The organism is Floridaenema evergladense BLCC-F167 (assembly GCF_041929205.2).
Classification (GTDB): Bacteria; Cyanobacteriota; Cyanobacteriia; order Cyanobacteriales; family Aerosakkonemataceae; genus Floridanema; species Floridanema evergladense.
In genome coordinates this window covers 2,399,372-2,630,057 of the sequence record NZ_CM171625.1, presented here as the reverse complement: position 1 = coordinate 2,630,057, position 230,686 = coordinate 2,399,372, and the positions used below count along the sequence as shown (strand labels likewise).

At 39.6% G+C, this 230,686-nt stretch carries 231 protein-coding genes and 3 tRNA genes (1 of these 234 only partly in view); 103 read left to right on the top strand and 131 right to left on the bottom strand.

The annotated features are described in order from the left end of the window. Positions 1 to 50: 50 nt before the first annotated feature. From ACE1CA_RS12880 to cpcG4, 15 genes are all read left to right on the top strand, one after another. Positions 51 to 740: a manganese catalase family protein gene (locus ACE1CA_RS12880; protein WP_413279845.1), complete on the top strand. Its 690-nt coding sequence runs from the start codon at positions 51 to 53 to the stop codon at positions 738 to 740. Between the two features lie 271 nt (positions 741 to 1,011). Then, entirely contained in the window at positions 1,012 to 1,800 is a 789-nt protein-coding gene (locus ACE1CA_RS12875; RefSeq protein WP_413279846.1) for a sirohydrochlorin chelatase, read from the top strand. Continuing rightward, complete coding sequence (gene cobA, locus ACE1CA_RS12870) at positions 1,797 to 2,597, top strand: uroporphyrinogen-III C-methyltransferase (protein ID WP_413279847.1); 801 nt, start codon at positions 1,797 to 1,799, stop codon at positions 2,595 to 2,597. Before ACE1CA_RS12875 ends, cobA begins: the two co-directional genes overlap by 4 nt. Positions 2,598 to 2,604: 7 nt before the next feature. Then, a complete protein-coding gene (locus tag ACE1CA_RS12865; protein WP_413279848.1) occupies positions 2,605 to 3,090 on the top strand; it encodes a DUF2721 domain-containing protein in 486 nt (161 codons plus the stop codon). A 222-nt stretch (positions 3,091 to 3,312) separates the two neighbouring features. Then, positions 3,313 to 4,668 (top strand): hypothetical protein, encoded by a 1,356-nt coding sequence (locus ACE1CA_RS12860; protein ID WP_413279849.1) that lies wholly within the window; start codon positions 3,313 to 3,315, stop codon positions 4,666 to 4,668. A gap of 142 nt (positions 4,669 to 4,810) precedes the next feature. Then, entirely contained in the window at positions 4,811 to 5,773 is a 963-nt protein-coding gene (locus ACE1CA_RS12855) for an RluA family pseudouridine synthase (RefSeq protein ID WP_413279915.1), read from the top strand. Positions 5,774 to 6,477: 704 nt separating this feature from the next. Continuing rightward, positions 6,478 to 6,996: a C-phycocyanin subunit beta gene (cpcB, locus tag ACE1CA_RS12850; RefSeq protein ID WP_413279850.1), complete on the top strand. Its 519-nt coding sequence runs from the start codon at positions 6,478 to 6,480 to the stop codon at positions 6,994 to 6,996. Between the two features lie 73 nt (positions 6,997 to 7,069). After that, positions 7,070 to 7,558 carry a C-phycocyanin subunit alpha gene (gene cpcA, locus ACE1CA_RS12845; protein ID WP_413279851.1) on the top strand — a complete coding sequence of 163 codons (489 nt, stop codon included), beginning with the start codon at positions 7,070 to 7,072 and terminating at the stop codon, positions 7,556 to 7,558. Positions 7,559 to 7,703: 145 nt separating this feature from the next. Then, the gene (locus tag ACE1CA_RS12840) at positions 7,704 to 8,567 is read left to right on the top strand and encodes a phycobilisome rod-core linker polypeptide (protein ID WP_413279852.1); all 864 of its coding nucleotides are present in this window, start codon (positions 7,704 to 7,706) and stop codon (positions 8,565 to 8,567) included. Between the two features lie 102 nt (positions 8,568 to 8,669). After that, on the top strand, positions 8,670 to 8,954 hold the full coding sequence (gene cpcD / locus ACE1CA_RS12835; RefSeq protein ID WP_413279853.1) for a rod-capping linker protein CpcD: 285 nt from the start codon (positions 8,670 to 8,672) through the stop codon (positions 8,952 to 8,954). Positions 8,955 to 8,963: 9 nt separating this feature from the next. Further along, positions 8,964 to 9,794: a C-phycocyanin alpha-cysteine-84 phycocyanobilin lyase subunit CpcE gene (gene cpcE, locus ACE1CA_RS12830; RefSeq protein WP_413279854.1), complete on the top strand. Its 831-nt coding sequence runs from the start codon at positions 8,964 to 8,966 to the stop codon at positions 9,792 to 9,794. Between the two features lie 122 nt (positions 9,795 to 9,916). Then, positions 9,917 to 10,525 (top strand): C-phycocyanin alpha-cysteine-84 phycocyanobilin lyase subunit CpcF, encoded by a 609-nt coding sequence (gene cpcF / locus ACE1CA_RS12825; protein WP_459563675.1) that lies wholly within the window; start codon positions 9,917 to 9,919, stop codon positions 10,523 to 10,525. Positions 10,526 to 10,639: 114 nt separating this feature from the next. After that, on the top strand, positions 10,640 to 11,479 hold the full coding sequence (cpcG1, locus tag ACE1CA_RS12820) for a phycobilisome rod-core linker protein CpcG1 (protein WP_413279856.1): 840 nt from the start codon (positions 10,640 to 10,642) through the stop codon (positions 11,477 to 11,479). Between the two features lie 88 nt (positions 11,480 to 11,567). Next, positions 11,568 to 12,314, top strand: coding sequence for a phycobilisome rod-core linker protein CpcG2 (cpcG2, locus tag ACE1CA_RS12815; RefSeq protein ID WP_413279857.1), 747 nt, complete (start codon positions 11,568 to 11,570; stop codon positions 12,312 to 12,314). A gap of 44 nt (positions 12,315 to 12,358) precedes the next feature. Next, on the top strand, positions 12,359 to 13,111 hold the full coding sequence (gene cpcG4 / locus ACE1CA_RS12810) for a phycobilisome rod-core linker protein CpcG4 (RefSeq protein ID WP_413279858.1): 753 nt from the start codon (positions 12,359 to 12,361) through the stop codon (positions 13,109 to 13,111). Between the two features lie 355 nt (positions 13,112 to 13,466). Here the strand turns inward: cpcG4 and psb29 are convergent, their stop codons facing one another. Beyond that, complete coding sequence (psb29, locus tag ACE1CA_RS12805; protein ID WP_413279859.1) at positions 13,467 to 14,189, bottom strand: photosystem II biogenesis protein Psp29; 723 nt, start codon at positions 14,187 to 14,189, stop codon at positions 13,467 to 13,469. A 118-nt stretch (positions 14,190 to 14,307) separates the two neighbouring features. Here psb29 and ACE1CA_RS12800 point away from each other — a divergent pair, with 118 nt between their 5' ends. Beyond that, positions 14,308 to 14,922: a chromophore lyase CpcT/CpeT gene (locus ACE1CA_RS12800; RefSeq protein WP_413279860.1), complete on the top strand. Its 615-nt coding sequence runs from the start codon at positions 14,308 to 14,310 to the stop codon at positions 14,920 to 14,922. Positions 14,923 to 15,006: 84 nt separating this feature from the next. Here ACE1CA_RS12800 and ACE1CA_RS12795 read toward each other — a convergent pair whose 3' ends face one another. Both ACE1CA_RS12795 and hemF read right to left on the bottom strand, forming a co-directional pair. Beyond that, positions 15,007 to 15,375 carry an STAS domain-containing protein gene (locus tag ACE1CA_RS12795; RefSeq protein ID WP_413279861.1) on the bottom strand — a complete coding sequence of 123 codons (369 nt, stop codon included), beginning with the start codon at positions 15,373 to 15,375 and terminating at the stop codon, positions 15,007 to 15,009. 248 nt (positions 15,376 to 15,623) lie between these two features. Next, a complete protein-coding gene (hemF, locus tag ACE1CA_RS12790; protein ID WP_413279862.1) occupies positions 15,624 to 16,652 on the bottom strand; it encodes an oxygen-dependent coproporphyrinogen oxidase in 1,029 nt (342 codons plus the stop codon). A gap of 290 nt (positions 16,653 to 16,942) precedes the next feature. On the opposite strand from hemF, the gene ACE1CA_RS12785 reads away from it, so the two are divergent. Then, positions 16,943 to 17,431, top strand: coding sequence for an SRPBCC family protein (locus ACE1CA_RS12785; protein ID WP_413279863.1), 489 nt, complete (start codon positions 16,943 to 16,945; stop codon positions 17,429 to 17,431). An 8-nt stretch (positions 17,432 to 17,439) separates the two neighbouring features. Here ACE1CA_RS12785 and ACE1CA_RS12780 read toward each other — a convergent pair whose 3' ends face one another. Next, the gene (locus tag ACE1CA_RS12780) at positions 17,440 to 18,228 is read right to left on the bottom strand and encodes an SDR family NAD(P)-dependent oxidoreductase (protein WP_413279864.1); all 789 of its coding nucleotides are present in this window, start codon (positions 18,226 to 18,228) and stop codon (positions 17,440 to 17,442) included. 189 nt (positions 18,229 to 18,417) lie between these two features. Here ACE1CA_RS12780 and ACE1CA_RS12775 point away from each other — a divergent pair, with 189 nt between their 5' ends. The 6 genes from ACE1CA_RS12775 to ACE1CA_RS12750 all read left to right on the top strand — a co-directional run bounded on the left by ACE1CA_RS12775 (position 18,418) and on the right by ACE1CA_RS12750 (position 24,644). Next, the gene (locus tag ACE1CA_RS12775; RefSeq protein ID WP_413279865.1) at positions 18,418 to 19,512 is read left to right on the top strand and encodes an Mrp/NBP35 family ATP-binding protein; all 1,095 of its coding nucleotides are present in this window, start codon (positions 18,418 to 18,420) and stop codon (positions 19,510 to 19,512) included. Between the two features lie 13 nt (positions 19,513 to 19,525). After that, positions 19,526 to 19,666 carry a hypothetical protein gene (locus ACE1CA_RS12770; protein ID WP_486517798.1) on the top strand — a complete coding sequence of 47 codons (141 nt, stop codon included), beginning with the start codon at positions 19,526 to 19,528 and terminating at the stop codon, positions 19,664 to 19,666. 58 nt (positions 19,667 to 19,724) lie between these two features. Next, complete coding sequence (gene rodA, locus ACE1CA_RS12765; RefSeq protein WP_413279866.1) at positions 19,725 to 21,140, top strand: rod shape-determining protein RodA; 1,416 nt, start codon at positions 19,725 to 19,727, stop codon at positions 21,138 to 21,140. 128 nt (positions 21,141 to 21,268) lie between these two features. After that, positions 21,269 to 21,466, top strand: a complete 198-nt coding sequence (locus ACE1CA_RS12760) for an NAD(P)H dehydrogenase subunit NdhS (protein ID WP_413269242.1) — start codon at positions 21,269 to 21,271, stop codon at positions 21,464 to 21,466. 161 nt (positions 21,467 to 21,627) lie between these two features. Further along, a complete protein-coding gene (locus ACE1CA_RS12755) occupies positions 21,628 to 22,272 on the top strand; it encodes a hypothetical protein (protein WP_413279867.1) in 645 nt (214 codons plus the stop codon). 296 nt (positions 22,273 to 22,568) lie between these two features. Further along, a complete protein-coding gene (locus ACE1CA_RS12750) occupies positions 22,569 to 24,644 on the top strand; it encodes a cation:proton antiporter domain-containing protein (RefSeq protein WP_413279868.1) in 2,076 nt (691 codons plus the stop codon). 174 nt (positions 24,645 to 24,818) lie between these two features. On the opposite strand, the gene ACE1CA_RS12745 is transcribed toward ACE1CA_RS12750, so the two are convergent. Beyond that, positions 24,819 to 24,956 carry a hypothetical protein gene (locus ACE1CA_RS12745; RefSeq protein ID WP_413279869.1) on the bottom strand — a complete coding sequence of 46 codons (138 nt, stop codon included), beginning with the start codon at positions 24,954 to 24,956 and terminating at the stop codon, positions 24,819 to 24,821. A gap of 280 nt (positions 24,957 to 25,236) precedes the next feature. After that, entirely contained in the window at positions 25,237 to 25,587 is a 351-nt protein-coding gene (locus tag ACE1CA_RS12740; protein ID WP_413279870.1) for a hypothetical protein, read from the bottom strand. Between the two features lie 340 nt (positions 25,588 to 25,927). On the opposite strand from ACE1CA_RS12740, the gene ACE1CA_RS12735 reads away from it, so the two are divergent. Beyond that, the gene (locus ACE1CA_RS12735; RefSeq protein WP_413279871.1) at positions 25,928 to 26,713 is read left to right on the top strand and encodes a hypothetical protein; all 786 of its coding nucleotides are present in this window, start codon (positions 25,928 to 25,930) and stop codon (positions 26,711 to 26,713) included. A 39-nt stretch (positions 26,714 to 26,752) separates the two neighbouring features. Beyond that, positions 26,753 to 27,745, top strand: coding sequence for a pentapeptide repeat-containing protein (locus ACE1CA_RS12730; RefSeq protein ID WP_413279872.1), 993 nt, complete (start codon positions 26,753 to 26,755; stop codon positions 27,743 to 27,745). A 100-nt stretch (positions 27,746 to 27,845) separates the two neighbouring features. Here the strand turns inward: ACE1CA_RS12730 and ACE1CA_RS12725 are convergent, their stop codons facing one another. Further along, a complete protein-coding gene (locus tag ACE1CA_RS12725; protein WP_413279873.1) occupies positions 27,846 to 28,361 on the bottom strand; it encodes a GNAT family N-acetyltransferase in 516 nt (171 codons plus the stop codon). A gap of 194 nt (positions 28,362 to 28,555) precedes the next feature. Between ACE1CA_RS12725 and ACE1CA_RS12720 the strand changes: the two genes are divergently transcribed. Further along, positions 28,556 to 30,475, top strand: a complete 1,920-nt coding sequence (locus tag ACE1CA_RS12720; RefSeq protein WP_413279874.1) for an ABC-F family ATP-binding cassette domain-containing protein — start codon at positions 28,556 to 28,558, stop codon at positions 30,473 to 30,475. Positions 30,476 to 30,794: 319 nt separating this feature from the next. On the opposite strand, the gene ACE1CA_RS12715 is transcribed toward ACE1CA_RS12720, so the two are convergent. The 7 genes from ACE1CA_RS12715 to ACE1CA_RS12685 form a co-directional block, all read right to left on the bottom strand. Further along, positions 30,795 to 33,656 (bottom strand): glycoside hydrolase family 10-like protein, encoded by a 2,862-nt coding sequence (locus tag ACE1CA_RS12715; RefSeq protein WP_413279875.1) that lies wholly within the window; start codon positions 33,654 to 33,656, stop codon positions 30,795 to 30,797. Positions 33,657 to 33,695: 39 nt separating this feature from the next. After that, positions 33,696 to 33,905 carry a DUF29 domain-containing protein gene (locus tag ACE1CA_RS12710; protein WP_413279876.1) on the bottom strand — a complete coding sequence of 70 codons (210 nt, stop codon included), beginning with the start codon at positions 33,903 to 33,905 and terminating at the stop codon, positions 33,696 to 33,698. 83 nt (positions 33,906 to 33,988) lie between these two features. Beyond that, on the bottom strand, positions 33,989 to 36,649 hold the full coding sequence (locus tag ACE1CA_RS12705) for a DEAD/DEAH box helicase (protein WP_413279877.1): 2,661 nt from the start codon (positions 36,647 to 36,649) through the stop codon (positions 33,989 to 33,991). A gap of 192 nt (positions 36,650 to 36,841) precedes the next feature. Then, positions 36,842 to 37,021 (bottom strand): photosystem II assembly protein Psb34, encoded by a 180-nt coding sequence (gene psb34 / locus ACE1CA_RS12700; RefSeq protein ID WP_413279878.1) that lies wholly within the window; start codon positions 37,019 to 37,021, stop codon positions 36,842 to 36,844. 293 nt (positions 37,022 to 37,314) lie between these two features. After that, the gene (locus tag ACE1CA_RS12695) at positions 37,315 to 38,151 is read right to left on the bottom strand and encodes a thiazole synthase (RefSeq protein ID WP_413279916.1); all 837 of its coding nucleotides are present in this window, start codon (positions 38,149 to 38,151) and stop codon (positions 37,315 to 37,317) included. A gap of 277 nt (positions 38,152 to 38,428) precedes the next feature. After that, the gene (gene thiO / locus ACE1CA_RS12690) at positions 38,429 to 39,496 is read right to left on the bottom strand and encodes a glycine oxidase ThiO (protein ID WP_413279879.1); all 1,068 of its coding nucleotides are present in this window, start codon (positions 39,494 to 39,496) and stop codon (positions 38,429 to 38,431) included. A gap of 147 nt (positions 39,497 to 39,643) precedes the next feature. Beyond that, complete coding sequence (locus ACE1CA_RS12685) at positions 39,644 to 39,982, bottom strand: 2Fe-2S iron-sulfur cluster-binding protein (protein WP_413279880.1); 339 nt, start codon at positions 39,980 to 39,982, stop codon at positions 39,644 to 39,646. 341 nt (positions 39,983 to 40,323) lie between these two features. Here ACE1CA_RS12685 and cimA point away from each other — a divergent pair, with 341 nt between their 5' ends. Next, positions 40,324 to 41,961, top strand: coding sequence for a citramalate synthase (gene cimA, locus ACE1CA_RS12680; RefSeq protein ID WP_413279881.1), 1,638 nt, complete (start codon positions 40,324 to 40,326; stop codon positions 41,959 to 41,961). 457 nt (positions 41,962 to 42,418) lie between these two features. Next, positions 42,419 to 42,637 carry a DUF4327 family protein gene (locus ACE1CA_RS12675; protein ID WP_413266720.1) on the top strand — a complete coding sequence of 73 codons (219 nt, stop codon included), beginning with the start codon at positions 42,419 to 42,421 and terminating at the stop codon, positions 42,635 to 42,637. 117 nt (positions 42,638 to 42,754) lie between these two features. Here ACE1CA_RS12675 and ACE1CA_RS12670 read toward each other — a convergent pair whose 3' ends face one another. From ACE1CA_RS12670 to ndhL, 8 genes are all read right to left on the bottom strand, one after another. Then, on the bottom strand, positions 42,755 to 44,017 hold the full coding sequence (locus tag ACE1CA_RS12670) for a protein kinase domain-containing protein (protein ID WP_459563676.1): 1,263 nt from the start codon (positions 44,015 to 44,017) through the stop codon (positions 42,755 to 42,757). 58 nt (positions 44,018 to 44,075) lie between these two features. Then, the gene (locus ACE1CA_RS12665) at positions 44,076 to 46,178 is read right to left on the bottom strand and encodes a serine/threonine phosphatase (protein WP_413279883.1); all 2,103 of its coding nucleotides are present in this window, start codon (positions 46,176 to 46,178) and stop codon (positions 44,076 to 44,078) included. Between the two features lie 51 nt (positions 46,179 to 46,229). Then, positions 46,230 to 46,829 (bottom strand): pseudouridine synthase, encoded by a 600-nt coding sequence (locus ACE1CA_RS12660; protein ID WP_413279884.1) that lies wholly within the window; start codon positions 46,827 to 46,829, stop codon positions 46,230 to 46,232. A gap of 132 nt (positions 46,830 to 46,961) precedes the next feature. Further along, the gene (locus ACE1CA_RS12655; RefSeq protein ID WP_413279885.1) at positions 46,962 to 47,345 is read right to left on the bottom strand and encodes a winged helix-turn-helix transcriptional regulator; all 384 of its coding nucleotides are present in this window, start codon (positions 47,343 to 47,345) and stop codon (positions 46,962 to 46,964) included. A gap of 324 nt (positions 47,346 to 47,669) precedes the next feature. Continuing rightward, a complete protein-coding gene (locus ACE1CA_RS12650; protein WP_413279886.1) occupies positions 47,670 to 48,182 on the bottom strand; it encodes a DUF3122 domain-containing protein in 513 nt (170 codons plus the stop codon). A gap of 15 nt (positions 48,183 to 48,197) precedes the next feature. Continuing rightward, positions 48,198 to 48,992 carry a tryptophan synthase subunit alpha gene (gene trpA / locus ACE1CA_RS12645; RefSeq protein WP_413279887.1) on the bottom strand — a complete coding sequence of 265 codons (795 nt, stop codon included), beginning with the start codon at positions 48,990 to 48,992 and terminating at the stop codon, positions 48,198 to 48,200. Between the two features lie 152 nt (positions 48,993 to 49,144). Then, complete coding sequence (locus tag ACE1CA_RS12640) at positions 49,145 to 49,447, bottom strand: DUF3007 family protein (protein ID WP_413279888.1); 303 nt, start codon at positions 49,445 to 49,447, stop codon at positions 49,145 to 49,147. Between the two features lie 23 nt (positions 49,448 to 49,470). Further along, a complete protein-coding gene (ndhL, locus tag ACE1CA_RS12635; RefSeq protein ID WP_413279889.1) occupies positions 49,471 to 49,683 on the bottom strand; it encodes an NAD(P)H-quinone oxidoreductase subunit L in 213 nt (70 codons plus the stop codon). Positions 49,684 to 50,831: 1,148 nt separating this feature from the next. On the opposite strand from ndhL, the gene ACE1CA_RS12630 reads away from it, so the two are divergent. From ACE1CA_RS12630 to ACE1CA_RS12615, 4 genes are all read left to right on the top strand, one after another. Next, positions 50,832 to 52,217, top strand: a complete 1,386-nt coding sequence (locus tag ACE1CA_RS12630) for a hypothetical protein (protein ID WP_413279890.1) — start codon at positions 50,832 to 50,834, stop codon at positions 52,215 to 52,217. A 268-nt stretch (positions 52,218 to 52,485) separates the two neighbouring features. Continuing rightward, positions 52,486 to 52,794: a WGxxGxxG family protein gene (locus ACE1CA_RS12625; protein ID WP_413279891.1), complete on the top strand. Its 309-nt coding sequence runs from the start codon at positions 52,486 to 52,488 to the stop codon at positions 52,792 to 52,794. Between the two features lie 199 nt (positions 52,795 to 52,993). Continuing rightward, positions 52,994 to 53,566 carry a DUF6658 family protein gene (locus ACE1CA_RS12620; protein ID WP_413279892.1) on the top strand — a complete coding sequence of 191 codons (573 nt, stop codon included), beginning with the start codon at positions 52,994 to 52,996 and terminating at the stop codon, positions 53,564 to 53,566. Between the two features lie 42 nt (positions 53,567 to 53,608). Beyond that, complete coding sequence (locus tag ACE1CA_RS12615) at positions 53,609 to 54,232, top strand: DUF6658 family protein (protein WP_413279893.1); 624 nt, start codon at positions 53,609 to 53,611, stop codon at positions 54,230 to 54,232. 190 nt (positions 54,233 to 54,422) lie between these two features. Here the strand turns inward: ACE1CA_RS12615 and ACE1CA_RS12610 are convergent, their stop codons facing one another. From ACE1CA_RS12610 to larC, 3 genes are all read right to left on the bottom strand, one after another. After that, positions 54,423 to 57,011: an alkaline phosphatase D family protein gene (locus ACE1CA_RS12610; RefSeq protein ID WP_413279894.1), complete on the bottom strand. Its 2,589-nt coding sequence runs from the start codon at positions 57,009 to 57,011 to the stop codon at positions 54,423 to 54,425. A gap of 191 nt (positions 57,012 to 57,202) precedes the next feature. After that, positions 57,203 to 58,897 (bottom strand): S8 family peptidase, encoded by a 1,695-nt coding sequence (locus tag ACE1CA_RS12605; RefSeq protein WP_413279895.1) that lies wholly within the window; start codon positions 58,895 to 58,897, stop codon positions 57,203 to 57,205. A gap of 450 nt (positions 58,898 to 59,347) precedes the next feature. Further along, positions 59,348 to 60,592 (bottom strand): nickel pincer cofactor biosynthesis protein LarC, encoded by a 1,245-nt coding sequence (gene larC / locus ACE1CA_RS12600; protein WP_413279896.1) that lies wholly within the window; start codon positions 60,590 to 60,592, stop codon positions 59,348 to 59,350. Positions 60,593 to 60,762: 170 nt separating this feature from the next. Between larC and ACE1CA_RS12595 the strand changes: the two genes are divergently transcribed. Then, positions 60,763 to 61,422, top strand: coding sequence for an L-threonylcarbamoyladenylate synthase (locus ACE1CA_RS12595; protein WP_413279897.1), 660 nt, complete (start codon positions 60,763 to 60,765; stop codon positions 61,420 to 61,422). 157 nt (positions 61,423 to 61,579) lie between these two features. Here the strand turns inward: ACE1CA_RS12595 and ACE1CA_RS12590 are convergent, their stop codons facing one another. Both ACE1CA_RS12590 and ACE1CA_RS12585 read right to left on the bottom strand, forming a co-directional pair. Beyond that, positions 61,580 to 62,458, bottom strand: coding sequence for a lysophospholipid acyltransferase family protein (locus ACE1CA_RS12590; protein WP_413279898.1), 879 nt, complete (start codon positions 62,456 to 62,458; stop codon positions 61,580 to 61,582). A 226-nt stretch (positions 62,459 to 62,684) separates the two neighbouring features. Next, complete coding sequence (locus ACE1CA_RS12585; protein ID WP_413279899.1) at positions 62,685 to 63,233, bottom strand: thermonuclease family protein; 549 nt, start codon at positions 63,231 to 63,233, stop codon at positions 62,685 to 62,687. 117 nt (positions 63,234 to 63,350) lie between these two features. Between ACE1CA_RS12585 and ACE1CA_RS12580 the strand changes: the two genes are divergently transcribed. Then, positions 63,351 to 64,226 (top strand): SDR family oxidoreductase, encoded by an 876-nt coding sequence (locus ACE1CA_RS12580; RefSeq protein WP_413279900.1) that lies wholly within the window; start codon positions 63,351 to 63,353, stop codon positions 64,224 to 64,226. 1 nt (position 64,227) lies between these two features. On the opposite strand, the gene ACE1CA_RS12575 is transcribed toward ACE1CA_RS12580, so the two are convergent. Next, positions 64,228 to 64,833: a GDSL-type esterase/lipase family protein gene (locus ACE1CA_RS12575; RefSeq protein WP_413279901.1), complete on the bottom strand. Its 606-nt coding sequence runs from the start codon at positions 64,831 to 64,833 to the stop codon at positions 64,228 to 64,230. 339 nt (positions 64,834 to 65,172) lie between these two features. Between ACE1CA_RS12575 and ACE1CA_RS12570 the strand changes: the two genes are divergently transcribed. The 4 genes from ACE1CA_RS12570 (at position 65,173) to ACE1CA_RS12555 (ending at position 68,946) form a co-directional block, all read left to right on the top strand. Further along, positions 65,173 to 65,637, top strand: a complete 465-nt coding sequence (locus ACE1CA_RS12570; protein WP_413279902.1) for a hypothetical protein — start codon at positions 65,173 to 65,175, stop codon at positions 65,635 to 65,637. 129 nt (positions 65,638 to 65,766) lie between these two features. Next, complete coding sequence (locus ACE1CA_RS12565; protein ID WP_413279903.1) at positions 65,767 to 66,885, top strand: DegT/DnrJ/EryC1/StrS family aminotransferase; 1,119 nt, start codon at positions 65,767 to 65,769, stop codon at positions 66,883 to 66,885. Positions 66,886 to 66,930: 45 nt separating this feature from the next. Continuing rightward, positions 66,931 to 67,704, top strand: a complete 774-nt coding sequence (locus tag ACE1CA_RS12560) for a class I SAM-dependent DNA methyltransferase (RefSeq protein WP_413279904.1) — start codon at positions 66,931 to 66,933, stop codon at positions 67,702 to 67,704. A gap of 39 nt (positions 67,705 to 67,743) precedes the next feature. Then, positions 67,744 to 68,946: a glycosyltransferase family protein gene (locus ACE1CA_RS12555; protein ID WP_413279905.1), complete on the top strand. Its 1,203-nt coding sequence runs from the start codon at positions 67,744 to 67,746 to the stop codon at positions 68,944 to 68,946. A 49-nt stretch (positions 68,947 to 68,995) separates the two neighbouring features. Here ACE1CA_RS12555 and polA read toward each other — a convergent pair whose 3' ends face one another. The 3 genes from polA to ACE1CA_RS12540 form a co-directional block, all read right to left on the bottom strand. Next, positions 68,996 to 71,923: a DNA polymerase I gene (gene polA / locus ACE1CA_RS12550; protein WP_413279906.1), complete on the bottom strand. Its 2,928-nt coding sequence runs from the start codon at positions 71,921 to 71,923 to the stop codon at positions 68,996 to 68,998. Between the two features lie 64 nt (positions 71,924 to 71,987). Further along, positions 71,988 to 72,779: a PD-(D/E)XK nuclease family protein gene (locus ACE1CA_RS12545; RefSeq protein WP_413279907.1), complete on the bottom strand. Its 792-nt coding sequence runs from the start codon at positions 72,777 to 72,779 to the stop codon at positions 71,988 to 71,990. A gap of 23 nt (positions 72,780 to 72,802) precedes the next feature. Further along, on the bottom strand, positions 72,803 to 73,387 hold the full coding sequence (locus tag ACE1CA_RS12540; RefSeq protein ID WP_413279908.1) for a PAP/fibrillin family protein: 585 nt from the start codon (positions 73,385 to 73,387) through the stop codon (positions 72,803 to 72,805). A 124-nt stretch (positions 73,388 to 73,511) separates the two neighbouring features. On the opposite strand from ACE1CA_RS12540, the gene ACE1CA_RS12535 reads away from it, so the two are divergent. The 4 genes from ACE1CA_RS12535 (at position 73,512) to ACE1CA_RS12520 (ending at position 76,893) form a co-directional block, all read left to right on the top strand. Further along, positions 73,512 to 73,763: a DUF3134 domain-containing protein gene (locus ACE1CA_RS12535; protein ID WP_413279909.1), complete on the top strand. Its 252-nt coding sequence runs from the start codon at positions 73,512 to 73,514 to the stop codon at positions 73,761 to 73,763. A 131-nt stretch (positions 73,764 to 73,894) separates the two neighbouring features. Next, positions 73,895 to 75,004: a phospho-N-acetylmuramoyl-pentapeptide-transferase gene (mraY, locus tag ACE1CA_RS12530; protein WP_413279910.1), complete on the top strand. Its 1,110-nt coding sequence runs from the start codon at positions 73,895 to 73,897 to the stop codon at positions 75,002 to 75,004. 142 nt (positions 75,005 to 75,146) lie between these two features. Beyond that, positions 75,147 to 76,097 (top strand): glycosyltransferase family 2 protein, encoded by a 951-nt coding sequence (locus tag ACE1CA_RS12525; protein WP_413279911.1) that lies wholly within the window; start codon positions 75,147 to 75,149, stop codon positions 76,095 to 76,097. Positions 76,098 to 76,209: 112 nt separating this feature from the next. Then, complete coding sequence (locus ACE1CA_RS12520; protein WP_413279912.1) at positions 76,210 to 76,893, top strand: response regulator; 684 nt, start codon at positions 76,210 to 76,212, stop codon at positions 76,891 to 76,893. Between the two features lie 84 nt (positions 76,894 to 76,977). Here ACE1CA_RS12520 and ACE1CA_RS12515 read toward each other — a convergent pair whose 3' ends face one another. Further along, on the bottom strand, positions 76,978 to 77,700 hold the full coding sequence (locus ACE1CA_RS12515; RefSeq protein WP_413279913.1) for a PHP domain-containing protein: 723 nt from the start codon (positions 77,698 to 77,700) through the stop codon (positions 76,978 to 76,980). 100 nt (positions 77,701 to 77,800) lie between these two features. Here ACE1CA_RS12515 and ACE1CA_RS12510 point away from each other — a divergent pair, with 100 nt between their 5' ends. Continuing rightward, positions 77,801 to 77,989 carry a hypothetical protein gene (locus ACE1CA_RS12510; RefSeq protein ID WP_486517796.1) on the top strand — a complete coding sequence of 63 codons (189 nt, stop codon included), beginning with the start codon at positions 77,801 to 77,803 and terminating at the stop codon, positions 77,987 to 77,989. On the opposite strand, the gene ACE1CA_RS12505 is transcribed toward ACE1CA_RS12510, so the two are convergent. Together ACE1CA_RS12505 and ACE1CA_RS12500 are read right to left on the bottom strand one after the other, a co-directional pair. Continuing rightward, positions 77,986 to 79,215: a hypothetical protein gene (locus tag ACE1CA_RS12505; protein WP_459563607.1), complete on the bottom strand. Its 1,230-nt coding sequence runs from the start codon at positions 79,213 to 79,215 to the stop codon at positions 77,986 to 77,988. The genes ACE1CA_RS12510 and ACE1CA_RS12505 overlap by 4 nt on opposite strands. A 358-nt stretch (positions 79,216 to 79,573) precedes the next feature. Continuing rightward, entirely contained in the window at positions 79,574 to 79,897 is a 324-nt protein-coding gene (locus ACE1CA_RS12500; RefSeq protein WP_486517795.1) for a lipopolysaccharide assembly protein LapA domain-containing protein, read from the bottom strand. Between the two features lie 254 nt (positions 79,898 to 80,151). Between ACE1CA_RS12500 and ACE1CA_RS12495 the strand changes: the two genes are divergently transcribed. Next, positions 80,152 to 81,201 carry a hypothetical protein gene (locus ACE1CA_RS12495; RefSeq protein WP_413277902.1) on the top strand — a complete coding sequence of 350 codons (1,050 nt, stop codon included), beginning with the start codon at positions 80,152 to 80,154 and terminating at the stop codon, positions 81,199 to 81,201. A gap of 94 nt (positions 81,202 to 81,295) precedes the next feature. Here the strand turns inward: ACE1CA_RS12495 and rsmI are convergent, their stop codons facing one another. Both rsmI and ACE1CA_RS12485 read right to left on the bottom strand, forming a co-directional pair. After that, positions 81,296 to 82,144, bottom strand: a complete 849-nt coding sequence (gene rsmI / locus ACE1CA_RS12490) for a 16S rRNA (cytidine(1402)-2'-O)-methyltransferase (protein ID WP_413277901.1) — start codon at positions 82,142 to 82,144, stop codon at positions 81,296 to 81,298. Positions 82,145 to 82,177: 33 nt separating this feature from the next. Next, positions 82,178 to 84,457 carry a bifunctional diguanylate cyclase/phosphodiesterase gene (locus ACE1CA_RS12485; RefSeq protein ID WP_413277900.1) on the bottom strand — a complete coding sequence of 760 codons (2,280 nt, stop codon included), beginning with the start codon at positions 84,455 to 84,457 and terminating at the stop codon, positions 82,178 to 82,180. Between the two features lie 223 nt (positions 84,458 to 84,680). On the opposite strand from ACE1CA_RS12485, the gene ACE1CA_RS12480 reads away from it, so the two are divergent. Both ACE1CA_RS12480 and ACE1CA_RS12475 read left to right on the top strand, forming a co-directional pair. Then, on the top strand, positions 84,681 to 85,547 hold the full coding sequence (locus ACE1CA_RS12480; protein WP_413277899.1) for a sugar kinase: 867 nt from the start codon (positions 84,681 to 84,683) through the stop codon (positions 85,545 to 85,547). Positions 85,548 to 85,745: 198 nt separating this feature from the next. Further along, positions 85,746 to 86,639, top strand: coding sequence for a 3'(2'),5'-bisphosphate nucleotidase CysQ family protein (locus ACE1CA_RS12475; RefSeq protein ID WP_459563609.1), 894 nt, complete (start codon positions 85,746 to 85,748; stop codon positions 86,637 to 86,639). A gap of 58 nt (positions 86,640 to 86,697) precedes the next feature. On the opposite strand, the gene ACE1CA_RS12470 is transcribed toward ACE1CA_RS12475, so the two are convergent. Next, positions 86,698 to 87,345 carry a class I SAM-dependent methyltransferase gene (locus ACE1CA_RS12470; protein WP_413277897.1) on the bottom strand — a complete coding sequence of 216 codons (648 nt, stop codon included), beginning with the start codon at positions 87,343 to 87,345 and terminating at the stop codon, positions 86,698 to 86,700. A 310-nt stretch (positions 87,346 to 87,655) separates the two neighbouring features. Then, entirely contained in the window at positions 87,656 to 88,408 is a 753-nt protein-coding gene (locus tag ACE1CA_RS12465) for a tetratricopeptide repeat protein (RefSeq protein WP_413277896.1), read from the bottom strand. 229 nt (positions 88,409 to 88,637) lie between these two features. Here ACE1CA_RS12465 and ACE1CA_RS12460 point away from each other — a divergent pair, with 229 nt between their 5' ends. The 3 genes from ACE1CA_RS12460 (at position 88,638) to ACE1CA_RS12450 (ending at position 92,180) form a co-directional block, all read left to right on the top strand. Beyond that, complete coding sequence (locus ACE1CA_RS12460) at positions 88,638 to 90,539, top strand: S9 family peptidase (protein ID WP_413277895.1); 1,902 nt, start codon at positions 88,638 to 88,640, stop codon at positions 90,537 to 90,539. A gap of 68 nt (positions 90,540 to 90,607) precedes the next feature. Beyond that, the gene (locus tag ACE1CA_RS12455) at positions 90,608 to 91,078 is read left to right on the top strand and encodes a DUF6334 family protein (RefSeq protein ID WP_413277894.1); all 471 of its coding nucleotides are present in this window, start codon (positions 90,608 to 90,610) and stop codon (positions 91,076 to 91,078) included. 37 nt (positions 91,079 to 91,115) lie between these two features. Beyond that, on the top strand, positions 91,116 to 92,180 hold the full coding sequence (locus tag ACE1CA_RS12450) for a S66 peptidase family protein (protein ID WP_413277893.1): 1,065 nt from the start codon (positions 91,116 to 91,118) through the stop codon (positions 92,178 to 92,180). Between the two features lie 9 nt (positions 92,181 to 92,189). On the opposite strand, the gene uraD is transcribed toward ACE1CA_RS12450, so the two are convergent. Further along, on the bottom strand, positions 92,190 to 92,699 hold the full coding sequence (uraD, locus tag ACE1CA_RS12445) for a 2-oxo-4-hydroxy-4-carboxy-5-ureidoimidazoline decarboxylase (RefSeq protein ID WP_413277892.1): 510 nt from the start codon (positions 92,697 to 92,699) through the stop codon (positions 92,190 to 92,192). A gap of 49 nt (positions 92,700 to 92,748) precedes the next feature. Next, complete coding sequence (locus ACE1CA_RS12440; protein ID WP_413277891.1) at positions 92,749 to 93,519, bottom strand: DUF1963 domain-containing protein; 771 nt, start codon at positions 93,517 to 93,519, stop codon at positions 92,749 to 92,751. A 339-nt stretch (positions 93,520 to 93,858) separates the two neighbouring features. Between ACE1CA_RS12440 and ACE1CA_RS12435 the strand changes: the two genes are divergently transcribed. The 5 genes from ACE1CA_RS12435 to ACE1CA_RS12415 all read left to right on the top strand — a co-directional run bounded on the left by ACE1CA_RS12435 (position 93,859) and on the right by ACE1CA_RS12415 (position 100,477). Continuing rightward, on the top strand, positions 93,859 to 96,567 hold the full coding sequence (locus tag ACE1CA_RS12435) for a bifunctional diguanylate cyclase/phosphodiesterase (RefSeq protein ID WP_413277890.1): 2,709 nt from the start codon (positions 93,859 to 93,861) through the stop codon (positions 96,565 to 96,567). A 69-nt stretch (positions 96,568 to 96,636) separates the two neighbouring features. Further along, positions 96,637 to 97,590: a GTPase Era gene (gene era / locus ACE1CA_RS12430; RefSeq protein ID WP_413277889.1), complete on the top strand. Its 954-nt coding sequence runs from the start codon at positions 96,637 to 96,639 to the stop codon at positions 97,588 to 97,590. A gap of 204 nt (positions 97,591 to 97,794) precedes the next feature. Further along, positions 97,795 to 98,385 carry a slr1658 family protein gene (locus tag ACE1CA_RS12425; protein ID WP_413277888.1) on the top strand — a complete coding sequence of 197 codons (591 nt, stop codon included), beginning with the start codon at positions 97,795 to 97,797 and terminating at the stop codon, positions 98,383 to 98,385. Positions 98,386 to 98,481: 96 nt separating this feature from the next. After that, entirely contained in the window at positions 98,482 to 98,823 is a 342-nt protein-coding gene (locus tag ACE1CA_RS12420) for a slr1659 superfamily regulator (RefSeq protein ID WP_459563608.1), read from the top strand. A 415-nt stretch (positions 98,824 to 99,238) separates the two neighbouring features. Next, entirely contained in the window at positions 99,239 to 100,477 is a 1,239-nt protein-coding gene (locus tag ACE1CA_RS12415) for a sensor domain-containing diguanylate cyclase (protein ID WP_413277886.1), read from the top strand. Here ACE1CA_RS12415 and ACE1CA_RS12410 read toward each other — a convergent pair. The 4 genes from ACE1CA_RS12410 to ACE1CA_RS12395 are packed head-to-tail and all read right to left on the bottom strand — an operon-like array spanning position 100,461 to position 104,487. Continuing rightward, complete coding sequence (locus ACE1CA_RS12410; RefSeq protein WP_413277885.1) at positions 100,461 to 101,999, bottom strand: thymidylate synthase; 1,539 nt, start codon at positions 101,997 to 101,999, stop codon at positions 100,461 to 100,463. The genes ACE1CA_RS12415 and ACE1CA_RS12410 overlap by 17 nt on opposite strands. A 42-nt stretch (positions 102,000 to 102,041) precedes the next feature. Further along, the gene (locus ACE1CA_RS12405) at positions 102,042 to 102,509 is read right to left on the bottom strand and encodes an ATP-binding protein (protein ID WP_413277884.1); all 468 of its coding nucleotides are present in this window, start codon (positions 102,507 to 102,509) and stop codon (positions 102,042 to 102,044) included. A 15-nt stretch (positions 102,510 to 102,524) separates the two neighbouring features. Then, positions 102,525 to 103,295 (bottom strand): DNA/RNA nuclease SfsA, encoded by a 771-nt coding sequence (gene sfsA, locus ACE1CA_RS12400; protein ID WP_413277883.1) that lies wholly within the window; start codon positions 103,293 to 103,295, stop codon positions 102,525 to 102,527. Between the two features lie 7 nt (positions 103,296 to 103,302). Continuing rightward, entirely contained in the window at positions 103,303 to 104,487 is a 1,185-nt protein-coding gene (locus ACE1CA_RS12395) for a DUF3095 domain-containing protein (protein WP_413277882.1), read from the bottom strand. A gap of 64 nt (positions 104,488 to 104,551) precedes the next feature. On the opposite strand from ACE1CA_RS12395, the gene murJ reads away from it, so the two are divergent. Next, entirely contained in the window at positions 104,552 to 106,189 is a 1,638-nt protein-coding gene (murJ, locus tag ACE1CA_RS12390) for a murein biosynthesis integral membrane protein MurJ (protein ID WP_413277881.1), read from the top strand. 96 nt (positions 106,190 to 106,285) lie between these two features. On the opposite strand, the gene ACE1CA_RS12385 is transcribed toward murJ, so the two are convergent. Beyond that, complete coding sequence (locus ACE1CA_RS12385) at positions 106,286 to 106,591, bottom strand: DUF3181 family protein (protein WP_413277880.1); 306 nt, start codon at positions 106,589 to 106,591, stop codon at positions 106,286 to 106,288. A gap of 100 nt (positions 106,592 to 106,691) precedes the next feature. Next, positions 106,692 to 106,976, bottom strand: a complete 285-nt coding sequence (locus ACE1CA_RS12380; protein ID WP_413277879.1) for a 2TM domain-containing protein — start codon at positions 106,974 to 106,976, stop codon at positions 106,692 to 106,694. An 81-nt stretch (positions 106,977 to 107,057) separates the two neighbouring features. Between ACE1CA_RS12380 and ACE1CA_RS12375 the strand changes: the two genes are divergently transcribed. Beyond that, positions 107,058 to 107,888: a DUF4351 domain-containing protein gene (locus ACE1CA_RS12375; protein ID WP_413277878.1), complete on the top strand. Its 831-nt coding sequence runs from the start codon at positions 107,058 to 107,060 to the stop codon at positions 107,886 to 107,888. 77 nt (positions 107,889 to 107,965) lie between these two features. Here ACE1CA_RS12375 and ACE1CA_RS12370 read toward each other — a convergent pair whose 3' ends face one another. Next, positions 107,966 to 108,742, bottom strand: a complete 777-nt coding sequence (locus tag ACE1CA_RS12370; protein ID WP_413277877.1) for an Rpn family recombination-promoting nuclease/putative transposase — start codon at positions 108,740 to 108,742, stop codon at positions 107,966 to 107,968. A 9-nt stretch (positions 108,743 to 108,751) separates the two neighbouring features. Continuing rightward, complete coding sequence (gene moaC / locus ACE1CA_RS12365) at positions 108,752 to 109,252, bottom strand: cyclic pyranopterin monophosphate synthase MoaC (protein WP_413277876.1); 501 nt, start codon at positions 109,250 to 109,252, stop codon at positions 108,752 to 108,754. 40 nt (positions 109,253 to 109,292) lie between these two features. Here moaC and ACE1CA_RS12360 point away from each other — a divergent pair. Beyond that, positions 109,293 to 109,366 (top strand) — tRNA-Arg (locus ACE1CA_RS12360). Between the two features lie 74 nt (positions 109,367 to 109,440). Here ACE1CA_RS12360 and ACE1CA_RS12355 read toward each other — a convergent pair. From ACE1CA_RS12355 to ACE1CA_RS12335, 5 genes are all read right to left on the bottom strand, one after another. Beyond that, positions 109,441 to 111,216: a hypothetical protein gene (locus tag ACE1CA_RS12355; protein ID WP_413277875.1), complete on the bottom strand. Its 1,776-nt coding sequence runs from the start codon at positions 111,214 to 111,216 to the stop codon at positions 109,441 to 109,443. Then, on the bottom strand, positions 111,186 to 111,419 hold the full coding sequence (locus ACE1CA_RS12350) for a hypothetical protein (RefSeq protein WP_413277874.1): 234 nt from the start codon (positions 111,417 to 111,419) through the stop codon (positions 111,186 to 111,188). The genes ACE1CA_RS12355 and ACE1CA_RS12350 overlap by 31 nt, the downstream gene beginning before the upstream one ends. Positions 111,420 to 111,695: 276 nt before the next feature. Beyond that, positions 111,696 to 112,712: a glycosyltransferase family 2 protein gene (locus ACE1CA_RS12345; RefSeq protein ID WP_413277873.1), complete on the bottom strand. Its 1,017-nt coding sequence runs from the start codon at positions 112,710 to 112,712 to the stop codon at positions 111,696 to 111,698. A gap of 18 nt (positions 112,713 to 112,730) precedes the next feature. Next, on the bottom strand, positions 112,731 to 113,693 hold the full coding sequence (locus ACE1CA_RS12340) for a lysylphosphatidylglycerol synthase transmembrane domain-containing protein (RefSeq protein WP_413277872.1): 963 nt from the start codon (positions 113,691 to 113,693) through the stop codon (positions 112,731 to 112,733). A gap of 24 nt (positions 113,694 to 113,717) precedes the next feature. After that, positions 113,718 to 114,395 (bottom strand): C40 family peptidase, encoded by a 678-nt coding sequence (locus tag ACE1CA_RS12335; protein ID WP_413277871.1) that lies wholly within the window; start codon positions 114,393 to 114,395, stop codon positions 113,718 to 113,720. Positions 114,396 to 114,503: 108 nt separating this feature from the next. On the opposite strand from ACE1CA_RS12335, the gene ACE1CA_RS12330 reads away from it, so the two are divergent. From ACE1CA_RS12330 to ACE1CA_RS12320, 3 genes are all read left to right on the top strand, one after another. Beyond that, positions 114,504 to 115,439: a serine hydrolase gene (locus ACE1CA_RS12330; protein ID WP_413277870.1), complete on the top strand. Its 936-nt coding sequence runs from the start codon at positions 114,504 to 114,506 to the stop codon at positions 115,437 to 115,439. A 210-nt stretch (positions 115,440 to 115,649) separates the two neighbouring features. Continuing rightward, positions 115,650 to 116,540: a hypothetical protein gene (locus ACE1CA_RS12325; RefSeq protein ID WP_413277869.1), complete on the top strand. Its 891-nt coding sequence runs from the start codon at positions 115,650 to 115,652 to the stop codon at positions 116,538 to 116,540. Between the two features lie 345 nt (positions 116,541 to 116,885). Continuing rightward, positions 116,886 to 117,653, top strand: a complete 768-nt coding sequence (locus ACE1CA_RS12320) for a hypothetical protein (RefSeq protein ID WP_413277868.1) — start codon at positions 116,886 to 116,888, stop codon at positions 117,651 to 117,653. 168 nt (positions 117,654 to 117,821) lie between these two features. Here the strand turns inward: ACE1CA_RS12320 and ACE1CA_RS12315 are convergent, their stop codons facing one another. Together ACE1CA_RS12315 and ACE1CA_RS12310 are read right to left on the bottom strand one after the other, a co-directional pair. Next, positions 117,822 to 119,210 (bottom strand): ABC transporter substrate-binding protein, encoded by a 1,389-nt coding sequence (locus ACE1CA_RS12315; RefSeq protein WP_413277867.1) that lies wholly within the window; start codon positions 119,208 to 119,210, stop codon positions 117,822 to 117,824. Between the two features lie 195 nt (positions 119,211 to 119,405). Continuing rightward, positions 119,406 to 120,167 (bottom strand): 4'-phosphopantetheinyl transferase family protein, encoded by a 762-nt coding sequence (locus tag ACE1CA_RS12310; RefSeq protein ID WP_413277866.1) that lies wholly within the window; start codon positions 120,165 to 120,167, stop codon positions 119,406 to 119,408. Between the two features lie 224 nt (positions 120,168 to 120,391). Between ACE1CA_RS12310 and ACE1CA_RS12305 the strand changes: the two genes are divergently transcribed. The 3 genes from ACE1CA_RS12305 to ACE1CA_RS12295 all read left to right on the top strand — a co-directional run bounded on the left by ACE1CA_RS12305 (position 120,392) and on the right by ACE1CA_RS12295 (position 124,949). Beyond that, the gene (locus tag ACE1CA_RS12305) at positions 120,392 to 122,992 is read left to right on the top strand and encodes a PAS domain S-box protein (protein ID WP_413277865.1); all 2,601 of its coding nucleotides are present in this window, start codon (positions 120,392 to 120,394) and stop codon (positions 122,990 to 122,992) included. A gap of 44 nt (positions 122,993 to 123,036) precedes the next feature. After that, positions 123,037 to 124,149 carry an IS630 family transposase gene (locus ACE1CA_RS12300; RefSeq protein ID WP_486517970.1) on the top strand — a complete coding sequence of 371 codons (1,113 nt, stop codon included), beginning with the start codon at positions 123,037 to 123,039 and terminating at the stop codon, positions 124,147 to 124,149. A 179-nt stretch (positions 124,150 to 124,328) separates the two neighbouring features. Beyond that, positions 124,329 to 124,949 (top strand): sensor histidine kinase, encoded by a 621-nt coding sequence (locus ACE1CA_RS12295; RefSeq protein WP_486517790.1) that lies wholly within the window; start codon positions 124,329 to 124,331, stop codon positions 124,947 to 124,949. Positions 124,950 to 125,215: 266 nt separating this feature from the next. Here the strand turns inward: ACE1CA_RS12295 and ACE1CA_RS12290 are convergent. Further along, positions 125,216 to 125,307 (bottom strand) — tRNA-Ser (locus ACE1CA_RS12290). A gap of 418 nt (positions 125,308 to 125,725) precedes the next feature. Here ACE1CA_RS12290 and ACE1CA_RS12285 point away from each other — a divergent pair. From ACE1CA_RS12285 to ACE1CA_RS12275, 3 genes are all read left to right on the top strand, one after another. Beyond that, entirely contained in the window at positions 125,726 to 126,997 is a 1,272-nt protein-coding gene (locus ACE1CA_RS12285) for a glycosyltransferase family 4 protein (protein WP_413279498.1), read from the top strand. 70 nt (positions 126,998 to 127,067) lie between these two features. Next, a complete protein-coding gene (locus tag ACE1CA_RS12280; protein WP_459563660.1) occupies positions 127,068 to 127,292 on the top strand; it encodes a type II toxin-antitoxin system HicA family toxin in 225 nt (74 codons plus the stop codon). Then, positions 127,289 to 127,507: a type II toxin-antitoxin system HicB family antitoxin gene (locus tag ACE1CA_RS12275; RefSeq protein ID WP_413279496.1), complete on the top strand. Its 219-nt coding sequence runs from the start codon at positions 127,289 to 127,291 to the stop codon at positions 127,505 to 127,507. The genes ACE1CA_RS12280 and ACE1CA_RS12275 overlap by 4 nt, the downstream gene beginning before the upstream one ends. A 71-nt stretch (positions 127,508 to 127,578) precedes the next feature. Here the strand turns inward: ACE1CA_RS12275 and alr are convergent, their stop codons facing one another. Beyond that, positions 127,579 to 128,820, bottom strand: a complete 1,242-nt coding sequence (gene alr / locus ACE1CA_RS12270) for an alanine racemase (RefSeq protein ID WP_413279499.1) — start codon at positions 128,818 to 128,820, stop codon at positions 127,579 to 127,581. Positions 128,821 to 129,047: 227 nt separating this feature from the next. Here alr and ACE1CA_RS12265 point away from each other — a divergent pair, with 227 nt between their 5' ends. From ACE1CA_RS12265 to ACE1CA_RS12215, 11 genes are all read left to right on the top strand, one after another. After that, positions 129,048 to 130,316 carry an adenylate/guanylate cyclase domain-containing protein gene (locus ACE1CA_RS12265; RefSeq protein ID WP_413279495.1) on the top strand — a complete coding sequence of 423 codons (1,269 nt, stop codon included), beginning with the start codon at positions 129,048 to 129,050 and terminating at the stop codon, positions 130,314 to 130,316. 409 nt (positions 130,317 to 130,725) lie between these two features. Further along, a complete protein-coding gene (locus ACE1CA_RS12260; RefSeq protein ID WP_413279494.1) occupies positions 130,726 to 134,508 on the top strand; it encodes a PAS domain S-box protein in 3,783 nt (1,260 codons plus the stop codon). Between the two features lie 128 nt (positions 134,509 to 134,636). After that, a complete protein-coding gene (locus tag ACE1CA_RS12255) occupies positions 134,637 to 135,134 on the top strand; it encodes an HNH endonuclease (protein WP_413279493.1) in 498 nt (165 codons plus the stop codon). Between the two features lie 381 nt (positions 135,135 to 135,515). Next, the gene (locus ACE1CA_RS12250) at positions 135,516 to 136,790 is read left to right on the top strand and encodes a DHH family phosphoesterase (protein ID WP_413279492.1); all 1,275 of its coding nucleotides are present in this window, start codon (positions 135,516 to 135,518) and stop codon (positions 136,788 to 136,790) included. Positions 136,791 to 136,898: 108 nt separating this feature from the next. After that, positions 136,899 to 137,387 carry a phosphohistidine phosphatase SixA gene (gene sixA / locus ACE1CA_RS12245; RefSeq protein ID WP_459563661.1) on the top strand — a complete coding sequence of 163 codons (489 nt, stop codon included), beginning with the start codon at positions 136,899 to 136,901 and terminating at the stop codon, positions 137,385 to 137,387. 181 nt (positions 137,388 to 137,568) lie between these two features. After that, entirely contained in the window at positions 137,569 to 138,711 is a 1,143-nt protein-coding gene (locus ACE1CA_RS12240; protein WP_413279490.1) for a citrate synthase, read from the top strand. A 320-nt stretch (positions 138,712 to 139,031) separates the two neighbouring features. Beyond that, a complete protein-coding gene (nuoH, locus tag ACE1CA_RS12235; RefSeq protein ID WP_413279489.1) occupies positions 139,032 to 140,150 on the top strand; it encodes an NADH-quinone oxidoreductase subunit NuoH in 1,119 nt (372 codons plus the stop codon). A 143-nt stretch (positions 140,151 to 140,293) separates the two neighbouring features. Next, positions 140,294 to 140,875 carry an NAD(P)H-quinone oxidoreductase subunit I gene (gene ndhI, locus ACE1CA_RS12230; RefSeq protein WP_486517788.1) on the top strand — a complete coding sequence of 194 codons (582 nt, stop codon included), beginning with the start codon at positions 140,294 to 140,296 and terminating at the stop codon, positions 140,873 to 140,875. 192 nt (positions 140,876 to 141,067) lie between these two features. Beyond that, a complete protein-coding gene (locus ACE1CA_RS12225) occupies positions 141,068 to 141,688 on the top strand; it encodes an NADH-quinone oxidoreductase subunit J (RefSeq protein ID WP_413279487.1) in 621 nt (206 codons plus the stop codon). A gap of 25 nt (positions 141,689 to 141,713) precedes the next feature. After that, positions 141,714 to 142,025, top strand: coding sequence for an NADH-quinone oxidoreductase subunit NuoK (nuoK, locus tag ACE1CA_RS12220; RefSeq protein ID WP_413279486.1), 312 nt, complete (start codon positions 141,714 to 141,716; stop codon positions 142,023 to 142,025). Positions 142,026 to 142,149: 124 nt separating this feature from the next. After that, entirely contained in the window at positions 142,150 to 143,073 is a 924-nt protein-coding gene (locus ACE1CA_RS12215; RefSeq protein WP_413279485.1) for an NAD(+) kinase, read from the top strand. Positions 143,074 to 143,161: 88 nt separating this feature from the next. On the opposite strand, the gene ACE1CA_RS12210 is transcribed toward ACE1CA_RS12215, so the two are convergent. The 19 genes from ACE1CA_RS12210 to ACE1CA_RS12120 all read right to left on the bottom strand — a co-directional run bounded on the left by ACE1CA_RS12210 (position 143,162) and on the right by ACE1CA_RS12120 (position 161,421). Then, positions 143,162 to 143,629, bottom strand: a complete 468-nt coding sequence (locus ACE1CA_RS12210) for a DUF29 domain-containing protein (RefSeq protein WP_413279484.1) — start codon at positions 143,627 to 143,629, stop codon at positions 143,162 to 143,164. A gap of 112 nt (positions 143,630 to 143,741) precedes the next feature. Beyond that, on the bottom strand, positions 143,742 to 144,407 hold the full coding sequence (nblB, locus tag ACE1CA_RS12205; protein ID WP_413279483.1) for a phycobilisome degradation protein NblB: 666 nt from the start codon (positions 144,405 to 144,407) through the stop codon (positions 143,742 to 143,744). Between the two features lie 199 nt (positions 144,408 to 144,606). Further along, positions 144,607 to 145,074, bottom strand: a complete 468-nt coding sequence (locus tag ACE1CA_RS12200) for a CBS domain-containing protein (protein ID WP_413279482.1) — start codon at positions 145,072 to 145,074, stop codon at positions 144,607 to 144,609. Between the two features lie 197 nt (positions 145,075 to 145,271). Beyond that, positions 145,272 to 146,594 (bottom strand): S-layer homology domain-containing protein, encoded by a 1,323-nt coding sequence (locus ACE1CA_RS12195; RefSeq protein WP_413279481.1) that lies wholly within the window; start codon positions 146,592 to 146,594, stop codon positions 145,272 to 145,274. Positions 146,595 to 146,720: 126 nt separating this feature from the next. Continuing rightward, positions 146,721 to 146,981: a hypothetical protein gene (locus tag ACE1CA_RS12190; RefSeq protein WP_413279480.1), complete on the bottom strand. Its 261-nt coding sequence runs from the start codon at positions 146,979 to 146,981 to the stop codon at positions 146,721 to 146,723. A gap of 202 nt (positions 146,982 to 147,183) precedes the next feature. Continuing rightward, positions 147,184 to 148,257 carry a WD40 domain-containing protein gene (locus ACE1CA_RS12185; RefSeq protein ID WP_413279479.1) on the bottom strand — a complete coding sequence of 358 codons (1,074 nt, stop codon included), beginning with the start codon at positions 148,255 to 148,257 and terminating at the stop codon, positions 147,184 to 147,186. Next, the gene (locus ACE1CA_RS12180) at positions 148,245 to 149,213 is read right to left on the bottom strand and encodes a CobW family GTP-binding protein (protein ID WP_413279478.1); all 969 of its coding nucleotides are present in this window, start codon (positions 149,211 to 149,213) and stop codon (positions 148,245 to 148,247) included. Before ACE1CA_RS12180 ends, ACE1CA_RS12185 begins: the two co-directional genes overlap by 13 nt. A gap of 323 nt (positions 149,214 to 149,536) precedes the next feature. Next, a complete protein-coding gene (locus ACE1CA_RS12175) occupies positions 149,537 to 150,442 on the bottom strand; it encodes an alpha/beta fold hydrolase (protein WP_413279477.1) in 906 nt (301 codons plus the stop codon). A gap of 53 nt (positions 150,443 to 150,495) precedes the next feature. Further along, positions 150,496 to 150,849 (bottom strand): hypothetical protein, encoded by a 354-nt coding sequence (locus ACE1CA_RS12170; protein ID WP_413279476.1) that lies wholly within the window; start codon positions 150,847 to 150,849, stop codon positions 150,496 to 150,498. Between the two features lie 156 nt (positions 150,850 to 151,005). Beyond that, positions 151,006 to 151,995, bottom strand: a complete 990-nt coding sequence (locus ACE1CA_RS12165; RefSeq protein ID WP_413279475.1) for a CobW family GTP-binding protein — start codon at positions 151,993 to 151,995, stop codon at positions 151,006 to 151,008. A 2-nt stretch (positions 151,996 to 151,997) separates the two neighbouring features. After that, positions 151,998 to 152,423, bottom strand: coding sequence for a SufE family protein (locus ACE1CA_RS12160; RefSeq protein ID WP_413279474.1), 426 nt, complete (start codon positions 152,421 to 152,423; stop codon positions 151,998 to 152,000). A gap of 5 nt (positions 152,424 to 152,428) precedes the next feature. Beyond that, positions 152,429 to 153,433, bottom strand: a complete 1,005-nt coding sequence (gene hemB, locus ACE1CA_RS12155) for a porphobilinogen synthase (RefSeq protein ID WP_413279473.1) — start codon at positions 153,431 to 153,433, stop codon at positions 152,429 to 152,431. 160 nt (positions 153,434 to 153,593) lie between these two features. Continuing rightward, complete coding sequence (locus ACE1CA_RS12150) at positions 153,594 to 154,979, bottom strand: hypothetical protein (RefSeq protein ID WP_413279472.1); 1,386 nt, start codon at positions 154,977 to 154,979, stop codon at positions 153,594 to 153,596. Between the two features lie 69 nt (positions 154,980 to 155,048). Beyond that, positions 155,049 to 156,206: an AI-2E family transporter gene (locus tag ACE1CA_RS12145; protein ID WP_413279471.1), complete on the bottom strand. Its 1,158-nt coding sequence runs from the start codon at positions 156,204 to 156,206 to the stop codon at positions 155,049 to 155,051. A 57-nt stretch (positions 156,207 to 156,263) separates the two neighbouring features. Beyond that, positions 156,264 to 156,464: a hypothetical protein gene (locus tag ACE1CA_RS12140; protein WP_413279470.1), complete on the bottom strand. Its 201-nt coding sequence runs from the start codon at positions 156,462 to 156,464 to the stop codon at positions 156,264 to 156,266. Positions 156,465 to 156,539: 75 nt separating this feature from the next. Further along, positions 156,540 to 157,556, bottom strand: a complete 1,017-nt coding sequence (locus tag ACE1CA_RS12135; RefSeq protein ID WP_413279469.1) for an aldo/keto reductase — start codon at positions 157,554 to 157,556, stop codon at positions 156,540 to 156,542. A gap of 82 nt (positions 157,557 to 157,638) precedes the next feature. Beyond that, positions 157,639 to 158,922, bottom strand: coding sequence for a tetratricopeptide repeat protein (locus ACE1CA_RS12130; protein ID WP_413279468.1), 1,284 nt, complete (start codon positions 158,920 to 158,922; stop codon positions 157,639 to 157,641). Between the two features lie 122 nt (positions 158,923 to 159,044). Further along, positions 159,045 to 160,718 carry a hypothetical protein gene (locus ACE1CA_RS12125; RefSeq protein WP_413279467.1) on the bottom strand — a complete coding sequence of 558 codons (1,674 nt, stop codon included), beginning with the start codon at positions 160,716 to 160,718 and terminating at the stop codon, positions 159,045 to 159,047. Positions 160,719 to 161,013: 295 nt separating this feature from the next. After that, positions 161,014 to 161,421: a hypothetical protein gene (locus ACE1CA_RS12120; protein ID WP_413279466.1), complete on the bottom strand. Its 408-nt coding sequence runs from the start codon at positions 161,419 to 161,421 to the stop codon at positions 161,014 to 161,016. A gap of 215 nt (positions 161,422 to 161,636) precedes the next feature. Here ACE1CA_RS12120 and ACE1CA_RS12115 point away from each other — a divergent pair, with 215 nt between their 5' ends. From ACE1CA_RS12115 to ACE1CA_RS12100, 4 genes are all read left to right on the top strand, one after another. Further along, positions 161,637 to 162,041, top strand: coding sequence for a fasciclin domain-containing protein (locus ACE1CA_RS12115; protein WP_413279465.1), 405 nt, complete (start codon positions 161,637 to 161,639; stop codon positions 162,039 to 162,041). A gap of 131 nt (positions 162,042 to 162,172) precedes the next feature. Beyond that, positions 162,173 to 163,396 (top strand): DUF4336 domain-containing protein, encoded by a 1,224-nt coding sequence (locus tag ACE1CA_RS12110; RefSeq protein WP_413279464.1) that lies wholly within the window; start codon positions 162,173 to 162,175, stop codon positions 163,394 to 163,396. Between the two features lie 85 nt (positions 163,397 to 163,481). After that, positions 163,482 to 164,261, top strand: a complete 780-nt coding sequence (locus ACE1CA_RS12105) for a Uma2 family endonuclease (protein WP_413279463.1) — start codon at positions 163,482 to 163,484, stop codon at positions 164,259 to 164,261. 43 nt (positions 164,262 to 164,304) lie between these two features. Further along, on the top strand, positions 164,305 to 164,529 hold the full coding sequence (locus ACE1CA_RS12100) for a hypothetical protein (protein WP_413279462.1): 225 nt from the start codon (positions 164,305 to 164,307) through the stop codon (positions 164,527 to 164,529). A 36-nt stretch (positions 164,530 to 164,565) separates the two neighbouring features. Here ACE1CA_RS12100 and ACE1CA_RS12095 read toward each other — a convergent pair whose 3' ends face one another. The 3 genes from ACE1CA_RS12095 to ACE1CA_RS12085 all read right to left on the bottom strand — a co-directional run bounded on the left by ACE1CA_RS12095 (position 164,566) and on the right by ACE1CA_RS12085 (position 165,446). Further along, complete coding sequence (locus ACE1CA_RS12095; RefSeq protein WP_413279461.1) at positions 164,566 to 164,904, bottom strand: type II toxin-antitoxin system PemK/MazF family toxin; 339 nt, start codon at positions 164,902 to 164,904, stop codon at positions 164,566 to 164,568. After that, a complete protein-coding gene (locus ACE1CA_RS12090; RefSeq protein WP_413279460.1) occupies positions 164,904 to 165,140 on the bottom strand; it encodes a CopG family ribbon-helix-helix protein in 237 nt (78 codons plus the stop codon). The genes ACE1CA_RS12095 and ACE1CA_RS12090 overlap by 1 nt, the downstream gene beginning before the upstream one ends. Positions 165,141 to 165,203: 63 nt before the next feature. Further along, positions 165,204 to 165,446, bottom strand: a complete 243-nt coding sequence (locus ACE1CA_RS12085; protein WP_413279459.1) for a hypothetical protein — start codon at positions 165,444 to 165,446, stop codon at positions 165,204 to 165,206. A 108-nt stretch (positions 165,447 to 165,554) separates the two neighbouring features. Here ACE1CA_RS12085 and ACE1CA_RS12080 point away from each other — a divergent pair, with 108 nt between their 5' ends. Further along, positions 165,555 to 166,667 (top strand): IS630 family transposase, encoded by a 1,113-nt coding sequence (locus ACE1CA_RS12080; protein ID WP_486517970.1) that lies wholly within the window; start codon positions 165,555 to 165,557, stop codon positions 166,665 to 166,667. Between the two features lie 12 nt (positions 166,668 to 166,679). Here the strand turns inward: ACE1CA_RS12080 and ACE1CA_RS12075 are convergent, their stop codons facing one another. Beyond that, on the bottom strand, positions 166,680 to 166,892 hold the full coding sequence (locus ACE1CA_RS12075) for a DUF2281 domain-containing protein (protein ID WP_413275912.1): 213 nt from the start codon (positions 166,890 to 166,892) through the stop codon (positions 166,680 to 166,682). A 132-nt stretch (positions 166,893 to 167,024) separates the two neighbouring features. Between ACE1CA_RS12075 and ACE1CA_RS12070 the strand changes: the two genes are divergently transcribed. Further along, complete coding sequence (locus tag ACE1CA_RS12070) at positions 167,025 to 167,270, top strand: helix-turn-helix domain-containing protein (RefSeq protein ID WP_413275911.1); 246 nt, start codon at positions 167,025 to 167,027, stop codon at positions 167,268 to 167,270. After that, complete coding sequence (locus tag ACE1CA_RS12065; protein ID WP_413275910.1) at positions 167,254 to 168,003, top strand: hypothetical protein; 750 nt, start codon at positions 167,254 to 167,256, stop codon at positions 168,001 to 168,003. Before ACE1CA_RS12070 ends, ACE1CA_RS12065 begins: the two co-directional genes overlap by 17 nt. On the opposite strand, the gene ACE1CA_RS12060 is transcribed toward ACE1CA_RS12065, so the two are convergent. The 7 genes from ACE1CA_RS12060 to ACE1CA_RS12030 form a co-directional block, all read right to left on the bottom strand. Further along, positions 167,966 to 169,123 carry a DNA cytosine methyltransferase gene (locus ACE1CA_RS12060; RefSeq protein ID WP_413275909.1) on the bottom strand — a complete coding sequence of 386 codons (1,158 nt, stop codon included), beginning with the start codon at positions 169,121 to 169,123 and terminating at the stop codon, positions 167,966 to 167,968. The genes ACE1CA_RS12065 and ACE1CA_RS12060 overlap by 38 nt on opposite strands. Positions 169,124 to 169,189: 66 nt before the next feature. Further along, positions 169,190 to 169,534 (bottom strand): DUF2281 domain-containing protein, encoded by a 345-nt coding sequence (locus tag ACE1CA_RS12055; protein WP_413275908.1) that lies wholly within the window; start codon positions 169,532 to 169,534, stop codon positions 169,190 to 169,192. 26 nt (positions 169,535 to 169,560) lie between these two features. Next, on the bottom strand, positions 169,561 to 169,944 hold the full coding sequence (locus tag ACE1CA_RS12050) for a type II toxin-antitoxin system VapC family toxin (protein ID WP_413275907.1): 384 nt from the start codon (positions 169,942 to 169,944) through the stop codon (positions 169,561 to 169,563). Continuing rightward, positions 169,941 to 170,252 carry a DUF2281 domain-containing protein gene (locus ACE1CA_RS12045; RefSeq protein ID WP_413275906.1) on the bottom strand — a complete coding sequence of 104 codons (312 nt, stop codon included), beginning with the start codon at positions 170,250 to 170,252 and terminating at the stop codon, positions 169,941 to 169,943. The genes ACE1CA_RS12050 and ACE1CA_RS12045 overlap by 4 nt, the downstream gene beginning before the upstream one ends. A 38-nt stretch (positions 170,253 to 170,290) precedes the next feature. Continuing rightward, a complete protein-coding gene (locus ACE1CA_RS12040; RefSeq protein ID WP_413275905.1) occupies positions 170,291 to 171,178 on the bottom strand; it encodes a hypothetical protein in 888 nt (295 codons plus the stop codon). Further along, positions 171,175 to 172,242, bottom strand: a complete 1,068-nt coding sequence (locus ACE1CA_RS12035; protein ID WP_413275904.1) for a DNA-methyltransferase — start codon at positions 172,240 to 172,242, stop codon at positions 171,175 to 171,177. The genes ACE1CA_RS12040 and ACE1CA_RS12035 overlap by 4 nt, the downstream gene beginning before the upstream one ends. A 68-nt stretch (positions 172,243 to 172,310) precedes the next feature. Further along, positions 172,311 to 173,546: an LL-diaminopimelate aminotransferase gene (locus ACE1CA_RS12030; protein WP_413275903.1), complete on the bottom strand. Its 1,236-nt coding sequence runs from the start codon at positions 173,544 to 173,546 to the stop codon at positions 172,311 to 172,313. 476 nt (positions 173,547 to 174,022) lie between these two features. Here ACE1CA_RS12030 and ACE1CA_RS12025 point away from each other — a divergent pair, with 476 nt between their 5' ends. Both ACE1CA_RS12025 and ACE1CA_RS12020 read left to right on the top strand, forming a co-directional pair. Further along, positions 174,023 to 175,018 (top strand): glycosyltransferase, encoded by a 996-nt coding sequence (locus ACE1CA_RS12025; protein ID WP_413275902.1) that lies wholly within the window; start codon positions 174,023 to 174,025, stop codon positions 175,016 to 175,018. 4 nt (positions 175,019 to 175,022) lie between these two features. Next, positions 175,023 to 175,769: a 5-formyltetrahydrofolate cyclo-ligase gene (locus tag ACE1CA_RS12020; RefSeq protein WP_413275901.1), complete on the top strand. Its 747-nt coding sequence runs from the start codon at positions 175,023 to 175,025 to the stop codon at positions 175,767 to 175,769. Positions 175,770 to 175,790: 21 nt separating this feature from the next. On the opposite strand, the gene ACE1CA_RS12015 is transcribed toward ACE1CA_RS12020, so the two are convergent. Together ACE1CA_RS12015 and kaiC are read right to left on the bottom strand one after the other, a co-directional pair. Then, positions 175,791 to 176,171 (bottom strand): circadian clock KaiB family protein, encoded by a 381-nt coding sequence (locus ACE1CA_RS12015; RefSeq protein WP_413275900.1) that lies wholly within the window; start codon positions 176,169 to 176,171, stop codon positions 175,791 to 175,793. A 71-nt stretch (positions 176,172 to 176,242) separates the two neighbouring features. Further along, complete coding sequence (gene kaiC, locus ACE1CA_RS12010) at positions 176,243 to 177,955, bottom strand: circadian clock protein KaiC (protein WP_413275899.1); 1,713 nt, start codon at positions 177,953 to 177,955, stop codon at positions 176,243 to 176,245. Between the two features lie 275 nt (positions 177,956 to 178,230). On the opposite strand from kaiC, the gene ACE1CA_RS12005 reads away from it, so the two are divergent. From ACE1CA_RS12005 to ACE1CA_RS11990, 4 genes are all read left to right on the top strand, one after another. Beyond that, complete coding sequence (locus ACE1CA_RS12005) at positions 178,231 to 179,388, top strand: MGDG synthase family glycosyltransferase (RefSeq protein ID WP_413275898.1); 1,158 nt, start codon at positions 178,231 to 178,233, stop codon at positions 179,386 to 179,388. A 4-nt stretch (positions 179,389 to 179,392) separates the two neighbouring features. Further along, a complete protein-coding gene (locus tag ACE1CA_RS12000; protein ID WP_413275897.1) occupies positions 179,393 to 180,952 on the top strand; it encodes a glycoside hydrolase family 1 protein in 1,560 nt (519 codons plus the stop codon). A 93-nt stretch (positions 180,953 to 181,045) separates the two neighbouring features. Beyond that, positions 181,046 to 181,492 carry a DUF6932 family protein gene (locus tag ACE1CA_RS11995; RefSeq protein WP_413275896.1) on the top strand — a complete coding sequence of 149 codons (447 nt, stop codon included), beginning with the start codon at positions 181,046 to 181,048 and terminating at the stop codon, positions 181,490 to 181,492. Next, positions 181,489 to 182,007, top strand: coding sequence for a helix-turn-helix domain-containing protein (locus tag ACE1CA_RS11990; RefSeq protein WP_413275895.1), 519 nt, complete (start codon positions 181,489 to 181,491; stop codon positions 182,005 to 182,007). Before ACE1CA_RS11995 ends, ACE1CA_RS11990 begins: the two co-directional genes overlap by 4 nt. A 229-nt stretch (positions 182,008 to 182,236) precedes the next feature. On the opposite strand, the gene ACE1CA_RS11985 is transcribed toward ACE1CA_RS11990, so the two are convergent. Next, on the bottom strand, positions 182,237 to 182,590 hold the full coding sequence (locus ACE1CA_RS11985; protein WP_413263548.1) for a Spx/MgsR family RNA polymerase-binding regulatory protein: 354 nt from the start codon (positions 182,588 to 182,590) through the stop codon (positions 182,237 to 182,239). Positions 182,591 to 182,743: 153 nt separating this feature from the next. Between ACE1CA_RS11985 and ACE1CA_RS11980 the strand changes: the two genes are divergently transcribed. Then, entirely contained in the window at positions 182,744 to 184,084 is a 1,341-nt protein-coding gene (locus ACE1CA_RS11980) for a YcjF family protein (protein WP_413275894.1), read from the top strand. A 52-nt stretch (positions 184,085 to 184,136) separates the two neighbouring features. Here the strand turns inward: ACE1CA_RS11980 and ACE1CA_RS11975 are convergent, their stop codons facing one another. The 9 genes from ACE1CA_RS11975 to ACE1CA_RS11935 all read right to left on the bottom strand — a co-directional run bounded on the left by ACE1CA_RS11975 (position 184,137) and on the right by ACE1CA_RS11935 (position 189,616). Beyond that, positions 184,137 to 184,850: a rubrerythrin family protein gene (locus ACE1CA_RS11975; protein ID WP_413275893.1), complete on the bottom strand. Its 714-nt coding sequence runs from the start codon at positions 184,848 to 184,850 to the stop codon at positions 184,137 to 184,139. A gap of 156 nt (positions 184,851 to 185,006) precedes the next feature. Then, positions 185,007 to 186,491 carry an acyl-CoA synthetase gene (locus ACE1CA_RS11970; RefSeq protein ID WP_413275892.1) on the bottom strand — a complete coding sequence of 495 codons (1,485 nt, stop codon included), beginning with the start codon at positions 186,489 to 186,491 and terminating at the stop codon, positions 185,007 to 185,009. Between the two features lie 79 nt (positions 186,492 to 186,570). Beyond that, positions 186,571 to 186,744 carry a hypothetical protein gene (locus ACE1CA_RS11965; RefSeq protein ID WP_413275891.1) on the bottom strand — a complete coding sequence of 58 codons (174 nt, stop codon included), beginning with the start codon at positions 186,742 to 186,744 and terminating at the stop codon, positions 186,571 to 186,573. Further along, on the bottom strand, positions 186,745 to 187,857 hold the full coding sequence (locus tag ACE1CA_RS11960) for an IS630 family transposase (protein ID WP_486517783.1): 1,113 nt from the start codon (positions 187,855 to 187,857) through the stop codon (positions 186,745 to 186,747). A gap of 52 nt (positions 187,858 to 187,909) precedes the next feature. After that, positions 187,910 to 188,164 (bottom strand): AAA family ATPase, encoded by a 255-nt coding sequence (locus tag ACE1CA_RS11955; protein ID WP_413279067.1) that lies wholly within the window; start codon positions 188,162 to 188,164, stop codon positions 187,910 to 187,912. 9 nt (positions 188,165 to 188,173) lie between these two features. Further along, on the bottom strand, positions 188,174 to 188,416 hold the full coding sequence (locus tag ACE1CA_RS11950; protein WP_413279066.1) for a YgiT-type zinc finger protein: 243 nt from the start codon (positions 188,414 to 188,416) through the stop codon (positions 188,174 to 188,176). Positions 188,417 to 188,421: 5 nt separating this feature from the next. After that, positions 188,422 to 188,718 (bottom strand): DUF4258 domain-containing protein, encoded by a 297-nt coding sequence (locus ACE1CA_RS11945; RefSeq protein WP_413279065.1) that lies wholly within the window; start codon positions 188,716 to 188,718, stop codon positions 188,422 to 188,424. Between the two features lie 61 nt (positions 188,719 to 188,779). Continuing rightward, positions 188,780 to 189,001 carry a hypothetical protein gene (locus ACE1CA_RS11940; RefSeq protein ID WP_413279064.1) on the bottom strand — a complete coding sequence of 74 codons (222 nt, stop codon included), beginning with the start codon at positions 188,999 to 189,001 and terminating at the stop codon, positions 188,780 to 188,782. A 24-nt stretch (positions 189,002 to 189,025) separates the two neighbouring features. Beyond that, positions 189,026 to 189,616: a Uma2 family endonuclease gene (locus ACE1CA_RS11935; RefSeq protein WP_413279068.1), complete on the bottom strand. Its 591-nt coding sequence runs from the start codon at positions 189,614 to 189,616 to the stop codon at positions 189,026 to 189,028. A 161-nt stretch (positions 189,617 to 189,777) separates the two neighbouring features. Here ACE1CA_RS11935 and ACE1CA_RS11930 point away from each other — a divergent pair, with 161 nt between their 5' ends. Together ACE1CA_RS11930 and ACE1CA_RS11925 are read left to right on the top strand one after the other, a co-directional pair. After that, positions 189,778 to 190,047 carry a hypothetical protein gene (locus tag ACE1CA_RS11930; protein ID WP_413279063.1) on the top strand — a complete coding sequence of 90 codons (270 nt, stop codon included), beginning with the start codon at positions 189,778 to 189,780 and terminating at the stop codon, positions 190,045 to 190,047. A gap of 2 nt (positions 190,048 to 190,049) precedes the next feature. Then, positions 190,050 to 190,280: a type II toxin-antitoxin system HicA family toxin gene (locus tag ACE1CA_RS11925; protein WP_413279062.1), complete on the top strand. Its 231-nt coding sequence runs from the start codon at positions 190,050 to 190,052 to the stop codon at positions 190,278 to 190,280. A 72-nt stretch (positions 190,281 to 190,352) separates the two neighbouring features. On the opposite strand, the gene ACE1CA_RS11920 is transcribed toward ACE1CA_RS11925, so the two are convergent. Next, complete coding sequence (locus ACE1CA_RS11920) at positions 190,353 to 192,623, bottom strand: DUF1796 family putative cysteine peptidase (protein WP_413279061.1); 2,271 nt, start codon at positions 192,621 to 192,623, stop codon at positions 190,353 to 190,355. A gap of 229 nt (positions 192,624 to 192,852) precedes the next feature. Continuing rightward, positions 192,853 to 193,347 carry a DUF427 domain-containing protein gene (locus ACE1CA_RS11915; RefSeq protein ID WP_413279060.1) on the bottom strand — a complete coding sequence of 165 codons (495 nt, stop codon included), beginning with the start codon at positions 193,345 to 193,347 and terminating at the stop codon, positions 192,853 to 192,855. A gap of 105 nt (positions 193,348 to 193,452) precedes the next feature. Between ACE1CA_RS11915 and ACE1CA_RS11910 the strand changes: the two genes are divergently transcribed. Next, complete coding sequence (locus tag ACE1CA_RS11910; protein WP_413279059.1) at positions 193,453 to 194,982, top strand: glycine betaine ABC transporter substrate-binding protein; 1,530 nt, start codon at positions 193,453 to 193,455, stop codon at positions 194,980 to 194,982. A 12-nt stretch (positions 194,983 to 194,994) separates the two neighbouring features. Here ACE1CA_RS11910 and ACE1CA_RS11905 read toward each other — a convergent pair whose 3' ends face one another. From ACE1CA_RS11905 to egtD, 9 genes are all read right to left on the bottom strand, one after another. Further along, positions 194,995 to 196,695, bottom strand: a complete 1,701-nt coding sequence (locus ACE1CA_RS11905) for an iron uptake porin (protein WP_413279058.1) — start codon at positions 196,693 to 196,695, stop codon at positions 194,995 to 194,997. 74 nt (positions 196,696 to 196,769) lie between these two features. Next, positions 196,770 to 197,843 (bottom strand): substrate-binding domain-containing protein, encoded by a 1,074-nt coding sequence (locus ACE1CA_RS11900; RefSeq protein WP_413279057.1) that lies wholly within the window; start codon positions 197,841 to 197,843, stop codon positions 196,770 to 196,772. Positions 197,844 to 197,922: 79 nt separating this feature from the next. Continuing rightward, on the bottom strand, positions 197,923 to 198,468 hold the full coding sequence (locus ACE1CA_RS11895) for a hypothetical protein (protein ID WP_413279056.1): 546 nt from the start codon (positions 198,466 to 198,468) through the stop codon (positions 197,923 to 197,925). Positions 198,469 to 198,522: 54 nt separating this feature from the next. After that, positions 198,523 to 198,654: a hypothetical protein gene (locus ACE1CA_RS11890; RefSeq protein ID WP_413279055.1), complete on the bottom strand. Its 132-nt coding sequence runs from the start codon at positions 198,652 to 198,654 to the stop codon at positions 198,523 to 198,525. A gap of 111 nt (positions 198,655 to 198,765) precedes the next feature. Next, positions 198,766 to 200,352 (bottom strand): mechanosensitive ion channel family protein, encoded by a 1,587-nt coding sequence (locus ACE1CA_RS11885; protein WP_413279054.1) that lies wholly within the window; start codon positions 200,350 to 200,352, stop codon positions 198,766 to 198,768. A gap of 203 nt (positions 200,353 to 200,555) precedes the next feature. Then, the gene (locus ACE1CA_RS11880) at positions 200,556 to 201,674 is read right to left on the bottom strand and encodes a mechanosensitive ion channel family protein (RefSeq protein WP_413279053.1); all 1,119 of its coding nucleotides are present in this window, start codon (positions 201,672 to 201,674) and stop codon (positions 200,556 to 200,558) included. 663 nt (positions 201,675 to 202,337) lie between these two features. Next, positions 202,338 to 203,891 (bottom strand): radical SAM protein, encoded by a 1,554-nt coding sequence (locus ACE1CA_RS11875; protein WP_413280384.1) that lies wholly within the window; start codon positions 203,889 to 203,891, stop codon positions 202,338 to 202,340. A 293-nt stretch (positions 203,892 to 204,184) separates the two neighbouring features. Then, positions 204,185 to 205,537, bottom strand: a complete 1,353-nt coding sequence (gene ovoA, locus ACE1CA_RS11870) for a 5-histidylcysteine sulfoxide synthase (protein WP_413280385.1) — start codon at positions 205,535 to 205,537, stop codon at positions 204,185 to 204,187. A gap of 156 nt (positions 205,538 to 205,693) precedes the next feature. Next, on the bottom strand, positions 205,694 to 206,674 hold the full coding sequence (gene egtD, locus ACE1CA_RS11865) for an L-histidine N(alpha)-methyltransferase (RefSeq protein WP_413280386.1): 981 nt from the start codon (positions 206,672 to 206,674) through the stop codon (positions 205,694 to 205,696). A gap of 229 nt (positions 206,675 to 206,903) precedes the next feature. On the opposite strand from egtD, the gene ACE1CA_RS11860 reads away from it, so the two are divergent. Continuing rightward, positions 206,904 to 207,050, top strand: coding sequence for a hypothetical protein (locus tag ACE1CA_RS11860; RefSeq protein WP_486517780.1), 147 nt, complete (start codon positions 206,904 to 206,906; stop codon positions 207,048 to 207,050). 236 nt (positions 207,051 to 207,286) lie between these two features. On the opposite strand, the gene ACE1CA_RS11855 is transcribed toward ACE1CA_RS11860, so the two are convergent. From ACE1CA_RS11855 to ACE1CA_RS11840, 4 genes are read right to left on the bottom strand one after another with little or no spacing between them, the layout of a single operon-like run. Continuing rightward, positions 207,287 to 207,838: a Uma2 family endonuclease gene (locus tag ACE1CA_RS11855; protein WP_413280387.1), complete on the bottom strand. Its 552-nt coding sequence runs from the start codon at positions 207,836 to 207,838 to the stop codon at positions 207,287 to 207,289. Between the two features lie 52 nt (positions 207,839 to 207,890). Continuing rightward, on the bottom strand, positions 207,891 to 208,100 hold the full coding sequence (locus ACE1CA_RS11850; protein WP_413280388.1) for a hypothetical protein: 210 nt from the start codon (positions 208,098 to 208,100) through the stop codon (positions 207,891 to 207,893). Positions 208,101 to 208,102: 2 nt separating this feature from the next. Then, the gene (locus ACE1CA_RS11845; RefSeq protein ID WP_413280389.1) at positions 208,103 to 208,849 is read right to left on the bottom strand and encodes a hypothetical protein; all 747 of its coding nucleotides are present in this window, start codon (positions 208,847 to 208,849) and stop codon (positions 208,103 to 208,105) included. A 21-nt stretch (positions 208,850 to 208,870) separates the two neighbouring features. Further along, positions 208,871 to 209,293 carry a deaminase domain-containing protein gene (locus ACE1CA_RS11840; RefSeq protein WP_413280390.1) on the bottom strand — a complete coding sequence of 141 codons (423 nt, stop codon included), beginning with the start codon at positions 209,291 to 209,293 and terminating at the stop codon, positions 208,871 to 208,873. Between the two features lie 118 nt (positions 209,294 to 209,411). Here ACE1CA_RS11840 and ACE1CA_RS11835 point away from each other — a divergent pair, with 118 nt between their 5' ends. Then, positions 209,412 to 211,331, top strand: a complete 1,920-nt coding sequence (locus tag ACE1CA_RS11835; RefSeq protein WP_413280391.1) for a GTPase family protein — start codon at positions 209,412 to 209,414, stop codon at positions 211,329 to 211,331. Between the two features lie 28 nt (positions 211,332 to 211,359). On the opposite strand, the gene ACE1CA_RS11830 is transcribed toward ACE1CA_RS11835, so the two are convergent. The 8 genes from ACE1CA_RS11830 to ACE1CA_RS11795 form a co-directional block, all read right to left on the bottom strand. After that, entirely contained in the window at positions 211,360 to 211,575 is a 216-nt protein-coding gene (locus ACE1CA_RS11830; RefSeq protein WP_486517777.1) for a hypothetical protein, read from the bottom strand. Between the two features lie 189 nt (positions 211,576 to 211,764). Continuing rightward, positions 211,765 to 212,145, bottom strand: a complete 381-nt coding sequence (locus tag ACE1CA_RS11825; RefSeq protein ID WP_413280392.1) for a response regulator — start codon at positions 212,143 to 212,145, stop codon at positions 211,765 to 211,767. Positions 212,146 to 212,192: 47 nt separating this feature from the next. Continuing rightward, the gene (locus tag ACE1CA_RS11820; RefSeq protein WP_413280393.1) at positions 212,193 to 214,034 is read right to left on the bottom strand and encodes a response regulator; all 1,842 of its coding nucleotides are present in this window, start codon (positions 214,032 to 214,034) and stop codon (positions 212,193 to 212,195) included. A 582-nt stretch (positions 214,035 to 214,616) separates the two neighbouring features. Continuing rightward, the gene (locus ACE1CA_RS11815) at positions 214,617 to 215,048 is read right to left on the bottom strand and encodes a PIN domain-containing protein (RefSeq protein WP_413280394.1); all 432 of its coding nucleotides are present in this window, start codon (positions 215,046 to 215,048) and stop codon (positions 214,617 to 214,619) included. A 2-nt stretch (positions 215,049 to 215,050) separates the two neighbouring features. Then, complete coding sequence (locus ACE1CA_RS11810; RefSeq protein ID WP_413263516.1) at positions 215,051 to 215,272, bottom strand: hypothetical protein; 222 nt, start codon at positions 215,270 to 215,272, stop codon at positions 215,051 to 215,053. Between the two features lie 39 nt (positions 215,273 to 215,311). Further along, the gene (locus ACE1CA_RS11805; protein WP_486517776.1) at positions 215,312 to 215,473 is read right to left on the bottom strand and encodes a hypothetical protein; all 162 of its coding nucleotides are present in this window, start codon (positions 215,471 to 215,473) and stop codon (positions 215,312 to 215,314) included. A 355-nt stretch (positions 215,474 to 215,828) separates the two neighbouring features. Next, complete coding sequence (locus tag ACE1CA_RS11800; protein ID WP_413280395.1) at positions 215,829 to 216,164, bottom strand: XisI protein; 336 nt, start codon at positions 216,162 to 216,164, stop codon at positions 215,829 to 215,831. Continuing rightward, positions 216,134 to 216,505, bottom strand: coding sequence for an element excision factor XisH family protein (locus ACE1CA_RS11795; protein WP_486517974.1), 372 nt, complete (start codon positions 216,503 to 216,505; stop codon positions 216,134 to 216,136). Before ACE1CA_RS11795 ends, ACE1CA_RS11800 begins: the two co-directional genes overlap by 31 nt. A gap of 293 nt (positions 216,506 to 216,798) precedes the next feature. Between ACE1CA_RS11795 and ACE1CA_RS11790 the strand changes: the two genes are divergently transcribed. After that, on the top strand, positions 216,799 to 218,136 hold the full coding sequence (locus ACE1CA_RS11790) for a tetratricopeptide repeat protein (protein ID WP_413281070.1): 1,338 nt from the start codon (positions 216,799 to 216,801) through the stop codon (positions 218,134 to 218,136). 76 nt (positions 218,137 to 218,212) lie between these two features. Here the strand turns inward: ACE1CA_RS11790 and ACE1CA_RS11785 are convergent. Continuing rightward, positions 218,213 to 218,299, bottom strand: a tRNA-Ser gene (locus ACE1CA_RS11785). A gap of 30 nt (positions 218,300 to 218,329) precedes the next feature. After that, a complete protein-coding gene (locus ACE1CA_RS11780) occupies positions 218,330 to 219,271 on the bottom strand; it encodes a TIGR04168 family protein (RefSeq protein WP_413281069.1) in 942 nt (313 codons plus the stop codon). Between the two features lie 169 nt (positions 219,272 to 219,440). Between ACE1CA_RS11780 and ACE1CA_RS11775 the strand changes: the two genes are divergently transcribed. The 4 genes from ACE1CA_RS11775 to ACE1CA_RS11760 all read left to right on the top strand — a co-directional run bounded on the left by ACE1CA_RS11775 (position 219,441) and on the right by ACE1CA_RS11760 (position 222,356). Continuing rightward, the gene (locus tag ACE1CA_RS11775) at positions 219,441 to 219,740 is read left to right on the top strand and encodes a hypothetical protein (protein WP_413281068.1); all 300 of its coding nucleotides are present in this window, start codon (positions 219,441 to 219,443) and stop codon (positions 219,738 to 219,740) included. A 235-nt stretch (positions 219,741 to 219,975) separates the two neighbouring features. Then, positions 219,976 to 220,947 carry a quinolinate synthase NadA gene (gene nadA / locus ACE1CA_RS11770; RefSeq protein ID WP_413281067.1) on the top strand — a complete coding sequence of 324 codons (972 nt, stop codon included), beginning with the start codon at positions 219,976 to 219,978 and terminating at the stop codon, positions 220,945 to 220,947. A gap of 107 nt (positions 220,948 to 221,054) precedes the next feature. Continuing rightward, on the top strand, positions 221,055 to 221,663 hold the full coding sequence (locus ACE1CA_RS11765; RefSeq protein WP_413281066.1) for a TIGR04282 family arsenosugar biosynthesis glycosyltransferase: 609 nt from the start codon (positions 221,055 to 221,057) through the stop codon (positions 221,661 to 221,663). A 3-nt stretch (positions 221,664 to 221,666) separates the two neighbouring features. Further along, positions 221,667 to 222,356 carry a TIGR04283 family arsenosugar biosynthesis glycosyltransferase gene (locus ACE1CA_RS11760; protein ID WP_413281065.1) on the top strand — a complete coding sequence of 230 codons (690 nt, stop codon included), beginning with the start codon at positions 221,667 to 221,669 and terminating at the stop codon, positions 222,354 to 222,356. Between the two features lie 8 nt (positions 222,357 to 222,364). Here the strand turns inward: ACE1CA_RS11760 and ACE1CA_RS11755 are convergent, their stop codons facing one another. Then, on the bottom strand, positions 222,365 to 222,979 hold the full coding sequence (locus tag ACE1CA_RS11755; RefSeq protein ID WP_413281064.1) for a tetratricopeptide repeat protein: 615 nt from the start codon (positions 222,977 to 222,979) through the stop codon (positions 222,365 to 222,367). A gap of 108 nt (positions 222,980 to 223,087) precedes the next feature. Here ACE1CA_RS11755 and ACE1CA_RS11750 point away from each other — a divergent pair, with 108 nt between their 5' ends. Continuing rightward, positions 223,088 to 223,423, top strand: coding sequence for a DUF4342 domain-containing protein (locus ACE1CA_RS11750; RefSeq protein WP_413281063.1), 336 nt, complete (start codon positions 223,088 to 223,090; stop codon positions 223,421 to 223,423). Between the two features lie 30 nt (positions 223,424 to 223,453). On the opposite strand, the gene ACE1CA_RS11745 is transcribed toward ACE1CA_RS11750, so the two are convergent. Beyond that, positions 223,454 to 223,900: an EVE domain-containing protein gene (locus ACE1CA_RS11745; RefSeq protein ID WP_413281062.1), complete on the bottom strand. Its 447-nt coding sequence runs from the start codon at positions 223,898 to 223,900 to the stop codon at positions 223,454 to 223,456. Positions 223,901 to 223,970: 70 nt separating this feature from the next. On the opposite strand from ACE1CA_RS11745, the gene ACE1CA_RS11740 reads away from it, so the two are divergent. Next, on the top strand, positions 223,971 to 224,564 hold the full coding sequence (locus tag ACE1CA_RS11740) for an HD domain-containing protein (protein WP_413281061.1): 594 nt from the start codon (positions 223,971 to 223,973) through the stop codon (positions 224,562 to 224,564). Positions 224,565 to 224,569: 5 nt separating this feature from the next. On the opposite strand, the gene ACE1CA_RS11735 is transcribed toward ACE1CA_RS11740, so the two are convergent. The 5 genes from ACE1CA_RS11735 to ACE1CA_RS11715 form a co-directional block, all read right to left on the bottom strand. Continuing rightward, complete coding sequence (locus tag ACE1CA_RS11735) at positions 224,570 to 225,148, bottom strand: Uma2 family endonuclease (protein ID WP_413281060.1); 579 nt, start codon at positions 225,146 to 225,148, stop codon at positions 224,570 to 224,572. A 67-nt stretch (positions 225,149 to 225,215) separates the two neighbouring features. After that, positions 225,216 to 227,006 (bottom strand): M61 family metallopeptidase, encoded by a 1,791-nt coding sequence (locus ACE1CA_RS11730; protein WP_413281059.1) that lies wholly within the window; start codon positions 227,004 to 227,006, stop codon positions 225,216 to 225,218. 118 nt (positions 227,007 to 227,124) lie between these two features. Beyond that, the gene (locus ACE1CA_RS11725) at positions 227,125 to 227,808 is read right to left on the bottom strand and encodes a Crp/Fnr family transcriptional regulator (RefSeq protein WP_413281058.1); all 684 of its coding nucleotides are present in this window, start codon (positions 227,806 to 227,808) and stop codon (positions 227,125 to 227,127) included. 141 nt (positions 227,809 to 227,949) lie between these two features. Continuing rightward, positions 227,950 to 229,188: an ATPase, T2SS/T4P/T4SS family gene (locus tag ACE1CA_RS11720; RefSeq protein WP_413281057.1), complete on the bottom strand. Its 1,239-nt coding sequence runs from the start codon at positions 229,186 to 229,188 to the stop codon at positions 227,950 to 227,952. Between the two features lie 400 nt (positions 229,189 to 229,588). Beyond that, positions 229,589 to 230,686, bottom strand: partial view of a HetZ-related protein 2 gene (locus ACE1CA_RS11715; RefSeq protein ID WP_413281056.1) — the 3' portion only. 33 nt of this gene lie beyond the right edge of the window; the window shows 1,098 of its 1,131 coding nt (coding positions 34-1,131); its start codon lies beyond the right edge, outside the window — the gene reads right to left on this strand; it ends in the stop codon at positions 229,589 to 229,591.

The window sequence follows — 230,686 nt, the reverse complement described above, 5'->3', positions numbered from 1 at the left end:
TTAGACGAATAACTGCCTTTTTTAGCCACTTCAAACAGAGGAATAAGCTCATGTTTTTTCACAAAAAAGAAACTATTCAACCAGTTAATATCAACGAACCTAATCCTCGTTTTGCTCAACTACTTTTAGAGCAATTTGGTGGAGCAACCGGAGAATTAACCGCCGCTTTACAATATTGGGTTCAATCTTTTCATTGTGAAAATCCGGGAATTCGCGATATGTTACAAGATATCGCCATTGAAGAATTTAGTCACCTAGAAATGGTCGGCAAACTAATTGAAGCACACACAAAAAACACCGATCAAACAGAAGCTTATAAAAGCACTTTGTTTGCGCTACGCGGTGTGGGTCCCCACTTTTTAGATAGCCAAGGAGTATCTTGGACTGCGGCTTATATTAACGAAGGTGGCGATGTTGTGCGCGACTTACGAGCAGACATTGCCGCAGAAGCTGGTGCTCGTCAAACCTACGAAGAATTGATTAAATTAGCACCCGACCAAGGTACAAAACAAACTTTGGTACACTTGCTAACTCGCGAAATTTCTCACACTAAAATGTTTATGGAGGCTTTGCAATCTTTAGGTAAGCTAACTGTTCCTTTCTTTGGTAATATTGAACCCGATCCAACTGTCGATATTTACTACAACTTATCTCAAAATGGTAAGGATGAGCGTGGGCCTTGGAATTCTGAGCCTAACTTCCGATACATTGCTAACCCATTGTCAGAAAAGCAATCCTAACCCCAGATAATTAAAGATAGGAAATCTTTAACAATGAAAAGGGAGAAGTTTGGCAAGAATTTATTGCTATGCTTCTCCCTTTTCAGGCAAGTTCTCAATTCCGGTTTTTTTAGGCAAAAAATATGTATAATGCAAAGAATATTCGATCGCCAAACCTAGACCAAAATGCAGAAAACTTAAATTAGAAACAGTTTATACAGAAAAACCAGAAACTCCAAGATATTTATAAAAAAAGATATCTGAGCCAACGCTTCCATTTAGGATTTTGCCCTTGCTATCTGCTTACTTACTCGTCACTCACGGAAGTCGTGACCCTCGTCCCCAAGCTGGGGTAGAGCAATTAGCTCAATTGCTTTGCCAAAAACTACGAGTGGAAATGCTCGCCAAAACTCAAGAACTTACTAATACTGAAATATTAACAAACTCGTCAGTTAATGTAGTAACAGTTAGAGAACCATTGGTGGGTACAGCTTGTTTAGAATTAGCACCTTTGCCACTGCACGAACAAATTCAACAGTTTGGCAAATATGCTTTAGCAGCTGGTTTCAAGCGTATTCAAATATTACCATTATTTCTGCTACCGGGAGTTCATGTTATGGAAGATATCCCCGCAGAAGTAACAAAAGCAAGGGAGAATTTTGGTTCAGACTTAACAATTGAAGTGCGACCTTACTTGGGATTTAATCCTCAAATTAGTCAGTTATTAACTTCTAATTTACAGGGTTTTAATGCTGATGCGTGGATTTTGTTATCTCATGGAAGTCGCCGTCAAGGTGCTAATTATCCAGTAGAAGCATTAGCAAAAAAATTAGGAGCATTACCAGCTTATTGGTCTTTAGAACCTAGCTGGGAATCTCAGGCAAAAAGTTTACTGATTAAAGGAAAAAGACGCATTGGCATTTTGCCTTATTTCCTATTTTCTGGGGGAATTACTGATGCGATCGCCCAATCAGTCAAACAAATTAAACAAGAGTATCCTGCCGTAAAATTTCATTTGGCAAAACCCTTGGGGGCAAATTCTGAATTAGCTGAATTAATCTGGGATTTAACAAAAGAATGAATCAAAACATATTGGAAATTACCGAAGAGAAACAGAGGAAAAGATATTTGGGTAAAGTATATTTAGTAGGTGCAGGACCGGGAGACCCTGGTTTAATGACACTGAAAGGAAAAGCACTTTTAGAATGTGCTGATGTGGTAATTTATGATGCACTGGTGAGTCCCCCAATTTTGGCAATAATCAACCCGCAAGCTGAAAAAATTGATGCCGGAAAAAGAATGGGGAGACATTCATTATTACAAGAACAAACAACTAAATTATTAATCGAAAAAGCCCAAACTCACGCCATAGTTGTGCGCCTCAAAGGTGGCGATCCTTTTGTGTTTGGTCGTGGCGGCGAAGAAATGGAAGATTTAATTAATGCTGGAGTTTCAGTAGAAGTAATTCCTGGGATAACATCAGGAATTGCCGCACCAGCTTATGCCGGAATTCCACTGACTCATCGCAATTATAGTTCTTCAGTTACCTTTGTAACTGGTCATGAAAGCGTAGGAAAATACCGTCCTGAAATCAATTGGTCTGCGATCGCTCAAGGTTCAGAAACAATTGTAATTTACATGGGAGTGCATAATTTAGCCCAAATTGTGCCAAAATTACTAACAGCTGGATTAGCATCAAATACACCCGTCGCTTTAATTCGTTGGGGTACAAGACCAGACCAAGAAGAACTAATTGGTACCTTAGAAACAATTGTTGCACAAGTGGAAAAAACTCAATTTAGCGCTCCAGCGATCGCTATAATTGGTTCCGTCGTAAATTTACATAGTATACTGTCAGTAGTTCGCCCATCTATATAATTAAACAATGGCTGTTAGTGGAATTACCTCAACCCAAGTAATTCAAACTATCTTGGCTCCAGCAGTTATGATCTCCTCCAGTGCCCTATTTTTTTTAGGATTAAGTTCCCGATATGTGGCACTTTTAACCAGAATTAGATTACTCAATGATGAAAAAAGACATCACAATCGTCAACTGATGGAACAAGGGAAATTGGCAGAGTTCGATCGCAATCGCTTATCTCACATCAACACCCAGCTAAACGCTTTATTACGTGCCACTTGGTATGTGCGAAACGCCATATTGTGTCATATTTTAGCGGTATTCTGTTTTGTGTTAACCTCATTTGCGATCGCCATCAATTTCCCGATTTCTCATCGCCTGATTCAAGGCATACCCATTTATTTGTTTCTCAGCGGAATGTTTTTAGTTTTATGCGGTGTTACCTGTATGGGTTTAGATATTTTAATTTCTTCCAAAGTAATCTTAGTAGAAGTTAAAGATGAAGGTTAGCAAAAAAACGCACTTAGTTGCAAAACTTAAACTTGACAATCCTAAAGGAGCAAAAATCTTGAAACTTAACTCAAGAATTTATGTTAATCTGTTTAAATAGAGAAAATTTAGTGGTGCAACTATCAGCCATAGCCCAAGAATTTCCAAAAAAATTCTTTTCTCTTCAGGGTGTTGGCGCAATCAAAAAAAGGTTATATTATTATATGATTGGACGATATTTCTGTGCAGCCCTTGTCAATCTATTACCCACATCTATTCCTATTTGTCTACAGCCTGAGAGAAGTACAGGAAGACATCAAAGCAACACCCCAGCAAACATCCTGGGAAAGATTGCGCGATCGACTTAATCTTGACCAAGAAGCAGATTACGACATAGAAAGAAACTATCCTTTTACGGTAGAAGACCTAAACGGCGTAACAGGTTTTTATCGCCGCTATACTTTGGGAGATACAGAAAGCTTATTAGTCTATTGTGCTACTAAAGATAAAGAAAATCCTCAAAATTATGATTGCTTTTATGAGTTTCAGAAAAAACTAGAAGCTAACGGCACTATAGGCAAAACATGGCTGATTTTAGGGTATTTAAACTCTGCTACAGATTTAGACAAAGAAAAAGCCGCTAAACAAGCATACCAATCATTTAGAAAAAATGCCTCAGAACCACAACTCCGACCCGGAAGCCACTTTTTAGGAAGTACAGTTTTTGAGATTTGGGAATCACCAGAAAATTGGACAAATGCACTAGAACATGAAAGCATACTGATTTGTATTTGTCCTCACCAAAAAACCGTAGAAAGGATTGGAACTTTTCACTATGAATTAATGTTGCTGTTCTATTATCGCCATAAAATATGTAAAAACTATCGCATTAGTATAAACATTAAAAAGATGCTGATTCAGGAGGGAATTTTTCCCGAAAATAACCAAATAGATGAAGCCGTTGTTAACTTCCCAAACATCAGCGGTCTAGAACAAAAATTCGATTACTTCAATTACGAACTTCGCAAAAACTTGCAAATTTTAGCTAAATATATAATGGCACTGGAAGATTTAAAAGTGCAATTGCAAAATTTGCAGCAAAACTTAGAAAATTACCAAAAGCGGTTAGCAATTATTAAGCATAAGGCTACTGAAGAAAACGGAATTACAAAACTCAAATTTTTCGATGAATTTGGAGAATTTACTGCTACTAATTATATTTTGGAAACAGAAAAATATTATACACTGTTACTACCACAGTTAGCATTAAGAGAGAAATACATTCATAGCATTTGTACTTTTATCGAACTATTTAAAGCTGAACAAGACCGCCAAATAGCTAATCAAAATACCAAGTTTCAAGATACAGTAATTTTTCTCGGTACTACGATCGGCACCTCTAGCTTTATAGCTATTGCTTCCGCACCTCTAATACTAAACAAAATTACTACCTCAAACTTAAGTCAAACTCCTAACAATATCTCGTTAACCTACTTTACTTTCTTAATCTTATATTTAGCGATCGGTCTAACTTCCGGCTACATTACCCGTCAATGGTGGCGTTCTTACCGTCATCCTTCTAGGGAAACAGGAGAGTAGGACGATCAGGGGTGCAGGGGTGCAGGGGAGAATTTAAAACTGAAAACTCTCCAACTCAAAACTCAAAACTCAAAACTATCTCAGTCCCCTTTCTCTACAATAAAAAAGGCGAATTCAAAGAAAAGCTATTTCTCACTCTCACATCGAACTAAAAGTTTTAGAAACTAGCGATCTTCTCAAAGAAACTCAAACCGATCGCCTAGATGCTTGGTTAGCTAATCAAGTACCAGACCTTTCTCGATCGCGCATTCAAAAACTAATTCAACAGGCAAAAGTTCAAATTAATGGCGAAGTTTGTACAAGCAAAAATCACACCCTCAAAACAGGCGATCGCATCCAAATTACTATCCCCGAAGCTACCACTTCTCAATTAAAACCAGAAACAATTCCCCTAGATATTCTTTACGAAGATGACCATTTACTCATCATTAACAAACCCGCTGGTTTAGTCGTTCACCCCGCCGCTGGACATGAAGATGGAACTCTCGTTAACGCTTTGTTAGCTCATTGTCCCTTAGCGGAAATAGGCGGTGTCCAGCGTCCGGGAATAGTTCACCGCTTGGACAAAGATACCACTGGCGCGATCGCGATCGCCAAAACTGATCAAGCTTACCAACACCTGCAAGCACAACTTAAAACAAAAACTGCCCGTCGAGAATATTTAGGCATGGTTTATGGTGCTACCAAAACCGAAAGCGGCACCGTTGACCAAGCGATCGGTCGCCATCCCGTCGATCGCAAAAAAATGGCAGTTGTCCCAGAAGCAAAAGGCGGTCGTCCCTCAGTCACTCACTGGCAGGTCAAGGAACGCCTGGGAAATTACACATTAATGCACTTCCAGCTAGAAACAGGTCGCACCCACCAAATTCGCGTTCACTGCGCCTACATCGGTCATCCCATTGTTGGTGATCCTGTTTACAGTTCTGGGCGGGATGTGGGTGTTAATCTACCCGGACAAGCTTTACACGCTTGGCGACTCTCCCTTCAACATCCGGTCACAGGAGAGTTAATTCAAGTGACTGCCCCACCCCCCCATTCCTTTGTCACCCTTTTGGAAATTTTGCGGCGGCGTTGCGGTCTACCGCCCAGGCCATTTGAATTTTAAATTAGTCGCTTCTATCTATCCAAAGAGGGATGATTTAGGCGAAATTTTTTCTCCTTCTCCCTCACCCAGCCCCAAAACTTAGTTACCCCCTGGCAACTGGACAAAAATTTTGCCTTGATTTTACATATCTATGTAAACTTTTCTTCACATAAATACATAAATTAAACGCAGGTTTTTTAAATAAGTCAACTCTATGATCCTTATATGGTAAAACTTATAAGCAAATCTTAAGAAAATATAAAAATTAACCACAGCACAGAAAAACACCACCTTTTGTTAAGCAATGTAAAAAAGATGGGTAAAATAAGGCGGGATAACCCAATCAATGAAGGAATTGCAGCGTTTCTCTATACTTAGCTAAGGTATTTAATAATTCGTAATAAATAAATCACAATAGGCAGTGTATAAAAATAACCTGTAGGGACTAGAAGACAAGCAAAAGTTACACAAAACACTCGTTAAGAAAGTTTTCTTGTTTCTCATAAAAATATGAAACTTTCTCAGATTTATGCCTTATGCTTGTACAAAGATGAAGAACACATCATCAAACAACGAGTCATAAGTGAGTAAGTCAAAACAGTGTTTTGTAGCTTGCGACTTGACCCGACTGGTCTAAGTCAACTTGAAAAAGTGAGCTTAACCAGTGATTCCTAAGATTTACCAACAGACTGCACTCAACAACAATACAAGTAGGAGATTGAGTAATGTTAGACGCATTCGCCAAGGTTGTTTCTCAGGCTGATAAGAAAGGCGAATTCCTGAGTACCGCAGAATTAGATGCTTTAAGCGCCGTAGTTAAAGAAGGCAGCAAGCGCTTGGATACAGTAAACCGCATTACCAGCAATGCTTCCACCATTGTTGCCAACGCTGCTCGCGCTTTATTTGAAGAGCAACCTCAGCTGATCGCTCCTGGCGGAAACGCCTACACCAACCGTCGCATGGCTGCTTGCTTGCGCGACATGGAAATCATCTTACGCTATGTTACATACGCAACTCTCGCAGGTGATGCCAGCGTATTAGATGATCGCTGCTTGAACGGTCTACGCGAAACCTACCAAGCTCTCGGTACTCCTGGTAGTTCCGTAGCAGTTGGCGTACAAAAAATGAAAGAAGCCGCTATTGCGATCGCTAACGATCCCAACGGTATCACCAAAGGTGATTGCAGCGCTTTAATGTCTGAAGTAGCAAGCTACTTCGATCGCGCTGCTGCTGCTGTTGCATAAGCAACAAGTGGAAACACTATTATTTTTTCAGAACTTTCAATAGAAAACATCTGCATTTGGAGATACCAAACACATGAAGACCCCTATTACCGAAGCGATCGCCGCTGCTGATACCCAAGGCCGTTTCCTGAGCAACACCGAATTACAAGCTGTTAACGGTCGTTTTGAACGTGCAACTGCCAGCATGGAAGCTGCTCGCACTCTGACCAACAAAGCACAACAACTGATCGATGGTGCAGCTAATGCGGTGTACCAAAAATTCCCCTACACCACTCAAATGCAAGGCCCCAACTACGCTTCCGATGCCAGAGGCAAAGGCAAGTGCGCTCGTGACATCGGCTACTACCTCCGCATGGTAACCTACTGCTTGGTTGCTGGTGGTACAGGCCCAATGGACGAATACTTGATTGCTGGTTTGGCTGAAATCAACAGCAAATTTGAGTTGTCCCCCAGCTGGTACGTTGAAGCTCTGAAGTATATCAAAGCTAATCATGGTCTGTCTGGTCAAGCTGCTAACGAAGCTAATACCTACATCGACTACGCGATCAACGCTTTAAGCTAATTGATACGCCTAACGGCACGCTACGCGAACGCATAGCCCGGAAAGGTATGCAGTTGCTGGCTGCGAAACTAGCAGGTGCGTACTTCTCCGGGCATTGTTGTATCTAAGTCAAGTGCTCTGTTTGTTGTGTTGGGAGAATATTATTGTGGCGATAACAGCAGCAGCATCTCGGTTGGGAACCTCAGCATTTAGCGACAGCGCTAAAGTCGAACTGCGTCCCAATTCCAGCAAAGAAGATGTTCAAAACGTAATTCGAGCCATCTACCGTCAGGTACTTGGTAATGACTATTTAATGGCTTCTGAACGGCTGATTAGTGCGGAATCTTTGCTCGCAGATGGCAACATCTCCGTTAGAGAGTTTGTTCGCATCCTGGCAAAATCAGAGCTATACAAAACCAAATTTTTCTACAACAACTTTCAAACCCGGGTCATCGAACTCAACTATAAACATCTGTTGGGACGTGCCCCTTATGACGAATCGGAAGTAGTTTTCCACCTCGATTTGTGGAATAACGAAGGTTACGAAGCAGAAATCGATTCATACATCGATTCTCCCGAATATATTGCCAACTTTGGCGATAATATCGTCCCCTTCTATCGCGGGTTTGAAACCCAAACAGGTCAAAAACAAGTCGGTTTTAACCGGATGTTTAAGTTGTACCGGGGTTATGCAAACAGCGATCGCGCCCAAGCTCAAGGGAAGAACTCTCGCCTCGCTCGTGATTTGGCAATGAACTTACCCACAACCATTGTCCAACCATCCACTAGCGATCGCAGTTGGTCATACTACAGCGCTTCCAGCGACACTGCACCCCGTAACTGTTTGGGTGGATCTTATGGCGAAAGCGGTCGCGTTTATCGCATCGAAGTCGCAGGGATTCGCCAACCAGGATACCCAGGAGTCCGGCGTAGCAACGTCGCCTACTTGGTACCCTACGAAAACTTGTCCAACAAAATGCAACAAGTTCATCGGGTTGGCGGCAAAATCATTAGCGTTACCCAAGCTTGATAATAGTTATGAGTAAAAGGTTAAGAGTTTTAGTGATTAATTCAAAAACTCAAAACTCAAAACTCAAAACTCAAAACTTAACGGAATTGGAGGTATTAACAAATGCTCGGTCAAACCGCTATCGGTAGCGCTGCTAATACACCCTCTGGTAGCCGCGTGTTTCGTTACGAAGTCATTGGGTTACGTCAAAACGACGAAACTGACAAAAACAACTACTCTATTCGTCGTAGCGGTAGTGTGTTTGTCACCGTACCCTATAGCCGTATGAATGAAGAAATGCGGCGCATCACTCGCTTAGGTGGCAAAATCGTCGGCATTCATCCAATGGGTGCTGAAGCAGCTGCCAAGGAACCCGCTAAAACTGGAGAAGGAACAGGGGAAAGTTGATTTTCAGCTATGCAGGAATCCGATCCTGAAAGAACAGGCGAAGCGGGAGAATCTCCCTCGCTTACAGTTGAGCAAGCGATCGCCAACCTGAACCACGAAGACACTAGTCTGCGTTACTATGCAGCGTGGTGGTTGGGTAAATTTCAGGTGAGAGAACCAGCGGCAATCGAAGCTCTGATTTCAGCTTTAGAAGATGAAGCCGATCGCACAGAGTTAGGTGGTTATCCCCTAAGACGCAATGCTGCAAGAGCATTAGGAAAACTGGGAGATGTTAGAGCAGTACCAGGCTTAATTAAATGTTTGGATTGTTCTGATTTCTACGTGCGCGAAGCAGCTGCACAGTCGCTGGGTGATTTGGGCGATCCAAGTTGTATACCAGTGCTGGAGCAGCTGCTATCTGGTGGTTTGGCTGCTGCCGTACTAGTACCGGGACGACCCCACCTCGCACAGCCTTACGAAGCAGTCATGGAAGCATTGGGTACGTTGGGAGCTAAAACTGCTATCCCTTTGATTCAACCCTTCCTCGAACACCCAGTCCCACGAGTTCAATATTCTGCTACCAGAGCAATGTATCAATTAACCCAAGAAGCGATTTATGGGGAACGTTTGGTACAAGCTTTGTCAGGAAATGATATTCAACTGCGTCGAGTCGCACTCTCGGACTTAGGTGCTATTGGTTATCTTCCCGCAGCAGAAGCGATCGCCTCTTCCGCCACCGAAAACAGCTTCAAATTAATTGCCCTCAAAGGCATTCTCGAACACCAACTTAACCCAGAAACACCCCAAGCGCTCAATGACGCAGCCATCAGAGTTATGACTTTGATGGATTCGCTGTTATAGTCTGTTATTTGTCCTTTGTCATCCGTCATTTGTCCTTTGTCATCTGGGAAAAGTGATTTTAGGGAATTACTTTACACTCATCTAAATGACTTAATAACTAATGACCTATGACTAGTAAGTTAATGACAGATCATCAGCAACTCATTCAAGCTATAGAACAGGCAGATTCATCAGAATCCCTGATCGCCGCAGTCCGCACTCTAGCAGATGTCCGTTCCGAAGCAGGAATTCCCAAACTCATCGCTGTTTTAGGTTATAACAACCCCGGAGCAGCACTCGCAGCCGTCACCGGACTGATTCAAATGGGAGCAACAGCAGTACCTCGATTATTGGAACTGCTTGATGGGTATAACTATGGTGCTAGAGCTTACGCGATTCGCGCTTTAGCTGCGATCGCTGACCCCCGCGCCCTAGAAGTTCTACTCAACGCTGCCAAAAGCGACTTCGCCCCCAGCGTCCGTCGTGCCGCCAGCAAAGGATTGGGAAATTTGCACTGGCATCAACTCGAACCTAGTCAAATCCGAATCGCCCAAGAAACAGCTTTTCAAACATTAGTGGAAATCTGTCAAGACCCAGATTGGTCGATTCGTTATGCAGCAGTTGTCGGATTGCAAACAATGGCTAATCAAACCCATTTTCTCGACCAAATTTTGGCACATTTTCAGCAAATGAGCCAAACAGAAACCGACTTAGCTGTTCGTGCTAGAGTGCAATTAGCAATCAATTCATAATTTTGTCATTCGTCATTTGTCTTTTGTTATTTGTTAGCTTTTCAATCAGTAATAACCAATTACCAATGACTAATGACTAGTGACTAATCAACTAGCAAAAGAGAACTAGTTAAAATGTCAATACCACTTCTAGAAATTACTCCTACCACGCAAAATCAGCGGGTACCCGGTTACGAAGTTCCTGACGAAGATGATTCCCCAATTTATCGTCTGGCAAATGCTATTTCTGATGCAGACATTGATGCCATAATTTGGGCAGGTTATCGGCAAATCTTCAGCGAACATCTGATTTTAGAAAGTCATCGTCAACCATCCTTAGAATCTCTCCTGCGGAATCGACTGATTTCTGTGAAAGAGTTGATTCGCGGATTAGGAAAATCAGAAGTTTACCGAGAATTGGTAGCTGATACTAACTCGAATTATCGGTTAGTTGATATCTGTTTTAAACGCTTCTTAGGACGGGCAACTTACAATAAAGATGAGCAAATCGCTTGGTCAATTGTGATTGCTACCAAGGGATTACATGGCTTTATTGATGCGATTGTTGATAGCGAAGAATATGTGCAGAACTTCGGTGATGACATCGTACCCTATCAACGTCGTCGCTTTAACGAAAGACCTTTTAACTTAGTTAATCCTCGTTACAGCGACTATTGGCGGACTCAGGAAATTGTCAGATCGGGTAGTTCCTACTACGAAGTAAAATTTTACGGTCAAGGAACGCCAGAAAAACGCTCGGTGCGCTCTGCTATTCCTAGCATATTTTTGGAAATGGCACAGGGTATAATTAGACCACAAATCGACTTTCAACGCGATCGCGATCGGGCAATTAACACAACCAGCAAAGTCCAACTTTCCGACTTGACTCGCCAAGGTACCACCGTAAAACCATCAGTGAGTCGCACGGAAGTTTCCCTTCCTTATAGCTATATTCCTGCCGATCCTAAAGTCTAGTAATGTTAGATTTTAGGATTTAAATTTTAGATTTCATGCAAATCTAAAACTGTCCAATAGCACACCAACCAAACACAAAAAAAGGCGCATGGCAATACCTTTGCTCACTTACAAACCCTCCTCGCAAAATCAGCGAGTAGCGGGTTATGAAGTACCTAACGAAGATACTCCTTATATCTATCGTCTGGAAGATTGTGTTGATGAAACTGACATCCAAGAATTAATTTGGGCAGCTTATCGACAAATCTTCAGCGAACATGAAATCCTCAAAAGATTCCGTCAACCCGCTTTAGAATCCCAATTAAAAAATCGATCGATTACTGTCCGGGATTTTGTGCGTGGTTTAGCAAAAACTGAGGCATTTTACACCTTAGTAGTGGAAACAAACTCCAACTATCGGGTTGTAGAAGTCTGTCTCAAACGCCTCCTGGGACGCGATTCCTACAATAAGGATGAAGAAATTGCCTGGTCAATTACCATTGCCACCAAAGGCATTGGCGGATTTGTGGACGCACTTATTGATAGCGAAGAGTATCAAACCAGCTTTGGTGATTTCACAGTACCTTATCAACGTCGTCGCTATAAAGACCGTCCCTTTAACTTAGTAACACCTCGCTACGCTGACTACTGGCGAGATAAAGAAGAGGCAGCACGTTACAAATGGGGCGATATCAACAACTTTTTGGATATGGCGCGATCGCTCGCAATCACACCAGTTACCCAAAATACCAACGTCGCCACTGCTAACATCCAAATTCCCAACACAACCAGGGATAATAAGCCAGATACTCGCGTATCGATTAACCCAGTGGCAAGTTTCCCTGCACGTAAATAGGCAATCCCATTCACAGCCAATCTTACTAAATAGGAGATTATCGCATGGCTCTGCCGTTGCTCGCATACAAACCATCATCCCAAAACCAGCGTGTTAAAAGTTTTGGAGTTGCAGACCTCAACGAAGATACACCTTACATCTATCGTCTAGAAGATGCCGCTTCTCCTGCTGAAATCAGAGAATTAATTTGGGCTGCTTATCGCCAAGTTTTCAGCGAACACGAAATCCTCAAATTCAACCGCCAAATTACCGTAGAAACTCGTTTCGCCAACCGTTCAATTACAGTACGTGACTTGATTCGGGAATTGGCAAAATCTGAAGCATTCTACCGTTTAGTGGTTTCCGTTAACAACAACTATCGGTTAGTAGAAATCTGTCTCAAACGCTTTTTAGGTCGCGCACCTTACAACAAAGACGAAGAAATCGCTTGGTCAATTGTAATTGCCACCAAAGGTTTTAATGGCTTTGTTGATGCTTTATTGGACAGCGATGAATACACCAACGCTTTTGGTGATTTCACCGTACCTTACCAACGCAAGCGGATGGAAGGTCGTCCTTTCAACTTGGTAACTCCTCGCTACGGCGAAGACTTCCAAGAAAAAGCAGGTACAGTTACCACCGACTGGCGCTTTACCTTGGAAAAATACTACACTGCTAAGTACCAACAACGCAGTTTGCCAGAAGGCGATCCTCGCAACTACAGCAATATGGCAGCAACAATTAATGCCAAGGGCAATTACGCTCAAAACATTCGTGCTTCCAACATCGATTACCTGAACAAAGTACCAAGACGCTAATCAAGATTTTTATCCGCATTTTGTGGGTTAAATCTCAGATCTAAAATCCAAAAACCTTTAACTGGGTCTGACCTTTGGGGGATGGCTAACTAATATTGGATTAGTTGTTATCATCTCAGCGGTTTAGACCCAGTTGTTGCATGAAACGGGGATTGGGATGACAGGCAGGATGCCTGTCTTACGGGACTGGGAAAATCCTAATGTAGGGGCGATTCATGAATCGCCCCTACATTAGGGTGTGTACTGAGATTGCTTACTTACGGCTCTCCCGTACTCATGGTGATAAGTAAACCTAATTAATTAGCGAAGTAGGACAGGCATCCTGCCTGTTATCCCAGACCAGTACGGGAGAACCTTACTTACCATCAGTAGAACTTTGCTGTCCATTAGGAGGCGCAACTACTACACCTTTATCAGTAGCACGTTGTTCGCGTTTTTTCCGTTCGGCTTTGACGGCATCTTCCATAATTACTAATGCCTGAGCCATTTTATCTAAATTGCTGCGGTAAAGTTCCAGATCTTTTTGGATTTTGTCTTCTGGTAAATGCAACCCAGAGCTAATTTTTTTGAGTGCTTCAGTCAGTTGCTTGGGATCTTTTGCTAATTCGGGATCTGCTTGTTCAACTGAGCTAAACAAACCAATAGCAAATAAGCGACTGTATTTGAATTTTGGGTTGTTAGCGATCGCTTGCAGAGTTCCTTGTAAATCCCCTGTATTAGCAAAAGACTCTTGAGTTAAGCTATCAATCACCTCTTTTACTGAACGCTGGGCCACAAACGCCTTTACTCGTTCAGCATCCTGCTTATAAGTTTGGGGATCACTTCCTACCGCTTGACAAAGTGCAGCAAATATGGGTTCTTTGTCCGCTTCTGGGCGATAACCTTGCATAAAGCGATCGAAGGTTGTCACTACTCCCAAAGCATAAATAGGGTCATATTTAAAGTCATTATTGACCGAAAGCAAGTGCATTTCCACCATTAACTCTTCTACCACTCGTCGATAAATCGTGTTAATCGGACGAGTGTGGAGGGAGTAGAAAGTTCGCTTAGTATCTGAGACAGTGCGGACGTTGTTCACGGAAAACAATTAAGGAGGAATTAAATTTATTGTCTCCTTTAAGGGTAACTTTGCCAAGCGGATTTTGCGAAGACAGATGCGTTAAAATCTAAGACTGTGACCTTTCCTTGGTCTATAGATGAGATTTTCCGATCGATTAATTGCTTTAGCTAGTTACATGGCGGGTGAGTTTGACAATCAGGTACAAGCGATCGCCGATCCAGCTTGGTACGTTCACCTGCGACTTTGGCAACGACCTGTACCTTTGTTTACTGAAGATAGCATCACCTTATTTGCCGAACAAGCCAATATTGTTAATTTAGAGCAAGCTTATCGACCGCGAATCATTCGCTTGCGGGAACGAACAGAGCTTAACGCCTCGATTCAAGTGCAGTACTATATGCTAAAAGACCCTGGAACGATACAGGGTGCGGGACGCGATCGAAAAAAACTAGAAACCTTAACACCAGACCTAATAGAATTCTTGCCCGGTTGTACCCTTAACGTTACGCAAAATTCTTTAGCCACCCAAGGTTATCACTTTCAAGCATCTTTACCACCAGATGCCCGTTGCTGCTTCACTTACCGTAATGAAACCTACCAAGTTTCTCTAGGATTTGAGGCAACCCCGGAAGCATTTCTCAGTTATGACAAAGGTATTGACCCCCAGACAGGAAAAGCGATTTGGGGAGCATTGCTTGGCCCTTTTCGCTTCACCAAACGCCAGGATTTTTCTGCTGAAATAGCCCTTTAGGGTGCAGAGGAGATGGGGAGATGGGGGGATGGGGAAAAATTCTCTCCCTATCTCCCCGCCTCTGCCCCTTTGCCCCTCTGCCTACTAACTAGCAATGGTGCGGGGTACACCCTCTAAAGCTTCTTCCTCGGTTTCAAAAATTTCAAATACCGAGTCCATCATCGTCACTTCAAAAACCAATCTAGCTTCTGGATGCACGTTACAAATACGGAAGCTCCCCTTAACTTTATCTGCATCTCGCATTCCAGCCACCAAAGATGTGAGGCCAGAACTATCGATAAAATTGACTGAACCCAAATTCACGACCACATGACGGCTAAGTTTAGAAATACATTCTTGCAACTTCAAGCGAAATTGCCATGCAGTTGTAATGTCCAATCGACCTGCTGGTGTCAAGACGATGACAGTAGTGCCGTCTTGGGTCGTATGGGTTTTTTGATCGATCTGAATCACTGACCCTCCCCTTGAAATTGTAAGAGTTTGGAGTTTTTGCACACAGCCTCAATCTTATAAACCGTCAAGCAATCCCAGGTAAGTGGGTGCCAATTATGGAATTTAGAAGATCGACAGTTGTACATTTTTGTGGTTTTAGGAAATAGCATTTTTTGTTTCTATTACTATTCTTCCCAGGCTGAGGCAAAAATGAATAACCTCTTGAATTTTGGGTTGTTCATCTCAGTAGTTTAACTCAGACCTCTGCTTTAGGAAGCCTTCCAGTTAGCCCAATCTTGAGGTTTCAAGAAGATTTCATATAATTCAGCTTCTGGGCTGTTAGGTTCTGGCTGATAGGCATATTCCCAGCGTACCAGAGGTGGTAAAGACATCAAGATAGACTCGGTGCGTCCGTTGGTTTGCAGACCAAAAATGGTGCCGCGATCGTAAACCAGATTAAACTCTACGTAGCGTCCCCGACGATAGAGTTGGAAGTTACGTTGGCGATCGCCATACTCCATATTACGGCGACGCTCCACAATCGGAACATAAGCTGGTAAAAATGTCTGACCGCACTCTTGGATAAAAGCAAACAACTCTTCCCAAGTGCGAGTCAACGAACCAACTTTCGCACTGTGAAGTGCTGCTGGCCCATTAGTATTATTTGCCCGATACAATTCCCCTTGAGCATCTTGGTAATCAAAAAAGATGCCACCCACACCCCTTGTTTCTTGACGGTGTTTCAAGTAAAAATACTCATCACACCAATATTTAAACGTCGGATAGTACTCTGGATGGTGAGCATCACAAGCTTGTTTAAAAGTCTTGTGGAAATGAGCCGCATCCTCAGCAAAAGGATAGTAAGGTGTTAAATCAGCACCACCACCAAACCACCAAACTGGCCCAGCTTCAAAATAACGATAATTCAAATGTACCGTCGGGATATAGGGATTGCGGGGATGCAATACCATTGAAGTTCCAGTCGCATAAAAACCATGCCCAGCTGCTTCCGGGCGCTGTGCCAAAATTGAGGGCGGTAAATGTTCGCCCCAAACTTCCGAAAAGTTAACCCCGCCTTGCTCAAAAACTGCACCTTCGCGCATGACGCGAGAACGACCTCCACCGCCTTCTGGACGTTCCCAGGAATCTTCTTGGAATTTGCCTACACCGTCTAATGCTGCCAAACCTTGACAAATTTCATCTTGAATTTGACGCATAAACTGACTAACTCTAGCTTTGGAATCAGCTGGAGGTACAGAATGAGAGGAGGTTGCTTCGGAAGTTGAAAAAGCCGTCATATAAACACTTAAATCCCAATGTTATGCAAACGAATAGCCCATAGAGAAAGATTAGAGCGTTTTTAGATTAACTCGAATCGGGTCTTTACGGATAAAATACAAGGTTAACTTTAATTGAGAGCAGAAGATAAAAATTCTCATTTGAAGCCAAGAGTAGGAAACAGAATCAATTCTCTAATCGTCCCCTTGTCCCCTTGTCCCCTCAAAAATTTATGATGGGGGGATGTTATCCAATACACAATTAGCATACAATCTAGGCTGTCTTGGAGGCTGGCTAGGGGAGGATTGCCATGATTCCCAATTTTTTCTCCAAATCTGTCCGTAAACGAGTCCGAAAGAAATACCGAGTTTCTCTTGCCAGGACGTATAAAGCGTTGAGTTCTGCGTCGGTGGATGTTCTTTGGCAGAAAATGACGGATTTAGCTGATGTTTCTTGGCATCCTTTGTTAGCGAGTACGAATGTTCCTAAAGGATTGGTGGCTAAACCTGGTTTAATTTACCAGGCGATTACGCGATCGATCTTACCGATTCCCATTCAGATTTTTGTCGAACAAGTCAGACCCGGAGAATTATTGAGCGTCCGCATCATCACTCTACCAGGGCTGGAGGAACGAGTAACATACAAAGTTGAATCTACGGTTTGTGGCACTCAGATATCTTATTCGATCACCTTACAGGGCTGGTTGTCGCCATTAATTTGGTCTTTAATTCGATCGAACGCAGCAAGAGTTGCAGCAAAATTAGCTGATGCAGCGGAGGAAAAGCCGTTATTGAGATAAGGCGAGATTCAAAATACACTCCGAATCAAACCGCCATCAACTCTCAGACTGGCACCATTAATGGCAGAAGCTAAGGGACTAGAAACAAATGCCACCAAATCAGCGATTTCTGAAGTCCGAATCAAACGCTCAATTAAGGAAGTGGGACGATTTTCGCTCATAAAGCGTTTTTCGGCTATTTCATAATCAACATCGGGAAAAACATCTCGAATCAGTTCCACAACTCCAGAGGTTTTTGTTGAACCTGGAAGAACCGAATTAACTGTTACATTTGTTCCTTTTGTTAGTTCGGCAAGACTGCGAGAAATGGAAAGCTGCATAGTTTTAGTTGCGCTATAATGAACCATTTCCATAGCAGGATTAATGGCAGATTCGCTGGAAATAAAGACTATTCGCCCATAGTTACGAGCTAACATTTTTGGCAAATAATGCCGACTCAAGCGCACACCACTGAGAATGTTTACTTCAAATATTTGTAACCATTGTTCATCAGCGATCTCAAAGAAATCTACTGCTTCATAAATACCTAAATTATTGACAAGGATATCAACATCTGGATATTCTGCGATCGTATGAAGGCAGCCTTGGGCAACACCGTTATCTGCTACCAAGGGCAGGAGTTTTGCTTGGGGATACTCAGAAGAAATTTTTTCAATTGCACTGTTGACACTGTTTGATGTTCTCCCATTAATAATTACGTTAGCTCCTTCACGGACTAAGGTGCGAGCAATTTCTAAACCTATGCCACCCGCAGAAGCAGTCACAAGAACAGTTTGATTTTGCAGTTGTAGATCCATTTTTATTCCCCATTGAGATTAGTTTATTGGAAACTGAAAAATTGCTCCCCTGCTCCGAGAGTTCCGGGGGACTCTCTACTGTCTCAATAAATAATTTAGATGCGTGACAGTTTAGACTCAGACCACCATTAGTTAAGATTTTATAAGAATTAACCTCAAATCACCCCTAAAAACAAGGGGAGAACACTAATGTCAGACATTCTCGAAGTCAGCACAATTTTAGAAGTATTGCGACCAGTCCAAGACCCGGAACTTCGCAAAAGTTTAGTGGAATTAAATATGATTCGCAACGTCAAGGTTGATGCTGGCAATGTCAGTTTTACTCTTGTGTTGACGACTCCTGCTTGCCCTTTGCGCGAGTTTATTGTGGAAGATTGCCAAAAGGCAGTGAAAAAATTACCTGGCGTGACAGATGTAAAAGTTGATGTGACAGCAGAAACACCTCAGCAAAAATCTCTCCCAGACCGTACAGGAATCGCTGGGGTTAAAAATATTTTAGCCGTTTCCAGTGGTAAAGGTGGCGTAGGCAAAAGCACCGTCGCCGTAAATGTCGCGGTCGCTTTGGCGCAAGCTGGTGCGAAAGTGGGGATGATAGATGCCGATATTTATGGCCCAAATGTTCCCACAATGCTAGGGCTTTCCGAGGCAAGGGTAGTGGTACGGCAAACTCCTCAAGGGGAAATTTTGGAACCAGCTTTTAATCATGGCGTAAAAATGGTTTCAATGGGCTTTTTAATTGATAAAGACCAACCTGTGATTTGGCGTGGCCCAATGCTCAATGGTATTATCCGACAGTTTCTTTACCAAGTGGAATGGGGCGAACTGGATTATTTAATTGTGGATATGCCTCCGGGAACTGGGGATGCTCAATTAACTTTAGTGCAAGCTGTACCAATGGCGGGGGCTGTGATTGTGACTACGCCGCAAAATGTAGCTTTGTTGGACTCCCGCAAAGGGTTAAAGATGTTCCAGCAGATGGGAGTGCCAGTTTTGGGCATTGTGGAAAACATGAGTTATTTTATTCCGCCCGATTTGCCCGATACGCCTAACGGCACGCTACGCGATCGCCAGTATGACATTTTTGGCTCAGGTGGTGGTGAAAAAACCGCAGCGGAATTAGGTGTCAGCTTACTCGGTTGTATACCTTTGGAAATAGCCTTGCGTGAAAGTGGCGATCGAGGTATACCTATTGTGGCTGCCGACCCAGATTCTGCCTCTGCTAAAGCCTTAACCCAGATTGCCCAACAAATAGCCGCCAAAGTTTCCATTGCTGCCTTAGCTTAGGGGAGATGGGGGGATGGGGAGATGGGGGGATGGGGAGATGGGGAGATGGGGAGATGGGGAGTGTAGAAGAAATCAATTTTCTCCTTGTCTCCTTGTCCCCTTGTCCCCCAGCAGTCTCCAAGGAAAACCAAAACTTTATAGCATTTCCGTTTAAAATTTAGAACTTGAAATCTAAAATTGCTCTTTTCCCTGGAGTATAAATCTAAAAAATCATGATGTTAAAGTCAATCAAAACATTTCGTTGGAAGTCCCTGATCTCACCTTGGCAACAAGCCGATATTTGGGTATTTCTAATACCTCTGGGACTTTCCATTTTAGGCGGCATCATGATCCGTAGTACAGAACTAAATCAAATTAAGCCCGAATGGTGGAAGCCTTGGATTTTTCCTTGCAGTATTTTAGCAACTGTGCTGGTGGCATTAGTTGTAATTGCACTATACGTTGCTCATGAATATTGGCAACAATGGTTGATTGGTGGTCTAGCTTTTGGTTTGATTTTCCTGAAAGCCTTTTTAGAGGCTCCCAAATGGGCGGAACACATTCTCATTGCTGTTGTCGGTTTATGCTTAATGCTGTTATGCGCTCGCTGGCGTTATGAAAACTTGATTAAATGGCATTGGGTGATCTTCGCCATTAGCAATGTGTCTCTAGTACTTGTAATGATTGCTGGTACAAGTGCTAAAGGTGCTCAACGCTGGATTGCTATTGGTTCCTTCAACGTTCAGCCTTCAGAATTTGCTAAGTTATCTCTAATCATTACCCTAGCAGTACTCTTAAGTGCGAAAAATTCTGCGACTATGGGTTCTTTAGCGCGGTCTTTGGCAATTACAGCTATTCCTTGGGCTTTAGTCTTTTTACAACCAGATTTAGGAACTTCTTTGGTTTTTGGGGCAATTACTCTGGGAATGCTCTACTGGGCTAATGTGAATCCAGGTTGGTTGCTGTTGCTCAGTTCTCCTCTGGTTTCGGCAATTTTGTTTAATGTTTTCTTACCGGGATGGTGCGCTTGGTCGGCATTAATGGCAGTGGTAGGCTGGAAAACTCTACCTTGGCCTGTCAGGGGTGCTGTGGGTGCTGTAGCAATTAATTTAATCGGTGGTGAAGCTGGGCATATTTTCTGGGGTTTATTGAAGGATTATCAAAAAAATCGCATTATTACCTTTTTGAACCCGGAACACGATCCTTTAGGTTCGGGATATCACTTGATTCAATCTCGGATTGCTATTGGTTCTGGTGAACTTTGGGGCAGGGGTTTATATCATGGAACTCAAACTCAGGGAAATTTTGTTCCTGAGCAACATACGGATTTTATTTTCTCAGTAGTTGGTGAGGAATTGGGTTTTGTGGGTTGTATTGTGGTTTTGCTGATTTTTTGGTTCTTCTGTCTGCGTTTGGTGATGATTGCTGAGAGTTCTAAGAGTAATTTTGGTTCTCTGTTAGTGATTGGTGTGTTGGCAATGATTGTGTTTCAGGTGATTGTCAATATTGGTATGACTATTGGTATGGCACCTGTGACGGGGATTCCTTTGCCTTGGGTGAGTTATGGGCGATCGGCTATGTTAACTAATTTTATTTCGATCGGACTGGTACAATCGATAGCAAATTATCGACAGCGACTTAAGTTTTAGGGGATTGGGGACGGGACAAGGGGACAATTTATTTCTTCTGTGCTCCTCCACTCCCCTGCTCTCCGTCTCCACTGCCTTTGACGGATTGATAGTAAGCTAATAATGAAGCAATTACTGAGGAGATAATCATGTTTTTGCCCGGATCGGCTGTGCGTGTGAAGAATGTCAATGATACTTATTATGGTTTTCAAGGATTAGTGCAACGAGTTACTGATGGTAAGGCAGCTGTTTTGTTTGAAGGTGGTAATTGGGATAAGTTAATCACTTTCCGCCTTTCTGAATTGGAATTGGTAGATACAACTGCTGGTAAGAAAAAGGGCAAGTAAGTAATTGGTAGTGGGTGGTGGGTAGTGGGTAGTGGGTAGTGGGATTACTATTATTTACTATCTACTACCAGCCTTAATCTTATAACTAGTAATTTGATTTAATAAATAATTAAATTGCCTATTACCAACTACCAATTACCAACTACCAACTAACTAAATTTATGCGTCTTCCTTTACCACAATTTTCTGGTGTAACTCGCCACCCAAATCATTTTGCTGAGGTGATAGAAACTGCTACTTCGGAGTTTTTGGCTCAATGTTTGGAACCAGAAACTTTGAGTTTTCCGGCGATGCCGCCTTTTGGGAGTTGGGTTCGATCGCTCGATGAAGAGTCAGGTAATCTGATTTATGCTGTGGTTTATCATGCTACTACTTCTCCGATCGATTCTGTACATCGCGCCCGTGCTTTGGGAATGTCTTTGGCTGAGTTAAGGGAAGAACAACCGCAAATTTTTGCGATGTTAAAAACGGAGTTTCGCGCTGCGATTGTGGGTTACAAAACTTCTGAAAAACCACAAAGTTTTTATCAACATATTCCTCCCCGTCCTCCCCAAATTCACCAAGCTGTTTATTTTTGCGAATCAGAAGAAATAATTGTATTTAGTGAAGAGTTTGATTTTTTACGAATGCTTTTACAAGTACCGCAAGCGCCTGTAGATGCTCTTTGTGCGGCGGCAATTCGGGAAATTTATCAGTTAAGAAAGGGCGATCGCACTTGGTTGGTTAAGGCTGGACGTTATTTAAGTACGCTACTTAGAGATGATTACGATCGCTTAAGAGTTATTTTAAGTCAAATCCATTTGTAGTAAAGTATCTGGCTCGATCGGGATAACTGTAACTTTAACAACAATTGAATTTGAGATAAAAATCTAATTGATAATTGTTGCTTCACCTAAAGACGTAAATCTAAATCTATCCAGAGACTAATAGACTAACTATTTATTATGTGGTTAAATTATCTTGGCAAGTACCTGATTAACCTGCTAATAAGTTGAATGAATAATCCTGAAGTTGAAAAGTCAAAGCCCTCGTTGAATTAGCCAGGGCAATCATTAATCATCTTAAAATTAGCCAAAAAGTATTTTATTTAACCTGCTACATTATGGAATCAATTTTGCACGTATTTGAGCAGCCAATAGTGCCATTTGCGATTTTGTTGGCTGTAATTCTCACTGTACCTCCCTTATTTGAAAAATTGCGATTGCCGGGATTAGTTGGTTTATTAGCAGCAGGTGTGCTCCTTGGCCCAAATGCTTTAAAAATACTGGAAACTAAACAACCAACGATGGAATTACTCTCAGACATTGGGTTAGTTTACCTGATGTTTGTTGCAGGTTTAGAAGTTGATATGGAACAGTTCCGCAAAACTAAATATCGTTCCGCAGGTTTTGGCACTTTTACTTTTATAGTGCCGCTAATTTTTGGAACAACTGTGGGACGGGTTTTTGGTTTTGACTGGAATGCGTCAATTTTAATTGGTTCTTTGTTTGCTTCTCATACACTTTTGGCTTATCCAATTGTTAGCCGTCTTGGGGTAGTGGGAAATGAAGCGGTTACAGTGACAATTGGGGCGACAATTTTTACTGATATTGGTGCTTTATTAGTATTAGCTGTTTGTATTGCTATTCATAAAGGAGAGTTTTCTTTAACTAGTTTATTCACTTTGTTGGGGATGTTAATTGTTTATTCTGCGATCGTCCTTTTTGGTTTTGATTGGGCAGGTAGGCAATTTTTCCGGCGTACAGGTGACGATCAAGGTAATCAATTTTTATTTGTGTTGTTAGCAGTATTTCTGGCTGCTTTGGGTGCGGAATTAATAGGAGTAGAAAAAATTGTTGGGGCTTTCTTGGCAGGTTTGGCAGTGAATGATGCGATCGGAGATGGGCCAGTCAAAGAAAAGGTAATATTTGTTGGTAGTGTCCTATTTATTCCCATTTTCTTTGTGGATATGGGATTACTAATTGATATTCCTGGTTTTCTGAAAAGTTTATCATCAATTTGGTTGACATTGGCAATTGTTGTTGGGTTAATTACGAGTAAATTTTTAGCTGCTTTGTTCGCTAAATTATCGTACCGCTACAACAACCAAGAATTATTAACTATGTGGTCATTATCTATGCCTCAAGTTGCGGCAACTTTAGCCGCAACATTGGTGGGTTTTCGGGCAGGAATACTGAATGAAGGAGTATTAAATAGTGTGCTAGTATTAATGTTAGTAACCGCTACTTTGGGGCCATTAATTACTAGTAAAGTTGCTCCGGGTTTGCGTTTAAAAGAAACTCAGGTTGCACCTGCTCAACCGAAAACGGAAACAGAAACAGACCGAAAAGATAGCTCTCTTTTTACCGTAGTAGTGTCAGTAAGGAATCCACAAACGGAAAGGTTTCTGATTGAAATGGCGGCAATATTGGCAAAGCATGAAAATGGAAGAATTATGCCATTAGCTATTCCGCAAGCTCACGCGCACTTGGATGCTTCTGAGTTAGATGATGCTGTAAGACGAAATCAAATGTTACTCGATCGAGCTATGGAAATTAGTCGAGACTTGGGTGTAGACGCGGAAGCAATATTACGCATTGATGATGCTGTTGCTCAAGGAATTAGTCGTGCTAGTCGGGAAAAGAATGCTAATTTAATTGTCATGGGTTGGAGTAATCGTACTAGTTTTCGAGCACGTTTATTTGGCAATGTAATTGATGGGGTTTTATGGGCTTCTCATTGTCCGGTGGCAATTACTCGGTTGCTTGATTCACCTAATAAATTACAGAGAATTTTAGTGCCGATGGAAAATTTTACTAATCAAGCTGTTAGGTTGATAAGATTTACCAAGATTTTAGCAGATGCGAATCAAGCGCAAGTAACTTTGTTAAATGTTTGCGATCGCCGCACCTCTAATAATAAAATTGCTTGGACAACTTCCCAGATGAATCTGTTAGCTGAAAAATGGATGTCTGGAACTAATACTGATGTTAAGGTCGTTGCTAATGACGATATCGTAAAAGGAGTACTGATTGCCTCTCAACATTCGGATTTAGTGGTTTTGCGATCGGAACGGCAACGCACTGCTGGAGGATTGGCAATGAGTAATATTACCACCGAAATAGTACAACAGCTTAATTGCTCATTCGTGTTGTTGGGAGAACCACAAAAAAATTATCAGGAAGTTGTTTCTTACTAAGTTAACCAACAAGTTATCAGAAACAAAAAACGGATAATGTCAAATTTAACTAAGTTGACAGCAATTTTGGGGATTTTTGTATTTAATGCTACATTAATTGTGCCAAAATTTAAGCAGGCAAATCAATAAATTTAGCAATATGAGCTTTAGATAAGGAGGAGCGAATTTAGGTGCTTAAATTTCGTTGGATTCTTCCATAATTTCAATTATTACCCAACCGATATAAGAGAGGGCTATTACTAGTACAACAGAAACTAGATAGCTCAGTGCGAATGTTTGCAGTGCGGAAGCGAAGGAAATGTATGGTGCCATAATTGGCCTCCTGAACATTATGCTATTTCTAATATTCCCTCAATTTCCATCTTTTTATCTACTGATTTCTAGTGATTTATACTCTATTTTTGGTTGAGTTGGCTTAAATTTTGTGATAATTGTATTAAGTAGAACAAATTGATGGGGAAAGCACCAGTGCGATCGCTAACGGCAATTAACTAATAAGGAATTGCGATGTTCTAAATTATGCAATTAGAGGAGAAAATTGCCTTAATCCTCTCCCCTGCTACCTCAATAAGTAATTCAGATGGGTGATAGCTTAATGAGTACGGCGAGAGGGATTTTGTAACAATTTCCCGTCTCCGTCTATACTAAAATCTTGTCCGGGAATTAAACCCTTAGCAATTAACTGTTTATAGTTAGTTATGGCTATTATTCTCTGAATTTCCCTTTTAATCTCAGTCGGAATTAAATTTTCTGCACACCAGAAAAACAAATCCATATCACACCATAACAAACGTTCCATACTCACTAACACTACGCCAGCTACCTCTTCTTGAGATAGTTGTGCTTTTAAACTCTCAATCAAGTCAGAAATAATCTCTCGGCGGCGAGTCATCATCGCCATAGTCAACTTAGAAATTTCTTCGTCTAACTGGAAATAATTCATGTTAACAACACCTTGGAGTTATTGAGCGTAAGCTTGTTTGTTGAAAATTTGCCGTTCTGCTAAGTATACCCAAAGGCGGATACAAATATATCCCTAGTGGGATGGCAAAATATAAATTTTTCTACAATTTTGACAACTAGTTGATAAAATCTTTATCAAGATGAGGTAGTCTGGTAACTGTGTGAGGTAATCTATAAGAAGTCGCGGTCTACTGACTTTACAGGAGATTGCTAGATTTTGTTAGGGAAATAGAACATCTGTACAGACTCTAGGATGGTCCGATCGTAATAAAATAGACTCAAGACTTTCTCAATCTCAATAGTTGAGTGTGGTAGCAATAATGAAAGCTTTATCCTTGCTTGATGAAGTCGTAAAAAACTTAGAAGCGCATGAAAATTCTTTACGTATTAGAAAACTCCTTTATGCAATTTGTAAAAGTAAGTGGGAAAATGATGTTAATAAGTTAAATAGCATAAAATTAAAAGAACTAATTCAAGAATTGCAAATAGCCAATCCAACTTTAGATTATTTGAATTTTTCCTTAGATAAAATTGTCAAAACTTTGAATAAACCAATGGAATATGCTTTAGTAGCTGATGCCATTGTAGAACAGATGACGAGGCTTTATCCAGAGCAAGAGGAAGCCACGCAACAAATAGTTGTGCCACAATCATTGGAATACAAACCTAATTTGGGATGGGATGAAACGCCAATAACTTACGATCCTTTCGAGTTGCGAGTGGAGATTATGAAATATACTAATCCACTGCGGGTGAAAATATTGGCATATTCGATCGCTTATCATACCTTCGACTTTAGTTCCCAAGATTGGTTAAGCTTAAAAAGCAAAGAATTAGACGATTTAATGCACAAATTATTTGACAGATGCAAAACTTTAAAAGACTTGGAATATCGCTTGCAAACAGTAGCGAAAACTTTAGAACCAACAGATGAATATACACAAGCAGCAGGGGCAGTTTATCAAGCAATGAAACGCCACTATGCTAACCGGGAATCAGATCAATATCAACCAGAAAATTTTGTCATGAATTTTGATGGCGAAATTACAGGTGCAAAGAATGAAGAAGATGATGGCGAAGAAACTTGTCAAATTCGCCAATCTTAAAACCTGAAAAAATTTAGATTCACAATTACACCAACCAATATGAATCCTAATGAACTGTTAAAACGTTATGCCGCAGGTGAAACAAATTTTGTGGGAATTAATTTGCGTGGTGTCAATCTTTTTAATGCAGATTTGATTGGCATAACTCTCACGGGTGCAGATTTAAATGGGGCAAACTTAATCTTTTCTTACCTCAGTCGGGCGCATTTACGCAAAGCAAATTTGATTCGAGCAAAACTGGATGGTGCAAACTTAAATCAGGCAAATTTAACTGCTGCTAATTTACACAATGCTGATTTACATGGTGCTAGTTTAAAAGGTGCTGATTTACGCAGTGCAGATATTACCTTAGCCAATCTTTTAGATGCTAATTTAATGGATGCAGATTTGCGGGGAACTAACTTAAGTGGTGCTAATCTCACAGGTGCTTGCTTGCGGGGAGCAAATTTCCGAGAAGAAAAGAGAATTTACACGGCGAATTTACTCGGCGCAAATTTACACAAAGCTGATTTACGAGGTGCGAATTTAACGGGAGCAAATTTAGCGAAAGTAGATTTGAGTGGCGCTAATTTAACGGAAACAACTTTACGGGATGCAGATTTAAGTGGCGCTAATTTAGCTGGGGCAAAATTAGGTAATTCTTATCTCAGCGATGCCAATTTGAATGGGGCAAATTTAGCTGGTGCTTATCTGCGAAATACCAAATTAGAACGGGCAAATTTAGCTGATGCAGATTTGACAAATGCAGACTTACAAGGTTCTTTGCTGACAGATGCGAAGATGAGTAAGGCGAAAATGAGTAGGGCAAATTTGAGTCGGGCGAGATTAATTAAAGTTGATTTAAGTCGGGTAGATTTCCGGGAAGCGAACTTATCTGAAGCGGAATTAATTGAAGCTTATTTGGCAAGGGCTGACTTTTCTGGTGCGAATTTGCGAAAGGCGAATTTTACTAGAGCAGAATTGAGTAGTGCTAATTTAATGGGTGCAGATTTAGAAGGTGCTACTATGCCTGATGGTTCAATTCATGAATAAAGGAATTTTTTAATTGAAATTTGTTTTGTTTCTCAAGCTGATGAAGTTGCTACTTTGTCAGCTTTGATGCTTATTATATAACTGAAGAACGAGTTTATACTTATACAACTGGGGAATAATTAGTCGCCTTAAAGCCATCATGAAACACAATAACTCCCTGGGGAATTTTTTGGGTAAAGGGCAAAATCAGGAAAAACTCTTGGGGAATTCCTTCATGAATCAACTCTGGATAATTCTTGAAACCAAAACGCTTGTAATAATTCGGATCTCCTACAAGGGCACAACCTTGGGCTCCCATATCTTTTAACAAAGACAAACCTTCATTGATCAGCGTTTTCCCAATCCCCTGCTTTTGATAATCTGGCAATACTGAAATTGGGCCGAGTCCATACCAACCTGCGGTACCATCTGATATTGTTACTGGTGAAAAAGCAATATGTCCTACGACTTTTCGATCGATCTCCGCAACCAGAGAGATAGTCAGCACACCAGCAGCACGCAAGGCGTGTATGATAAATTGATCCGTATGGTTGCTAATCGGATGATTTTTAAAAGCGGCTATTGTAACTTCTGTAATTACTTCAATATCTGTATCTCTTTCGTTTCTGATAATCACTTTAACCTCCATAAATCATTATATTATCCATCAAGTTGCTAATTTGAATAAACTGGAAAATTGCGAAGTCTTTTTTTTAACGCAGATGAAAGCAGATGAACGCAGATAAACGCAGATGATTTTTGATGATAGTTTGGTAACACAGAAGTCTGGGAGAGCGTTACACTAGGTTATTGGTGGACAAGCTGGGAATTATGACTATTTTTTCTTTGCGATCGCTAAAAAAAGACTTCGGCATTAAGGAAATTCTCAAAGATGCCAGTTTTAGTTTAGATGAGGGTGATAAAGTTGGGCTAATTGGCACTAATGGTTCGGGAAAATCTACTTTATTGAAAATGATCGCAGGTTTAGAACCAATTGACGGGGGCGAAATTTGGGTTAACTCTGGATCGAAAATTGTCTACCTACCTCAACAACCAAATTTAGATGAAAATCACACGGTTTTAGAGCAGATTTTTGCTGATAGTGGCGAAAAAATGGCGTTAGTGCGGGAATATGAAGAAATTTCCGAGAAATTAGCTCATGGACAGGGAGATCATGATAAATTAATGTCGCGTTTGTCTAGTGTTTCGCAACGCATGGAAGAGGTGGGTGCGTGGGAATTGGAAACGAATGCGAAAGTGATTTTAAGTAAGTTGGGAATTGAAGATTTTAATGCCAAAATTGGTGATTTGTCTGGCGGTTATCGGAAAAGAATTGCTTTAGCAACGGCGCTTTTATCTGAACCTGATGTATTATTAATGGATGAACCGACGAACCATTTAGATGCGCTTTCGGTGGAGTGGTTACAGAGTTATTTGAATCGATTTCGTGGTGCTTTGTTGTTGATTACGCACGATCGCTATTTTTTGGATAAAGTTACTAATCGAATTATTGAGATCGATCGCGCCGACCTTTACACTTATTCTGGTAACTACGCTTATTATTTAGAGAAAAAGGCGGAATCTGAGGAATCAGCTATTAGTAGTCAACGCAAACACGCCGGAGTTTTGCGCCGAGAATTAGAATGGTTGAAAAGAGGGCCAAAAGCACGCAGTACTAAGCAAAAAGCGCGGATCGATCGCGTTCGAGAAATGCAAGCGCAAGAGTTCAAACAAGTGCAAGGAAAAGTGGAAATTTCTACTGTTGGACGACGCATTGGCAAGAAAGTAATTGAACTAAAAGAAGTTTGCAAAGCTTATGGCGATCGCACTTTAATTAAGGATTTTACCTATAGTTTTAATCCCGAAGATCGCATCGGTATTATTGGTAGCAACGGTGCGGGAAAATCCACGTTAATGAATATTATTACCGGAAAAGTGCAGCCGGATTCGGGAACTGTGGAAATTGGTTCGACGATTCATATTGGTTATTTCGATCAACACTCGGATGATGTAAATATAAACGAAAATCAACGAGTAATTGATTACTTGAAAAATATAGCCGAACTGGTAGAAACTTCCGACGGAAGTGTAATAACTGCTTCGCAAATGTTAGAAAGATTTCTGTTTCCGCCAAATCAACAATATGCGCCAATTAGTAAACTTTCTGGTGGGGAAAGACGGAGATTGTTTTTACTTAAAGTGTTGATGAGTGCGCCAAATGTATTGATTTTAGATGAACCAACAAACGATCTAGATGTGCAAACTTTAGGAGTTTTGGAAGAGTATTTGGAAGATTTTAATGGTTGTGTAATTGTGGTGTCGCACGATCGCTATTTTCTCGATCGCACTGTTGATGTAATTTTTGCTTTTGAGGATGGAGGAATTTTACGTCAATATCCCGGAAATTATTCGGTTTATTTAGATTATAAAGCTGCCGCAGAAACCGAAGAAAAAGAAACCAAAAAATCTAAAGAAGTTTCCGCATCTAACAATCAAAAACCTAAAACCGAAACTCCCAAATCCGATCGACCCCGCAAACTTTCTTTTAAAGAGAAGCGGGAATACGAAGAATTAGAAAACAAAATTCCTGAAATGGAAGCGGAAAAAGAAGCAGTTGAGAAAATTCTCTACAATAATCCTCCCAGTGATTTTAGTGAATTACAAAAATTAACTGATAAATTGGCAGAGTTGACGGAAGCGATCGATTCTGCGACTGAAAGATGGTTAGAATTAGCAGAAAGAGCGAGTTAATTGTTGGTATAAGGCTTTTTTTGAACCGCGTTCGCGTAGCGTGTGCGTAGCACGTAAGACACGAAGAACACGAAGAAAAAAGAAGAAAGAAGCAGAAGAAAATCAACTCAGATCTTGCACTAAGAGGCAGAGCCTCCATTTTTCGTTCCCAGGTTGAACCTGGGAACGAGGATCTGGGAGGTTCTACCTCCTTTGAGTGCAAGATCTGAGCTCAAATATGTAACAGTCCTAAATGAATCATGAAATAACTCTTCTCCTTCTCTTCGTTTCCTTCGTGTCTTACGTGCTACGCGAACGTGGTTCAAAAAAATCTTATTAATTAACGTTGAACAGTATTAGAAGTTGACCTTTTCAAAACAATTCTTTCCCCATAATTCAGCAACCTTTCCAAACTAGCTAAACGATTATTCCAAGTTTGTACCTGATAAGTATTCTTCATCGAATGTAATCGCATCCAACCACTAAATTGAAAGCGAAAAAGTGTTAAAGCTTTCTTCGCTGTATCAAAATTACTAGCATTTGGTTTTTCTGCTAAACGATTGAATACTTTTACAAGTTCCGCACTTTGGGTGTCATATTGCGATCGATCGGTTGGCGACATCAACAGTTGATTTGAACTTAACAAAAAGTTCCATTCCTGTTGAAGAATTGTCAATCGATTTGCTGCTGCTGCAAAAGGTTTTCGTAATGGAAAGGGTTCTTTACTATCCCGTCTTCTTGTCCCTTGGGTACGATTAAAAATACTCTGTAAACCATTACTAAAATGCTCCATTGCAAACAAAGCATAACCACCATTTGGGGAATCTCTGATGAATTGAATTTGATCGATCGCACTCAATTCTGGTAAATTCACAAGTAAAATTCCCGGTAAAACTAAAGTTGCACCTAAACTATCATTCGTTAACCAAGGTTGCGTCAATTCTTGAAAACGATTAGTATCTTGAGCATAAGCCATTAGTAACACTAAATCTACATCACTTCGCCTCGCCCAAACTTCCCAATTTTGTTGCAACATTTCAATTCTTTGGGTTTCTGGATAACCAAAAACCGCAACCGATAAAATTAAATTAGACCGTTTTTTTCGCACCAATTGAGCAACTTCCGCCACAAAAGAATTAACTTGTTCGGTGCGAAACTCAGTCCATTTTTGCCAAAGAGGACTATTAGGAGAAATAGCGATCGGATCGACACCAGTTAATTGTTGAAATTGCTGTCGCGCCGCACTTCCATAACCATAAATTAAACCCCTTTTCGGGTCTTGAAAGGGGTAACGAATGTAATCTAATTGCAATCCGTCTACTTTGTAACGACTAACAATTTCCTCAAATAAACTGAGTAAATAACGCCTTGCTTCGGGATTTGCATGATCTAAAAATGGCTTAGTTTGTTCCAGAGGAATAATGTTACCTCGATTATCGTAATTTGCCCAATCTGGATGGGCTGTTAATACTGGGCCAAGATAGTCTTGCGGTTGATTTAGAATCGTATTATGGCGTTGATTTCCGATCGCAAAAGTCCACACCCAAGCGTGCAACTCCATTCCCCGTTCATGAGCTAATTTTACCGCTGCCTCTAACGGGTCCCAACCTTTAGTTAAAGGGTTTTGTTCCGGCGCGACTTTACTAGGATAAATCGGATAACCAGCATTAACAGTTTCAAAGAAAACTGTATTAATTCCTGCTTGTGCTAAACGATCGAAAATCTTAGCCAAACCCTGTTCCGAACCAGCTTGTACAATAGTACCTCGGTCTAACCAAATTGCCCGAATTTCCGAATTTTCCACCAAGCGATCGAGCGGGTACAAATTCCACAAATCTTGCCGAGTTTTTAACCATTGACTCCGCGCATTAGCGTAATCTCTATTAGCAATTAATTGGGGCAAAGATTGCAAAACTTCTCGCGCTTGTTGTAGCGTATTTGCTGCTGATAATTGATTAGTATTGAAACTAGTAGTAGCGACTGTAACAGCATTTGCAGAAGTTTCTTTCCTAGCTTCTTCCTCTGCTTCTCTACCCCGCTGTCTCTCTGCAATTCGCACTGAATTATTAGCTACATTTGCAGTTAATAAAGCACTTTCCACCCTACCAATTAAATTTTCTAAGTCTTGACGCATGGCGATCGCCTCCTGCGGCGTAATCACCTCCCCCCCAGGCACAACCCGAATACTTGCCGTAGCTACCCTTTCCGTAGGGTCGGGCGCTGGGGATTGGGGACTGGGGATTGGGGACTGGGGACTGGGGACTGGGGACTGGGGACTGGGGACTGGGAATTGGGGACGAATTACTGGAGACACAGCAGACACCTCCTGTCCTCCGCCTCTCCGCCCCTCTGCCCTTCTGCTCCTTCGCCCCTCTGCCCCTCTGCTCCTTCGCTCCTCTGCTCCTCTGCCCCCCTGCCCCTCTGCTGGAACTCTCTGCTCCCCAGTTCCCACACTCTGCATCACAGGGGCAACGGCAACAGGCACAGCATCAGGGGCAACGCAATTTCCGACAGCGGACACAGATACCGTAGTTGCAGATTTAACTCCGTAGCGATCGAGGGCTGATTTCAGCCAAGCTAAATCTGTTTGAACATTTGCCACCGCATCCACACCCCAACGCCAACCGAGAAAAGTCGTTTGGTTAGTATTCACCACCGCTGGAGGACTATCCTTAACCGACCAAGTAGCAGCAGTTTGACTACTAATTGCTGTGGGAATCACTACTCCTCCGTGAACCGTACCCCGCAGCGAAGATTCCCCTTCTTTTTGCTGATTACCTGTTTTGTTAGGTTTCAACGTTGAAGGTTCCGAGAGAGGAAAAGCCCAATAAGCGCCCAAAACACCCCGCAACATTTGGCGCACTTCTGGCGCAGAAAGATTACCTGCTGGCCCACTAACAATTAAGCGACCGCCTTTTTTAATCCATTCGGTAAGTGCGATCGCCTGTTGCGGTGTTAAACTTTCCACATTCGGCAAAAATAACACCTTCGTACCCGTCAAATCAGCCGCTTTCTGTACGCTTTGCAAATCCACCACACAATAAGCCACACCACTCTGATTCAACCGATTAGTAATACCCATCCATTGCGTCACATTATCCCCACTACGCACCACACCCAAAGTAACCCCTTCCGCCAAAGCAGCAGAAGAGAAAAGGCAAAAGGCAGAAGGCACCAGGCAGAAGGCAACAGTTTTCCTCACACTTTTCCTCACACTTAACTCCTCACACTAAATCAGAATTTACAGTTGATTCTGCTTTTTACCAACCGACTGGGGAAATGATTTTATAATCTTAATTAAACGTTTTTCCTGTTTACCCAAGGATTCTATTTCCTCAATCAAATTCTCAATATCAAGATTATTTAGGTCACGCTGACGTAATAACTGGACTTGTTTTTGTGTCCAAGCGTAAAAATCAGTTTCGTATAAGTCAACGAGTGGAAGGTTCATAATTTCTTCCTCAGATACTTTTATCCCCATTTAATCTTACCACTGTTTATCTTCTTAGCGTACTTTGCGTTCTTTGCGGTTCATTAACCCACAATTTCATTAACAGGAAACCTATCCATTAATTGCAGGGCGCGACTAGCATTTCGCTTCAGAGAATCAGGCAGATTTGGCACGTATGGTATTTGGGAGAGAAAATCAAGAGTTCTCCGTAACATTCGCACCACATCTCCTTCATCCAAACTGGTATTTTCGCATAAATGCACCCAGTCTACTCCCAAAGCCCATTGTTCCACTAACCCAATTAATTCATCTTCCAACCACACAGGCAAGGCTACATTATGCCGCCTTTGTACTTGGAAAAGTTGCCTTCTAATTCCCCGTAATTGACTCAAAGCTTCCTGAACTTCTTCAGATGTAACATACTTACTTTCAGAATCCGGGCGGGGTGTTTCTGTCACTAAAGCCGCTGCCGCTGCTGCTAAATGATGGGGGCCTAATTCATCCAATTCTCCCGACATTAACGCCAATCCTAACCATAATTCATTATCTCCTCGAATCGCTGCTGCTGCTTGTCCTAAAGCAGTAGGAGTTAATTCATCCAAACAACCAAAGCTCTGTAAAATCAGAATTAATTCTAAAAATTCTTCCCAATGACGTTGAGATTCTTGATCCAGTTTTTCTTGCAATAACTTAATCTCAGTTTGCAAAGTAATTAAACGCCGATAACGTTTAATTAATGTCCCTGGATTACCCCATTGGTGAATCGGATGATTTTCTAATTGCGCTTCCACTGCCTTAACTCGTTCGTGTTGTGCCGCTACTTCTGGGGCTTCTTGCGCTGGTGGTGGTAACGGAATTAAATTAGCAATATCAACAGTTTCTTCTGTACCCGATCGCACACTACCAAATTTTATCTGCATTTCTGCTGGTGGCCCTGACAAATTATCTACCCTAGATAAGCGAGGTAATTCAGCATGAAAACCAACTACATCATGAACGCTTACCACATACCAACGGTTATCTTTGCCCAAACAAATTAAATACGGAGTTTGTCCGGGGCCAGGTTTTTTACTAACTAAGACTGCCGGAATAGGTGTAGAAACTGGAACATTTTTACCTTTCAAATTGAGAATAGTTCCCGCCACAGCAAAAGGTAAAGAGGCAGCAATATCACCAGATAAAATATCCGCAGATTGTTGTTGCAGAGTTTTTAATAATTGTCTCTCTGCTTTCAATCTTTGTTGTAATTTTTCATAATTTCCTATTAAATCAGGATTTACTTGCTGCATTAGATTTTGCAGTTGATCGACTTCTTTTTGCAACTTTTGTACCGCTTTCCGATTAGGTTCTAAGTGCAATGTAGCTAAATACTGTCCAAAACTGCGTTCTATTAATTCTTTTGCTTCTTCTAAAGTGTGAGTTTGCAGCAAGTTTAAAACCATGCCATAACTAGGGGTAAATTGACTTACCAAAGGGTCGGCTTTTGATGTTGCTAAATAAGCTGCTTCTTTTGACCCTTCAAATGGCGTTTGTAATGTCACCACGTAGCCTTTTTTATCCATTCCCCGCCTACCCGCCCTACCTGCCATTTGCAGAAATTCCGAGGCGGTGAGTAATCGATGTCCTCTGTCGGTACGTTTGGAAAGCGTCGAAATTACTGTGGTTCTAGCTGGCATATTAATTCCAGCTGCTAAAGTTTCGGTGGCAAATACAACTTTAATTAAACCTTCTTGAAATAGTTCTTCGACAAATGCTTTCCAAGTCGGTAAAATTCCCGCATGGTGAGCAGCAATTCCCCGATACAGCGGTTCAACTTGTCCGACTCTTGCTGCTTCGGGATAACGGGCTAAAAATTCTTCAATTCTAGTTTTTAATAGTTGTTTTTCTGTTTCGTTAACTAATGCCAATTCGCTAACTTCAGCTACTGCTTGGTCACAACCCCGACGACTAAAGATAAAGTAAATTGCAGGTAGCATTTCCCTCTGTTGTAATTGATTCAAAATAAAGGGTATGCTGGGGGTTTCTGGACGTTTGCCGCTATTCTGTTGTCCGCCTTTAGGTTTGAGGCGAGGATTGAGTTTGTTATTTTCTGGACTTAGTAAAGGAAATACGCCTTTGGGATTGCCGAAGTAAAATTCTAAGGGTATGGGGCGAAAGTCAGAATAAATTAAGTCTGTTGGCCCATGAACGTAACTTATCCAGTCGGTGAGTTGTTGGGAGTTGGCGACGGTGGCGGAAAGTGCTACGAGTTGAATTTCTTTGGGGCAATAGATAATTGATTCTTCCCAAACTGTACCGCGTTGGCGATCGTTCATGTAATGACATTCATCCAACACTACTGCTTCTACACCAACTAAAGATGTTCCAACTTCTCCGATCGGAGTACCGTAAAGCATATTACGGAAAATCTCCGTTGTCATCACTAAAATTGGTGCATCTCGGTTAATTGAAGTATCACCCGTCAGCAAACCGACATTTTGGCTGCCAAATTGTTGTCCAAAGTCACGCCATTTTTGATTGGACAAAGCTTTTAATGGAGTGGTATAAAACACTCGACCGTTACCGTTGAGGGCGCGATGAATGGCATATTCCCCAATTAATGTTTTTCCCGAACCTGTGGGGGCACACACCACAACGGAACGACCTGCATTTAGAGATGCGATCGCATCTAACTGGAATTTATCCAGCTTAAATGGGAAAATAGCTTCTAAGTTGAGCGCTGCCGAAGTAGGGGAAGAAGTCACACACTAAAATCCAAAATTTTATATTGTAAACTAAGTTTACTAATCTCCGAGCTTATCAAAATGGTCTTTCTGACCGATCCTACCTGATTTTTACTTTAATCTCAAATAGCCTAACCAGGTATCTTAATCAACAAGTAAGATACCTGGTCGTTCTCATAATTGCTTTGGGTAATTAATTTTGCAATCGGAATATTAGCTTACACTCGAAACCGAGAAGGCAACGAAAATCAAACCACTGACCAGCACTAACGCTAACAAGCCCATAATAATGTAGTTACGCTGTTCTGCTTTGGTAGGAGGGCTGGCTTGGTAAACTTTGGGTTCAGCTGCAAAATTGTTTAAACGTCCGCCATCTTCGGTTGTGTAAGGCATAGAATTAATCCTTTATTAAACTTATTGTTTATTGTAACAATACTTTGCAAATATGTTCTCTTCGATCGCAATATTTTTTTAATATTTCCTAGATAAGTATTGGATATTGAGGTAGGGGTGATTCATAAATCACCCCTACAACTGGGAAAGAGGAAAATTTTGACCAGGATGTACGAATTTACCAGATTTCTAAATTAATCCCGATTATCATGTAAATCCATAAATCCCGATCGACTCTTGAATTAATAGACCTCCCCTCGTTTCCTCCTCTCCTTTTCCCTTGTTACCCGACACTAGCTAATAGTACCCGTCAGCGGAGAACTGGCACTAGCGTAAGTTTTTACGGGAATGCGCCCAGCTAAGTAAGCTAATCTCCCAGCTGTGGTGGCTAAATTCATCGCTTTTGCCATTGCTGCGGAGTTTTGCGCTTGGGCTATAGCAGTATTAATTAACAGAGCATCTGCGCCCATTTCCATTGCAGAGGCAGCTTCACTGGGCGTACCAATTCCTGCATCTACAACTACAGGAATTTTGGCATTGTCAATAATTATCTGAATATTGGCAGCATTTTTGATCCCCTGACCGGAACCAATGGGAGAACCCAAAGGCATAACGGTAGCGCAACCAGCTTCTTCCAAGTGTTTGGCTAACAATGGATCGGCATTAATATAAGGTAGAACGGCAAAGCCTTCCTTAACTAACTTCTCTGCTGCTTGCAAAGTTCCAATCGGATCGGGTAAAAGATATTTAGAATCGGGAATAACTTCCAATTTCACAAAGTTATTGTTTTCTTGTCCCAAAAGTTTTGCCATTTCTCGCCCTAACCGGGCTACCCGAATCGCATCTTCAGCGGTTTGACAGCCTGCGGTGTTGGGTAACATCCAAATTTTAGACCAATCTAAGGCTTCTGCTAATCCTTCATGTCCGGGCGCGTTAGTTTGCACTCGTCTGACGGCGACGGTAACAATTTCGCAACCGCTGGCGATGACACTTTGCTGCATTTCGGGGATGCTACGATATTTACCTGTTCCCGTCATTAGGCGAGATTGGAAGGTTTTTCCGGCGATGGTGAGGGGTTGATCTGCGATCGCTTCAATGGAATCAATGGTAGATTTATCTAAAATTTGCATTGCTAAATACAGAATTACTAAAAATATTGTGCAAACAACTTGACTTAGATCTTGTACCAAGAGGCAGAGCCTCCATTTTTCGTTGCCAGGTTGAACCTGGGAACGAGGCTACGAGGCTGGAGGTTCTACCTCCTTTGAGTGCAAGATTTGAGTTGAACCAACTGGCATTAAATTAGCATTCTATATGTTAATTCAATTTGACAGTTTTACTTGATTTTTTCTGAACATCATTTGAATTTAATTTACATTTTTCCACTTTTTCCTAACTTATGTAAAGTTAATTTTCGGTAAACCGAGTATAGTGAAAATGACCTAAAAGCGAATTAGCGCTTTGTTTTTCCAGCAAATCAGCAATTAACAAAGCAGTAATAGGAGCCAAAAGAATGCCATTCCGATAATGCCCCGTTGCTAAAGTCAAATTTTCGTAAGCGCTAGTTCCTAAAATTGGTAATTCATCAGGTGTTGCTGGACGAAAACCCCACCAAAATTCTAAAATCGGCAAGTTTTTTAATGGGGGATAAAGTCGAGTTGCTCCGCTGAGTAATTGTTGAATACCTGCGGCAGTATTCTCAGGTGTAAACCCAACATTTTCGCTAGTTGCACCAATAACTATTCTGCCATCTTTTCGCGGAACAATGTAAGTTTCATCGCCGAATAAAACCTGGTTTAACGGTTGAGGTGAAGAACAAACACGCAGCGACAACATTTGTCCTTTTTTGGGGTAAACTGGAATCGGCAATAACTCCTGCGACCAAGCACCAGTAGCTAAAACATAGCGTTCAGCTTGCCAATCACCCACCGCAGTTTTTACATATTTAATTCGCCCATTTTCCCGGACAAACTCCGTAACAGCGACCCCTTCTAAAACCTCAATTCCTAACTGTTGAGCCGCCATCCACAAAACATGAGCTAAAGCACGATTATCCACTTGTCCATCATCAGGATACCACCAACCACCCACAATTTCAGAACTCAAACCAGGTTGATGTTGCTGAATTTCTTCCTGATTTAACCAAAATTTATCAGTTAGTAATTGCTCCCCTGCATGATAAACTGGAGCCAAAATTCCACAAGACCAATAACCAGTTTCAAACCCGGTAATTTCTTCTAATTTTCTAATCCAGTCAGGATAGATCGATCGACTTTGCAGACACAAATCTAACATTGGACTAGGAGGAATCTTTTCTGCTTGAGGAGCTAACATTCCCGCCGCAGCGTGAGTCGCTGCTTCAGGAAAATTTCTAGATAAAACAGTTACTTTCACACTTCGCAATTTTAATTCAATAGCCAAAGAAAGACCAATAATTCCACCACCAACAATTAGAACATCACTTACTCTATTCATACTCACCAATAAAATTTTCCAAACCTATAGTCAGAAGGCAGAAGGCAGAGGGACACAGGGGCAAGAAAACTACTAACTTAAAACTCAAAACTCAAAACTCTCCCAGTCCCCTTGTCCCCCAGTCCCCCAGTCCCCAATCCCCAAAAATTACGCTTGCGGAGTCCAAACAGTTTGATTTCCCTGTCCCCACATACCGTCGAACTTAGTGACTTGGACATCTCCTAAAACCTTAGTTTGGCAAGCCAACCGCAAGTTTTTACTGGGAGAATGGGGAGGAAGACCCAGGCGGGCTTTTTCTCGCCAACTTGCTTCCGACACTTCCCCTTCTACCTTAACGGCGCAAGTGCCACAAGTGCCGATACCACGACAGTTCATCAGGGCAGCTTGTCCATTGTACAGAGGAATGCCATTTTCCAGTAAAACTTTCCGTAAATTAGCACCCGAAGCACATTCAAATGTCTTCCCTTGAGCAGTTACTTTTGGCATAGTTATTACTCTGAACACTTTATGAATATTTTTGCACTTCTTTACATTACAGGGCTTACCATTTTCTACAGATACAGATGTAGGCTAAGTCTTAGGGAAGAATTTACCCCTCATAGAAACTTCTTGCTCTGATTTTGAGAAAAGGGCAAAGCTAAAGGGGTAAAACTGAAATCTTGCACCAAGAGGCGGAGCCTGGAGTTTCTCGTTCCCAGGTTGAACCTGGGAACGAGGTTTTGGAGGTTCTACCTCCCCTGCTGCAAGATTTGAGTAAAAGTGCTGAAAAATCCTTTTCCCTTTACCTTTTGTCCATATCAAAACCCATTCTCATTCGACTCTTTTCCATGACCCCTAATACTTCAAATCAGATTTGGATTTACGATACTACTCTGCGAGATGGTGCCCAACGCGAAGGACTTTGTTTGTCCTTAGAAGATAAACTGCGAATAGCTCATCAGCTAGATGAGTTGGGAGTTCCGTTTATCGAAGGAGGATGGCCCGGTGCTAATCCCAAGGACGTGCAATTTTTCTGGAAACTACAGGAACAACCCCTCAGACAAGCGGAAGTGGTGGCTTTTTGTTCGACACGCCGACCGGGAACTACGGCGGCAGAAGATTCCCTTCTACAAGCGATTTTGGCGGCAGGGACTCGCTGGGTGACAATTTTTGGTAAATCGTGGGATTTGCACGTTACAGAGAGCCTGAAGACTAGTTTGGCAGAAAATTTGGCGATGATTCGAGATACGATCGAATATCTCCGCAGCCAAGGACGGCGAGTCATCTACGATGCCGAACACTGGTTTGATGGCTATAAGCATAATCGAGACTACGCTTTACAAACTTTGAAAACGGCTGTGGTTGCTGGTGCGGAATGGTTGGTTTTCTGTGACACCAATGGCGGTACGCTTCCATCTGAAATTAGCACCATTATCGGGGAAGTGGTGGAAGCTTTACCGGAACTCAAAGGCGATTTTCCCCGAATGGGCATTCACACTCACAATGATTCCGATACCGCAGTCGCTAATGCTTTGGCTGGGGTGTTGGCTGGCGTGAGAATGGTACAAGGGACGATGAATGGTTACGGGGAACGTTGTGGTAATGCGAATCTTTGTTCGGTAATTCCGAATTTACAGTTGAAGTTGGGTTATGACTGTATTCCAGCAGAAAATTTAGAGCGACTGACTCAAGTTAGCCGTCTTGTTAGCGAACTGGCGAATCTAGCACCTGACGAACACGCACCTTTTGTCGGTTTGTCAGCTTTTGCACACAAAGGCGGAATTCATGTGAGTGCGGTGGAACGCAATCCGATAACTTACGAACATATTCAACCGGAAGCAGTGGGAAATCGACGGCGGATTGTAATTTCTGACCAGGCAGGGTTAAGTAATGTGTTAGCTAAAGCCCGGACGTTTGGGATTGAGTTGGACAAGCAAAATCCGGCTTGTCGGCAAATTTTGGAACGGCTGAAAGTTCTGGAAAATCAAGGGTATCAGTTTGAGGCGGCTGAGGCTAGTTTTGAGTTGCTGATGCGGGAGGCTTTGGGACAAAGGCAGAAGTTTTACGAACTTAAAGGTTTCCAAGTTCATTGTGATATTGTTCCCTGCGATACTGATGCGAATTGCGTGCCTTATGCTTTGGCGACTATTAAGGTTTCGGTGAATGGTAAGGATATTTTGGAGGCTGCGGAAGGTAATGGGCCTGTGGGGGCGTTAGATGCAGCTTTACGAAAAGCTTTAACCAATTTTTATCCAGTAATTGCTGATTTTGAGTTAACGGATTATAAGGTGAGAATTCTGGATGGAAATACGGGAACTGCGGCAAAAACTCGGGTGTTAGTTGAGTCTAGTAATGGTTTGCAGCGCTGGACGACGGTAGGAGTTTCGACCAATATTTTAGAGGCTTCTTATCAAGCGGTGGTGGAAGGTTTGGAGTATGGTTTGATGCTGCATTCTTCGGCTAAGGCGGCTTTGACTCCTTCTTAGTTGAAGCAGTGGTGAGGAGATGGGGAGGAAATAATTGGTTCTCCAGTACTTATGGTGATAAGGAAACCTTGTGGAGTAGGGGCAATTCATGAATTGCCCTTACTCCACAAGGTTTCCCTTTGTTTAGGGAATAGGTAATAGAGAAGAAAGTTTCCCTAACCTCTTAGATAAGAAGTTCTAATCATTGAAACTTAGGGGTGATGCAAAGACACTAAATATAGAGGAATAATCGCTAGTTAATCGGTTAAGGTACTCTACGAATAGAGGCTTTGCTTCAGTTTGGCAATAGCAGATAAATTCTAGGTATAATGGACTGGTAGCACTTAGTTGTGCTAAACTTCTGTTTTAGAAGAACGCTTCCCGATTGCACAAGACTTAACGCACAGGTATAGCAAAAAAAGGGTAAGTGGTTCTTGTTCAGAATCTTTCTTAAAATAAATCAATTTTAATGGAGTGTATGACTCAGCAAGTTATTCACCCAATGGTGAAGTTGCAACGTCAAGTAGGATCTCTCATAGCATCTAACTTGATTAAGCCTACTGACAGTATTTGGAAAATTGCCCTACTTTATGGTGATGAATGGGCTTTTTGGAAAAAAGAGTTGCTCGATTTTGGCTTTACAATGCAAGATCCGGTTCAGGATTTGCTGGAAGTGGAAGCCTGGGATGATGAGTAATTTCGTTGCTCTGGAAGTTGGCTGCAAATAGTTGACGCGGCAAGGCGGCGACGCGACGATCGATTGGCAGCCAAAAGAGCAATTACATTAGTTGTTCAGTTGAACAGCCAAAATTTTTTAGATAGCATCTGTAAGGGCGATCGCTAACTGCCCAGCAGATTGATATCTTTCTTTGACTTGCGGTTGGGTGGCTTTTTCAATCACCTGCCGCAATCGGGGAGTAATCGTCGGCACATTTTCTAGGGCAAAATAATAGATTCGACCCTGCTGTTGATAGTACTTGCGGGGGCTTTCCCCAGTGAGCAGAAAAATTAGAGTAGCGCCCACAGCGTAAATGTCAGATTGGGTGACAGGTTGACCTCGGTCTTGTTCTGGGGCGCTGAAACCTTCTGCACCGATGCGCGTACCCAAGGGTGTACCAATTTCCTTAACTGCGCCGAAGTCGAGGACTACTATTTTTTTGTCTGGCGATCGCACCATCAAATTAGCTGGTTTAATGTCACGATGAATCAATGGTGGGTCTTGTTCGTGGATGTAATCTAACACTTGACAGGTTTGCACCATCCATTCGATCGCTTGACTTGGTAAAACTGGCCCAGTATTGTAAACTCGCCTTTCCAAATCTTGACCTTGAATGTATTCCATCGCCAAATACTTTTTCCCCGCTTCCACAAAAAAGTCATAAAATTGGGGAATTCCGGGGTGATGCAAGTTCTTTAACGTCCTGGCTTCCCTTTCAAACAATTCTTGAGCTTTGGCAATCTCTGCCATATCTGCATTCATTTCTTTGAGTACCAACAAAGCACCACCCACTGCCTTTTTTCCAGGGATTTGCGGTACCCAAGCTAAATAAGTCGTACCCATCCCCCCCTGTCCCAAAGTCTTTAACACCTGGTATTGGCGAATCTGACGTTCGACACGCAATGGCTGACCGCAGTGGATACAAAATAAATTATTTGGCGGATTTCCCCCATGAGAGCAGATGTTTTTTGGGGGGGATGGAACTGCTTTCGGGGGAATGACAACCAAAGATTGAGCGGTGGTAGTTTGAATGGTGAACTTTAATTTTGGCCCACCTTGAGCTAACTGAATTATGGAACCGTTTCTCAGCCAAGCTTGGGAGACTAAAATTCCATCTAAAAAAGTGCCGTTAGTACCCAAATTAATGAGCCGCCAAGCAGTAGAAATTAAACTGTTGCCAATTTTGGATGCAGAAATTTCCACCAGCCGTAATTCTAGATGGTGACGGGAAACTCGGCTATCAGTCAACACGATATTGTTCTCTGGAGAGCGACCGATGCGAATGATTAACTCTTTTTCAAATCGCCACTTTTCCAGAAGAGCCGAATTTTTTGGATGTAAGAGGGTCAGTGTGACCACACCTGGAGTTGTCATTACTCATTAAGCTCGGTGAATAGCAAACCCTCAACAATTGCCATTAACTATTGCCTACTTTAGCTTGCTCTAAATCCGGTCGGACTTTCGCTCGAATTAAGATCGCTGTAATGTTGTCATGCCCATTGTACTGGTTAGCCAGTTCAATTAAATTATTGACACTTTCTTCTAAGTTGCTCCGGGAACTCAGGTATGGTTGGAGGTGAGTTTGCCAATGGTTTTCAATCAATTCATTATCAGATAAACCATCGGAGCATAACAGAATTAGAGTATCTTCATTTAACTCAAAGAATTCAATATCGGGATCGACGAAATATTCATTGCGTGGCCCTAATGCTTGAGTAAGTTGATAAGCGTCAGGACGAGAATAAGCTATTTCCGGTTCTACTCCCCGTTTAATTTCCCGTTGTCCGACTTCGTGATCTACGGTAACTTGTTCGATGCCTTGTCTGCGACTGAGGCGATACAAGCGGGAGTCTCCCACATGGGCAACGGCGACTTGAGTTTCTTGAATTAAAACCATGACTAAGGTTGTACCCATGCGCCCGCTACCGGAACGGGCATCTTGTTGATTGATATCGTAGATGGCTTCATTGGCTTTTAGGACACCTTGGCGAATGCAGTCTTCGTCTGGTAGTTCTTCGTCCCAGTGTTCTTGAAAGTACTCGCTCAGGGTTTTCACGGCTAAAGCACTAGCAACTTCGCCTCCTGCGTGTCCTCCCATGCCATCGCAGAGGATGTACAAGCCGCGAGCTTCCATGTTGCGCCCCAGCGGGTTTTCCACTTTGGTAAGTTTAGTTTGGACTCCAAAGTAGTCTTCGTTATGCCGTCTTTGCCGACCTACGTCGGTACGACCTGCATCTTCTAAACTTAGCAGCTGCATGGGTAAAACCACAGTGGGCATATCATCGTTACTCTCGTTGGGTGGGGAGTAGGGATTCTTGTATTCTTTTATTTGGGGAGTGGTTGTTAAGGGTGAGGAAATAGTTTGATGATCGATCGATGGGTTTGCTCCTGGTGCTTCTGGGATAGATGAATCTGATTCATTTTGCAGTTCATCGGCAATTTCTTGGAGACGAAACCGTAATTCTTCAATTGTCGAAATAACTTCTAGCTTCAGGTCGTTAATTAATGCTCCGATCCGAGGTAACAAAGTGCGATCGGCATGAATATATAAACCTTCCCAAATCTGACCTAAAGTTGACAATCTCAGATTGCTATCTGTTGGCTCTTTATATAACCGCACAATTCCGAGAAATTGGTCTTCATCTACTCGTAAATTGTTTAATTCTAATAAACTTTGCCGACAATGCCAGGGTTCTGTCGCCATCCACAGGGATGACATTTCGTGCAATATTTGTAGGGAATGAATTTCGGGAATTTGCTGGTCTTTCCACAACTCTACTAAAGTAGGCCAATGCGATCGATCTTCAATCAGCAGGATTTCTCGATCGTCCTCTATCCAAGCTTCGTGGATAGAAGGTACGATCGGCTCAAATTCTTCTTTCAGTTCCAGATAAACTTTCGCAATTTCCGGCACAGTTTTCCAAATATCGACCTCACTCTTACCGTCGGTTTCCTCCCCAGTTTCTAGTCCCTGATTTTCCTGATTAATGAGAATTTCTATAGTTGAAGCTTGCAAAGGTTGACAATCTAACACTCGCACCTTAACTTCTTCTGTAATTTCTGACGGTAGTGGTTCTAAAAGTAAGTACCGTCGTTGCTGGTCTAAATATACCTCTAGAGAGAATTCAGATATTGGTTTTGCTGAGTTATTGTCTGGCGAGTCTGCCAATTCATCTTCCCAGCTTACTTGAATTTCTATGTTAACTGCTTCAGGTTCAGTAACTATATCGGGCTGTTCTAACCCAAGTTTTTCTGCTGAGGAAACTGCGATCGGTTCAAGATTAACTGTTTTGCCTGGTTCCTTAGCTTGCGAAACTTCAGACCGAGCAACGCTACGAGGTGAGATGATTGCTTGCCAAACTGTTCCCGTAAATGTACCACATTTGGGACACTCTTTGGCGCTGTAACTAACTTGTGCGCCACATTCGGGACAAGCTTTGTGGGTGAGGGAAGTACCACATTGCTGGCAAAATTTATTAGCGATCGGGTTTTCAAATTGACATTGTGGACAGATCAGCATTTGAGAATTTCCTCAATTTCGAGGATGGATAGAAAAAGCTAACAGTAAGGGTTAATTTACTTTGTTTAGACGTAATAGGGGTTGTAGTTCTTCTAGAGTTAAGTCTCGCCACTCTCCTGATGTTAAACCGTCCAAACGAAGATGAGCAATTGCCACTCTTACTAATCTTAAGGTAGGATATCCTACTGCTGCTGTCATTCTTCGCACTTGTCGATTTCTACCTTCTGTGAGTGTCATCTCTAACCAAGCGGTAGGTACGTTTTTGCGAAACCGAATTGGCGGATCGCGGGGTGGTAGTATGGGTTCGTCGGGCAAAAGTTTTACCAATGCTGGTCTAGTTTGGTAGTCTTGGACTTTGACTCCTTGACGGAGTTGGTTGAGCGCAATTGGTTCTGGGATTTTTTCTACTTGTACCCAATAGGTGCGTGGGTGTTTGTAGCGGCGATCGCTCAAAAAATGTTGTAATTTACCATCATTTGTCAGTAATAATAGTCCTTCGCTGTCTTGGTCTAAACGTCCTACCGGATATATTTCGGGAATGGAAATATAGTCTTTCAGGGTTTGCCTAATTTTGTGGGCATCTTGGTTTTCGTCTGTAAACTGGCACAAGACGTTGTACGGTTTGTAAAAAAGTATATATTTGTGTACCACGTTCTACAAGTAGCTGGGTCTGCTTTATTATTTACTCATAAGAACACTCCCGTCAGGTTGAAATTTGACGGTTAGAGTGTCAATGAGAATTATTATTAATTTTAAAAGCAATTCTCCCATTTAAAATTGTCATTAACTGGCTTTTTCCAGTTCGGCGAATACCGTTTTTTCCAAGGGACAAACACAAGCATCTTCTTTTAGCCAATTTTGTCCAACCCGATATAAGGCTCTCATTACTGGTTGAATTTCTCTACCTTTTTCTGTCAGCGAGTATTCTACGCGAGGGGGAATTTCTGGATAAACTTGGCGTTCTACTAAACCATAAGCTTCTAATTCGCGCAGTCGAATTGTTAATGTTTTACTGCTAATTCCTGGTAAGGCATCTAAAAACTGATGGGTGCGGCGATCGCCTATGAACAGTTCTCGCAATATTAAGATAGACCACTTATTGCCAATCAAGTCTAGGGTAAACTGAATTGGGCATTTGTTTTCCAAGCAATCTTTAGTATCTAACATGATCTGCCTGTAAATTCTCTTTATCGGTTTCTATTTCTCGATTCTATTCTAAAAAATTTTATAGTTTTCCTTTGATTTTTTTGCAAAACTTTACTATTCAACTTTTTATTTCGCAACTTTATCTGTCATACAACCAGGGTTCATTTATCAGGTAATTCCTCCAATTCACAGTGTAAAATAGGACTATCTGAAAGGGCTGACTGAGAGCTTAATTATTTATAAAATCTTCTGGGATCGCCGCAAATGAGTATAAAATTTAAGTATTTTGTCTTTTTTCATCCGAGTTAAGCGGTTGCTATATTAGTAACTAAAAACTTGTATTACTTATTGAATTTCTGTTGCCAACCATTGCCATTCAACAATTATAGAAAGCGGAATTTTTAGAGTGATATTCTGATTGCTTACTAGAGGAATAGTGAGTTTTAAAAATTTATTTTTAGCTAGTTGAGTAATGACATCGGTAACGTTATACTGACCGACATTAGGGGCAGGAGATACTGTAGCAAACAAATCTGTTGCTATGAATAATCTACTAGTGTTAGTGGCAATTTCTAAGGATCGAGGATGGGCAATTTCCACTATACCGGGAAATCCTACTAATCGGAGAATAAATTGTGGAGATCGATCGGGGGGAAACTGTTTAAAAAGTACGACTTGCCAAGCGTAACCTGTAGCATCTTGGAGTGAATGTTGGGATTGGTATCGCATTACTCCGGGTGCAGCTTGGTATTGGCGCAGAAGTGCGATCGCCGGAGGACAAATTACGTTAACAGGAATACAGAAAAACAGCAATATCAACCCACATAATAATATAAATCGAGCCAGTAACTTTTCCATAGTAAAGGGTGTGAATTAAGCGATCGCTTGTTTTAAACTCTGACAAAATTCGCCAATAGCTGTTAATCCCGTTGCTGGTGTACCATCTGCCAAACGCTTGACAAAAGCGCTTCCCACAATAGCCGCATCTGCACCCCAATCTTTAACTTGTTTGGCTTGTTCCGGTGCAGAAATCCCAAAACCGACACCTATAGGTTTATCAGTAGTTTGGCGCATTTGTTGGAGTAAATTTTCCACTCGCGATTCTAATCCCGATCGCATTCCGGTAACGCCTGTTACGCTTACTAAATAAATAAAACCTTGGGACTTTTGCGCGATCGCTTTAATCCTTTCTGGAGAACTAGTTGGTGCTACTAATAAAATTACCTCTATGCCCAATTTACTAGCAGGTGTCAGTAAACTTTCGGCTTCTTCCAAAGGTAAATCGGGAACAACTAAACCTTTTACTCCCACTTGAGAAATTTGTTGTAAAAAGTTTTCAATACCTCGGTGAATAATCGGATTGTAATAGGTAAATAGGACAATTGGTGCGGTTAATTCCGGGATGACATTGGTTAACATTGTGAGTACGTCATCTAACTTTGTTCCCTTTTGTAAAGCTCTAGTTGCTGCTGCTTGAATTACTGGCCCATCGGCTAGAGGATCGGAATAGGGTACACCTAATTCGATAATATCAGCACCGTTGCGATCGAGAACCTTTAACGCTTCCGCAGTGGTTTGTAAATCCGGATCGCCAGCTGTAATAAATGGAATTAAAGCGCATTGGGATTGAGAGCGTAAAGACTGGAAGCGATCGGATATAGATGTCATTTTTTCCAAACTAATAAATCACAAATTCAATTAATAGCAGTTTACTGACTTTCCCTTACTTATGGTGGAAAACTCTGGTTTTAGGGACTGGGGACTGGGGTAGGGGCAATTCATGAATTGCCCCTACCCTTAACCGAGTAGTATTGGAACCACTATTTTTTTCCTTCTTCAATTTCTGCCTGAAGCTTTTCTAGTTCTTCAGGAGTCATTTCTTCAAGGCGCTTTTGCAAAACCGCCTCCTCATAATCTTTCAATTGCTGATTGTAAGTCATCTGCTTGGTGCCAGCCCGAAACAAATAAGTCAACAACCAACCAATTAACCCAAAAACCAGCAAACTCTGACTCCAAATCCCTGCTTGCTGACTATCTAAACCTACAAGTTGCAGCAGTAGGTAAGCCAATCCGCCAACCAGGAAAATTCCCAAGCCTACATAAATAATGTCAATCCGACGCATTTAGGGTTGACCGATTAGAAATTTTATGCTTCGATTTGTCGCCGCTTAGGTCGGAAATTCAAAAACGGCGCGAGTACCAACAATCCGGGGAAAAAGAAGAATACCAGAAAGTACATAAAACCGCGCTCAAAAGAGCCACAAGTATACCAGCGTTTTTGCATATAGAAAAACAGTAGTAAAGGAACTACCACCAAATAAGCTCCACCCAAAATCAAATACAAAAGTGCAATCAACATAGTCTTTCTTATCTACAGCAGCAACGACACTAAGCGCAGTAGTACTCGATCATTTTACAGGACGATCGACAATAAAAAAAGCAGGGGGGATGGGGAAAATAATTTAACTAATTACTTATTTAACTGGGCTTACCTCCTCAGTCCCCAGTCCCCAGTCCCCAGTCCCCCCCAACCCAAAAAATTTTTTCTAAATGTTTGTGCAAATTCCGATTTCTGCGGTAAGATAGATATCCAACCGAAAAAGGCTGGAAATTCAGGCTGAGTTCGGGGGTGTGGCGGAATGGTAGACGCTACGGACTTAGAAAACTGAGCCTTGGAGGAGAAATCCTGCAAGTGACGGCTCTCAAATTCAGGGAAACCTAAGTCTGGTGACAGATAGGGCAATCCTGAGCCAAGCTAAAAGGTTGAAGAGTAGTAACTCGGAACTTTTTGGAAGGTGCAGAGACTCGACGGGAGCTACCCTAACGTAAAGTCGAGGGTAAAGGGAGAGTCCAATTCTCAAAGCCCGATCGCATTTTCGGGCAGTAGCGAAAGTTGCGAGAGAATGAAAATCCGTTGACCGTAAAAGGTCGTGAGGGTTCAAGTCCCTCTGCCCCCATAAATTTATTAGTTTTAACAGATGAGCGTGTTTGGGACAACAACCATAAGTTGTCCAAAATGGTCTATATTAAGTTGTCCTAGAAAGCTAGAATTAACCCGGTTAATTACTTAATAATTTTGTGTAAGAAAGAAAATCTCTTAACAGGGAACAAATATTTTTTTTAGCTTGTCATAGCTTGGGTAGGTAGCCGTTTTTGGTTAAGGCGATCGCGCTAACTACCCAAGCCAGGATTATCTGGAGGATAATTATAAAAAAAATATTAAGAGAGAGAAAATTAGCAATTAAAGATCAGAAGATAGGCAGAAAATATACTGGCTGTTGTGAAACATGAGTTTTGGAAGTGTCATCCAATAGTCATCAGGCGTTGGTAGTAAGTAGAAGTCTGATTTAGAATTAAAACTGTTAACTACGGATCTTGTACAATTAAGGTACTCTAAGTTAGACTGCAACGAAATACAATCAGGGTGTCCGCAGCGTTTTCCATACATTAATTTTATTCCCGAAAGAGTAATTACTAGGAAGCACTACCATTTCAGGCAGATTAAATATGAATCATCAACCTTCGGTGCAGAAGCAGGATAATTCAATCCAGCTAGACAGTCAAGGTTCACGTCTACAACAGTCACAGGATATTATTTATAGGTTTCTGCTTAACATTGTTAGGCAGTGGCCTCCAGAAATGGTATTACAAGAATTTAAAAACTTGTTTATTTATCAAACAGAAGTAGCTAGTCAAGAAGCTATTCAAGCTCTCTACAAAATTGTTTTTGAGAATGACGAAACTGAGTTTCGGAATACGCTAAAGCGTGCTTGTTATATTTTAATTAACAATTGGGATGCCATTAGAAAACGGAGAGCGATTCAAGATTTAATAGAGGCTTTTAACGAGCCAAAAATTCATGAAGAAACTATTTCTAAAAATTTGAATCGGATTCGCTATTGGCTAGTTAATTTTATTAACAGTAAGGATTATCAAGAACTCAAATTATTTGCTTCGCGTTTTGATACAGAACAACATTGGGCACATCGTTATGCTTGTTATCTTTTAGTGCCACAATATTTGAATTCTTTAAATCCAGAAGAACAGAGAGCAGCTGCTAGGGCGCTTTCTAGAGAATTAAAAGATAAGTTTAAGTTCGATCTGGCTATGTATACTGCCTATACGGAGTCTGCTGCCAGCAAGCATAGAAATTTAGCAAATCCAACAGGTTTGGGAGATGACGTTTTACGTCTAATTAAGACAATTTTGGTCAAACGTGGCCCTTTTAGCTACACTAATTTGGCTAATATTTTTCTGAAACAGACGCAGAATATGAACTACAAGTTTTATAAAAAAAGCTTGAGTAATTATTTATTGTTTTCTGTAAAAAATCCTAGAATTGTTAATCTCTTCAATCAAAATTTATCAGCCAAGTTAGAAACAATTTATGCTGAATATGATGAAGAGTTAATAAATCAGGCATTGATTTTAAGAAGCTGTAATCGTGTCATTGATTTTTTAACAACTGAAAATAGACAAGAACCCTCGGAATTATTTGTTTTAATGCTGTCCCAAGGGAATCCTTTAACTTTGGTGGTAGTGTTACTAAAAATCATTTTAATCTCTCCCAATTCGCGATCGCACTTAGAGACTTGTGTGGCAATATTAATTGAGTACTATCAGAAATATCCCGAAGCTGAATGCCAATGGATTATTTACTTTTTAGAGCTATTCAACATTACCTTTGCCATTTATGCGGAAAATGTGGAATACAATTTAGTGAATATGCAAAATTCCAATGACAATAATTCAAGTAATGAACGCCAATGGAATTGGAATACTTGGAGAATTTTTTCTCAACTTAAGCAAGACAATAAAATCCCCAGCTACCTGATTGATGAAAAACAGCTAGAGGAAGAATTAAATAAAAATGGATTACCAAGCGAAAGCTGATTGTACAGTAGTCAGTGTGATGCTGAAAGTTTTTAATTGATTCACTCCCAAAATTGCCAAATTAATCCTACAAATTTTGTCTATGTCTCAAGGGTGAGTTCTAGAGTTAAAGTTTCTCTAGCTGAAGGTTGATGATGGTTCAAATTTAATTTTGCACCATCATAGTAAAGCTATGCAGTTAGCTTACAAAAAAGAATTCAGATATTTCAATAGTTTTGAATTCTGTTGATAATCTGCAATTAATTAATAAAAGGGAGAGAACTTTAACATGAAAAGTAACAAACTGTCCAAGTTTCTCGGCGTTAGCTTAGTAACTTTGAGTTTAGCTTCTTTGCCTCTGACATTACCTGTTTCCGCACAAACTGGCACAAGTGGCGACACAACTACTGGTGGTTCTAGTGGCACTACTACTGGAACTTCTGATTACAACAGAGACAACAGAGACGGTTTTGATTGGGGTTGGTTAGGATTATTAGGTTTAATTGGTTTAGCTGGGTTAGCTGGTCGCAACAAACATGAAGAATCAGTACGTTACCGTGAACCTGATGAAGCAAGCCGTCCTGGTACCAGATATTAATGTAAGGTGATAAGCGAAAAATATCCGTTGAAAGGGCTTTAGGAAATTGTCCTAAAGCTCTTTGTTGCTATGACTCTCTCTCTAGTTAGAGAAATAGTCACCACAGGTTTCAAAAAGAATGTAACCTCAGTTAGATGGAACAATTACTCTTTAATTCTTATGTTAATAAGCGTTGGTAAAAAATAATGAGGAGGGATTAGTGAGAACTTTAACTAATTTCTTTAAAAAGGCGAGACTGGGCAGAATATTGACTGTTTTTCTAGCAGGAATAGCGCTATTTTTTATGACTGCTTGTAATAGTGGTGATGTCACAGGCGCACGTCCAAATAATCCTCCCGTACAAGCTGGAGGCGCAAATAATCCTTACAAAAATGGTGGAGATGGCTACACCAATTTTAACGCATCTAGCGATCCAAGGGTGAACAGTGAAACTGTCAATAAAGAGCGTAACAATCGAGCAGATCTTCAGCTAATTTCTCATCAGTTAATTGCTACGAATGTTGAGAGTGATGCTTCGGATTTACTTTATCCTGGTTCTGACGCTACTAGTTCTAGAAATCCCGATATTGGCCCTAGAGGAGAGAGGGAATTGGAGAAATCTGTGACTCAAATTCCTGAACCTCGGCAAGGATCGATCGATCGCAGCGACCCCGATGCACAGATTTTAGAAAAAGTTGGAGGAACATTTAAAGACGCTTCAGCTTTTATCAAAGATAAGTTAGGACAACCTACAGAACCAGAGTTACAAGTTAACCCTGCTAAAGAAAGATAATTTCTTTGTTAACTAAACATCAAATAAACAAGGAGTAAAATAATGAAACAATTAATCTCTTGGCTGAATCCTACTCGTTTGTTCCGAGTTTTAACTGTTTTTTTGGCTGGACTTTTAGTAATAGTTACTACTGCTTGTAACAATGGGCCAGCAAACGCTTTAGACAGAAATGGCAGACCTGAAGTTCCTTCAAATGCTGTTTCTTCACCTTACAGAGGTGGGATGAATAGCTATAGCGATGTCGATCCGAGAGCGAATACTTCTGGCGCAAATGCTAAGGCTAACGACATTGTAAATAAGGCGGAAGGAAACATTCAAAAGCGTGGTGATAGCTTTGGAAAATACGCCGACAATTATACCAAAGGTACGCCGTTAAACGAAAGAGTTGAAAACCTGACCAAAGATATTGGGGAATCAGCTAAAAACACGGCTAAAGGTGTAACCAAAGGTACGCTACGTGGTGCAGAAAATGTGAAAGAAAACACCGAAAACGCCGCTAAATCTGTGCCTGATGTAGTAGAAGATGCTACCCAAAATGCGAAAAATACTGCTCGTGATGCGGCTAAGGCAAGTGAAAAAATCTCCAATTCTTTGAAGTCTAATGCCAACCAAGCTTTAGAGAACAGTCAGCGAGCTTTTAGCGATCGCTCTGTAGATGTGAAATAATTAGGTTATTGGTCATTAATCATCAATCAGAAATAAAAAATCAGGGAATCCATTAATTGATATGAATTTCCCTGATTTTTTTGATTTTACTCAGAATCTTGCAGTAGGGGAGGTAGAACCTCCCAGATCTCGTTACCAGGTTCAACCTGGTAACGAAAAAACGAAAAATAGAGGCTCTGTGTTAAGTTGATTAGATGGTGGCTTGAATGTCAAAACCAAGAATACGCCTTACTGATTCATCGGGGTTGGGTTCTGGGAAAGAGTTATCTCTGTAAGGGTTAATTCCGTAAGTATTTACTGACAGTCTTCTGCCATCGCCACTAATATCAAGAGTGACGTAATTGAAGGTATCTGGTGAATAAAAATCCACTGGTTGACGTAGCCTGTTAGCGTTAGGATCGCCTTCACGAAATACATTTTCTAAACCGGGAAAGTTGGGATTTAATCCTAGTGGATCGGCCCCTCTTGCTTGCTGTTGCGCGACAATTCCATCGGCTAAAGATTTAATATTTTCAAAACTACGATTGGTAATTAAACCGGGGCCAAAAGCACCTAATGGCCCACCAACTATGGTGAAAGTGTTAGGAACTAGGACACGGGAACCTGTGACTGGATCGAAATAAGTTAGTTCGTTGACGCGAAATTCGTGATCGTCAGCGGTGAGAAATACTACGTTTTTAATTTGGTTATCGGCAATAAATTTGAGTAATTCGTTGCGTTCGGCACGATAACCTCCAATCCAAGTTTTTCCTGTATCTAAGGGGATGATTCTATTCCCGCTGGTGCTGGCATTTTCATCGATCGGTGTGGAAATAGCAATTAATTTCCAGGTGGTGTTGTCATTTTTGGCTTGTAAAAGTGTTTGTTTAAGCCACTCAAATTGAGTGTCGCCTAACATAGTTCGATCGGGATTATTAGCTCGATCGCCTGTGTCATCTACCGTTGCTCCTGCGGCGTTAACTCTCCTCATGCGAATGTCACGATAGGAGCGATCGTCTACGTTAATAAAAATAGCATTTGCTCCCCATTTTTGGGCAAAATATAATTTGTCTGTGCCATTAGTATTGGGATCGTTGGGTGCAGAAATTTTTACTTCTCTGATTGGTTGGTAATCTTTATAAGCTTGCAGTACCGCATCTTGAAATCCGGGGGTTTTATTAATAAAAGTCCCGGTATTGTTGACATCAAAAATGGGATTTGTGGCATCTACACCCGCACCCGCAGGAGTACCAGCAGGCGCACCTCCATTAGCAAATTGTCGATCGCCAAGTTCGTGATTATCTAACAGCGTGTAGTTACTTTGGGAAGCATAAAGTGATTGTAAACCTGAGAATCCACCGGGATTTACAGGTAACAAATTTTCTAAATATTTCCGCCGATAATCAGCTAAACTTTGCGCTCGATCGGTAAAAGGATCGGCTGTTAGTGGAGAGTTATTTCTGCCAGTATTTGGATCGCCGCTTCTGGTTTCATAAATAACGTCGCCTAAGTAAACAAAGAAGTCTAAATTTAAGTTAGGGAATTGTTTACTTAAATTATAAGGTCGCCATTCACCTGCTGTATCGGCACTAAAAGCCATGCGAACAGGTACTCTATCTGTGGGATTTGGTGCGGTTTTAAAAGTTCCTGTTTGGCTAATTTGTCCTCCGGGTGCGAGGAAGCGGTAATAATAACGAGTATTGCTTTGTAAGAAGGTATTATCTATTTTGATGGTGTAGTCGCGATCGGGATTTGTTTGCGTAACAAAGGTATTTTTAATGTCAGTAAATTGGGGATTTGTAGAAACTTGTACGACTAAATCGCTGAGTTTACCTCTTTGAGTAGAAGTGTCGGCAGTTCTTGTCCAGAGAATAGCACTATTTTCTGTGGCATCTCCAGAGGCTACAGCATTGAAAACAACATTATTGGTAGTGTTAGCGTTGCGTGCTTCTCGTAATCCATTGGTGACAAAATGTTGATATGCTTGTAGAGAATTGAAACCAGCATTTCTCAAGTCTGAATTATTGGCTAAGTAGTAACCAACGTTAAGAAATGGCGAAGAAATGCGCCTTTCGTTTAATCCAAATAGTTGAAAATGTTCCAATAATTGCCGATCGCTTAATCTCGCTGCTACTAAATCCGGGTATAATTGACGGTAGTAACTTAAATCTAAAGCAGCAGAAAATTCTCTACTTTCATTTAAGCCAAAGGTGACAAAATGTTGTAAGGCTCGATAGCGATCGCTCCCAAATGCCGCATTAACATCAGCATTATTTTGTAAATAAAAAGTTGGCTCGAAAAATTCACTAAATAATCTGCCTTCTTTGATACCATTAATTATTAAATGCTGGAAAGTTTGCGATCGATTTCCCTGAAACGCAGTATTAACATCCCCATTGTTTGCCAAGTAAAAATCTAAGTTAGCAACCGCAGAAAATCTGCGTCTTTCATTGACTCCTAAACTTTGTAAATGAGTCAAAGCTTGTTCCCGATTTCCTCCAAAAGCTTGCCTTAAATCAGCATTACTATTTAGATAAAAATCTACATTGACAAAGGGTGAAAATCTTCTGCCTTCTTGCACACCTAGATTTTGCAAATGAGTCAGAAGTTGGCTATTATTCAACCTAGCTAAATCAGCATTGTTATCCCGATAAAAATTCAAATCTACAAACGGGGAAAATGCTCGACCTTCGTTCAACCCTAAATTTGTAAAGTGAGAAAAAGCTTGTTGGTCATTTAATCCTGCCAAATCAGGATTAGCAGCACGGTAAAAGCTGGCATTAAATAAGTTAACGCTCATAAGTATAGTTTAACTTTGTTTAGAATTTGGTTTTTCTTGACGATTGCAGATACCTAGATTAGAAATACCATACTTTTCTATTTACTTGTCTCTTTTTATAAAATATTAATGAAGTAGTACAAATTCTTTAGTCCATTGTCAGGACTTCAATCCTATCTTTATAGGAATCAAGTCCTGACAACGAAGTTTTTTTAACTTAAGAATTCTCCAGGTTGAGTTAGTTGCATCCAGGTATTGTTAGAGTTGGCACTCAAGGTGCGATCGGTCAACATATCCTGTATACTCACTCTTGTACTATTACCAAGAGAATGCAATTCATTACTCAAATTAGCAATAGCTAATTCCCGGCAACTGCCTTGAGTAGATGCTAAATCAACTTCATTTAAAGCCGAATAAATTGAATCTCCATCTACTCTATCTATTCCCTGAGTTACTGGCACATTTTCCGCCATAAAATCACCAGAAACTTCATCAATTTGCTCTCCAGTCAAACTATCAACAGCAACATTAGCAGCTTGACTGAAATTGCCAGAAGAATTACTACTCAAAACTTGACTCGATCGCTGAACAACAGAGGAATTAGCAGTTTTTGTTAATATTCTTTCCACTTGTGTAGGTCCAAGATTGGGATTACTACTCAAAATTAATGCTGCTAATCCCGCAATATGTGGCGATGCCATTGATGTACCACTCAAAGTTATGTAGCTATTACCCAGAAAAGTAGAGGAAATACCCACCCCTGGAGCATTCACATAATCTAATGGTAAGTTTCCTGATAAATTAGAAAAACTTGCCATTTGATTATTTCTATTAACTGCACCTACAGCAATACCAAAATGAGTAGCGTATTTAGCTGGATAAGTTGGTTGAGCTTGGCTTTCATTTCCTGCGGCATAAACTACAACTGCTCCTTTTTCTGCGGCATATTTAATAGCTGAAGCTTCTACCGCAGTGGTATTATCTCCACCTAAACTAAGATTAATTACTTTCGCTCCATTATCGACCGCGTAGCGAATTCCCGCAGCTACATCAAGTACGGAACCATTGCCAGAAGCATCCAACACTCTTACTGGCATAATTTTGGCATTAGGTGCTACTCCAGTGACACCAAAACCGTTATTTTCTGCGGCAATTGTACCTGCAACGTGAGTACCATGTCCTTCTAAATCCATTGGGTCGTTATCCCTACTAACGAAATCCCAACCGCGAACATCATCTATATAACCATTGCCGTCATCATCTTTTCTGTTGCCAGGAATTTCTTTGGTATTTACCCAAATATTTCCATCTAAATCGCTGTGATTATAATCGACTCCTGTATCTACAACAGCGACAACAATTCCCTGACCAGTGTAACCTCTACTCCAAGCTTCCGGTGCTTTAATTGCATCCAAATTCCAACTATTTCCAGCTAAATCAGCAACTTCTGAAAAGGTTCTTTGTCCTGTAGCAGAAGCAACAGCAGCAGAGGCATTTGCTAAACCAAAACCAAAAGTGCTATTGTAAGGGATTGGTGAACCTGCTCGTCCTTCAGCAAACCCAATTTTACTGAAGTGTTGCCAAAGTTGCAAGTTAGTGAAACTAGCTAAATCTGGGTTTTTTTGACGGTAATAGTTAAGGTCTATGTATGGAGAAAAAGTTCGTCCTTCATTGATACCACTACTTATTAAATGTTCCAACAACTGACGATTGTTCAAACCAGTTAAATCGGGGTTACTTTGCTGATAATATCTTAGATCGATAAAAGGTGAAAAAATCCTCCCCCGATCGATCCCAGTTGTAGTGAAGTTATTTAACAGTTGAGCGTCAGTTAAATTAGCCAAATCAGGATTGCTTTGGCGGTAAAATCCGAGATCGATGAAATCTGAAAAGTTTGCAGTAGACATACGGTGAGAATTCACTTTATGCAGCGTGCATAATGACAGTTTTCGACGTTAAGAGAACACATCCTCACACAAAGATATTGACGATGAAAGGTTTTCTGGTTGAAGGAATCAATGATGTTTCGCTGATTCCGAAAATAAATACAGTTTGAAAGCAAGGTCTTCCGTAATTAGTATAGATAAATTTTGCTAATCAAAGGTAGCGGTTAGCTGGTGCAGTGAGAAACTCAATGCGTTGAAGCTAATAAGTCAAGTTTCGTTAGCCCCTGAAGTACGGAAGATCTGAAAACCTAGTTTAGGTTGCCCAAGTTCTTAACGTCGCATAACATCACTACGACTAAATAAAAATAATTTATTTCAAATGATTTTTGCAGTAAATAATACGTATAAAAAATGTTTTGCGATCGCCTTTTCAGTGCAAATATTTACCGATTGATTTGAAAAAATATACCCTTAACTAAAAGTAGGTGGATGTTTGTCATACCAACTTTGCCAAGCTAACCGATGTATTTCCCGCCAACTTACATTATTTTCCTTAGCTAATTGGGCGCAATCTTCATATTCTGGTTGAACGTTGGTAATATTGCCGTTTGTGCCAGCGATTTTTACCCTAACTTCGCCGTAGGGAGTTGAGACTTTTTGAATTTCCCTTGGCAGAATGGATCTTTGTTGAAGACAATGACGAATTCCTAAAGTTGTAGTTTCTCGAAATAAAATAGTTTCGCAAATTGATTGTTTTTCGGGATGACAGATAACTGTTAATAACACGCCTTGGCGGGATTTTTTCATCACAATTGGTTGAGTGAAAACATCTAAAGCACCAGCTGTTAGTAAGGCATCAAAAGTGTAAGCGATCGCTTGAGGACTCAAATCATCAATTTGCGTTGACAAAACCGCAATAGTTTCTAATTCCGTATTAGTTGCAGTATAATTATTAATAGTAGTTGATGCTGTTTCCTCACCAATCCATAATCTGAGAATATTGGGAATCGGTAATTGTCGAGAACCTGCACCTAAACCTACTTTTTGAATCGTCATTCTGGGGGGGGAACCAAAAGCATCAGCGAGAGTAACTGCGATCGCTGCTCCTGTAGGCGTAACCAATTCCTTTTCAATTCCGTTACTATAAACTGGGACTTGCCGATATTCCCACAACTTTAACACTGCTGGAGTTGGTACTGGCATTTGACCGTGAGCCGCTTTAATTGTGCCCCCACCAGTAGGCAAAGGCGAACAATAAAATCGCTCAATTCCTAACCAATCTAAACCCAAACAAGTACCAACAATATCGACGATCGCATCAGTCGCCCCTACTTCATGAAAATGCACTTTTTCCGGCGCAACACCATGAACCGCACCTTCTGCTTCTGCCAATTTCCGAAACACAGCTAAACTCATCTTTTCTGCCTGATTAGGTAAGCCAGCTGCTAAGATCGTCCTTTCTATTTCTGGCAAATGACGTGCATGAATATGATGCTCTTCACGATCGTGGTCATTAGTTAAATCTACATGAACCTTGGTGGCTTCCTGACCATTACGATGCACCAATTCTGCCCGTAATTGGTATTCGTCAGAAATCCCCAAAAGACTCAGCTTTTCTCTTAAGTAATCCAAAGGAACACCAGCATGAACTAGTGCGCCTAAACACATATCACCAGCAATTCCAGTCGGACAATCTAGGTAAGCTACTTTTTTCATTTGCCTTTGTTATTAGTCATTGGTTATCGATCGATTGTTGTTAGTTGTTAGTTAGACAAATTGAATAAAATTTCATGAAGCATCTTTACTAGTGTAGTGTGACGAAAATAACTATACAGTTAAAAGTAAGTGTTTTTTCCTTCTGCCTTCATAATATTAGTGAAATTTTTATGGCTACAGTTTACCAAATTCACCCAAACAGCCCCCAAACTCGCTTTGTAGATCAGATTAAGGACGACCTGAAAAGCGGGGCAGTAATGCTATATCCAACAGATACAGTTTACGCGATCGGATGTGACATATCCTCCAAATCAGCCATCCAAAGAGTCAGACGCATCAAACAAATGTCAAATGACAAGCCATTAACTTTCCTCTGTCCTTCTTTATCTAATGTGGCTACCTACGCTTTTGTGACAGACACAGCTTACCGAACTATGAAACGGTTGATTCCGGGGCCTTACACCTTCATCTTACCAACAACTAAGTTAGTACCCCAAATTGTCATGAATCCAAAGCGGAAAACTACCGGGATTCGAGTACCAGATCATCCTGTTTGTTTAGCTTTATTGAACGCACTGGGTAATCCGATTATTTCCACTTCCGCCCATGTGTTAGATCAAAATGAATCGGCACCCATTTCTGTGGAAAAAAATGGTTTCTTCTCCCAGGCAGAACTATTCGATCACCTAGAAAAATTAGTGGATGTTATTGTGGATAATGGCGAGGAACCACGTTACGAAGGTTCAACGATTATAGACCTCACTGGCGAAACACCGGAAATCACACGCCAAGGGATGGAATGGGAGACTGCTGCCGCTTGGCTTGGGTAAGCGCAATTTTACAGAGAATTGGTAAACTCAGATTTTGCAACAGGGGAGGTAGAACCTCCCCTGACTCGTTCCCAGGTTGAACCTGGGAACGAGTAATAGAGGCTCCGCCTCTTGGTGCAAGCTCTGAGGATAACATTTGGCTTTAGACTAATGGTTATCATTTTGAATTTTGAATTTTGAATTTTGAATTAGTTTGATGCACTCGACAAACTAAATCATCTAATTCTTTTTGCATTAAATAACAAACTTTTTCATAGCAATCATTAACGTATTGTCGATCGCTCGCTGCTTCCCTGCCATAGCGTTCAAAAATAATTGGCGGACAAACACGAGTTTCAATTTGTACTGGTAAGGGAATATGCGGCAAAGGGCCAATTCCAATTCCCCAAGGTAATCCCAAATAAATCGGAAAAACTATTGGGTCGATACCAAATAACCAAGGCATTCCCCACTCATGTAACTGGCGCATTTGTTGGTAAATTTCCGCTAAAACTATAAAAGTTTCGTGAGCACCATGAGAAATTACCGGAACAATTGGTACTTCTTCTCGTAATGCTAATTTAATAAACCCTTTTCGCCCTGCAAAATAAATTTTATTGCGTAAACTATAGGGACGAAAAATATCTTCTGCGCCGCCAGGGTAAACTAACACGCTGGCATTTTTGCGGAAAGCTGCGATCGCCATTTTTGGATGAGCCTTAATTGCTCCAGCTTTTTCCGCTAACTGCGCTAATGGCAAACAAACTTCCCAAACATGAGGGTGCATTAAACCATAAACAGGACGAGAAAAACCAAATCGCTCAAACCAATCGTAAATCATCATAAACATATCTGGTGCGGCTAATCCTCCATTATGAGAACCAACAAATAGCACTTTTCCCGGAGGAATTTGTTCCCAACCGCTAGTTTTTACCCGAAAATATTCATGATAAAGCCATCCTAAAAGAGGCATCCAAGATTGGATAAATTCTTCTTCTCGCCGTTCTAAAGACCAACCCGGTCTAGTTTTTCGCTGATAATTTTGAGACTTTTTCATAGTAGATTAACGTAAGTTTCTGGTTATAACCTGTTTGCGTTTCTGAGTTTCCGATCCCCCTAAATCCCCCTTACCAAGGGGGACTTAACATCTAATTCCCTCCTTGATAATGGGAACTTAACATCTAATTCCCTCCTTGATAATGGGAACTTAACATCTAATTCCCCCCTTGGTAAGGGGGGTTAGGGGGGATCTAAAATACAATCTATCTAAATAGCAAATTGAGTTATTTTTTAATGCGTCGATAATCCCAAGGCGGGACAAATTGAGGATCAATCCAAACTCCACGCGAATTTTTTTTAGCATCTGATTCTGCTTGTTCAATAATCTCTTTACTAGGACAATATCTGAGATATGGACGATTAACTAATGCTAAACCTTCTCTCACTAAATTTTCTTGAACAAAAGTACCATTAGGTAAACGAACTTCTGCAATTTGCCGTCCGTACCGATCGGTATCAGTGATATTCAAAACAACGCGATCGCCTCCTTGGTTAATTAATTGCTGTACTCTGGATTGTGCTTTAATTCCCCAATTAAATTGGTTTTTATCTAGCAACTTTTGGCTATTCTTTTCCTTCTTGGAATGGGGAACTTCTGGCGCATCAATACAGGCAAAGCGGACGGTAACATTAGTTTTATCGCCTTGAGTGACAGCGATCGTATCCCCATCACTCACCCGCCGCACTGGGTAAGTATTTTGACCGGAAAATAAGTTACATCCGGCTAAACTTGCTACAAGTGCGATCGGAATCAATTTGTGAAAGTGAATCATGTATTTATATTTACCACAAAAAGAACAGCGTTTACATATATATTTCTATTTTGACAAACTTTTTTAGATCCGATACATAAGCGATAATTAACTTAAATGGTGAATTTAGGTGGTACGATGAAAAAACTTTTAGTTACTGGTGCTAGTGGGTTTTTGGGATGGAACCTTTGTCAACTTGCTCAACAAGAATGGGAAGTTTACGGCACTTACTTTAGCAAACCTATAGAAATGCTGAATGTAAATTTAATTAAAGTTGATTTACGAAATTTTGAGCAACTCAAAAACCTATTTCAGCAAATTCAACCAACAGCAGTTATTCACACCGCTGCACAATCTAATCCCAACTTTTGCCAAACTCACCCGGAAGAATCCGCAATAATAAATGTTACAACTTCTAGCAATATTGCAGGTTTATGTGCTGATTATTCCATCGCCTGCGCCTTCACTTCCACCGACTTAGTTTTTGATGGGTTAAATCCCCCTTACCAAGAAACAGATTCAGTTTCTCCAGTTAACATTTACGGCGAGCAAAAAGTCTTAGCTGAACAAGAAATGCTAACTAGATATCCCCAAACAGCAGTTTGTCGAATGCCATTAATGTTTGGCATTCCATCACCACAAGCAACCAGTTTTATTCAACCATTTATCAAGACGCTTAGAGAAGGAAAAGGTTTAAGTTTATTCACCGATGAATTTAGAACACCCGTTAGCGGAAAAACTGCTGCTAAAGGACTTTTATTAGCATTAGAAAAAGTTAACGGAGTCATTCATTTAGGTGGAAAAGAACGAATATCCCGTTATGAATTTGGTAAATTAATGGCAGAAATCTTGGAACTTCCCCAAGATAAACTAACAGCTTGTTTACAAAAAGATGTGCCAATGGCAGCACCTAGATCTAAAGATGTTTCGTTAAATAGTGACAAAGCTTTTGCTTTAGGATATCAACCTTTGAGTTTACGAGAAGAGTTAGAAGCTTTAAGAGGAAAAATTTAGTTTAGCTATTTAACCAACTTTGCCAAGCATCCCATTTCTGCACCAAATTAGCATACTCCGAATAACCTGCTGCTTTGGGATGGTAACTATCATTTGCTGCTACTTCTTTCAGCCAAACTTCTGATTTTTGCAGAGGTGTGAAAACATCTAGATACGGCACATTTAGCTGTTCGCAAATAACAGCTAATTCTTGAGATAAAGCTTCAATTCTGCTGTTTTGTTCAACTTCTGTAATAGGAGGCGGACTTACCATTAATATAGAAAATGAGGTTTTGGCAATAGACAAGATTTGCTGAGTATTTTCTAGAGTTTTAGTCAATTCAACGCGAGGTTTGCCATCTTCAATTGTGGTATCATTTACACCAAAAGAGAAGACGATTCTACGATCGCAATTCTCCGGCAACCTCCGCGAAACTTCTGCCAACCAACGTGCCGCAATATCAGCACTAGTTTCCCTTCTAATTCCCAAATTATAGTAAGTAACATCATGACCTAGTTCGATCGCTGCACTGCAAATTCTTCCCGTCCAACCTAGACATTCAGAATCACCAGTACCATTAACGAACGAGTCACCAACAAAGCAAATTCGGACATTAGATAAAGCCATTGTTTCTTTAAAGGTAAATATACTGAACACTTACAAATTATTCAAATTATTATAAGTATTACTACGGTCACAGTAGTTGCAGGTGTACCGTTTTGTCTGTATAAGCCATGACTTTAGTTCCAGGAACGACTATCAAAAACCCGATAATTAAATTCTTTGTTAATTCTGAAATTTTTACTTGATAATTTCGCCTCGATTTGGCATATTAAAGGGAGTATCTTTAGTTCCCCAGTCTTTGATTCTCTCATATTAATCTATAGGTGCTTTTTTTTTGCTCTGATTTCAGTACCATTCGCCCATATTTCTGTTCTTAAACATTCTTAAATTTAGAGGTAATTAATGAATACATCTTCCCAACAGCTGGTGGAGGAAATCACCCATAACGATCGGTTGCTGGCGATCGTTATTTCTGCAAAGTTTAATCAGCCTGGAATTCACTTTTTCACCCCCAATACCTTTTCTCAACAACTAGCTTATATCAACCATCCCACAGGCAAAATTATTCAGCCCCATATCCACAACCCAGTTTCTCGGATTGTATTTTACACCCAAGAAGTTTTATTAATTAAAAAAGGACGATTACGGGTTGACTTTTACAGCGAACAGCAAGAATATTTAGAAAGCCGACTTCTAGAAGCAGGAGATGTCATTCTACTAATAGCTGGCGGTCATGGCTTTGAAGTAGTAGAAGAAGTAGAAATAATTGAGATCAAACAAGGGCCTTATGTCGGAGAAGAAGACAAAACCCGCTTCCCAGGCATCACGCAACAAAAAAATGAAACGTTATCACTTATCAGTAATTAGATTTTCTGTTGATTTGGTTTCTCGATCGACAACTGCTGACTGATAACTGGTTTAAAAACCCCACATTAGGCTGCGATAACTGATAACTGTTGACTGATAATTTACTTATGTTTAGGAGGAATTTACCAAATGAACGAGTCAATCCCCGTTAATCAGCCGCTCTTAGATGGTAAAGAACGACAATATCTCAACGAGTGCATTGATGGGGGTTGGATTTCTTCCGAAGGGCCATTTGTTAAGCGATTTGAAGAAGAATTTGCTGCCCGTCTCGGCAGAAAACACGGCATCGCTGTCTGCAATGGTTCCGCTGCTTTAGATGCGGCAGTAGCAGCTTTACAAATTGGCGCAGGCGATGAAGTAATTTTGCCAACTTTTACCATTATTTCCTGTGGCGCGGCAATTGTGCGATCGGGCGCTGTGCCAGTTTTAGTAGATAGCGATTCCCAAACTTGGAATATGGACGTGGCGCAAATAGAAGCCAAAATCACGTCCAAAACTAAAGCTATTATGGTTGTTCATATTTACGGTTTACCTGCTGATCTGACACCCATATTAGCTCTGGCAAAAAAGTATAATTTAAAAATTATTGAAGACGCTGCCGAAATGCACGGTCAAACTTATAAAAATCAAGCTTGCGGCAGTTTCGGTGATATCAGTACCTTTAGCTTTTACCCCAACAAACACATCACCACTGGTGAAGGCGGAATGCTCCTCACCGATGACGACGAATTAGCAGAAAGGTGCCGTTCTTTGCGTAACTTATGCTTCCAACCCCAAAAGCGTTTTGTCCATGAAGAATTGGGTTGGAACTTCCGCATGAGCAACCTGCAAGCAGCTTTAGGTTTGGCACAATTAGAAAGATTAGATGAATTTGTTATCCGCAAACGTCGAATGGGAAATCTCTACACCAAATTGTTAGCAGATGTTCCCGGTTTACAATTACCTGTTACCCATACAGATTATGCTGAAAATATTTACTGGGTTTATGGTATAGTTCTTAAAGAAGAAGTGTCCTTTGATGCTTCCGAAATGATGCGGCGCTTGGGGAAATATAAAATTGGCACTCGACCCTTTTTCTGGAATATGCACCAACAACCAGTATTCCAAAAAATGGAATTGTTTGCGGGAGAAAGTTATCCGGTGGCAGAAAATTTGGCGCGTCGCGGATTTTATGTTCCTAGCGGTATGGCTTTGACAGAAGAGCAAATTCAAACAGTAGTAGATGTGTTGAAAAAAGTCTTAGAGTGAGCTACATGATTGCGGTCAGTTTATATTTTAAGTTAGTGGATTAATATGCCAGTTTTTGCCAATTACGCTCGCTATTACAACTTACTTTACCAAGATAAAGACTACGCTGGTGAAGTGCAGTTTATCCATAAGTTGCTGCAAAACTTTGCACCTGATACCCAATCTATCTTAGAACTAGGTTGCGGAACGGGAAGACACGCTGCACTTTTGGCGGAATTAGGTTATGAGGTGTATGGCGTAGACTTTAGCGCTGATATGCTAGAGCAAGCAGAAAAAAGCTTGGTGAATTTAGATCCCGCTGTAGCGTCAAAGCTTAAATTTGCCCGTGCGGATATGCGTACTGTGCGGCTCGATCGCCAATTTGATGCCATAATCTCATTGTTCCACGTAATCAGCTACCAGACAACCAACCAAGATTTACAAGCCGCCTTCGCAACTGCAAAAGCGCATCTGAAGCCTGGAGGAGTGCTAATTTTTGATTGCTGGTATGGGCCTGCTGTGTTGAGCGATCGACCCACCGTGCGAGTTAAGCGCTTGGAAGATGAAGAAATATTGGTTACTCGCATAGCTGAACCAGTCATGTATCCTAATAATAATTTAGTGGATGTTAAATATCAAGTATTTATCAAAAATAAATCTAATGGTACAGTAGAAGAACTCCAAGAAATTCATAAAATGCGCTATTTATTCAAACCAGAAATAGAGGTTTTATTATCCCAAAACCAAATAGAGTTACTTGCTTTTAAAGAATGGCTCACAGATAAAGATCCAGGCTTTGAGACTTGGGGGGTTTACTTTATAGGCAAAAGCATAAGTTGAATAAATTCAGGTTAACCTTAATTAAGGCTAAATCAAAACATGAACAAATCCTGCTCTATTTTCTTTTATGAAGGCTATGTTGGTATTGCTCCTACTGTAATTAATGCCACCAAACTCTTAGTTCGGAATGGATACTCAGTAAACATCTACGGCAGAGATAATAAATACGCTGAACCGGGAGAAATGGGGGAAAAAGTAAGAATATTTTACTTTCGCGAATTCTCAAATAAATTTGAACTTCTCAGTTACATGGGCTTGAAAAAAGATTCATCTGGATTCAAATTCATTATATATGCTATTCAATGTTTAATTCAGGTTTTAAAAAATAGTCGAGCTTCAGAACAAAAAAAACAGATTAATATAGGTATTGATGTTTATGGATCGATCGCCGCTTTACTCAGCTTTTACTTATTCAAGCAGAAATTTTTATTCCTTTCTCTCGAATTAAGAGAACTCAACAAATTTAGTTCAATTATTGGCAGCCTCGCTAAACTAGCTTATAAAAAATCCGCAGCAGCGATCGTTCAAGATGAAGATAGATTTGCCACCCTTTGCGAACAATATGAATATCGACATCCAAAAGTTTTTTATTTGCCAAACTCTCCTCTCAACGAACCCAATAGTTTCACAGATGAAAATAGCGCCAACTACTTTAGAGAAAAGTTTAATTTAAGTCAAGAGAGATTTCCCTATATTATTTTACAAGCAGGCACGATCGACGAAATTTTCTTATCCAAACCAATCGCAGAAGCATTTGCATCGATCGATAATGGATGCGCTTTGATTTTTCACGAACCATTCCCAAAACCCTTAACCCATCCATATATTAAATCTATCCAAAGCGTTAATTCAAAAAACTTGTTCATTTCAACCGATCCCGTCCCATATCAAGAAGTAGATAAAATCTATGCTTCAGCAACCATCTGTCTAGCTTTATATCAAGCTTGTGACGATAATTGTAGTAAGATTGCAATGGCTTCTGGGAAATTAGCCCATTCTTTAAAAATGGGGAAACCAGTAATAGTAAATGACTTGCCATCATTACGGGAATTAACCGAGAAATATCAATTTGGATTTATCATTAAAGAACCATTCGATCCAGAAGAAATAAAAATGGCGATCGAAGCAATTGTCAACGATTACGAAATGTACAGTCGGAATGCCAAATTATGCTTTGAGGCAGAATTTGATTTTGAGAAAAAGATGGAACCTATTTTAGAATTTATGGAAAATGTCGAGTAACAGATTAAGTTGATATTTGGTATCAAATCTCGAATCGAATCACTCACTCCTACTTCGCCTCCATCCAATTTTCTCCCACATGAACATCAACCACCAAAGGAACACTTAAAGGTAGTGCATTTTCCATCGTTTCCTTAATTTTTGGTTCCAACTCTTCCCATTCAGAACGAGGAACTTCAAACACTAATTCATCATGCACTTGTAACAACAAACGCGCCTGATAATTGCGGAGAACTTCATGCAATTTTACCATTGCAATTTTAATAATGTCAGCACTAGAACCTTGAATTGGCGCATTCGCAGCCGCACGCAAAAGTTGTGCGTCATTTTGTCCGATATTTTTCAATTTTGTTAAATCAACTTCATCCGGGTTACTACCTTTAAAAGCGCGTAAACTTCCACCTTCAAAGTTAAAATAACGCCGACGACCTTTAATTGTTTCTACATAACCTTTGGCGATCGCTTCCCGTTTCATCCTTTCCAAATAATCGAACACTTTAGCATAGCGAGTATTGAATTTTTCGATAAAATCACTTGCGATCGCCTTTTTAATTCCAGTAGAACGGGAAAATCTCATTGCACCCATGCCATAAATTACCCCAAAGTTAATTGTTTTCGCTATCCGGCGTTCATCAGGGGTAATATCTTCTTTTTCAAACACAATTTTAGCTGTAACTGTGTGAATATCTTGATTATTTTGGTAAGCTTCTACTAACACAGGTTCTTGGCTTAAATGCGCCAAAATTCTTAACTCAATTTGTGAATAGTCAGCCGATACCAATAACCAACCTGATTCCGGCAAAAATGCCTTGCGAATTTGTCTGCTAAACTCGGTACGAATGGGAATATTTTGCAAGTTTGGATTAGAAGAAGAAAGCCTTCCTGTTGTCGTAGCAGTTTGGTTAAAATCAGTATGTACTCGCTGATTTTTATCCATCAATTGTGGTAAAGCATCTACATAAGTAGATTTCAATTTAGATAAAGTGCGAGATTCTAAAATCGCATCAACAACGGGGTGATCTCCCTGCAATTTTTCCAAGGTTGCTGCATCGGTAGAATAACCAGAGGCAATTTTCCGCGATTTCTTTTTATCTAAGTTCAATTTTTCAAACAATAACTGACTTAACTGTTTCGGTGAACCTAAATTAAATTTCTCTCCCGCAGCTTCATAAGCTTTTTCTTCAATTGCTTTCAAATCCTGTGCCAACTTTTGGGACAATTCTTTTAGATACGCTGCATCAACCTTTATTCCCACTGCTTCCATTTCTGCTAAAACTGCTTCCAAAGGTAATTCTATTTCTCGCAGCAAACTTTCGAGTTGAGGAACAGGTTTTAGTTCTTCTTGCAGTTTTCCAACTAACTGAAATGTGGCGTAAACTTGCATTCCGCAATAATCAGCAATTACCGGAATATCTACATCACCGATCGTTTTACCTTTAGGAACTACACTCTCATAACTTTTAATGGTGAATCCCAAATATCTTTGCGTCAAATCGCTGAGATTATGACTATTTTCAGGATTCAAAACATAACTAGCTAACATTGGATCGAAGACAACGCCAGCGAGATTGATTCCTTGACAGCGGAAGACTAAGCGATCGAATTTCGCATTCTGAAAAACTTTCGGATATTTGTTGCTTTCCAGAATCGGACGTAAAGCTTCTAAAACTGCTTCTTTCTCTAAATTTTCCCCTGATGTGTGATTGATGGGAATATAAGCAACTTCATTGGAATTAGTTCCCCAACAACAACCAATTCCGACTAATTCAGCACACAAAGGATCTAAATCACTAGTTTCAGTATCCCAAGCAACTGTGAGTTTGATACAGGTTTTTAACTGTTTGACTAATGCAGTGAGTTTGGCTGGAGTATCAACAATTTGAATTGTAACTGGTGAAATAGATTGTTTTTGTGCAGCTAAGGTTTCTTCATAAGTGAAAAAGTCTAATTCTGCTGATTCGTCGGGAAGTTCTACCTCATTAATGGGTAAAGTTTCCGTAACTGATTCTGGTTTTTCTTCCTCAACTTCACCGCCAAAAGCTTGCTGTAGCTGTTTGATTTTGCCTAAGTAAGATTTAAACTCTAATTTTTCTAAAAGCGGTTCTAAAACTGAAGTGTCAAACCCTTTAAGTTGACAATCTTCTAATTTGATTTCTAAAGGAACATCGACAACTATTTTAGCTAAATGTTGAGAGTGATAAGCAGCATCTTTACCAGTTTCTAGTTTAGTTTTGTTTGCACCTTTTATTTGCTCTAAATTGGCATAAATATTCTCTAAAGAACCGTATTCAGAAAGTAATTTTACTGCTGTTTTATCACCAATACCTTTGATACCGGGAATGTTATCAGAAGCATCGCCACATAAAGCTTTGTAATCTACTACTTGTTCTGGCAAAATTCCCATTTTTTCTTTGACTGCTTCTGGATCGAATTCTGTTAGTCCGGTAGTGCTTCCTCGCTGTAAGAAATTATTGCCTAAATAGAGAACGCTAATGCCTTTTTTGGGGTCAACTAATTGGAATAAATCGCGATCGCCAGTCAAAATCTTTACCCGATACCCTGCTGCACTCGCCTTTTCCGCTAAAGTTCCTAAAACATCATCCGCTTCATATCCTGGTGCAGTGACAATTGGCAAATTAAAAGCGTCTAATAATTCGTGGAGATTCTTTAAATCGGTGATAAAATCTTCTGGTGTTTCAGCGCGATCGGCTTTGTAAGTGTCATCTGCCTCATGGCGGAAAGTTGGTAAACCTAAGTCAAATGCGATCGCCATACTTTGCGGTTTTTGTGACTCAATCACCGCCAAAAGTGACTTCAGAAAACCGAAACAAGCACTCGTCGGAATACCACTTTTGGTTTTTAAACCGCTATCTCTTCCTTTAGCAAAAGCATAAAAAGAACGAAAGGCTAAAGAGTGACCATCTACTAGGACGATCAGGGGTAAATTTTCCGGTTCAGTAGCGTTAGATTTTGACATAATTATTTATTTTAACTCAAGTTGCTAGTTCTGATAATTGAGATTAAAATTAGGTACGTTACTACTAACTAAAATCTAGTGGAACCTCTTCTATATTAGCTAAGGCGAGTATTTTTTCTTGATTTATTACTGCTTCTTGTGTTTCCAAACTCCTTTCACATCTCACCCCAAACTGACAAAAATTACAATCTCTAGAAGTCTCTGCAATTTGAGGAAATTCTTCTCCCATTTTATACTTTTCCAACCAATAATTGAGTTGATTTAATAACCAAATTAAATCTTGTTTGGTTTGTTCGTGTTTCTCTTTATTGTAAGCGAATCTTAAACTTTTTGGTTCTGGTTTAGATTGGACAAACCAATAAGTCATTGAGATTTCTTCGGGTTTATAATCACTCGTTTCTGCCAAAACAAACAGATATAAACGAGTTTGCCAATCTTGTTCTAAAATTTGTCGTTTTTTCGGTTCTGGATAGGTTTTCCAATCTAAAATTTGGGCTTTTTTATCAGAAGCAATCAGTAAATCGTAAGCTACAGTCAGCAAGCAATCTTGAAAATTTAAACTGCGGAAATGTTCGCTGTCGCGGAAGTTGCCATTACTAGGATTAGGAGTTAAAATTTCCGGTGCAGCACTAACTAAAGCAACTACAGAATGCTGCATTTTAGTATCTTCTTTTAACAAAGATTCGATCGGCAAACCCAATTCCCTCTGCTGCATCAACAAGTGAAAATGACTACCCCAACTTAGCTTTTCTTGCTGATCGGGAGTAGTCACAGAACCAAATTGATCTAAAAAAGTATGTTGAAACTTTCTTGGACAACTGGAAAGGATATTTAAATGTCTTTGGGATAAGCGCATAAGCAATTCCAAATATTTAATGTTTAGGTTTTAGTTAAGACAAATACGCTGCCCTCATTGCCTCTGCCAATTCGCATATCATCATCTAAGTAAGTAATGTCTAGCCAGCCTTTTTGTTCGCGGTTGGTAATAGCAAAATCAAATCCGAAAAACTTTTTCCCCGCTGCAATTTGTTGGATAAAATTATCGGGATTTTGATAATCAAATAGCCGTTGCGAACCGATAATTCCCCGATCGAATCTCACGTTGACTCGACGTTCGGAAACCGGAATAAAAGTAGCAGTCACGCTGATAATACTTTCTAAAAACGGCAACCCAACAATTTCGGCAATATTGTAGATTTTAGTATTTTGAGTGCGAACGCATTGGTAAATTTGTCCGAGATTAAACAATGGTAGATTATCAATCCCTAAAAGTTCCCGACTAGTAGTGTAAAGCAATCGCCAATTACCTTCGAGTAAATCAGTGGCTTCCGTTGGTCTGGGAGTGGGGTTGCGGTCTTCCAATTGGGCAACTAAAGCCATGATTGCCAGTTTATCAGTTTCCTTGGTTAGTAAACCACGATTTTTGCCTGCGATCGCTTCTAGCAGTTCCATCTTGCCAATCATGTTTATACACCTCCTGTGAATTCTTACCTCTAAGCATAATCTGCTCTAAAACTAGAGTCGAATAGGCTGATAATTGCTAAACTCTTATTGTCTGATAATTAGTTAAAGTAACGCTTAAGACTCTATGGTATATAATCCTTCCTTGCGTGAAGACCCAATAGATCAACCCGCAGCTGTAATCCCAACCAAACACGACACTTCGATTCTTGATTGGTTAGAATCTACAGGTCGCCTTCTAGCAAGAGATGAAGTCCCCTCTGAAGATTATCCCGAAGAAGGTGAAGATATTGACGGTTTGATCGCTACTGATGAGATGGGATATGATGACGACGACTTCGGTGATGATGACATCGGAGAGTTGGACGAAGAGATTTAATCTTTAAAGGCAGAAGGCAGAAGGCAGAAGGCAGAAGGAAAGAAAGTTAAACTCAGATTTGCCCCCTCACCCTCTGCGTTCTACCTTTCCAATCACCAAAATCAATTTATAGTGTGGAGTGAAGTATTTTCGTGGATGCTAAATCACTAGATAGCAAATCACTCAAATTATCAGGGGTGAGTCTGTCTGTAATCCTAGCAGTTGTGTTGAGTGGAGTTGCGATTTTTCTGGATGGGAAAACAGGTAGATTTTTCAACCCAGGAGTTTCTTTAACACTGCCGTTTTGGGTTTGTGCCATAGCAACAACTGGGTTAGGTTACTGGATTGTACCACTTTTGCGATCGCTCAAAGCTGGACAAGTAATTCGGGAAGATGGGCCACAAAGTCATTTAAAAAAAGGTGGCACTCCCACAATGGGTGGAATATTTTTTATCCCAGTTGGCGTGATTATCTCCTTAATTTGGTCAGCTTTGAGTTTAGGAATCAAAGATTTCCCAACAGTAGCAGCGGTTGCTGGATTAACTCTAGGCTATGGTTTTATTGGTTGGTTAGATGATTGGCAAATTTTACGTCGGAAATCCAACAAAGGCATTTCACCAAAAATGAAATTAGCCTTACAAATTGGTTTTGCAGCGTTATTTTGTCTCTGGTTATGGCAGCAACCAGCAAATATTACCACGATCGATCTACCATTCGGTTTAACATTACCTTTAGGTTTATTGTTTTGGCCTTTGGCAGTTTTTGTATTAGTAGCAGAAAGCAATGCTACTAATTTAACTGATGGCGTAGATGGGTTAGCAGGTGGACTTTGCGCGATCGTATTTTTAGCATTAGCTACCTTAGTCGCCCCAACTCATCCCGGATTAATGATATTTTGCGCCTGTTTAAGTGGCAGTTGCTTAGGATTTTTAGCCCATAATCGTAATCCAGCAAGTGTATTTATGGGCGATACAGGTTCCCTAGCATTAGGAGGTGCTTTAGCCTCTGTAGCTCTATTAAGTAACACACTTTGGAGTTTATTTATCCTCAGTGGCATCTTCTTTGTCGAAACTCTTTCCGTAATGGCACAAGTCAGTTATTACAAAGCAACAAAAGGGCCAGATGGTGTAGGGAAAAGACTGTTTAAAATGGCACCATTACATCATCATTTAGAACTTTCTGGCTGGTCAGAACTGCAAGTTGTTGGAACTTTTTACACCATTAATGGAATTTTATATATTTTGTGTTTGCTGATTCGTTAATATGGGGACTAGAGACTAGGTACTGGGAACTGATGGCGAGGTTGAGAACTGGGAGGTAGGGAAAAACTCAAAACTCAAAACTCAAAACTCAAAACTATCTTCCCAGTCCCCAGTCCCCAGTCCCCAGTCCCCAAAATCAAAAATGAGCAACCAAGAGAAAACACTATCACCAAAAGTTTCGGTAGTCGTCCCAATTTATAACGGGGAAAATGATTTGGCGGATTTAATTAATTGCTTAAAATCACAAACTTATCCCATCGAACAAGTAGAATATTTTTTAGTAGATAATGCTAGTAGCGATCGCACTTCCACCATTATCCAAAACGCCGCCCAAAACTTTCCCAAAATTCACTACTTAGCCGAAACCAAAATTCAAAGTTCCTACGCCGCACGCAACACAGGAATTCGCGCCGCTAGTGGTGAAATTATCGCCTTCACCGACGCTGATTGTCGTCCCCAACCCCAATGGTTAACTGAATTAATCTTACCATTTCAAGATGCAAATATTGGCATTGTCGCCGGGGAAATTATCGGATTACCTGGAAAAACCATCTTAGAAAAATATGCCGAAAAGCAGGATGTGTTATCTCAAAAATATACCTTACAACATCCATTTTGTCCTTACGGTCAAACAGCTAACTTAGCAATTAGAAAAGAAATTTTTACTCAAATTGGATTATTTCGTCCTTACTTAACTACTGGTGGTGATGCCGATATTTGTTGGCGAATCCAACGAGAAACTAACTGGAAAATTCATTTTGCGCCAAATGCAATTATCCAACATCGCCATCGTTCTACACTATCAGAATTTCAAAGCCAATGGCGCAGATACGGAAAATCAAATCGCTATTTACATGAACTTTACGGCATTAGTTTAATGAAAGATATTCCGACAAAAGAATATATTTCTACTTTAAGTAGATGGATAGTGAAAGAAGTACCAATTACTAGTGTCAAAGCAATTCTCGGTAAAGCTAATTTTACAGACTTAGTAACTACTCCTTTAGGCTTAGTAAGCAAAAGAGCAAGATTTTTAGGACAGCAATCAGCACAACTTCCCGAAACAGCAAAAATGATAGAACGACTAGAATAAAACTTTGGCAAAACTTGGGAAAAGGGAGGATTACAACCTTTCCCCTTTGTATTGAATAAATTTCGTTACATTTAATATAGTAAGTAATTCTTAAGGTAATAAGGTGGTACAGATGGCAGGTCAATTGTTACTTGTGGATGATGAACCAGGATTGCGCGAAGCCGTACAAGCTTATCTAGAAGATAGCGAGTTCAACGTTAATGTTGCCAGTAACGCTACCGAAGGTTGGGAAAAACTGCAAAGTAATCCTCCTGACTTGGTGATTACAGATATTATGATGCCGCAAGTAGATGGTTATCAATTTCTCAAACAAATGCGGGAAGATCCACGTTTCAAATCATTGCCAGTGGTATTTCTCACTGCTAGGGGAATGACAAAAGACCGCATTCAAGGATACCAAGCTGGTTGTGATGCTTATCTTTCCAAACCTTTTGACCCTGATGAGTTAGTAGCAATTGTAGAGAATTTGTTGGAACGTCGATCGACCTCCGAAAAAGCTGGAGAAGGTACAGATATTGAAGATATTGCGCGACAATTGGCTGAAATTAGGAAATTGTTGCAGCAAAGACCTGCGATCGCCCAATCTGAAACCCACATTAAAATTGATTTGACCCCCAGAGAACAAAGTGTCCTAGACTTAGTAGCACAAGGGCTGATGAACAAAGAAATCGCCCGTCGTTTAGAAACCAGCGTTCGCAACGTCGAAAAATATGTGAGTCGCTTATTCAGTAAGACAGGCACCAACAGCCGCACCGAATTAGTCCGCTATGCCTTAGAACATGGTTTAACCAAGTGAAAGAAGAGTTTTTTGGGACTAGGGACTAGGGTGGGGTTAGGGGTTAGGGGTTAGGGAAATATTCCCCTGCTCCAAGAGTTCTTTTTACAACCGTAAAAGTAAATTAACTCCATGAGTATCAGTGCCACAAGTATTTAACAAATTGTACGTGGCACTTAACTGTTGCACCTGTTGAGTCTGTTCGGGACTAGTACGCCAAGGATTAGGATTGTTGTAAGCATAATAAGTCTCTACTCCATCAATACCTAGACGGGCAGCTTCGGGAATTAAAGTACTTGCCGACAGACGATATCGTTCTGGATGCGCGAGTACTGCCAAACCACCAGCCTGATGAATAGCTGCGATCGCATTAGCTGCTTTAGCTTCTTCATCCATAGGACTCACGCCTAGCAAATAAGTCAACATTGACGGATGTTGTGGGTTAAACGCATAACCCAAAATATGCACTTCAGTTCCCAGGAGATTTGCAGTAATTTCTACCCCAGTCCACAAACGAGGTGCAGAGGTTTCCGGGGAAGAATGCTTCCATTCTTCTAGCCAACTGATAGCTTGATAGAAACCGTTAACGCTGTGATGATCTGTGATAGCAAATCCTTTCAAACCAATAGCGATCGCTTGTTCCACCAAATGCTGTGGTTCTAATTTACCATCAGAGCATTTGGTGTGGAGATGAAAGTTAAATTGCAGCGGACAACTCTCGGCATTGATGCTGTCGAACACCCCTTTGAGTGCTACCACATCTTGCGCCGCTAGTATTTGGGCTGAATTCAAAAGCTGGTTTCCCAGTGAGTTGCAAATTGCTGTCATAGAACTAGGGCAGTTAGCGCTAAGCTGAGTGCTAAAAAAAGTAACTAACTGTTAAGACTAAGTTAGCAAATTTACCAGCAGAAGGCAGGGAGCGGGGGAGGTGGGGGGGTGGGGAGATGGGGAGATGGGGAGATGGGGAGATGGGGAGATGGGGAGATGGGGAGATGGGGAGATGGGGAGATGGGGAGATGGGGAGATGGGGAGATGGGGAGATGGGGAGATGGGGAGAGATCTAGAACTAGAAACTCCCCCCATCCCCCTACCTCCCCACCCCCCCACCTCTTCCTAGTCCCGATTCCGATTTTGCCAAGCGAGTTCTAAAACTTCTGCCCAGCGTTTTTGGACTTGTTTGAGGGAGCATTTTAGGGCGGTGGCGATCGCTTGGTCGTTAACTTGGTTACGCTTTAATTGCAGTAGTTGTTGCTGTTGGGGTGAGAGTTTCTGCCAGAATAGTTCCCATTGCACAGAAGACATACCCAGCTTTTGATCTAAATCTGCACCTAACCATTGATGAACTAACTGCCAGCGATCGGAACGAGAAAACTTTTCTACATAATACTTAAAACGCTGTTGTAAGTAATCTCTTTGTCGGGGAGACAAACCGAGAATTTCGTCAATTTCTGGGGCTGATAAATCTTGCAATTTTAAAATCAGATATTTCACGCATTCTGGTTGTCCTTGCGCTTCCAAATATTGAATCAACTCTGTAATTAAATTTTCTCGCAACAATGCTTCTGAACGATCGCTACTTTCCGATACCATAGAAGCTCGCACTTGTTGTAGTGCTGATTCTTGTACGGATGCGCCAGCATCTTCATTTTTATTTGACTCAGCAGCTAATTCAATATCGATCGCTGTTTCTGCTGGTTGACGACGGGAAAAAGTTTGGGCACGTAACACAATTAATTGCTGAGAAAGACCTGCTTTTACAGAAATTTTGCGTCTGGCATATTGTTCGGTAAATGCTAAGTATTCAGCAATTTCTAGGGAATGACGGGGAGTGTAATTTTCCGGTAGTTCAGCTTCTTTACGGAAGACTTTCAGCGACTCTAGATAAAAGCCTTGTAGGAAATCTTCGATCAGGTTGTAACGAGTTTGAAAGCCAAGCTGCGATCGCATCGGAGCAATATAACGATAAACTATTGCCGCCAAAGTACTGTGTAACTCAATCCGGCTTTGTTGAGAACCAAGCTGATAGTAATTTACACATTTTTGTACTCGATGTTTAGCTAAAGATAATTGCCAAGAACGAACCTCTCCCGAATTTTGAATCCGAGAACTTTGCTGACAAATTCTGTCTACCTCTTTCGCTATTCGACTCGCCACTCCCTGCATTGAAGCCGGAGAAACTTTTATTGAACTAATAGATTTAATTTGCGACTGTAGTTCGCTCCAAACCCGGTAAGTCAGAACATCAATATCTAAAGCTGACTCACTAGCAGCAAAATCATCATCTATATTTGCCCAATTTATTAAACTTTCACAGCTAGGTAAATTCATATATTCTACTCTCATAATTAACCTGACAGATGGATTAGCTAACTACTAAAATTGTCTGGCTGTTAAGTGTCTACACTTAAAATTTAGTCAACTACGGTTTATAAAGGTGCAAGCAATGTGTCACTGTCACAAGCTTTTGATTTTTTTGATTAGTCTGTCAATCATAAGTAGGCGCAACTTTTACAGAAGAAACTGCTGGATTACTTACACAGAGCGAACTTTCAGAATTTTGACTCAGTAAAATTACTCGGTTCCACTTCTCAAATCTATTCGTACAAAGTGGACGATTTCTTAACTGGTAGATATGACTGGGGACTGGGGATTGGGAGACAAGGGGACAAGGAGACAAGGGGACTTGATATCAACACACCAATCACCAATCATTTGACCTTCTTTGTGTCCAATCATCTGCACCGACTGTAGTTTGTTGTTGTCGATCGCCTGTGGGCTCATCTTCTTCGGGAAAGTCTTCTGATGGGGAACTGGGGGAACTGAACAGCGGGAGAGCGACGATCGCGCCGACGATCGCACCCCCAGCAGCACTAAAGGACAGTACTACACCTACTGGCAACTTGATTGACTCGTAAGCTAAAAACTTAAGGGCGACTGGTGAGGCGTTTTGGACGGAGAGAATCGCGATCGCCACGATCCAGGTTGCAATGATACCAGAAATAATTAATGTGGCTAGAGATTTCATTAAAGTTAATTTTCGTAAACAAACTGTTTTACTTTTACGTAAAAATACATCATACTTTTCATACTTTAGCATTTCTGAGTATCAAGATTCAGTAGAATCCGAACGCTGTCATCAGATTTATAGCTGAACCTCTGTGCTTTAGAAAAAGGGGTCTAACTTAGACCGATCGGGTCTGGCTTCAAGACTAGGGACGATTGAGGAATCGCCCTTACTTTAGTGGGTCGTTTTAAACCATTTTTACAAATTAAACCAAAATGATGACTAATCCTTTGGCATCTACATCATTTAAAGTTCAGTCTGGTAGTGTTCCCGCTTCTCAGCATCAATCATTAGAATCGAATTATCATTCTCTGGCAATGTTGTGGGCTAAAAAATACTACCTTTCCGTCACCCGTGACAAGTCTCAGAAACAGACAAAAAATGAAAATCTCGAAGAAGTAAATTCGGAAATAGGTCGGCGGAAAACTGCAAATAAATTGATGCAGAATTTGACTTTAGCTAGTGCTCAAGCTTGGTCGTTGACGGAAACTTTACTTTCGGAAGAAATTCGTCGTCATGGAATTAATCCAGAATTAATTAATCCTTTGGAAATTGCAGCGGATACGAAAAATTTGTTTCAAAAAGCTTGGGAAGCTTTTGCTGATGGTGCTGCGCCAGAACGTTTGTCGGTATTGGTGGGTAAAGATAGCGGTCGAGTGCGGCATAAATATACTAGCCAAGATCCGCGAGCGATCGGTTTTGTGAGTATGCAATTTCATTACACTGGACAAAAAATTTTAGGCTGGCTTTCACCTGCGGAACAAGCGTTATTTTCACCTTACTTAAAGGTGTTGGACGATTATATGTATATGCCATTGCAAGCAGCTTACGAAGCTGCGGCTAAGCATGAAGTAAATTCATCTGCATTATTAGCAGTTCAGCATCTTTTACCAATTAGTACTAGGATTGCTTATGCAGTTTACGATCGGGTAATTCGTCAGCACCCTAGCTATGAAAGTTACTCTGGATCGTTACGTTCAGAAGTAGTGAAAATTTCCAGCATTCGTGATGTGGAAATGTTCCAAGTTTACCTGTGTTTGTGTGTTTTAGAAAGTAATATTCGCTCTGTACAACAGGAACTTTTCCCGCTTTGTGTGATGTTATATCCGCGTTTGCAAGTCAGTTGGACTTTAGTGCAGGAAATGTTACACAATATGCTTTGGGAAATGCACGATCGCTTATCGTTAGATCATGTAGCACCATTTTTGCCCTATCTTCGCACCTTATCAGAAATGTTCTCGCAAGAAGTGTTTCAAGATAGTTAAAAATAGTAAGGTTTCCCAGTCCCCAGTCCCCAGTCCCCAGTCCCCAGTCCCCAAAATCAGGGTTTTCTACCACAACTAAGGGAGATCCTAAACCTTATTCCTCAGCCAAATTAGGTTCGGGAATTGTTAGTGCTAACTGGTAAATTTGGCGACGGGGAAGAGAAGTTTGTTGAGCTAATTGACGACTAGCGTCAGAACGAGATAATCCTTGCCTCAGTAAGTTTTGTAATTCAGCTTTAATTGCTGCTTCTGAAAGTTGGGGTTTTTCTAAAGTAGCGCCAGCAACTACTAAGGTAAATTCGCCTTGAGGTTCGCGGTTGGTATAGTGCGCGATCGCATCGCCAATCATTCCCCGCCAAAATTCTTCGTGCATTTTGGTTAACTCTCTGGCTAAAACAATCTCTCTTTCTTCGCCCAAAATTGCGCCTAAATCTTGTAGAGTTTCCCGCAAACGGTGCGGAGATTCGTAAAAAATTATCGTGCGAGTTTCACTTTTTAATGTTTCTAAATAGGTACGGCGTTCTTTATTTTTAGCTGGTAAAAAGCCTTCAAAAACGAATTTATCTGTAGCTAATCCAGCTGCACTTAAAGCGGTAATTGCTGCATTTGCGCCGGGAATGGGAACTACAGAAATTCCCTGTGCAATGCAAGCTTTAACTAATTCATATCCCGGATCGGAAATTAATGGCATTCCGGCATCGGTTACGAGTGCGATCGCTTTTCCTTGACTCAATTGTGACAGTAATTCGGGAATTCTTTGCTGACTATTATGCTCGTGATAACTCAATTGTGGCGTTTTAATTTGAAAATGTTGCAGCAATTTTCCCGTATGGCGTGTATCTTCTGCCGCAATTAGGTCTACTGTTTGTAAAATTCTAATTGCCCGAAAAGTCATATCTTCTAAGTTACCAATGGGAGTTGCTACTAAGTAAAGTGTTCCCATATTTTAATTAATAATTTACCATTCAAAATAACACTAATCATCTACTCCAATACTTTCGTAGATCAAATGAGAATTAACTACTAAAGGGTGAGGTTTGGCTATTCCGTAACCTTGAGCGTAATCTACTCCCATTTCTTTCAATTTTAACAGGATACTACGATCGGTAACAAACTTGGCAATAGTTTTTATTCCCAATATATGTGCAATTCGATTAATCATTTTTACCATTTCGTAGGCGATCGCGTCATCTCCTATCTGTTTAACAAAATTGCCACTGATTTTCCAGTAATCAACAGGTACTTCTTTGAGTTGATTCAATGAAGAAATTCCACAACCAAAATCATCTAAAGCTAAACTAAATCCTAAACTTTTTAATGATTCTACTAATTTAGTTGCTGTACTCAAATTAGCAACGATCGCGGTTTCGGAAATTTCAAAACAAATAGATTGCGGCAGAATTTTATGGGTATTCAATTGTGCTTTGAGAAAATCAACTAATCCCTCATCTTTCACGCTAGAATTTGATAAATTAATTGCATACAAACAACGACTTTGTGCTTCCTGACTTTGCTGATGTAATATGCCAAAAACAGTATCAATTACCCAGCGATCGATCGTCGTAATTAAATCATAACGTTCTGCCGCAGGTAAAAAAGCCATTGGCGGAATTATTTCTCCATTTTCATCCACTAAGCGCAACAAAATTTCTTGAAATTCCGATCGAGATGAGCGAGAACTTAGGTTAGAGATTTGTTGACTATATAAACGGAATTGATTGCTTGCTAAATTATTTGTTTTCTGAGCAGAAATTGCTTGATTAATTTTCTTTAACCATTGTTCAGCTAGATTTGTTTGTGTTGTTTCCACATCATCAGGTTCGTAAGTATAGATGCAATTACGACCATTATTCTTAGCCTGATAACAAGCAGAATCAGCCATATTCATCAAAGTTTCAATGTTTTTAGTTTCGGCAGTGATTCTCACTAAACCAATACTTACACCAATAGCAAAAGGTTGATTATCCCAAATAAAACGAAATTGCCGGATACTTTCTAAAAGTGATTGAGCAACAGCTTGTCCTTGTTGAATAGAACAATTATGCAAAAGCAAACCAAATTCATCGCCACCAAGTCTTGCTAAAACATCAGTTTGGCGCACTTGCTTTTGCAACAAATTACTCACTTGGCGCAATAGTTCATCACCCGCAGCATGACCGCAAGTATCATTCACAATTTTAAATCGATCTAAGTCTAAATAACAGATTGCGTGTTGTTGATTTTGGGTTTTAGCTGTTCCCAAACCTTCCTCTAAACGTTTTCTAAATTCCTGACGATTAATTAATTCTGTTAGGGCATCATGACTAGCTTCCCAAGAAAGTTGTTGATTTACTTGAGTGAGTAAAGCTGTACGTTCTCCGATTAAATCTTCTAAGCGTTCCTGATATTGCTGTAATTCTATTAATGCTTGTTTGCGATCGGTAATATTTTCCACCATGCGAATATAGAATTGTGGTCTACCCCGATCGTCGCGCACTAAGTAAGCATGAACTTGGCACCAAATCATCTGCCCATTTTTGCAAAGGTAACGCCTTTCTTTTTGATAACCATCGCTCTCATTTAAAGCCTGTCTATTTCTTAACAAATAACGTTTATCTGTAGCAGAATTTATATTTTTATCTGCTTCATTAGCCGATGTTTGTAAAGTAATAGTTTCTGTAAAATCGAAGGTAGTCAGTTCTTTTTCATCGTAACCTAACATTTTTTGTAATGCTGGGTTAACTGCGATCGTTCTCCCCGCCAAATCAATAATTTCAATCCCCACACTAGCCCCTTCAAAAAGCGATCGAAAGTGCGCTTCCCTCTGCTTTAAAGTCGCTTCTACTTGTTGTTTTTCCGCAATTTCCGCTGCTAACTTTTGATTAGCGGTTTCTAATTCTGCCGGACTAGGAAGTGCTAAAGCTTGGGGAATTAAAGGCCATAATTCTAATGCTGTATACATTGAAACCAACGCCGTCAGTGCTTTGACACCTCCAGAAAGCCAATAAACAGGATGCCACAATGTCCAAACTTCTAATAGGTGAGTTGTCCCACAAGTAACAATAAAAGCGCTAAACAAGAAAAAAATGCTTTTAAAAGGTAAGTCGTGCCGCTTATGGACAAAATAGACCAGCATTAACGGTATTGAATAGTAAGCTAGTGCTGTCAACCCGTCTGATAGTAGGTGCAACCAAACTAAGCCAGGATTCCACAAATAGCAGTGTCCGTGAGGTACAAAATTTTCTGAAAAAAACAAATTTTTGAATATTTCTTGCATAAACAATTTCTCTGTTTAAATATGCTGTAAATTTTTCTCCTTTTACCGATTTTACATAAAATATTTTGTAAATAATTTCTTAGTAAGCTAAAATTAAACTTTGTGACGATTGCTTATTCAAAGCATTAAGCGAGTATTTTCCTCAGAGCTTGGGTTTGACAAAGATGAAGCAATATTCTCTAAATTAATGTTAAATTCTAATAGCTGAGATAAAAATGAAGTTATGGGGAAAAGGGGACTTTTTGTAGGATTAGTAACGTTAGATTTAGTTTATTTAACCTCAAGCCCGCCTGGTATCAATCAAAAAATTGTAGCTTTAGATTATACTGTAACCGCAGGTGGGCCAGCTACAAATGCTGCTGTAACCTTTAGTTATTGGGAGAATAGCGCACAAATTTTAGGAGTAGTTGGACAGCACCCAATAACTCATTTAATTCGCTCTGATTTAGCGAATTATCAGTTAGAAATTCAGGATTTAGAGCCGACTCGATTAGAAGCACCACCAGTATCTTCTATTCTTGTTACTAATTCTACAGGCGATCGAGCAGTGATTTCCATCAATGCCACGAAATCCCAAGTGGCAGCAGAAAATATTCCGAATGAAATCTTACAAGATATTGACATTATTTTAATCGACGGTCATCAAATGGCAGTCAGCCAAAAAATTGCCAAACAGAGTCAAGCAAAAAGTATTCCCATAGTAGTAGATGGTGGCAGTTGGAAACCTGGATTTGAAGAGTTGTTACCTTTAGTAAATTATGCAATATGTTCGGCTAATTTTTATCCTCCTGGTTGCGAAACTACAGAACAAGTGTTCGCTTATTTAGCGGGGTTAGGTATTCCTCACATTGCCATTACTCAAGGAGAAAAACCAATCCAATATCTATCAAAAGACATAGCTGGAATCATAGAAGTTCCCGCAATTAAACCAGTAGATACTTTGGGTGCAGGAGATATCTTTCATGGAGCCTTCTGCCACTATATTTTGCATCAAGATTTCCTCCCTGCACTCCAAGAAGCGGCGAAAGTTGCTGCTCAATCTTGCCAATATTTTGGCACAAGACGGTGGATGTCTCAGGGAATTTTTTGACTTGAGAAGCTGGGATGTTTTACAATGAAAACATAAATAGGAAATACAAAATATAAATTAAATAAATGCCAGTTTTGTCTTTTATCTTGTAAAATCTTGGTTAACCAAACAAGCGGGGCTCAAATTGCGAGCAAGTTGGTGACAGCAACGGATAGCATCAATAAACAACTGCCAAAATTATAAGGAAGTTTAGTAGTGTTGAAATATTTAGGAAAAGACCAATTTGAAGGGTTAGAAGAAGTACTGGCGATCGCCAGATCGGTAGGTTGGGGTGCAGCTGATATCCTGCGATCGTATTATCGTGGAGAGTCCGATCGCGGCGACTTAAACATCCAAGAGAAAAAAGAAGGGCCAGTCACCGCAGCAGATTTAGTGACAAACCAATATATTCTCGATAATTTACAAGCCAGTTTTGGCACCCAAGACTTTGGTTATCTCACCGAAGAAACATACAAATTCCAATCAAAAGGAGTCTTATCTCCCCCATTATCTCAAGAATGGATTTGGATTATTGACCCCTTAGATGGCACTAGAGATTTTATCGAACAAACAGGCGAATATGCAGTACAAATTGCCTTAGTTTATCAACATCGTCCCATAGCTGCCGTAGTAGTTTGGCCCGAAGCAGAAAAATTATATTATGCCCTTAAAGGTGGCGGTACTTTTGTGGAAACACGCCAGGGAAATGCCACTCCCGTAACAGTTTCTCAACGCCAAAACCTTGAAGATTTATCATTAGTAGTCAGTCGCACTCACCGAGATGAACGATTTAATTATTTATTGCAACATTTACCCTGCAAAAATCAACAATATGTCGGTAGTGTTGGCTGCAAAATTGCCACTATCATCGAACAAAGAGCCGATGTTTACATTTCTCTTTCCAGTAAATCTGCACCTAAAGATTGGGATATTGCTGCACCCGAATTAATTCTCACTGAAGCTGGAGGAAAATTTACTTATTTAGATGGCTCTCCTCTCAATTACAATCGAGGAGATGTAAATCAATGGGGTTGCTTAATTGCTAGTAACGGTCATTGTCACGAACAATTATGCAATCAAACAAAAGAAATTTTGGAACAATTAGAAAGTTAGAAATCCTCAGCGTAGGGTGTGTTACGCTTGGCTAACGCACCCTACAGATTAATACAAATTAATCAATTCGCGTTGCTATTACTGCATAAAAAGGATCGCCACCACCAACACCAATTAACTGTAAAATTTTGGGAACAGTGGAGGCATGAATAATTACTTCTGGTTCACTAAAACCGGGAACTAGAGTAAAATAGCGCTTGACTAATTCTACTCGACCAATTTCCGAATTATCACGCCATGCAGTAATAGCTTTTTGATAAAACATTCGGTTAGAAAAGCTAATAATTGCGATTCCACCAGGTTTTAAAATGCGATGAATTTCGGAAAAAATAGCGTCTGGGTATTGCAAATACTGCACAGAAACACAGTTAAGAACGGCATCAAAATCTCGATCGGGCAAAGGCATTTTAGGATTCTGGTTGAGATTCTGCACGAAGTAATGATTTAAGCGAGGATTACGTGCTAGTTCCTCTTCATTCATCCCATGACCTTCCACATGAGCAAATTCTATATCATCTGGTAGATGCGAAACCCAACTACTCATCATATCTAAAATCCGAGTATTAGGTTTTAAGCGTTCCCGATACAAATCACTTAATTGCTGAATAAACCCATCATCTACATGAGTAACAAAGCGAGGGAAAGAGTAGAACAGGGAATCATCCGTGTCATCTAACTTGGTGCGTTGATTAGGTCGGAGGAGCATGAGTGTAAAATTATAAAAATAGCAACTATTTAATAATTATAAATAAATGTAAAGACTAGGAGCAGGGGAGCAGGGGAGCAGGGGAGCAGAGGAGCAGGGGAGCAGGGGAGCAGGGGAGCAGGGGAGCAGGGGAGCAGGGGAGCAGGGGAGCAGGGGAGAAATAAATTTTCCTTGTCCCCTTGTCCCCTTGTCCCCTTGTCCCCTTGTCCCCTTGTCCCCTTGTCCCCTTGTCCCCTTGTCCCCTTGTCTCCTTGTCCCCTTGTCTCCTTGTCTCCTTGTCCCCTTGTCCCCTTGTCCCCTTGTCCCCTTCTTAAGTGGCACGAGAATCAATTTGCTGTAGAATTTGTTCGACTTGTTTAGCTTTAGCAAATTCCCTGCGTTTAATGAATAATTCTTGGGCTTTCTTTAAATTAGCAACACCCTCATCTTTTTTACCTTGTTGCAAGAAAGCTAGTCCTAAATTAGTTAAAGCATCAGCATATTCAGCATTAATTTTTAAAGCTTCATTCCATTGATCGATCGCTTCTGACAATTGACCTTGTTTAGCTAAAGTGACACCTAGAGAATTCCGAGCGACGGCGTGTTTGGGATTAATTTCTATTGCTTTGCGATATTGCTCGATCGCACCTTCCCCATCACCTTGGCGCTCCAAAATTATTCCTAACCTTAAATAAGGAGTTGGTTCCTTGGGAAAAGCAGTAATCAATCCTCTAAAAATTCTTTCCGCATCAGTCATATTTCCCTGACTATAAAGGTCAGTACCATAACTGACAATTTGCCCATAACCAGAAACAACATCTGTGCATTTTTTCTTATTATCAGTTGCATTAACAACACATCTTTGTAACTTGTCTTCCTTAACTTCAAAATCACCCGCACCTGCTGAAGAATTGGGTTGAGTTCTTCTCGGTGAAGCACCAGGTTGAAGTCGCAAACTATCTGCTTGTGCAAAGCTAGGTTGAGCTAACATCAAAGCTGATGCTCCCCAACCAGCTGAAATGCAAAAAGCCATCCAAATTAGAGGTTGAGTTAATCTCTTGCTGACGCTGTGGTTAATTTTCATAAGCCCGTGCTGACTCCTCGACAATTAGCAATAGTACTACTTCTGTGACCTTTATTTTCTAGCCCTGTGAGTGGGTTATTAACCTGCATTGCTCCTACTGCATAGCCCTTTTAACATATTCCTTTTTATTAGTCAAGTAATCGGACGTGCAACATTTCCCGCCATTGTGATGAATTGCCGATGTTATGTGCAGAATAAATAAAAGGTAACTAAACCCTACTAAATAACAATGCAATCAGCAACAGTAGAAAGATCCCAAGCAAATCTGCCACCGCTAATTCCCCGTGAAATTCTGTTTGGGAACCCAGAAAAAACTAGCCCCAGACTTTCACCAGATGGCAAATATTTAGCGTATATTGCCCCTGATGAGAATAACATCTTGCAAGTTTGGCTGCGATCGATCGGACAGGAAGACGACCAAATCATCACCGCTGACAAAAAGCGGGGGATTCGGATTTTCTTCTGGACTTACAACCCCGATCGGCTAATGTATATGCAAGACTCGGACGGCGACGAAAATTTTCATCTTTACTTGGTGAACGTTAAATCAAAAATTGTTCGAGATTTAACACCATTTCAAGGTGTCAAAGCAGAACCGATCGAACTCGACCCCAAATTTCCCAATTTAGTATTAGTGGGAATGAACTTAAACAACCCGCAAATATTTGACGTTTTCCGCATCAATTTAGAAAATGGTGCAGTAGAGTTCGATACAGAAAATCCCGGTAATATTGTTAGTTGGACGGCTGACGCTGAATTTCAAATTCGCGCCGCTACTGCGAGTACACCTGATGGTGGTTCGGATTTATTATTTCGGGAAACCACTGATAAAACATGGGAAGTTTTGCGCCATTGGGGGCCAGATGAAGATGGCAATGCTGTAGATTTTTCTGCTGATGGAAAAACCCTATATATTGAAGGCAATCATGATGCTAATGCCCAACGTTTAATTGCTTTGGATCTTGCTAATCGTCAAGAAACTATCATTGCTCAAGACCCACAATATGATGTTGGTAGTGTGATGGTGCAACCAATAACACGAGTTATTGAAGCAGTTTCTTTTTACAAAGATAAGCAGGAATGGCAAATTTTAGACGAAAGTATTGCCGCAGATTTTGCTGAAATTGCCAAAGTTCGGGCAGGAGAGTTTTTTATCAGCAGTCGAGATTTAGCTGATAAAAATTGGCTAGTTGCTTACATGACTGATGATGGCCCTGTTTACTATCACGCCTATAATCGGGAAACAAAAACCAGCACTTTTCTGTTTAGCAATCAACCGAAGTTAGAAGGGTTGCAATTAGCAGCAATGCAGCCTATTTCTTATCAATCAAGAGATGGTTTAACTATTCATGGTTACTTAACTACTCCGGTAGGAATTGCCGCAGAAAATTTACCGACGGTTTTATTAGTTCATGGTGGCCCTTGGGCGAGGGATACTTGGGGTTATGATTCGCAAGCGCAATGGTTAGCTAACCGAGGTTATGCGGTTTTACAAGTGAATTTTCGCGGTTCTACTGGTTACGGCAAAGATTTTTTGAATGCTGGCAATCGGGAGTGGGCTGGCAAAATGCACGATGATTTAATTGATGGTGTAAATTGGTTGGTGGAGAAGGGCATTTCTGACCGGGAAAAAGTTGCCATTATGGGCGGTTCTTATGGTGGTTATGCCACATTAGTTGGTTTAACTTTTACGCCGGAAGTATTTGCTTGTGGGGTGGATATTGTGGGCGTTAGTAATTTGATTACTTTGTTGCAAACTATTCCTCCTTATTGGGAACCATTGAAGGTGCAAATGTATCATCGGATTGGCAATATGGAGACGGAACCGGAGTTTTTGAGATCGCGATCGCCTTTGTTTTTTGTCGATCGCATTAAAAAGCCCTTGCTAATTGGTCAAGGTGCCAACGATCCAAGGGTGAAGCAATCAGAAAGTGACCAAATAGTGGAAGCAATGAAAAAAGCAAATTTACCTGTAGAATATGTGCTTTACACCGATGAAGGTCACGGTTTTGCCCGTCCCGAAAATCGCCTACATTTCTTTGCTGTTGCTGAAGAGTTTCTCGCCAAATATTTAGGTGGTAGGTTTGAACCTGCAACTAATATTCAAGGACATTCTGCTGTAATTAAATAAGTTAGTGAGGTGGGCATTGTCCCACCTTACTACAATCTAAAAAAAAGCACGGAAAAAACGGGAGAAATATGGTGGAAGATGAATTTGATTTTCCGATTGGCAAACCTTTAATATCTATGTCAGTTTGGGAAAGCAAAGAATTTAGTAGCAATGAACTCTGGTTGGAGAAAGTTAAACTTATTTTTCAAGATCAAGAACTCATACTGCAACCAATTGCTGATACTGATGAAATTGAAATAATAGTGAAACCTAAAAGTTTGATGCCTATAAATCAAGTGGCGATGCCTACAAATCCAATGGTAATGGAGGAGTTAGTATCATCAAGTAAAAGATTAGAGAATCATATTTGGTACAATGCTTTTATTGGTAAAAAACTTCAAACCGTTTGGGTGTGTGAAAATTCTCAAGGTTATCGCGATCAAATTATTTTGGCTTTCCAACATTTACATCCAAGCGTTTCTTTTGTGGCTGAAGGTTCGGTAATCAAGGTATTTTCTTTAGAGCAGATCAAGCAAAAAAAAATATCTATTACAATTTAGAAAATGCAGATTTTAAATAGAAATTATTCAATCTAAAATGCCTAATCGTCGTCACTTTTTCCAAGTTGTTGTTACTGCTTTATCTTGTGCGATCGCTTCCTCCCTTGAGTCAGGAACGGCACAAGAAAATCGATCGCCAAAATCTTCTCGAACGCTAAAACCTGCACGCATAAAACCTGGTGCTACTGTGGGATTAGTAAGTCCTGCTGGTGCAACATTTGTTAAAGAACAAATAGGAATCGTCCAAGATGCTGTGCGAGGATTGGGACTTGTGCCTAAACTTGCACCTCATCTTCTCGATCGATATGGTTATTTGGCAGGCAAAGATCGCGATCGGGCCGCTGACATCAATCTATTTTTTGCCGATCCAGAAATAGCCGCTATTTTACCAATTAGGGGCGATTGGGGATGCAGTCGCATTTTGCCCTATCTTGATTACGAAAAAATTCGCCGTAATCCGAAAATTATTGTTGGTTTTAGCGATTTAACCGCCTTATTATTGGCAATTAATGCAAAAACAAATTTAATCACATTTCACGGCCCTAACGGGTTAACTTCTTGGTCAAAAGCACAAACTGATTATTTCCGTCGCGTGTTGTTTTCTGCCGAAACTCCAACTTTTCAAAACCCCAAAAATGGGAATAATACAGACAGTTTGATCCAAGTGAAATATCGAATTCAAACTATCACTCCCGGCAAGGCAAGGGGTAGACTTTTTGGCGGAAATCTTTCGGTATTATCTACTTTGGTTGGTTCTCCTTATCTGCCCGATTTAAATGGTGCTATCCTCTTTTTAGAAGAAGTGAGGGAAAATATTTATCGGGTCGATCGCTGGATGACGCATTTAAAATTAGCGGGAGTGTTCGATCGACTAGCTGGCTTTATCTTTGGGCAATGTAGAGATTGTTTACCAGATGCCGATTACGGTTCTCTCACATTAGAAGAAGTCTTGCAAGATCACATCCAACCACTAGGCATTCCAGCATGGTATGGTGCCACGATCGGTCATATTGAACCAATAGTCACATTACCCATCGGTTTAGAAGTAGAAATAGATGCCAGTGCAGGCACAATTTCCATGCTAGAACCCGCTGTATTGTAACATTTTTTGCTAACTGTTTTTCCCAATAATCAAATCATTTAAACGAAACTTGGCAATCTCGGCTATTTCAGTTAATGCTTGTGCCATTTCTGCTTCGGGCGAATTTTTAATCCTCTCCACAAAAGCAGCTAAAATACTATCTTTTGTGTGATTTTTCACCGCAATAATAAAAGGAAAACCAAATTTATCTTTATAAGTTTGATTCAGTAAATTAAAGCGTTGATATTCTTCAGGCGTTAATCTATCCAAACCTACGCCAGCTTGTTCTTTCACAGAAGCCTCCGCCATTTTTGCTTTAGTTCCCAAGTCTGGATGGGCGCAAATTAAATTTAAATGTTGTTCTTTACTAGCTGTTTGAACAACTCCTACCATAGTTTGATGTAAAGCAGATAAATCAGCAAAAGGTCGTTTTTGCCAAGCAATTTTTGCAACCCAAGGCGAATGTTCAAAGATTGTTCCTAAAGCTTCAGTAAAAGCTTCTTGCTTCATTTGATTTAGTTCAGAAAGGGTATATTGCATAGTTAATTTGTGAGTTATTTGATTCAAGCAAAATCTAACCTGAAATATTTTAGGGATTCTGAATATAACATTTTGTTTGAGTGTAATCTTTAGAGATGAAAATAGACACAATGCTAAAAGGATACATCTGCATAAAAAAAGGATAAAAATTGGGTTGATAAATCTCTTTGTCTTGCAGTGACAAATCCCAATAACCTTCTTTTGGGGCTAGTTGTAACAGCAAATGCCAATCTTCTGATTCATAGCAAAGAGGGGCTTCTACGTTTTCAACGTAAATCGCTTGACCGCCTATTTTATTACCTGCCAACTCAGGTTTAGAGAAATTATAGCCTGTATCTAAATCTAAATCATTCCAACAATCCCAACGTTCATTGAGTGGAGTTGCTGTTTCTATTTCCAGGTCGCATAACAAAACATTGTAATCTTTTGCGGGGAGTTTTTGCTGGTCTTCATCAAGTTCATAAACTCCCTCTCCCGTTGCTGCGGAAACGTATTCTAATGGAGTGTCTACCCGATCGTAATTGACAGTTTTATAAACTGCTTCTTTAGTTTGAATTACAATGGCAACTGCTTCGTTGTAAAGTAATTCTACTTCATCGGCAAAAAATAGATAAGCTATTGCTTCTTTGCTATTAGGAAAAATAGCTTCTTCTAGGGCAATTTGACCCATAAATAACATTTTTTTCCCGGTTTCTGGAGATAAGGGCCAAGTGGCTTCGGTTTTATTCAGCCAAACGGGTTGTCCGCCAAATTTGGTGATTAATTGAATAATTGAGATATGACTTTCTTCAAATGTAAAACTGCGTTTTGCTAAATTCATAATAATTACCTTAATTTTTCCATCTGTAACTCAGTATTAGTGGGAGTTTTTACCAATTTTCAGCCACTAGTAGATAATTACTAATAGTATCTCCTAATCAATGCTTGCTCCTTACTTGACTGCATATTTTAACGCTTTACGATAAATTTTGTTTTAAAACTTATTTAATTAATGTAAATTTAAATAAATTAAATCTAATTTTGTGAATTCCGCAGTAAAATGAAGTAAAATTATATACAAATAGATACAGTAAAAGTTTTTAAAGGAAGTAAGAGAAAAAAATACTTAAGTACAGATAAGGGTAACATAACAGCTTATTGGAGCGATCGGATTAAGAGCATGGCTCAAGGAAAAAGCAAAACCACATCTCAATTGAAAGAAGAAATAAAGGCTGCTTCACTTAGCGCAGAAGAGAGCTTATTGAATCGAATTGCTACTAAAATTCGTCGTTCCTTAGAGTTACCAGAAATTTTGGCAACGACGGTAGAGGAGATCCGCAGTTTTTTAAATACAGATAGAGTAAAAATTTATTCATTTCATACTGATGGTAGTGGGGAAGTAATTGCAGAGTCTATTCATAATCATCGTTTACCTTCTCTATTAGGTTTGCATTTTCCCGCTGATGATATTCCTTACCATGCACGTCAGATGTTTTTGAAAGCCCGTCAGAGAGTAATTGTGGATGTGACTGCTGGGCGAAAAATTCTCAGTCAATTAGATTGTCCGCATACAGGAGAAAGTTTAACTTCGGAGGATATTCGTTATTGTGAAGTAGATGAGTGTCATGCAGAATATCTTTCTACAATGGGGGTGCGTTCTTCGTTAACTGTGCCAATTTTGCACCAAAATCAACTCTGGGGTTTGTTAGTTTCTCACCATGCAAAAGCACGTCGTTATTCCGAAAGAGAGCTAAAAATTGTACAATTGTTAGTCGATCAATTGTCGATCGCGATCGCTCAATCTAACCTACTTTTTCGAGCCAGAAATCAAGCAGAACATGAAGCAACAATCAATCAAATCAGCCAAATTTTACACTCCCCGATCGACAGTTTAAAAATTCGTCATACCGTCCTCGAACAAGCAGTTAAAGCCCTCGATTGTTCTGGAGGTAGACTATACATTACACCTAATTGTATTGGAGAATCTGCACAAATTTATATTTATGGGGAAGAAGTAAATACACCAGAATTGGAAGAAACTGTATTTTGGCAAAAAATTATTGGATTAGATAAAAACGAGGATACAAAATCTCTTGATTGCTCTATTTTATCTCCATCTTGGAGCTTGACAAAACCAACAATAGAAACTAACTTTTTTCCAAAAGGTTCAAACGAATCTCAAAAATCAATTAATCAAGATTCCCCTGATAATAAACATCCAGTTTCGCAGATTTATATTATTACCGATCTCTATCAAGAACCTCAGTTTAAGGAATTAATCTCCGCTTTTGAATCTACAGACATTCGCTCTTTATTAATCGTTCCTCTGCAATATCATCAACAATGTGTGGGATGCCTCACACTGTTTAGAAATGAAATTGAAACCGAAAGATTGTGGGCGGGAAGATTGAAAAAAGACAAAAGAAATGCTCGTCCTCGCAAATCTTTTCAAGCTTGGCGAGACATTAAAAAAGGACAAACGAAAGCATGGACTCAAGATGAAATTAAATTAGCACAAGCCTTGGGATTACATCTTTATATGGCAGTGCTACAAAAGCGTGTGGAAGATACAATTAAACATCAAGCTTCCCACGATTTACTCACAGGTTTACCTAATAGATTACTATTTAACGATCGCCTTTCCCTAGAACTAGCTCACCTGCAACAAGGTGATAAAATGCTGGCAGTAGTATTTCTAGATCTAGATTTTTTTAAGAACATTAACGATACTCTTGGTCATGCTACAGGCGATCTATTATTAAAACAAGTTTCTCAAAGATTGCAAGCTTGTTTACGGGAAGGAGATTTAATAGCACGTTGGGGCGGAGATGAATTTACTATTTTATTACCAGGGATTCACAGTGCGGAAAATGCAGTGAATATTGTAGAGCGAATTCTGCAAGTAATCAGCGCTCCTTTTGATTTTAATACTCAAGAATTTTACGTGAAAGCTAGTATTGGAATTGCCTTTGCTCCTTACGATGGAGAAGATACAGAAACACTACTGAAAAATGCCGATGCTGCGATGTATAAAGCCAAGCAAAAAGGGCGGAATAACTATCAAGTATATACTCCTGCGATCGGAGATAAAGCCCTAGAACGCATGGTGTTAGAAAATAACTTATACAAAGCCTTACAAAGAACAGAATTTTTATTACACTACCAACCCCAATTAGATATAGCTACAGGCAAAATTGTGGGAATGGAAGCATTAATTCGTTGGCAATCTGTAGAAAAAGGATTAATTCGTCCAGATCAATTTATTCCAGTAGCAGAAGAAACCGGATTAATCTTTCAAATTGGAGAATGGGTATTAAGAACCGCTTGTCAACAAAACAAACTTTGGCAACAAGCTGGTTTACCACAAATTCGTATAGCAGTTAATCTTTCCGCTAAACAATTTCAGCAAAAAGATCTAGTCAAAACTATCACTAAAGTCTTGCACGAAACAGGTTTAGAACCAGAATATTTAGAAATAGAAATTACTGAAAGTACTGCCATCCAAGATGTAGACTTTACAATTGCAGTATTGCAATCTTTAAGAAGTATGGGAATACATATTTCTATGGATGATTTTGGTATAGGTTACTCTTCCCTGTGGTCGCTAAAAAGATTTCCCTTAGATAAACTGAAAATCGATCGCTCATTCATTCATGATTTGATCTCCCATCCCAAAGATGCCGCAATTATTACCACTATTATTGATTTAGGACACGCTTTAAACTTACAATTGATTGCAGAAGGAGTAGAAACAGCAGAACAATTACAATTTTTGCGATCGATCGATTGCGATGGTATGCAAGGTTATTTGTTTAGTCCCCCTGTCACTGCTCAAGTGGCTACAGAACTTCTTAAGAATCAAACTAAAACCCTACTTAAGCTAGATTGATAAAAAGGCGATCGTTTGGCTTAATTAAACAGAATCAGGACAAACATAGATATCAAGGTTGATGAGCAAATGAGCGACCAAGAAGAAATTTTCCACCAATCAGAAATATTTGCTATCCCCACAGCACCACCGGAATTTAAATCAGGTTTTATCGGCATTATCGGTCGTCCTAATGTGGGCAAATCCACCCTAATGAATTTATTAGTAGGACAAAAAATTGCCATTACTTCCCCAGTCGCGCAAACTACCCGCAATCGTCTGCGAGGAATTTTAACCACAGAAAAAGCCCAAATAATTTTTGTTGATACTCCCGGTATTCATAAACCTCATCACCGCTTAGGAGAAGTTTTAGTAAAAAATGCCCAATCTGCGATTCAATCAGTGGATTTATTGCTGTTTTTGGTGGATGCTTCCCAAGCAGCGGGAGGTGGCGATCGTTTTATTGTCGAACTATTAGAAAAAACCAAAACTCCAGTAATCTTAGGATTGAATAAATCAGACCAACAACCCGCAAACTTTCAACCTATTGATGATAGTTACATTCAAATAGCTACAAATTATAATTGGCCTTTTGTCAAATTTTCCGCCTTGACAAGTGAAGGAACAGAAGCACTCCAAAACTTATTAATTAGCAACTTAGAACCTGGCCCCTATTATTATCCCCCCGATTTAGTCACAGATCAACCAGAACGTTTTATTATGGGCGAATTAATCCGCGAGCAAATTTTACTATTAACTCGTGAAGAAGTTCCCCACTCAGTAGCAGTGACGATCGAACAAGTAGAAGAAACTCCAACAATTACTCGCGTTTGGGCTACAATTCATGTTGAACGTGATTCCCAAAAAGGAATTTTAATCGGTAAAGGTGGGGGAATGCTGAAAGCGATTGGTAGCGCCGCTAGAGAACAAATGCAAAAATTGATCGCTGGAAAAATCTATCTAGAATTGTTTGTGAAAGTGCAACCAAAATGGCGGCAATCTCGCCTACATTTAGCTGAATTTGGTTATAAAATAGAGGATTGACTGCTATAAATTAAATTATTTTTATATAAGTTATTATGGAATAGGGAAAATGGCGTAATTGAAAGGGAAATTTAATCTGTTGATAGATAAATTTTCTGTTCGCTTTTTAATGAATTGATAGAAACGAATATAAATTAAAGTTTAAGATAGAATCGTAACATCAAGTGCCGGAATTCCACACTTAGCAAGAGGAAAAGATAAATTATGACTCTATCTTCTAAAGTTCAAATATTAGGGGAATTCCTAGAAGAAATCCCCGTTAGTAATGACTACCTCACCTTAAATTTTTCTCCCACCTCTGCGGCACGAAAACGTCGTTGGGAACACAATGGTATATCAGCAGACTTTTTAGGCGACTACTTCGCTGCTTTTTTCCCTGGTGATGCCACTTCCGAAAGCAAATTTAATCGAAAAAAAACAGTGAAAAGTATAGTTAGTTATATTGCTAACGAGCTTTTAGAAAATGCTGTTAAATACAGCGATAAAACCGCTAACTTACCAATTAGTATTACTTTATATTTATACGAACAGGAATTGATTTTTCTGGTTACTAATTACGCTCACGAAATAATTGTGGAAAAATATCAGAAATTTATCCGCGAACTGTTAAATTCCGATCCTGATGAATTTTATACCCGTCAGCTAGAAAAGAACGCACTGGGAATGGAAGAATCCAACATCGGGTTATTAACTATAATTAATGATTACTCTGCTCGCTTAGGCTGGAAATTCGATTACTTACAGCAAGATTTAAGAATTATTCATGTAAGTGTCATAGCACGTTTTGATATCTAAACTAAGCCAGTGATATATAATTGGCAGTAACAAAAAACTACGAAGAGATAGAAATAGTAAATAAATACTATTAATTTGAGGAGGTGTAAACAATTGCTGGAAATTAAAACAGATGACTATCAAATATGGCACGATCTAGAGACATCAACTGTGTTCTTTCGAGGTTTTCTGCGATTAGCTGGAATGGAGGAATATAGACCTGTCATGGAATTGTTGATGAATGTGTTTGAGGAAATCCCTAATTTTACAATAGACTTGCAGGAATTAGAATTTCTCAACAGTTCAGGAATTAGTATGCTGTCTATGTTTGTCATCAAGGTGCGAGAAAAAGGTAATGCAAATCTAGTTTTACGAGCTTCAGACAAAATTCTTTGGCAGACAAAATCTTTAAAGAATTTACAAAGATTAATGCCTGGAATCACAATAGAATTTAGTTGAACCCAAGTTATTAAAATTATCAACCAAAATGGTATAGTTTAGTTTATTTTACTTCAGAAAGTGTGAGTAAAAGGGAAGTTTGCTACCTTCTCACTCAGTCTTAGCCTCAGTTTGCCAAAAATTTTTTATTAGCTCTTTGATTTAAATCAAGTTTTCTATTTTCTCGGTGATTCTTACAGATTACAGTATTAATACTTACTGTATTAATACTAACTTTAATAAGTTGGAGCGGGTTACAGTAGTTCATTTTAAATTTGTATGAAATAAGAAGTTAAAATTGCTGTTCAGGTAAAATACAGGTTATAAAGTTAGTTAAGTAATAATCATTACAAAACAATTAAAATTGTTTTGACTAAAATAAAAGATTCTGCAACAGCTAAAAATTATGCCTTGCCTCAGCTTCCTACTAGTAACAATGTTTGTCACACTTGTGTTGAACTGTATTTTATTAACCTGGCTACATTACCGTAATGCAGGTAAGTTCCAGAGTGCATATAAATTACTGCAAGCGGAGATAGAGGAGCGTAAGCAGGTGGAAGCAACTCTGAGAGAGGCGGAGGAAGTATTAAAACAGCAAACTGAGCAAGAGCGCATGATTACAGCGATCGCGCAGAATATTCGTCAATCCCTTGATTCAACACAAGTTCTGAATACTACTGTCGCTGAAGTTCGCCAATTTCTTGATACCGATCGAGTATTTATTTATCGTTTTGAACCTGATTGGAGTGGTACTATTGTTATCGAGTCTGTAGTCCCTGGATTGGCACCAGCAGTAGGAACAAACATTCAAGATACTTACTTTATAGAAACCTGCGGCGAACCTTACAAAAATGGTCGAATTCAGGCAATAGAAAATATTTATACAGCTGGTTTAACGCCATGTCATGTTGATTTATTAGCACGATTCCAAGTTAAAGCTAGTTTAGTAGTACCGATTTTAAAAGGTCAACAATTGTGGGGATTATTAGTTGCTTATCACTGTTCTAATCCGAGGAAATGGCAACAGTTAGAAATAGATTTACTACAAAAATTAGCAACACAAGTGGCGATCGCCATTCAACAAGCCGAACTTTATCATCAATTGAAAATTGCCAACAAAGAATTAAAAAGTCTTGTCAATATAGATGGATTAACTAAAGTAGCAAATCGGCGCAGATTCGATGAAGTTTTAGAACAAGAGTGGCTGATACTTAGAAGAGAACAACTTCCTCTGTCATTGATTTTTTGCGATGTAGATTATTTTAAACTTTATAATGACACTTATGGGCATCCAGCAGGTGATGAATGTCTGAAACAAATTGCTAACAAGCTTCAGCAAGTCACCAAACGTCCTAGAGATCTAGTTGCCAGATATGGAGGAGAAGAATTTGCTATTATTTTACCCAATACACCTTTAACAGGAGCAATTCATGTAGCTCAAGAAATTCAGACAAAAATTAAGGAATTAGCGATCGCTCACGATAATTCTAAAGTTAGCAATATTGTTACTTTAAGTTTAGGAGTTGCCAGTATGGTTCCTAGTCTTTGCACTTCTCCCACCACACTTTTGAAGAGTGCCGATCGAGCACTTTACCAAGCAAAAGAACAAGGACGCGATCGGGTTTTAGCTTGCCCTAATTCCGAGCAATTTAAATTATCTACTCTTGATTTTTAACTAGAATATTAGGGATAGAAATTACTTTATCTTGTTCGTATACAAAACCTTCTTTAATTGACAAAGCAATCTCTGCCTTTTGCAATTCTGTTCCCAAATACATCGCGTGTTCTACTTGAATACCCGGACAATCTGTGGCAATTTGTCTATAAATTTGTTTGGCAGATTTTCCTGAGTAACAGTTAATCACTTCTCCAGAACCAGGAGTTGTATGTTCCACAATAATTTTTTCATTCTGTACAGTAATTATAAAACTACCAACAGGGTCGGCATAATCTCGTTTCTGACAAATTTTGACATATTGAGACTGAATTACATTATCTGCATTTTCCCAACAATCATCATAAATATGACTGCTTTGACTAATAGTAATTAGTGGCCCCATTCTTAAATCATAATCAGACCTTTTAGCAATTTCATTTCGGATATGTTGCTGCAAAGCCCTTAATCCCATTGCATTTGCAGGCCAAGCACTAAACATATCATTACTACGAAAAGTTGCTGTTAAGGATAATTCATTTTCTACTATTCTTACCCAAATATGATTAAGACATGGTGGGCTTTGATTTTCTTCATGATCTTTCACATCCCAAAGTGACATTACTGCCCTAGCAGAATCGATATCAGCTATCAGTTTCTCAATCACTTGTTCAATTTGATCTTTGCCAAACCAAGACCTTAAACGTTGCCCATAAGTGTATTTAACTCCTTCTCTGTAAGGCGAATCATCTAAGATTTGGGAAATATATTCTTCTAGAAAACTTCTGTCGATCGGTAAATAATTGGGTTCGGGAAAATAAAAATTTTCTGGTTCATCAGTAACCACTGCCATTAAATCAATTAACTCTTGCCATTTACCATCGTAACCAGTAGGTCTTACTGTGCCAGTCGTCTTAATTCGGTGGATGATTTTTACCCAAGTTTCGGCTATTGTTTTGCCTTCAATGCGATGTCCGTAACGATGTCCTGGTAATAGAGTTGGAGTAACTTCAAGTTGAGGAAAAACTAACGGTTCTCCCCAAGGTGCTAAAATTTCTTTTGCTGAATATAACTTAACTAAATCTACTGCTTCGGTAATTGAATTAACTTGTTTTACTTCAACATTTTGCCGTAATTTTTCTAAAGCTGTGGCTGTAATTTCTATATCAATGTAACCTGTAACTGGAGACTTTATTACCCAACAATCTCGTCCCGTGTCGCTTTTGCCTTCAATAAATCCATGCTCAAAAAAGTCTAATAAACACTGACAACTACCAGCATTTTTATCTTCTTTGGTGGCGTTTAAAATTACTAATCTTCTCACATAAGGATTAGCTAATAAATTGCGAATTAGAAAGGAAATTCCTCTGGTTGGGCTATATAAATTACCAATTACAGCGTAATTATCAGGGGACAAATGTTTAGCTATTGTTTGTCTGACAGTCCATCCTGTAATTATCGCGGTTTGTCCGATGCCACAAATTAACTGATTGGGTTTGTAAAGTGCATTATATTTAAATTGAATAGCTGAGTTATTAATCATAGATAAGTTTAGCGATCGCTCAAACCTAAATCATATCAAATATTAAGGTTTTCGTTTCACTAGCAACAGACAATTTCGCCCATCTTCGCCTCGTTCATAAGATACACCATCGGTCAAGCGGCGAATTAATGACCAACCAAAACCACCTTCTTGCAGCGAACCGGGTGCTGGTTCTGGTAAGGTATTCGGATCGAAGGGGTCTCCTCGGTCCCAAATCCGAATTTCGATGCGATCGTCCCAACTGCTAAATTGAATTTCGATCGGGGTTTCTGGCGGTAATTTTTCGTGGGCGTGACGTACCGCATTGGTAAAACCTTCATCTAAGGCTAATTTAATCTCATCTAAAGGTATGTATTGGCGATCGGTTTTACGTACTAACCAGGAAAGTTTTGATTGATTACGAAAACACAATTCCTCAAACCATGATAATACCTGATTAAGGAAAGAGATATCACTTTTAACTGTCAAATTCTCTCTAAAAAAGATCCCTTGGCGGTTCCACCACTTCATAAGAAGTACCTAAATTTAATGATAACAATTACTTGAATTTACATTTAATTCGGGCGTAGATGCGATAAAAGCTGCTTTTCCCAAGTAGCGAATTCCTTCGGGTTTAGTGTCAAAGCGATAAGCTAAAACCTCCACACCTTGCGCTACTGCTTCTCGTAACATTTTCCCATAAACTGGATCGACCAGATCTCCGGGAGCAAAACTGTCGCAGTCTCCTCTATTAATAAAATAAAGCATTACTGCCCTTCCTGTGGGTAAAATTGAGATTAATTCTTGTAAATGTTTTTGCCCTCTAGTGGTAACAGTATCGGGAAATACTGCTAATCTACCTTGTGACCAAGTTGTATTTTTTACTTCCACATAAACAGGCAAATTTGCCTTGCTTCCTGATAATAAAAAGTCAATGCGACTTTTTTTATCTCGCCCATAAACTACCTCTGGTTTAATTTCTTGGTAATCACTTAATTCTGGGAAAATTCCGGCTTCTAAGCCTAGCTTGACGATCCGGTTTGGTAAATTTGTATTAATTCCCACCCAAGTCGGTTCATTATCAGAAACTTGAATCATTTCCCAGGTATAAGAAAGCTTTCTGGTAGGACTTGGATGATAAGAAACTTGTACCAAACTACCAGGTGTAGAAACTCCGGTCATTGGCCCTGTATTGGGGCAATGTGCTGTAATTAATTCTCCCGTAGCTAACTCAATATCGGCAAAAAATCGCTTATAACGTTTTATTAAAATTCCCGGAAATAGGGGAGGATATTGATAAATAAAAGGATAATTCATCGGGTTTCTATTGATAATTTAGGGCTTTGATTCTTTTTTTCATTGCTTTAGCTGCTAAAGCGTAACCGCCATCTGCACCATCTACAAAATGTACTTGACGACCATTGCGCTCAAAAACCAAACAGGTAACTATAGCCCGATCGGAATGATGTAATCCATAAACTAATTTTCCTTGCTGATACAGAGTTTCTAAATAGTTGGTTAATTCCTGCCTTTGTTCTGAGTTACCAGCAATAACCATACGCAGTATATCATCAAACTTTTTATAATCTGTAGAATCTAAGAAAAGATTTTTAACTTCTCCCCAATTGGTGTCATTAACTTTGACTTTCCATTTGATAAAAAATGCTCCTAAATAGTTCTCTAGTTTTATTTTGGATAAATACAATTGCTGTTGTAACCAGTTACCTACTGGTGAGCGAACTTTCGCTTCCTGCATCAATTTTTTCTCATCAAAACTCAGTTTCAGATTGTCGATCGGAATTGGATGGAAATCTATTTCTTCACCATAAATTTCACTAAATTTATTTAAAACTTGCCTGTAAATACAATTAGCTTCTTTCTGTTCAGTAGCTGTTGCTAATACCAAAATACTAACTATCTCACCATGCTGACTAGGGATATCTTGCCAACGACATTCCAACCCGGAAAAATCTGCTTCTGGTTGATATTCTTGCTCATTAACCAAATAAATATCTGCATACTCTGGATTTTTGACTAAATCTGTGGCATGAGTTAAACCGTAACCAGTAAAAACTGCTTGATGATAATGTTCTGAAGCTTTTATCTTAGCAATTTTGATAGCGTAGCCATTTTGATTAACTGCCGTTAGCGGAACAATTCCTACTCGCAAATCAAATTTAAATTCCTGCTTTGCCAAGTTTTTGGTAGCTAATAAAGCTTGTTTAGCTTGGGGTAAAAGTGAAGGCGGAATTAACAACGAAGCACCATCTCCACCAAAGACGAAAGGCACTTCAAACTCTTTGGTAATATTTAAAATAGCTACAATTGAACAAGCACCAATTAGATTAACTTCCTTGTAACGACCTGACTCGATCGCTTTCGTAGAACCGATAATATCTGTAACAACAACTTGCCAATCAGGAGGTACAGAAACATAATTTTGGGAATTCGTAATTTCCAAAAAATCTGCCAAAGCAGGTAATTGAGAATAAAAATAGTCGTTGGACATACTTTTCCTAATTGACAGTTCGCGATTGAATAGGTAAGGTACATTTAGTAATTCTTAAGAGTTTGTGTCTGCAATCAAGAAACCCTCTCGAACTTTAGTTAGCATTGCCGGAATTGTAGCTGTAGCGACCCTGATCAGTAAAGTCTTTGGGTTAGTGCGTCAGCAAGCGATCGCTGCTGCCTTTGGAGTAGGCGCAGCTGCCAATGCCTACAGCTATGCCTACATCCTCCCTGGTTTTCTATTAGTATTGCTAGGTGGCATCAACGGCCCATTTCACAGTGCTTTGGTTAGCGTACTAGCAAAACGGGAAAAAGAAGAAGCCGCTCCTATTGTAGAAACAATTACCACTTTTGTCAGTGGGCTTTTATTACTAGTTACGATCGCTTTAATTATTTTTGCTGAACCATTGGTAGATTTAGTCGCACCTGGATTAAATCAAACCCAAGGCATTAGTTCAGCACAAGCACAGACATTCGCACTCACCAAAGCGATCGCCATTCAACAACTACAAATTATGGCACCAATGGCATTATTCGCGGGTTTAATTGGCATTGGTTTTGCTACATTAAATGCGGCAGATCAGTATTGGTTGCCTTCAATTAGTCCCCTATTTTCCAGCATAACAGTTATCGGCGGATTAGCAGGTTTAGCCATAGTTTTAGGTGGCAAAATCACCTCTCCTGAATATGCGATGTTAGGCGGAATAGTGTTAGCGATCGGCACATTAGCAGGAGCAATTTTACAATGGTTAGTGCAGATAATTGCTCAATGGCGATCGGGTTTAGGAACCTTACGTTTACGCTTTGATTTTCAAAATCCCGGAGTCAAAGAAGTGCTAAGAATTATGGCACCTGCAACCTTTTCTTCCGGGATGTTACATATTAACGTTTACACCGATTTATTCTTCGCTTCTTTCATCCCCAAAGCTGCTGCTAGTTTAAGCTATGCCGGACTGTTAGTACAAACTCCATTAGGCATTATTTCCAATGTTTTATTAGTTCCCTTTTTGCCAATTTTCTCCCGACTTGCTGACCCTAAAGATTGGTCAGAATTAAAAGATAGAATTCGTCAAGCATTAATTCTCACCGCCCTTACAATGTTACCATTAGGGGCAATCATGGTATCTCTAGCCATGCCGATCGTTCAAGTAGTTTATCAAAGAGGCGCATTCGATCAACAAGCTTCTCAACTAGTAGCATCCCTATTAATTGTTTATGGTCTAGGAATGTTTTTCTACTTAGGGCGAGATGTTTTAGTCCGAGTATTTTATGCCTTGGGAGATGCAGATACACCCTTTAGAATTAGCATCCTTAATATCTTCCTCAACGCCCTCTTAGACTTCATTTTCTTTAAACCTTTTGGCGCACCAGGATTAGTTTTAGCCACAATGGGAGTTAACATCACTTCCATGATCTTTCTCACCTGGCGACTGCATCAGAAACTAAATGGTTTACCCGTGAAAAAATGGTCATTAAAAATTGGTGCTTTAGGTGGTGCTAGTATTTTTACAGGTGTAATTTCTTGGGGTATTAGTTGGGGTTGGCAAAGAGTTATTCCCAATCAAAACTTGTTAACTCAACTCTTAGAATTAGCGATCGCCGGATCGATTGGTTTAGTCTTTTTTGCCTTCTGCGCCATCCAATTGAAATTGCCAGAAGTAGAACTTTTAGTTCATCGAATAAGCCAGAAACTTGGTAGATAAACGAATTGGTAACTGGTCATTTGTCAGGTCAGTCTAACTTAGGTACTTAAAAATTGCTAAATAGTAAACCATGACCAATGACCAATGACCTATATCCTACATATTCCGTTGAAACTCTTCCAAAATATCCATCAAATTTACTTGACTAGCGGTAGGAATCAAATCAGCTAAAGGAAGATCGCGTTTGCCACCAATTTTTACGGGAATATCCTCTAAAATTTGCGACACTTTGCTTTCATCTAAAGAGTTGCTTTCTAGCAGAGGATAGACTCGTTCAGCAACCAAAGTATGTAAATGTGCTTCCCGCAAATAAAGATGCCATTTGGCAATATCGATATAAACATTGCTGCCAATTTCAGCGGCAAGAGATTCGATCGCCCGTGAAGTATTTGTATTAGTCATAATCACTTACTCTTGTGAAATTCCTCAAAAATCAAGTTTTGTTTTAATTAAAACAAACTTGATGAAGTTGAAACATCTCTGCAAAGTCAGAGAATTTACCTTAACCAGAGGAGGATTTAGAAGCAGTTTCTTCCGTTACAATTGTGGGTTGAGAGTAATTAGCGATCGCAAAAATATACAAAGCATGGGCAAACAAAATAGTCGCCCATCCGCCTGTCACCCAAACCGCCCAAGGCCAATCAGCTTTTTGTAAATTATGGAAAAACCATAACCCGGAATTACAAGCTGCAAAAATTGCTACATGAGTGGCAAAATTCATCCGGTCATCGAGTTTGCGGAAAGCGGGGTCTTTGCGATCGGGTTTTCGGGGCCAACGAGGAGGCATGGAAAATCTCTAAATAAATGGACAATTGATTTGATTACCTTAATTTTAGAGTAATATTAATCCCTGATTGGAAACTTCCCCTTGGCATCTGACAACATTTGTAAATATCTCACCGAAAAGTACCCAGCACAATTTGTCCGCTGGTTACTTAACAAAGAACCCCAAAATATCCAAGTCCTAAAAACTGAATTAAGCGTCGAACCAATTCGCGCCGACAGCCTAATTTTATTACAAATTGACGAGCAAATACTGCACCTAGAATTTCAAACCTTACCCTATTCCCAACCGCCACTTCCATTTCGGATGCTGCAATATTGGGTGAGACTACAAGCACAATTTTGGGGCAAAGAAATAGTGCAAGTGGTCATTTTCCTCAAAGAAATCGACTCCGATGCCGTGTTTACATACTCTTACCAAAGTACTAACATCAGGCATCAATATCGAGTGATTCGTTTGTGGGAACAAGAACCCACACCTTTCTTAGCAGATCCAGCACTTTTGCCCCTAGCTACCTTAACTAGAAGCAATCAGCCTAACATTTTATTAGAGCAAGTTGCCAGCCAAATCGCTAGGATTGAAGAAATAGAACAGCGCCGTAATATTTCAGCCTGTGCTGAAGTTTTCGCTGGGTTACGATTTAATCAAGCTTTAATTCGTCAATTAATTAAAGGAGAATTTATGCGAGAATCTGTAATTTACCAAGAAATCCTTCAAGAAGGTGTACAACAAGGAAAAAAACAAGGAGAATTAGCTTTAATGATGCGCCTCCTAAACCGTCGATTTGGTTCGATCGATACCCAATTACAAGAAAACCTGGAAAAATTATCCATTTCTCAATTGGAAGAATTAGGTGAATTGTTGTTAGATTTCTCGACAATTTCCCAATTAACTGATTGGTTGCAACGCCAGTAATAATTAATTTAATGCTAAGAAACCGGGTTTTTCAGGTTAAACAAACCCGGTTTTTGTCATGGTAAGTTCGATCGCCATTAGCTAGACTGACTCTCTGCTATTGACTGCACTTGTGCGATCGGCAAATCCAACGCCTCTGCAATTTGTTCCACCGTCAAACCTAACGCGAATAACCTTGGTACAGCCTCTAATTTTGCTTCCTGTTTAATTGATTGATACATCCTTGTTTGCCGAAATTCATCATCTATTAAACCCAACATTTCTGCTAACTCCTCCCGACTTAACTGAGTAAGTTTGTACAACAAGATAGTTTCGATCAATTCTAATATTTCTCGCGTTGTCGCTGCATCTTCAATTTCCTCCCTTGTTTGCAAAATTAATCTTCTCGCCCGTTCAATAGCCGTTTCTTCCCTCTCAACTATTAATTGTACAATGCCAATTCCCAGCGATGTAGTTTCTCCCAATTCATTTAGGTAGATGCGTCTAACTCGCTGACTATCAATTAATTCTTGATATGTTGCCAAATCATCTGCCTCAACACTGCGATTAGGATAAATTACAACCACACGCCATAAATTCACCGCCGGATTTTGCCTTAGATAAAGAAAGATTTCGGCGAATAAACGACGGTAAAATGTCAAATCTAATTGAAATTGAACTTCTACAAAATAAACTGGTTCTCTAGCAGCATCGGATTTGGGAACAAAAACTCCATCCATCCGAAAAGCAGTTTGCTTGAGTTCCACAGAGGTAAATTCGTAATTTCTCGCCTCCTGGTATTGGCGATCGATCAATTCAAAAAATATCCCCGGAAACTCTTGAAACAACCGATAAAAAAGCGTATCTGTTCTCAATTTCTTACCTCAATCTACCCTTTGATAATCTCCCGACTTCCCACCCGTCTTACTAATTAACCGAATCGCCTCAATTTGCATCGACTTCTCCAAAGCTTTCGCCATATCATAAAGCGTCAACGCTGCCACAGAAACCGCAGTCAAAGCTTCCATTTCTACACCAGTTTCTGCCTTAGTTTTTACTCTTGCCCGAATTTGATATCCCGGCAATTCGGTATCTGCCGTAATCTGCACCTCAACCTTTTGCAAAGGTAAAGGATGACAGAGGGGAATTAACATCCAAGTTTGTTTCGCTGCCATAATTCCCGCTATCCTCGCCGTTCCCAAAACATCTCCTTTCGGGGCGTTTCCCGATTCTATTGCCTCCATCGTCTGCACTGACATCCGCACCTGCGCCGCTGCGACAGCTTCCCTGACACTGGCTTGTTTGGCTGAAACGTCCACCATCCGCGCTTCCCCGCTTGCGTCCAAATGAGTTAAAGCAGAATTTTCGGAAAACTCTTGCACCATTTTGAAAACCTATGTTAGTATAAGATTCTGTGAGTCACAAGGGCTTGTAGCTTAGTGGATTAGAGCGTGTGGCTACGGACCACAAGGTCGGGGGTTCGAGTCCCTCCAAGCCCGTTCCTTAATACTTGTAAATTTTGAGTTATGAGTCCTGAATTAGGATAATAACTCAAAATTTGTAGTTAATATCATTACTTGCCTTTAGTTATACGAATGAGTTGACCTTTTTTAGCCGATGAGCTAGAAGTCCATAATACAGTTTTATTTAAGTCAGTCAAATTAAACTTACACTGAACATCAAGGCAAAGAATATAGTCAAAATTTAAAGCTTTAGATTCTAACTCATTCTGCGGAACAGGAGTAAATTTTACTTGTGGATTTTGCAAGAGGTAATTGTATACCCAAGTAGTCTCCTCTGCAACTAGGGCAACTCGTGCCCCACGAGGAAGAAGTTTGATCGACTCTTTTACTCTAGAGTCTCCAAAAAAAACTTCTGCATAATATAGTCTGTTTGTACCCAGCTTAGTTTTTCCCCAAATACTATTTTTAAAAATTACGTAAGGCAGATTAATCGCATTGATATTTGAATTAGTAAATATAGTTTTATCTAAAGTGATAAATGGCTTTGCTGCATTAACGCTACAAGCAAAGAATAGAATCAGAATAGATATATATTTTACTATTCTTAGTAATATCTTTTTACTTTCAAATATTTGGATAAAATAAGCAACACATCCGCCTGAAGCACCAAAGAAAATTGAAAGATAACGATTATGAAAAGGAGTCCAAGTTAATGTGTAACATAAAATAAAAACATAGGTTAGTAAAGTTAGACTTGATGCTCTTAAAAACTTGTGTCCTTTGATGGTTGAGTATAAAATAGCTGGGATGACTATTAAAAATCCAAAAGGACCAAACCAAGCCATATCTTCGTGACTCCACCAAGATAGTCGAAATGGTCCTCCAAAGCCTTCTTTAATCGCAGCATTACCCACAATTGGATAGATGAAAGAATAGTAAATATTTTGGAGAAAATCAGTAAAACTAGAACCAATAATACGACGAGAAATAATATTACCAATCTCTAATACATCAATACTGTGAAAAATATACCTAACTAGGTTAGCAAAAGCTCCTTTTAGTCCATCTGTGTGTTTACTAAAAGCGTTAAATTCAGGAGTTCCTGACCAACTACCCCAAACAAAAACATTATGGATAAAAAGCCAAAATTGCGAAAAAATAAACAAGGGAATTCCCAAAGTAATTAAAATCTGCCAATTACTAAAAATTAACTGTTTCCAAATTTTTAAAGGATATTTTCGTAATAGTAAAATACCGAAAATTATGCTAAAAGGAAAACCGAAGGCAATCCAGGTTGTCTTAACAGAGATTCCCCAAGTTAACCCAAGAATAAGAATTACCAAGTCTGTTAAATTGGCGAGTTCTAAAAGACGATTAACTGTTAAAAAACAAAAAACGGCCATAGCGCCAGCTACAATATCATTTTTAGTTGATGTAGCTTGATAAACGAGTTCGGGTAAGCTAATAATTACTACAGTGGCTGTTAAGGATAGTTCAGTGGATGTGTACCGACGGGACAAAGCATAAGTTCCAAAGGCTATTGATAGATAAGACAAAAAACTAAATATACCAATTCCATAGTCTGTATAAAATCTTAGAAAAATATGGTGTAGTATATCAGAACCTAATGGATATATTGATTGCCAAATATTAGTAACATTCGTAAGAAGTAAAGTTTTCTCTTGTTGGAATAGCAGAACTCTTGCTAAATTATATGTCATGCTATCCACATTGGAAGGAGGGAGAAGAATCGCTTGTAATCCCAAGTAAATCCAGGCAAAACAAACCAAACTTGTCACTAATTTGTATTGAGTCCAAAAACTAATTATTCTTTGTCCAAAAATGCGAATATATTCTATTTTTTTTTTACCTTTGAAAACAGCCAAATAAGTATCAAGCCTTCTAAAAAGAAAGACAAATTTGGTTGACCAATTAAAAAGACAAATTGAAAGATAAATGAGAGAGCTAAAAAGGCTAAAATTAGCCCCAATGATATGGCTTCAGAAATTCTCACATCAGGGCGATAGATCAATAGGGTAGATCCAAGACAAAATAAAAGAATCTCAAGAAGTGAAATAATTGCAGTCATTTTTATTTATTAGATTAAACTTTGATAACTATAATGTTATTTGGCAGATTAGTCATAAGTATAGCAAATCACTACTTTGTTGTAAAATTGTACAAGCATAAGTGTAATTCACTCAAGTTGCTAGTTATTATTTTTGGGTGATTTCTTAATGTGTAGGGTGGGTCAGATACTAAGATCTTTAGAGAGGAATACAAATTTTAAGCTTCTGGTCTACCCTACGGAATCAACTAGCAACTTGCGTTAATAATGACTTATAGCTAAACGCTATGGATACACCTATCGTTCTGTATGGTGTTCGATCGCATCCACCACTTCCCTCACTCGGTAGATTGGTCTTCCTTGAGATTCATGGTAAGTTCGCATTAGCAATTCTGCCAATAATCCAAAGCTAAATAGTTGCACGCCAGTTAATAACAACACAACTGCTAAAACCAATAAGGGACGATTACCAATTTCTTCTCCTAATACTAATTTCACAAAAGTTAGATAACTGCCAATTGTAATTCCGGCAAACATGGAAACTAAACCCAACCATCCAAAAACGTGCATGGGACGGGTGAGAAACTTCTTCATAAACCAAATAGTTAGCAAGTCCATTAATACCCGAAAAGTTCGTCCTAAACCATACTTACTTTGACCAAAACGACGTGCATGATGACGGACAGGAATTTCGGTAATTCTTGCACCTTCAATGTAAGCTAATGCAGGTAAAAAGCGATGTAATTCGCCATAAAGATTCATGTCGGCAACTAGTTCGGAACGGTATGCTTTTAGAGAACAACCATAATCATGTAATTTTACACCTGTAACTTTGCCAATTAACCAATTAGCAATTTTAGAAGGTAGCAGTCTATTTAAAGCACTATCTTGGCGATTTTTCCGCCAACCACTGACTAAATCATAACCTTCTTCTAATTTTGCGATTAACAAGGGTATATCAACAGGATCGTTTTGTAAATCGCCATCTAAGGTAACAATAACCTGTCCTTTGGCATAGTTGAAACCTGCTGCCATTGCCGCAGTTTGCCCGTAATTTCTTCTTAGTAAAACTGCTCTTAAATCTGTTCTTAGTATTGCTTGTTCTCGGAGTAGTTGGGTAGATCCATCTTTGGAACCGTCATCTACTAAAATTATTTCGTAGTTGAGTCCTGAATTTGTCAAAGCATTAGCGATCGCATTAATTAAATGCGGTATACTTTCTACTTCATTGTAAATCGGCACTACTACCGATACATTTAGTTGATAGGGAAAAGTATTTTGTCGAACACTGTTTTGGTAAATTATCGCAGTCATGGTCACTCCTCAAATTTTTTAACTGCAATTATCTTTAGCTAAAATTAGTTGGGAAAAACTTCCTAATCCAGCCCCCGCAATTTCTGCCAGAATACTAATTAAGCGGTATAAAGCAACAGTAGCTAACATTAAGGCGGGCGAAAAGCTGGAACCTAAAATTGTTAGTATTGTAGCTTCAAAAACTCCCAGTCCTCCTGGGGCTCCGGGAACTATTAAACCCAAAAGCCAAGCTAAACTAAAAGCTGTGAACAGTAATGGAATTTTACTTGGTTCGATCGCACCAAGCGCCCTTAAGGTTAACAGAAATCCTGTACCCCTTAATCCCACAAAGCAGATTTCTCCCAGCAATGGTACTAAAGGATAACTCGCCAATGACAAAGCAGTTCCCTCAACCTTTACTGAACCTGACTTTTGTTTTAACTTACTCAGCTTTTGAATCACTGGATTTAAAATTCGGGGATGAATAGCTATTAAGACTACCACTAATCCTAAAAGTTGCCAACCTAAAAAAGTTGAATTTTTTGACCAAATCAAGGGAATGCCGATTACAGCAAAAATTAGCGCACTCGCTGCCATTAACAAAGGTTCTAATAAGACAGAAACAGTGGCGATTTCTAAAGAAACACCATGTTGTTTAGCGGCGACAATCCGACCATAGAAATGCCAAACATTACCAGGAATATATTTGGCAACGTTTGTTTTTAAGTAAACGGGAATTCCCCAAGCTGCGGTAATTGGTTGTTTAAGATAATGAAAAATCCACACCCAAACCCAAGCTGACCAAATATGTGCTAGTAAGGTGATGGTAAGAGCGATCGCTAAAATTCCCCATCCTCTACCATTAATTCTAATTGCCGCCACTCCTGCCGCATGATCTTTCAATACTTTCGCCAGGAAAAACAGCGTCAATCCCAAAATTACCCACCGCAAATAGGGTTTAAATTTTGCCAATAATTGTTTGATCGAGTTACTTATTGTCATTTCCCAATCCCCAATCCCCAGTCTCTAGTCCCCAATCCCCAGTCCCCTCACCACTCTGCCAAAACCACGTAATTGCTGATAGTAACCTTTGCTAACTTCATCTCCTCGATCGGAAAGTTCATCAATAGCAATCCCATTTCGTCCTAACTTTTCCCCAGAACTGTGAATATAACAGTTATTGCCTAAATAAAGTCCTACATGAGTCGCTTTTTCCCGATTTCCAAAAAACACAAAATCTCCCGGTTGTAACTCCTCAAAAGTAATTTTTTCTAAAAAAGCCTCCTGTTGATAAGCATCTCTGGGAATCCAAATTCCTGAAGCAGCAAAAGCAGCTTGCATCAGTCCCGAACAATCATAATTTGGCCCTAATGTACCACCCCAAAGGTAACAATTGGGTTGTTTCATGGCATTTTGGGTAAAGGCAATGATTTCGGGTAACTTATTTTGAATTTCTGCGCTAGAGAGTGCGATCGCCTGATATGCTACTTCTGCCCCTACTAGCAACTTTAAATCATCCTTTAACAACCATCCTGGGTAATTATCCTCCACCAAACACACGGAAACCGCCATTTCCTCTGACTCCGGCAAAACTTTCAGGTAACGTCCCACTTTAGCCTGAGTTGCCAAACGATTACAGCTAGGAGAATCATATATATTGAGGTCTGTTTGGCAGATGTACTCAATTGATAGACTAAGGTTCATAACACCTACTACTTTCAGGAGTGCTTCAGAGATCGGAAGTGACTTTGCCTAAAATATTCCTGGGTAAAGTTAAAAATCAACCATGAACAATTTACATCTAGCAATCGAATGAGCTTTTTCCGCAAAGACGAAAAACTAGAAAGTCTGAGTAATCAGATTTTACAGGCAACTTGGGCAGAATTCCCCGAATTAGGTCAAAACCAAGTAGCGATGACTTGGATTGTCTACGACCCTCCGGTAGTAGTAAACACTGGAGGTGCCTTAAATCCCGAAACCTTTTGGCAACACCAAGTTCGCGGTTTTAATTATCGGGGGTTCGATCGCATTTATCCCGCCAGTATAATCAAGCTATTCTACCTCGTCGCCGTTTACGAATGGATCGAAAAAGGCATGATCCAAACCTCCGCCGAGTTAGAAAGAGCCATCCGCGATATGATCGTTGACTCTAGCAACGATGCCACCAGCTTAATTGTCGATGTATTAACAGGTACCACCAGTGGGCCAGAACTCACAACTGGGCCATTTGAAACCTGGAAATTGCAGCGAAACATCGTTAACCGCTACTTTCATTCTCTGGGATGGGCAGAATTAGAAACCATCAACGTCAACCAAAAAACTTGGTGTGATGGTCCCTACGGGCGGGAACGCCTGTTTGTCGGAGAAATGATGGAAAATCGCAATATGCTAACTACCAACGCCACCGCCCGTTTGCTACATAGCATTATTGGCGGAGTTGCGGTATCCTCCAGAGCATCCCAAGCAATGATGGCATTAATGAAACGTGACCTAAAACAGGTTGACTTAAACACCGACGACGAAAATCAACTTACAGGTTTTCTCGGTGGGGGACTCCCCCAAAGTGCTCAAATTTGGTCAAAAGCTGGTTGGACAAGTCAAGTACGTCATGATGCTGCTTACATTGAGATTCCCGACAAACCACCTTACTTGTTAATCGTCTTTACCGAAGGCAAAGCCCACAGTAAAAACAAAGCCATTTTACCTTTCATCTCTCGGCAAGTACTTGCTGCGACAAGCAATTTATGAATTTCTGAACCACCTTTTCCCCTATTACCGTAGGATGGGCATCTTGCCCGTCCTCGTAAGATTATCTACAGCTTTTTACTGGCCCGAAAATCATTCCACGGTTAGTAGCAAAACTTATAAAAATCCCGTAAATTAAAATTATAGACTAAACTTTAGTATAAGATTTCACTGATATTTTAAGGTAGAACCACTTTTTTGTGAGGAGTGACTGTGAATAACCTTTTCTTGCAGCGCACTATTTTTCTGTTAAGCCTTACAGCCGTGACTGGTGGGATTGGTACTTTACCCGCCAAAGCTGAAACAGCAATGCAAATGTCAGGTAATCCTCAATGGATGGTTGCCCAAAATCAGCAAAGCTTGGCACATCTCTCGACTAGTCCTTTTTTTGCAAGGGAAAAGTCGCTACAAAGCTCATCAAGTAATTTAAGCATAGTTGACCAACTAAATAGAGTATCTGCGATCGATCCCACAGCACAACCCATAAACTCTACACCTTCAGATAAAAGTGCGCCAGTCCCAGGCACAACCCTAACCTCAGCAGCAAACCTGCTAGGCGAACCTGTTGCTAATTCTAATTCCCGCACTTCTACCCGAAGCAGAGAAATTTCTCAAACTAGCAATTCTCGAACCAAAAAAAGAACCCAAGTAGCGCAACAATATGAAGTAGAACCAGGACGAGAAACTCGTTCTGGTTCCAGCTATGTTGGTGCTGGCGGTAACATTGGTTTGACTGGTGAAAGTGCGATCGGAGATAATGGTTTTGCCTTATTTAGTAAAATTGGTTTAACCAGAGTCTTATCTGTGCGACCAATGGTGGTTTTTTCCAATGATACTGACTTTATCATCCCGATAACTTACGATTTTCCGATCGCCGCCGAACCATTTCAAAGAATTAATTTAGCTCCTTTTGTCGGTCTGGGAGCAATTATCACTACCAATAGCGATCGAAATGCTGGTCTTGCCTTAACAGGCGGTGTGGATATTCCCATCAGCGGGAGTTTTACCGCAGTAGGCAGCGTCACCGTAGGTTTTGTCGATACTACCACCGTCGGTCTATTGTTGGGTATCGGTTACAATTTTGGTCGAGGATTTAAATTCTAAGATTGAATTAGTTTAGGCGATTGTCTGCATATTTTCCAGAAATTTGTCTTGCACCCCTTTCTGTAAAGAAAGGGGTGTTTATCCTATATTTTTAGGCAATTCTGTGATAAAAAATACTATTAGTCTCTGACTGTATCGTTAATTAACTATTGTTAAATAAATTAAGAATTATCCAAGCAAAATTTTAACCTGTTGTATAGTTGTTTACCTTAAATCTTAACTTAAAAATTTATATGATTAACTAGGAAAATTTATGAAGATAGCTAAAATTAACCATATAGAATAAAATTAAATACAGTGTGATTTGACTTTTGGCAATAAACCAAGTCTTTGTGAGGAGTAACCGTGAATAATATTACTTTTGATTTTCAACGCCACCTTTTTCTTTATGTTGCGGCGATCGCCAGTGGATTAACTGTATCCTTAACTACTGTTAATGGATTACCCGCCCAAGCTGAAACAATTGATAATGACAATCCAAACAATCAGCCCATCCTGAACAGCAACCTATTTAACCAAGATTTAATTCTAACATCAAAAGAAATTCCCCTATCCCCAAAACCAGTTGCTCTAAAAGTTCAATCAGAAGAAACAGAGACAAAAAACGAACCCATTCCAGGTACAACAGAAACCTCAGCCTCAGTTTTATTAGAACAACCTAAAACAAAAGCACAAGTTGCACAATTTGGCAATGTTGAACCAAGAAGGACAGGCCCAGGTAGCGGTTACATAGGCATCGGTGGTAACTTGGGGGTGGCTGGTGGCACAGCTTTAGGAGATATAGGCTTTACTCTGTTTGCCAGATTTGGCTTAGGTGGCAATTTTTCTGCCAGACCAGCCTTGATATTTAGCGATGACTTCGACATTCTCTTACCAATAACATGGGACTTTACTATAAACAATACTCCCATCCTGCCTTTCGTTGGTGGTGGCTTACTAATTACAACTGGCAGCGGTAATGTGGGCGGCTTAATTACTGGGGGAGTTGATTTTCCCATCACCAGGCAATTTACCGCCACAGGTCGCTTGAACCTGGGGTTTACCACTAAAGATGCAGCCCTTGGGTTCATCTTCGGTGTAGGCTACAACTTTGCCCCCGGATTTGCATTCTAAGGGAATGGGGAACAGGTAGAGAGCAGGGGAGCAGGGGAGCAGGGGAGCGGGGGAGCGGGGGAGCAGGGGAGCAGGGGAGCGGGGGAGCAAGAAAAGTATCTAACTTGAAACTCCTCCAACTTAAAACTCAAAACTCATAACTCGCCCTTGTCCCCTTGTCCCCTTGTCCTACTTTGGGCTAACCTTCCCTGTTACCTTCAACTTACCGTCGTCTAAGACAGTCCAGACATCGTAGCTGCCGACAACATCCCCATTTTGATCTATGTCAACGTTGCCGCTAGCACCTTGGTAATTGATGTCTTTGCCTTGGCGGACTAATTCTAATGCTTTGCAAACGTCGGTTACTTCTTCACCTGGGGCATTAGCAACTTCGCGAATTTTACTTTTAATTCCTTCCCCAGTATTTGATTTTGAAGCTTGTGCTGCTAAAACTAACAAAGCAGCGGCATCCCAAGAATGAGGAACGAAAGCGCTAACGGGGCGTTTTTCCTTTGCTTCCCAAGATTTAGTGAACTGTGTAAGTGATTGACCGTTGGCACCGGGAACAGTTCCGATCGCAGAAGCTAAAATAAACTTACCATCGCTAGTTTTGCCCACTTGTTGCGGAAACTCAGGAGAATACACGCCATCGGTAAGCATTACCGTAACTCCCTTCGTCAACCCTTGTTCGTAAGCAGACTTCAGCAACAAAGAACCAGTTTCAGCATATAACACTGCAACCACCGCATCAGGTTTACCCGCAAAAGCCGCCGCTGCTTCTGATTCAAACGTAGTCGCTTTTGGGTCATAACGAGTCGGTTTAGCTTCGTTAACTACCGTTCCCCCCAAAGCTTTGAAGGCTTTCACAAATTCCTGTTCAAAACCCACACCGTAATCATTATTAATTACCACCGTAGAAACTCGCTTAAAGCCTTTTTCGCTGGCTAGTTTAGCTAAAGCTTGAGCTTGATAAGTGTCCGGTGGGGCAGTTCGCGCCCAATAACCCTGAAAATCGCCTTTTTTAGCTCTTTCTGTAAAGACGGGACTCGTACTACCAGGAGAAATTAACATTACTTTGTTCCGGGCGGCAATATCTACAGCAGCACTAGACACGCTACTAGCAAAAGAACCCACGACTCCGGTAACTTTATCCACTTCTGCCAGTTTAGTCATTGCCGCTGCACCAGCTTCCGGTTTCGTTTGGTCATCTTCCAAAATTGAGGTGACAGGTTGACCGTTGACACCACCACATTTATTGACAGTTTCTACTAAAAACGGCACAGCGGCAATCATTGGTTGTCCAATGGAAGATAAGTCTCCAGTGGCGGGTAGCAAATAACCAATTCGCAACCCATTCCCCGTCGCTGTAGCCGCTGGTGTTGAGGCGGCTACAGGAGTACCAGCAGTAGGGGTAGTAGCAGCATTTTGGGCTGTGGGGGTGGGAGTGGTAGTACCAGCGTTGTTGGTACTGGTACTTTGACAGGCTGCGGTCAAAAAGCCTGTAATTAATGGGATTATAGCGAGAGCAATTTTTGTTTTTAGCGTCAGTCCATTTGGCTTTGTCGGTCTGTTTATCATTTGGCTACTGAATTTCTCCACAGTCAACAACAGAAACAGGGTAAAATTAAATGTCTTATTTTAACCTTCAGTTGGTTGACAAAAACTTTAGCATCTTCTATAAAGTTTCGCCAAAAATAATTTATTGACGCTAAAAAATCTGAAAAAACCAGCTTCCCAACCTCTTGAAGAAGTCGGAAAACTAGAATTCATTACTCAATGATTCAGTATATAGTCGGTTGTTAAAGTAAAATATTCTACTGTATTCTCTTCTAAGTCTTTTCGCTCTGCAACTAAAGCACCTTTATATTCTGGTTCTGGGTTAAATTCAGTACAAAACCAGTGCGAATTGAGCAGAACATTATTTTCTATGTTGTATAAATTAATAGTGTTTTCCCGTGTAAAAGAAACTACGATCGATTGCAGTCCAGCCAATCCCTCTCCTGTAGCTTTTAGATAAGCTTCTTTAATTGTCCATAAGCGAAAAAATACTTCTTGCTGTTGTGCTTCTGGCAGAGCATTAATTATACTGGCTTCACTTGGGGAAAAAAAGCGTTCTGCTAATTGTTGTAGGTCAGAGAGAGGGCGAGTATATTCTAGATCAATGCCAACTGCTCGGTTTAGAGCGATCGCATAAACTGCTAAATTTTGAGAATGAGATACGTTAAAACACAATCTATCCTGGGTATGATTATTATCTAGTTCCGGTTTGCCTCGCGGCGAGTATGTAAACTTTAATTTATATGGCTCTAAATCTAAATAGTGACTGATAATCATTCTTAATAATCCTCGACAAGCAATAAATCTTTTTTTATCTCGTTCAAAATAGAACCTATCCGCCCTCTGACGCTCATCCCAGGACAAATTTACGGCTAAAGCGGTCAACAAATCTATTGGTAAATCTACATCAGCACGCCAAATATGTAGAGAGTCTTTGCGAAGACTTAAATTTTTTGGGGGAAAATGCCATAGAATCATATAAAGTATAGAATGTCTTACTCTCCGATCAAAATTTATTATTAAACTTAGTTTAGGAGTTTAAATGTAAAACCAAGCTGAAGGAGTAGATCTATAAGAAAATTTAACAAACTTTGGATCGCAGCAAAAAATAACTTACAGATAAACTCGGAATAAGAGGTGAATTTTTGCGGTGAAGAAGCAACTCTTCTTTACTGATTAGTTTTACTCAAGGTGATGGAACTTTGACTGATAACATAAACATAACAGGAAAACTTAACTCTCCACCCTCAACAATTTTGCGCTATGGCATCGCAATTTTGACGGTGGTTTTAGTTCTTGGGGTAAAGTTACTCCTCGAACAGTTTTATGATATAAAAAGCCCATTTCTCCTCTTTTTTACTGGTGTGATTATCAGTGCGTTGTTTGGGGGAATTCGGGCAGGAATCTTTGCTACAATCTTGTCAGCAATAATTAGCGACTACCTGTTTCTGTCACCTTCTCAATTATTTTTTGGAGAACAAAGTATCAGTCAAAATATTAGGTTGATTTTATTTATTTTAGAAGGGGTTTTTATTAGTAAAATTATCGATCGATTAATGAGCGTTAACCAAGAAGTATTATTGAGGCAGCAGGCATTACAAGAAAGTCAAGCTAGATATCGATCGCTAATTGAATCAGTGCAAGATTATGCAATTTTTTTATTAGATGTAAAAGGGTTAGTAATTAGTTGGAATCAAGGGGCGCAAAACCTCAAAGGATATGCAGCAAAAGAGATTATTGGACAGCATTTTTCTTGCTTTTATCCCCAGGAGGATGCTGATCGAGGAAATCCCGATCGCTACTTGCAAATAGCTGCTGTCGAAGGGTATATTGAAAATGAAGGTTGGCGAATTCGCAAAGATGGTACTCGGTTTTGGGCAAATGCCATAATTACTGCTTTGCGAGACGAGAAGGGAAATTTAACAGGTTTTTGTAAATTAACACGAAACTTAAGCGAACATCGCAAAACCGAGAGCGAAACGTCGAGTGTAATACCAGAATCTCCAGAACAAGTTTACTCAGAATTAGAATTTCGTGTTCAAGAACGCACTGCCCAACTAACAGCAATTAATATAGAATTACAGCAGCAAATCGAAGAAAGAAGGAAAGCAGAAGTAGCATTAAAACAAAGCGAACAACGTTTTCGCGCCATCTTTAATCAAACATTTCAGTTTATCGGATTGATGCAACCAAATGGGATTTTAATTGAAGCTAATGAAACAGCTTTAAAGTTTGGCGGATTAAAGCGAGAAGATGCGATCGATCGCCCATTTTGGGAAACCCGCTGGTGGACACTTTCCCCAGAAACTCAAGAAAGATTAAAACAGGCAATTAAAGAAGCCGCCAACAACCAATTTATTCGCTACGAAGTAGAAGTTTTAGGTGCCGGAGATACAGTCAGGACGATCGACTTTTCTATCAAACCAATCTGCGACGAATCCGGTAAAGTAGTATTATTAATTCCCGAAGGGCGAGACATTAGCGAACGCAAACAAGCCGAAGCAAAAATTTACCAACTGAACGCCGAACTAGAACAAAGAGTTCAACAACGTACCGCCCAACTAGAAATAGAAATAGCCCAGCAAAAACAGGTGCAAGAAGCTTTAATGCAAAGCGAACAAAGGTTTCGGGCAGCAGTTGACAACATCCCCGATACCTTTGTCATTTATGATGCGGAACGTCGCTTACAGTTCGTCAATGCAGAAGGTTTGCGCCGAACGCAAATGCCACTAAAAGCATTTTTAGGTCGTCGGGATGAAGAAATACATCCACCAGAAGTTACCAATGGTTATTTACCATACTTACTGCGGACAGTAGAAACTTTAACTACTCAGACTTTTGAATGCACTATTACATTGGCTAATTATGGTACTTACACCGTAATTATTACTTATGTTCCTTTGCTGAATGAACAAGGGGAACTCTATCAAATTCTGGGTATCACTCATGATATTACTCAGCGCAAACGTGCTGAAGAAGCTTTGCGGTTAAGTTTAGAACGTTTCCGTATTGCTTTAGAAAATTCCCCGATCGCAGTTTTCAACCAAGACCGAGAACTCCGCTACACTTGGATTTATAATCCTCGATTGGGTTACAAAGCAGAAGAAGTTCTGGGCAAAACTGATGCCGAACTGATGCACCCAGAAGATGCTGCTAAATTAACCGAAATCAAACAGAAAGTATTATTAACTGGGAATGGCGTTCGGGAAGAAGTTCAGGCCAGTAAAATCGGAGAGTTTTCTTACTATGACTTAACTGTAGAGCCATTGCAAGACGATCGAGGAGAAATTGTCGGTATTACAGCCGCTGCGATCGATATTACCGATCGTAAACGCACAGAAGCACAGCTGCGAATTCGCGCCCAACAACAAGCAGCGATCGCCAGTTTAGGACAAAAAGCCCTATCTGGCATCAACTTAGATGAATTAATGAAAGAAACCACCAGTTTAAGTGCTCAAATCTTGAAAGTTGAATATTGCGAAATTCTAGAACTTTTGCCTGAGAAACAACAAATGATTATGCGTTCAGCATACGGCCTCCCAGAAGAATTAATCGGACAAAGCATAGTTAGCACAGGTTTGCAATCTCAAGCAGGTTATACTTTACACGCTTCCGAACCACTAATAGTAAGTGACTTAGCTGCGGAAACTCGCTTTACTCCTTCCCGTTTTTGCCAAGAATATCAAATCATCAGTGGACTAAGCACAATTATTGCCGGAGTTCCCCAACCCTTCGGTGTTTTACAAGTTCATACCACCAGTAAATATAGCTTTACCCAAGATGATAAGCTGTTAATCATTTAAATAGGGTAAAATGGAAAAGTCAACCGAGCAAAATGAGTCAGGGAATGCCAGCAAAGAATCATCTGAGTTTAGAACAAGTAGAGAAGCTACAAAAAGCCCTAAAAGATGAAGAAAATGGAAACATTAGAGAAAGAATTCTGATGTTACTGTTGCTAAATGATGGAAAAACTCAAGGTAAAATAGCGGAATTTCTGGGCTGTTCAATAAATAAAGTATCTTATTGGTGCGTACATGGAGATCCAGATAATCTGGAAAGCCTAGTGGATGAAAGGATGAAGGGGAATCATCAAAAAGCCACAGATAAATATAGAGAAATATTATTAGAGACAGTAGATAAAGAACCCAAAGAATTAGGATACGAATTTGGCAGATGGACAGCAGAAAGATTAGCAACATATTTAGCAGAAACGACAGGAATAAAATTAAGTGGGTCGCAAGTTAGGAGAATATTAGAGAAAAAAAAGTTCGTTTACCTCTGGGCGAAGTACAGCTTAGAGGGAAAGCGAGAGCCGGAAAAAAGAAAAGAATTTAAAAAGAAGATAACCGAATATTTAAAAATAGAAAAAGATAACCCAGAACGTTTACAAGTATGGTTTTGGGACGAAAGCGGTTTTAGTTTAAGCGTGATAAAAAGAAAGAATTGGTGTAAGAAAGGTAGCCGAAAAGAGGTGAGGGGAGAGCGAAGAAAGGGTCGGATTAATGTAATGGGAGGGCTGAGGTATTCCGACAAGAAAAGGTTTGTGGAGTTTCTGGATAAAAGCAATTCAGAAAGTTTTTATCAAGTGCTAAAACTGTTTTATCAAGAATTGATTGCTGAATGGGTAGCTGCTGGCAATGAAGCCGATGAATTTGCGGAAAAAGGAGCCAAAATAGTGATAATTCTAGATAATGCTAGTTTCCACAAAAAAGCTGAATATCTCCAGAAAATTGCTGCCGAAATGCCCAATATTCATTTAGAGTTTCTCCCCAAATATAGCCCGGATTATAACTTAATTGAATTAGTTTGGCATTCAGCAAAAGAATTTATTGCTAATCGACTATTTAAATCAATCGAAGAATTAGAATATTTATTGCATCAACTTTTAAATGAAGGACAGTTAATTATTAAATGGGAGCGAAAACTTAAAAATAAAGGTAATGCTCTTATCCCTGTTTAAATGCTTAACAGCTTATTCACTTTCTGCAAGCTGGAGCAAATATTCTTGCTGAAGCAATTCAAAGACAAAAAGCTAAGGAAACTTTACAGCAACAATCAGAAGAGTTAGCTTTAGCAAACCGTCTCAAAGATGAGTTTTTAGCCACAATTTCTCACGAACTGCGGACTCCGCTAAATTCCATGTTAGGTTGGGCGAAGCTTTTGCCAACGAGGAATTTTAGCCCAGAAACTGTGAGTAAAGCGATCGAAACTATTTCCCGCAATACCAAAGCTTTGGCACAACTAATAGAAGATGTGCTAGATATGTCTGATATTATTCGTGGCAGGTTAAATTTACAAGTTGAACCTGTGTCCTTAGATTTGGTAATTGAACAGGCGATCGCTTCGATTAATCTAGCAGCAGAAGCGAAAAATATTCAAATCTGCTCTCATATTAATGACTCTGTAGGACTGGTGATGGGTGACAGTACTCGCTTACAACAAATTGTTTGGAATTTGCTTTCTAACTCCGTCAAATTTACCCCCAATGGCGGAAAAGTAGAAGTTCGCCTCACTAGAATCAACAATCAAGCGCAAATTCAAGTCAGCGACACCGGAAGAGGTATTAGTGCTGATTTTTTGCCTCATGTTTTCGATCGCTTCCGTCAAGAGGACGGTTCCATTACTCGTGCTTACGGAGGTTTAGGTTTGGGATTAGCGATCGTCCGTTACCTAGTCGAACTACACGGTGGTACAATTCAAGCCGAAAGCTCAGGCTATGGAAAAGGCGCAACCTTCACCGTCCTACTTCCCCTCGTGTAGCAGTAGGAGTACTCCAGAAGCAAAGGGACAAGGGGAGAAAGAGAAGCGATGATTTTTCCTTTGTTTGCATCATCTCTCCTACACAAATCAATTTCTCTGTTGACCATGAATTAGCCCTGGGGACACAGAGGCAGTAAAACCCTGTATGGATGGGATGGGTTTTGTTGTTAACTCTTCATGCTATGACTACAAACTTACCTGCTCTTACCCGTCCCTCAAAACTCAAAACTCGCCCCAGTCCCCAGTCCCCAGTCCCAGACAAAAAACGGAGAGGGAGGGATTCGAACCCTCGGATGGGTCTTACGAGTCCATCAACAGATTAGCAATCTGCCGCTTTCGACCACTCAGCCACCTCTCCAAGCTGACAGTATCTCATAATAACACGCTTTTGCTAGATAATCTAGTATTTTGACTAAAAAATTTCGGCTCTACTGGGGATTGGGGATTGGGGATTGGGGATTGGGGATTGGGGACTGGGGATTGGGGATTGGGGACTGGGAGGAAAATAAAAGAAAAAGGAATTTTCAGATCGAAAATGGAAAATCAAAATTTCTCAGTTCCTAGTCCTGGTACTAAGTTCCCTTTAAATCTTTTCACTCTTAAGTAATATTTCCACCTGCAAAGATCAATACCTCCCATAGCTGATGCTACTCCATAATTAAACTACTAATCTTAATATCAAAAGCTCAAATTTAATCTTAAAGCTAATCAGGCGGCTATTAATTTCAAAAACCTCTTGTTTCGGCTGTCATTTTTTCAACAACAATTACAAAACTATGTTTTCCCCAAGCAAAAAGCACATTGCTCTTATATCGGTGCATGGAGATCCGGCGATCGAAATTGGTAAAGAAGAAGCTGGCGGGCAAAATGTTTATGTGCGTCAAGTTGGTCAAGCTTTAGCACAAAAAGGTTGGCTAGTTGATATGTTTACCCGCAAAGCTAATCCCCAACAAGATAGGATTGTACAACATAGCGTTAATTGTCGCACAATTCGTTTAAATGCTGGCCCGGAAGAGTTTGTGCCTAGAGATGATATTTTTGCGTTTTTACCAGAATTTGTGCAGAATTTCCGGCAATTTCAGCAAGACAATCAAATTAATTATCCGATCGTTCATACTAACTATTGGCTTTCTGCCTGGGTGGGGATGCAGCTGAAAAAGAAACTTGATATAAAACAGGTGCATACTTATCATTCTTTAGGTGCAGTTAAATATAAATCTGTCACCACAATTCCCATGATTGCTACTACTCGCTTAAGCACAGAAAAAGCAGTCCTAGAAACGGCTGATAGAATTGTAGCAACTAGTCCGCAAGAAAAAGAACACATGAGAAGTTTAGTTTCTCAAAAAGGCAAAATTGACATTATTCCTTGCGGTACTGATGTCAGCCATTTTGGTTCTATTAGTCGAGTAGCAGCTAGAGAAAATTTAGGAATTGACCCAGAAACTAAGGTAATTTTATATGTGGGTCGTTTCGATCGCCGCAAGGGAATTGAAACTTTAGTGCGGGCAGTTGGTGAATGCGAATCTAGGAAAAAATACCAGCTAAAATTAATTATTGGTGGTGGATTTATCCCCGGACACAGTGATGGTAAAGAGTACGATCGCATTGCCAGCATTGTAGACGAATTGGGGTTAAACGATATCACAATTTTCCCCGGAAGATTGAGTCGAGAGATTTTACCAACTTACTACACGGCAGCTGATGTAACTGTAGTTCCCAGTCACTATGAACCCTTTGGATTAGTAACAATTGAATCGATGGCTTGTGGGACACCAGTGATTGGCAGTGATGTGGGTGGTTTACAATTTACGATTAAGCCCGAACAAACTGGTTTACTCTGTCCTCCCAAAGATGATGCTGCTTTTGCAGCGGCGATCGATCGCCTTCTCAACCAACCAGAATGGCGCGACAAATTAGGAGTAAATGCCAGAGAACGAGTCGAAGAAATGTTTAGTTGGGATGGAGTTGCTTCTCAACTAACTAACCTTTATCTCGACTTAATCAAACAACCAAAAGCAAAACAATTAAGTAGCGTGAGCGCTTAGGAATGCTGCGTAACAGTGGCTTGAAAAGGGGGGAAGTGAGAAAATGGAGTAGAACGCCAAAATAATATCCATGCCCAGGAAGATTCGAGAGTTGAAAGCTCAAATTGCGCGTGAAGGCTTTGTTTACTTGCCCAAGCGCGGCAAGGGTAGTCATGAGCGTTGGCGACATCCGTTGATTGGAAAAACACTGACAATCTCAGGCAAGGATGGAGATGATGTGCCACTCTACCTAGAAAAACAACTCGCAAAACTCCTGGCTGAAGTGGAAGAGTTGAGAGAGGACGGGGATTCATGAATCGATACAGCATGATTGTTCAATGGTCTGATGAGGATCAACTTTTCCTGGTCACAATCCCGGAGTTTTCTGATCTTGTCGTGATGCCTTGCACTCACGGAAAAACTCGTGAAGAAGCGATTCGCAATGGTGAAGAGGTGCTTGAAATGTACCTGGAGGCTTGGCAGGCAGAAGGTGAAGTGATTCCCAATCCCAGTACACTTCAAGTTGCTTGATGCTTTTAGTGATTCCGACCAATTCATGGACTGGGGTAGGGGAAATACCTCTACTTTTACCTTCTACCTTTTTACCTTCTACCTTCTACCTTCTGCCTTTTGCTTTCACCTATTGCTACGCGAGGGAGACGATGTTTAAAACTGCAAAGAATTTCCCAAGAAATTGTACCTAAAATTTCTGCCCAATCATCAGCACCAATTTGCAAGTCGCCATCTTTGCCTAAAACTGTTACTACTTCTCCTACTTGTAAATCAGGAATCGCACTAACATCTATCATGATTTGATCCATTGTAATAGCTCCTACTTGGGGTACTTGTTGACCGCGAATTAGAACTTTCATTTTGTTAGAAAGATTGCGGGGAATGCCGTCTGCGTAGCCAATTCCTACTACCGCTAAACGCATTTCTCGATCGGCAATGAATTGATAACCGTAGCTCACACCAGTACCAGCAGCAATAGTTTTAACTTGGGTAACTATAGCTTTTACCTGCATGACTGGTTTGAGTTCTACTACTTGTTTTAGATGATTTGCTGGGTAAAGTCCGTAGGTAGCTAAACCAACTCTGACCATATCATAGTGTAAGTTGCGACTGGTTAAAGTAGCAGCTGTATTTGCTAAATGTAGTCGGGGGAATTGCCTACCTAAATTGTTAATTTTTGTGCCAGTTAAACGAGTTGCGATCGCGTAGCGTGCCGTTAGGCGTATCGCTTTTTTCGCTTCTTCAAATCGCCGCTGTTGCTCTTTCATTATTGTTGGATCGGGACTGTCGGCAGTTGCTAAGTGAGAATAGATACTAGCTATTTCTAAATTTGGACAATGATAAACTAGCTGGACAAAATCAGCGGCTTCTTGCCAGTTAGTTCCTAATCTAGACATTCCGGTATCTATTTTTATATGCACAGGTAAAGTTTGATTCAGAGAAGTCAAAGTTTCCGAATAAATTAAAGCTTGTTGGGGCGTGCAAAGAGTAGGTTGCAGTTCCCATTGGGCGATCGCTCGAATTTGCTCAGCCGTATTCGTTGCCCCTAAAATTAAAATTGGTGCCTTGATTCCCGCTTGACGTAACTCTATTCCCTCTGGAATTGTCGCTACTCCCAACCAACTTGCTCCCGCTTGTAAGGCTGTTCGCGCTACAGTGCAAGCACCATGACCATAAGCGTCTGCTTTTACCACTGTCATCAGTTGTGTTTGAGGTGCTAAAAGACTTTTTATTTGCTGTACGTTGTGAGCTAAAGCTGCTAAATCTATTTCTACCCAAGCACGCTCACATCGCATTGCAGCTAAAGCAGCGGTTTGTTCCCAACTTAACATCCGTCTCACTCCTTCATCACTCACACATAATCACCATTTGCCAAGTCTACCCGGAAAATGCCTGACTGTTTGGCAACATTAAACAGGCTAAATTGTGACTAGATTAACTCGTTAGTAAGTAAATTTTACATTTAGCTAACAGAGAATGCCAAGGTTAATTTCAGTATTAATATCATTCTACAAATATTTTTTCTCAAGCTAAACTATAGTAAATATCTCTGGGAATTATGAAGCGAATCATCTTTACTGACAAATCAATTATCTATTTTTCATTACCTTGGATTTGTTCGATCGCATTTCTAGCCATTATTTATTTAGAGATTAAATTACAATGGTTCATGCAATCAGTTAGAGATGAATTATTTGCGATCGGCCTCCAAGAATTTTGGGAAAGCTGGGATGGAATTAAATTATTGGGATTATTTATATTGTTATTCATAATTTATTTATTTGTCAACTTAATACAAAAATCAAAAACTAAGCAGGATGCAATGTATCGGAGTATTTTTGAGAATGCTACTGAAGGAATTTACCAAAGTACGCCTAAAGGTAGGTTTATCAGTGCTAACCCAGCTTTAGCAAAGATTCTCGGTTACGCTTCTCCCGAAGAACTTATTAACACAATTACAGATATTAGTAAGCAAATTTATGTTGAGCCAAAAAGACGAGATAAATTCATTTCTGTTTTGGAAAAAAACCGCAGTACTCAGAGATTTGTATCCTTAGTTAAGCGCAAGGATAATAGTTTAATTTGGATTGCTGAGAAAGCGCATAGTGTAAAAAATTCTCAAGGTAAATTGCTTTATTACGAAGGGACAGTAGAAGATGTGACTAACCACAAAATTGCTGAAGAGGCACTGCAATATCAACAAGAACAAACGGAGAGGTTACTATTTAATATTTTACCTGGGCCGATCGCATCCAGACTACAAATGCAGGAGACTATAGCAGATAGCTTTTCTGAAGCAACCGTGATGTTTGCCGATCTAGTGAATTTTACTGAACTTTGTACTACTATTCCTCCTACTGAATTAGTGAAATTACTGAATGAAATTTTTTCCGTATTCGATGAATTAGCAGAAAAGTATGGATTAGAAAAAATTAAAACCATTGGCGATGCTTATATGGTGGCAGGCGGCATTCCTCTTTACCAAAAGGATCATGCAGAAGCGATCGCGCAAATGGCTCTAGATATGCTAGAAAAGATCAAAATTTTTCACACCAAAGACGGACAGCCTTTTAGTCTCCGTATAGGGATTAACAGTGGTCCTGTAGTTGCGGGAGTCATAGGGATTAAAAAAATTATTTATGACCTTTGGGGAGATACCGTAAATATCGCCAGCCGCATGGAATCCCAAGGCGTTCCCGATAAAATTCAAGTCACAGAATTTACTTATAAACTTTTAGCTAATAAATTTGTATTTCAGGAAAGGGGGACGATCGCCATTAAAGGTAAAGGTGAAATGAAAACCTATTTTCTGGTTGAAAAACTGTAAAAATAACAAAATAAAGTAGGATTTCTGTTAATTTAAGCTAGATTAGATATTTAAATAAATCGTTAGCCTTATCAGGTGAGGAGCGTTTTTTTAGGCTAATTTGTAAATCTGGGTAAAATTATTACTAAGCTGTTCTGCATTTAAATCATCTCAGGTCTTGCACTTCTGAGGCAGCAGCCCCTATTTTCGTTCCCAGGTTGAACCGAGGAACGAGGATCTGGGAGGTTCCACCTCCTGTAGTGCAACTGAGTCATGTAATCTCTGTTGGTTGTTCCCTTTCTCCAAATTTGGGATTCTTGATAAATGCTGAATAGCCTAGATGTTTCAGGGTGACATTCTTACTGACTCATTATTTGAGCGATGAAAATCCAATCAATCTGGTAGATCTATCGAATCGATCAATACATCTATGAGAATTCGCCTTTTACCCTACATAGCAGCGCTGTCAGCAAGTATAGTAGTTCTGGCTGGTGTCTGGATTATCGATCGCTCTGAAGAAAAGCGCTTCCAAGAAAGTAATCGCGCCGACGTGCTGCATCAACTCAGCACTGTTCGCGCCAAATTAGAAGGCGCTTTGAACTCCCGATTATTTCTGGCGCGAGGGTTAGTTGCTTATGTTTCCAATCATCCAGAAATTGACCAACCAGAATTTGAACGTCTGGCTAAAGTGTTAGTTTCGCAACAGACTGGCATTGGCAGTGTGGCATTGTACAAGAATTTGATCGTCACTCACATTTACCCTTTAAAAGGTCATGAAGCTGCCATTGGATTTAACCCTTTATCAGTTCCCGAAGAACGAGAGGCGATCGAACGAGCAATTAGCAGCAGAAAAACCGTGATTGCAGGGCCAGTAAACTTAGTAGAAGGGGGAGTAGGTTTTATCAACCGCACTCCCATTTTTCTTTCACCTCCCAATCAACCCCCGGAATCTGGAAGGTATTGGGGATTAGCTGGCGTAATCGTCAACAAAGACACGATTTTTCAAGAAGCGGGACTGATAAATTCAGCAAATCAGGAAACAAATATTGACCATTCTCATCAAACAGTCGAATTTGCTTTGCGGGGAAAAGATGGATTAGGCGCACAAGGCGAGGTGTTTTTCGGTCAGGAGGCAATTTTTGCTAAAAATCCGGTAATTTTAGAAGTAAAATTGCCCAATGGTTATTGGCAAATAGCAGCAATCCCTGTAGGCGGTTGGCAGAAACAAGCACCGATTTCTCAATGGTTGCGAATCGGTGGAGGATTTTTAGCTGTATTAACTGGTGTTTTAGTGTATATTTGGGTGCGATCGCCAGAAAACTTACGTCTAGCAGTGCAAAAAGCGACCAGTGCTTTAAAAGAATCAGAAACTAAATATCGGGAATTAGTAGAAAATGCCAGCAGCATTATTTTAAAGATAGATCCTGAAGGGAATATTACCTTTTTTAATGAATTCGCTCAACATTTCTTTGGTTATTCAGAAACCGAAATCCTTGGTAAAAATATAGTCGGAACTATAGTTTCTTTAAGTGATGGTTCCGGTGAAGATTTAGCATTATTTATTCAACAAATTCTCCAAGTTCCAGAAACATACAATCATCAGGAATACGAAAATATTCGGCGTAATGGAGAAATAGTTTGGATAGCTTGGCGGAACAAAGCTTTGTTTGATGAAGAAGGGAATTTTACTGGTTTGTTGTGTATTGGTACGGATATTAGCGATCGCAAACAAGCCGAAGAAGCCTTAAAAGCTTCCCAAAAAATGTTACGTTTAGTGATGAATAATATTCCCCAAGCTATCTTTTGGAAAGACCAGAATTCAGTTTATCAAGGTTGTAACCAAAAGTTTGCCGAAGATGTCGGTTTAACAGATCCATCTGCCGTAATTGGGAAAACCGAATATGATTTTTGTGAAAGCACCAGCCAAGCAGAGTTTTTACAGGAGATCGATCGACAATTAATGCTAAGTAATATTCAATTTACTCAGTATTGTGAATTATTTCACTTTAAAAATGGTCGAGAAGTTTGGTTAGAAACTAGTAAAATACCCCTGCATGACGCACAGGGAAACGTAGTCGGAATTTTGGTAACTTATGAAGATATTACAGAACGCAAACGCATAGAAGAAGCATTGTGGGAAAGTGAAAATAAATTCCGGTTATTATTTGAACAATCAGGAGATGCAATCCTATTATTAGAAAACGATAAATTTATCGACTGTAATCAAGCCGCAATAGAAATGATTGGCGCTAACAGCAAAGAGCAATTATTAAATTTACATCCAGCTGAATTATCGCCAGAAAAACAACCTGATGGTAGCTATTCTTTAGAAAAAGCTAACGAAAATAATGCCTTAGCCATTAGTAGAGGAAGTTTGCGATTTGAATGGGTACATCAACGTTTAAATGGTTCGCAATTTCCCGTTGAAATATTACTCACTGCCATTCCCTTACGAGGCGAAAAAGTTCTCCATGTAGTTTGGCGAGATATCACCGAACGCAAACGTGCTGAAGACAGTTTAAAAGCAAGTGAAAGACGCTTACGCAGACAAAGTACTGCTCTTTTAGAATTAGCAACTAACAGCAAACTTAACTGCGGTGATTTATTAGAAGCAATTCAAGCAATTACCGAAACTGCGGCAAAAACTTTAGAATTAGAAAGAGCAAGTATTTGGTTATATAATACTGAACAAACTGGTATTACTTGCATAGATTTGTATGAGCGTAGTTGCGATCGTCACTCTTCAGGAACCGACTTATTATCTGTAGACTACCCTAACTATTTCCAAGCTTTACAAACTCAACGAATTATCACCGTCTATGATGCTCGTAACGATTCTAGAACCAGCGAACTTGATGATAATTACCTAACTCCTTTAGGCATTACTTCCATGTTAGACGCACCAATTAGATTAAGTGGTCAAATGATGGGTATAATCTGTCACGAACATATCGGAACATTACGTCATTGGACTTTAGAAGAAGAGAATTTCGCCTCTTCCTTAGCCGACTTTGTAGCTTTAGCAATGGAAGGAACAGAACGTCGTCGCGCTCAACAAGCACTGTTGAAAGCTAATGAAGAATTAGAAATTCGTGTGGAAGAAAGAACAGCTGCTTTAAAAGTAGCCAATCATCAATTAATAATAGAAATTCGGGAAAGAAATCGATCGGAAGCAGCATTACGACAAGCCGAAGAAAAGTATCGCAAAATTTTTGAAAATGCCATAGAAGGAATTTTTCAAATCTCAATAGATGGACGTTACTTAAGTGCTAATCCAGCATTAGCTAAATTATATGGTTACAATTCTCCTGAAGAATTGATGAATAGTATCCAAAATGTCGATCGGCAAATTTATATCGAGCCGCAGCAGAGAGCAAAGTTTATTAAATTAATTGAAGAACATGGTAGCGTATCGGGGTTTGAATCCCAAGTTTATTGTCGAACTGGCAACATTATTTGGGTTTCCGAAAATGCTCGTGCCGTCCGCGACGAACAGGGAAAAATCCTTTATTATGAAGGCATAGTCGAAAATATTACCAAACGGAAAGAAGCCGAAGAAGCTTTACGAGAGCAACAAAAACAAACTGAAAAATTATTATTAAATATATTGCCCCAACCGATCGCCGAACGCTTACGTAAAGAACAAAGCACGATCGCAGATATCTTTAAAGAAGCCACAGTCTTATTTGCTGATATTGTCGGATTCACCGAAATTTCCGCCAACATTCATCCAGTAGAATTAGTAGAAATGCTCAACGAAATCTTCTCCACCTTCGACGAACTCACCGAAGAACATGGCTTAGAAAAAATTAAAACCATCGGCGATGCTTACATGGCAGTTGGAGGATTACCCATACCCCGCCCAGATCATGCCGAAGCGATCGCAGAAATGGCATTAGATATGAAAATAGAGATCGATCGGTTTAACCGCGAAACCGGACAAAACGTGCAACTGCGCGTAGGCATAAATACAGGCCCCGTCATCGCAGGCGTAATCGGCATCAAAAAATTCATCTACGATTTATGGGGTGACACAGTAAACACCGCTAGCCGCATGGAATCTCACGGTATAGCCGGACAAATTCAAGTCACAACCACAACCTACGAAATTCTCAGAGACAAATACCAATTCCAAAAACGAGGTAACATCCCCATCAAAGGCAAAGGAGAAATGACAACTTATCTGCTTACAGGCAAAAAGGGGAACTTCTAAATTGAAGAGTTTTTTGTCTCCCTCCTCCATCTTTAAAAAAATTTGTAGTAACTCAAATGATGGTACTGAGATTCTAGCGACTATAATCTTGACATAATGAGTAATTTATTTACGCAATTTGAATTCTCATGGGCAAGGTTCTGGTGTTAAATGCCTCTTACGAACCGCTCAACATCACCAGCTGGCGACGGGCGGTTGTCCTATTGATCAAGGGTAAAGCAGAGCAAGTCGAACACAACGGGAAATATGTTTATTCAGAATTTCCCTTACCAACTGTGATTCGGTTGCGCCATTACGTCCGAGTTCCCTACAAAGATATTCCCCTAACCCGACGTAATATATTGCATCGAGACGGGCATAGTTGTCAATACTGCGGTTATACAGGCGACGAATTAACCCTCGATCATGTTTTACCTCGTTCTCGTGGAGGAGGCGAAACTTGGGAAAACATGGTGACAGCTTGTGTCCGTTGCAATATCAAAAAAGGCAACCGCACGCCCTCAGAAGCAAATATGCTTTTAAGAAATCCACCGCGAAAACCGTACAGCAGTCTATATTTTGAAGTCGCTAAACACATAAAAAGCGGTACGCATCAAGAGTGGCGAAAGTATGTTATCGGTGTTTGACAGACCTGCACGAAATAAAGTGCAGGTTTTTTTATAAGAGGGGACTGGGGACAAGGGGACAAGGGCGAGTTATGAGTTTTAAGTTTTAAGTTTTGAGTTATTAATTCAAAACTTAAAACTTAAAACTCATAACTAACGAAGGGACAAGGGGACAAGGAGAAAATTTATTTCTTCTCTGCCCCTCTGCCTTCCAGCACTGGGGTAAAAACAGTCTTCTACCGAATTAAATACTTAACAGGGGGGTATGTACAATCTGGATTTTTTTGCGAAGATCGAAGAGAGCAACTTAACTCAACCTGGGAAATGCTGCTAAACAGCAAGCATAACAGCGAGAAATAAATTGTACAGACTTTGTAAAGTACCCCTACCTTTTTTAATAATATGCAATCTAGATCGATCGAGTCTCTCGACCGTTTAACCCTAATATCTGATTCTCCTGTGGAACTAAAGGCCAATACAGCCAATACTGAATCTAATGTAAAGCGATCGGGTTCGTCTGGCAACGAATCGGTAACCGAACCTACTAGACGTTCCCCCAGTCAATTATCTGCTCAAAAAACTCAAGCTCTACAACAAACCTTAGAGCGTCATCGAGAAGAAAAGCAAATTATAGTGGTTCAGGATTTCCCCGACCCCGATGCTTTATCATGCGCTTGGGCTTATCAATTAATCGCTCAACAATATGGCATTCAATCCGACATTGTTTATGGTGGTACCCTAAGTCACCAAGAAAATATTGCCTTGGTGAAACTGACTAACTTACCAGCAATGCGTTGGACACCACAAGTCGCCAAAAATAAAGATTTGTCAGTCTACCAAGGTTGCGTTTTAATCGATAACCAAGGCACTACTAGCCAATTAATGACCCAAGTCCAACAAGCTGGGATTCCCACGATTGTAGTAGTAGACCATCACCAGCTACAAGGGAATTTACAAGCTGAGTTTATCGATATTCGTCCAGCTGTTCGTGCCACATCAACCATTTTTACCCAATACTTGCAAGCAGGATTGTTGGAATTAGATAACGGCATTAGCGAGCACGTAAAATGCGCTACTGCTTTAATGCACGGCTTGCGTTCTGATACTAATGGTTTGCGACAAGCACAGGAAGAAGAATTTCTCGCTGCTGCTTATCTTAGCCGTTTTTACGATCCGCAAATGCTCAATGCAGTTTTACAAGCGACTCGTTCTAAACGAGTGATGGATGTAATAGAACGTAGTTTGAAAAACCGGATTGTCAAAAATAATTTTTCTATTGCAGGAGTGGGTTATTTGCTTTATGATGACCGGGATGCGATTCCCCAAGCTGCTGACTTTCTCGTAACAGAAGAAAACGTGCATACGGCAGTGGTTTATGGTATCGTTCATGATGAAGATAAAGAACGAGAATTGGTGGTTGGTTCTTTACGGACTACGAAATTGACTCTCGATCCCGATGAATTTATCAAAGAAGCTTTTGGTCAAGATAATCAAGGACGTTTCTTTGGTGGTGGACGTTCGATGGCGGGAGGTTTTGAAATTCCGATCGGCTTTTTAGGCGGCAGTAACGAAAATTCCGAATATGCCAAACTGAAATGGGAAGTTTTTGATAGCCAAATTAAGCAAAAGCTCTTAAAACTAGTCAATCCCACCCATAGCTTGATTGAAACTGAATAGTTGGCAAAGCAGCAAGTTTCAGATTTTAGATTTTTGGCTCAATTTACTATACAATCAAAATCTTAATCTGTTGTCAAAGTTGGTGCGCGAGCAATAAATCAAGCAATGGTGAAATTGTACTTGGTGCGTCATGGGATCGCTGCGGAAAGAGAAGAGTATACTGAAGATGCTCTCAGACCGCTGACAAGTGAGGGGAAGCAGAAAACTAAGCAAGTAGCGCAACAATTGTTTAAATTGGGTTTGCGGTTTGATTTAATTTTGACTAGTCCTTTGGTGCGAGCTCGTCAAACTGCTGATATTCTAAAAGCGATCGGACTAAGTTCCCAATTAGAAGAATCAACTCACTTAACACCAGAAGGTGACATTTACTCTTGGTTAACTTGGTGGGAGGAGTGGCACCAAGATGTTAACAGCCTAGCATTAGTAGGTCATGAACCAAACTTAGGAGAATGGACAGAAATTTTGGTTTGGGGGGAAGCAAAAGGCAATTTGGTAGTGAAAAAAGCTGGAGTTATCGGAGTGCAATTGCCAAAAGATGGTTCTCCAGTCGGTCGTAGTTTATTATTTTGGCTAACACCACCAAAGTTCTTACTGTAACAATAATTAGGTGTTAGGATTCAAGTGTTAGGAGATAGGGAGAAAGACAATTCCCTAACACCTAACCCCCAATCCCCAACCCCTTCTTCTTTGTTAAATAATTTCGGTGCTCAACGTAACAAGTTAATACTTTCTGGTAAGTTAGCCTGAAGAGATATTCATGTAAGCAAAGAGTAAGGATATGACTGTCTGCGAGTATAGACCAGGTTTAGAAGGAATTCCCGCTGCTGAATCCGCTATTAGTCATGTTGATGGACAGCGGGGAATTTTAGAATATCGGGGTATTAAAATTGAAGAACTAGCGGAAAAAAGCAACTTCTTAGAAACAAGTTATCTACTGATTTGGGGCAAGTTGCCGACTAAGCCAGAATTAGAAGAATTTGAACATGAAATCCGCTATCATCGTCGGATTAAATATCGCATCGTCGATATGATGAAATGTTTCCCAGAAAGCGGTCATCCGATGGATGCTTTGCAAGCTTCAGCAGCAGCTTTAGGATTGTTCTATTCTCGAAGAGATTTACATAATCCAGCTTATATTCGCGCAGCTGTGGTGCGATTGATGGCGAAAATCCCCACAATGGTAGCAGCTTTTCAGTTAATGCGGAAAGGGAATGAGCCAGTTAGACCCCGCGATGATTTGGGTTATGCAGCTAATTTTCTTTATATGCTCAGTGAGAGGGAACCTGACCCTTTATCGGCAAGAATCATGGATGTTTGCTTGATTCTTCATGCCGAACATACCATGAATGCTTCTACTTTCTCAGCGAGAGTGACGGCTTCTACTTTAACAGACCCTTATGCAGTGGTAGCTTCGGCAGTGGGAACTTTAGGTGGGCCTTTACATGGTGGGGCAAATGAGGAAGTAATTGCCATGTTAGAAGAAATTGGCTCGGTGGAAAATGTTCGCCCTTATTTAGAAGAATGTTTGCAGCGCAAATCGAAAATAATGGGTTTTGGTCATCGAGTATATAAGGTGAAAGACCCTAGAGCTACCATACTGCAAAATTTGTCGGAGCAATTGTTCGAGAAGTTCGGTTATGACAAGTACTATGAAATAGCCGTAGAGTTGGAACGGGCTGTGGAAGAGAAGTTGGGGCAAAAGGGAATTTACCCGAATGTTGACTTTTATTCTGGTTTATTGTACCGGAAGATGGGGATTCCCACAGATTTGTTTACGCCGATTTTTGCGATCGCTCGTGTAGCTGGCTGGTTAGCCCACTGGAAAGAACAACTCGAAGAAAACCGCATCTATCGCCCCACCCAAGTCTACACCGGATACCACGAATCTAATTACATCCCAATGGAGAAACGGTACTCTTGAGGAGATGGGGAGATGGGGAGGTGGGGAGATGGGGAGATGGGGGGATGGGGGGATGGGGGGATGGGGAAGTTTAACTCAAAACTCAAAACTCAAAACTTAAAACTCCCCTAACCCCGCCCCAGTCACCAGTCACCAGTCACCAGTCCCCATTAGTCTATCTCAGGGTTAGTTATAAGCAGAAATTGTGATTGCCTTGCGGGGCTGTAGTCGCTGCAACGATATACTATGCAGAGAAGTCCTAAAAAAATCTTCACAAACTGAGCGATCGCAATTTCATCGATTAATTAGTTTAAGCGAGATCACGATAAATATCGACAAACATGAACTCAGGAATAGACCTGCAAGGCATTTTTATTAAGTCTCTCACGGACTTTGGCATCCCATCGGGAGCAGCTAAAGCCTTATGGCTTCCCCTACCGATGTTCTTAATGATCATCGGTGCAACGGTAGGAGTGCTAGTTACCGTTTGGCTGGAACGGAAGATTTCCGCTGCTGCTCAACAACGGATTGGCCCGGAATACATGGGGCCGTTCGGGGTGTTAGCGCCCGTAGCAGATGGAATTAAGCTAGTTTTTAAGGAAGATACGCTTCCTGCGAAGACAGACGGAATTTTGTTCACTCTGGGGCCAATTATCGTAGTTATCCCGGTGTTTTTGTCCTATTTAATTGTGCCGTTTGGACAAAATTTGGTGATTACTGATATTGGAATGGGCGTATTTCTGTGGATTGCCTTTTCCAGTATTGCTCCAATCGGTCTGTTGATGTCGGGTTATGCTTCCAATAATAAGTATTCGCTATTGGGGGGTTTGAGGGCAGCAGCACAATCGATTAGTTATGAAATTCCTTTGTCTTTGTCGGTGATTGCTGTGGCGATGATGTCGAATAGCCTCAGTACGATCGACATTGTAGACCAACAATCTACTTTAGGAATTCTCAGCTGGAATATCTGGCGACAACCTTTAGGTTTCCTAATTTTTTGGATTTGCGCTCTAGCAGAATGCGAACGGTTGCCTTTTGACCTTCCCGAAGCAGAAGAAGAATTAGTCGCAGGTTATCAAACTGAGTATTCTGGGATGAAATTCGCCCTGTTTTACCTTGGTTCTTACGTTAACTTAGTTCTCTCTGCTTTAATCTTCGCAGTTCTATATTTGGGTGGCTGGAATTTCCCCGTTCCCATTGAAATATTAGCCAATTGGTTAGGAGTCAGCGAAACTAATTCCTGGTTAGAAATTATCACCGCTTCTTTGGGCATCGGCATGACCGTACTCAAAGCTTACTTCCTGGTATTTTTAGCAGTTTTGGTACGCTGGACAGTACCTCGCGTCAGAATCGATCAATTGCTAAATTTAGGATGGAAGTTCTTACTACCCGTTGGCTTAGCAAACTTGCTATTAACGGCAGCTTTGAAGTTAGCATTTCCAGTTGCGTTTGGCGGGTAGTTATTGGTCATTGGTCGTTGGTCGTTGGTCGTTGGTATTTGAAATGAAAAATTACTCTTTCTTACAAATGACAAATGACAAATGACAAACAATAAATGACCAATGACAAATGACAAATAACAAATGACAAATGACAAAAAATTATGAAGTTCCTCAAACAAGTTGGAGATTACGCCAAAGAAGCAGTTCAAGCTGCTAAGTATATTGGTCAAGGTTTATCTGTAACTTTTGACCATATGCGTCGCCGTCCAATTACGGTGCAGTACCCTTACGAAAAATTGATTCCTTCGGAACGATTTCGGGGTCGGATTCACTTTGAATTTGATAAGTGTATCTCTTGTGAAGTTTGCGTGCGGGTATGTCCAATTAATTTACCTGTAGTGGATTGGGAGTTCAATAAAGAAACGAAGAAGAAACAACTCAAACACTACAGTATTGATTTCGGAGTTTGTATTTTCTGTGGCAATTGTGTGGAATATTGTCCAACTAATTGTTTGTCAATGACAGAAGATTATGAGCTTTCGACTTACGATCGCCACGAGTTAAACTACGATAACGTAGCTTTGGGTCGCCTACCTTATAAAGTAACAAACGATCCAATGGTGACACCTTTACGCGAACTAGTTTACCTGCCAAAAGGTGTTATAGACTCTCACGATTTGCCACCAGGGACTCGCGGTGCTGGTAAACTACCAGAAGAGATTCTTCAAGAAACAGAGAAATAGGGACTGGGGACTGGGGACTGGGGACTGGGGATTCCTTATAAAATCAAGCATTCCTGAATTAATTTAGGTTTACTTATTCCCATAAGTAGGAAAGAACCAAATCTAAAATTACCCAGTCCCCAGTCCCCAGTCCCCAATCCCCAATCCCTAATCCCCAATCCCCAAATTAACGTTATTAAAGGACAAAAAACTGTGAATCTAGCAGAAGGAGTTCAAATTGTTTCCTTTGGACTGCTGTCATTAATGATGATTGGTGCAGCACTGGGAGTTGTGCTGTTAGCTAATATTGTCTATTCAGCTTTTTTGCTGGGTGGAGTGTTTATTAGCATTGCCGGATTATACATTTTGTTGAATGCTGATTTTGTGGCAGCAGCACAAGTGCTAATTTATGTGGGAGCAGTTAACGTTTTGATTTTGTTTGCCATTATGTTGGTAAATAAAAGACAAGATTTTGCACCACTTCCTAATGCTTGGGTGCGGAAAGGTGCAACAGCTTTAGTTTGTGCTGGGTTGTTTGTGTTGCTAGGAACAATGGTTTTGGCTACTCCTTGGTCTACAACTAAGGTGGTGGGTGCTGTCCCAGCGCAATCTTCTATTGTGACAATTGGCGAGCATTTTTTCACTGACTTTTTGTTGCCTTTTGAGTTAGCTTCTGTGTTGTTGTTAATTGCAATGGTGGGAGCAATTATTTTGGCTCGTCGCGAGTTTTTACCAGAGCAAATAATATCTCCAGAAACACCCCAACAACCTGCTTTAACTTTACCAGAAAGACCAAGGGAATTGTTAATAGCAAGTAGCGATAAAAAGGTTTAAGTTTTGAGGGGGAAATACAGGATTCATGGAATTACAATTACAATATTTTCTGCTAATAGCAGCGGCGCTTTTTTGTATTGGGATTTATGGATTGATTACTAGCCGCAATGCGGTGCGAGTGCTAATGTCGATCGAACTACTCCTTAATGCCGTAAATCTAAATTTGATGGGTTTTTCTAATTTCTTAGATTCCCAAGCAATCAAAGGACAGGTGTTTACAGTATTTATTATTACTGTTGCCGCAGCAGAAGCCGCTGTAGGATTGGCAATTGTTCTGGCAATCTACCGCAACCGCGATACGGTGGATATGGAAGCGTTTAATTTGTTGAAATGGTAATGGGGACTGGGGACTGGGAACTAGGGAGAGAGTTTTGAGTTTTCCCTCGCACCTCTCTATCTTTCCCAGTCACCAATCCCTAATCCCCAGTCCCTAATCCCCTTAAATGGAGTTCGAGACTAGAGTGCAGCTAAATCACGTAATCATTGCACATAAGGCAGGAGATGACCTGAGTCGGCAATGGGCAGAAAATTGTGCGCGACAATTGGAAAAGCGGAATTGTCAGGTATTATTGGGGCCAAGTGGACCGAAGGATAATCCTTATCCGGTTTTTTTAGCTTCGTCAATTCACCAAGTAGATTTGGCTTTGGTGTTGGGTGGGGATGGTACGGCATTGGCAGCGGCGAGGCATTTAGCGCCGGAAGGGATTCCGATTTTGGCGGTAAATGTGGGGGGACATTTGGGGTTTTTGACTCAGCCTTTTGAGGAATTTAAGGATACAGAAAAGGTTTGGGATCGGTTGATGGAAGATCGTTATGCGATTCAAAGACGAATGATGTTACAGGCGGCTTTGTTTGAGGGCGATCGCACTAATCAAGAACCGATGAGTCAATATTTTTTGGCGTTGAATGAAATGTGTGTGAAACCTGCTTCTGCCGATCGCATGATCACTTCAATTTTGGAGATGGAAATTGACGGCGAAGTAGTCGATCAATATCAGGGTGATGGCTTAATAGTGGCTACACCTACGGGGTCAACTTGTTACACTGTTTCTGCTAATGGCCCGATTATTCATGATGGGATGCACGCGATCGCAGTTACTCCCATTTGTCCCCTAAGTTTAGCAAGTCGTCCCTTGGTTTTACCTCCTGGCTCAGTGGTAAGTATTTGGCCTTTGGGAGACTACGATCTAAACACTAAACTTTGGATGGATGGAGTTTTAGCAACAGCAATTTGGCCTGGACAAAGAGTCGATATCCGCATGGCTGAATGCCTTGCTAAGTTTATTATTTTGCGAGAAAACTATTCCTATTATCAAACTTTACGAGAAAAATTAATGTGGGCTGGGGCGAGAATTCATTACAACAATAATCATCGTCAGGGTTAGGGGATTGGGGACTGGGGACTGGGGACTGGGGATTGGGGACTGGGATTCTTGATTAGCGTCTGTAAAATAGCGTTTATTTTTAAGATTTCTATTCAGGTAAAAAGTTTGAATTAATAACATCTTCTAAGGTGAATGGTGGTTCTGTGGGAAAAAGATTGTCAGGCAATTGATATTTACGTAAAGCGTTGTTTCTGGCTTTTTGATAGCAGTCGAGAAATACATCGGTTAAGAGATTTCGGAGACTAGGACTATCCTCTAAAGATAGTTCAATTTGAGTTCTTTGTTCTACGATCGTTTCCCGCCAACCTCTGGCGTTATATACTTTTTCTATTTCCCAATACATCAGTTTGAGAAGATGTTCGATTAGGACAATTAATCGGTTTTTTATTTCCTTTTTCTCACTTCTTCCCATGCTTTCGATTTCTTCAATTAAACTTTCCCAATCCACTTCGTCAAAGCGACGCTCTTTGAGTAATTTGGCTGTTGTTTGTAGCCAAGAATAAAAGTCTCGATCGTAAAGAAGTTGATTTAATTGGGATTGAGAACGGGCTGCCATAAAATTTCATTCGATGTTGAATTTGATTCTAATTTAATGGGGATTAAATTTACTAACAAAATTGTAGAGACGTTATATATAACGTCTCTACATGATGGGAAATTGAGTGATTTTAAGCGATCGGCAAACAGCTTCTAGCTTCTTGGGCGATTTGTTCTACTTCATCGTTAGTCATAGTTTGCAGGATAGCGAGAGCTTCTGGACTACCTAAACGATTAAGTGATTGGACGACACGATAGCGAGTTTGCCAATCAGGGTCTTTGGTATAGTGACTTAGGAGGGGAACTGCGCGTAAGTCTCCTAATTCACCTAAAGAACTGATCGCAGCTGTTTTGACTAAATCTATCTCTGATTTGAGTGCTTCTTCTAGGAGGTCAAAAGCTTGGGTGTCTCCCATTTCTCCTAAAGCGGCAACGATGCTCATTTGTAGCAACCATTCCGAAGTATTGTGGTAGGTTTGTTTTAAGTCTGGGAGAGCTTCTTTTAACTGTAAAGCTCCTAGAGAGTCAGCAGCAGCAGCTTTTACGTCTACTTCCGAGTCGTTGAGCAGTCGATCGCGCAAGATATCCAGAGATTTTCGCAGATTTTCCCGGCCTAAGCTGTCTAATTGACTAACAGCAGCGTAACGTACTCTGGGATTTTTGTCCTTGATGGGTATTTGCACCAGCCTAAAGGCGTTACGTCTGTCCAACTGACGCAGTTGGTTGACGGCGCGTAAGCGATCGCTAAGTTCCTCTGAACGAAGCAATTTTTCCACAGAGTTAGGAGTGATGTTCATTTGTCAGTAAAAAGGGTTTTCAAAGAACAAAGCTGATTGGTCACAGGTCAAAAGGTTTTAGATTTTAGATTTTAGATTTTAGATGGTTCGATACGTGCTTGCCGCACACGCTACGTGATACGTGCTTGCCGCACACGCTACGCGATCGCAAATCTAAAATCGCTAGATGATGCAATGGCAAATGACCAGGACTAATAAACTAGTCTTCACTGGTTGCCATTTCTCGGATAATGTCTCCGCGAGTGAGAATGCCGATAACTTGTCCAGCATCATTAACTACTGGCAGGCGACGAACATTTTTGTCGTGCATCAATTTTGCTGCTTTCTGCAAGGGTTGATCGGGATCGGTAGTAATTAAAGAATCTTTCGTCATCACTTCTCCCACCGTTTGCCCCAAAGCTTTGTGTAAATCTCGCTCATAACGGCCCGGATTTTCTAAGTAAATCACACTATCAAGAATCATGATATATGCCGGAGGAGTTACCCCTGTCTCCTGCCATATTAAGTCTGTTTCCGAGAGCACACCCACTAATTTACCAGACTGATTCACCACTGGCAGTCCACTGATGCGTCGCTCTGCCATAATTTTAATCGCCTCTTGGAGAGGAGTTTCAGGCCGCACTGAAATCGGATCGCGGCTCATTACATCACCAACAGTTTTGGGCATAATCGACTAATTCTTCCAAACCAATTCCCCAGCTATCTTAATTGTAGGAAATAATACGGATTTTCTGAGTCTGATTTATAGATTGTTAATTATTGGGGACTGGGGGGGTAGTTTTGAGTTTTGAGTTTTGAGTTTTGAGTTTTTTCCTTAATCTCCTAGTCCCCGATCCCTAGTCCCCAGTCCCCAGTCCCCAGTTTTTAACTAGTTTGATTTTTAACTTTTAATGCTTCTTGGGCTGATATTCCTTCGGTTGGAGTGCCAAAAAACCAAATTGTTCCGGCTGCTTCGGCGCGAGTAACGGGTTTTTTCGGTTGGAATAAAGTAGTATATCCGAAAACTCTACGAATATTAGAAGCGTCTCCGTTTTGGAAATCTGTTAATACTGCTTTTAGGGCTTTTGGCTCAATTTTAAATGTATCTTGGAAACCCCAAGTTTGTTTAATTGTCTCAAAGGTTGCACCGGAAGTTACTAATTTGCTGTCTAAAGGAACTTTCCAAAGTATCATTTGTTCTCTGGTTAATGGGGCATCAGGACGAAACAGTAATGCAGTGTTATCTCCCGAAAGTTGACTAGGAATTATTCCGGCTTCTGCTAATCCTTGAATTGCCGCAAAGTCTGAATCTGTACGCGGTACGTCCTGAAATGCTGCTTGAGAACTTTCGTTGGCTAACCTGATTTGTTTCGCTGGTTGGTTGGCTTGAATCTGATTATTTGCTGCCATTAACCATCGGGCAAATTCTCTTTTGGTAATTACTTTGTTTGGTTCAAATATGGTGCTGTTTGGATCGGTTTTTCCGGCTGTTTTGGCAGGAGTTAATACTCCTAATTCTGCTAATTCCGTTATATAGGAACGTAATTCTTTTGGGGCTTTATTAACGTCAGAAAATGCTATTGATGTCCCAGTTAAAATTGTGGCATCAGGTGCGGAAGTTTCTTGTGGTGTTGGTGTAGTAGCTACTTCTGGGGTTGCTTCTGTTGTCGGGGAAGGAGTGACGGTATTTTCTGGTGTTGTTTCGGCAGTTGTTGAAGGAGTTTCTTTAAGATATTGAAGAGTAAATTCTGTAACTCCGGGATTTTGGGTAGGTACGGCAGCAACAGTAACTTTTAAATCATTCAATTTTGCTGTTAAACTACCTGTTGGTTGATTCGGTTGCTCTAAAATTCGCCAGTCATTTTTCTGGAGTTGTTGTTGATAAAATGCTTGAATTTTATCTGCACTATCAGGACTAAACCAGCGAGTGTTAGTAATTGGTGCTGTAGAAGTTACTTCTTGTAGTTGTGCGTTGGGATAACGGGGAATTTGTGTGGGAAAATCAGCTGGTAATTCTGCTGGTGGTTGATTTTTGGGATTAGGATTAGCAACATTCTGCCCTAAGTTAATAGAGTTTCCTTTTAATTGTGGATCGGCTGCGAAGGATTGTTCCCAGTTTTTGCTACCTGGATTACTGGCGCAAGCAGTTAGGGAACTTAGCAGTAAGATGATTAAACTTAAGGATATAGCCGGACGTTTAGTATACACCGCAAAAACTCAGAGTTCTATTTCATCCCTACATTAGCGTATCAAGAAACAGGTTGCTGGTTTTATGGGTAAAGCGATCGGAAATTACACCTCCGAAAGTGAGATTTCCGATCGCATTAAGTTAATCTAAAAAATATTCGGGCTATTAGTCATCCGTTCTACACGACTTTGACAAGATGGGCAAGTACAACCCACAATCGATCTCATAATAGACGATCGTCTATCATTATTTTCCACTGTTAATTGTTGTAGGTTTGATTGTGCGATCGTACTATCTACGCTTTTGGCAGGTTGTAAGTTAATTTCCCCAGCTATCGCCGCATTGCTGGATAGTAAAATTAGGGCTAGAGAACTACAACCAAGCAAACTCAACTTATCTGTATTCATAATTCCAGTTGCCTAACAGTCTCACTAAGTTATTTTATTCAATGATTGCTGCGATCGCCAACAAGTTCCCATTTTATATCAAATCGCAGATACCCCTAAATCCCCCTTATTAAGGGGGACTTAAATTTAATCTGGTTTCCCCCCTTGGTAAGGGGGGTTAGGGGGGATCAAACCTCTGTAGAAAACAGTTAACTAATCCATCTTATCTAGATGCGAAACCTTTTCCTCGCGAAACTTTTGACCAAATAAATATTTCGCCGTTGCTACCTCCTGCGGCTAATTTGTTACCTTGGGGTTGCCAAGCAAGACAGGAAAAACCTTCACTTGCGCCATCGAGAATTTGTGCTATTTCTTTCGCTTTTTGCCAAATTCCGATTAACCCATCTTCGGCTGCGGAGGCGAGGAGAAATGTTTGGGGTTGAAAGGCGATCGCCTGTACAATTCCATCATGGCTATCTAACAATTTACCTTGCCAACCTATTGATTCGTCAGCAGCTTTTTCCCACACGACAACACTTTGGGCAGTTGCAACTGCTAAACGTGGCGCACCAATTGATGTTAACAAATCTGACCAACTTAAGGCGCGAATTTTACCGGGAAAACCTCGCATTAACCAAGGTTCAGGAATATCCCATTGCCAAACTGCTAAAGTATTATCTAAGTTTGCAGAAGCAATAAATTTACTGTCTCCTGACCATGCTAAGTTTAAACTGGCAACCGGAATTTCTAAATTTGTTGGATCGTCATCCCAGTTTTTAGTATCCCATATTTTTACGCCTAGCTGACCGCTAATTGCTAAGTTTTCCCCGTTGGGTCGCCAAGCTATACTTAATACGGAAGATGATTCAAAATTTAGCGTTACTTCTACTTGTTGGCTGTCAGCATCCCAAATTTGTACGTATTTTCCCATGCTAAATGCTAACTGGTTAGTTTTAGGATGCCATGCTAATTTATCAACCCAGTTTGGGGCGTTTTCTAAAGTGCTAATTAGTTGGGTTTCTTCTGGTTGCAAACGCCAAATTTTGACTTCTCCGTTTTGTCCTCCTGCTGCTAAGTATTGCCCATCGGCAGAAAAGGCTAGGCAATCTACAGATTGGTCGTTTGCTGTTTGGAGATAGACCAAGTTTTCTCGGTCTTTTAATAAGATAATTTCTCCGGCTGCGTCACTGGCGGCGAGAGTTTTTCCATCAGTTGACCAAGCTACAACGGTGACATAATCTGATAATGTGCCTTGCCAAGTTTGGTCGAGGATTTTGTTAGCTGCTAAACTAAACACTGGCGAAAGTCCTCTTTTAATTGTGCTTCATCTAAGTTGCGTCCGATGAAAACTAATTCGTTTTTTCGGGTTTCGTTGGGTTTCCATTTGCGATCGGGTTTTCCTTCAAATATCATGTGTACGCCTTGGAATACAAAGCGTTGATCTTCTCCGGCTATGTTTAATATGCCTTTCATCCGAAAGATATCTGTTCCTTGAGTTCGCAATAAGTTAGAGATCCAGTTGTTGAGTTTTTCTTCGTCTAATTCGCCTGATTCTACTATTGCTACTGAACCTACTGTTTCATCATGTTCATGGGCGTTTTCATCAAGAAATTGCGGATCTATTTCTAAGGCGCGATTCAAATCAAAGGCTTTTACTCCTAACAAAGCATCCATTTCTAATTCAGAGTTTTGCGTGCGATAAATCTTCGCTATTGCATTCATCGCCCGGATTCGTTTTTCTAATTCTTCTAGTTCTTCGGGTGTAACTAAATCGGTTTTGTTTAATAAAATGACATCTGCAAAGGCAATTTGTTCTTGGGCTTCGTCGGTTTCCCAATGTTGCCAAATATGTTTGGCATCGACTACGGTTACTACTGCGTCTAAGGAGATTTTATCCCTCATGTCTTCATCGACAAAGAAGGTTTGAATTACTGGGGCGGGATCTGCTAATCCGGTGGTTTCTATTACTAGGTGATCGAATTTGTTTCGGCGTTTCATTAGGTTGCCAATTATCCTAATTAAGTCGCCTCGAACTGTGCAACAAATGCAGCCGTTGTTCATTTCAAAGATTTCTTCATCTGCGTCGATTATTAGTTGGTTGTCTATGCCAACTTCGCCAAATTCGTTGACGATTACGGCTACTTTTTTGCCGTGTTCGTGGGTTAAAATTCGGTTGAGTAAGGTGGTTTTTCCTGCACCTAAGTAGCCTGTTAGTACGGTGACGGGGACGAAGTTTTCTGTTGTGTTTACCACAGTATTTGCCTCTCTTTTTTTGAACCACGTTAGCGAAGCGAAACGCGCTAGCGTTTTAGACACGAAGGACACGAAGGAAGAAGAAGAGAAGGAGAATTTGAGAAATTATAGCAGTCTTAATTATTTTTTTCGATCTTTCACCAAGAGGCAGAGCCTCCATTCTTCGTTCCCAGGTTGAACCTGGGAACGAGGTTTTGGGAGGTTCCACCTCCAGGAGTGCAAGATTTGAGTTATTCACAGTTTAGTTAAGGCTGCTATGGTTTAGGGAATTGAGAATATTATAATCATTCTCATTCTACATTTATTTTGGGGTTCGAGATTGTTTAGTTTTGTAAAAATGGTAGAATTTCGGCGGCGATTTCTTCGGGGAATTCTTCGTGCATTCCTAGAGAACCGTTGAGGCGGCGGGTTTGAATGTTGGGTAGTTGGGCTAGGTTGTCCATTTCTTGTTTTGATTTGGGGGGACATTGTTCGCCAATTACTATCATTATTGGCAGGGAAATTGTGTTAAATAAACTGAGAAATTCGCTGTTTGTTTGGATGGGATCTAATGCGCCTGTGACGAAGGCTACGGGGGCAAATTTTCCGCCCGGTTTTTGGGTGATTTGCCATTTTTTATCGATAAAATCCGATGTAAGTATTTTTGGATCGGTGAATACGTGGCTTTGATACATATAGCTGAGGAAGGGTGGCGCAGTGTTTAGGCTGTAGAGAATGTCGCCTAAAATTGGCGATCGCACTGTCTCCCGAATTATACTAAACCAATCTTCCTGTTTTCCTGCCATTGTGGGCAAGGGGCCTCGCCAAGTGGGGGCGGTTAAAACAATGTGGGAAAATAGTTCTGGTTGTTGGTTGGCTAGTTGCATCACGTAACCTGCGCTATGTCCGGCTGCGACGACGGCTACAGGGGTTTTAAACACGGTTTTGACGAAATCTGCCAAAAATTGCTGAAATATGGCTGGTTTGTAGTCTAGGGGTGGGCGATCGGATTCGCCAAAACCAGGCCAATCTAATGTTACTGTTTGAAAATAGGGCGCTAGTAAGTTGGCGATTCCTGCCATTTCGGAACGGCTGGAAACTGTGCTAAAAGCAGGTAAGAGTAAGACTGGTGTTCCTTCGCCTGCGGTTTCGTAAACTACCCACAATTGTTGACCTTGCCAGTTCCAAGCGTATTTTTGTAACAGTCTGTCGGTGTTGGTGGGGTAAGTTGCTGGAGATGTGGTGTTCATGGCTAGAAGGGAAAAAGGTTTTCATTTGCATCCGTTCTAGCCTTTAATTTAGGTCAGGTTGGCTGACCACGCAACTGTCGCAAGGAACGAATACAGGCGGGACAATCACAACCAAACAACGTTACGGCAGCATCACTTTCTTCTTCTGTAAAATCTAACATCGGTGTGTTGTCTTCCCCAGGTTGCACGTTAGTTGGTGTCACTAAAGCTATTGGTAAACTCGATTTTTTGACACAAACTAATTTTTTTGTGTGTACCGAAGGGCTACAAACTAAATCCTGTTTATTCGTTTCCGCAGTTTGGCTAATTATTTCCGATGCTTGTGCAGGGTTGATGGTGACAAACAATGACAGTATAGACCCTAAAAGTGTCGGTCTAGTTAGTAAAACCAGCAAAATTCTATTCATCGGTTTCCATCACAGATATCTACTTCTTCGCATAGATTATCCGGTATAATACCGCAAAAAGAAACAGAAAAGCAAAAATCTCCCAAATTGCCCTCAGAATTTGGGTTACAACCTCCTCCTTTTCTTCTCTCTGCGTCTGGAGCGGTTTATATCGAATTATCGAGTTAAGCAGTTATTAAGTTGCTGATTAATTTCTAGCGCATTTAAAGAACGCCCAATAAATACTATTTGATTGCTAGGTTTTCCTTGCCATTCTTCATCTTTTAAGTCGTAACGTTTACCGCTAAGTTGAAAAATGTGCCTTCTGGTACTTTCTTTAAACCAAAGAATTCCTTTAGCCCGAAACACACCAACTGGCAATTTATCTTGTAAGAATACCTGGAATTTTTTCACGGCGAAAGGGCGATCGCTACGAAAGGAAAGAGAAGCAAATCCATCATTAGCAATATGATTAGCATTATTCGGAATATTGGCTAAATCAAGATTCTGGTAAAACTCAGTTGAGGAGAGTTTGACATCTAAAATTAAGGGTAGGGGAACTTGTCCGTATTGCGATCGTAAAATTCTCGCCCCACCTTTGATCGTATCAAAAAAGTTTTCTAATTCTGCGACTTTTTCTTCTGGGACTAAATCTATTTTATTCAAGATGATAATATCACCGTAAGCCACCTGATTAAGTGCGACCTGACTATCCATATCATCTGGTGTAAAATACTCGGAATCTACAACAGTTAAAACCGAGTCTAACGTGATAAATTCTCTTAATTCTGTGCCAATTAAGGTGAGGATAATCGGTAAAGGATCGGCTAAACCTGTAGTTTCAATTACCAGATAATCTATGCGGTCTTGTCGTTCTAAAATTTGATAAACTGCATCGACTAAACCAGTATTCATCGTACAACAAATGCAGCCATTACTCAATTCTACCATGTCTTCTTCTAAAGAAACAAGTAGCTGGCTGTCAATGTTAATATCGCCAAATTCATTAACTAAAACTGCAACTTTCAAATTTTCCTGATTTTTGAGAATTTGATTCAGCAAAGTAGTTTTCCCGCTACCCAAAAAACCTGTAATTATGGTGACAGGCATTCCCCGCTTGGGAATTTTCGCCAGAAAATTTTGTTCTGTTACTATTAATTGTTTCATACTTAAGAAGTGAGAGATTGATAGGAAAGCACCTGTTTTTGCATGGTTTGAAAGATGTTGTAAAACCCATTGGCGCGAGAAGGAGTTAAACTAACATTCAATCCCGTCTCTTTAATAAAATCTGGGGAAAGTTCTAAAATTTCTGTGGGTGTTAGTCCGTTCAATCCGGTAATTAATAAACCTACCAAACCTTTAACTAACTGGGAATCAGAATCTCCGTGAAAATAAACTTTCCCGCCTTGTAACTCAGAGGTAATATAAACTTGAGAAACACAGCCAGGAACTTTGTTTTCAGGAAGTTTGGCTGCGGCGGAAAATTCTGGCAACTTTTTTGCATACCAGAGGAGTTGTTCATAGCGCAATTTAGTATCACTTTGACGGGCAAAACGTTGCACTATTTTGGCTAAGGAATCTGGTAATTGTGGCATTTCTCCTAACCTAAAATCATGGCTACTTCTTTGGCAAAATAGGTTAAAATTAAGTCAGCCCCAGCACGTTTAATACTCAACAAAGTTTCTAACATTACTTGTTTTTCATCAATCCAACCTTGTTGGGCAGCAGCTTTAATCATGGCATATTCACCACTAACATTATAAGCGGCAACTGGTAAATTAGTTTCGCTGCGAATTTGGTGAATAATATCCAGATAAGCTAAGGCAGGTTTTACCATGACAATATCTGCACCTTCGGCAATATCTAAGAAGGTTTCTTTTAATGCTTCTCTGGCGTTTCCTGCATCCATTTGATAGGTTTTTTTGTCGCCAAATTTGGGTGCAGAATCTAAAGCATCTCGAAAAGGGCCATAATAAGCTGAGGCATATTTTGCGGAGTAAGCAAGGATGCCAACGTTAATATATCCTTCGGCATCTAAAGCTTTGCGAATTGCGCCAATTCTGCCATCCATCATATCAGAAGGTGCTACCATATCTGCCCCTGATTCGGCTTGAGAAAGTGCCATTTTTACTAACACTTCGACGGTAGGATCGTTGAGAATTGTGCCGTTTTCATCTATTAATCCGTCATGCCCGTGTGTGGTGAAAGGATCGAGGGCAACATCGGTAATTACTACTATTTGTGGTACTGCTTGTTTAATTGCTTGAACTGTTTGTTGTACTAGTCCTTCGGGGTTGTAACTTTCACTGCCTGTATCGTCTTTTTTGCTTTCGGAAATTACGGGAAAAAGGGCTATGGCGTTAATTCCTAATTCGGCAACTGCGGCGATTTCTTCTAATAGTAAATCTGGGGTGTAGCGATAACATCCCGGCATTGATGTAATTTCTACTTTTTTTCCCTCTCCTTCCATGACAAAGAGGGGATAAATTAAGTCGTTGACGCTGAGATTGGTTTCTTTTACCATGCGTCGCAAGGCAGGGGTACGCCGTAAGCGACGGGGGCGATGGGTTATGTTTGGTACGGAGGAATCAGGGTTTGAGGTCATGGCGGCAGATTAATTGTAGAATGATTCTCATTATATAATTAATCGTGCCAAAGCTAGGAATGACAGGCTGGGAATGACAGGCTGGGAATGACAGGCAAGATGCCTGTCCTACGGGAAGGTTACGCCTACATCTGTGGATATCTGTGGTAAAAAAATATTTCTATTCCAAAATTACATAATTTACTAAGTCGGTGATTTGAGGATCGGGGAAGCGGTTTAAGATGCGCCAAAGTACTGTATAACTACCATCTGGATTGCGCGAAATTGGGCGAAAGGCAATTAATAAATCGCTGCTAGGTGTTGTTAGTAATAATTCTAGGTTGCGCCTTTGTCTTTTGGTAATTCGTTCGTTGTTTAAAACTACTTCTGGTAGTTGGAATTGCAAGGTTCTGACTAAATAAGTGTGGTTTAAAACTGCTGGCGATCGGGCAAAAAGTTTAACACAACATAAGTCTTCAATTTTGCCTGTGATGAATAAGCGACGATCGATCTGCAACGCCTCCAATCTATCAGGTGGTTGATATTTTAGGAAAAATTCTCTAGTAGGTTCGGCAATATTTAATAACTTAGCATCCAGATTTTCAATTGGTACATCTCCTAAGTCTTCAATAAAGCCGTAATTTAATCCTTGCTGCACAATTTGAAATTGATCGTTATCCAGTTGAATTTCTAAACGTGGCAGAAATACCCCTGTTTCGGCTAAAGGTGGATAAGGAAAACGTTCTAATCTACTAGCTAATAATCGACTGCGTAATTCTTTCGCGTCTTGGCGATAAAATTCTGCTGGTAATATTCGGGCAATTCCTGTGTTTTCTAATGCGAGAAATGGACTGTATAATTGATTAATTGCTTCGGGAATATCGTAAGGATCTTCTGTTAGTTGACTGGGAAAATTAAACCTAGTTGGAGGGGGAAAAAGTGCGGTTGCTTGGGAGAGTAATCTTCTGCTAGTTAAAAGTGGGGTGGTTGCTTGGATGGAAATATCGATCGCAGGTAAAACAGGCGGTAAATATCCCTCTATTGGTTGTTTTGCTTCTCTCCCAATTATAGGCGGTTCTGGTGAAGGCAAAGGGGAGATTGGAGGGGGAGAAATTGGTTGTACGTCACCCAAACTAACTAACCTGCGATCGATGATTGGTTTGAGAGTTTCTAATGTATTGGTGGAAATGTAAAGGTAACAGTAAAGTTGTAGTTGTTCGGATGTTAAATTAACGAATGGTGGTAGGTTAGTTGAGTTTCCTAAACTAACAGATCGACAAAGATCTACTGGGGAAGCATAGTAACGTCTGAGGAAGCGATCGACTGCTGAGGTGTGAAAGAAAAGTTGCGATCGCACTCCTCTGAGAAACTCTGGATCGGCACTTGCGATCGCCTTTTCTAAGCGAGAAACTAAATTAATTTGTTCCTGTACTAGTTGCTGTGCTGGTTGCCAAAAATTAGCATTTTCACTTGATTGGTATGAAGGTATGGAGGGATTTTCTTGTGCCTTAGCAACTTGGGGAAAGAAGAACAAAAGTGGTAATAGCAAAGATAAACGTTTTTTCATGGTTGCCAATTTTTCTCATTACCAAACACCTTTTTACCACATCTTTTAACTTTGCCGATCTTGAATATTTTACTCATCTTCTTTAAGCTGCGGATTTTCTGCTGCTAATTCTTGCGATGGCAACTCATTTGGTATTACTACGGTTTCAGTTGTCAAATCTTCTTTCTTTTTACCCCATCGATCGAGCACATCTTTAATTAAGACTTCCTGAATCCAAACTTGTCCCACAACTGTAATTGGTAAAGCTAATAATAATCCCAAAAATCCAAAAAATGTGGCAAAAATAACTTGAGACATTAGGGTAATTGCTGGTAAAAGTGCTACCTGTTGTGCCATTACATAAGGAGTAATGAAATTACTTTCCAATTGTTGAATAAATATGTAAAGAATTAACACGAATAGAGATTTCCAAGGATTATCTAATAGTGCAACACCCATCGGTAAAACTACACTTAATGTCGGGCCAATATTGGGAATAAAGTTGAGTAAACCTGCTAAAACTCCTTGTGCCAAGGCTAATCTAACGCCAATAATTGAGAGTCCAATAAAACTTAAGAAGGCAACCAAAGTCATACTGATGATTGCACCAATTACCCATTTTCCTAATGCTACTTCGCATTCATTTAAAATTTCTTCTACTCGCCGTCGATAAAAAGAGGGAAATAGCCGCACAAATGTTTTGCGATAAGCTAAGGGTTGAGCTAACATCATTATTGTTAAAATTACTACTAATAAAAAGCTCAAAATCATCCCTAATGTATTGGAAACAAATACACCAGCACCGCCAACTAATGATTGTATTAAAGGTTGTAATTGTTGAAATAATTGTTGGCTAGGTCGAAAAGATCCTGTGTTAATAGTAGGTCGAGGTATGAATTGATTTATCCAAGGTGGTAAGTTATTAATAAGTTGTCTGAGTCTGGTATTCCAAAGGTCGATCGCTTTCGGAAATAGCTCTATCAGTTCTTGAGATTGAGTGATAAAAGGCGGTACAATTAAAAAGAAAAAGCCAATAGCAACGGCAAAAAACAAAAACAAGGAAACAATTACTGACCAAAATCTAGGTACTTTTAATCTTCTGGTGAACCAGCGGACTAATTGATTTAAAGAAGTGGCGAAAACAATAGCTGCAAATACTAACAAAAGTACTTGCCGAATTTCCCAAAGTACATATAAACAAATAATAAGAACTAATAGGCCGATTATTTGACCGAATTTCACTGTCATTACTCCCTAATAGTTAATTTAGTTATTGAATTCATTTTAAAGTAAGGTTGGTTAAATTTACCCATTAATTGATTTTTGCTGTTGTTGATATCGCCACCAAAGAGCGATCGCTAATACTACAGTAGGCGATAACACAATTATCAGGGCAATTTGTGATGCTGCGGGAACCTTGAAATAGGGACAGACGTATTTAATTATTACTGACAAAACTGCGGAAAGAACAAATATTTTAACAATAAATTCGGCTTTGTTTTCCATTGCTTTATTTCCGTAAATGAAGGGGAAGTTTTTAAGTTCTAAAATTCCCCGATCTTTGGTAAATTTGAACTACAATTATCGTCGGTATTCGTCACCGCAATCACCAATATATTTAAATAAATCTTGGGATTGTTGGGTTACAGTATCGATCTGTTCAATATCATCTCGATCCAAGCTAAAATCGAACACTTTAGCGTTATCCGCAATATGTTCAGAAATTCCCAATCTCGCGCCGACAATTACCCCTCCAACTGCTGGTTTATCAAGTATATAACGGACGGCAATATTGGAAATACTAACTTGGTGTTTGCTGGCAATTCTTTGCAAAACTTCAAGCAATTCTTGGAATAAACTCCAACCTCCCCAAGCGTCAATCATGTTTTTGTATTTTCGCAGAGAAACTGTTTCTAAACTTGTCGGATTTGGTTCTGGTTGACCGAGATATTTTTCTGATAAAAAGCCACCGCAAACAGTCCCGTAAGTGAAAAGTTTAATATCGTGTTGTTCGCAAAATTGGCTCATTTTGACTTCGGGACGGCGATCGACTATAGAAAATTGCACTTGGTTGGAAACAATTTCGATACCATGCTCTAAAATAATTTGCAAATGTTCTGTATCAAAATTGGTTAAAGCTAAATGCTTTATTTTTCCTTCTTGTTGCAATTCTGCCATGTATTTTAGGGCATCTAAGTAGTTAGAATCACCATAATCCCACCAGTGAAATTGCATTAAATCTAAAGATTCTACTCCCATTCTGCGTCGGGCAATATCAATATTATCTTCCACTATTTTCCGGGTCATTTTTCCTGGTCTTGGTACCCATTTAGTGAAAGCTTGAATATTAGATAATGCGGCTTCTCCACTGTTAGCAACCAGGTAACGACGAAATTCGCCAATCAAGTCTTCTGCTGGGCCATAGTGGTCGGCTAAGTCCCAAGTTGTAAAGCCTGCATCGACGTATTTAAACATTGTTTCGATCGCAGCTTTTGGGTCAATTCTTCCATGTGCGCCAGACACTTGCCACATTCCATTTAAGATGCGACAAATATTCAAATCTGGTGTAAATTGTAATCGGCTTGATGTGGTTAACATCTACTACTAAATTCCTTGTGAATGTTAAAAGCAGATGCCATATATTTTAGCATTTTGTTGTATAAAATAAACATTTGCTGATTTAGCGATCGTTCTCCAAATCTTGAATTGCCTTTTCCCAATACCATTCTTCCGGCATTCCGGGATATTTATAACGGGCAATATCCACCAAACGATCGGCAATATCTCGATATCCACCAACCAATCTAATCAATTGATTTTGTAACTCTGTCAAAGATGTAGATTTTGCTTGAGAGAAGTAATCAGAGGAATCTTTTCTTGGCGAACGTTGAGGACGAGATTGAACTTTTTTAATTTGATCTAATGCTTCGCGATATTTTTGCCAATCTCCCCGATTAAAGTAAATATTAGCAGCTTGTTGATAATCATCTATTGCGCCTTTCAAATCTTCAAAATCTAAACGCGCCGCTGCACGGTGATAATAAGCTTGTGGATCGTCTGATTTCTCTTTAATTACGCGAGAATAATCTTCAATTGCTAAATGATGATTTGCAGATTTATGATGGGCGTTACCCCGATAAATGTAAGCATCTATATAATTAGGATCGATTTGTAATGCTTGATTGCAATCATTAATTGCGCCCCCATAATCACCTATTTCTATGCGAACAATTGCCCTGTAAGAATAAGCTTGTAAATTTTGGGTATTGAGTTGTAATGCTTTATTTAAATCAGCAATTGCTTGTTGATGATAGCCGAGTTTACTTAACACCATTCCTCGATAAGAATGTGCTTGAGCATCATTAGGATCGGTTTGAATTAACCAGTTTAAATCTTCCCAAGCTTGCCTTAATTCGCCTCGTTGCACTTTTTGTAAAACTTGATAATAAAAATTAGTATGGGTAGCTAATGCAGTTTTGGCACGATTTTGTTCGGCTTGAATTTCGGTGATATTATCAATGCAACGTTGACAATTTTGCTTATCTTTTTCTGCCAAATAAATGTTAGCAGCTTGTTTAAAACAGGCGATCGCTTCTGCTAAATTTCCCAAGCGACGTAAAGCGGTTCCTTGCAAACTATAAGCAGCAGCTAAATTGTGATTTAATTTCAAACTTTGTTCCGCATCAGCAAGCGCCCCAGCATTGTCTTTTAATGCTAATTTAGTCAATCCGCGACTTAAATAAATTTCTGTTCTTTCCGGTTGTAATTGCAAAGCTTGGTTGTAGTCAACTAATGCGCCTGTGGTATCGCCCAATTCAAAACGACATCTTCCCCGTTTATAATATGCCTCAACGAATTGGGGATTGATTCGCAAAACGCGATCGAACTCTCGCACTGCTTCGACAAAATCTCCCGCTTGCGCCTTTTCTAATCCCCGATTGTAAAACTCTTGTTCTCGATCCATGTTACCAATTCACCTAACTCTGTTTATTACTTTAGCTCATAGCAAAAATCCTGCGCCTCAAGCCTATACTTACTAGCAACAGGATTTAGATTTAAAATATCTTTTACTTTAAGGTAAATTAATCAGCCAAGCAACTGATTCAAACTAACAACAAAGTTTTCCACCTCAGCTTTATTCATTTCTCGCCAACCTTCATCACCAAAAATTGAAGAAATATTATGCTTGTTTGTTGGGTAAAATTTAGCGATCGTATTTGGCGATAACCACAATTGCAAATTTCCCTCATCAGAAGGCTTTGCTGAAACTACAAACAAGCATTTTGAAGCATTACTAGGTAAAGATAGCATTCGAGATTTAGACGGACTAACCATTAAATTAGTAGGCCAAGAATCAACAGTCAATTGGTGCTGACTTGCGGTTTTTAGTATTAATTGCAACTCTTCCCCAATGCCATTTTCCTCAGCTATTCGTAAGATTGACTCAAAACTCAATTTTCCACTGTTATAGTAAGTGGAAAATTGGGTGAATCTGGAAATAACAAATTTATCAGTTTTTTTTTGCACAGGTTCGGGGGGTTTACTTGGCGGAAAATGAGGAGCTTTAGGGGTTAATTCCTCAGTTTTTTGCTGTAATTCCTGCAATTGTTGCTGCATTTGAGCAAAATTTTCTAACAATTGAGGAATCATTGCTACTTGTTCATTTGAAGTAGTTAATTGTTGTTTGAGAGAGGCAATTTCTAATTTTAGCTGTTGATTTTCTTGTTCTAAGTAACTGAGATCGAGTGTAATTTTTCCATTGTCTGCTTCCGGTTTTTGCGGTACTAAATTTTGGCGCAACGACTCTACAGTTTGTCTTATTTCTGCTATTTGTTGCGCCGTCGTACCTTCTTTAATATCGATAGACAACCCAGCAAAATAATCTTTTAATTGTTTGATATCTTTTTCTAAGTAACTAGCATCAAAACTTGTAGCAGAACTTAATGTAGCTAGTCTTTCTTGTACTGTATCTGTAATTTGTTTTAACTCAGAGACTTGTTGTAACTCCCGCTCCCTAAACTCAGATTTTAGCTGGGATAAAGTTTGTTTTAGTTGGTTAATTTCTGGTTCTACATAACTGGTATCAATACTAGCCGTTGTAGTCGGTAGTTCAGCTATTTTTTGTTGAATTGAGTCAATACTTTGTTTTAATTTTGTTATTTGTTGTAACTGGGTCTGCTCTTTAAAATCAGTGCTTAACTTAGCAATATCTGCTTGCAATTTTGCGATTTCATCCTGGTTGCTATTTTGGTAAATAATGCCTTTAAATTCAACAATTGCTGCTTGCAATTCAGCAATTTGTTGTTCTATATAAGTCGGATCGAATTTATCTAGATTTACTGGAATTTCGGTTTTTTCTTTAGTTGTTGTGGAAGTAAGGTTACTCAAAACTTCCTCTAGACTAAAAAATTGTTTTTGTAGCTCAGAAATTTCTGATTTGATAGGTTGAGAATCTAGATTTTTATTAGCAACCGATAAATCTTGAACTGAAGCTTGTAGCGATCGCACTTCCCCAGCAACTTCTTTATCTACCTGTTCGATTCGATTGTCAATTTCCGAAACGATCGCCGTAATATCTTCTTCTAACTTTTGCTGAAATTTTCCTCTGTTGATCAAATTCAGCGACAGTGCTAAAGTCAGAGGAGCCGCTGCCACAATCATCTGTTGTGACCAAATCGCAGCCAGCGTCCCAGCCACACTAGCACCAACTGATACCTTTTCTGCAACCCTCAGACCGTTGTTTTCGTTGCTAGTTTTCATGGAGTCTACCTACAAATTGTAAATTTGTTCTGCCTGTCAGGTAACATCTATCATATAATTTATCGCGTCAATATTTAAGCGATCGTTTAGACTTATTTTGCATCGACATGGAGTGTATACAAAAAACTCCGCTTACTTTGTCCTATCTGATTATTCAACCAAATTATTGAAATTTAAACAATTTATGGAACATTCATTTTATATAATAAATTCAGGACTGAGAAATTTTGCTTTACTACATTCAATGCCAAAATCTAAAACTTCTCAGTCCCTAGTCCCCAATCACCAATCCCCTTTATTGCCAATTCCAAGACTTCAACCGAAAGGCTAACTCAGCTTGTTCAGGTTTTGATTGGAACTCGGAAAATTGAGTTAAAAATATTGAGTGTCCGTTTCTTAAATTTACCAAATTTTCAGCTTCAATTTTCAGAATTTTATTATTACCAAAGTTACATTCAAAAGGTGCAACTCTGGAAGCACTCAAAGGCCCAAATTGACTTCCCAATCTAACTCCAACACAGGTAATATCTGAAGGTTTTTTACCTGCTTGGCGCAAAGCAGTATTTACTTCATTGTTCAGTTTGCTGGATTGCTGAACTAAAGGCATTATTTCATTTAAAGCTAGAGTTCCTCCGGCTAAAGCTGCTTGAGAAATAAAACTGCTGGCGATCGCCAAAGGTAGCAGAAATTTAGTAATATTCATTTTTGATCTCACTTTGACAAACTCTTACAATGCTATGATAAATCGACTATTTAGCTAACGTTTTTGTTCCTCCAAGCAAAACATTTTGTATTGTCTAGCAAGGAGACTCGCTTCATGCTAATGTGACAAATTGAGCGAAGAATCCAACGCGCTTCTGCTCGGAGGAATATTAATAAGCTCAATAAGGCATCTTTATAGTAGATAAACTGAAACTCATGGCTGACATAGTTGATATTGCAGTTAGCGCAGGTTCATTCCAGACTTTAGTGGTAGCTGTCCAAACTGCTGGTTTAGTCGATGCGCTAAAAAGTCCTGGCCCTTTTACAGTTTTTGCACCTAATGACGAAGCTTTTGCCAAACTACCAGATGGAACAGTTGCGTCTTTGGTGAAAAGCCTGCCTCAGTTAGGTAGAATTCTCAAATATCATGTGGTTGCCGGAAAATTAATGAAAGCAGATTTGGCTAAACTAGGATCTGTCACTTCTTTGGAAGGTTCGCCGATTCCCCTTCATTTTTCTGATGATACTTTTGAAGTGAAAAATTCCACAGTTATTGCCGCAGATATTGAAGCAGATAACGGTGTAATTCACGTCATCGATCGCGTCATATTGATGGGTTAATTTCTTCATTTGGTAGAGACGTTGAATACAACGTCTCTACTGCTTAAAATAGTAATGTCTGACCCACTGGACAAACTAGAAATTGTATTTTAGAAATTAAGTAAAGCGATTCTAAAATAGATGAAATTGATATGACAGCGCAAGAAACACAGGAACAAACTATTAATTATAAAGATATTTCATGGGCTTTTTGGCCTGTTTTACCGCTTTATCCATACAACAGGAGGCGGACTCTTCGCAAAGAAATAGTTGCAGATACTATTTGGACTTTCGATCAATTACAAGGCATTTTTTATGTTGCCGTACCCATCAGGATGACTGTTGTTAGATTAGAATCAGGAGGTTTGTTAATCTATGCGCCAGTTGCCCCGACTTTAGAATGTATTCGATTAGTTAAAGAATTGGTGGCAAAATATGGCGAGGTAAAATATATTATTTTGCCCACTGTTTCCGGTTTGGAACATAAAGTTTTTGTCGGCCCTTTTGCCAGACGTTTTCCGCAAGCCGAAATTTTCATCGCCCCAGGTCAATGGAGTTTTCCCATTTCTTTACCTTTAAGTTGGTTAGGTTTTCCGGCAAAACGCACTCAAATTCTCCCCGATGATAGCAGTAAAACTCCCTTTGCTGATGAGTTTGATTATAAAATTTTAGGCCCGATCGGATTAGGTTTAGGTTCATTTGGCGAGGTAGCTTTTTTCCACAAGCGATCGCAAACTCTCCTAGTAACTGACTCAATAATTTCTGTCCCAGAAAATCCCCCAGAAATCGTTCAAATTGAACCTTATCCCTTACTTTTTCACGCCAAAGATGATGCTTTTTCTATTGTTGAGGACAACGAAGCTAACCGCCGTAAAGGATGGCAACGTATCTCATTATTTGCCTTTTATTTCCGTCCTAGTGCAATGAAAACTGTGGAATTAGGAAAAGCATTTTTGAATTCTTTTAAAGTTAGCGATCGCTCCAAAAAAGCATATTTTGGCATCTATCCATTTAAGTGGAAAAATGGCTGGCAACATTCATTTAACGCCCTCCGAAGAGATGGTAATTTGTTAGTAGCACCAATCTTACAAGCTTTAATTTTGAATCGCGCACCACAGGAAACAATTAATTGGGCAAATCAAGTTACCCAATGGAATTTTCACAGAATTATTCCCTGTCATTTTGATGCACCAATTTCCGCAACTCCCCAGCAATTTCGCCAAGCATTCAGCTTTTTAGAAAAAAATCCTGCTGTTAGTAATGATTTGATTAGTGCTACTAAACCTCTGCCAGAAGAAGATTTTCAACTACTTAGAGAACTAGATGAAGCTTTAAGCAAACTTCGCATTGTGCCACCGTCAAAGGAAAAAATTTAAGCTGAAAGCTTAAAAAAAATTGTAATGCTATAGAATATAATAAACATAGCTAGGCTAAAAAGTTTGATATTTAGGATAGTGAATAATGTATCAAACAGATCCGCCACTCCCGGCGAAAGAAACATTACCAACAATGTACGATCTTCCTAGCGAAGATCCAGAGGAACCAGGTTTGCCAGATCAATTTCATTTATTACAACCACAATTATTAACAGAAACATTCCGTCCTCCTGTTTATCCGATCGAGGAAATATTTACAGCTAGAGATTTGAATCTTTACTATGATTCTCGTCATCCACTGTGGCATAAACGCCCAGATTGGTTTGCAGTTGTAGGTGTTCCTTATCTTTATGAAAATGGAGATTTGCGTTTAAGTTATGTCGTCTGGCAAGAAGCTATTAATCCTTATATTGTCGTTGAGTTACTGTCACCTGGAACCGAAAAAGAAGATTTAGGTCAGACATTGCGAGATGTGGAAAAACCTCCTAGTAAATGGGAAGTTTACGAAAAGATTTTAAGAATACCCTATTATGCCATATTCGATCGCTATAAGTCTGAGTTTAGGATGTTTCAATTGACAGGCGATCGCTATGTCGAGACTTTGCAGGAAACAACTTTATCTAATTCCCGTTTTTGGATTCCCGGCTTAGAATTAGGTTTAGGAGTCTGGGAAGGTAAATATCAAAATGTCCAAAGACTTTGGTTACGTTGGTACGATCGAAATGGTAATTGGATGTTAATTCCCGCAGAAGAAGAAAGGCAAAAAGCTGAACAAGAAAGGCAGAAAGCTGAACAAGAAAGGCAAAGAACAGAAAGATTAATTGCCCAATTGCGATCGCTGGGTGTTGAACCTGATTTAGATTAGAGCGATCGTATTTCATATATAAAACACGCTAGATTCAAAACAGATGTCTATTTCAAAAGCCGAAGCAAAGCAACTTTTAGAAAGAATGATTTTTGAGGAGACAAATCCTCAAGATTGGGTGCAAGACGTTTGGGGATTAAGCCCTTTGTTGGGAGATAGCGCCGCCAAATTATTTGAAGCTTTTGAAATGTTAATTGAGTGTTGTCCTGAAGAAAAATTAGATAATTTGCTGCAATCTTTGTACCGCGAATTTCTTGATACGGAGTAGATTGGGGACTAGTAATTGGTGACTTTTTGTACTGGGCTATAAGTACAAGATTGTTCTTAGCCCTTCGTCTATTTCCTCTTGTAAATAGCCAAGTATTGTTCCAACACGCTCAACCAAAAATGTTTTGTCGATCGTCAAAATTTGAGAGACATTAGCAACAGAATCTCTAGGCAAACCTGATGTTTCACAGGATAAAAATACATTTCCTGGTGCTTCTGCTAAGTGAGTATTTGAGGTAATGATAACGACGATTACTGTACTGATGCGGCTCTGATTAAATGTGTCATCTTGAACGATCAAAACAGGACGACGATAACCAGGCTCCGAACCTATTCGATCGGGTAAATTCGCCCACCAAATTTCTCCCCGATACATTACCAATCCTCACGCGGCAGAGACATAAATTGCATTTTTGCTAATAGGGGATCTAGCTCAGAAGACTCTTCAGAATAGACTTGGTTTAGCTTATTCAAAAGTTGATTACGATTATATTTTTGCAAATATGCTTGCAACGCCTTGGTATAAAGTTCGCTGCGTGATAAGCCTAACTGTTTAGCCAGTGCTTCTGCTTCTTCAAAAACTGAATCTGGTAGCGAAATAGCAGTTTTCATTTGGTTTTTACTGTAATCGACTACACTTTTAGTTATACTTCGGTTATACCAAAACTGCAAGAGCTAAGTCCCTACAAAGCTGAATATCAGCTGATGGCGATCGCTAATTGGTAATTTCAGTGCTTGTTTTTGCAGTTCTTCTAATGTCATAGGTGTGGAAATGTCAAGATACATGGCTTCTGTCAAACATGACCAAGTTGTAACGAAAGGTTTTGCTAATCGTGTAACTGCATCTCTGTAAGCATTATGCTGGGGTTGAGTGCGATCGACTAGACAAAATAAAACTCCTGCATCACACAGAATCATAGGTTTAGACCTTGTTGCCGATACTTGTTAATGAGGAGTTGCTGATAAGCTGTTAATCATTTAAATAGGGTAAAATGGAAAAGTCAACCGAGCAAAATGAGTCAGGGAATGCCAGCAAAGAATCATCTGAGTTTAGAACAAGTAGAGAAGCTACAAAAAGCCCTAAAAGATGAAGAAAATGGAAACATTAGAGAAAGAATTCTGATGTTACTGTTGCTAAATGATGGAAAAACTCAAGGTAAAATAGCGGAATTTCTGGGCTGTTCAATAAATAAAGTATCTTATTGGTGCGTACATGGAGATCCAGATAATCTGGAAAGCCTAGTGGATGAAAGGATGAAGGGGAATCATCAAAAAGCCACAGATAAATATAGAGAAATATTATTAGAGACAGTAGATAAAGAACCCAAAGAATTAGGATACGAATTTGGCAGATGGACAGCAGAAAGATTAGCAACATATTTAGCAGAAACGACAGGAATAAAATTAAGTGGGTCGCAAGTTAGGAGAATATTAGAGAAAAAAAAGTTCGTTTACCTCTGGGCGAAGTACAGCTTAGAGGGAAAGCGAGAGCCGGAAAAAAGAAAAGAATTTAAAAAGAAGATAACCGAATATTTAAAAATAGAAAAAGATAACCCAGAACGTTTACAAGTATGGTTTTGGGACGAAAGCGGTTTTAGTTTAAGCGTGATAAAAAGAAAGAATTGGTGTAAGAAAGGTAGCCGAAAAGAGGTGAGGGGAGAGCGAAGAAAGGGTCGGATTAATGTAATGGGAGGGCTGAGGTATTCCGACAAGAAAAGGTTTGTGGAGTTTCTGGATAAAAGCAATTCAGAAAGTTTTTATCAAGTGCTAAAACTGTTTTATCAAGAATTGATTGCTGAATGGGTAGCTGCTGGCAATGAAGCCGATGAATTTGCGGAAAAAGGAGCCAAAATAGTGATAATTCTAGATAATGCTAGTTTCCACAAAAAAGCTGAATATCTCCAGAAAATTGCTGCCGAAATGCCCAATATTCATTTAGAGTTTCTCCCCAAATATAGCCCGGATTATAACTTAATTGAATTAGTTTGGCATTCAGCAAAAGAATTTATTGCTAATCGACTATTTAAATCAATCGAAGAATTAGAATATTTATTGCATCAACTTTTAAATGAAGGACAGTTAATTATTAAATGGGAGCGAAAACTTAAAAATAAAGGTAATGCTCTTATCCCTGTTTAAATGCTTAACAGCTTATTCGTTTGCTGGTTCTGTAGGGGTTACTTCTAAGCGATCGACACCTTCAAACCATTTTAACCATGCTTCGATAAGCTTTTCTTTACTCTGGCTTTCAGCAGATTTGGCAAGATGTTTTTGGGTAATAAAATCGATGAAATCACTCACTTCTTGCAAGAGTGGTTCGGGAAGTTGTTGTAATTTGGCGATCGCACTATCACGAATAGTCATGAGAATTGCCTCTTTCAGTCGTTTTTATTTTACTGGAAGCCTACAACTTTTTGCTAGTCAGCAAACACTAATCATTGCTGTGAATACTTTAGTCTGTAGAACTTTTGTATTCAAAGCTCTACATTTTGATTTATGAAGCCCAGTAACTTAGATCGGATTTTAGGATTAGAAATACAACGCCGTCGCACAGAAAAAGGTTGGTCACAGGAATATTTGGCAGAAGTTACAGGTTTGCATAGAACCTATATTAGCCAACTGGAAAGAGGACTAAAAAGTCCATCTGTGAGAGTTATAAATCACATTACAAATGCTCTGGGCTTGACAATGAGTGATTTTTTTCGAGCCGTAGAGGAAGTTTTGGATGCTGAAAGAAAATGAGATTGAAAGATTAAGGCAAGCTATTGTTGCTACCATAGCATCTCCTGTAATTGGCTCGATCGAAGACTATACTTGGGAAGCAATTTTTCACTATGTTAAAGATATTCCTTTATCAGATCCAGCATTAGGACGTAGCAAACTTCTTTATGATGCTGTTGATATTACAACTGCAACTGGTTGGTCGCTAAAGTCTCTGCAATTAAATAATCTTATACCTGGAAATACATTTTTTTTCGTTATTCAAAGAGCAGATATTATTAAAAAAGCTGTTCAACTTGGTTTTCCTGGTTTAACTGAACAATCTTCTCCTAATGAATTAGGAGCAGCTATTGTGCAACATTGGAATGAAAAAATTATATCGAATCAGGCGGTACAGGGTGTTATTAATAGCTATGAAGGCATTCTACTGAAAACCATTAAAGGATACGAATATATTTACTGCGAATTTTCGCTAAATCCACTCGATCAAAATATGTTTTTATGGGCTTGGACAGTTGATAGAATTACAGGGAAATCAGGAGCAGGTTTACAAGGAAGTATTGCTGGTAAAACAGAGTTAGTATGGTATAAAAATCAGAAGCAACTTTTTAGAGGTAGAACTATTCCGCAAGAAGCAGTTATTATTAGGATAGATCGAACTCGACTGACGCTCGATCGCTATGTACAAACAGTTCTCTCAGCTTTACAAGATCAACTTAATACGCAACTTCCTGATAGTTTGCTTGGAGAATAGCTGAAGCTATTACTTTACCTAAAAGCGGAGGTACAGATTCACCGATTTGAGAAGCCATCTCAGTATATGTTCCCAAAAAGTGAAAATTATCTGGGAAAGAGTGCAGTCTCGCAGCTTCACGAATTGTAATTGTGCGATTTTGAGTAGGATGAAAAAATCTACCAGAGCCGGGATGAAAAACCCATCTTGTAATTGTTCGTGCTGGTTTATCCCAATAAAGTCTTCCATAAGCACCACTATAATGTTTTTTCGGAGCTAATTCAGGCGGTAAATCTCTAGCATCTTGTCCTTCACTAAGTACACGCGCTCTTGACATTTGAATTGGACTTAAAGCACGAGCAATGTGATTAGTAAGTTTCGTACTTCCATTACGGATCATTGATTGGTAGGGAGTTTGGGGAGGAATGGGATAAATTACTCCATTATATTCCTGACCTGCTTCTAAGGTTGGCAAGTCTCCAATTGCATCTCTAACTGTGACAAATGAAGAAATATTTGATTTGAGAAAAGTAAGTTGATTGTTAGATGTTTTAGTTCTATAATCGCTTCTAAGATCGCCAGAATGTGTAGGCTCAGGAAATTGAATAAATTTATCTAAACTTGCTATAAAAAAAGCTCTCGCTCTGGTTTGTGGTACTCCAAAATTTGCAGCATTTAATGATGCAGAAATAACTTTATATCCTTGGAATTCAAGTTGTTCTGTAATTTCATTCCTGATTACACCATTGTAGGCTTTTAAAATTTCAGGCACGTTTTCCATTACCACAAAATGAGGTCTGAATTCATTAACAAATTCTAAAAATGTCCGATATAACTGATTACGAGAATCATCAAGACAGCGATAATCAGCAGGGATATTTCTGGAAAATCCTTGACAAGGAGGCCCACCAATTAATGCTGTTAATTCTTCTTTTTTTAAGTTTAAGGACGATCGCAAATCTGAAGGATCGATCTTACGTATATCCTGATGAATAATTTTAGTTTTAGGATAATTGTGCTGATAGGTTGCTAAAGCTTTTGCTTCTAGATCGATCGCACATAAAGATTCAAAACCTGCCAGGTGAAATCCGGTAGTTAGTCCACCTGCACCCGCAAATAAGTCAATTATTGTGTATGCCATAATTGCATACTATTGTATTCGGAACAAACTGTCAATTTTACTGGAACATTGTGGAGTGTTAGCAACCTATTCAGCAGATTTGCGCCACTCTTGTCCAAGACGAACTGCTTCATCAAAGCTAGGATCGTTTTCAAAACTACCCGCAACTTTCAACCACCAATCATTCTTTTTGGAATCAACAATGTCTGTTACCTCTGAATTTTTGGCGATGCCTCGCAGTCGAGATAAATTTCCCCGTTTCAATTTTGGCGGAGTTTCCTGTTTTACTTCGACAAGCTTTTCATCAGTCTGACTGTCAGCAGTTTTGGCAAGATGTTTTTGAGTAATAAAATCGATGAAATCACTCACTTCTTGTAAGAGTGGTTCGGGAAGTTGTTGTAATTTGGCGATCGTACTATCACGAATAGTCATAATAATTGCCTCTATACTATTTTCCTTTACAAGATGCTGACTGAATAGGCACGAATTGCTGCATCTACTGTCGCAATGCTCAAACCATTTTGTAATGCTTGGCAGATAAGCATTCTATCAAACGGATCGCGATGTAATGGTGGTAGTTTAGCCAGTTGAACTACACTACTTTCATCAAGAGCGAGACTGGAAATTTGATGAAGATCGCGCTGTTTAGGTAAATATGTTTCGGGAGGTTCCGGCAGAGGTAACTTACCTAACTGGTACTTAACAATTGCTTCCCAAATTGAAACAGAACTTAGATAGACTTCGTTGTTTGGATCGCGAATTGCATCCCGAACATCCGTTAATAATCGAGTATCGCCACTAATGAACCAGAGAAAAATATGCGTATCTAATAAAATCCTCATTTGCCCTCGAATGCGTTGATCAGATCTTCCGGCAAAGGAGCATCAAAGTCATCTGGAACTGTAAACTCACCTGCACACAAACCAAATGGTCGTAGTTGCTTATTGCTTGGTTCTGCGGTGGTTACTTCTAAGTTATCCACACCTTCAAACCATTTTAACCATGCTTCGATAAGCTTTTCTTTACTCTGACTTTCAGCAGTTTTGGCAAGATGTTTTTGGCTAATAAAATCGATGAAATCACTCACTTCCTGTAAGAGTGGTTCGGGAAGTTGTTGTAATTTGGCGATCGCACTATCACGAATAGTCATAAGAATGGCCTCTTTCAAATCACCTTTCTCTAAGATCTTTAGCTGTCATCCGCAACGTCTTCATGAGTAGAAACAGGTAAAGGTTGCCCAACAGATAATAAAGTGCTTTGCGGTAATCTCTCTTCAATTTGTCTCAACATTGCCTCCAATTCTACTCTTGGACTGGTCTGTAAACCAAGACACTGTGCAATTCCATTCGCGTCCGTACTCCATCGTTGTGTTAGCTGAATCCGATAACCTGAAGCTTCAGCAAGCAATTCATAGGAGTGAAAGTGCATAGGATTTCCCAGGCGAGCATCTTGAATATGTTCAAAAGAAAACTCTCGTTGCATATATTCAATAAGGCAATCTTGAGCTACCAAAACAAGGTGTTTACTGAGATGTTCAAAGGTGTGAATTTTATGGTGGAGTTGCATCAAAATTGTCTTTGCTGTCATCTTCCAATTCATACCAAACCCCTTTGGTGATGTAATGTCCGTATCTCTCACTTCAATACCGTGATTTTGTAGAAAACGTTGGCGTTCAGGCCACACCGTACCAGTGGTATCGAGGGTTTGCAATTCAATGCCAACGAAGTCAATAACCTTTCCCGATCGTACAGAAGCAAGACAATAATCTATGCTACCTCCGGGGACTGAAATTTCAGGAACAATCCGAAGTTCATTGCCCGGTTCATGCAGTGTCAAAAGATGAATACAGTCCATAAAGATCTGGCTACGCTCAAGAAGCCGAAACGGACAAATAATAATATTTCGGGCTTGTTTACCATAAGATACTGTACAGGTACCAATGGTAATTTCAGGCTCACTCTTCCGGTTTTTGAGACATTTACGAGCTAAAAAAGGACAGTTCTGGTTAGATACAATATCACTCCAAGGAAGCAAGTGATTGGTAGAATTTCCATATAATTCGGCAACTTTAGTCATGAGGATAAGCCACACCTTTGACGAGCAATAGTAATGTACTCGCCTGAAACATCAATTCCGATCGATTTTCGTTGTAATTGATAAGCAACTAAGCTTGTTGTACCTGTTCCTACAAAGGGATCTAGAACAACACCAGATTGTGGACAGGTAGCAAGAATTGGAATTTTACAGAGATCTTCAGGATACGGCGCAAAGTGAAGCTTTCGCTTTTGAGTATCTTCTGGCAAAATATCCCAGACATCGCTGGGTTTACTGCCATTTGGATGATATTTAAGAAAATAGAAACCACGTTCAGCAAGTTCACGCGCTCGTCCAGAAACTTTTGCTGAGTCTGAATGTGTTGTTCTTTGTTGTCCACGAATAATCATGCGAAAGTCAGATATTTTACCTACACGCACTTCTTCCAATACTTCATCAAGGACTTTGAGAGCATTTGTTCGTTCAGCATCATTAAGTGCTGTCGATAATTCAATTTGTCGTCGATAACGTACTCCAGAAACACCCGTTGCAGAAACTACGGAGCCATTGACAACCTTAGCCTGTCTGGGTTTTGAGCGAATTGCATCAACATCATAAAAATAACGTTCTATCTTTACAAAGTGAAAAAAAGGCTCATGTATATTTCGGAGTTTATCTTTGGTGTTGTCGGGTGCGCCTTTTACCTTATTCCAAACAACACTATTACGAAGAATCCAGCCTTGCTTATCAGTCATTTCAAGGGCAACTCGCCAAGGTATACCAATTAAAGATTTATTCTGATAAGCATCTCCGATATTGAGCCAGAAAGAACCACTAGGTTTAAGAATTCGCTTGATCTCATGAAAAATTAGCAGCAGTTTTTTAATGTAGTCTTCCCACTTTTCCTCTAGCCCAATTCCTCCATTAGCATAAGCTCTATGTCCCCAGTAAGGTGGCGATGTTATTACACAGTCGATGCAATTATCAGGAAATAGACGCAAAAGTGCATAAGTATCAGCTTCTAAAAATAGAGGTATGAAGTCTGATGAGGTGAGATAGCCTTTAACCCTATCTATATTCTCTATAAGTTCGCTTCCCACAACCATTAAGATACCTAGCAACTACATCTTATAACTATTTATTCAGGGTGAGCAAAGCCCACCCAAATTTCATATTACACCTTAAACTTTTCGGTAATTCGCTTCATCGCTTCTTCCACATTTTCCCGACTATTAAATGCAGAAATACGGAAATAACCTTCACCTGCTGCGCCAAAACCAGAACCGGGAGTTCCTACAACATTGCAATTTTGTAACAGTTTATCAAAGAAATCCCAACTCGATAAATTATTTGGGGTTTTTAGCCAAACGTAAGGGGCATTTACTCCGCCATAAACTGCGATTCCTGCTGATGTTAATTGTTCGCGGATAATCCGGGCATTTTCCAAATAAAAACTGACTAATGCTTTAACTTGTGCTTTGCCTGCTTCGGAATAAACTGCTTCTGCGCCTTTTTGCACAACGTAAGAAACGCCGTTGAATTTAGTTGATTGGCGACGATTCCATAACTTCCATAATTCTACATCGGAACCATCGGCAGCTTTGGCGGTTAAGGTTTTTGGTACTACGGTGAATGCACAACGAGTTCCGGTAAATCCAGCGGTTTTGGAGAAGGAACGAAATTCGATCGCACAATCACGAGCCCCCTCTATTTCATAAATAGAATGGGGTATATTTGACTCAGTAATAAATGCCTCGTAAGCTGCATCATAGAAAATAATTGCATTGTTTGCTTTGGCATAATCAACCCAAGCTTTTAAATGTTCTTTCGTCGCAACTGCACCTGTAGGATTATTAGGAAAACAGAGATAAATTAAATCGACTTTTTCCGAGGGAAGTGAAGCGGTAAAGTTATTTTCGGCGGTGATTGGCAAATAAATTAAACCTGCAAATTCGCCTTTTTCACTTGCATCGCCCGTGTGTCCCGCCATTACGTTAGTATCTACATAAACGGGATAAACTGGGTCGGTTACAGCAATAATATTGTTATCGCCAAAAATGTCGAGAATGTTGCCAGTATCGCACTTTGAACCGTCAGAAATGAAGATTTCGGAAGCGTCTACTTCGCATCCTCTGGCGTGGAAGTCGTTAGCGGCGATTTTCTCTCTTAACCAAGCATAACCTTGTTCGGGGCCATATCCTTTAAATGTGTTGCGATCGCCCATTTCTTCCACAGCTTTAATCATAGCTGTGCGGCAAGCTTCCGGCAAAGGTTCGGTAACGTCACCAATACCTAATCGAATAATTTTAGCATCAGGATTAGCTTCAGCAAAAGCATTGACTCTTCGCGCAATTTCGGGAAACAGATATCCAGCTTTCAGCTTCAAGTAGTTGTCGTTGATGGTTGCCATGTTAATTGCAAAAAACGCCCTAAAATAGCTTACTGCTAATCTAGATAATTATTTCCCTTCTGCCTTCTTACAGTAAAGATTACCCGATCGGGTGAATCTAATGGATGAAGTAGCAAAAATTGCAGTTTTGCGAGAATATAGTTAAGTGGCGATACAAGCCTTATGCCTGTGTCTCCCAAAAAACTATGCTGTGTTTCCCCACCGTTAGCAGTGGGGTTTCCTATTTTTTCCAAGGTAATTTTGTCCCCATTTCTGTCATCGCCGAAAAAATTAGATAAAGTATTAGCAAGCAAACTCCACCACAAAAAGCTAATAAGTCATGATCCATATTGTTTCTCATTAACGCTTTAAGTAATAATATTAACTCAAGTAACGTAAGAGATTAAGATTAGGTACGTTGTTGCGCTTCAGCGCTCTTATTACCAATCTTGATAAGAGCGCTAAAGCGCAACAACATACTAATTTGAGGTGGTGTGATGCGACAACTTTATTTTTTAGTTCCGGGAACTAAAGGAAAATTTGCTTGTGGTGGACTTTGGGCAGAATTAAAAACAGTGAAGTTAGCACAACAAATATGTGATGCTAATGTTGTTACTTATCGTCAAAGAGAATTAGACCAACTTTTTATTGATGATGTTTTAAAAAGTCAAAGTTTAGATAATGCTATTTTTGTAATTAGTTGGGGTTTTGATGTTCCTAAACTTGTCACTAAGCTGAAAGGTTATAATTTAATTTATCATGCTCATAGTTCAGGTTACGGCTTTAAACTTCCGGGAAATATTCCAATTATTACTGTTAGCAGGAACACTTTGGGATATTGGGGGCAAAAATCTCCTCATTCTCTGATTTACTATTTACCTAATCAAATTTCTGATGAGTTTAGTAATTTTGGTTTATCACGGGATATTGATATTTTAATACAAGCGAGGAAATCTTCAACTTATTTAATTAAAGAGTTAATACCAGCGTTGAAAAATATTTGCAAAGTAGAAGTTATTGATTCTTATGTGGAAGATTTGCCAGGGGTTTTTAATCGATCGCAAGTCTATTTATACGATTCTGCGGAATACTGGGCGCAACAAGGAGTAAGTGAGGGTTTTGGTTTACAACCAATGGAAGCGCTTGCTTGCGGTTGTCAGGTTTTTTCTAGCGTGAATGGTGGGCTTTCTGATTATTTAGATCCGGGTTTTAATTGTCATAAAATCGCTGGTTATTCAAAAGATTATGATGTACAAAGGATTTTAAATGTGGTAAAAGGTTCAAAAAATATTACACTACCGGAACAGTTTTTTGCTGAGTATAGAAGCGAAAATATTGTGAAGCGTTTACAGATCATTTTAGGCGAAATAAATCAATTTTTTGACCAAAAGCCGAATTTTTTAAGTGAGATTAAAGATTTAACAAAAATGCGAATTTTCAGGCTGAAAACACAAACATTGCTGAATAAAGTTTTAAAAAGAATACGAGGTTAAAATAATGGCGTGGAGTGGCTACAATTTAGAAAAAGATGAGTTAAGAAGTGAAATTTGGGCTTTACTGAAACAGGAAAAAGCTGCTATTCGCGATCCTTTTGGTCATATTCCTAATTTTGTGGGTGCGGAAAATGCAGCCCAAAAGTTGGCGGAGTTACCAATTTGGCGAGAAGCAAAAATTATTAAATGTAATCCTGATTCGCCACAAATTCCGGTAAGATTACAAGCTTTAAAAGATGGAAAATGCTTGTATATGGCGGTTCCTAAGTTAACAAATACTCGCTGTTTTGTGGAGTTGACGGCGGAAATTTTGCGTCAATGTGATGTAGAATTGGGTGAAGGTGCGATCGCACGCCAAGCACTAAAATTCGGTCAATTAGTCAGTTTTGCAGAAATGCAACCAATTGATTTAGTAATTGTAGGTTGTGTCGCTGTCACGCGCAATGGTGGACGTACTGGAAAAGGTGCAGGTTTTGCAGATTTGGAATTGGCGATGTTAAAAACTTTTGGATTAATCCAGTCCAATACTCCGATCGCAACTACAGTACATCCATTACAAATTGTCGCAGATTCCCGCTTACCAATGCAAGCTCATGATTGGTCACTTAACTGGATTGTTACGCCTTTTGAAGTAATCGAAACTAATTCTAATTATCCTCGTCCTTCGGGATTAAATTGGGATAATATTCGCCCTGAACAATATCGGAAAATACCAATTTTAAGGAAGTTGAAAGAACAGTTTACACAGTAAATATACAACAGTGATGTTATTTTACCAATCGTTATGTAATTTTTTATAGTGAACTTCTTTATTCTTTAAAGAAATACCTAAAGAAGTAAGAACTTTTTTAGTATTTGACAAATCACCCACTAATCTTTTTACAGGTAAGGGAGAATCTTTAATCAGAGTGGGAATGGCAACTATATTTTCTAATAATAGTTGTTCCGGCTGTTCGTAAACATCTATTACTTCTAATTCGTAGTTATTGGGAAAATATTTTTCAGCAATTCTTTGCAGGTTTTTTAACGCCCGACCTGAATTAGGTGTACTTCCAGCAACGTACAAACGAAAACAGTATCGCTCATCGCTATTGTGTGTTAATACAGGTTTATTAAATATTTTCGCTAAGTTCGTCACATCTTCTTTTTCCATAAATCTAGCCTAAGTTTAGTTTCAATGTGGTGTTCATTTTTTCACTATTACCTTTCTGTTTGAAGAAGTAACTAATCTTCATCAGCTTGTCGCAAATTTGCAACTTTTATTTGCTCTTGAAAAACAACATCCTGATATAATTTTTCTTGTTCAATCATTAGTTTAAATTCTTCTTTTTCATTTTCTAACTGGGTTTTTAAAGCTTCGATTTGCGATCGAACTAATGCCTGTTTTCTTTCTAACTCGCGCCGTTTACGTTCAAACTCTTGCTGACGGACTATGTTAGCAGCTTTTTCTTTTGCTTCTTGCACATTTCGCGCCGTACCAGTCAGCACAGTTCCCTGCCCTAAATAAACATCTCTTAATTCTATTCCTTGATGTGTGAGCACGAATTCCCGCACCTGATTAGAATGTTCCATTCCGCGAGACTTTAACACATATAATACTCGGTTACGTTCTCCGTTACTTTCATTAACTCGCAGTTCCAACCATGTATCCATTAAAGATGAAATGCCTATTTCTGTATGTTCCAAAGAACTACTACCAGTCACCAAATTTGTTAGCATGACCGTAATTTGTTGACTCTTTAAAGAATCAATCAATCGCATAAAAAATGATTTAGACTGAAGTAAATTACCCCCTAAAACTAAGTTACTCATTGGGTCAACAATTACCACAGTTGGCTGAAATTCATTAATCAAATTATTAATTTGAATTAAGTGCATTTCTAAACCAAAAGCTGTCGGGCGTACTGCTTGAAACTTGAGTAAACCTTTCTCGACAGATAGACTTAAATCTAATCCTACTGACAGCATATTGCGAAGAATTTGTTGGGGTGCTTCTTCAAAAGCCAAGTAAAGACAAGGTTCACCACGAAGACAGGTTGCTTGAGCAAAATGAGCAGAAATTGTACTTTTTCCAGTTCCCGCTGTACCTGTTATTAAAATACTGCTACCTCGAAAATATCCTTGACCTCCTAACATTGTATCAAGGCGAGGTATGCCTGTACTGATCCGTTCGGTAGAAATTTTATGGTCTAATCCTACTGAGGTAATAGGTAAAACGGAAATTCCCTTTTCGTTAATTAAAAATGGATATTCGTTAGTACCGTGACTAGAACCGCGATATTTAATAATCTGTAAACGTCGAGTCGAAATTTCATTTTGGATACGTTGCTCCAAACGAATTACGCAATCAGCAACATATTCTTCTAAACCATGTCTGGTGAGAGTATTTTCTCCTTTTTCTCCAGTGATAATTGCTGTCACACCTTTGTTTTTTAACCAGCGAAATAAACGTTGTAATTCGGATCTGACGATCGTCTCATTAGACAAACCAACAAACAATGTTTCAATTGTATCTAAGACTATCCTTTTGGCTCCGATCGCATTAATTATTTGTTCTAATCTAATAAATAAAGCTTCTAAATTATAATCTCCCGTCTCTTCTATTTCATAAGGATCGATATGGATGTGATCGATTAAAAACTTTTTCTGAGCAATTAACTCCTTTAAATCCCAACCTAAAGAACGGACATTTTGGATCAGTTCTTCCGGTGTTTCTTCAAAAGAGACGAACACGCCCGGTTCTGAGTAAGAAATTGCGCCGCAAACCAGGAAATTAAGACCGATTAAAGTTTTACCACTCCCCGCAGTTCCACATACAAGAGTTGGTCTTCCTTTAGGTAAACCACCGCCTGTAATTTCATCTAGTCCCTGAATTCCTGTAGGACATTTAGGTAATTGATTGTTGTCTGATTTAGTAATTTCGCTGTCTAATAGCATAATGAATCGAGAATTTGACTATATGAAATCTTAAAAGTGAATTTTTGTTCTTTCTAATTTATAGCAATTTAAATTCAAATCGTGATATTGATTAGCAATCTCAGGTATTTATCATTATTCAATGCTACTGTTTAGGTTTCTCTGAATCATCAGCTTAAATTTACCTAGAATAGAGGTTGATGTTATAGGGACTACTCTTTTAACTGTTTACTTTTCACCAATATGTTATAAACTACTCAAGCATAAGAAAGTTAAATTTGTGAGGATACTTAACAATGCGAGTAATGATTTTATATGCTTCACTAGGAATGGGGCATATTAGTGCTGCTAACGCTTTAACTCAGGCTTTCTCTCGCTTTCCAGAGATAGAAGTGCTGAGTGAAGACGCTTTAGCTTACGCTAGTTTAGTTTATCGCAATGCTGTTATTCAAGCTTACAAAAATTCTAGCGAAAAAGTGCCGCAACTTTACAAAGCTCTATATGAAGGAAGTGATATTTCTGATTTAGAAAGGTCTTTAGATAGCAATTTAGCTTGGGCGAAACTAGAACTTCCTTTCTTCAGACGTTTGGGAAGATTAATTAGGGAAACTGCGCCAGATGCGATCGTCTGCGTGCAACAAATCCCCAGCCGACTGCTACAATTATTAGAGCCGGAAGACCAAGTAAGCAAACCACAATATGTCGTTGTAACTGATTTAATTGCTCATAGTACTTGGTTAAATTATGGTGTAGATGGTTATTTTTTACCGAACGATTTGAGCGCCAATATTCTTAAACAACGGGGTGTAAATCCATCAGTTCTTCATGTTACTGGAATTCCGGTTAAACTAGAGATTAGCGAACCAAAATCTAAAGCAGAAATGCGATCGCGTCATCACTTACCCCAAGATTTATCACTAATTACGTTATTTGGTGGAGGACTGAATAGTAGAAGAGTTTATGCGATCGTTTCCTCTTTATTAGAAACTCTAACTTCCGCTATAATTGTAGTAGTTGCTGGCAGAAATGAAGACTTGCTAGACACTTTAACAGATTTAACAGATAGCACTCATGTAAGATTACGTAAATTAGGCACAATTGATTATGTGGATGACTTAATTGTAGCTAGCGATCTAATTATTACCAAAGCCGGAGGATTGATTACTAGCGAAATTTTAGCCAGGGGAACACCAACTATTATTGTAGATCCTATTCCTGGTCAAGAAGAACAAAATGCTGATGTAATTACTGCCGCAGGTGCCGGAGTACAATTAAGATTATTAGAAATGGTAGCGCCAGCAGTCAAGTATCTTTTAAACCACCCAGAAAGGCTAACTCAAATGCGTCAATCTGCATTGGAATTAGGCAAACCTCGTGCAGCTTTAAACATAGCTGAACATATTTTATCAGATTGGCGATCGCGCACCAAAATGTTACAACCTAGCAAGATTTAAAACTATGGCAACTTCTCTAAATCTTCCCACAAAGAATCAGCAAAATGCAGCTTTCCTCTGGGGAGTTGCCACATCAGGTTATCAAAGTGAAGGCGGTTACAATGGTTTTTCCCAACCCCAAAATAATTGGACACTCTGGGAAAAGCAAGGTAAAGTAATGCCGACAAAAGATGCTACAGAATTTTTGTATCGCTATGAAGAAGACTTTAAAACCTGCCAAAGATTAGGTTTAAATTCCTTCCGTTTGGGCTTAGAATGGGCGAGAATTCAACCTTCTACTAGTCCCGAAATTGCCCCTGCGCCTGCCTTTGACAGCGATGCTTTAGATAATTATACCGCAATAATTGCTGCTTGTTATCAATATGAATTAGAACCAATTGTTACCTTACATCATTTTACCCATCCAGCATGGTTAGGTTTAGATGCTTGGTTATCAACAGATACAATTGAGTGTTTTGTTGAATATGTTCGAGTTACAATAACTCACATAAATCGCCGCTTAACTGATTACTATCAATTGCCGCCAATTAACTGGTATATTACCATCAATGAACCAAATATTTTACTTTCTAATACCTATTTAAGCGGTCAATTTCCCGCTGGTTCCGCTATGGGAATTGAGGCAATGATGAAAGGTTACAATCACATTTTAGCGGCTCATGTGCGGGCTTACAATGTGATTCATGACCTTTATGAGGCTGAAGGTTGGACAACGCCGCAAGTTACTCTTAATACTTATTGTAGCGATTTATATTGGTCGGAAAAAGTAATTTGGGATTTATTGAATCATCAAAAACTAGGAATTAAACCTCAAGAATTACCTGATTACATTGTTAACAATGCCAAACACTTAGACCGTGCTTTAAGCCGTGAAAAGTTGCCTTTTCGTCGTAATTTACCTTATTTTTTAGGGAAGTTAGTGCATCAGGTATCTAATAAATTAGGATATCGAATATTCGATCCGAAAAACTTAGATGTTTATCTGGAAGAGTTGGGTAAATCTGCGCGATCGCAAATCTTCGACTACCTAGCTATTGACTATTACGATCCCTTTCTCGCGCACATTTTTCGATTACCAGATTTTTCTGATTTTGAATTTGAAACCAAAGATTTTCGCGGTTGGTTAATGAGTGGAATTACTAGTAAATGGTGGGATTGGCGATCGTTACCAGAAGGATTACACTTTTTCTGCAAATATTATACTGAAACATTAGGTTATCCGATAATGATTGCCGAAAATGGCATGGCATTAAGGCGCAAACCTGATAATAGTCTTTCTAGTTATCGTCGAGATCAAATTAAACGCAGCGATTTTTTGAAAGCACATATTCACCAAATCAAAAGGTTATTAAATGAAAATGTGCCTGTAATTGGTTATATGCACTGGTCATTAACTGATAATTATGAATGGGGTTCTTATACACCTCGGTTTGGACTTTTTAGCATTGATTTTGCTAAGAATAGCGATCGCATAATTGAAGACCATTTAGGCGATCGACCTTCGGAAACTTACGCACAATTAATTCAAGAAATTGGTTCTCCCAGCATTTCCTTAAAAAATTGAACAAAAAGAAGTACGTTGTTGCGCTTCAGCGCTAAATAAGAGCGCTAAAGCGCAACAACGTACCTAATTTAATTTATATTATGAGTGTGAGAAGTGATTCCAGAATTCGATGAAAACGGCAATTTACCACCAGGAGTTCATTTTTGCGAATGGGAAGAGTTTCAACAGAAGTTTGGGACAAATTTTACCAGGCAACGAATGATCGATGGTTTAGAATTGGCAATGACTCAATTAAAAGCAGCAGGTTGTAGAACTATTTATATTGATGGTAGTTTTGTTACCCGCGAACCCAAACCTGGCGATTTTGATGCTTGTTATGATAACGAAACTGTAGATATTGAGAATCTGAGGATTAATGCTCCTAAATTACTCAATCATTACGATCGGAATGGACAAAAAGCTAAGTATAAAGGCGAGATTTTCCCATGCAACCAACCTGTAGGTGATTACGGAATTAATTCTTTTGATTTTTTTCAAGCTGACAGACGCGGAAATAAGAAAGGTATCATAGCTATAGATTTAATAAGGTGGGAACCATGATTAAAACCGAATTAGAGTATCAAGTTACTCAAGAATGGATAGATAAGTTTAAAAAATCTATAGTATTGATGGAAAAAGATGAGGAAGGTAAAAGAAATGATCCTCAGCGATGGGAACTAAACCGCAGTGCATTAGAGTGTCATTTGGATAAATTAAACGCAGAAATTGCTGAATATGAAAGGTTGGTGAATTGCGATCGCACTCACCCAATCCAAATACAAGTAGAAAATCTAAATAAATTACCCGATGCTTTAATTAAAGCTAGAATCGCCGCGAAAATGAGTCAAAAAGAACTAGCTGAAATATTAGATATTGATGAACGGCAAATCGAGGAATATGAAAAAACTGATTATCAAAATGCTAGTTTCGGAGAACTTCTTGAAGTCAGCGCAGCTTTAGGCGTAGAATTTACCACAGCAATTATGAAAATAGATTTTGCCGAAATAGAAGAAGGTAAAAAAATTTCTGAGAAATGGCGGAAAGAGAAGCTGAAAAATAAAACTAAAATTTCTTAAATTGTTACCAATCTGAGTATTTAACCTAATCAGGGCGGGTTTTGTTGAAAGATTGTTTGTGAGATGGAAATGTTATCTGCTAAACCCGCCCCTACCAAAATCACGAAATTATATTTGTTTATACAAATTATTGCTTCAAATGTGTAGGGGCGGATTCAAAGTCCCCCTTGGTAAGGGGGATTTAGGGGGATCTAAACCTTCTGGGCTCATAAGTAGCAACTTACGTTATTTACTCTAACTTTTGCTTAATGATTTCCGGTTTTTCCCGAAAACCAACTAATACTGCTGTGCCATTTTTAACAAATAAAGGTCTTTTCAGTAGCATCGCATCTTTAGCAAAAGCATCTATCCATTGTTCGTCCGTCCAAGTTTGTTTTACTTCCCCCAATGCACGGTAAGATTGTCCTGAAGTGTTTCGCATTGGTTTGGAACCCAACGTTTGCACCCAGCTTTCAATTATCTCGCGAGAGGGAGGATTTTCTTTAGTATTGATGAAATCATATTTAATATTATTATCAGACAGCCATTGCAGTGCTTTTTTACAGGTGCCGCAGTTAGGAATGCCGTAAACTTGAATGGTCATGGTGTTGATTACCGAAATTTTGGGAGAGTTTACCGAAACGGAAATTTTTATTTAATCGTCTAGAATTATTAAGTGTAACTCCTATTTTTAATAATCTCAATCCTTTGTTTTGAGACAAAATGGAGTCGTCAACTAATCACGGTTTTGATGCCAATGACAGAACCAAACAATACTAATTTACCTTCAGATGATTCTCAGCAATTGAATCAACAGACTGCTGATATTACCAAAAAGTCAGTTGATGAGTCTTGGCAAAGTCGTATTGCTGAGGTTTGGAACAACACTAGTAATAGCTTGAATGAATTTAAGAAGTTATTACCTGTTGAGCCAGTGGCACAAAAAATTGTAGAATTATTTAGTGTCAGCGAGGCTCAAGTAGCAGAAATTCTGGCAACTGTTCAGGCGGAATTACCTACAACTGAAGCATTATTAATTGGTAAACCGCAAGCGGGAAAAAGTTCGATCGTGCGCGGACTAACAGGCGTTTCTGCGGAAATTGTTGGTCAAGGTTTTCGTCCTCACACCCAAAATACTCAACGCTATGTTTATCCTTCCGAGGATTTGCCGTTGCTGGTTTTTACTGATACTGTAGGTCTGGGAGATGTTAATCAGAATACACAGGGAATTATTGATGAGTTAATTGGAGATTTACAAAAAACCAATCGCGCCAAAATTTTAATTCTTACTGTTAAAACTAACGATTTTGCTACTGATACTTTACGCCAAATTGCAGAACAATTGCGGCAAAAGTATCCCGATATTCCCTGTTTGTTAGCGGTAACTTGTTTGCATGAAGTTTACCCGTCTGGTACAGATAATCATCCGAGTTATCCCCCAGATTTTGAGGAAGTTAATCGCACATTTACGGCTTTACAAACTGCTTTTTCGGGATTGTACGATCGCGCCATCCAAATCGACTTCACTCTAGAAGAAGATGGTTACACTCCCGTATTTTACGGTTTAGAAGCGTTGCGAGATGCCTTAGCAGATTTACTCCCAGAAGCAGAAGCTCATGCCATTTATCAATTATTAGATCGAGAAGAAACTGGCAGAAAATTAGGTAATCTTTATCGAGATGTCGGGCGGCGTTATATAATGGCATTTTCCATAATGGCTGCTACTTTAGCCGCAGTACCTTTGCCTTTTGCAACTATGCCAGTATTAACTGCTTTGCAAGTTTCAATGGTAAGTTTATTGGGAAATTTGTATGGACAAACTATCACGCCATCTCAAGCAGGTGGGATTGTCAGTGCGATCGCAGGTGGTTTTTTAGCTCAAGCGATCGGACGAGAATTAATTAAATTTATCCCCATTTTTGGTAGCGTAATTGCTGCATCTTGGGCAGCTGCTTATACTTGGTCTTTAGGTGAAGCTGCTTGTGTTTATTTTGGGGATTTAATGGGTGGGAAAAAACCCGATCCTAAGAAAATTCAAAATGTCATGAAAGAGTCTTTTAAAGCAGCAAAAGAAAGATTTAAAGGAATAAATAGTTAATTCTCAAGATCCCCGACTTCTTGAAGAAGTCGGGGATCTGGGCAGCTATTATCTAAGCAGCTAGTACTTCTTCAAAAACTACAAACATACTCTTTTTCGCTCCACAAATTGGACAACACCAATCTTCTGGGATACTAGCAAAAGGAGTTCCGGGAGCAATTCCTGAATCAGGATCGCCTACTTCAGGATCGTAAATCATAGAACATTGACGACAAATCCATTTTTGCGTAGTTGCATCGTCGCTTGCAGATCTGGGAAAAGCAGCTTTTCCATCTAAAGCACCCAACGCTTCCGTGTATTGTTGCGCGTGGTGTTGCTCAATGTGCGTTAACAAACCAAAATTTTTGGCTGCTGTGCGGAACATGGTAGCGTGCTCTTTAGATTCCTCTGTTTGTGCATTGAACTCAGCGACTGCATCGCTATCCTGATCTGCCTTTGCTTCTGCCGCAAAGCCGGGATACATGGTAGTGTATTCGTAAGTTTCTCCTTCGATCGCCAATTCTAAGCAACGAGCAGCGATCGCCTTTTTTTGTTCCTCACTCAGCTGAGCAGGATCGTCCACAACTAATTCAGGATGCAACAAACGGAAATGTGCAAAAGCGTGTTCTGTCTCTTGATTTGCTGTTTCTTTGAATAATTTTGACAGTTCGCTCATCCCCAGTTTCCGAGTCACTTCTGCAAAAAACAAGTACTTGCGATTTGCCATTGACTCGCCACCAAAGGCAGCTTCTAAATTTTTGGCGGTGTTAGATTGTGAAAGATCCATTAGTGTCTCCTCAAAATACCTAAGATCGATCGCGCAATTAAGTATTTAATCAAGTTCCTCAGTTGTAGGATGCGTCAACAGTTTTGGAAATTATTCCTAATTTCAACACACTGACGCACTTATGTAATATCATATAATCCAAAAAAAATGCAAGTTTTATTGAAATAGTTTCACCACGCTAGGTTTAGTTACTTTTCCCATTGCGTTGCGCGGCAAGTCTTCAACAACTATAATTTTGCTAGGAACTTTGTAACTAGCCAATCGTTCTTTTGCCCAACTTCTAAGAGTTTCTAAACTTAAATTACTTCCCGATTTTAATATCAAAGCTGCACAAACTCTCTCACCCCATTCCATATCTTCCACTCCCACAACTGCACAATCTTGAATATCTGAATGAGTGCGTAAAACTTCCTCTATTTCTAAAGCTGAAACTTTATAACCGCCAGTTTTTATAATATCGACGCTAATTCGCCCTAAAATGCGATAGTTATCATTTTCAACAACTGCAAAATCGCCCGTACAAAACCAACCATCGCGAAATGCTTTAGTAGTAGCTTCTGGTTTTTGCCAATATTCCAGAAACACTGTTTCTCCTTTTACTTGAATTTCTCCCGGAGTTCCCGGAGGGACTATTTCCCCACTTTCATCTACTAATCTAACTTCCACTTGCGGCAAAGGTTTCCCCACAAATCCCGCCAATCTTTCACCTTTTAAAGGGTTAGATAAACCCATGCCAATTTCAGTCATTCCGTAACGTTCTAGGAGAAAATGACCGCTAATTTTTTGCCATTTTTCTAATACTTTAACGGGTAAAGCTGCCGAGCCGGAAATCATTACTCGCATTTTAGCGCCACCTTCAGAAATTCTTTTTTGTCGATCGCCATCAGCCTTTGCCCAAGCCGCAATTAACTTAACATAAATTGTCGGTACAGCCATAAATAAAGTTAAGTCGCCCTGACTGATGCGATCGCAAACAACCTCCGCATCAAACTTAGGTAAAATATGGCATTGCGCCCCACTCCACAAAGCGCAAGTGAGGACGTTAATAATGCCATGAATGTGATGTAAAGGTAAGACGTGCAAAATGCGATCGTCCGCCGTCCATCCCCAAGCAGAAACTAAGCTAGTGACTTGCGCTTGAATATTTTTATGTGTAGTAACAACGCCTTTGGGTTTACCAGTTGTGCCGCTTGTATAAAGGATTAAAGCTCGTCTGGTAAGCTCAATTTTTGGCAATAAACTAACTTGTTCGGGCAGAGTTTCCGAAGTTAAAATAAATCTGATATTTCGTTCTTCAGCTATAGGACGCAATAGGTTTTCAAAATTTGGATGTGCAATAATAATTGATGCACCCGAATCAGCAATTACATAATCTAACTCAGGTTTAGGGTGGGAAACACACAAAGGTACAGCTATTCCACCCGCACGCCAAATCCCCCATTGTGTAGCGACATACTGAAATCCAGAAGGTATCAGAAAAGCCACTCGCTGTTCTTGTAAATCTTCTGTATTATCCAGAAGTTTAGTCGCAATTTGAGCCGAAGTTTCGAGCAAATCCTGATAGGTAAAAGTTCCTTCAGTGGCGACAATGGCGACTTGGTTTGGGTTTTGGTAGGCGCGATCGATCAGTGGAAGATTCACGTTAGTTAATTAATTTATGTTGGTTATTGCAAGAATACCATTGCTTATAGATCTCAAACCGTTGAGTTCATTGGGATTTTCAGGATGCTGGAAGCGCTGCAAGGTATTCGTTAGCTTTAATGAATACCTTGCGTGTTGTATCTTCATAGTCAGTCCGAATTTTTTTATTTTCATCATCTAGTAAACCAGTTACAGGTTTAATCACCCGCTCAGTTTTTGTGCGAACATCATCTGCTGGTAAGCTGTTAAGCATTTAAATAGGGATAAGAGCATTACCTTTATTTTTAAGTTTTCGCCCCCATTTAATAATTAATTCTCCTTCATTTAAAAGTTTATGCAATAAATATTCTAATTCTTCTATTGATTTAAATAATCGATGGGCAATAAATTCTTTGGCTGAATGCCAAACTAATTCAATTAAGTTATAATCAGGGCTATATTTCGGGAGGAATTCTAAATGAATATTGGGCATTTCGGCGGCAATTTTCTGGAGATATTCTGCCTTTTTGGGAAAACTAGCATTGTCCAGAATTATCACTATTTTGGCTCCTTTTTCCGCAAATTCCTTGGCTTCATTGCCAGCGGCTACCCATTCAGCAATCAATTCTTGATAAAACAGTTTTAGCACTTGATAAAAACTTTCCGAATTGCTTTTATCGAGAAATTCTACAAACCTTTTCTTGTCGGAATACCTCAGTCCTCCCATTACATTAATCCGACCCTTTCTTCGCTCTCCTCTCACCTCTTTTCGTCTACCTTTCTTACACCAATTCTTTCTTCTCATCACTCTTAAACTAAAACCGCTTTCGTCCCAAAACCATACCTGTAAACGTTCTGGATGCTCTTTTTCGATTTTTAAATATTCGGCTATTTTCTTTTTAAATGCTTTTCTTTTTTCCGGTTCTCGCTTTCCCTCCAAGCTGTACTTTGCCCAGAGGTAAACGAACTTTTTTTGCTCTAATATTCTCCTAACTTGCGAACCACTTAATTTTATTCCTGTCGTTTCTGCTAAATATGTCGCTAACCTTTGTGCCGTCCATCTGCCAAATTCGTATCCTAATTCTTTGGGTTCTTTATCTACTGTCTTTAATAATATTTCTCTATATTTATCTGTGGCTTTTTGATGATTCCCCTTCATCCTTTCATCGACTAGGCTTTCTAGATTATCTGGGTCTCCATGTACACACCAATAAGATACTTTATTTATTGAACAGCCCACAAATTCCGCTATTTTAGCTTGAGTTTTTCCATCATTTAGCAACAGTAATATCAAGATTCTTTCTCTAATATTTCCATCTTCTTCTTCTTTCAGGGCTTTTTGTAGCTTCTCTACTTGTTCTAAGTTCAGATGATTCTTTGCTGGCATTTCCCCACCCACTTGGCTCTATTGGCTTTTCCATTTTACCCTATTTAAATGCTTAACAGCTTATTGCAAAAAAATGGAAATTAGGAAACTTAACAGACAGATCAGGTACTAATGAGTTATAATTTCCATCTAGAATATGGGCTATAGTTAGAGCGCTGATTGCTTCAATGAGTGTTGACTTTCCTGCATTATTTGCTCCTACTAAAATTGTGAGACCACTACCTAATTTTTGCCTTGGATGAGCAAATCGAATAGATTGAGTTGTAGCAAATCCCCGTAATCCTTTTATCTCAAGTATTTTTAGCATTATTTCCTTCTACACAGATTCTAGATGAGTAACTGGAATTTGTTCTGTTCTTTCAGGTTTCTTTGCCCCAGTTGCAACAGCATGAACAGCATGAAGAATATCAGCTGAATAATACCGATTGCCACAACAATCACAAACACCAATTGTGACATCTTCCAAAATAACAAACCCATCCCTATGTTTAAACGCCTCGCGCTTAACAATTCGAGGTTGAACAGTTCCTTCGCAATATTCACAATGATATCCATACATATACTTTAACCCTCTAATTCCGTGACTTCGTAAACAGTGATGATGAGATAACGTCCATTGCTGGCAAAACGTCCCACTACTCCAACAAGTGTTTGTCTATCCAATGCAGTCCCCACTACTATATATTTTGTTCCTCTTGGGTCGTCTTTTTCAACCCGCGTAATTTGACCACTTAAAATAGCCTCCTCTACATCTAAGATAGTCAGCATATCCTCTGCCATTTCTTCCATTGCATGGGCTGACATATCGTATTCGCCAAGTCTAATTTTCTGCTTGATGCTGTCAATATCGTTGCGAGACACTTTCTAGTTCAGGTGACATCTAACCAATAATATCAATTATGCGATCGCCACAATCAGCGTTTTATTCCGTCATTTGTACACCACTGTTGGGTAGCTGGCTTTGGGCTACCTGAATCAACAATCTCAATGCGTTATTTACAGCCTCATCATTAGGAAAAGCTTGGGCAACATCAGGTTCTAGAAGTACTAAATTAGTCCCTGATTGATATCGATCGACATATTTTCCTCTAACTCCCCCCTGCATTTGAGTAAAGTCGTATTCAGGACGTAAATCGTCTTCCATTTCGTTTTCAAATTCCTTCTAAAATTAAGACATAATTGGATTGAGATTCAAAACAAAACCAGGCAAAACATTTTCACCAGAAAGAGTAACAGGATTTTCTAGTATTTCTACTTCTTGATTTGGGCGATAAATTTCCACTCGCTGGTTTTTTCTGTCAATTAACCAACCTAATCTTGCACCATTTTCGATGTATTCTTGCATTTTTTCGCGCAATTCTGTTAGGCTATCGCTGGGAGAACGTAATTCAACTACAAAATCGGGACAAAGGGGAATAAATTTTTCTCGTTGTTCGGGTGTTAGGGTATTCCAGCGATCGATCTTTACCCAAGAAGTATCAGGAGATCTATCTGCCCCATTCGGAAGTTTAAAACCAGTATTAGAATCAAAGGCTTTACCCAGATTATTCTGACGACTCCAGCCTTGAACTTGAAAAGTTAATTCGGCATTGCGATTTCCAGTTTCTCCTCCGGTTGGTGGCATAATTAGTAATATTCCTTCGGCTGTGCGTTCAAATCTTAAATCGCGGTTCTTTCGACACATTTGGAAATATTGTTCGTCAGTCAAATCGATTTTTAATTTGAGAGTGGGAGGTAAGGCGATCGCAGAAACATCCATAACCTTATCCAAATTTGTTATTAAATGCTTTTAGTATATCAAATTAAAAACTGACTATTGCTGAATCTCGTTATTAAAACGGTAATTTCTTAGGCAATGCGCTCAACACTTTTCACCAAAATCATCTATATTAATAATAACTCTTATAGTAATTAACAATAATGCACATCGATTACACAGTTCAAATCTGGAAAGAAGACTCACAATTTATTGCTCATGCAATGCCCCTAGATATAATGAGTTCTGGACTAACACCTGAAGCAGCTAGAATTGCCTTAGATGAAGCAGTTCACCTTTTTTTAGTCACTGCTGCTGACATAGGAACTTTAGATGAAATTCTCCAAGAAGTAGGCTACAAATTTCAAGATGGAAAGTGGATAAGTCCGCAATGGGTGGCAATTGAAAAACATTCTGTAACAGTGGGGGTTTAAATATGCCAAGAATTACTCCCATTTCTTGGCAGCGATTAGAAAAAGTATTTCTTGCTGCTGGTTTTGAATTTGCTAGACAAGAAGGAAGTCATCGTTCCTACACCAAAGCTGGTATTTTACGTCCAGTTGTGATTCCTACTTATGATGAAATTTCTGTTTCAATTATCAGTAATAATTTGAAAACTGCGGGAATTTCCAGAGAAGAGTATTTTCGCTTATTAGCCGAAATATAGCAAATTTAACTGAAATCGTATTCAGTAAAAATTGCTCCATTTCGGTTGAAAATTCCTTCTTCTGCAAACCTCTCACTCTTTCGCCCAATCTTTTGGGGGATTTGGCGGACACCAAAACAAATTTTTACTACTTATTCCCAAGGATTCCAAAATTCCTCGCATTACATCTGTGCAATACATCCAATATCCCAAATCATCGTACATTTTATCTGGATTAAATTCTAAATTATAATGCAACACATGGGGAAGTCCGGCAAATTGATCGGAAGATTGGGGAGAAATCAACAAAACTCGGAATGGTTTTCCTTCACATTTTGCTTTTAATTTATGCAGCAAATCTATCACGTATCCGCGATCGGTAATACCTGTGCGAATAAACAAGGCTTCATCACATTTTTTTAGCGTATACCAAAAGCGTTCCGATCGCGCCGAATAACGCACGCGCATCCGTTCATAAACCGGAGACATATCATTTAATGGATCGTCTGTTTCTTCAACTTCATGGGCGAAAGATAAACCCGACCATTTGCCGTGATAGATTCTCCTTTCGTCATGATTGTAATGCAAAAAGTAAGGATTCCACATATCAGAGAATCCAGTTTCAATCATGTCTGCTACATCACCAAGATTGGTACTTCTTGTCAGATCGAAGGGAAAAGCTGGCCCATCATATTCCATTTTGTACAATAACATTCTGGCAGCACAGCGATCGCCTAATGGAAGAATTGCCACTCGGCTAATATCCGATAATTTACACTTGTAGGCAAAAATTACTGATGATTTAGCTGGTACTTTAACTCGACTTTCCAATCCATCTTTGCCAATCAGCATCGTGCGAAAAGGCAATTCTGGCTCAATTAAATCTTCATAAACACCTTCTGGCATTGCTTTTAGGACGCTGCGGATTTCCTTCCACATGGGATGGATGTTATATTCGTGGTCTGATTCGTTGATTACACGAAGAGTTGTGTCGCTTTCTTTCCACAATCCTAAAAGTCCGTCGTAATATAAAATTTCTGTTGCTTTTGGAGTAAAGAAATTAAAAGCGGCGCTATATTCAATGTCAGCACTAGGAGGAATATTTACTAAAGTTTCGATCGCACCATCCTCGCGCACCCAAAAATAGGGAAGTATACCTTTTTCCGCCTTCTTACTAATATAAATCCCCGGTATCAATCCGGCTTTACTTTGAATTGCTGCTTGCAGTTCTTCCCAATAGGTGGCGATCGTATATGTATTTTTTGAAGTATTAATAATTCGCAAACTCTTCTCTTCTGGACAAGCGAAAACATGGAAACCCCAATTATCGCGATAAATAGGTACTTCCTGCTTTTGAGTAGAAAGTTGTTTGGCTTGAATTAATTTATTTTTATCTATGTCAAATAATTGCAGATCGATTTCATCAAACATTAAGCGATGTCCTAATCTATTAGGATGAGCCACATCGGAAGAAATCCCCTGCTTCCAACGCCCCTCCCCATCATCCACTGCATCCAGCCAGTTCAGCACTGGAACGCCCCAACTCAGCATTCGATGGTGCGTATCGCGCAACAGCCAACTATGTTCTGAGTGGTAATCCCCATTCGGGTATAATCCTCCTAAAATGGGCATTGCTCCCAATTCCTTGGTCATTTTGATCAGTTGCTGCAATCCCCTTTCAAAATGACGTTGTACCGCTTTTCGCTGGTGGGGTGGACAATGGGCTAACCCTTCGTTACCTAGAGAAAGGGCAATAATCACGATATCTGTTTGTTCTGGTGCGACTACCAAGGGAAATCTGTCGATCGTCCGGCTAACACCAGCCCCCAATTCTGATACATTCACCAGTATGTGACCGTATTTTTCATTTAACGCTTTTTCCAAATGCCAAGCCCAGCCGCGCAATAACCAGGAATTGCAACCTAAAGCTACAGAACTGCCAATAACCAAGATTTTTAGACCTTCGTTGCCTTTTTTGAGTGGTTTTTGGGCGATAGGTTCTTGAAAATATCCGTAGGGAAATGGCTGAATGTGACCGAACCAGCCATCTTCTACTATGATTGTGGTTGCTGGTAGGTCAGATTCGATCGGTATCCAACGATTTACCCCCAAAGCTTCCCATTGCACAGATCCATCTGCATTAATTCGCACATACTTGTATTTAATCTTTTGGCTATTAAGCGACTCTAACGACAATGGAAAGTCATCAATTTGAATTTCCGTCCACCATAAAGGATAACTTTCGCCGTTGGTCTGCAAAAGTACACACTTGTTTATGTCCCACATTCCTAACTCAGGAGTCGAACCAACAATGCCAATGAAGTCTCCTGTTTGCGTGTGTGCCTTTACTTGAAATCGATACATATTATAATATCTCTGGTGTGTTTAAAAATACTCTGCTAGACAGAAGCGATCGATAATTCAAAAAAGAATTACAAACTACATATCTGGTAAAGATAAGGGTTTGCAAAACTGTTTTGAGAGTATCACACTTACCCATCAACGTCTGTCTTGCAGTACACCAAAGCAATTGATAGTAACATTTTTAGCTAACTTATCTAGCCAGCTGTAGCAAAGTTAAAGGAAAACCAAATTACCATCCCCAGGTACCTGGGCCACCTTTAAATGGGCCGACAATATCGGATGTAATCCATCCGCCATAAAAATCACCTGCTTGGGGTGTGACTAACTCATCATTTACATAGCAAGCATCCATTAAATTGGCATTAAATCCATAGTATTGTTGAATTGATTCAAAACCGGAAGTAGGCTGAAAAACTCGCCAAGCAGCATTATTTATATACTTATCGCCGATGCTAACATCATAATATTGCCAATACCCTTTCCATTCACATACACCTTTTTTAGGTGTGGCAATTAAGTGTTCTAGTTTAATATCTTCAGGGGGGAAGTAATAGGTGGGAGGATGACTGGTTTCTAAGACTCTTTTGCCTTTGTTAGTTTCGGCTAAAACAATCCCATTACAAATTACCTTCAAATGTTTATTGGTATCTTCTAAACGTGCGGGACGAGGGTAATCCCAAACTGATTCTTGACCGGGTTTTGGTGAGATTGGTTGTGGTCTCATGGTGAATAATTTCTTGATTTAATAAGGTTTGGCGATCGATGCAATTACCAGATGGTTCCCAAATGATATAGTTGTTAATTATAAACCAAATTATTGGGAGATAAAATGTTTTTTACTGAGTATGGCTCAGAAATTCTCTTTCGCATGGGCGAACATTTAATTTTAGTAGCGATCGCCATGACAGTAGCAACTGCGATCGGGATTCCTTTAGGAATCTTGATTACTCGCCAAGCGAAACTTGCTCAACCCATTCTCGGTTTTGCTAACATCGTGCAAACCATACCTAGTTTAGCAATTTTTGGCTTCCTAATTTCTGTACCATTCCTGGGAGGAATAGGTGTAACTCCGGCTATTGTCGCCCTAACTTTATACGCTTTACTCCCGCTGATTCGCAATACTTACATTGGCATTAATAGCGTCGATCCTGCAATTCGAGAAGCGGGAAGAGGGATGGGAATGACAGATAATCAATTGCTGTTTCAAGTAGAAATCCCCTTAGCTTTAGGAGTAATTTTAGGAGGAGTTAGAGTAGCAACTGTTATTTGTGTAGGAATTGCAACTATTGCAGCGGCGATCGGTGGTGGTGGATTAGGAGTATTCATTTTTCGCGGTATTGCTTCAGTTAACAATCAATTAATTTTAGCAGGAGCCATACCCGCTGCTTTAATTGCTTTAGGGGCAGATTTCTCCTTGGGATGGATAGAAAAACAACTTACGCAAAATAGAGAAAAAAAAGGGAAAATAGGTCGCCAAATTGCCATTGCTTCCGGCATATTAATTATAATGCTATTGGGATTAATTGTTTTTGTTAACCGACCAACAGCGCCGACAATTGCGATCGGGGGAAAAAACTTCACCGAACAATTTATTTTAGGAGAAATTCTTGCTCAACACATCGAATCTCGTACTAAATTAAAGGTCGATCGACGCTTCAATTTAGGAGGAACTTTTATTGCTCATGAAGCTTTAAAAGCAGGTAAAATTGACGGATATGTGGAATACACAGGAACAGCATTGACAGCTATTTTAAAGCAACAGCCAATCAAGAACCCGGAAGTTGTCTATCAAAAAGTCAAGCAAGAATACGACAAAAAATTTAATTTAGAAGTCCTGAAACCGTTAGGATTTAACAGCACCTACGCTATGCTTATTCGCGGAGAAGATGCTAGACGTTTAAAAATCAAAACTCTTTCCGAAGCTGCCAAATATACTCCCCAATGGCAAGCAGGATTTTGGTATGAATTTCTGGAAAGAAAAGATGGTTATGAAGGGTTAATTAAGACTTATGGCTTCAAATTTACCAAACCTCCGAAACAAATGGAGTTAGGATTAATGTATCAAGCTTTAAAAGAAAAGCAAGTAGATTTTGTAGCAGCAAATGCTACAGATGGCTTGATTCCTGTGCTGGATTTAGTGATTTTAGAAGATGACAAGAAGTATTTCCCTCCATATTACGCTATCCCAGTTTTTAATCAAGCAACGCTGGAAAAATATCCAGAATTGCGAAAAGTAATCAATGAATTAGCTGGGTTAATTTCAACTCAAGAAATGCAAAAAATGAATTATCAAGTAGATAAGCAATCTCGTCCAGTTGAAGAAGTTGCCCGAGAGTGGCTGAAATCTAAAAAACTTTAATTTTAGCTTAACCTAAAATGTAAACGAAGTTCGGAGCAACCCAATCCAAATCGGAGGATTTGCAGAATTATGCTCTGGACTTGTAACTACAAGAAATCCTGGAATGATAAAAATTCTATCATTTATTGGGTAGCGATAAGATAGTTCTAAATGCAAAGAAGTATCTCGATCTTCTCGTCCAGAAACATCATTATTTATCACTTTTGGAGGCATACCAAAAACAAAACTTAATTGCGAACTTGTTTTACCTAAATCTGCTACAAATGCCGTCAATGCCCAACTCCAAATCTCTGCTTGAGAACCCCGAAAACCATTTAACCCACTCACGCTGGGAGAAGCTTCCGCTTTAGCATTAAAATAGCTAACCCAACCACCTAAGATCAATTTGGAACTGATTTTGTAAGTAAATTGTAAACCAAAAGCATTGGAGGAAGTTGCTGTACTTGTACCAAAAGGAAATTGAGCGAATACACTACCTTTACTGCCCGTTATATTATTAGTTATACCAGGTTCGGGTGCATAATAATGACCATAAGTAAAAGCAAATCCAAATTGCTCAGTTGGAGTATAACTTATTTGGCTCAAGAGAGTATATTGACCCTTAAATAGTCCTTCTCTCACATTACTAAGGGAATCAGTTAAATAACTAATACCGCCAGCTAACTTGTCAGTGAAATTGTAGTAAATTACTCCACCACCACCAAAAGCAAAAGAATAAATCGGACTTTCTGCACCAAAATTTGATATAGAATTAACTGGATTAAAAGCTGGAAAAATCCTCGTAGGAAAGTCGGCAATAGGAGCGATCGCTACAATCCCACGCTTCCCTAGAGGAAATTCATAAAATAGGGTTCCTAATCTTATATTATTGTTAGTATTTATTGTGAGTAAGCGAGTCATTTCTGTGCCAGTGACACGGCTAGCAAAAGGATTGACATTTCCGGCTACTAGTTGGGTTCGCAATCTATCTTTTCCAGTAAAGCTGGTATCAAAGTTAAGTATTACTGCTCCTGATAAAGTGAAATTATCGTCTAATTTTTCCTGAGAACGACTTCCAGGAGAAACGGCTTTCCTGTCACCAAAAGCACTAATTAAGTTAAAATTTGCTGTACCTCGTAAAACTGTAGTTGGGCTAAATTGGTGCTTTTCGATAAAAGCTACTCGCTGTTCTATGTTGTCTACTTTGGCAGTAATATTTTGCAGTTCTGTGGCAAATTCGGCTTGCAATCTTTCGATAACTAGCAAGTCTTCTTTTTGAGGAAATTGATTGTTAAAACTCTCAATTAAACGTCTAATACTGGTTAGACAACTATTTAATCCTGCGGCAAATTCATAGCGACTCATTGCTCGATCGCCATTAAAATTTCGCTCAGGAGAACCGCTAATACAGCGATATTTTTCGATTAAATTTCTTAGGGCTTGATAAGCCCAATGGTTAGGAGTAACATCTAACAACTGATTTACATTGACGATATTTTCGTCAAGTTCAGGAGGAGGGCCACTATATAATCTTTCGATTTGCTCAAGGGTACTTTCTTCGTCTTTAAATTCGGAATTATAGGTGACTAAGGGTGATTCATTGGCATTATTTAAAGATGAGTCTCTCAGAGGATTTGAGTTGAAGTTTGCTTGGGCTAGAACTGGAGATAGGATGAGTAAATTACAACTCGCGATCGCTAAGGTAATAGAAAATGGTAGATTTAAAATTTTCATGATTTTATTGACAACTTATCCTCACACTTACAACCCCATTAGCGGTAAAAATTGCTAAAGAGAAAATTTTTATTTTAATAAGGTCGAATTTTCAATTCATTATTTACAGCTTCGATCGCTTTTTTAGCGACATCTTCAGGAACTTTCGTGTACTCCAACTGCTCATTAAATGCTTGACCCTTGATTAAAATCCAATTCAACAAATTTTGAATTGCTTTTAGCATATCTGGATTCAGATATCTTCTATAAACTAACAACCAAGTTAAACTTACCAAAGGATAACCATCTTCAGGATCTTTGATATCTTCAGTAGTAAAGTCATCATTAAACTTGACATTTGCTAGAGCTTTTTTGGTTTCTGCCAAAGTTGGTTGTACGTAACGACCTTTCTGATTTTCAATACTAGCAATAGATAGATTGTTGGCTAGAGCAAAGTTACTTTGTACATAACCAATAGTACCATCAATTCTGCTTATTTCTCCTGCTATTCCACTATCTGTGGGAAAAGCAGAAAATACATTAAATCCCCAATCAGGATTTCTACTAGCTAGTACTTTTCCTCCAGTAATTTTGTTTAAGTATTTAGTGAGGATAAAGCTAGTAGCGCAGTTGCCAGAACAAACGACTACTTGAATTTTTTGATTGGGAAGGCTGGAATTAATCTGTTGCCAATTGGTAATTTTACCTGTAAAAACTTTCACTAATTGATCGCGAGATAATCTGACTTCTCTTTTCACACCTGGCAAATTATAAACAATAGCTAATGCACCTCCTCCTGTAGGTACCATTAACAAACCATCTTCCATTTGATTTTTTTCAATAGGTGTGGGAATTAAACTACTGCCACCAAAGTCGATCGATTTGTTCACAAACAACCGAATTCCACCACCACTGCCAATAATACTGTAGTTAAATTTTTCTCCTGTTTGCTGTTCGTATTCTTTGCTATATCGCTGATAAAGAGGTTCGGCAAAAGAATCACCACCGCCTCTAAGTTGCGCCCAAACAGCATTACTCGTCAAAGAAATTGTGGTTATTGTTAATGTGGCAGTTAATTTTTTCTGCCAGTTGTCGATCGCTTTGATTTTCATTTGTGTCTGATTAAATAAGGTTTGATAGCGATTAAAAATTGTAGCTACGTAAGCCAAGCTATTGTTTTTAATTAGTCAGTATATGCCAACATGATGTTGGGTAGTCCCAGAATTATAGTCTGAGACTTTTAATTGACTAAATCTGAACTTTTTTGCGGTTAATGATGACTTTACTACCATCAGGAGCAATTTCTAACCAAAAATCCTGAAGGACAAATTGATAGTATAATTCGCCAAGACGAGTACTCCGCCAAATACTGATAAGTTGGTCATTTGGTGCCCATCTTTTGAAAGCTTTTGTGGCAATTTCAGGAACTCCGCTGGGATCGATTTGTTCATCAACTTGAAGGACGGTACCATTAGGAGTAACTTGTACTTCCACTTCAAAACCTTGTTGATTTTTGCCTCTGAGTATGTACATTAATGAACCGTCAGACTTGAGTTCTATTCGGGCTTGGTTAAATTGAGCATTAGTTACTGTTTTTGCTGAAGACATTGCTGGAGGTGCTACTTCTTCTAGGGTAATTTTGCGGACTATTCCCCCTAAATTTTGGGTGATTAGTATGTTTCCAGGCTCAATTTTTGATTGAGCTTGTGCTTTACAGGTATAGATGAAAGAGGCAGAAACAGCCATCCCTGTAATAATTAAAATGCTTTGCCAAGTCTTTGCGTAAAACATCATAGTTTTTTTAGTTGGTTGGTGTTTTTTTGGGTAGTGCGATCGAGCAATTCATTTTTAGAACTTATCTTTGAGTTGAGCAAACAGAGCATCAGAAATTGCGTGTTTCTTTACGCAAACAAAATTATATTTTTGTTCTATATTTTGCCAATCGATCGAAGTGTCTGAGAGAATTTCTTGCCTAAACATTTCCAAAGCTTTCCCAGATAATCCTTTCTCCTGTTTGTTATTTTAATGGCTAATAGCTCAGAAATTTATTAAAATTTGTTGAATTTATACATTATTAACTGGATTAACTAATTAATCTTCACTACTTTGAGTATAAGCAGGAAGCAAAATACCTTCTCGAAACAAGATATCCATAAAATTCTTTCGCAGAATGCGCTGAATGTGAAGATGTTTTCCGGGCTTAACTTTGGTTAATGTTCGCAGCATTAAGTTAGATTCGCCTAGACTTTCTACCCCATCTATTTGTGTGGGTTCGAGGACATCTGAGTAATTAGCTTTTAATTGTTTTCCTACCTCCTCAATTACTTGATAAACATGAGCCAAGTTAGAATTATAAGGTACACCAACTTCGACTACGGCAAAGATGTATTGTTTGGAGTAATTGGTAATTGAACCCATCTCACCATTGCGAATAATTTGTAATTGACCGTTGGGATGTCGGATGCGGGTGGTTCTAAGTTCGATCGCTTCCACAATCCCCTCTAATTTTGTTTCTTCGTCTTTTCTCAACTCCACATAATCACCCACTAAATAGTAGTTTTCAAACAGAATAAAAAAGCCGCTGACTATATCATTTATTAATGCCTGTGCGCCTAAACCAACGGCTATACCAACAATACCCGCACCAGCTAGTATGGGAGTTGGATTAATGTCGAGAGTATAAAGGATAGAAATCCCAACTGTGAAATAAATTAAGTATTGCAATAAACTGCGAAACAATGGAATCAAAGTTAAGCGTCTGCTTCTTTGGATGTCCGTCAAATTTTGTTCTTTAAATACTACTTCTTCAGCAATTAAATAGATAACTTCAAAAATTACCTGACTTAAGAAAATCATGGCAATAATTTTGAGCAGTCGCAGACCGAAATCTGACATTTTGGCGATCGACTCTATCTGCTGAACTACCAATGTGGCGATGCAGACATAAATAACAAATTCTAAACATCGCTTGAAAAATGGGATCAGGTGTCGTAAGCGATCGTAGAATCTTAACAGGTTATCAGGACTAGAGTATTTTACGGTGAGAGCATCGAAAATGTCAACGATCGAAGCCACTGCTTTGAGGATAAGTAATCCCACAGCAGTTATCAAGTATATTCTTAGTGCGATCGACAAATATTCCGAAATTATTGCTGGAAATTGGAGAAACAGAACACAAGAAATAATTACCCACAGCCAAATTCCCCATTTAATTCTTTGATAAAGTGCCTTGAAGAAAGCTTCAATAATTTCATCGTCTGCGGTGCTTCTTTCTATATTTTTGGCGCGATTACTCACTACTTTCAAACTATATTTGAGTAATTTCAGTGCGATCGCTGCTACAATTATTGCGCCAATACTTTGAGCAATACCAATTCCCAGTGTCACCCAAAATCCTGCCGGGATTTGCCCAATCAAGTTTAGTGTATATTTTTGCAGGTCTTGACCTTGATAAATCAAGAAACCATTAATACCTATAATCAAAATACACAACACCGCACCAACAAGTAACAACAATCCTGTAATGTTCCGGCGCAGGTTTTTGATTTGGCGATCGTCCAGCTTGAATAGAGAAAATTTAATCAATAGCTTGGATAATCTATTAACTAACCAAATTAAGGATAGAAAAATAATTATTACCAAACCAACTTCAGCCAAGATAATTAATAAGTTGCTCATTGTTTTTACTAAATTGTTTTTGGGAGTTAACGCAAAAATCAAATAGGTGAAGAATTTAATTACTTTGCAGTATAAACTTATTGATTCGAGGTTAATTGAGGTTTTTTAATAAATTCCAGAAACAGAGTTCTGTTTCTTCCCCATTCCACTTTTTGCTTGAATGGGGACAGAGACAAAATATTTTTGTTAACCCATTCTTTTTTTCAATTATTAACTGCGCTCTCTGCAAGTTTGCGTTTTTCTGGTTCGGTTCTCAGTTCCACATGGAGGAAATCGATACCCTCTTGCTCCAGTAATTCTAATATTGTTAGATTCAATTCTCTCTCTGCATCAAAGTAGAGATTGTCATCGTTAACAAAAGCAATAACTTCAATTACTCTGGCATTCTGCTCGATTTGTTTAAACCGAACTATACATGAGGGAGAAAAACCCTTAATATTTTTCGGCATTTGTTCAATAGCAGAGCAAATTTTTGCGGTTTTCTTAGCGGAAATCCCGTCAATTTTGAGAATTAAATTAATTCCCCACTTTAATTCATCGCCCGGATTTTGTGACCAATTTTCCACAACTCCAGAAATCATTCTAGAGTTGGGCATTTTCACGATCGAACCCCATTTAACAACATGAAGCGTTGTGGTTCTAAATCCAATACTAAGTATCTGTACAAAGCCCTCTAACCCCGTTACTCCTACCCAATCGCCTTCTCTATAAAGACCATCGGAGTAGATAATAATTGTACAGAACCAGTCATAAACAATATCTTTCAACAGCAAACCTAAAGTAATACCAGCACCACCTAATAAACCAACTAGTGCTGCTGCTGATTGCCCTAAAAAGATTTCACTAATCTTGATAGCAATAACGATAATTGCTGCCGATTGAAAAATTTTCGGCATCAAAGGTCTGAGCAATTCATCCAACTCAGTGTCGCTATGTAGCAACACATTAGCAATTATTTGACCGAAGATAGAAGCCGCTCGATAAACAGCATAAGCAATTATGAAGACGACTATCAAATTGAGCGCCCTGCCGATCGTTTCGCTCAATTGAAGACCTAATTCCTGCGCCAGAATTTCCTTGACAATCCACAATCCACCAATCAAAATCAACCAACTTAAAGACGGTTTGAGAATCGCAATTAATTCATCGTCGAGAGTGGTCTTGGTTTTACGAGTAAAGCGTTCAATAGTTTTAACTATAGCTGCAATTACAAATCTTCTCAACGTTTGAGTCAGCGTCAATATGATAATGACGGCAACTATTTTGCCAATGGGTACGCCCGAATAATCGAGATTTTTCACCGTGTCTAAAATTGCTTGCATAGTCTTTCCTCAGATTGAAACAAAACTTTGAAATCTAAAACTTCTTAGATAATGTAAATACTTAATACTGAATTAAGTATCAAGAGCAAATCAGGGTTACTGATATCATGTCCGCTTGATTACCCATAATTCCCATTGCACACCACCCTGTCAACGGGCAGGAGGGGTTGTTTATTAGGGGGAATTTACCGGAAATGAATGAGTCAGTGAAATGCTGGACTGCACCAGATGATATCCATCTGGATTTACTAAATGTTCTTGTTGATACCAAGACCATTAAGAATGTAGTGGAAAAATATAAGAAAAATATAAGATGAAGAAAATTGAAAATTTTCTTCATCTTTTTCCTGCCAACGCATTTTCTGTTTACTTGTAGGAATCCCAGATCTGCGATCGGGAATGAACAACAGGTCTTACGCAACTGGCACATTCAAAAAAATATGTTGTTGCGCTTCAGCGCTAAAGAAAGGCGCTGAAGCGCAACAACATACCTAGAAAATTCGGCTCTCCCGTAATCATGGTGATAAGTAAACCTAATTAATTAGCAAAGTGCTTACTCCACAAGGTTTCCCAGTCCCCAGTCCCCAGTCCCCAGTCCCTAAAACCAGGGTTTTCCACCACAAGTACGGGAGAGCCGTTACAACCGAGTATAATCGCCAGCGTTCACTTCAAACTTGCCAATGCAATCTTTGTGTCCTCAGAGGAAGCTTCACTAACCATCCCTGAATATTCCCCGTTATAGTTGGTAAATTCAGAAGGTGCTCTGCGAATCTTAGATAGACGAATTTGCCAATCGGAAACTTCTTCGTAGGTAAGATGATGCGTATTGGAAGTCGTTGTCCACACTCCCCAAAGACAGGTGTCTTCAAATTGTAACAGTCCTGCCTTACGTAAGCTTTGGGCTTGACCAGTTCCAGGTAAGGGAATAATGCTGTAGCAAGAAGTCTGAAATTCCAATTTCGGGTTAATTTCTACTAGTTCATCTACCAGTTCTGCGATCGCTTCTTCAAGACGTAACAAGTCCTCATGGTCATCATCGGGTAGCCCGATAATAATGCCATAACCGATCACAGGTACACCAGTTCTGACTACAGATTTCATCAACTCACAATGCTCTTGCCAAGGCAGAAGCTTTTTGTAGGCTTCTCGTCCAAACACGGGACGTTCGGCTGGTATATAAGCTAAAGGACAACCGACTTTGCCATCCCAGCCAAACAGTGCTTCAATCAGTTCTTCGTCAGGTCTGAGGTCGGTGCTTTCGTAGTTACGCCCAGCGCCGAGAGTTGTTTTTCTCAGTTCTAAACCATTGGGCCACATGAGAGTTATTCCCATCTCCCGTGCGCCATTGGTAATTTCCAGGATCTCTTCTCGCCCTCCCGGAAAGAGTCCACGAGCGAGGAATTGATCGGACCCGATATTGATCGACTTAGCCCCTGCCTCTTTCTGGATCTCCAACCATTTTAGGGTTGTTTCTGGGGACATTCTCCGAAAACCTGTGCCGTAGGTGGGTGTCATGCAAAAATCGCAGGTGCGATCGCAACCAATGTCAGCCACTACCGAACCGACTGGCGCAAATCCTTGGACATTGGGGAGTGTTCCTAAACAGTCCCGCGCCACTTCCAACGAGGGTAGTGCCCACTCATCTGGACTTTTGGCTTTAGTCTTCTTGGGATACTGTTTACCATCTGCGAGAATCACACCCGTAAGTTCTTCTCTAGGAGTTCTTCCCAACACATAGTCAAAAATAGCCCAATTCGCTGCCCCTGATTTATCCTGAACTACTGCGGTTGCACCAGCCTTTAAGTAGTGCTGTGGTTCAGCGAAAGCATCCGAACCCCCAACCACAATGGGACGACCTCCCTTTGCCAGATGCTCAATCAGCATACAGCTAACTTGACGATCTTGGGAGAAATTAATTGTAACTCCCCAAGCATCGAATGCGTGAGGATCGAGAGCCGAAATGCTGCCTCCTACATAGGTTTTCCGTAGAGCCATCCCTTTCCAGAAAACTTGCCCAAATTCTTCACTATAATCGCCATCTCTGAGGTTGACTAATCGTGCATCAAATCCCCCTGCTTGCAAGTCAGCTATTAAAACTTGCTTGCTGATTAAAGAACGATTTCTGTACAGAGAAGTCCAATTTTTGCCTTCAGAATCGAATAATCCTGTTGCTGGAACTTCAACTAATCCAATTGTTGGAGATTTTTTCGCTTCCATAGTTCAGGGTTGGTTATTTACAAATGACTGTCAGAAACTTTTGAGCCGTCATGCTGCCAATTCTTTGGAACACTAAGACAAGTCGGGGAAATAATCTTCTATTAAAATAGAAGGATAGGTGAACAGATGTGTACACTGAACAAAATTTACAATTTTTTTAATAATTCCCTTCTAAGGGAATTATTGATGTTTGAGCTTATGCCAAAATTTTTGCATGGTTTTAGTTTGTCTTCCATGATATCTTGGTGATTTGGGCGATCGCAGAACACCTGCACAGCACCTAATTACTCTTCTTAGTTTTGTGACTCAGCTATTCTAAAACCAGCGTGTTGATAGAAATTAGGACGAAACCAATTGCGATAAAACTTTAACGCTTCTGTTCCATTTGTTGCCCAAGCACCACCCAACATCATCTTATGTTGGTTATCAAAAAAGGGAGTTGCATTGTCTTCATAAAGAAAATGGGTTTTAAATCCTGACAATGGGTTAAAATCATCATTCAACCATTCCCAAACATTGCCACGCAAATCGTACAACCCAGAAGGGCTTTCGGCTTGTTTTAATATACCAACTGGGCTAGGTGAACCAAATTTTAAATTAAGATTGAAATCATTGATTCTATCTAATTCAGAAGTTTTTCCGTTAGCATCAGAGCCATAAGTTACTAAATGCCATTCTGCTTCACTCATTAAGCGAATTGTCTCACCTTTCCAGCGACAGTAAGCCATTGCTTCATAATGATTTACTTCCACAGGCCAATCTAAAGGTAGTTCAATTTCATCAAACATTGCCCTATATTTGTAGCCACCATTATTAGGTATCCAAAATTTGGGATGTTTGACGTTATATTCAATTTTCCAACCCCAAGATTCTTCATCCCAGTAAACTTGATTTTCATAACCACCAGCATTAACAAATTCCTGAAATTCTCCATTGGTTATCATATACTTACTGGCAGCAAATGGTTCAACTTTAACTTGTCGATAACCATATTCACAATCCCAACCAAAAAGCGGAGAATCTTCGGATTTACCAACTTCAACTAACCCACTAGAAACTTCGATCATTTCATTTTGGCAAAGGTTGTTATTATAAGGTGCATATTGCCAATTTTCGGGACGTGCAACTTTTTCCACAGGAAGTTGTCGAATTAGCATCGAAGAAGTTTCAAAATGAATCCGTTGATGTTCAATTCCCATAATCAATGCCCAAAGGGGATGATTTTGATGAATTGGCAGATTAAGCGGCGTGTTTTTAATCAGTTCTGAAATGCTTTGATAAACTTGATTGCGATATTCCCAAACTTTTTCTACTTCAGGCCATTGAATATGAGAAGTTTCTGCCTTCAGTTGACCAGAAGTTTGCGGATCAACCCCAACTCCTAAGATCAATTCATAATCTGGGTTAAGCCTTTTTTCCAACAAATTCACCATGATTAATTTGTTGATATAAAAAGCCGCTGAATGACCTAAGTAAAAAATTAGGGGGTTCCTTAAGGAATCTGGTTTGAGATAGAATGTTTCTGAGCAAACTATGGTGTTCATCAGCACATCTTCTAGTTCCCAGGCGTTTTGAAAGTAATGGAAAATGGCTTCTTTGTTGCAAGTGTTTAGTGAGATTGGTGATGCAAATTTTAGACTACTCATGGTGGCAATTTTTCTTTTTCTAATGGACTGTGGTATTAAGCTGACTAAGCGATCGCCGCTAATTCATTAAACATCTCCAGAAATTAAATGTGTGTTACTTGAAACCCTTGTAGAGACGTTGTATACAACGTCTCTACAATCTTTGAAAGGAAATGTCTATTTAGCCACTTGACAAAGGGCTAAACCAAACCATTTTGGCGAATCAGTAAAGATTTTTAGGGGTGTTAATCCTTTGGAGTCTAGGTCTTTTTTTACGGTTTCTAAATCAAACTTCCGAGAGATTTCGGTGCGGATACTTTCCCCAGCTTCCCAGTGAATTTTTAAGTCTAAGCTTTCTAAATTCACTACATGGCTTTTTTGACAATGTAAGTACATTTCAATTTGATTTTCTATTTGATTATAAATGGCTTGGTGGGTGAATAAATTTGTGTCAAAATTGCCTTGAAACCGCCAGTTTAAATGCTCGAGCATATTCAAATTAAAAGCCGCTGTTACTCCTTGAGAATCGTTATAAGCTGCTTCTAAAATTTCTCTTGGTTTTTGCAAGTCAATGCCAAGCAAAAAGTAATCTCCTGGGTTAAGGACATCATTAATTTCTTTTAAGAAAATATCGTACTCCTGTGGGCTAAAATTCCCGATCGAATTCCCCAAAAAGAAAATCATTCTGGCTGGCAAAGAGGTGGGTTCTAATTGAGCAATGGCTTGCTCATAAGTGCCTACTAATGCTTTAATTTGTAAAGCTGGATATTCCTTTTGTAATTGCAGTACACTCTCTTTGAGAATGCTTTCACTGACATCGATCGGCACATATTTACAGGAATAATTTTGGGCTTGATAAGCATTTAACAACAAGCGAGTTTTCGTCGAACTACCACTACCTAATTCTACTAATTCACAAGCACCTGTTATCTGGGCAATTTCATCAGAGTATTCGCGTAAAATGGATGCTTCTGTTCGCGTCGGATAATATTCTGCCAACTCACAAATTTGCTCAAATAGTTGAGAACCTTGATGGTCATAAAAATACTTTGGCGGTAAAGTTTTTGGGCTTTTTGTTAGCCCTTTAATAACATCTTCGCCATCCTTATTTAAAGTTTGATGCTGTCCCTTAGTAACTGTCAAAAATGTTGTTGTCATTTTACTTTTGTTCTGAAATGTATACAATCACTATTGCAGATTTTGTTTTTTGGGGCAACAGTTTTTATTTAAATATTATTTATTTGTATGAAAACTTGATTTTACTAAATTAGTAATCTATAATAATCATCGTATATTCACTCTCTAAGATGGGAAATAGTTATATTAGTTTTATTAATCATTTCTCAAAAATTTTGTCAAAAAAAAGCGTTAATAGGAATTATTTACTATGGGAGTAAAACTCACCTATTTCAAGAAAGCAGAAATTAAACAAATTTTGTGCAAGGGGTTTTCACCTTTTTCAACTGGTGCATTGTTTTCGCAATACAAAAATATGTCACTTCCCTTTTATGGAGGGGAAAAAGGTGGTTGTTAATTTTTGCTTGGACGCTAGTGAAATGCCATTTACTCTAGCCGCGCTGTGACTAAAACATTATGCCATTTTTTGTGCTAAATGAACATTCCAGAATGCTAACTTTATTATTGTCTGAATAATGGACAAAATAGAGTATAATATTGCGGCTAATATCTAGAAGCTAGCTAAAGTTGAGCCAATCAGTTAACTTCAGTCGGTTCCTGGAAGGAGTTAGTTTTGTGGAGTTGGGAGAATGGCTAAATGCTGACGATCGCACTTACCGATACAGCCAAATCGGGAAATGCCAAAGGGTAAATTGTGCCAACTGCTAATGTAGACTTAGAAGCATATTCCCCATCTTCAGGTTCTCGAAATAATATCAACTGTCTTTTCTTGAGGTTAACTACCCAATATTCAGCAATTCTCACTTCAGCATAAATTTTACTTTTTACTTCCAGATCTTTATCTAAGCTGGTATTCGAGTATTCAATTAACCAAAAAATATTTTCCGGGTAAGGGTGATGTTTGAGGTATTCACGCCCTAATCGTTGTACGATCGCAATATCAGGTTCAGGTTCGGAGTTATTAGGAAGAGTAATTGGTTTAGCAATCCGAATAGTAGCGCGATCGCCCAACAATCGAATTAAATATTCTCCAGCTTCACTGCTAAAATAAGCGTGCGGTTCTCCTTCTGGTGGCATTTCAACTATTTCTCCCTTCAGCAATTCCACGCGCCGATCGTCCAAAATGCCTGCTGCTATCATGCGATGATAATCATCTATTGTCCACTTAGCTGTAGTTATTGGCATAGCGATCGTTTTTCTCTTTTCTTTTCCATTTTACGATCGTAACTTAATGGATTCATGAATTTATTTGTTGCACCAAAGCTGCTGTTCGGGCTGTAGCAGCTTTTAATTCAGCTTCTACAAGCTTATCTAATTCTGTTTGCTGTTCTGCTGGAAGTGTTTGTCCTCGATCGCGTGCAGTTCGCCAAAGATTCATTAATTCAGATAAACGCTTTTGTTGTTCTGCATTAAAAAACCAATCAGGAACAAAACTTTGGATAATCATGCTTACAGAAAATAAATTATTTTTTCCATTATACGAATCTGACGTAATCTAATCTCTTCTTTATTAGGCAAATCTTCTACCACATAGAAAGACTTAGGCATTAGTAAAAACCAACTTGCTGGAACTACCTCTAACAGCCACCATTCAAATAGTTCACGCCTTCCGTATGAACCAGGGAAAATTGCATAACCCTCTAAGCAATCATCTAAAATCTCTATAATTGCTTCTACAGATTGCTCATAATCAAGAACCCGGATCGCATTTTTAAAGACATCTTGAGCTTCATACAATACCTGTAGGCTGACTGGATTTTTATTAGTGTCGTGTGACAAATCATAATTTCCTATTATATCCTTTTTCAACAATTCCCTATCATCAAACTCAATTGTCTTAACTTCATCATTGAGGATTTTTTTTGTATTTGCAATTAACCATAATGAGATTTCAAGAATTATATCTGTGGGTGAAGAGTCCTTTGGTTGATAATATTCTAAGGTAGGTTCGACAACTAATAATAAAATTAGCGTCATCCACACATAACGCAGGTGAGTAAGCGTCTGGTTACTAATACGAAATGCTTGTAAAATTTCATTTAAATCATCTTGAAGTGAAGTTGTGCCATCTGCTTCTAATTCATAAAGTTCTGCGTAATGTTGTTGCTTAATTTTATTAAGTAATACTTTTAGAGAGTCAGGTAACATCTCTATAGAGGGTAATTTTTGCTCTGATTGGCTCGATCGCAATACCATAAAAAAATCCCTCCTTTATACTCACTCCGATGGATAAGGATAATCCCAAAATAATTCTATTTTGATGTTGGGAAACTTCTCCTCAAATTGCTTGACTATATTTTCACAGCTTTCACAGGGTTGTAGCTCAGTGTAAAGATAGAGATTTCCCTTTACTTGAAGATCGTAGAACATCTCAAGAGCTTCCGCAATTGCTGATAATACTTTATACTCTGCATCAGTGTCCATAAAGCGATTAGTACGAGAATCAATAGTTGGTTCAAATTGCCCTCCTTGAGATTTGGGTTTAGGTTGAGGTGTGGGGCTGTTTTTCCCGCCTTTAGATGTTCCCGCTGCACAAAAAGTTACATCACCCTCGATATTTACTTGAGCAACTGCAACATTGCTTTTACCAATAGGTTTTCTCAGATATCGCTCTCGAATTAGAGCAGCACTTTCTTGCAAACGCTCTTTTATCAGAAATTCAACTCCTCATCGCTTCTGATGGTGTTTTTATAAATTAGAAATACTAGCATTGATAATACAGGTTATCTTGTTCGTTTAATTAGAAAGGTTGAGGACAATGGTACGACTAAAACCTTGGAAAATCGTTGTATTAGCAACGCCGATCGCTACTATCATTGCTTTCCTGATGGTAGCAGCAGGGCAACAAATTCACGCTTGGGGAATTAATTGGATTTGGGCGATCTTTACTATAATTTTGGTGGGTTGGCGTTGGTTGTTGGTAAAATGGACGCAACCTGTGGTAGCACAAATCGAAACTGTGGTTGCTGAGGTAAACAAAGAACTGGAAGAAGCTGCTGAAGATCGGCTAAGTTTACCTGGGGGAAAAGATGCAGCAACGAAAGCGGAAGCGGCGTTACAAGAAGTATTAAAAACTGCCCAAAACGATCGCCCTGTTTGGGAAGATTGGGGTACTTTTTGGCAACGCTGTCAGCAGTTAGTAATTGCGATCGCACGCGCCTACAATCCAGAAGTAAAATATCCTTTACTTAACATCTACGTTCCTCAAGCTTACTCTCTAATTCGGGGCACAGTAGATGATATGGATCGCTGGATGCAAAGATTATCTCCTGCATTAAATCAAGTAACAGTTGGACAAGCAGTAGAAGCTTATGAAGTGTATCAAAGATTAGAACCTTCGGCGCGAAAACTTTGGCAAATTTGGAATTGGGTACAATGGGTAATTAACCCAGCAGCGGCGTTAGCAAGAGTAGCTAGTCAGCGTTCCAGCAACCAAGCAACTCAGCAATTATTAATAAACTTAGGTCAACTTTTGCGGGAAGCTGCATTACGAAATTTAGCTGGACAAGCAATTCAACTTTACAGCGGTATTGCCGCAAATCTCTCTGAAACTGCTGTTGCTACACCCACTCTTCCCCAAGCAAAAACCCAAACTTTACGAGAGATTTTAACTCAAGCTGAACCCGTAGAAAAAGTAGAACAAAAACCCGTAAATATTCTATTGGCAGGAAGAACTGGATCGGGAAAAAGCAGTTTAATTAATAGTTTGTTTCAAGCAGATTTAGCCGATGTAGATGTTTTGCCTAGCACAGATAAAATTCAAAGTTATGAATGGAAAGCCCAAACCGGAGAGAGTTTAACTCTTTGGGATACTCCTGGTTATGAACAAATAAAGCGGGGAGAGTTACGGGATTTAGTAATTGATTATGCGACAAATGGCGATCTTTTGTTATTAGTTACTCCCGCTTTAGATCCAGCTTTACAGATGGATGTAGATTTTCTGCAAGATATTAAAGAAGAAGTTGCAGATTTACCTGTAATTACAGTTGTAACTCAAGTCGATCGCTTACGTCCGATTCGGGAATGGGAACCTTTCTATGATTGGCAATGGGGAGATAAACCAAAAGAAATCGCCATTCGAGAAGCAACTGAATATCGTGCTAAACAGTTAGGAGAGTTCAGCAAATTAGTTTTACCTGTTGTAACTTCGGATAGTCAAAGTAATCGCCAAGCTTGGAATATTGAAGCGTTATCTTTGGCTTTAGTAAATGCGATCGCACCTGCTAAACAACTCCGTTTAGCCAGATTTTTGCGTAACTTAGAAGCCCGAACTGTCGCTGCTGCTAAAATCATCGATCGTTACACTTTCCAGATGACAACTACTCAAGGATTAGCAAGTTTCTTGAAAAGTCCAATCCTACAATTTATCTCTACTATGTCTACTGGATCGCCATCTTTAGCTTTTGCTTTAGCTCAACAAATTCCTGTCGAACAATTGCCCATTGTTATTGGTAAACTACAAATGGCTTATGAGATTTACACACTTTTAAATGACAAATCTAAACCAATTGATTTTGATTTAAGACCGCTTTGGCTACTGTTACTAGAAAATTCTGGTGCGCCCGATCGTAATGCTTGGGCATTTGGTCACACCGTAGTCGAGTTTTGGACACAAAATCTCACAACTGCACAACTACAAGAACGGTATAATTACTATTTAAATTCTACTAAAAAGTAGAATTTACTAATAGTGTTAGTAGCTCAAATTAAGAGACACTTTGGCGAACTTTTTCAGTCTTCATTAATTCACACACTGACACTTTTTTCTGCATGAAATTTTCCAAAGACTGGCTATACTTTGACAGCGAAGGAGAAGAATTAAAATTAGGCATTTCTTGCCAACAGTGGCGACAGTACCAAAAAATTTGGTTGTGACGAATATGCCGCAACATTGTATGAGAACAACAGGGACAACTTGCCATTTTCTTAGACCTCGCTCACTAACAGAGGAATGATGACAATTGATTTACCAGCGATGTTTTGAGGATATGAGGGAAAATTGAAGAATTTTTGAAGATGAGCTTTAAATTAAGGGAAAGTTACAAAGCTACATAATTGCTTACGTGAAAGCAGAGGCGCAGAGGCGCAAGAAAACTTGAAGTTTACAAAAGTTAAACTTCCCAGCCTAAACTTTGGGACACTTGTTCAACTAATTTGATGATATTAAAAGGTTTAGCAATTACGCCAGCAACTTGCTCTAATTGAAGAAACTGTTGTTGAATGGGAGACAGAGTTCTAGCAGTTAATAAAAAGACGGGAATTTTCTGGGTTACAGAATTTTCTTGTAACTTTTGCAACATCTCAATACCGTTCATTTCCGGCATAGAAATATCTAGTAAAATAGCATCTAATGGTTCAGAGTTGGCGATGCGAAATCCTTCTAAACCTGAACTTGCTAGCAGTATTTGCCACCCTGCTAATTCTTCCAAACAACTTTTAATGACTTCTTGAATTGCTTCATCGTCGTCAACTACGAGAATTTTTTTACTCATAATTCAATACACAAGCTGTATTTTAAGTCTGCAATTAACCATGATAATTAATTAGGACTACGTTTAAGGCGGCGAATAATTCGGGTTGCTATTTCAGTTCCCACTACGGATTTGTTAATGTAATCATCTGCGCCAGCGGCAAAAGCTTGCTCTATTTGTTCGGTTCCAGTGTGTGAAGAAACAAACAAAATTGGCAGATGATGCCATTGCGGATCGTTGCGAACTACTTGACACAATTCTACACCGTTGAAGTCAGGCATTTCTAGGTCGAGGATGAGCAGATCGGGGGCGCAAGCGGTGAAAATTTGCCAGAAATTTTGCGGATTTTCTAAAGTTGTGACTTCGACACCCCAAGATTTTAAAAGGTTGGAAAGATGTGCTAAGGCTACTTGATCGTCATCAACAATCATAATGCGATTTCGGGAAGTTTTTTGGTGTTGAGCAAGTACTTCGCTGACTACTTTTAGAATTTGATCTGCGGGTAATGGTTTGTGTAAAAAAGCACGAGTTCCTAACCGAGCAACGGCTACTCGATCGCTCAAACTTTCTCTTCCAGTTAGGGCGATCGCTGGAATAGAAGGAACGCGCTGAGTTATTTCCTCTAGTAAGGTAATTCCATCTTCTCTAGCGCTAGGAAAGTTCAAGTCTAGGAGAACTATATCGGGTGATTTTTGGGAAATTATTTTGCGAGCAACAGTTAAGTCGGTAGCAATTTCTACTCGAAATTTCCAGGCGATCGCTTCAATTCGCACCCGTTCTGCTAAGACTAAATCATCATCCACTATTAAAATTAAAGGTGAGTAAGAATTTGCTGTTGATGTTGCCACAGATGAAGAATTCGGTTGGACTTCTTTATATATTGCTGCGGCTAATTCAGAAATTCGCTTGACTTGTTCCGCCTCTAGTTGTAAATAATCTAGTTGCAATAACTCTTCCATTTCCTTAGCTAACCTTGAGCCTTCCATAAAACCAAAAATACCCAAAGATCCGGCTAATTTATGCGCTTCTTGTTTTGCTTGTTGTTGTAATTCTGCTGTCAAATTTCCATCTGTTAAAGCAGCTGCGGCTTCTCCAAGTGTGGCGATTTGCGCGAACATTTTTCCTTGAAACTTTTCCCAGACTTTAAAAGTTGCTGCTTCTACTCGCTGACGATAATTAGCATCAGTTTTTGGTTCGGGAATTTGAAAGTTAGGAGAAGTTGCTGTTTTTGCTTGCTCAGAAGGAACGCGCAGCCGATAACCTAAACCATGAACTGTTTCGATCATATCGGCTGCACCTGCTGCTTTCAGTTTTTGGCGCAAACATTTAATATGAGTGCTAACTGTTTCTTCTCCGGGTGCTTCTGCAAAATCCCACAAGCGGTCTAAAATAGCTCGCCGACTAAAAATTTGCTTGGGATTTAATAGAAATAGCTCTAGTAAGCAATATTCTTTTGGTGTCAGGTGTAATAGTTTTTGCCCACATTTTACTTCGTTGTTAACTGAATCGAAGTAAACATTTTCCCAAGTAATTAAAGAAGAGGAAATAGGTTTTCCTCTCCGCAGTAAGGCGCGAATTCTTGCCATTAGTTCTTCTAAATCGAAAGGTTTGACAACGTAATCATCGGCTCCAGCATCTAAGCCCATAACGCGATCGTTACTGCTATCTTTAGCTGTTAAAAGCAAGATTGGATTATGATAGCCTTTAGTACGGAGTTGTTTACAAAGGCTGATTCCATCAAGTTTGGGAATTACAATATCCAGCAAAATTAAATCATATTCGTATTCTAAAGCTAACTCCTGAGCTACTAATCCATCGGCAGCCACATTAACTGTGTAATGGTGATTTGTAAGAGTTTCAGCTAGGGCTGAACTCGTCAAAGAGTCGTCTTCTACTAATAAAATTTTCATTAATTTTTCTTCCTTGATGGAGAGTATGATCGCTAATTCTGAATCTAGTGCTGATTTTTAATAGTTAATTCTCACTTGCTGAATTAGTTATTTATTAAGCTGTCAACTATCAGCCAATAGCTTAATAAATAGCGCACCCTTTTGGACGACTTGTTTAAGTTGGCTGTTGAGTACTGGTTACTTTTATTGTCGCTGGTTTTTTAGTAGTTACTGTTACAGAAAAGAATTAATTTAGAATTGCTGTAACCCTTTAGATTTATACGATTCTGAGAGTTACGGAAAATTTCAATACAAAAGAAAATCTAAAATTTTACAAAACAGAGAGATATTGATGAGTTAGTTATAACTTCATCAATTAAATTTTCCATATCTAGCTGAAAAAGTTACCTTGGCGCAGTAATTTAGGTATTTGTTCAGGTTGCAGATAAAAATCGTGATCGTAAAAATTAGAAGTTTCAGTTTGCGATCGAGATCCCGTCCGATCGCCTTTCTAATACTTACCTAAGCATCGCACAGCCAACAGTTCCCGCGCCGCCACTTCCATCAGTTTCTCGCTATGCGATCGCGCATTTAAATTTGCTTTTATTTAAAAGGATTCACAATTTCCAGCCTATTTTCAACAACTAACCCATCCTGCATATCTTCAGAATAAAGGATACTTGCTCCTGCTTCCAAGGCACTAGAAACAATTAACCCATCCCAAAAAGAGAAATTATACCGACTCCGCAAATTAGAAGCTAGTATCAAAGTTTCATAATTGATATTCACTACAACACAACCATTATAAAATTCTTGAATTGCTTGTTTAATCTGATTTTCATTAAAACTAGCTTTTCGGTTGAGAATAGAGCAAACTTCATTGATTACTTGGATGCTAATCACCACGTTTTCATTTTCAGTTAATTCAATAGCAACCTGTCGTTTTCTCATTTCTTCTTCTGGTTTATTTCTGGGATCGGTCATTAAAATATACAACCAGATATTAGAGTCAAGGAAACAAAGCTGATTAGGCATAATTAGCGATCGTATATTTCATCCCTTTTCATTGAACGTAGTCCTTCTACCTTAACCGGATTTCGCATCATTTCTGCAAACATACCCGTTTTAGAAATCTTTTTAGCAGATTTCAAAATAATTACTTTTACTTCAGTTCCATCACCAAAATCTTTTTTGTACTCCTCTGGAATTTGGATTAACCCATCTTTTGTTCTAGTTTCAAACTCAAATCCTGTAAGCATTTTAACTACCTCATTGAATTCATCAAGCTTATTGTAACTCTAACTCCCTATTTTTGAATCATCCCCCAACGCTTCCATCAATTCAAACTTCAATTTACTCCGCACCTCATTCAAATCTGCCATCAACTTTTGATAATCTGCCAACATTTCATTTAAATTAGCCTGTTCTACATCAACTCGGTGAGGGTTTTTAATATCCAAATTGTAATTATTTGCCTTAATATCCTCAAGCGAAACTTGCCAAGCAAACTCATTTTCCTCTCGGTTAAGCTGTTCCGCATTTAAATTGGATTGTTTGGAAACAGAAGAAAATTCGTCTAATTCTCTCCCCTGCCCCCCTGCTCCCCTGCAATCTTAATAAGTGATTTAAATGCGTGACAGCTTATCCCCTTCTTAACAGTTTTGCTGTTTCTCCTGCCCACAAACAAAAATCGCGATCGCACAAATTAGAAGTTTCAGTTTGCGATCGGACGGAAGCTCGATCACAATGCCTCATCCAAATCTTATTTAATTATTGTCACCAATAACAATTAATGGTGTACAGTACCAAATTAAGTTATATGGCAGCGAATTCGGTAAACTGACGTAAACGGGGTGGATGAAAAGCTAGAACAATATCTTCACGAGGCACTCCAGCTTGTAGCAGATCAGTTGCAACGCCATCTTCCGTCCAGTCTTCTTCAATCCAGATTTTTTCATCTTTCAAACGAAGGTGAATGACATTGCGTTTGATGCGCTTATCTTGATGCCACCCCATTTTCAGAAGAAGATACTGATCTCGAATCGGGTCAAATAGTAGTGTAGATTCGATATCGGAGTTACCTGAACCGAGTTTGTGATATTCCTCTAGAATTTTCTGGATTAGGTTTCGGTAGTGGTTGAGTTTATCCATTGTTGGATCGCCTCTTGGATTGGATCAAAAATTAATAGGTTGATTTGGGTTGTTTGAAGCATTAATTGAGCGAGTGGTGTTTGAAAATTATTGTGATACAGGTCAGCTGGAATTGCTAAGAACAGTTTGAAATCTAAGGTCTGAACTTTGACCACTTCTTGGTACATGATGTATTGACCGATCGCAGATTGTAGGTCACTAATGAACGATCGTCCAAGAAAGCTTTTGACTTCTACAAGGATTCGTTCTTTGTCTCGTATTGCCGCAATAGATTTCTCAGCAGCGAAGTCTGGATATAAGCTGTCTCCCTCGTACTCCAGTTCATAGTTTTCTTTCAGAATTGTCCAGCCATCTTTGATAAGTGCCTGCTTTACAGCATTATGATAAACGTCTTTGGCTGGGATGAGATTAAGATAAAGTGTTTCTCCATTGTAACTGAATTCAGTTTTATTGTAATTTCTGAAAAACGGCTATTGTTAAGGTATTGTTAAAGTAATAACATACTCAAATAATTTATTATAAAGTAGTATAATATTTTACCAAATTTGCTAAAGATTTGGTAAATGTGGGGATTTAGAAATTTCCCTAATTTAGGATTTTAAACTTTAAATTGTATCAGGAGGCAGAATTAAGTATGTTTCACTTTTCACATTTATCAGAAAAAACAATTCCCTCACTTTCACTAATTGGCTTATTGATTCTGTTTTTAGCATCGGGTTTATTAAATGCAAATTCGGTTTATGCACATACTATTAATATAATATTTTTCTCTGATAATTCTATAGTAAGAACAGATTCCATACTAAGAATTGATAAAGGAATAGAAGCAAATCTTTATGAATATAAAAATAATCAATCTGGCAACTTACCTATTGACAGTCAGCTTCTCAATGCTGGATTAGAACAATCAAGTAAAAAAATTTTTGAAAAGGCTATAGAATTTTATACAAATGCTCTTCTAGTTAATCCTAATTCTGCTAAAGCTTATGTTAGTAGAGGTTATGCACGTTCTAAACTAGGAGAAATAGAGAAAGCTTTTGAGGACTATAATAATGCTATAGAAATTGATCCTAACTTAGTAGATGCTTATTTTGGACGAGGTAATCTTTATTTTAAAGAAGGAGACAGTCAAAACGCTCTGACAGATTTTGAATTAGCAATTAAGCATAATAAAAATTATTATGAAGCATATTTTGGCAAAGGTTCTGTTTATTTAGAACTAGGACAATATGAGGAGGCAATTAAAGATTTTTCTGAAGCGATTAGCTTAGACCCACAATATTTGGATGCCTATAATCAGAGAGGATATGCAAAATCTTACTTGGAGGACTATAAAGGAGTAGTTGAAGATTCCACAAAAGTTATTAATTTGGATACTGAAGGAAAAGAGTACATTGCTTACAATAATAGAGGCTTGGCTTTATATTATTTAGGAGAAGATCAGAAGGCTCTAAAAGATTTAAACGAATGTCTGAAAAGAAACTCTTATTTTTCTAGTGGATATTACAATCGAGCGTTGGTTTTTGGTCATTTAGGGAAATATAAAGAAGAACTTTCTTCGTATGATCAAGCTTTACGTTACAACCCTGATGATGATGGAGCCTGGTTAAACAGAGGATCTGCTTTATTCGATTTAGGAAAATACGAAGAAGCACTTGCTTCTTACGATAAGGCTTTACACTACAAACGTGATAATTATCGAGCTTGGTCAAATAGGGGAGTTGCTTTAGAAGAGTTAGGAAAATATGAAGAAGCACTTGCTTGTTATGATAAAGGTTTACACTACAAACCTGATGATTATGGTGCCTGGTATAACAAAGCTTGCATCTATGGATTACAAGGAGACTTACCGTTAGCAGTGAAGAATTTGAAACAAGCTATTAAACTCAACCCCAAATACAAAGAAAGAGCAAATACTGATAAAGATTTTGATTTAATTCGAGAATATCCTGAATTTAAGGAGTTGCTCTAAATTTTACACAGATACCCGACTTCTTGAAGAAGTCGGGTATCTAGCTTGCAGTATTATTACCAACTAAAAAATTCAACGGAGAGGGTGGGATTTGAACCCACGGTGACATTGCTGCCACACTTGATTTCAAGTCAAGCGCAATCGACCACTCTGCCACCTCTCCAGGCACATTTGTTTATCTTATCAGGAATAATTACAAATGACTACAGGCTGTTTGCGCCTGATTTGGGGAAAGTTGATAGAGTATTTCCTCAGAAATCACGCTATAGTCTTTGTCAACCCAAACTAAGGATGCTTGAGTCACGATACCAGATTGCAATGTCACTAAGGAGAAATTTCGCTGAGTGCGATCGCCTTTGTGGATAATTCTGGGTACACTCGCAGAGTTTAAATACACCGTACCATCGTCACTGGTGGAAATGGGGGTGCGTAAGCGGTCTTTGCGGTGACGGAGGTGATGGTGCATGTGTCCAAATGTCACTAGGGGAACAGATTTTCCCAAGTTTTTTGATTGCGCGATCGCATCTGCCAAATCCAAATCCCCAAAATCTCCGCCCAAAGGTTCCCAGTCTTTCCCACAAGGGTCTTCCGCTCGATCGCCTAACCCCAATGGGCCATTATGACCTAGAAAAATAATCCTATCATAAGCAGCGTCCTTGACTGCTGCCATAATTCGCTCGGTGGACTGAGTAAAATCTGTTACACCATAACGCTTTAGGTAAAAATCGGCATTTCTCCAAACCTCGCCACCCCAACTAAAAGGACGACCGCCCACAACAGTTAAGTTAAACTGTGGAAAATCGAGTTTACTATACCCGACATGAGATTCTCCCAGTAAATCTAGCTGATCTTGAACCCAATCTTCCTGCTTGCGATCGTATGGACAGCGCTGACGACCCCATTCGGTAGCAGTGTACCAAGCATCATGATTGCCCAAAACTGCGGCTTTCGGGATGTCGAGAGATGCGATCGCCTCCACCACTTCTACTGACTCATTGCCAAAATCCCCCACAAATAGCACTAAGTCCACACCCAAGCAACGTAAAGCTTCTCCGTCTGCCGCTTCCCATTGGTCGTGAACATCTCCGACCACTGCAATTTTAATTAGTTGATTTTGATTTCCCAAAATGCCCATGCCTTACTTTATTTCTTCATCTTTTCTTAGGATAGGCAAACATGGGCTATTCTTGCAGCTTACTCCAGAGCGATCGCCAAATCAAGCATTATTACAACCTGTCTTTTGACAAGCCAAGTAAATCTGCCTAAAGTATTGCCGAATTAAAGCTTTCGGCAGCAGGTTTGTTATGAAAAAGAAATGGTTGTCTATAGGGACTGTGGCTCATGGTACTGTAGCCATTGGTGTGTCAGCGCATGGAATTGTGGCGATCGGCGTTTCAACTCATGGAATTGTGTCGATCGGTATAATTTCGATGGGAATTTTCTCAGCCGGGTTAGTTTCGATGGGATTACTCAGCGCCGGATTAGTAACAATGGGACTGGCAAGTTTTGGCACGCACGCAATGGGATTAGTTCGCCACTCTCCCCCAGCACAACAATCTCCTCAACCCATGCCAATACCAAATAACCATCAACATAGTCATTGAATGGTTCGATCTTTCTTAAGAAAGCCCCCGTTTAGTAAGGGGGTTATTTCGTTATCTTGTTCCCAGATTCAACCTGGGAACGAAACTCCAGCCTCTTTATGCAAAATCTGAGTAACGCTCATAGCCCAAGTTTACGTAACTCTTACTGATACCCTCTACCCACATTTTTAGTAAAATCAACTATAATTAACGAACAGCATCAATCAAGTCTTCTTACTTTAACTAAAAATTACCCGTGTTTATTAATACATTATCTTTCAGGAAAATCACTGAAACTCCAGCTATCCCTTATGATTTAGTGGGAGCGATAAAAGCTCTGAAGAAAGAACTAAATGCAGTTATTCTGGCTCACTATTATCAAGATCCAGACATTCAAGATGTAGCAGATTATATCGGTGATTCCTTGGAACTTTCCCGACGAGCCGCCAGTACAAATGCGGAAGTAATAGTTTTTGCAGGGGTTCACTTTATGGCAGAAACCGCCAAAATTCTTAACCCTGATAAATTGGTACTTTTACCAGATCTCAAGGCTGGATGTTCTTTGGCGGATAGTTGTCCTCCTGATGAATTTGCTACTTTTAAAGCTGCACATCCCGGACATTTGGTAATTTCTTATATCAATTGTTCGGCAGAAATTAAGGCGATGAGCGATATTATTTGCACTAGTTCTAATGCGGTAAAAATAGTTAACCAAATCCCGGAAGATCGATCGATTATTTTTGGGCCCGATCGCAATTTAGGACGCTACGTAATGCAGCAAACTGGAAGAGAAATGGTAATTTGGCAAGGTGCTTGTATCGTCCATGAAAACTTTTCTGAAAAGAAGATAGTCCAGTTAAAAATTGCTCATCCCCAAGCCAAAGTTTTAGCACATCCAGAATGCGAACCACCAGTTTTACATCACGCTGATTTTATCGGTTCTACCAGTGCTTTATTGAAATATTCTCACGAAAATTCTTCTCAAGAATTCATAGTAGCAACCGAACCAGGAATTATTCACCAAATGCAAAAACAGGAACCGCAAAAGCATTTTATTCCCGCACCACCAATAAACAATTGTGCTTGCAACGAATGTCCTTTCATGCGATTAAATACCTTAGAAAAGCTATATCTAGCAATGAAAAATCGCACTCCAGAACTTACGTTACCAGAACATCTCAGAATCGCCGCATTACGTCCCATGCAAAGAATGTTAGAAATGAGTTAACTAGCTCTAGTAAGGAGGTAGAACCTCCCTCTCCCTCGTTCCCAGGTTGAACCTGGGAACGAGAAACTCCAGGCTCCGCCTCGTGGTTAAAATTTTCATGCTAACTAATGACTAACAACAACACAAAAAACTGTTTAATAATTTTTACTCGCTACCCCGAACCAGGGAAAACCAAAACGCGATTAATTCCGATTCTTGGTGCTGAAGGTGCAGCAAATTTGCATCGGCAATTAACTGAGACTGTGATTACTCAAGTAAAAGAATTGCAAAATGTTTTAATGGAAGTGCATTTTACTGGCGGAAACCAACAGTTAATGCAAACATGGTTAGGAGAAAATCTTACCTATAAACAACAAATAGAAGGCGATTTAGGTAAGAGAATGGCAACAGCTTTTAAAACAGCTTTCAACAATGGAATTGAGCAAGCTGTAATTATTGGTTCGGACTGTCCGACATTAACTTCCCAAATCATAGCAGAAGCATTTGCAGCACTTTTTCAACATGAATTAGTACTTGGCCCCGCAACTGATGGAGGTTATTATTTAATTGGGTTAAAGCGGTTAATTCCCGAATTGTTTTTAGGAATTAACTGGGGAACTTCTGAGGTATTGCAAGAAACTGTTAAAATTGCAGAAAATTTGAAGTTAGCAGTTGGTTATCTTACCACTCTTTCTGACATTGACAGACCAGAAGACCTTATATCATTGAATTTGTAACCCATGCAAAAAGTTAAGATTTCTATTATTATCCCGGTATTAAATGAAGGTAGAAATATTAGTAAAACTGTATTAGCAGCGCAAAATGCTGTTGATGTAGAAGTAATTTTGGTTGATGGGGGTAGCAAGGATGAAACTGTAGAAATAGCCAAATCTTTAGGAGTAAAAGTTTTAATTTCTCCGCGTGGACGTGCGATTCAAATGAATGCTGGTGCGGCGATCGCAACCGGAAACATTCTCCTATTTTTGCATGGCGATACGATTTTACCTGCTAATTTTGAGTTAATGATTTGGGAAGCAATACAAAAACCGGAAATAGTTGGGGGTGCTTTTGAATTAGCAATTGATGCGAAAGTTAAAGGGATTAGGTTAGTGGAAATGATGGTGAATTTGCGATCGCATTTTCTCTCCCTACCTTACGGCGATCAAGCTATTTTTGTCAAAGCCGAAATCTTCAATAAAAATGGTGGTTTTCCCATCCTACCAATTATGGAAGATTTTGTTTTTATCCAGCAATTAAGAAACACCAGAAAACTTGCCATTATTAATACACCAGTTATCACATCAGGTCGTCGTTGGCAACAACTTGGTATTGTCAAAACTACCCTAATTAACCAATTAGTTATTCTTGGTTATTATCTTGGAGTTCCCCCGGAAAAATTAGCAACTTTTTATCGAAAAAAGCGCAATTAACTTTCATTTTACCAACCTCTTAATTTCTGATGTACGCAAGCTAAATACCACATATAATCCTCTAACTGATAACTAACCGCTTTCCCAATGTAATCTTGAGATTTTTGCAGATCTCCTTCGGCTTCGTAATACAAACCTAAGTAAAGATAACTGTAAAATCTGCCTTGCTTACCTTCAATTTCACCAATAATTAACACATCTTCTACCTTAGAATTTCCGGCGAACAGATCGTAAACACACTGCATTACCTTTCGCCGATCGTTTCGCACTTCTAATAAAGTATTTCTTGCTTCATAAACACCACTAAATCTGGCAATACAAAGATATCGCCACACCGTTTCTTCAACATCATGAGAATTCACTGTTAAATCTATCTCAAATTGGTTAGCACCCTCGGCAAATTTTTCGGCATAATAGTAAGATAGACCGCGTTGCCAAAGATATGGCGTGAGACTTGGTTCTAACTTTTCTGCTGTGTTAAAATCCTCAATAGATTCGGCAATTTTAGCCAACTTAAAATTAGTCATACCCCGCCGAATATATGCTTTAGCATCTTGAGGATTTGTGCGAATAAGGTTATTCCACCAGGAAAGTTCTGCTAACAGTGAAATTTGGCTGTTCATGTAAATTCATATTAGTTTTTAGATGATTATAATGATTATAATGTAAGAGGTAATGAGCTAATTGTAAACACTGTCATGTCCTAAAATTTAAGATGGGAGGATTTAACAATGAATTCACCTCAAGACGAAACAAAACAAGTAGAAATTGAAGTAACTACTGTTGAACCTGAAACTGTAGATGCAAAGCAAAAAGTTAGGGTTGAGGAGTTTAGTATTAGCGGTGATGCCTTAGTGAGTAAGATTAAGGAATTGATTCACCAAGGTAACATTCGTCGCATTACTATCAAAAATGAAGAAGGACATACATTGATAGAAATTCCTCTAACTATTGGTGTTGTGGGAGGAGTAGTTGGTACAGCAATGTTCCCCATTGTAGCAGCAATTGGGGCAATTGGCGCATTGGTTGCTCATCTGACAATTGCTATTGAAAAAGTTGAAGGTTAATAATTTATTTTGGGGTAGGTAAGTCCTACCCTATTCTTTTAAAATTGACAAATTTAATATATGTTTGCCTACTGTTTCTGATACAGGCATTACTGATAAACGATTACCTTGTTTAACAGCTAAAAGTTCATCGGCGCTGAATTCTTGTTTGAGTTTTTCTAAAGTGATAATTTCGGGGAAAATTTCTTTAAATTCAACAATTACAGTTTGCCATCGTGGAGATTCAGGAGTAGATTTAGGGTCATAATATTTACTGTTGACATCGAATTGAGTAGGATCGATAACATTATTTTCGATGACACACATTAACCCAACAATTCCGGGAGGATTGGCGTTAGAATGATAGAAAAATGCTAAATCACCAGGGTTCATTTGACGGAGGAAATTTCGCGCTTGATAGTTACGAACACCATCCCAAATAGTTTGGCGATCGCGCTGCAAATCAGTTATACTATAAACCTCTGGTTCCGATTTCATTAGCCAATAATTTGTCAATTTTGCCACCTTTTTTGCTATTGTCAGTTATTAATAATACAGCCAAAAAAATATGAACGATCGACTGGTTCAACAAATTCAATTCATCACCGAAATTGACAAACTAAAAACCATCCTGCGCCAAACTAGATTAACGGATAATTCCCGCCAAGAAAACAGCGCCGAACACTCGTGGCATTTAGCAATTATGGCAATAATTTTAGCCGAATATGCAGCACCAGAAGTTGATATAATTAAAGCAATTAAAATGCTTTTAATTCACGATGTCATCGAAATTGATGCAGGAGATACCTTCTGTTACGATGTAAAAGCAAACTTAGACAAAGCAGAAAGAGAAATCAAAGCAGCAACCAGAATTTTTGGTTTATTACCCTCAGAACAAGCTGAAGAATTAAGGCAACTTTGGGAAGAATTTGAGGTAGCGAAAACAAAAACAGCTAAATTTGCGATCGCCTTAGATCGCCTACAACCCCTACTCCAAAATCAACAGAATCAAGGCAGAACTTGGCAAATTCACGGAATAACAGAAAACTTAGTCAAAAAAAGAATGTCTCCCGTACAAGAAGCATCACCTATTCTGGGTAAATTAGTTGAAGAAATTATCGCAGATTGTATCGCCGCAGGTTATTTAAAAAAGCACGATTAACTCAGTTAATCCCAGATAAATTGTAGATTTAGCACAAATCCTGGTAACACATCTTCTCCCGATAATTCAGTTGGAGATTCTAGCAATTCTACAGCTTTTCCTTGACGATAAATTTCTACCCTTCGGTTTTTCCGATTAATTAACCAACCGAGTTTTACGCAATTTTCTATGTATTCTTGCATCTTTTTCCGAGTTTCTTTTAAACTATCAGTGGGTGACATTAACTCCAAAACAAAATCTGGCGCAATTGGCGGAAATTTTTCTTTTTCTTCGGTAGTTAGTGCATCCCATCTTGATTGTTTAATCCATGCTACATCAGGCGATCGAATGGCACCATTAGGAAGTTTAAAGCAAGTAGAAGAATCGAAAACTTTCCCTAATTTGGTTTGACGATTCCAAATTACAAAATCAGCATTTATTTCTGAATTAAAACTTCCTGTTTCCCCTCCTGTAGGTGACATTATAATAATTTCTCCTGTAGCATTACGTTCAAATTTTACATCGGGATTTGCTCTACAAAGTTGATAAAATTGTTCGTCATTGAGGTTAATAATAGAATTAAAGTTGACAGTGAAGGTTAGCATGATAGTTATCGGAAATTAATAGAATTAAAAAGTGCGTTAGGTTGCACCTAACGCACCCTACGAGATTCTAATTTGTTAGGTTGGTTAAGGAGATTCCTAACCAATTTTGAAAGTTTTCTTCCTGGGTTCGATCGGGATTTTCCGCAGCTACAATTTTGTAATTAGTAGGTTGAGGATCGGCTAAAGTAACTAACAAAGTTTGCAATTCATCTTGATGAAAAATTGACAATTCAATTGTATCTCCTGGTTGATAATCTTTTAGCCTGTCGTTTAATTGATCTGCATTGACTCTTATTCCATCAATTGCTAGTAATTCATCATCAGCACTAACGCCAGCTAGTTGTGCTGGCGAACCAATTTCGACAAATTCAATTTTTTGTTTGCCATTTTGAGCTTTAGCTTTTAAGCCAATATAAGGAGGTTGATCTTCATCAATATCAGCTTGCAAACGTAAGCCAAAAGGTGCTAAATATTCATCAAAAGGTAACTCTTCAACACCATCAATGTAGCTGGCGAAAAAGTCGCTTAAATCTTTTCCAGCTACAAATTCGATCGCACTTTGCAGCTGTTCAGGTGTAAACCCAATTTCCGCCTTACCGAAATTCTCCCACATATAGCGCATCACATCATCTAGCGATCGCTCATTTCCCTGTCTTTCCCGGATCAGCAAATCCAACAAAAACGAAATCAATTGTCCTTTCAAATAATAAGAAATCTGGCAATTATCACTATTCGCATCCCGACGATAAAGCTTAATCCAAGCATCAAAACTCGACTCACTCACAGGTTGAACTTTTCTACCTGGTTTAGTCTGCAATAAAGTAATTTCTTTGCCTAAATTCTGCAAAAAAGTCTTAGCATCATAGATTCCCGCACGCATAGGAATCTGTAAATCATAATAGCTAGTTGTTCCCTCAGAAAACCAGAGAGAAGAAGTGTAATTTTCGCGATCGTAATCAAACTTTTCCAAACCTTTTGGACGCAATCTTTTGACATTCCACAAATGGAAAAACTCATGCGCCACTAACTGCATGAAACTTTCATACTTATCTTGTTTGCGGAAATTAAACCGGGGATAAATTAACGAACAAGCATACTTATGTTCTAAACCTCCACCACCACTTGGCGACAAATGCAGCAAAAACAAATATCTTTCGTAAGGTAAACCTCCAAAAATTTCCGCTTCTACCTGAATAATTTTTTTTGTATCCTCAATAATCCGTTCTGGTTCAGGATTTCCCTTTCCCCAAATCACTAATTCATGGGATTTACCCAAAGCTTCAAACTGGTAAAATTCATGCTTGCCAATTTCAACCGGACTATCCACCAAAATATCAAAATCTGCCGCTTCAAAAGTATTTTCCATCCCGGAAACAGCAGGTAAAGGTGTAGCAATGCGCCAGTCTGCTTGGGGAGGAACAATAGTAATTGTAATGGGTTGTTCTGTAAATTCTGGAATATAAAAACACAGCGCTGCTGGATTAAAATAACCGTGCGAACTGTCTAAATGATTAGTTCTCACTGATAACTCATTGGCAAAAACTCGATAGCTGACTGTAAGTTCTGAAACTCCGTTTGTTCCCACTTGCCAGTGATTTTTGGCTAACTTTCGCCAAGGCAAGTTTTTGTTTGCTGATTGCACAGAAAAATCTTGTAAATTTTTCGCATACTCGCGCACCAAATAAGAACCGGGAGTCCAAACTGGAAGTTTTAAATCTAAAACTGAACCCGACCATTCTGAAACTTGTAAACTCACCTCAAACAAGTGCGAACTAGGTTGAGGCATAGCTACTTGGAAGTGAATTTTAGGTGTAGTGCGTGGTAGATTGCTAGGACGAACAGTAGTTGCTTCTGTCATGACAATGGAAATTAATAATCTTTATTAACTTAGCTCAAAATTGCAAACCAATATTTTAAAAGAGGAGAAAATCTTGCTAATCCTCTCCCCCACCCGATCGAAAAGTTGCGATAGTTGATTAGATTTTTCCTGCTAGTTGCGCCAACTGCTTCAGATTGATTAAATGAATAACTTGACGCGATCGGTCAATTTTAATCCAACCCTTACTATCTAATTTTTCCATAATCTTAGTAGTTTCCTCGACACCTATATCAGCCACATCAGCTAAATCCTTAAACGGAATATTAAAAATTTCCGTTCCCAAATCCGTAACTTGACCGTAGTTTTCTCCCATAGCAACCAAACTATTAGCCAACTTAACTGCGGGTGGTTGATGACGTAATTGAAAACGAATATTCATCTGGCGCAGTCTTCTGACCATCAGTTGCAGCATTCTATGGTGTAGCTGCGGGTCTTTAAACAAAGTCTGGATAAATCGCTGAGCGTGGACGCTAAGTAACCGTACCGAGGACAAGGCAATCACATCTGTAGAACGCGGAGATTCATCGAGAATCGCCATTTCTCCAAAAAAATCGCCTTGTCCCAGAATTGCCAGCGAGATGCGATCGTCACCAGCAATCCGACGGACTTTTACCCAACCGGATAGAACAAAGTAAACCGCATTACCCCAAGCATCTTCCATAAGAACTGCTCTGCCAGCGGGATACTCGTGTTCGTCGGCAACCGATAGCAACCATTCTAAGGTCTCTGGATTGACCGTATTGAAAAGCGGAAAAAGTTCACTAAAATCTTCAGTCTGCATGAAAGATCTTAAAATCACGATTACCAGCATCGGCAGCAATATAAATTCTTCACCTTGGTTGACCAAGGGCTGCTTTTGTGGCAGAAACAATTAGCACTTACCATCGTAGTCTAGGACGGGTAAATTAGACTCCTTTCTGAGTTATTTTGGGTTTTGGTCATTCTTTTTGGCTTGAGTTTGTATAAATCTTAAATATTTAATCTGTTCTTCCACGTTTTTAACTACTTCCACCAATGCGGGTAAAGCGTCTAGCTTCTCTGTATCTAAACTAGGGTCGAGATTAGTTCGATCGCGAATTTCATTAATTTTATGCTGCAACTGCTGGGCAATATTTAAAGCATCCCGACTTAAGTTCTCCAGCTGTTGCTGTTGATAAAATTTCAAAGCCGCCCCCCGGAGTACTTGCAGAGTTGCTTCTTCTCCATAACTACTAGGCATAACTCGCAGGCGCAGCAGCAAGCGATTTTGCTTGTAAATACGTTCGATCTCTGCTTGCTTTGGTTTTTCCACTGGCAACATCGGCAAGTGAGTTAACCGCTTCAGTTCTTGAATTAATCCTTGGAAAATCGAGTTATTTACTCCTTCTAACACTGACTGAAGGACTCCGTTTTGGCTCCAGAGAATCCGTCCTTTATCGTTATGATTTTCTAAATATAACCGACCAATTCCGCCTGCCAATACTCTAGCGAGTAATTCATTAAGTAACACTTTGGGTGGCAGTTCTGCCAAAACTTCGATCGGACTATTTAAGTATTGCGCCTCTACCTCCAAAGTCGGTAAACGCATCCCTGGATTCGGGGGAACAGGTGGTTTTTGTGCTTTTTTATTCCCAGTAGAACTGGCAGACCTTGGTTTTTGGGCCGTCAAGTGCTGCGGAACAGTTGGTGGTGAATTAACTACTGGTGGGCTTTTTTCGGGGATATTTTTCTGGATATACTGAGTAGCTGATTCTTCATCGTCTAAAATCAGTGTCGGATTATTATCTTGGCTCAACTTCTCTTTCAGTACTTCCGCTGGCTCTGTGCTGGATACTGTTGCTTTTAACTGTCCTGTATGGCTTAAATAAGCTGAAAGCAATCTTTGGTGATTTTTCGCCGAAAGTGGCTGTGGTGATAACGAGCAGTTCATGTAAGCCAATATCCGGCGAACATAATTCAACGCTTCTGTATCATTAGTATTTACCATACCCAAATTCAGGCGGGTTCCCTCTAGGGAAAGGGGGACGACTTGATGATATAAACAGGCTTCAAAGGGAAGAATACCATCAATCAGGCGGAACATTGCTTCATCTATATGAAGCTGGTTATCTTTCATTGATGAAAAACTTTCTCCCTGAGTTTTGGTTTGCTTGTTTATCGAGTTAAGTTGTGCAGGTGGCATAAATATTTTTTTTAACCTGGATGATTTTTTCTGATTCGTTCCCTTTTCTTATCTCTACTGTTGTTAATTCAGCTTTTTTCTGCGCTTTTGAGTACTAAAGGTTAGCTCAAAACCTCTCCTGCAACTCGTGTGACAGGAGAGAATTTGCTGATAAATCACAGCCTTTCAGGTCAGCCAAAAGTCAATAAAAGATTAACTATTAACTTCTAGCAAGTTTTTCTGACTGAATCAGGAAAAATACTGAATAAAAATCAGATTAAGATACACCCGGCTAATTTAAACAATATTATAACTTTATGTCTTTGGTTACGGGAATGGTATAGTTCGACGATCGCAAATATTTGCCACCGTATTACTACCAAACTCAAAAACAAATTCTCTCCCTAAAATTTATATTTCTTTACGAAGCATTACGCTTTTCTTGGGCTGCCAGGTAAAGCTTACTCCATTCCCCCATAACTTGATTGGTTTTGAGGTTTAAATCTTGAGCTACAGCTTCTAAAGTTTTGCCAGCGGTTAATTTGTCTAAAAGTCGCCGCTGTTCTGGTGTTAAACCGTCCCAATATTCTTGCCATTGACTGGGAGTTAAACCTAAACGGTGTTCGCTTAGAGAAGTTTCTAACCAAGTCGAAACTATCTCTGGTTGTACTTTCAGAGCAAAAACTTTGATGGCATGATAGCTAATTTTTTCCCGTAGCCGATAAATCTCTTTAATCGGTTTGTTCAAGGCGCGGGCGATTTCTTCCTGAGATCTACCTTGGAGATAAAGCCGCAGCCATTCTGAGGCTACAGAATCAATATTGTTGGCTAAATAAGTTTCAAATTCTTTTTTGACGGCGATCCGGGCGGCTTGTTTTTCCTCCCATTCTTGGGTTTCTTGGTATTGGGCGATCGCTTGATTATCCAATAAACTTAACGGGTTGTCTGCCTCTTCGGGAACAATTTCTTCCGAAACCAAGCGCACCAAGTCTCCTGTTGGTACTTGGGTAATTCCGCCCCGTTGAGAACGCCGCAAATAGTTAACAAAACGATACAGTAGTAAAGGTTGGTTGCGAATCGGGCGCATACAGTACTCTTCCGTACTGGTTAATAACAGAGCATTCCGCAATCTGGAGTCTTCTGTACATTCTCGTATCCAGCCAATTTGCTCTTGTAGGTAGCGATCGGATTGTAATAATTCTTGAATTACTTCCTGGAGAACATCAACTACTGCTCTTTGGCGATCGCGACTCAGGGCTACCCAAGTCTTAATTTTATTACGGAGCATCACCAAAGAACCCAATCGAGTCATTAAATTTTTATATGCTCTTTCTGGCCCTACTCCTAAGTACCGATGCCGTAAAATTCGGTAACGATAGTCTATCGCTTGTTGGGCAATTGCCAATTGGTTGGGAACTAGCGTTTCATAACGCTGTAAATCTTTTCCCAATAACCATTTAATAATACTCTCTTGGGTCTGTTGGCTGATGTTTTCACAGTCCACTTGCAGCTGCTTTCG

Excerpts from the sequence above, each read along its gene's own strand:
- ACE1CA_RS12880 (WP_413279845.1), top strand. The coding sequence starts at position 51 with ATGTTTTTTCACAAAAAAGAAACTATTCAACCAGTTAATATCAACGAA.
- cobA (WP_413279847.1), top strand. The coding sequence starts at position 1,797 with ATGAATCAAAACATATTGGAAATTACCGAAGAGAAACAGAGGAAAAGA.
- ACE1CA_RS12865 (WP_413279848.1), top strand. The coding sequence starts at position 2,605 with ATGGCTGTTAGTGGAATTACCTCAACCCAAGTAATTCAAACTATCTTG.
- cpcB (WP_413279850.1), top strand. The coding sequence starts at position 6,478 with ATGTTAGACGCATTCGCCAAGGTTGTTTCTCAGGCTGATAAGAAAGGC.
- cpcA (WP_413279851.1), top strand. The coding sequence starts at position 7,070 with ATGAAGACCCCTATTACCGAAGCGATCGCCGCTGCTGATACCCAAGGC.
- cpcD (WP_413279853.1), top strand. The coding sequence starts at position 8,670 with ATGCTCGGTCAAACCGCTATCGGTAGCGCTGCTAATACACCCTCTGGT.
- cpcE (WP_413279854.1), top strand. The coding sequence starts at position 8,964 with ATGCAGGAATCCGATCCTGAAAGAACAGGCGAAGCGGGAGAATCTCCC.
- cpcF (WP_459563675.1), top strand. The coding sequence starts at position 9,917 with ATGACAGATCATCAGCAACTCATTCAAGCTATAGAACAGGCAGATTCA.
- cpcG1 (WP_413279856.1), top strand. The coding sequence starts at position 10,640 with ATGTCAATACCACTTCTAGAAATTACTCCTACCACGCAAAATCAGCGG.
- cpcG2 (WP_413279857.1), top strand. The coding sequence starts at position 11,568 with ATGGCAATACCTTTGCTCACTTACAAACCCTCCTCGCAAAATCAGCGA.
- cpcG4 (WP_413279858.1), top strand. The coding sequence starts at position 12,359 with ATGGCTCTGCCGTTGCTCGCATACAAACCATCATCCCAAAACCAGCGT.
- ACE1CA_RS12800 (WP_413279860.1), top strand. The coding sequence starts at position 14,308 with ATGAGATTTTCCGATCGATTAATTGCTTTAGCTAGTTACATGGCGGGT.
- hemF (WP_413279862.1), bottom strand. The coding sequence starts at position 16,652 with ATGACGGCTTTTTCAACTTCCGAAGCAACCTCCTCTCATTCTGTACCT.
- ACE1CA_RS12785 (WP_413279863.1), top strand. The coding sequence starts at position 16,943 with ATGATTCCCAATTTTTTCTCCAAATCTGTCCGTAAACGAGTCCGAAAG.
- ACE1CA_RS12780 (WP_413279864.1), bottom strand. The coding sequence starts at position 18,228 with ATGGATCTACAACTGCAAAATCAAACTGTTCTTGTGACTGCTTCTGCG.
- ACE1CA_RS12775 (WP_413279865.1), top strand. The coding sequence starts at position 18,418 with ATGTCAGACATTCTCGAAGTCAGCACAATTTTAGAAGTATTGCGACCA.
- ACE1CA_RS12770 (WP_486517798.1), top strand. The coding sequence starts at position 19,526 with ATGGGGAGATGGGGGGATGGGGAGATGGGGAGATGGGGAGATGGGGAG.
- rodA (WP_413279866.1), top strand. The coding sequence starts at position 19,725 with ATGATGTTAAAGTCAATCAAAACATTTCGTTGGAAGTCCCTGATCTCA.
- ACE1CA_RS12760 (WP_413269242.1), top strand. The coding sequence starts at position 21,269 with ATGTTTTTGCCCGGATCGGCTGTGCGTGTGAAGAATGTCAATGATACT.
- ACE1CA_RS12755 (WP_413279867.1), top strand. The coding sequence starts at position 21,628 with ATGCGTCTTCCTTTACCACAATTTTCTGGTGTAACTCGCCACCCAAAT.
- ACE1CA_RS12750 (WP_413279868.1), top strand. The coding sequence starts at position 22,569 with ATGGAATCAATTTTGCACGTATTTGAGCAGCCAATAGTGCCATTTGCG.
- ACE1CA_RS12745 (WP_413279869.1), bottom strand. The coding sequence starts at position 24,956 with ATGGCACCATACATTTCCTTCGCTTCCGCACTGCAAACATTCGCACTG.
- ACE1CA_RS12740 (WP_413279870.1), bottom strand. The coding sequence starts at position 25,587 with ATGAATTATTTCCAGTTAGACGAAGAAATTTCTAAGTTGACTATGGCG.
- ACE1CA_RS12735 (WP_413279871.1), top strand. The coding sequence starts at position 25,928 with ATGAAAGCTTTATCCTTGCTTGATGAAGTCGTAAAAAACTTAGAAGCG.
- ACE1CA_RS12730 (WP_413279872.1), top strand. The coding sequence starts at position 26,753 with ATGAATCCTAATGAACTGTTAAAACGTTATGCCGCAGGTGAAACAAAT.
- ACE1CA_RS12720 (WP_413279874.1), top strand. The coding sequence starts at position 28,556 with ATGACTATTTTTTCTTTGCGATCGCTAAAAAAAGACTTCGGCATTAAG.
- ACE1CA_RS12710 (WP_413279876.1), bottom strand. The coding sequence starts at position 33,905 with ATGAACCTTCCACTCGTTGACTTATACGAAACTGATTTTTACGCTTGG.
- psb34 (WP_413279878.1), bottom strand. The coding sequence starts at position 37,021 with ATGCCTTACACAACCGAAGATGGCGGACGTTTAAACAATTTTGCAGCT.
- ACE1CA_RS12695 (WP_413279916.1), bottom strand. The coding sequence starts at position 38,151 with ATGCAAATTTTAGATAAATCTACCATTGATTCCATTGAAGCGATCGCA.
- thiO (WP_413279879.1), bottom strand. The coding sequence starts at position 39,496 with ATGAATAGAGTAAGTGATGTTCTAATTGTTGGTGGTGGAATTATTGGT.
- ACE1CA_RS12685 (WP_413279880.1), bottom strand. The coding sequence starts at position 39,982 with ATGCCAAAAGTAACTGCTCAAGGGAAGACATTTGAATGTGCTTCGGGT.
- cimA (WP_413279881.1), top strand. The coding sequence starts at position 40,324 with ATGACCCCTAATACTTCAAATCAGATTTGGATTTACGATACTACTCTG.
- ACE1CA_RS12675 (WP_413266720.1), top strand. The coding sequence starts at position 42,419 with ATGACTCAGCAAGTTATTCACCCAATGGTGAAGTTGCAACGTCAAGTA.
- ACE1CA_RS12665 (WP_413279883.1), bottom strand. The coding sequence starts at position 46,178 with ATGCTGATCTGTCCACAATGTCAATTTGAAAACCCGATCGCTAATAAA.
- ACE1CA_RS12655 (WP_413279885.1), bottom strand. The coding sequence starts at position 47,345 with ATGTTAGATACTAAAGATTGCTTGGAAAACAAATGCCCAATTCAGTTT.
- ACE1CA_RS12650 (WP_413279886.1), bottom strand. The coding sequence starts at position 48,182 with ATGGAAAAGTTACTGGCTCGATTTATATTATTATGTGGGTTGATATTG.
- trpA (WP_413279887.1), bottom strand. The coding sequence starts at position 48,992 with ATGACATCTATATCCGATCGCTTCCAGTCTTTACGCTCTCAATCCCAA.
- ACE1CA_RS12640 (WP_413279888.1), bottom strand. The coding sequence starts at position 49,447 with ATGCGTCGGATTGACATTATTTATGTAGGCTTGGGAATTTTCCTGGTT.
- ndhL (WP_413279889.1), bottom strand. The coding sequence starts at position 49,683 with ATGTTGATTGCACTTTTGTATTTGATTTTGGGTGGAGCTTATTTGGTG.
- ACE1CA_RS12630 (WP_413279890.1), top strand. The coding sequence starts at position 50,832 with ATGAATCATCAACCTTCGGTGCAGAAGCAGGATAATTCAATCCAGCTA.
- ACE1CA_RS12625 (WP_413279891.1), top strand. The coding sequence starts at position 52,486 with ATGAAAAGTAACAAACTGTCCAAGTTTCTCGGCGTTAGCTTAGTAACT.
- ACE1CA_RS12615 (WP_413279893.1), top strand. The coding sequence starts at position 53,609 with ATGAAACAATTAATCTCTTGGCTGAATCCTACTCGTTTGTTCCGAGTT.
- ACE1CA_RS12610 (WP_413279894.1), bottom strand. The coding sequence starts at position 57,011 with ATGAGCGTTAACTTATTTAATGCCAGCTTTTACCGTGCTGCTAATCCT.
- ACE1CA_RS12605 (WP_413279895.1), bottom strand. The coding sequence starts at position 58,897 with ATGTCTACTGCAAACTTTTCAGATTTCATCGATCTCGGATTTTACCGC.
- larC (WP_413279896.1), bottom strand. The coding sequence starts at position 60,592 with ATGAAAAAAGTAGCTTACCTAGATTGTCCGACTGGAATTGCTGGTGAT.
- ACE1CA_RS12595 (WP_413279897.1), top strand. The coding sequence starts at position 60,763 with ATGGCTACAGTTTACCAAATTCACCCAAACAGCCCCCAAACTCGCTTT.
- ACE1CA_RS12590 (WP_413279898.1), bottom strand. The coding sequence starts at position 62,458 with ATGAAAAAGTCTCAAAATTATCAGCGAAAAACTAGACCGGGTTGGTCT.
- ACE1CA_RS12585 (WP_413279899.1), bottom strand. The coding sequence starts at position 63,233 with ATGATTCACTTTCACAAATTGATTCCGATCGCACTTGTAGCAAGTTTA.
- ACE1CA_RS12580 (WP_413279900.1), top strand. The coding sequence starts at position 63,351 with ATGAAAAAACTTTTAGTTACTGGTGCTAGTGGGTTTTTGGGATGGAAC.
- ACE1CA_RS12575 (WP_413279901.1), bottom strand. The coding sequence starts at position 64,833 with ATGGCTTTATCTAATGTCCGAATTTGCTTTGTTGGTGACTCGTTCGTT.
- ACE1CA_RS12570 (WP_413279902.1), top strand. The coding sequence starts at position 65,173 with ATGAATACATCTTCCCAACAGCTGGTGGAGGAAATCACCCATAACGAT.
- ACE1CA_RS12565 (WP_413279903.1), top strand. The coding sequence starts at position 65,767 with ATGAACGAGTCAATCCCCGTTAATCAGCCGCTCTTAGATGGTAAAGAA.
- ACE1CA_RS12560 (WP_413279904.1), top strand. The coding sequence starts at position 66,931 with ATGCCAGTTTTTGCCAATTACGCTCGCTATTACAACTTACTTTACCAA.
- ACE1CA_RS12555 (WP_413279905.1), top strand. The coding sequence starts at position 67,744 with ATGAACAAATCCTGCTCTATTTTCTTTTATGAAGGCTATGTTGGTATT.
- polA (WP_413279906.1), bottom strand. The coding sequence starts at position 71,923 with ATGTCAAAATCTAACGCTACTGAACCGGAAAATTTACCCCTGATCGTC.
- ACE1CA_RS12545 (WP_413279907.1), bottom strand. The coding sequence starts at position 72,779 with ATGCGCTTATCCCAAAGACATTTAAATATCCTTTCCAGTTGTCCAAGA.
- ACE1CA_RS12540 (WP_413279908.1), bottom strand. The coding sequence starts at position 73,387 with ATGATTGGCAAGATGGAACTGCTAGAAGCGATCGCAGGCAAAAATCGT.
- ACE1CA_RS12535 (WP_413279909.1), top strand. The coding sequence starts at position 73,512 with ATGGTATATAATCCTTCCTTGCGTGAAGACCCAATAGATCAACCCGCA.
- ACE1CA_RS12525 (WP_413279911.1), top strand. The coding sequence starts at position 75,147 with ATGAGCAACCAAGAGAAAACACTATCACCAAAAGTTTCGGTAGTCGTC.
- ACE1CA_RS12520 (WP_413279912.1), top strand. The coding sequence starts at position 76,210 with ATGGCAGGTCAATTGTTACTTGTGGATGATGAACCAGGATTGCGCGAA.
- ACE1CA_RS12515 (WP_413279913.1), bottom strand. The coding sequence starts at position 77,700 with ATGACAGCAATTTGCAACTCACTGGGAAACCAGCTTTTGAATTCAGCC.
- ACE1CA_RS12505 (WP_459563607.1), bottom strand. The coding sequence starts at position 79,215 with ATGAGAGTAGAATATATGAATTTACCTAGCTGTGAAAGTTTAATAAAT.
- ACE1CA_RS12500 (WP_486517795.1), bottom strand. The coding sequence starts at position 79,897 with ATGAAATCTCTAGCCACATTAATTATTTCTGGTATCATTGCAACCTGG.
- ACE1CA_RS12495 (WP_413277902.1), top strand. The coding sequence starts at position 80,152 with ATGATGACTAATCCTTTGGCATCTACATCATTTAAAGTTCAGTCTGGT.
- rsmI (WP_413277901.1), bottom strand. The coding sequence starts at position 82,144 with ATGGGAACACTTTACTTAGTAGCAACTCCCATTGGTAACTTAGAAGAT.
- ACE1CA_RS12485 (WP_413277900.1), bottom strand. The coding sequence starts at position 84,457 with ATGCAAGAAATATTCAAAAATTTGTTTTTTTCAGAAAATTTTGTACCT.
- ACE1CA_RS12480 (WP_413277899.1), top strand. The coding sequence starts at position 84,681 with ATGGGGAAAAGGGGACTTTTTGTAGGATTAGTAACGTTAGATTTAGTT.
- ACE1CA_RS12470 (WP_413277897.1), bottom strand. The coding sequence starts at position 87,345 with ATGCTCCTCCGACCTAATCAACGCACCAAGTTAGATGACACGGATGAT.
- ACE1CA_RS12465 (WP_413277896.1), bottom strand. The coding sequence starts at position 88,408 with ATGAAAATTAACCACAGCGTCAGCAAGAGATTAACTCAACCTCTAATT.
- ACE1CA_RS12460 (WP_413277895.1), top strand. The coding sequence starts at position 88,638 with ATGCAATCAGCAACAGTAGAAAGATCCCAAGCAAATCTGCCACCGCTA.
- ACE1CA_RS12455 (WP_413277894.1), top strand. The coding sequence starts at position 90,608 with ATGGTGGAAGATGAATTTGATTTTCCGATTGGCAAACCTTTAATATCT.
- ACE1CA_RS12450 (WP_413277893.1), top strand. The coding sequence starts at position 91,116 with ATGCCTAATCGTCGTCACTTTTTCCAAGTTGTTGTTACTGCTTTATCT.
- uraD (WP_413277892.1), bottom strand. The coding sequence starts at position 92,699 with ATGCAATATACCCTTTCTGAACTAAATCAAATGAAGCAAGAAGCTTTT.
- ACE1CA_RS12440 (WP_413277891.1), bottom strand. The coding sequence starts at position 93,519 with ATGAATTTAGCAAAACGCAGTTTTACATTTGAAGAAAGTCATATCTCA.
- ACE1CA_RS12435 (WP_413277890.1), top strand. The coding sequence starts at position 93,859 with ATGGCTCAAGGAAAAAGCAAAACCACATCTCAATTGAAAGAAGAAATA.
- era (WP_413277889.1), top strand. The coding sequence starts at position 96,637 with ATGAGCGACCAAGAAGAAATTTTCCACCAATCAGAAATATTTGCTATC.
- ACE1CA_RS12425 (WP_413277888.1), top strand. The coding sequence starts at position 97,795 with ATGACTCTATCTTCTAAAGTTCAAATATTAGGGGAATTCCTAGAAGAA.
- ACE1CA_RS12415 (WP_413277886.1), top strand. The coding sequence starts at position 99,239 with ATGTTTGTCACACTTGTGTTGAACTGTATTTTATTAACCTGGCTACAT.
- ACE1CA_RS12410 (WP_413277885.1), bottom strand. The coding sequence starts at position 101,999 with ATGATTAATAACTCAGCTATTCAATTTAAATATAATGCACTTTACAAA.
- ACE1CA_RS12405 (WP_413277884.1), bottom strand. The coding sequence starts at position 102,509 with ATGAAGTGGTGGAACCGCCAAGGGATCTTTTTTAGAGAGAATTTGACA.
- sfsA (WP_413277883.1), bottom strand. The coding sequence starts at position 103,295 with ATGAATTATCCTTTTATTTATCAATATCCTCCCCTATTTCCGGGAATT.
- ACE1CA_RS12395 (WP_413277882.1), bottom strand. The coding sequence starts at position 104,487 with ATGTCCAACGACTATTTTTATTCTCAATTACCTGCTTTGGCAGATTTT.
- ACE1CA_RS12385 (WP_413277880.1), bottom strand. The coding sequence starts at position 106,591 with ATGACTAATACAAATACTTCACGGGCGATCGAATCTCTTGCCGCTGAA.
- ACE1CA_RS12380 (WP_413277879.1), bottom strand. The coding sequence starts at position 106,976 with ATGCCTCCTCGTTGGCCCCGAAAACCCGATCGCAAAGACCCCGCTTTC.
- moaC (WP_413277876.1), bottom strand. The coding sequence starts at position 109,252 with ATGGTGCAAGAGTTTTCCGAAAATTCTGCTTTAACTCATTTGGACGCA.
- ACE1CA_RS12350 (WP_413277874.1), bottom strand. The coding sequence starts at position 111,419 with ATGACTGCAATTATTTCACTTCTTGAGATTCTTTTATTTTGTCTTGGA.
- ACE1CA_RS12345 (WP_413277873.1), bottom strand. The coding sequence starts at position 112,712 with ATGACTGCGATAATTTACCAAAACAGTGTTCGACAAAATACTTTTCCC.
- ACE1CA_RS12340 (WP_413277872.1), bottom strand. The coding sequence starts at position 113,693 with ATGACAATAAGTAACTCGATCAAACAATTATTGGCAAAATTTAAACCC.
- ACE1CA_RS12335 (WP_413277871.1), bottom strand. The coding sequence starts at position 114,395 with ATGAACCTTAGTCTATCAATTGAGTACATCTGCCAAACAGACCTCAAT.
- ACE1CA_RS12330 (WP_413277870.1), top strand. The coding sequence starts at position 114,504 with ATGAGCTTTTTCCGCAAAGACGAAAAACTAGAAAGTCTGAGTAATCAG.
- ACE1CA_RS12315 (WP_413277867.1), bottom strand. The coding sequence starts at position 119,210 with ATGATAAACAGACCGACAAAGCCAAATGGACTGACGCTAAAAACAAAA.
- ACE1CA_RS12310 (WP_413277866.1), bottom strand. The coding sequence starts at position 120,167 with ATGATTCTATGGCATTTTCCCCCAAAAAATTTAAGTCTTCGCAAAGAC.
- ACE1CA_RS12300 (WP_486517970.1), top strand. The coding sequence starts at position 123,037 with ATGCCAGCAAAGAATCATCTGAGTTTAGAACAAGTAGAGAAGCTACAA.
- ACE1CA_RS12295 (WP_486517790.1), top strand. The coding sequence starts at position 124,329 with ATGTTAGGTTGGGCGAAGCTTTTGCCAACGAGGAATTTTAGCCCAGAA.
- ACE1CA_RS12285 (WP_413279498.1), top strand. The coding sequence starts at position 125,726 with ATGTTTTCCCCAAGCAAAAAGCACATTGCTCTTATATCGGTGCATGGA.
- ACE1CA_RS12280 (WP_459563660.1), top strand. The coding sequence starts at position 127,068 with ATGCCCAGGAAGATTCGAGAGTTGAAAGCTCAAATTGCGCGTGAAGGC.
- ACE1CA_RS12275 (WP_413279496.1), top strand. The coding sequence starts at position 127,289 with ATGAATCGATACAGCATGATTGTTCAATGGTCTGATGAGGATCAACTT.
- alr (WP_413279499.1), bottom strand. The coding sequence starts at position 128,820 with ATGTTAAGTTGGGAACAAACCGCTGCTTTAGCTGCAATGCGATGTGAG.
- ACE1CA_RS12265 (WP_413279495.1), top strand. The coding sequence starts at position 129,048 with ATGAAGCGAATCATCTTTACTGACAAATCAATTATCTATTTTTCATTA.
- ACE1CA_RS12260 (WP_413279494.1), top strand. The coding sequence starts at position 130,726 with ATGAGAATTCGCCTTTTACCCTACATAGCAGCGCTGTCAGCAAGTATA.
- ACE1CA_RS12255 (WP_413279493.1), top strand. The coding sequence starts at position 134,637 with ATGGGCAAGGTTCTGGTGTTAAATGCCTCTTACGAACCGCTCAACATC.
- ACE1CA_RS12250 (WP_413279492.1), top strand. The coding sequence starts at position 135,516 with ATGCAATCTAGATCGATCGAGTCTCTCGACCGTTTAACCCTAATATCT.
- ACE1CA_RS12240 (WP_413279490.1), top strand. The coding sequence starts at position 137,569 with ATGACTGTCTGCGAGTATAGACCAGGTTTAGAAGGAATTCCCGCTGCT.
- nuoH (WP_413279489.1), top strand. The coding sequence starts at position 139,032 with ATGAACTCAGGAATAGACCTGCAAGGCATTTTTATTAAGTCTCTCACG.
- ndhI (WP_486517788.1), top strand. The coding sequence starts at position 140,294 with ATGAAGTTCCTCAAACAAGTTGGAGATTACGCCAAAGAAGCAGTTCAA.
- nuoK (WP_413279486.1), top strand. The coding sequence starts at position 141,714 with ATGGAATTACAATTACAATATTTTCTGCTAATAGCAGCGGCGCTTTTT.
- ACE1CA_RS12210 (WP_413279484.1), bottom strand. The coding sequence starts at position 143,629 with ATGGCAGCCCGTTCTCAATCCCAATTAAATCAACTTCTTTACGATCGA.
- nblB (WP_413279483.1), bottom strand. The coding sequence starts at position 144,407 with ATGAACATCACTCCTAACTCTGTGGAAAAATTGCTTCGTTCAGAGGAA.
- ACE1CA_RS12200 (WP_413279482.1), bottom strand. The coding sequence starts at position 145,074 with ATGCCCAAAACTGTTGGTGATGTAATGAGCCGCGATCCGATTTCAGTG.
- ACE1CA_RS12190 (WP_413279480.1), bottom strand. The coding sequence starts at position 146,981 with ATGAATACAGATAAGTTGAGTTTGCTTGGTTGTAGTTCTCTAGCCCTA.
- ACE1CA_RS12175 (WP_413279477.1), bottom strand. The coding sequence starts at position 150,442 with ATGAACACCACATCTCCAGCAACTTACCCCACCAACACCGACAGACTG.
- ACE1CA_RS12170 (WP_413279476.1), bottom strand. The coding sequence starts at position 150,849 with ATGAATAGAATTTTGCTGGTTTTACTAACTAGACCGACACTTTTAGGG.
- ACE1CA_RS12165 (WP_413279475.1), bottom strand. The coding sequence starts at position 151,995 with ATGAAACAATTAATAGTAACAGAACAAAATTTTCTGGCGAAAATTCCC.
- ACE1CA_RS12160 (WP_413279474.1), bottom strand. The coding sequence starts at position 152,423 with ATGCCACAATTACCAGATTCCTTAGCCAAAATAGTGCAACGTTTTGCC.
- hemB (WP_413279473.1), bottom strand. The coding sequence starts at position 153,433 with ATGACCTCAAACCCTGATTCCTCCGTACCAAACATAACCCATCGCCCC.
- ACE1CA_RS12150 (WP_413279472.1), bottom strand. The coding sequence starts at position 154,979 with ATGAAAAAACGTTTATCTTTGCTATTACCACTTTTGTTCTTCTTTCCC.
- ACE1CA_RS12145 (WP_413279471.1), bottom strand. The coding sequence starts at position 156,206 with ATGACAGTGAAATTCGGTCAAATAATCGGCCTATTAGTTCTTATTATT.
- ACE1CA_RS12140 (WP_413279470.1), bottom strand. The coding sequence starts at position 156,464 with ATGGAAAACAAAGCCGAATTTATTGTTAAAATATTTGTTCTTTCCGCA.
- ACE1CA_RS12135 (WP_413279469.1), bottom strand. The coding sequence starts at position 157,556 with ATGTTAACCACATCAAGCCGATTACAATTTACACCAGATTTGAATATT.
- ACE1CA_RS12130 (WP_413279468.1), bottom strand. The coding sequence starts at position 158,922 with ATGGATCGAGAACAAGAGTTTTACAATCGGGGATTAGAAAAGGCGCAA.
- ACE1CA_RS12125 (WP_413279467.1), bottom strand. The coding sequence starts at position 160,718 with ATGAAAACTAGCAACGAAAACAACGGTCTGAGGGTTGCAGAAAAGGTA.
- ACE1CA_RS12120 (WP_413279466.1), bottom strand. The coding sequence starts at position 161,421 with ATGAATATTACTAAATTTCTGCTACCTTTGGCGATCGCCAGCAGTTTT.
- ACE1CA_RS12115 (WP_413279465.1), top strand. The coding sequence starts at position 161,637 with ATGGCTGACATAGTTGATATTGCAGTTAGCGCAGGTTCATTCCAGACT.
- ACE1CA_RS12110 (WP_413279464.1), top strand. The coding sequence starts at position 162,173 with ATGACAGCGCAAGAAACACAGGAACAAACTATTAATTATAAAGATATT.
- ACE1CA_RS12105 (WP_413279463.1), top strand. The coding sequence starts at position 163,482 with ATGTATCAAACAGATCCGCCACTCCCGGCGAAAGAAACATTACCAACA.
- ACE1CA_RS12100 (WP_413279462.1), top strand. The coding sequence starts at position 164,305 with ATGTCTATTTCAAAAGCCGAAGCAAAGCAACTTTTAGAAAGAATGATT.
- ACE1CA_RS12095 (WP_413279461.1), bottom strand. The coding sequence starts at position 164,904 with ATGTATCGGGGAGAAATTTGGTGGGCGAATTTACCCGATCGAATAGGT.
- ACE1CA_RS12090 (WP_413279460.1), bottom strand. The coding sequence starts at position 165,140 with ATGAAAACTGCTATTTCGCTACCAGATTCAGTTTTTGAAGAAGCAGAA.
- ACE1CA_RS12085 (WP_413279459.1), bottom strand. The coding sequence starts at position 165,446 with ATGATTCTGTGTGATGCAGGAGTTTTATTTTGTCTAGTCGATCGCACT.
- ACE1CA_RS12080 (WP_486517970.1), top strand. The coding sequence starts at position 165,555 with ATGCCAGCAAAGAATCATCTGAGTTTAGAACAAGTAGAGAAGCTACAA.
- ACE1CA_RS12075 (WP_413275912.1), bottom strand. The coding sequence starts at position 166,892 with ATGACTATTCGTGATAGTGCGATCGCCAAATTACAACAACTTCCCGAA.
- ACE1CA_RS12070 (WP_413275911.1), top strand. The coding sequence starts at position 167,025 with ATGAAGCCCAGTAACTTAGATCGGATTTTAGGATTAGAAATACAACGC.
- ACE1CA_RS12065 (WP_413275910.1), top strand. The coding sequence starts at position 167,254 with ATGCTGAAAGAAAATGAGATTGAAAGATTAAGGCAAGCTATTGTTGCT.
- ACE1CA_RS12060 (WP_413275909.1), bottom strand. The coding sequence starts at position 169,123 with ATGGCATACACAATAATTGACTTATTTGCGGGTGCAGGTGGACTAACT.
- ACE1CA_RS12055 (WP_413275908.1), bottom strand. The coding sequence starts at position 169,534 with ATGACTATTCGTGATAGTACGATCGCCAAATTACAACAACTTCCCGAA.
- ACE1CA_RS12050 (WP_413275907.1), bottom strand. The coding sequence starts at position 169,944 with ATGAGGATTTTATTAGATACGCATATTTTTCTCTGGTTCATTAGTGGC.
- ACE1CA_RS12045 (WP_413275906.1), bottom strand. The coding sequence starts at position 170,252 with ATGACTATTCGTGATAGTGCGATCGCCAAATTACAACAACTTCCCGAA.
- ACE1CA_RS12040 (WP_413275905.1), bottom strand. The coding sequence starts at position 171,178 with ATGACTAAAGTTGCCGAATTATATGGAAATTCTACCAATCACTTGCTT.
- ACE1CA_RS12035 (WP_413275904.1), bottom strand. The coding sequence starts at position 172,242 with ATGGTTGTGGGAAGCGAACTTATAGAGAATATAGATAGGGTTAAAGGC.
- ACE1CA_RS12030 (WP_413275903.1), bottom strand. The coding sequence starts at position 173,546 with ATGGCAACCATCAACGACAACTACTTGAAGCTGAAAGCTGGATATCTG.
- ACE1CA_RS12025 (WP_413275902.1), top strand. The coding sequence starts at position 174,023 with ATGCGACAACTTTATTTTTTAGTTCCGGGAACTAAAGGAAAATTTGCT.
- ACE1CA_RS12020 (WP_413275901.1), top strand. The coding sequence starts at position 175,023 with ATGGCGTGGAGTGGCTACAATTTAGAAAAAGATGAGTTAAGAAGTGAA.
- ACE1CA_RS12015 (WP_413275900.1), bottom strand. The coding sequence starts at position 176,171 with ATGGAAAAAGAAGATGTGACGAACTTAGCGAAAATATTTAATAAACCT.
- kaiC (WP_413275899.1), bottom strand. The coding sequence starts at position 177,955 with ATGCTATTAGACAGCGAAATTACTAAATCAGACAACAATCAATTACCT.
- ACE1CA_RS12005 (WP_413275898.1), top strand. The coding sequence starts at position 178,231 with ATGCGAGTAATGATTTTATATGCTTCACTAGGAATGGGGCATATTAGT.
- ACE1CA_RS12000 (WP_413275897.1), top strand. The coding sequence starts at position 179,393 with ATGGCAACTTCTCTAAATCTTCCCACAAAGAATCAGCAAAATGCAGCT.
- ACE1CA_RS11990 (WP_413275895.1), top strand. The coding sequence starts at position 181,489 with ATGATTAAAACCGAATTAGAGTATCAAGTTACTCAAGAATGGATAGAT.
- ACE1CA_RS11985 (WP_413263548.1), bottom strand. The coding sequence starts at position 182,590 with ATGACCATTCAAGTTTACGGCATTCCTAACTGCGGCACCTGTAAAAAA.
- ACE1CA_RS11980 (WP_413275894.1), top strand. The coding sequence starts at position 182,744 with ATGACAGAACCAAACAATACTAATTTACCTTCAGATGATTCTCAGCAA.
- ACE1CA_RS11975 (WP_413275893.1), bottom strand. The coding sequence starts at position 184,850 with ATGGATCTTTCACAATCTAACACCGCCAAAAATTTAGAAGCTGCCTTT.
- ACE1CA_RS11965 (WP_413275891.1), bottom strand. The coding sequence starts at position 186,744 with ATGCTTAACAGCTTACCAGCAGATGATGTTCGCACAAAAACTGAGCGG.
- ACE1CA_RS11960 (WP_486517783.1), bottom strand. The coding sequence starts at position 187,857 with ATGCCAGCAAAGAATCATCTGAACTTAGAACAAGTAGAGAAGCTACAA.
- ACE1CA_RS11955 (WP_413279067.1), bottom strand. The coding sequence starts at position 188,164 with ATGCTAAAAATACTTGAGATAAAAGGATTACGGGGATTTGCTACAACT.
- ACE1CA_RS11950 (WP_413279066.1), bottom strand. The coding sequence starts at position 188,416 with ATGTATGGATATCATTGTGAATATTGCGAAGGAACTGTTCAACCTCGA.
- ACE1CA_RS11940 (WP_413279064.1), bottom strand. The coding sequence starts at position 189,001 with ATGGAAGACGATTTACGTCCTGAATACGACTTTACTCAAATGCAGGGG.
- ACE1CA_RS11935 (WP_413279068.1), bottom strand. The coding sequence starts at position 189,616 with ATGGATGTTTCTGCGATCGCCTTACCTCCCACTCTCAAATTAAAAATC.
- ACE1CA_RS11930 (WP_413279063.1), top strand. The coding sequence starts at position 189,778 with ATGCACATCGATTACACAGTTCAAATCTGGAAAGAAGACTCACAATTT.
- ACE1CA_RS11925 (WP_413279062.1), top strand. The coding sequence starts at position 190,050 with ATGCCAAGAATTACTCCCATTTCTTGGCAGCGATTAGAAAAAGTATTT.
- ACE1CA_RS11920 (WP_413279061.1), bottom strand. The coding sequence starts at position 192,623 with ATGTATCGATTTCAAGTAAAGGCACACACGCAAACAGGAGACTTCATT.
- ACE1CA_RS11915 (WP_413279060.1), bottom strand. The coding sequence starts at position 193,347 with ATGAGACCACAACCAATCTCACCAAAACCCGGTCAAGAATCAGTTTGG.
- ACE1CA_RS11910 (WP_413279059.1), top strand. The coding sequence starts at position 193,453 with ATGTTTTTTACTGAGTATGGCTCAGAAATTCTCTTTCGCATGGGCGAA.
- ACE1CA_RS11905 (WP_413279058.1), bottom strand. The coding sequence starts at position 196,695 with ATGAAAATTTTAAATCTACCATTTTCTATTACCTTAGCGATCGCGAGT.
- ACE1CA_RS11895 (WP_413279056.1), bottom strand. The coding sequence starts at position 198,468 with ATGATGTTTTACGCAAAGACTTGGCAAAGCATTTTAATTATTACAGGG.
- ACE1CA_RS11890 (WP_413279055.1), bottom strand. The coding sequence starts at position 198,654 with ATGTTTAGGCAAGAAATTCTCTCAGACACTTCGATCGATTGGCAAAAT.
- ACE1CA_RS11885 (WP_413279054.1), bottom strand. The coding sequence starts at position 200,352 with ATGAGCAACTTATTAATTATCTTGGCTGAAGTTGGTTTGGTAATAATT.
- ACE1CA_RS11880 (WP_413279053.1), bottom strand. The coding sequence starts at position 201,674 with ATGCAAGCAATTTTAGACACGGTGAAAAATCTCGATTATTCGGGCGTA.
- ACE1CA_RS11875 (WP_413280384.1), bottom strand. The coding sequence starts at position 203,891 with ATGGAAGCGAAAAAATCTCCAACAATTGGATTAGTTGAAGTTCCAGCA.
- ovoA (WP_413280385.1), bottom strand. The coding sequence starts at position 205,537 with ATGAGTAGTCTAAAATTTGCATCACCAATCTCACTAAACACTTGCAAC.
- egtD (WP_413280386.1), bottom strand. The coding sequence starts at position 206,674 with ATGACAACAACATTTTTGACAGTTACTAAGGGACAGCATCAAACTTTA.
- ACE1CA_RS11860 (WP_486517780.1), top strand. The coding sequence starts at position 206,904 with ATGGGAGTAAAACTCACCTATTTCAAGAAAGCAGAAATTAAACAAATT.
- ACE1CA_RS11855 (WP_413280387.1), bottom strand. The coding sequence starts at position 207,838 with ATGCCAATAACTACAGCTAAGTGGACAATAGATGATTATCATCGCATG.
- ACE1CA_RS11850 (WP_413280388.1), bottom strand. The coding sequence starts at position 208,100 with ATGATTATCCAAAGTTTTGTTCCTGATTGGTTTTTTAATGCAGAACAA.
- ACE1CA_RS11845 (WP_413280389.1), bottom strand. The coding sequence starts at position 208,849 with ATGGTATTGCGATCGAGCCAATCAGAGCAAAAATTACCCTCTATAGAG.
- ACE1CA_RS11835 (WP_413280391.1), top strand. The coding sequence starts at position 209,412 with ATGGTACGACTAAAACCTTGGAAAATCGTTGTATTAGCAACGCCGATC.
- ACE1CA_RS11830 (WP_486517777.1), bottom strand. The coding sequence starts at position 211,575 with ATGGCAAGTTGTCCCTGTTGTTCTCATACAATGTTGCGGCATATTCGT.
- ACE1CA_RS11825 (WP_413280392.1), bottom strand. The coding sequence starts at position 212,145 with ATGAGTAAAAAAATTCTCGTAGTTGACGACGATGAAGCAATTCAAGAA.
- ACE1CA_RS11820 (WP_413280393.1), bottom strand. The coding sequence starts at position 214,034 with ATGAAAATTTTATTAGTAGAAGACGACTCTTTGACGAGTTCAGCCCTA.
- ACE1CA_RS11815 (WP_413280394.1), bottom strand. The coding sequence starts at position 215,048 with ATGCCTAATCAGCTTTGTTTCCTTGACTCTAATATCTGGTTGTATATT.
- ACE1CA_RS11810 (WP_413263516.1), bottom strand. The coding sequence starts at position 215,272 with ATGCTTACAGGATTTGAGTTTGAAACTAGAACAAAAGATGGGTTAATC.
- ACE1CA_RS11800 (WP_413280395.1), bottom strand. The coding sequence starts at position 216,164 with ATGGATAAACTCAACCACTACCGAAACCTAATCCAGAAAATTCTAGAG.
- ACE1CA_RS11790 (WP_413281070.1), top strand. The coding sequence starts at position 216,799 with ATGTTTCACTTTTCACATTTATCAGAAAAAACAATTCCCTCACTTTCA.
- ACE1CA_RS11780 (WP_413281069.1), bottom strand. The coding sequence starts at position 219,271 with ATGGGCATTTTGGGAAATCAAAATCAACTAATTAAAATTGCAGTGGTC.
- ACE1CA_RS11775 (WP_413281068.1), top strand. The coding sequence starts at position 219,441 with ATGAAAAAGAAATGGTTGTCTATAGGGACTGTGGCTCATGGTACTGTA.
- ACE1CA_RS11765 (WP_413281066.1), top strand. The coding sequence starts at position 221,055 with ATGACTAACAACAACACAAAAAACTGTTTAATAATTTTTACTCGCTAC.
- ACE1CA_RS11760 (WP_413281065.1), top strand. The coding sequence starts at position 221,667 with ATGCAAAAAGTTAAGATTTCTATTATTATCCCGGTATTAAATGAAGGT.
- ACE1CA_RS11755 (WP_413281064.1), bottom strand. The coding sequence starts at position 222,979 with ATGAACAGCCAAATTTCACTGTTAGCAGAACTTTCCTGGTGGAATAAC.
- ACE1CA_RS11750 (WP_413281063.1), top strand. The coding sequence starts at position 223,088 with ATGAATTCACCTCAAGACGAAACAAAACAAGTAGAAATTGAAGTAACT.
- ACE1CA_RS11745 (WP_413281062.1), bottom strand. The coding sequence starts at position 223,900 with ATGAAATCGGAACCAGAGGTTTATAGTATAACTGATTTGCAGCGCGAT.
- ACE1CA_RS11740 (WP_413281061.1), top strand. The coding sequence starts at position 223,971 with ATGAACGATCGACTGGTTCAACAAATTCAATTCATCACCGAAATTGAC.
- ACE1CA_RS11735 (WP_413281060.1), bottom strand. The coding sequence starts at position 225,148 with ATGCTAACCTTCACTGTCAACTTTAATTCTATTATTAACCTCAATGAC.
- ACE1CA_RS11730 (WP_413281059.1), bottom strand. The coding sequence starts at position 227,006 with ATGACAGAAGCAACTACTGTTCGTCCTAGCAATCTACCACGCACTACA.
- ACE1CA_RS11725 (WP_413281058.1), bottom strand. The coding sequence starts at position 227,808 with ATGCAGACTGAAGATTTTAGTGAACTTTTTCCGCTTTTCAATACGGTC.
- ACE1CA_RS11720 (WP_413281057.1), bottom strand. The coding sequence starts at position 229,188 with ATGCCACCTGCACAACTTAACTCGATAAACAAGCAAACCAAAACTCAG.